The organism is Serratia sp. TSA_105.2 (genome assembly GCF_052692115.1).
Genome location: NZ_JBQZFT010000002.1, coordinates 790,603 through 957,075 on the forward strand (window position 1 = coordinate 790,603; position 166,473 = coordinate 957,075).

Annotated in this window: 166 protein-coding genes and 3 tRNA genes (1 of these 169 only partly in view); 62 read left to right on the forward strand and 107 right to left on the reverse strand. The window is 60.1% G+C overall.

The window, feature by feature from the left end:
- Positions 1 to 7: the 3' portion of a 7-cyano-7-deazaguanine synthase QueC gene (queC, locus tag ACUTSC_RS10215; RefSeq protein ID WP_025301770.1), read on the forward strand. 692 nt of this gene lie to the left of the window's left edge; the window shows 7 of its 699 coding nt (coding positions 693–699); its start codon lies beyond the left edge, outside the window; it ends in the stop codon at positions 5 to 7.
- Positions 8 to 42: 35 nt separating this feature from the next.
- Here queC and ACUTSC_RS10220 read toward each other — a convergent pair whose 3' ends face one another.
- The 9 genes from ACUTSC_RS10220 to bolA form a co-directional block, all read right to left on the reverse strand.
- Positions 43 to 456, reverse strand: a complete 414-nt coding sequence (locus ACUTSC_RS10220) for an acyl-CoA thioesterase (RefSeq protein ID WP_038876185.1) — start codon at positions 454 to 456, stop codon at positions 43 to 45.
- A gap of 154 nt (positions 457 to 610) precedes the next feature.
- On the reverse strand, positions 611 to 994 hold the full coding sequence (locus tag ACUTSC_RS10225; protein WP_197766829.1) for a helix-hairpin-helix domain-containing protein: 384 nt from the start codon (positions 992 to 994) through the stop codon (positions 611 to 613).
- A 138-nt stretch (positions 995 to 1,132) separates the two neighbouring features.
- The gene (gene ppiD, locus ACUTSC_RS10230) at positions 1,133 to 3,016 is read right to left on the reverse strand and encodes a peptidylprolyl isomerase (protein WP_445653313.1); all 1,884 of its coding nucleotides are present in this window, start codon (positions 3,014 to 3,016) and stop codon (positions 1,133 to 1,135) included.
- A 178-nt stretch (positions 3,017 to 3,194) separates the two neighbouring features.
- On the reverse strand, positions 3,195 to 3,467 hold the full coding sequence (gene hupB / locus ACUTSC_RS10235; protein WP_004940351.1) for a nucleoid-associated protein HU-beta: 273 nt from the start codon (positions 3,465 to 3,467) through the stop codon (positions 3,195 to 3,197).
- Positions 3,468 to 3,683: 216 nt separating this feature from the next.
- Positions 3,684 to 6,038, reverse strand: coding sequence for an endopeptidase La (gene lon / locus ACUTSC_RS10240; protein WP_004940352.1), 2,355 nt, complete (start codon positions 6,036 to 6,038; stop codon positions 3,684 to 3,686).
- A 194-nt stretch (positions 6,039 to 6,232) separates the two neighbouring features.
- A complete protein-coding gene (gene clpX / locus ACUTSC_RS10245) occupies positions 6,233 to 7,504 on the reverse strand; it encodes an ATP-dependent protease ATP-binding subunit ClpX (protein ID WP_004940354.1) in 1,272 nt (423 codons plus the stop codon).
- Between the two features lie 143 nt (positions 7,505 to 7,647).
- On the reverse strand, positions 7,648 to 8,271 hold the full coding sequence (clpP, locus tag ACUTSC_RS10250; protein ID WP_016928858.1) for an ATP-dependent Clp endopeptidase proteolytic subunit ClpP: 624 nt from the start codon (positions 8,269 to 8,271) through the stop codon (positions 7,648 to 7,650).
- Positions 8,272 to 8,709: 438 nt separating this feature from the next.
- Positions 8,710 to 10,014, reverse strand: coding sequence for a trigger factor (gene tig / locus ACUTSC_RS10255; RefSeq protein ID WP_004940358.1), 1,305 nt, complete (start codon positions 10,012 to 10,014; stop codon positions 8,710 to 8,712).
- A gap of 366 nt (positions 10,015 to 10,380) precedes the next feature.
- Positions 10,381 to 10,695 carry a transcriptional regulator BolA gene (gene bolA / locus ACUTSC_RS10260; protein WP_004940361.1) on the reverse strand — a complete coding sequence of 105 codons (315 nt, stop codon included), beginning with the start codon at positions 10,693 to 10,695 and terminating at the stop codon, positions 10,381 to 10,383.
- 314 nt (positions 10,696 to 11,009) lie between these two features.
- On the opposite strand from bolA, the gene ACUTSC_RS10265 reads away from it, so the two are divergent.
- The 8 genes from ACUTSC_RS10265 (at position 11,010) to ACUTSC_RS10300 (ending at position 19,916) form a co-directional block, all read left to right on the forward strand.
- Entirely contained in the window at positions 11,010 to 11,588 is a 579-nt protein-coding gene (locus tag ACUTSC_RS10265; RefSeq protein ID WP_004940363.1) for a lipoprotein, read from the forward strand.
- A 51-nt stretch (positions 11,589 to 11,639) separates the two neighbouring features.
- The gene (ampG, locus tag ACUTSC_RS10270; protein WP_445653314.1) at positions 11,640 to 13,118 is read left to right on the forward strand and encodes a muropeptide MFS transporter AmpG; all 1,479 of its coding nucleotides are present in this window, start codon (positions 11,640 to 11,642) and stop codon (positions 13,116 to 13,118) included.
- Between the two features lie 439 nt (positions 13,119 to 13,557).
- Positions 13,558 to 14,508, forward strand: coding sequence for a cytochrome o ubiquinol oxidase subunit II (gene cyoA / locus ACUTSC_RS10275; protein ID WP_004940365.1), 951 nt, complete (start codon positions 13,558 to 13,560; stop codon positions 14,506 to 14,508).
- Between the two features lie 3 nt (positions 14,509 to 14,511).
- Entirely contained in the window at positions 14,512 to 16,503 is a 1,992-nt protein-coding gene (gene cyoB, locus ACUTSC_RS10280) for a cytochrome o ubiquinol oxidase subunit I (RefSeq protein ID WP_063990972.1), read from the forward strand.
- Entirely contained in the window at positions 16,493 to 17,107 is a 615-nt protein-coding gene (locus ACUTSC_RS10285) for a cytochrome o ubiquinol oxidase subunit III (protein ID WP_004940367.1), read from the forward strand. The genes cyoB and ACUTSC_RS10285 overlap by 11 nt, the downstream gene beginning before the upstream one ends.
- Positions 17,107 to 17,445, forward strand: a complete 339-nt coding sequence (locus ACUTSC_RS10290) for a cytochrome o ubiquinol oxidase subunit IV (protein ID WP_063990971.1) — start codon at positions 17,107 to 17,109, stop codon at positions 17,443 to 17,445. The genes ACUTSC_RS10285 and ACUTSC_RS10290 overlap by 1 nt, the downstream gene beginning before the upstream one ends.
- Before the next feature lie 17 nt (positions 17,446 to 17,462).
- A complete protein-coding gene (cyoE, locus tag ACUTSC_RS10295) occupies positions 17,463 to 18,353 on the forward strand; it encodes a heme o synthase (RefSeq protein ID WP_025301761.1) in 891 nt (296 codons plus the stop codon).
- Between the two features lie 198 nt (positions 18,354 to 18,551).
- A complete protein-coding gene (locus ACUTSC_RS10300; RefSeq protein ID WP_060423360.1) occupies positions 18,552 to 19,916 on the forward strand; it encodes an MFS transporter in 1,365 nt (454 codons plus the stop codon).
- A gap of 34 nt (positions 19,917 to 19,950) precedes the next feature.
- On the opposite strand, the gene ACUTSC_RS10305 is transcribed toward ACUTSC_RS10300, so the two are convergent.
- Positions 19,951 to 20,442 carry a YajQ family cyclic di-GMP-binding protein gene (locus tag ACUTSC_RS10305; RefSeq protein ID WP_033637310.1) on the reverse strand — a complete coding sequence of 164 codons (492 nt, stop codon included), beginning with the start codon at positions 20,440 to 20,442 and terminating at the stop codon, positions 19,951 to 19,953.
- Between the two features lie 182 nt (positions 20,443 to 20,624).
- Between ACUTSC_RS10305 and panE the strand changes: the two genes are divergently transcribed.
- Positions 20,625 to 21,536, forward strand: a complete 912-nt coding sequence (gene panE / locus ACUTSC_RS10310) for a 2-dehydropantoate 2-reductase (RefSeq protein WP_197766832.1) — start codon at positions 20,625 to 20,627, stop codon at positions 21,534 to 21,536.
- The gene (gene yajL / locus ACUTSC_RS10315) at positions 21,499 to 22,089 is read left to right on the forward strand and encodes a protein deglycase YajL (protein WP_063918839.1); all 591 of its coding nucleotides are present in this window, start codon (positions 21,499 to 21,501) and stop codon (positions 22,087 to 22,089) included. Before panE ends, yajL begins: the two co-directional genes overlap by 38 nt.
- Positions 22,090 to 22,155: 66 nt before the next feature.
- Here yajL and thiI read toward each other — a convergent pair whose 3' ends face one another.
- On the reverse strand, positions 22,156 to 23,604 hold the full coding sequence (thiI, locus tag ACUTSC_RS10320; protein WP_197766833.1) for a tRNA uracil 4-sulfurtransferase ThiI: 1,449 nt from the start codon (positions 23,602 to 23,604) through the stop codon (positions 22,156 to 22,158).
- 160 nt (positions 23,605 to 23,764) lie between these two features.
- Between thiI and xseB the strand changes: the two genes are divergently transcribed.
- From xseB to ACUTSC_RS10340, 4 genes are all read left to right on the forward strand, one after another.
- The gene (xseB, locus tag ACUTSC_RS10325; protein WP_033642062.1) at positions 23,765 to 24,028 is read left to right on the forward strand and encodes an exodeoxyribonuclease VII small subunit; all 264 of its coding nucleotides are present in this window, start codon (positions 23,765 to 23,767) and stop codon (positions 24,026 to 24,028) included.
- Positions 24,029 to 24,033: 5 nt separating this feature from the next.
- Entirely contained in the window at positions 24,034 to 24,954 is a 921-nt protein-coding gene (ispA, locus tag ACUTSC_RS10330; protein WP_197766834.1) for a (2E,6E)-farnesyl diphosphate synthase, read from the forward strand.
- A 34-nt stretch (positions 24,955 to 24,988) separates the two neighbouring features.
- A complete protein-coding gene (gene dxs / locus ACUTSC_RS10335; protein ID WP_197766835.1) occupies positions 24,989 to 26,854 on the forward strand; it encodes a 1-deoxy-D-xylulose-5-phosphate synthase in 1,866 nt (621 codons plus the stop codon).
- Positions 26,855 to 26,961: 107 nt separating this feature from the next.
- Positions 26,962 to 27,936: an aldo/keto reductase gene (locus ACUTSC_RS10340; protein WP_197773046.1), complete on the forward strand. Its 975-nt coding sequence runs from the start codon at positions 26,962 to 26,964 to the stop codon at positions 27,934 to 27,936.
- 32 nt (positions 27,937 to 27,968) lie between these two features.
- Here the strand turns inward: ACUTSC_RS10340 and pgpA are convergent, their stop codons facing one another.
- The 6 genes from pgpA to nrdR all read right to left on the reverse strand — a co-directional run bounded on the left by pgpA (position 27,969) and on the right by nrdR (position 32,084).
- Positions 27,969 to 28,463, reverse strand: coding sequence for a phosphatidylglycerophosphatase A (gene pgpA, locus ACUTSC_RS10345; RefSeq protein WP_004940382.1), 495 nt, complete (start codon positions 28,461 to 28,463; stop codon positions 27,969 to 27,971).
- Positions 28,456 to 29,448 carry a thiamine-phosphate kinase gene (gene thiL, locus ACUTSC_RS10350; RefSeq protein ID WP_197766837.1) on the reverse strand — a complete coding sequence of 331 codons (993 nt, stop codon included), beginning with the start codon at positions 29,446 to 29,448 and terminating at the stop codon, positions 28,456 to 28,458. The genes pgpA and thiL overlap by 8 nt, the downstream gene beginning before the upstream one ends.
- A gap of 51 nt (positions 29,449 to 29,499) precedes the next feature.
- Complete coding sequence (gene nusB / locus ACUTSC_RS10355; protein ID WP_004940384.1) at positions 29,500 to 29,916, reverse strand: transcription antitermination factor NusB; 417 nt, start codon at positions 29,914 to 29,916, stop codon at positions 29,500 to 29,502.
- Positions 29,917 to 29,936: 20 nt separating this feature from the next.
- A complete protein-coding gene (ribH, locus tag ACUTSC_RS10360) occupies positions 29,937 to 30,407 on the reverse strand; it encodes a 6,7-dimethyl-8-ribityllumazine synthase (RefSeq protein ID WP_004940385.1) in 471 nt (156 codons plus the stop codon).
- Between the two features lie 107 nt (positions 30,408 to 30,514).
- Positions 30,515 to 31,624 carry a bifunctional diaminohydroxyphosphoribosylaminopyrimidine deaminase/5-amino-6-(5-phosphoribosylamino)uracil reductase RibD gene (gene ribD, locus ACUTSC_RS10365; protein WP_197766838.1) on the reverse strand — a complete coding sequence of 370 codons (1,110 nt, stop codon included), beginning with the start codon at positions 31,622 to 31,624 and terminating at the stop codon, positions 30,515 to 30,517.
- 10 nt (positions 31,625 to 31,634) lie between these two features.
- Positions 31,635 to 32,084 (reverse strand): transcriptional regulator NrdR, encoded by a 450-nt coding sequence (gene nrdR / locus ACUTSC_RS10370; protein ID WP_004940387.1) that lies wholly within the window; start codon positions 32,082 to 32,084, stop codon positions 31,635 to 31,637.
- A gap of 176 nt (positions 32,085 to 32,260) precedes the next feature.
- On the opposite strand from nrdR, the gene ACUTSC_RS10375 reads away from it, so the two are divergent.
- Entirely contained in the window at positions 32,261 to 32,821 is a 561-nt protein-coding gene (locus tag ACUTSC_RS10375) for a SadB/YajI family lipoprotein (RefSeq protein WP_063990963.1), read from the forward strand.
- Between the two features lie 64 nt (positions 32,822 to 32,885).
- On the opposite strand, the gene secF is transcribed toward ACUTSC_RS10375, so the two are convergent.
- The 5 genes from secF to queA all read right to left on the reverse strand — a co-directional run bounded on the left by secF (position 32,886) and on the right by queA (position 38,370).
- Positions 32,886 to 33,854, reverse strand: a complete 969-nt coding sequence (secF, locus tag ACUTSC_RS10380; RefSeq protein ID WP_004940389.1) for a protein translocase subunit SecF — start codon at positions 33,852 to 33,854, stop codon at positions 32,886 to 32,888.
- A 10-nt stretch (positions 33,855 to 33,864) separates the two neighbouring features.
- Positions 33,865 to 35,712 carry a protein translocase subunit SecD gene (gene secD / locus ACUTSC_RS10385; protein ID WP_004940390.1) on the reverse strand — a complete coding sequence of 616 codons (1,848 nt, stop codon included), beginning with the start codon at positions 35,710 to 35,712 and terminating at the stop codon, positions 33,865 to 33,867.
- Positions 35,713 to 35,736: 24 nt separating this feature from the next.
- Positions 35,737 to 36,069, reverse strand: a complete 333-nt coding sequence (gene yajC / locus ACUTSC_RS10390) for a preprotein translocase subunit YajC (RefSeq protein ID WP_004940391.1) — start codon at positions 36,067 to 36,069, stop codon at positions 35,737 to 35,739.
- A gap of 33 nt (positions 36,070 to 36,102) precedes the next feature.
- Positions 36,103 to 37,227, reverse strand: a complete 1,125-nt coding sequence (tgt, locus tag ACUTSC_RS10395; protein WP_033647322.1) for a tRNA guanosine(34) transglycosylase Tgt — start codon at positions 37,225 to 37,227, stop codon at positions 36,103 to 36,105.
- A 72-nt stretch (positions 37,228 to 37,299) separates the two neighbouring features.
- Positions 37,300 to 38,370, reverse strand: coding sequence for a tRNA preQ1(34) S-adenosylmethionine ribosyltransferase-isomerase QueA (gene queA, locus ACUTSC_RS10400; RefSeq protein WP_016928878.1), 1,071 nt, complete (start codon positions 38,368 to 38,370; stop codon positions 37,300 to 37,302).
- Between the two features lie 120 nt (positions 38,371 to 38,490).
- Between queA and ACUTSC_RS10405 the strand changes: the two genes are divergently transcribed.
- The 3 genes from ACUTSC_RS10405 (at position 38,491) to ggt (ending at position 41,902) form a co-directional block, all read left to right on the forward strand.
- The gene (locus tag ACUTSC_RS10405; protein ID WP_063990909.1) at positions 38,491 to 39,072 is read left to right on the forward strand and encodes an ACP phosphodiesterase; all 582 of its coding nucleotides are present in this window, start codon (positions 38,491 to 38,493) and stop codon (positions 39,070 to 39,072) included.
- Between the two features lie 229 nt (positions 39,073 to 39,301).
- On the forward strand, positions 39,302 to 39,904 hold the full coding sequence (locus ACUTSC_RS10410) for a peroxiredoxin C (RefSeq protein WP_445653315.1): 603 nt from the start codon (positions 39,302 to 39,304) through the stop codon (positions 39,902 to 39,904).
- Positions 39,905 to 40,138: 234 nt separating this feature from the next.
- Positions 40,139 to 41,902, forward strand: a complete 1,764-nt coding sequence (gene ggt, locus ACUTSC_RS10415; RefSeq protein WP_445653316.1) for a gamma-glutamyltransferase — start codon at positions 40,139 to 40,141, stop codon at positions 41,900 to 41,902.
- 53 nt (positions 41,903 to 41,955) lie between these two features.
- Here ggt and malZ read toward each other — a convergent pair whose 3' ends face one another.
- Positions 41,956 to 43,779 carry a maltodextrin glucosidase gene (gene malZ / locus ACUTSC_RS10420; RefSeq protein ID WP_197773040.1) on the reverse strand — a complete coding sequence of 608 codons (1,824 nt, stop codon included), beginning with the start codon at positions 43,777 to 43,779 and terminating at the stop codon, positions 41,956 to 41,958.
- A 246-nt stretch (positions 43,780 to 44,025) separates the two neighbouring features.
- Here malZ and ACUTSC_RS10425 point away from each other — a divergent pair, with 246 nt between their 5' ends.
- On the forward strand, positions 44,026 to 45,282 hold the full coding sequence (locus ACUTSC_RS10425; protein ID WP_197766843.1) for a mechanosensitive ion channel domain-containing protein: 1,257 nt from the start codon (positions 44,026 to 44,028) through the stop codon (positions 45,280 to 45,282).
- Positions 45,283 to 45,414: 132 nt separating this feature from the next.
- Positions 45,415 to 45,678: a hypothetical protein gene (locus tag ACUTSC_RS10430; protein WP_038873243.1), complete on the forward strand. Its 264-nt coding sequence runs from the start codon at positions 45,415 to 45,417 to the stop codon at positions 45,676 to 45,678.
- Positions 45,679 to 45,710: 32 nt separating this feature from the next.
- On the opposite strand, the gene proY is transcribed toward ACUTSC_RS10430, so the two are convergent.
- The 5 genes from proY to phoB all read right to left on the reverse strand — a co-directional run bounded on the left by proY (position 45,711) and on the right by phoB (position 52,000).
- Positions 45,711 to 47,117: a proline-specific permease ProY gene (proY, locus tag ACUTSC_RS10435; RefSeq protein ID WP_197766844.1), complete on the reverse strand. Its 1,407-nt coding sequence runs from the start codon at positions 47,115 to 47,117 to the stop codon at positions 45,711 to 45,713.
- A gap of 73 nt (positions 47,118 to 47,190) precedes the next feature.
- The gene (gene brnQ, locus ACUTSC_RS10440; protein WP_445653317.1) at positions 47,191 to 48,507 is read right to left on the reverse strand and encodes a branched-chain amino acid transport system II carrier protein; all 1,317 of its coding nucleotides are present in this window, start codon (positions 48,505 to 48,507) and stop codon (positions 47,191 to 47,193) included.
- A gap of 485 nt (positions 48,508 to 48,992) precedes the next feature.
- The gene (locus ACUTSC_RS10445) at positions 48,993 to 49,955 is read right to left on the reverse strand and encodes a PstS family phosphate ABC transporter substrate-binding protein (RefSeq protein WP_445653318.1); all 963 of its coding nucleotides are present in this window, start codon (positions 49,953 to 49,955) and stop codon (positions 48,993 to 48,995) included.
- Positions 49,956 to 49,969: 14 nt separating this feature from the next.
- Positions 49,970 to 51,286: a phosphate regulon sensor histidine kinase PhoR gene (gene phoR, locus ACUTSC_RS10450; protein WP_038873234.1), complete on the reverse strand. Its 1,317-nt coding sequence runs from the start codon at positions 51,284 to 51,286 to the stop codon at positions 49,970 to 49,972.
- A gap of 24 nt (positions 51,287 to 51,310) precedes the next feature.
- Positions 51,311 to 52,000, reverse strand: a complete 690-nt coding sequence (gene phoB, locus ACUTSC_RS10455) for a phosphate response regulator transcription factor PhoB (protein WP_004940438.1) — start codon at positions 51,998 to 52,000, stop codon at positions 51,311 to 51,313.
- Between the two features lie 215 nt (positions 52,001 to 52,215).
- Between phoB and sbcD the strand changes: the two genes are divergently transcribed.
- The 3 genes from sbcD to licT all read left to right on the forward strand — a co-directional run bounded on the left by sbcD (position 52,216) and on the right by licT (position 57,776).
- Positions 52,216 to 53,448 (forward strand): exonuclease subunit SbcD, encoded by a 1,233-nt coding sequence (sbcD, locus tag ACUTSC_RS10460; protein WP_087763275.1) that lies wholly within the window; start codon positions 52,216 to 52,218, stop codon positions 53,446 to 53,448.
- Positions 53,445 to 56,696 (forward strand): exonuclease subunit SbcC, encoded by a 3,252-nt coding sequence (gene sbcC, locus ACUTSC_RS10465; RefSeq protein WP_445653319.1) that lies wholly within the window; start codon positions 53,445 to 53,447, stop codon positions 56,694 to 56,696. The genes sbcD and sbcC overlap by 4 nt, the downstream gene beginning before the upstream one ends.
- 231 nt (positions 56,697 to 56,927) lie before the next feature.
- Positions 56,928 to 57,776 carry a BglG family transcription antiterminator LicT gene (licT, locus tag ACUTSC_RS10470; RefSeq protein ID WP_049270780.1) on the forward strand — a complete coding sequence of 283 codons (849 nt, stop codon included), beginning with the start codon at positions 56,928 to 56,930 and terminating at the stop codon, positions 57,774 to 57,776.
- Here the strand turns inward: licT and ACUTSC_RS10475 are convergent.
- The 3 genes from ACUTSC_RS10475 to mak form a co-directional block, all read right to left on the reverse strand.
- Positions 57,773 to 58,159 (reverse strand): PIN domain-containing protein, encoded by a 387-nt coding sequence (locus tag ACUTSC_RS10475; RefSeq protein WP_197766847.1) that lies wholly within the window; start codon positions 58,157 to 58,159, stop codon positions 57,773 to 57,775. The two genes, licT and ACUTSC_RS10475, sit on opposite strands and share 4 nt — an antisense overlap.
- The gene (locus ACUTSC_RS10480) at positions 58,156 to 58,389 is read right to left on the reverse strand and encodes a type II toxin-antitoxin system Phd/YefM family antitoxin (RefSeq protein WP_107227174.1); all 234 of its coding nucleotides are present in this window, start codon (positions 58,387 to 58,389) and stop codon (positions 58,156 to 58,158) included. The genes ACUTSC_RS10475 and ACUTSC_RS10480 overlap by 4 nt, the downstream gene beginning before the upstream one ends.
- Positions 58,390 to 58,491: 102 nt before the next feature.
- Positions 58,492 to 59,406 carry a fructokinase gene (mak, locus tag ACUTSC_RS10485; protein WP_107227173.1) on the reverse strand — a complete coding sequence of 305 codons (915 nt, stop codon included), beginning with the start codon at positions 59,404 to 59,406 and terminating at the stop codon, positions 58,492 to 58,494.
- Positions 59,407 to 59,621: 215 nt separating this feature from the next.
- Here mak and rdgC point away from each other — a divergent pair, with 215 nt between their 5' ends.
- On the forward strand, positions 59,622 to 60,533 hold the full coding sequence (rdgC, locus tag ACUTSC_RS10490; RefSeq protein ID WP_004940461.1) for a recombination-associated protein RdgC: 912 nt from the start codon (positions 59,622 to 59,624) through the stop codon (positions 60,531 to 60,533).
- A gap of 65 nt (positions 60,534 to 60,598) precedes the next feature.
- Here rdgC and ppnP read toward each other — a convergent pair whose 3' ends face one another.
- The 14 genes from ppnP to ACUTSC_RS10560 form a co-directional block, all read right to left on the reverse strand.
- Entirely contained in the window at positions 60,599 to 60,889 is a 291-nt protein-coding gene (ppnP, locus tag ACUTSC_RS10495; protein WP_004940463.1) for a pyrimidine/purine nucleoside phosphorylase, read from the reverse strand.
- A 211-nt stretch (positions 60,890 to 61,100) separates the two neighbouring features.
- Entirely contained in the window at positions 61,101 to 61,778 is a 678-nt protein-coding gene (locus ACUTSC_RS10500; RefSeq protein ID WP_197766848.1) for an AroM family protein, read from the reverse strand.
- 4 nt (positions 61,779 to 61,782) lie between these two features.
- Positions 61,783 to 62,712, reverse strand: a complete 930-nt coding sequence (locus ACUTSC_RS10505; RefSeq protein WP_197766849.1) for a DUF1177 family protein — start codon at positions 62,710 to 62,712, stop codon at positions 61,783 to 61,785.
- Positions 62,713 to 62,746: 34 nt separating this feature from the next.
- Positions 62,747 to 64,303 carry an OPT/YSL family transporter gene (locus ACUTSC_RS10510; RefSeq protein ID WP_445653320.1) on the reverse strand — a complete coding sequence of 519 codons (1,557 nt, stop codon included), beginning with the start codon at positions 64,301 to 64,303 and terminating at the stop codon, positions 62,747 to 62,749.
- A 219-nt stretch (positions 64,304 to 64,522) separates the two neighbouring features.
- Positions 64,523 to 65,296: an IclR family transcriptional regulator domain-containing protein gene (locus ACUTSC_RS10515; RefSeq protein WP_197766850.1), complete on the reverse strand. Its 774-nt coding sequence runs from the start codon at positions 65,294 to 65,296 to the stop codon at positions 64,523 to 64,525.
- A gap of 253 nt (positions 65,297 to 65,549) precedes the next feature.
- A complete protein-coding gene (locus ACUTSC_RS10520; protein WP_197766851.1) occupies positions 65,550 to 66,341 on the reverse strand; it encodes a TonB family protein in 792 nt (263 codons plus the stop codon).
- A 2-nt stretch (positions 66,342 to 66,343) separates the two neighbouring features.
- A complete protein-coding gene (locus tag ACUTSC_RS10525) occupies positions 66,344 to 67,675 on the reverse strand; it encodes an HlyD family type I secretion periplasmic adaptor subunit (protein WP_197766852.1) in 1,332 nt (443 codons plus the stop codon).
- Positions 67,672 to 69,450, reverse strand: a complete 1,779-nt coding sequence (locus tag ACUTSC_RS10530) for a type I secretion system permease/ATPase (protein ID WP_197766853.1) — start codon at positions 69,448 to 69,450, stop codon at positions 67,672 to 67,674. Before ACUTSC_RS10530 ends, ACUTSC_RS10525 begins: the two co-directional genes overlap by 4 nt.
- Positions 69,451 to 69,522: 72 nt before the next feature.
- A complete protein-coding gene (locus ACUTSC_RS10535; protein ID WP_033647344.1) occupies positions 69,523 to 70,092 on the reverse strand; it encodes a heme acquisition protein HasA in 570 nt (189 codons plus the stop codon).
- 78 nt (positions 70,093 to 70,170) lie between these two features.
- Positions 70,171 to 72,870 carry a TonB-dependent hemoglobin/transferrin/lactoferrin family receptor gene (locus ACUTSC_RS10540; protein ID WP_445653321.1) on the reverse strand — a complete coding sequence of 900 codons (2,700 nt, stop codon included), beginning with the start codon at positions 72,868 to 72,870 and terminating at the stop codon, positions 70,171 to 70,173.
- A gap of 156 nt (positions 72,871 to 73,026) precedes the next feature.
- Complete coding sequence (locus ACUTSC_RS10545; RefSeq protein WP_197766855.1) at positions 73,027 to 73,980, reverse strand: FecR domain-containing protein; 954 nt, start codon at positions 73,978 to 73,980, stop codon at positions 73,027 to 73,029.
- 76 nt (positions 73,981 to 74,056) lie between these two features.
- On the reverse strand, positions 74,057 to 74,557 hold the full coding sequence (locus ACUTSC_RS10550) for an RNA polymerase sigma factor (protein WP_445653322.1): 501 nt from the start codon (positions 74,555 to 74,557) through the stop codon (positions 74,057 to 74,059).
- Between the two features lie 144 nt (positions 74,558 to 74,701).
- A complete protein-coding gene (locus ACUTSC_RS10555; RefSeq protein WP_004940491.1) occupies positions 74,702 to 74,902 on the reverse strand; it encodes a YaiA family protein in 201 nt (66 codons plus the stop codon).
- A gap of 47 nt (positions 74,903 to 74,949) precedes the next feature.
- Complete coding sequence (locus ACUTSC_RS10560; protein WP_197766856.1) at positions 74,950 to 75,354, reverse strand: nuclear transport factor 2 family protein; 405 nt, start codon at positions 75,352 to 75,354, stop codon at positions 74,950 to 74,952.
- A gap of 96 nt (positions 75,355 to 75,450) precedes the next feature.
- On the opposite strand from ACUTSC_RS10560, the gene ACUTSC_RS10565 reads away from it, so the two are divergent.
- Positions 75,451 to 76,194 (forward strand): helix-turn-helix domain-containing protein, encoded by a 744-nt coding sequence (locus ACUTSC_RS10565; protein WP_197766857.1) that lies wholly within the window; start codon positions 75,451 to 75,453, stop codon positions 76,192 to 76,194.
- A 36-nt stretch (positions 76,195 to 76,230) separates the two neighbouring features.
- Here the strand turns inward: ACUTSC_RS10565 and aroL are convergent, their stop codons facing one another.
- The 4 genes from aroL to ACUTSC_RS10585 form a co-directional block, all read right to left on the reverse strand.
- Entirely contained in the window at positions 76,231 to 76,755 is a 525-nt protein-coding gene (aroL, locus tag ACUTSC_RS10570) for a shikimate kinase AroL (RefSeq protein WP_033637260.1), read from the reverse strand.
- A 109-nt stretch (positions 76,756 to 76,864) separates the two neighbouring features.
- Complete coding sequence (locus ACUTSC_RS10575) at positions 76,865 to 77,383, reverse strand: GNAT family N-acetyltransferase (protein ID WP_197766859.1); 519 nt, start codon at positions 77,381 to 77,383, stop codon at positions 76,865 to 76,867.
- Positions 77,384 to 77,436: 53 nt separating this feature from the next.
- Entirely contained in the window at positions 77,437 to 79,560 is a 2,124-nt protein-coding gene (locus ACUTSC_RS10580) for a TonB-dependent siderophore receptor (RefSeq protein WP_197766860.1), read from the reverse strand.
- Positions 79,553 to 80,668, reverse strand: a complete 1,116-nt coding sequence (locus tag ACUTSC_RS10585; protein ID WP_197766861.1) for an ABC transporter substrate-binding protein — start codon at positions 80,666 to 80,668, stop codon at positions 79,553 to 79,555. The genes ACUTSC_RS10580 and ACUTSC_RS10585 overlap by 8 nt, the downstream gene beginning before the upstream one ends.
- Positions 80,669 to 80,887: 219 nt before the next feature.
- On the opposite strand from ACUTSC_RS10585, the gene ACUTSC_RS10590 reads away from it, so the two are divergent.
- The gene (locus tag ACUTSC_RS10590) at positions 80,888 to 81,349 is read left to right on the forward strand and encodes a GNAT family N-acetyltransferase (RefSeq protein ID WP_197766862.1); all 462 of its coding nucleotides are present in this window, start codon (positions 80,888 to 80,890) and stop codon (positions 81,347 to 81,349) included.
- Here the strand turns inward: ACUTSC_RS10590 and ACUTSC_RS10595 are convergent, their stop codons facing one another.
- Positions 81,350 to 81,907, reverse strand: coding sequence for a class I SAM-dependent methyltransferase (locus ACUTSC_RS10595; protein ID WP_004940516.1), 558 nt, complete (start codon positions 81,905 to 81,907; stop codon positions 81,350 to 81,352). It lies immediately after the preceding gene.
- 241 nt (positions 81,908 to 82,148) lie between these two features.
- Entirely contained in the window at positions 82,149 to 82,433 is a 285-nt protein-coding gene (locus ACUTSC_RS10600) for a YdgH/BhsA/McbA-like domain containing protein (RefSeq protein ID WP_046897568.1), read from the reverse strand.
- 309 nt (positions 82,434 to 82,742) lie between these two features.
- Here ACUTSC_RS10600 and ACUTSC_RS10605 point away from each other — a divergent pair, with 309 nt between their 5' ends.
- Positions 82,743 to 83,918: a low temperature requirement protein A gene (locus ACUTSC_RS10605; protein WP_197766863.1), complete on the forward strand. Its 1,176-nt coding sequence runs from the start codon at positions 82,743 to 82,745 to the stop codon at positions 83,916 to 83,918.
- A gap of 33 nt (positions 83,919 to 83,951) precedes the next feature.
- Here ACUTSC_RS10605 and ACUTSC_RS10610 read toward each other — a convergent pair whose 3' ends face one another.
- Positions 83,952 to 85,313, reverse strand: coding sequence for an esterase-like activity of phytase family protein (locus ACUTSC_RS10610; protein ID WP_197766864.1), 1,362 nt, complete (start codon positions 85,311 to 85,313; stop codon positions 83,952 to 83,954).
- Between the two features lie 426 nt (positions 85,314 to 85,739).
- Between ACUTSC_RS10610 and aqpZ the strand changes: the two genes are divergently transcribed.
- Complete coding sequence (aqpZ, locus tag ACUTSC_RS10615) at positions 85,740 to 86,435, forward strand: aquaporin Z (protein ID WP_025301712.1); 696 nt, start codon at positions 85,740 to 85,742, stop codon at positions 86,433 to 86,435.
- Positions 86,436 to 86,492: 57 nt separating this feature from the next.
- On the opposite strand, the gene ACUTSC_RS10620 is transcribed toward aqpZ, so the two are convergent.
- Positions 86,493 to 87,263, reverse strand: coding sequence for a methyltransferase domain-containing protein (locus ACUTSC_RS10620; RefSeq protein WP_197766865.1), 771 nt, complete (start codon positions 87,261 to 87,263; stop codon positions 86,493 to 86,495).
- A gap of 117 nt (positions 87,264 to 87,380) precedes the next feature.
- On the opposite strand from ACUTSC_RS10620, the gene ACUTSC_RS10625 reads away from it, so the two are divergent.
- The 3 genes from ACUTSC_RS10625 to ACUTSC_RS10635 all read left to right on the forward strand — a co-directional run bounded on the left by ACUTSC_RS10625 (position 87,381) and on the right by ACUTSC_RS10635 (position 89,679).
- Positions 87,381 to 88,166: a helix-turn-helix transcriptional regulator gene (locus ACUTSC_RS10625; protein WP_038873182.1), complete on the forward strand. Its 786-nt coding sequence runs from the start codon at positions 87,381 to 87,383 to the stop codon at positions 88,164 to 88,166.
- A 125-nt stretch (positions 88,167 to 88,291) separates the two neighbouring features.
- The gene (locus ACUTSC_RS10630; protein ID WP_197766866.1) at positions 88,292 to 89,035 is read left to right on the forward strand and encodes a DUF2076 family protein; all 744 of its coding nucleotides are present in this window, start codon (positions 88,292 to 88,294) and stop codon (positions 89,033 to 89,035) included.
- Between the two features lie 95 nt (positions 89,036 to 89,130).
- A complete protein-coding gene (locus ACUTSC_RS10635; protein WP_197766867.1) occupies positions 89,131 to 89,679 on the forward strand; it encodes a GNAT family N-acetyltransferase in 549 nt (182 codons plus the stop codon).
- Here the strand turns inward: ACUTSC_RS10635 and ACUTSC_RS10640 are convergent.
- The 6 genes from ACUTSC_RS10640 to ACUTSC_RS10665 all read right to left on the reverse strand — a co-directional run bounded on the left by ACUTSC_RS10640 (position 89,670) and on the right by ACUTSC_RS10665 (position 94,204).
- Complete coding sequence (locus ACUTSC_RS10640) at positions 89,670 to 89,921, reverse strand: hypothetical protein (RefSeq protein WP_025301707.1); 252 nt, start codon at positions 89,919 to 89,921, stop codon at positions 89,670 to 89,672. The two genes, ACUTSC_RS10635 and ACUTSC_RS10640, sit on opposite strands and share 10 nt — an antisense overlap.
- Before the next feature lie 86 nt (positions 89,922 to 90,007).
- Positions 90,008 to 90,460, reverse strand: a complete 453-nt coding sequence (locus ACUTSC_RS10645; protein ID WP_197766868.1) for a DCC1-like thiol-disulfide oxidoreductase family protein — start codon at positions 90,458 to 90,460, stop codon at positions 90,008 to 90,010.
- A 73-nt stretch (positions 90,461 to 90,533) separates the two neighbouring features.
- Positions 90,534 to 90,863 (reverse strand): hypothetical protein, encoded by a 330-nt coding sequence (locus ACUTSC_RS10650; protein WP_063990881.1) that lies wholly within the window; start codon positions 90,861 to 90,863, stop codon positions 90,534 to 90,536.
- Positions 90,864 to 91,100: 237 nt separating this feature from the next.
- On the reverse strand, positions 91,101 to 92,276 hold the full coding sequence (locus ACUTSC_RS10655; protein ID WP_197766869.1) for a type I restriction endonuclease: 1,176 nt from the start codon (positions 92,274 to 92,276) through the stop codon (positions 91,101 to 91,103).
- A gap of 306 nt (positions 92,277 to 92,582) precedes the next feature.
- The gene (gene ycaC, locus ACUTSC_RS10660; protein WP_033653308.1) at positions 92,583 to 93,209 is read right to left on the reverse strand and encodes an isochorismate family cysteine hydrolase YcaC; all 627 of its coding nucleotides are present in this window, start codon (positions 93,207 to 93,209) and stop codon (positions 92,583 to 92,585) included.
- A gap of 113 nt (positions 93,210 to 93,322) precedes the next feature.
- Positions 93,323 to 94,204, reverse strand: a complete 882-nt coding sequence (locus tag ACUTSC_RS10665; protein WP_038873171.1) for a pirin family protein — start codon at positions 94,202 to 94,204, stop codon at positions 93,323 to 93,325.
- A gap of 125 nt (positions 94,205 to 94,329) precedes the next feature.
- Here ACUTSC_RS10665 and ACUTSC_RS10670 point away from each other — a divergent pair, with 125 nt between their 5' ends.
- Positions 94,330 to 95,238 carry a LysR family transcriptional regulator gene (locus ACUTSC_RS10670; RefSeq protein WP_197766870.1) on the forward strand — a complete coding sequence of 303 codons (909 nt, stop codon included), beginning with the start codon at positions 94,330 to 94,332 and terminating at the stop codon, positions 95,236 to 95,238.
- On the opposite strand, the gene ACUTSC_RS10675 is transcribed toward ACUTSC_RS10670, so the two are convergent.
- Both ACUTSC_RS10675 and ACUTSC_RS10680 read right to left on the reverse strand, forming a co-directional pair.
- Complete coding sequence (locus ACUTSC_RS10675) at positions 95,239 to 95,622, reverse strand: VOC family protein (RefSeq protein ID WP_107227159.1); 384 nt, start codon at positions 95,620 to 95,622, stop codon at positions 95,239 to 95,241. It lies immediately after the preceding gene.
- Between the two features lie 2 nt (positions 95,623 to 95,624).
- Entirely contained in the window at positions 95,625 to 96,407 is a 783-nt protein-coding gene (locus ACUTSC_RS10680; protein ID WP_070915501.1) for a DeoR/GlpR family DNA-binding transcription regulator, read from the reverse strand.
- A gap of 33 nt (positions 96,408 to 96,440) precedes the next feature.
- Here ACUTSC_RS10680 and ACUTSC_RS10685 point away from each other — a divergent pair, with 33 nt between their 5' ends.
- The gene (locus ACUTSC_RS10685; protein ID WP_242512579.1) at positions 96,441 to 96,731 is read left to right on the forward strand and encodes a hypothetical protein; all 291 of its coding nucleotides are present in this window, start codon (positions 96,441 to 96,443) and stop codon (positions 96,729 to 96,731) included.
- Positions 96,673 to 97,197: a hypothetical protein gene (locus tag ACUTSC_RS10690; protein WP_242512580.1), complete on the forward strand. Its 525-nt coding sequence runs from the start codon at positions 96,673 to 96,675 to the stop codon at positions 97,195 to 97,197. Before ACUTSC_RS10685 ends, ACUTSC_RS10690 begins: the two co-directional genes overlap by 59 nt.
- A gap of 35 nt (positions 97,198 to 97,232) precedes the next feature.
- Here the strand turns inward: ACUTSC_RS10690 and ACUTSC_RS10695 are convergent, their stop codons facing one another.
- The 4 genes from ACUTSC_RS10695 to ACUTSC_RS10710 all read right to left on the reverse strand — a co-directional run bounded on the left by ACUTSC_RS10695 (position 97,233) and on the right by ACUTSC_RS10710 (position 99,387).
- Positions 97,233 to 97,496, reverse strand: a complete 264-nt coding sequence (locus ACUTSC_RS10695; RefSeq protein WP_004940597.1) for a putative hemolysin — start codon at positions 97,494 to 97,496, stop codon at positions 97,233 to 97,235.
- Positions 97,497 to 97,545: 49 nt separating this feature from the next.
- On the reverse strand, positions 97,546 to 98,034 hold the full coding sequence (locus ACUTSC_RS10700) for a DUF2501 domain-containing protein (RefSeq protein ID WP_015376789.1): 489 nt from the start codon (positions 98,032 to 98,034) through the stop codon (positions 97,546 to 97,548).
- Positions 98,035 to 98,160: 126 nt separating this feature from the next.
- Positions 98,161 to 98,751 (reverse strand): lipid IV(A) palmitoyltransferase PagP, encoded by a 591-nt coding sequence (pagP, locus tag ACUTSC_RS10705; protein ID WP_197766871.1) that lies wholly within the window; start codon positions 98,749 to 98,751, stop codon positions 98,161 to 98,163.
- A gap of 165 nt (positions 98,752 to 98,916) precedes the next feature.
- Positions 98,917 to 99,387 (reverse strand): universal stress protein, encoded by a 471-nt coding sequence (locus ACUTSC_RS10710; protein WP_063990876.1) that lies wholly within the window; start codon positions 99,385 to 99,387, stop codon positions 98,917 to 98,919.
- 674 nt (positions 99,388 to 100,061) lie between these two features.
- Between ACUTSC_RS10710 and ACUTSC_RS10715 the strand changes: the two genes are divergently transcribed.
- Positions 100,062 to 101,741: a thiamine pyrophosphate-binding protein gene (locus ACUTSC_RS10715; protein ID WP_197766873.1), complete on the forward strand. Its 1,680-nt coding sequence runs from the start codon at positions 100,062 to 100,064 to the stop codon at positions 101,739 to 101,741.
- 52 nt (positions 101,742 to 101,793) lie between these two features.
- Here ACUTSC_RS10715 and ACUTSC_RS10720 read toward each other — a convergent pair whose 3' ends face one another.
- Complete coding sequence (locus ACUTSC_RS10720) at positions 101,794 to 102,897, reverse strand: DUF1615 family protein (protein WP_197766874.1); 1,104 nt, start codon at positions 102,895 to 102,897, stop codon at positions 101,794 to 101,796.
- Between the two features lie 178 nt (positions 102,898 to 103,075).
- Between ACUTSC_RS10720 and tehB the strand changes: the two genes are divergently transcribed.
- Positions 103,076 to 103,939, forward strand: a complete 864-nt coding sequence (gene tehB, locus ACUTSC_RS10725) for an SAM-dependent methyltransferase TehB (protein ID WP_197766875.1) — start codon at positions 103,076 to 103,078, stop codon at positions 103,937 to 103,939.
- Here tehB and ACUTSC_RS10730 read toward each other — a convergent pair.
- The gene (locus ACUTSC_RS10730) at positions 103,934 to 104,647 is read right to left on the reverse strand and encodes a 2OG-Fe(II) oxygenase (RefSeq protein ID WP_197766876.1); all 714 of its coding nucleotides are present in this window, start codon (positions 104,645 to 104,647) and stop codon (positions 103,934 to 103,936) included. The genes tehB and ACUTSC_RS10730 overlap by 6 nt on opposite strands.
- Positions 104,644 to 105,699 (reverse strand): bifunctional DNA-binding transcriptional regulator/O6-methylguanine-DNA methyltransferase Ada, encoded by a 1,056-nt coding sequence (gene ada, locus ACUTSC_RS10735; RefSeq protein WP_197766935.1) that lies wholly within the window; start codon positions 105,697 to 105,699, stop codon positions 104,644 to 104,646. Before ada ends, ACUTSC_RS10730 begins: the two co-directional genes overlap by 4 nt.
- A gap of 237 nt (positions 105,700 to 105,936) precedes the next feature.
- Between ada and leuE the strand changes: the two genes are divergently transcribed.
- Both leuE and ACUTSC_RS10745 read left to right on the forward strand, forming a co-directional pair.
- Positions 105,937 to 106,575 carry a leucine efflux protein LeuE gene (leuE, locus tag ACUTSC_RS10740; protein ID WP_016928933.1) on the forward strand — a complete coding sequence of 213 codons (639 nt, stop codon included), beginning with the start codon at positions 105,937 to 105,939 and terminating at the stop codon, positions 106,573 to 106,575.
- Between the two features lie 159 nt (positions 106,576 to 106,734).
- Entirely contained in the window at positions 106,735 to 108,234 is a 1,500-nt protein-coding gene (locus tag ACUTSC_RS10745; protein WP_197766877.1) for an aldehyde dehydrogenase family protein, read from the forward strand.
- A gap of 33 nt (positions 108,235 to 108,267) precedes the next feature.
- Here the strand turns inward: ACUTSC_RS10745 and feaR are convergent, their stop codons facing one another.
- The 3 genes from feaR to ACUTSC_RS10760 all read right to left on the reverse strand — a co-directional run bounded on the left by feaR (position 108,268) and on the right by ACUTSC_RS10760 (position 110,459).
- Entirely contained in the window at positions 108,268 to 109,167 is a 900-nt protein-coding gene (gene feaR / locus ACUTSC_RS10750; RefSeq protein ID WP_197766878.1) for a transcriptional regulator FeaR, read from the reverse strand.
- Positions 109,168 to 109,305: 138 nt separating this feature from the next.
- Complete coding sequence (locus tag ACUTSC_RS10755) at positions 109,306 to 109,947, reverse strand: DsbA family protein (RefSeq protein WP_197766879.1); 642 nt, start codon at positions 109,945 to 109,947, stop codon at positions 109,306 to 109,308.
- 107 nt (positions 109,948 to 110,054) lie between these two features.
- Positions 110,055 to 110,459, reverse strand: coding sequence for an Exc2 family lipoprotein (locus tag ACUTSC_RS10760; RefSeq protein ID WP_089185538.1), 405 nt, complete (start codon positions 110,457 to 110,459; stop codon positions 110,055 to 110,057).
- A gap of 192 nt (positions 110,460 to 110,651) precedes the next feature.
- Here ACUTSC_RS10760 and ACUTSC_RS10765 point away from each other — a divergent pair, with 192 nt between their 5' ends.
- The gene (locus ACUTSC_RS10765; protein WP_016928938.1) at positions 110,652 to 110,900 is read left to right on the forward strand and encodes a hypothetical protein; all 249 of its coding nucleotides are present in this window, start codon (positions 110,652 to 110,654) and stop codon (positions 110,898 to 110,900) included.
- Here the strand turns inward: ACUTSC_RS10765 and ACUTSC_RS10770 are convergent.
- Positions 110,897 to 111,664 (reverse strand): NAD(P)H-dependent oxidoreductase, encoded by a 768-nt coding sequence (locus ACUTSC_RS10770; protein ID WP_197766880.1) that lies wholly within the window; start codon positions 111,662 to 111,664, stop codon positions 110,897 to 110,899. The genes ACUTSC_RS10765 and ACUTSC_RS10770 overlap by 4 nt on opposite strands.
- A gap of 84 nt (positions 111,665 to 111,748) precedes the next feature.
- Here ACUTSC_RS10770 and ACUTSC_RS10775 point away from each other — a divergent pair, with 84 nt between their 5' ends.
- Positions 111,749 to 112,129, forward strand: coding sequence for a winged helix-turn-helix transcriptional regulator (locus ACUTSC_RS10775; RefSeq protein ID WP_038873124.1), 381 nt, complete (start codon positions 111,749 to 111,751; stop codon positions 112,127 to 112,129).
- Here the strand turns inward: ACUTSC_RS10775 and ACUTSC_RS10780 are convergent.
- Positions 112,126 to 112,707: a flavin reductase gene (locus ACUTSC_RS10780; protein WP_197766881.1), complete on the reverse strand. Its 582-nt coding sequence runs from the start codon at positions 112,705 to 112,707 to the stop codon at positions 112,126 to 112,128. The two genes, ACUTSC_RS10775 and ACUTSC_RS10780, sit on opposite strands and share 4 nt — an antisense overlap.
- Positions 112,708 to 112,881: 174 nt before the next feature.
- Between ACUTSC_RS10780 and ACUTSC_RS10785 the strand changes: the two genes are divergently transcribed.
- The 5 genes from ACUTSC_RS10785 to ACUTSC_RS10805 all read left to right on the forward strand — a co-directional run bounded on the left by ACUTSC_RS10785 (position 112,882) and on the right by ACUTSC_RS10805 (position 118,518).
- Positions 112,882 to 114,483, forward strand: a complete 1,602-nt coding sequence (locus tag ACUTSC_RS10785; RefSeq protein ID WP_197766882.1) for an ABC transporter substrate-binding protein — start codon at positions 112,882 to 112,884, stop codon at positions 114,481 to 114,483.
- 278 nt (positions 114,484 to 114,761) lie between these two features.
- Complete coding sequence (gene cybB / locus ACUTSC_RS10790) at positions 114,762 to 115,286, forward strand: cytochrome b561 (RefSeq protein WP_197766936.1); 525 nt, start codon at positions 114,762 to 114,764, stop codon at positions 115,284 to 115,286.
- Between the two features lie 52 nt (positions 115,287 to 115,338).
- On the forward strand, positions 115,339 to 116,625 hold the full coding sequence (locus tag ACUTSC_RS10795; RefSeq protein ID WP_197766883.1) for a hypothetical protein: 1,287 nt from the start codon (positions 115,339 to 115,341) through the stop codon (positions 116,623 to 116,625).
- Complete coding sequence (locus ACUTSC_RS10800; RefSeq protein ID WP_197766884.1) at positions 116,622 to 117,797, forward strand: hypothetical protein; 1,176 nt, start codon at positions 116,622 to 116,624, stop codon at positions 117,795 to 117,797. Before ACUTSC_RS10795 ends, ACUTSC_RS10800 begins: the two co-directional genes overlap by 4 nt.
- 16 nt (positions 117,798 to 117,813) lie before the next feature.
- The gene (locus tag ACUTSC_RS10805) at positions 117,814 to 118,518 is read left to right on the forward strand and encodes a hypothetical protein (protein ID WP_197766885.1); all 705 of its coding nucleotides are present in this window, start codon (positions 117,814 to 117,816) and stop codon (positions 118,516 to 118,518) included.
- A gap of 3 nt (positions 118,519 to 118,521) precedes the next feature.
- Here ACUTSC_RS10805 and ACUTSC_RS10810 read toward each other — a convergent pair whose 3' ends face one another.
- On the reverse strand, positions 118,522 to 119,637 hold the full coding sequence (locus ACUTSC_RS10810; RefSeq protein WP_443003045.1) for a hypothetical protein: 1,116 nt from the start codon (positions 119,635 to 119,637) through the stop codon (positions 118,522 to 118,524).
- Between the two features lie 485 nt (positions 119,638 to 120,122).
- On the opposite strand from ACUTSC_RS10810, the gene ACUTSC_RS10815 reads away from it, so the two are divergent.
- Entirely contained in the window at positions 120,123 to 120,656 is a 534-nt protein-coding gene (locus tag ACUTSC_RS10815) for a hypothetical protein (protein WP_197766887.1), read from the forward strand.
- Between the two features lie 51 nt (positions 120,657 to 120,707).
- Here ACUTSC_RS10815 and ACUTSC_RS10820 read toward each other — a convergent pair whose 3' ends face one another.
- The 7 genes from ACUTSC_RS10820 to gpt all read right to left on the reverse strand — a co-directional run bounded on the left by ACUTSC_RS10820 (position 120,708) and on the right by gpt (position 126,299).
- The gene (locus tag ACUTSC_RS10820) at positions 120,708 to 120,926 is read right to left on the reverse strand and encodes a TM2 domain-containing protein (protein ID WP_015376761.1); all 219 of its coding nucleotides are present in this window, start codon (positions 120,924 to 120,926) and stop codon (positions 120,708 to 120,710) included.
- A 195-nt stretch (positions 120,927 to 121,121) separates the two neighbouring features.
- Positions 121,122 to 121,197 (reverse strand) — tRNA-Thr (locus ACUTSC_RS10825).
- Positions 121,198 to 121,384: 187 nt separating this feature from the next.
- Entirely contained in the window at positions 121,385 to 122,638 is a 1,254-nt protein-coding gene (gene proA, locus ACUTSC_RS10830) for a glutamate-5-semialdehyde dehydrogenase (RefSeq protein ID WP_060425303.1), read from the reverse strand.
- Between the two features lie 9 nt (positions 122,639 to 122,647).
- Positions 122,648 to 123,751, reverse strand: a complete 1,104-nt coding sequence (proB, locus tag ACUTSC_RS10835) for a glutamate 5-kinase (protein WP_015376738.1) — start codon at positions 123,749 to 123,751, stop codon at positions 122,648 to 122,650.
- Between the two features lie 238 nt (positions 123,752 to 123,989).
- Positions 123,990 to 124,391 (reverse strand): sigma factor-binding protein Crl, encoded by a 402-nt coding sequence (crl, locus tag ACUTSC_RS10840; protein WP_033641981.1) that lies wholly within the window; start codon positions 124,389 to 124,391, stop codon positions 123,990 to 123,992.
- A 60-nt stretch (positions 124,392 to 124,451) separates the two neighbouring features.
- Positions 124,452 to 125,699 (reverse strand): esterase FrsA, encoded by a 1,248-nt coding sequence (gene frsA / locus ACUTSC_RS10845; protein WP_049233726.1) that lies wholly within the window; start codon positions 125,697 to 125,699, stop codon positions 124,452 to 124,454.
- A gap of 141 nt (positions 125,700 to 125,840) precedes the next feature.
- Positions 125,841 to 126,299, reverse strand: a complete 459-nt coding sequence (gene gpt / locus ACUTSC_RS10850; protein WP_033637215.1) for a xanthine phosphoribosyltransferase — start codon at positions 126,297 to 126,299, stop codon at positions 125,841 to 125,843.
- 339 nt (positions 126,300 to 126,638) lie between these two features.
- Here gpt and pepD point away from each other — a divergent pair, with 339 nt between their 5' ends.
- Positions 126,639 to 128,099: a beta-Ala-His dipeptidase gene (gene pepD / locus ACUTSC_RS10855; protein ID WP_197766888.1), complete on the forward strand. Its 1,461-nt coding sequence runs from the start codon at positions 126,639 to 126,641 to the stop codon at positions 128,097 to 128,099.
- A gap of 42 nt (positions 128,100 to 128,141) precedes the next feature.
- Here pepD and dinB read toward each other — a convergent pair whose 3' ends face one another.
- The gene (dinB, locus tag ACUTSC_RS10860; RefSeq protein WP_197766889.1) at positions 128,142 to 129,203 is read right to left on the reverse strand and encodes a DNA polymerase IV; all 1,062 of its coding nucleotides are present in this window, start codon (positions 129,201 to 129,203) and stop codon (positions 128,142 to 128,144) included.
- 183 nt (positions 129,204 to 129,386) lie between these two features.
- Here dinB and ACUTSC_RS10865 point away from each other — a divergent pair, with 183 nt between their 5' ends.
- The 3 genes from ACUTSC_RS10865 to ACUTSC_RS10875 all read left to right on the forward strand — a co-directional run bounded on the left by ACUTSC_RS10865 (position 129,387) and on the right by ACUTSC_RS10875 (position 131,393).
- Positions 129,387 to 130,280, forward strand: coding sequence for a glycerophosphodiester phosphodiesterase family protein (locus ACUTSC_RS10865; RefSeq protein WP_197766890.1), 894 nt, complete (start codon positions 129,387 to 129,389; stop codon positions 130,278 to 130,280).
- A gap of 388 nt (positions 130,281 to 130,668) precedes the next feature.
- Positions 130,669 to 131,187, forward strand: a complete 519-nt coding sequence (locus ACUTSC_RS10870; protein ID WP_443003640.1) for a type VI secretion system amidase effector protein Tae4 — start codon at positions 130,669 to 130,671, stop codon at positions 131,185 to 131,187.
- A complete protein-coding gene (locus ACUTSC_RS10875) occupies positions 131,184 to 131,393 on the forward strand; it encodes a hypothetical protein (protein WP_443003639.1) in 210 nt (69 codons plus the stop codon). Before ACUTSC_RS10870 ends, ACUTSC_RS10875 begins: the two co-directional genes overlap by 4 nt.
- 148 nt (positions 131,394 to 131,541) lie before the next feature.
- Here ACUTSC_RS10875 and ACUTSC_RS10880 read toward each other — a convergent pair whose 3' ends face one another.
- The 9 genes from ACUTSC_RS10880 to ACUTSC_RS10920 all read right to left on the reverse strand — a co-directional run bounded on the left by ACUTSC_RS10880 (position 131,542) and on the right by ACUTSC_RS10920 (position 139,246).
- Positions 131,542 to 131,961 carry a putative T6SS immunity periplasmic lipoprotein gene (locus ACUTSC_RS10880; RefSeq protein ID WP_443003638.1) on the reverse strand — a complete coding sequence of 140 codons (420 nt, stop codon included), beginning with the start codon at positions 131,959 to 131,961 and terminating at the stop codon, positions 131,542 to 131,544.
- 175 nt (positions 131,962 to 132,136) lie between these two features.
- Positions 132,137 to 132,364 carry a (Na+)-NQR maturation NqrM gene (gene nqrM / locus ACUTSC_RS10885; RefSeq protein ID WP_004930244.1) on the reverse strand — a complete coding sequence of 76 codons (228 nt, stop codon included), beginning with the start codon at positions 132,362 to 132,364 and terminating at the stop codon, positions 132,137 to 132,139.
- 7 nt (positions 132,365 to 132,371) lie between these two features.
- Entirely contained in the window at positions 132,372 to 133,403 is a 1,032-nt protein-coding gene (locus ACUTSC_RS10890; RefSeq protein WP_038871326.1) for an FAD:protein FMN transferase, read from the reverse strand.
- Positions 133,404 to 134,627 (reverse strand): NADH:ubiquinone reductase (Na(+)-transporting) subunit F, encoded by a 1,224-nt coding sequence (nqrF, locus tag ACUTSC_RS10895; protein ID WP_033649928.1) that lies wholly within the window; start codon positions 134,625 to 134,627, stop codon positions 133,404 to 133,406.
- A 15-nt stretch (positions 134,628 to 134,642) separates the two neighbouring features.
- Positions 134,643 to 135,239 carry an NADH:ubiquinone reductase (Na(+)-transporting) subunit E gene (gene nqrE, locus ACUTSC_RS10900; RefSeq protein ID WP_004930235.1) on the reverse strand — a complete coding sequence of 199 codons (597 nt, stop codon included), beginning with the start codon at positions 135,237 to 135,239 and terminating at the stop codon, positions 134,643 to 134,645.
- A gap of 6 nt (positions 135,240 to 135,245) precedes the next feature.
- Positions 135,246 to 135,875 (reverse strand): NADH:ubiquinone reductase (Na(+)-transporting) subunit D, encoded by a 630-nt coding sequence (locus ACUTSC_RS10905; protein WP_004930232.1) that lies wholly within the window; start codon positions 135,873 to 135,875, stop codon positions 135,246 to 135,248.
- A complete protein-coding gene (locus ACUTSC_RS10910) occupies positions 135,868 to 136,662 on the reverse strand; it encodes a Na(+)-translocating NADH-quinone reductase subunit C (protein ID WP_063990832.1) in 795 nt (264 codons plus the stop codon). Before ACUTSC_RS10910 ends, ACUTSC_RS10905 begins: the two co-directional genes overlap by 8 nt.
- The gene (locus ACUTSC_RS10915; RefSeq protein ID WP_197766894.1) at positions 136,652 to 137,893 is read right to left on the reverse strand and encodes an NADH:ubiquinone reductase (Na(+)-transporting) subunit B; all 1,242 of its coding nucleotides are present in this window, start codon (positions 137,891 to 137,893) and stop codon (positions 136,652 to 136,654) included. The genes ACUTSC_RS10910 and ACUTSC_RS10915 overlap by 11 nt, the downstream gene beginning before the upstream one ends.
- Before the next feature lie 3 nt (positions 137,894 to 137,896).
- Positions 137,897 to 139,246: a Na(+)-translocating NADH-quinone reductase subunit A gene (locus tag ACUTSC_RS10920; RefSeq protein ID WP_197766895.1), complete on the reverse strand. Its 1,350-nt coding sequence runs from the start codon at positions 139,244 to 139,246 to the stop codon at positions 137,897 to 137,899.
- Positions 139,247 to 139,800: 554 nt separating this feature from the next.
- Between ACUTSC_RS10920 and dpaA the strand changes: the two genes are divergently transcribed.
- Positions 139,801 to 140,571: a peptidoglycan meso-diaminopimelic acid protein amidase gene (dpaA, locus tag ACUTSC_RS10925; RefSeq protein ID WP_197766896.1), complete on the forward strand. Its 771-nt coding sequence runs from the start codon at positions 139,801 to 139,803 to the stop codon at positions 140,569 to 140,571.
- Here the strand turns inward: dpaA and ACUTSC_RS10930 are convergent.
- Positions 140,506 to 141,309, reverse strand: coding sequence for a class II glutamine amidotransferase (locus ACUTSC_RS10930; RefSeq protein ID WP_197766897.1), 804 nt, complete (start codon positions 141,307 to 141,309; stop codon positions 140,506 to 140,508). The two genes, dpaA and ACUTSC_RS10930, sit on opposite strands and share 66 nt — an antisense overlap.
- Positions 141,310 to 141,408: 99 nt before the next feature.
- Complete coding sequence (lpcA, locus tag ACUTSC_RS10935) at positions 141,409 to 141,990, reverse strand: D-sedoheptulose 7-phosphate isomerase (protein ID WP_004930220.1); 582 nt, start codon at positions 141,988 to 141,990, stop codon at positions 141,409 to 141,411.
- A gap of 246 nt (positions 141,991 to 142,236) precedes the next feature.
- On the opposite strand from lpcA, the gene fadE reads away from it, so the two are divergent.
- Complete coding sequence (gene fadE / locus ACUTSC_RS10940; protein ID WP_197766898.1) at positions 142,237 to 144,693, forward strand: acyl-CoA dehydrogenase FadE; 2,457 nt, start codon at positions 142,237 to 142,239, stop codon at positions 144,691 to 144,693.
- Positions 144,694 to 144,982: 289 nt separating this feature from the next.
- A complete protein-coding gene (locus ACUTSC_RS10945; RefSeq protein ID WP_004930217.1) occupies positions 144,983 to 145,135 on the forward strand; it encodes a Hok/Gef family protein in 153 nt (50 codons plus the stop codon).
- A 73-nt stretch (positions 145,136 to 145,208) separates the two neighbouring features.
- Here ACUTSC_RS10945 and mtnK read toward each other — a convergent pair whose 3' ends face one another.
- Complete coding sequence (mtnK, locus tag ACUTSC_RS10950) at positions 145,209 to 146,408, reverse strand: S-methyl-5-thioribose kinase (protein ID WP_063990826.1); 1,200 nt, start codon at positions 146,406 to 146,408, stop codon at positions 145,209 to 145,211.
- Positions 146,409 to 146,553: 145 nt separating this feature from the next.
- Between mtnK and mtnA the strand changes: the two genes are divergently transcribed.
- On the forward strand, positions 146,554 to 147,582 hold the full coding sequence (gene mtnA / locus ACUTSC_RS10955) for an S-methyl-5-thioribose-1-phosphate isomerase (protein WP_197766899.1): 1,029 nt from the start codon (positions 146,554 to 146,556) through the stop codon (positions 147,580 to 147,582).
- A gap of 17 nt (positions 147,583 to 147,599) precedes the next feature.
- Here mtnA and ACUTSC_RS10960 read toward each other — a convergent pair whose 3' ends face one another.
- From ACUTSC_RS10960 to ACUTSC_RS10970, 3 genes are read right to left on the reverse strand one after another with little or no spacing between them, the layout of a single operon-like run.
- Positions 147,600 to 148,142, reverse strand: a complete 543-nt coding sequence (locus ACUTSC_RS10960) for a 1,2-dihydroxy-3-keto-5-methylthiopentene dioxygenase (protein ID WP_015376726.1) — start codon at positions 148,140 to 148,142, stop codon at positions 147,600 to 147,602.
- On the reverse strand, positions 148,139 to 148,828 hold the full coding sequence (mtnC, locus tag ACUTSC_RS10965) for an acireductone synthase (RefSeq protein WP_197766900.1): 690 nt from the start codon (positions 148,826 to 148,828) through the stop codon (positions 148,139 to 148,141). The genes ACUTSC_RS10960 and mtnC overlap by 4 nt, the downstream gene beginning before the upstream one ends.
- Positions 148,825 to 149,439: a methylthioribulose 1-phosphate dehydratase gene (locus ACUTSC_RS10970; RefSeq protein ID WP_164040372.1), complete on the reverse strand. Its 615-nt coding sequence runs from the start codon at positions 149,437 to 149,439 to the stop codon at positions 148,825 to 148,827. Before ACUTSC_RS10970 ends, mtnC begins: the two co-directional genes overlap by 4 nt.
- A 164-nt stretch (positions 149,440 to 149,603) precedes the next feature.
- Between ACUTSC_RS10970 and ACUTSC_RS10975 the strand changes: the two genes are divergently transcribed.
- On the forward strand, positions 149,604 to 150,764 hold the full coding sequence (locus ACUTSC_RS10975) for a methionine aminotransferase (RefSeq protein ID WP_197766901.1): 1,161 nt from the start codon (positions 149,604 to 149,606) through the stop codon (positions 150,762 to 150,764).
- Positions 150,752 to 151,525 (forward strand): amidohydrolase, encoded by a 774-nt coding sequence (locus ACUTSC_RS10980; RefSeq protein WP_197773009.1) that lies wholly within the window; start codon positions 150,752 to 150,754, stop codon positions 151,523 to 151,525. Before ACUTSC_RS10975 ends, ACUTSC_RS10980 begins: the two co-directional genes overlap by 13 nt.
- Here ACUTSC_RS10980 and hpxK read toward each other — a convergent pair.
- From hpxK to ACUTSC_RS11000, 4 genes are all read right to left on the reverse strand, one after another.
- Complete coding sequence (gene hpxK, locus ACUTSC_RS10985; protein WP_197773008.1) at positions 151,517 to 152,770, reverse strand: allantoate amidohydrolase; 1,254 nt, start codon at positions 152,768 to 152,770, stop codon at positions 151,517 to 151,519. The two genes, ACUTSC_RS10980 and hpxK, sit on opposite strands and share 9 nt — an antisense overlap.
- The gene (locus tag ACUTSC_RS10990; protein WP_197766904.1) at positions 152,767 to 154,011 is read right to left on the reverse strand and encodes an aminotransferase class V-fold PLP-dependent enzyme; all 1,245 of its coding nucleotides are present in this window, start codon (positions 154,009 to 154,011) and stop codon (positions 152,767 to 152,769) included. The genes hpxK and ACUTSC_RS10990 overlap by 4 nt, the downstream gene beginning before the upstream one ends.
- 208 nt (positions 154,012 to 154,219) lie before the next feature.
- Positions 154,220 to 155,059 (reverse strand): SIS domain-containing protein, encoded by an 840-nt coding sequence (locus ACUTSC_RS10995; protein ID WP_197766905.1) that lies wholly within the window; start codon positions 155,057 to 155,059, stop codon positions 154,220 to 154,222.
- A gap of 136 nt (positions 155,060 to 155,195) precedes the next feature.
- The gene (locus tag ACUTSC_RS11000) at positions 155,196 to 156,074 is read right to left on the reverse strand and encodes a siderophore-interacting protein (protein ID WP_130018575.1); all 879 of its coding nucleotides are present in this window, start codon (positions 156,072 to 156,074) and stop codon (positions 155,196 to 155,198) included.
- 229 nt (positions 156,075 to 156,303) lie between these two features.
- Between ACUTSC_RS11000 and ACUTSC_RS11005 the strand changes: the two genes are divergently transcribed.
- The gene (locus tag ACUTSC_RS11005) at positions 156,304 to 158,544 is read left to right on the forward strand and encodes a TonB-dependent siderophore receptor (RefSeq protein WP_443003634.1); all 2,241 of its coding nucleotides are present in this window, start codon (positions 156,304 to 156,306) and stop codon (positions 158,542 to 158,544) included.
- A 106-nt stretch (positions 158,545 to 158,650) separates the two neighbouring features.
- Here ACUTSC_RS11005 and ACUTSC_RS11010 read toward each other — a convergent pair.
- A tRNA-Asp gene (locus ACUTSC_RS11010) sits at positions 158,651 to 158,727 on the reverse strand.
- A 144-nt stretch (positions 158,728 to 158,871) separates the two neighbouring features.
- Positions 158,872 to 159,615, reverse strand: a complete 744-nt coding sequence (gene dnaQ, locus ACUTSC_RS11015; RefSeq protein WP_004930195.1) for a DNA polymerase III subunit epsilon — start codon at positions 159,613 to 159,615, stop codon at positions 158,872 to 158,874.
- Between the two features lie 71 nt (positions 159,616 to 159,686).
- Here dnaQ and rnhA point away from each other — a divergent pair, with 71 nt between their 5' ends.
- Complete coding sequence (gene rnhA / locus ACUTSC_RS11020) at positions 159,687 to 160,154, forward strand: ribonuclease HI (protein WP_197766907.1); 468 nt, start codon at positions 159,687 to 159,689, stop codon at positions 160,152 to 160,154.
- Here the strand turns inward: rnhA and ACUTSC_RS11025 are convergent.
- Positions 160,151 to 160,870 (reverse strand): methyltransferase domain-containing protein, encoded by a 720-nt coding sequence (locus tag ACUTSC_RS11025; protein WP_197766908.1) that lies wholly within the window; start codon positions 160,868 to 160,870, stop codon positions 160,151 to 160,153. The genes rnhA and ACUTSC_RS11025 overlap by 4 nt on opposite strands.
- Before the next feature lie 44 nt (positions 160,871 to 160,914).
- On the opposite strand from ACUTSC_RS11025, the gene gloB reads away from it, so the two are divergent.
- Together gloB and mltD are read left to right on the forward strand one after the other, a co-directional pair.
- Positions 160,915 to 161,670 carry a hydroxyacylglutathione hydrolase gene (gene gloB, locus ACUTSC_RS11030; RefSeq protein WP_197773006.1) on the forward strand — a complete coding sequence of 252 codons (756 nt, stop codon included), beginning with the start codon at positions 160,915 to 160,917 and terminating at the stop codon, positions 161,668 to 161,670.
- Positions 161,671 to 161,741: 71 nt separating this feature from the next.
- Positions 161,742 to 163,124 carry a murein transglycosylase D gene (gene mltD / locus ACUTSC_RS11035; protein WP_197766910.1) on the forward strand — a complete coding sequence of 461 codons (1,383 nt, stop codon included), beginning with the start codon at positions 161,742 to 161,744 and terminating at the stop codon, positions 163,122 to 163,124.
- 52 nt (positions 163,125 to 163,176) lie between these two features.
- Here mltD and ACUTSC_RS11040 read toward each other — a convergent pair whose 3' ends face one another.
- Positions 163,177 to 163,971 carry an endonuclease/exonuclease/phosphatase family protein gene (locus ACUTSC_RS11040; protein ID WP_025160092.1) on the reverse strand — a complete coding sequence of 265 codons (795 nt, stop codon included), beginning with the start codon at positions 163,969 to 163,971 and terminating at the stop codon, positions 163,177 to 163,179.
- 331 nt (positions 163,972 to 164,302) lie between these two features.
- Here ACUTSC_RS11040 and yafC point away from each other — a divergent pair, with 331 nt between their 5' ends.
- Positions 164,303 to 165,190, forward strand: coding sequence for a DNA-binding transcriptional regulator YafC (gene yafC, locus ACUTSC_RS11045; protein ID WP_130018577.1), 888 nt, complete (start codon positions 164,303 to 164,305; stop codon positions 165,188 to 165,190).
- A 43-nt stretch (positions 165,191 to 165,233) separates the two neighbouring features.
- On the opposite strand, the gene dkgB is transcribed toward yafC, so the two are convergent.
- A complete protein-coding gene (dkgB, locus tag ACUTSC_RS11050; RefSeq protein ID WP_197766912.1) occupies positions 165,234 to 166,037 on the reverse strand; it encodes a 2,5-didehydrogluconate reductase DkgB in 804 nt (267 codons plus the stop codon).
- A 213-nt stretch (positions 166,038 to 166,250) separates the two neighbouring features.
- Positions 166,251 to 166,327 (reverse strand) — tRNA-Asp (locus ACUTSC_RS11055).
- Positions 166,328 to 166,473: the final 146 nt, after the last annotated feature.

Sequence of the window (166,473 nt, forward strand, 5' to 3'; positions counted from 1 at the left end):
GGCCTGAGGCAGTGACGGCGGCAGCCTCTGCCGCCCGTGAGCTTACTGCAGATTATCCTTCGGCGTGAGCGCCTCCAGGTGCTCGCGCAATTCCCCTTCGATCGGCAGCGCACGCTGCGTTTTCAGATCGACGCACACGAAAGTCAGCAGCGCGTCGGCCACCGGCGTCCCCGCCGGATCCTGCGTCACCTTTTGGCTCAGCACCCCGCTCTTGCCGTTGAGCTGCACCATCTGGCTGTCGATACGCAGCTTATCCCCCAATACCGCCGGGCTGCGGTAATTGATATTGATGTTCACCACGATGAAAGCGATGTTGTTTTCCGTCATCCAGCGGAACCCGGCCTCGTTCTCCAGCCACTCCCAGCGCGCCTCTTCCAGAAACTCCAGATAGCGGGCGTTGTTAACGTGCTGGTAAACATCAAGGTGATAACCGCGAACTTTGATAAAGGTTTGCATAGGGAACGATCGCTCCTGCCTGGTGATTACAGAAAGAGGGAGCCGCGGCGGCTCCCTCGCCCGTTTGGTCAACGCGCCAAACTGGTAAGACCTGTAAAATGTAGCAGAGGAGTGACGGCCTCAGCGGCATTTTGCCACGCGGCCGCGACCGGGATCACATTTTCAGCCGGGTGCGGTTCTTCTCAAACAGCGCCGGTCCGATGCCCGGCACCTCCTGCAACTGCTCAATCTGGGTGAACGGCCCGTTCTGCTCGCGGTAGCGCACGATGCCTTCCGCCTTCTTCAAACCAACGCCGCTCAGGGCGGCGGCCAGCTGTTCGGCGGTGGCCTGATTGATGCTGACCGCCACCTCCTCGCTTGCCTTGGTCATCATCGGTTGCCCGCCATTGCTCGCCGGTGCTGAGAGCATGGGTGCCGGGGCCTCGGCTTTATCCACCGCGGCGGCCGGCCCCGCCAGGCACAACAGCAGCGCGGTCAGCGCAGCTTTAATGTGATGCTGATAACCTGATAACGCTGATTTTTTCTCTGTATGTTGCATGCTGTATCCTCCTTGTGTGTGACAGCATGGCTACCTTGCCGCGGCGGCGGATATTCAGCAATCGGCCGATATCAGATATGGAAAAGGCCGCGAAAGCGGCCTTTGTTTGTTGCACTGCGTTGCAGAAAAATGCGGCGATTACTGAGGCTGTTGCTCAGCAGCGCCCATTTTGATCTTGGCTTCTTTGCGCAGGCTCGCCAGCAGCGAATCGAAGGAAACGCCGGTCGCGCCCTCTTCCATCTTGCCGACGAAGGTTTTCATTTCGTCTTCCGGCAGCGTGCCTGGCTTCACCGCATCGAGCGCGATCAGCACCACGTTATCCTGGCGATCCTGCGACATGCCGTATACCGGTTTGCCGTCCTGCGGGTGCGGCAGCGCGAACACGCTCTCCACCAGCTGGCTGTCTTCCGGCGCGCGCGCCATCTTCTGCACGGCGCCAAAGCTCAGGCCGGCGGCTTTCATCGCCTCGTCGCCCTTGCCCTGCTTCAGCTCAACCAGCAGCTTCTCGCCCTGCAGCTTCGCTGCCTGCAGCGCCTTGTTGCGCTTCACCAGCTCAGCCACGCGATCTTTCACCTGGTCGAACGGTTCGATGCCTTCCGGTTTGTGGCCACTCACGCGCACGACGAAAGCGCGGTCGCCGTCTACGGTGATCACGTCGGAGTTGCTGTCCGGCGCGCCGTTCTCGCCGATCAGCGAGCCGTCGAAGATCGCCTGCACGACCGGCTTGAAGTTCAGCGCGGCAGGAATATTGTCACGGGTGAACCAGTCGCTTTGCGCCGCTTTCACGCCGGCCGCTTCTTCAGCCGAGGCCAGAGATTCGTTGTCGCTGGTCGCCGCTTCGCTCACCTTTTGCTGCAGCGCGTAATACGCGTCTACCGCTTTCTCCTGCTGCACCTGCTTGGCGATGGCGTCATGCACTTCGCTCAGCGGCTTCACTTTCTCAGGTGCGATATCGTTCAAACGCACGATCAGGTAGCCGACGGAAGATTTCACCACGCCGGAGAGCTGCCCTTTCTCGGTCAGGTTAGCCTGCTTCAGCTCGTCGGCGGTGGTTTCCGGTTCCAGCCAGCCCAGCTCACCGCCGGTACGGCGTGAGATGATGTCGGTGGATTTCTCTTTCGCCAGGGTGGCGAAATCAGCACCTTTCTTCAGCTCGTCCAGCACCGCGTTGGCTTCCGCCTCGGTTTTCAGCTGGATCACGCTGTAGTTTTTACGCTCCGGCTGGCCGTAGCTGCTCTTGTGCTGGTCATAGTAAGCGTTGATGTCCTCTTCGCTCACTTTCACCTTGTCCTGCATGGACGCGGCGTCCAGCGGGATATAGCTCACCTTCACCTGCTCCGGGGCGATGAAGCTGTTCTTGTTCTGATCGTAATACGCCTTCAGTTCGTCGTCGCCGGCGCTCTGTTTCGCCTGCAGCGCTTTCAAATCTATGGTCGCCAGGCGCACATCGCGCTCCTGCAGCACCAGCGCCGCCATGGCTTGCGATTCGGACGGCAGCACGAAGCCGGAGTCGCCGAAGGCCTGGATCACCTGCTGATTGACCAGTTGCTGGCGCATCGATTGCGCGAAGTTGTCGGCGGTGTAGCCCATGCGACCGATCAGGTCGAGGTATTTGGCGTTATCGAACTGGCCGTTGGTCTGGAAGTAAGGCGCCTTGCGGATGGCGTCCTTGATCTGATCGTCGCTGACCGCCAGGCCCAGCTTCTTGGCGTACTGGTCGAGCAGCATGTTGTCGATCAACTGGGACAACACCTGACGGCGCATCTGCTGCATGTAGCCTTCGTTGCCGGCCAGCGCGGAGAACTGGTCACCCAGCTGCTGCTGCATGCGGCTACGCTCGCTTTGGAAAGCCTGTTCCAGCTGAGCGCGTTCGATCGTCTGACCATTTACTTTCGCAGCATAATCGCCGGAGCCGCCGATCAGGTAGTTACCCACCCCGGTCAGAACGAATGACAGGATGATCAGGGCCAGGATGATTTTGAGCACGACGTGATTAGCAGCCGCGCGTAAATTGTCCATCATAGTGTGACAACACTCCGCTGTGATGTGGATTAACAACCCTTGTGCAGGCGCGTTCCCTGCGACAAAAATAAAAAAAGCGCATCAATCCGATGCGCCTTGTATCTTACCTTACCAGCACCGCTGCGTCAGGTGATTGTTTATTACAAAACCCTGTTACGCTAAACGGTTAGACGCTAAATCAGTTTACAGCGTCTTTCAGCGCTTTCCCTGCACGGAAGGCCGGTACTTTGGCTGCCGCGATTTTGATCTCTTTACCGGTCTGCGGGTTACGGCCGGTACGAGCCGAACGTTCACGCACGGTGAAGGAACCGAAACCTACCAGAGCCACGTCATCCCCTGCTTTCAGAGAGTCGGTAACGGAAGCGATTACTGCGTCTAAAGCACGTCCCGCTGCCGCTTTGGAAATATCAGCACCTGCGGCAATCTTGTCGATCAGTTGTGACTTATTCACTCTATCATCCCCTCTAGAATTCTATCGTCGCACCGAAAAATCCCTACGGTTGCGACAGCGCAGCTGTTATATCAATCCCATCGAACCTTGGCAAGCCACCGACTGGGTGGCAAAACGCGGGCCGACAGAGATCTAACTTAGCGGTACAAAAAAATACTGGCAAGTCCGAAATGGCTTGCCAGTATAAGTTTTATCAATGGTTTTTGCGATTCGTCACTATTTTGCCGCTACCGGCAGTGCGCCGAAGGCCGGGTTTTGCAACGCAATGTTCAAAACTTCATCGATTCGCTGCACCGGATGAATCTCCAGATCGGCGATAACATTGTCCGGAATCTCTTCCAGATCGCGCTTGTTCTCGTAAGGGATCAGCACGGTTTTGATGCCGCCGCGATGCGCCGCCAACAGCTTCTCTTTCAGGCCGCCGATTGGCAACACCTGACCGCGCAGCGTGATCTCGCCGGTCATCGCCACATCGGCGCGTACCGGGTTGCCGGTCAGGCAGGAGACCAGCGCGGTGCACATCGCGATACCGGCGCTCGGGCCGTCTTTCGGCGTTGCCCCTTCCGGCACGTGCACGTGGATGTCGCGTTTCTCGTAGAAATCGGCATTGATGCCCAATTTCTCCGCGCGCGCGCGCACCACGGTCAGCGCCGCCTGAATCGATTCCTGCATCACTTCACCCAGGGAACCGGTGTAGGTCAGCTTGCCTTTGCCCGGCACGCAGGCGGTTTCGATGGTCAGCAGATCGCCGCCCACTTCCGTCCACGCCAGCCCGGTGACTTCACCCACGCGGTTTTCGGTATCCGCACGGCCGTAATCGACGCGCTGCACGCCCAGGTAATCCTTCAGGTTGTCGCCGTTGATCTCGATATGCTTGCGCTTCTTGTCCATCAGCAGCGTTTTCACCGCTTTACGGCACAGCTTGGAGATTTCACGCTCCAGGCTACGCACCCCGGCTTCGCGGGTGTAGAAGCGAATGATGCCGATGATGGCGCTGTCGTCCACCGTCAGCTCGCCTTTTTTCAGCGCGTTGCGCTCAAGCTGCTTCGGCAGCAGGTGCTGCTTGGCAATGTTGAGCTTCTCGTCCTCGGTGTAACCCGACAGGCGGATCACTTCCATACGGTCCAACAGCGGCGCAGGAATGTTCATCGAGTTCGAGGTGGCGACGAACATCACGTCGGACAGATCGTAATCCACTTCCAGGTAGTGGTCGTTGAACGCCACGTTCTGTTCCGGATCCAGCACCTCCAGCAGAGCGGAGGCCGGATCGCCGCGCATGTCCGAAGACATCTTGTCGATCTCATCCAGCAGGAACAGCGGGTTCTTCACCCCAACCTTGGCCATCTTCTGGATCAGTTTACCCGGCATCGAACCGATGTAGGTACGACGGTGACCGCGGATTTCCGCTTCGTCACGCACGCCGCCCAGCGCCATGCGCACGTACTGGCGACCGGTCGCTTTGGCGATCGACTGCCCCAGCGAGGTTTTACCCACGCCCGGCGGCCCCACCAGACACAGGATCGGCCCCTTGATCTTGCTGACGCGGCTCTGCACCGCGAGGTACTCGAGGATGCGATCCTTGACGCGCTCCAGGCCGTAGTGATCGGTATCGAGCACTTCCTGCGCCTTGTTCAGGTCTTTTTTCACCTTGCTGCGCGCATTCCACGGCACCTGCAGCATCCAGTCGATGTAACCGCGCACCACGGTCGCTTCCGCCGACATCGGCGACATCATCTTCAGCTTTTGCAGTTCCGCTTCGGTTTTCTCGCGCGCCTCTTTCGGCATTTTCGCCGCATCAATCTTGCGCTTCAGCGCTTCGTGCTCGTCCGGCGCATCGTCCATCTCGCCCAGTTCTTTCTGAATTGCCTTCATCTGCTCATTCAGATAGTACTCGCGCTGGCTCTTCTCCATCTGCTTCTTGACGCGGTTGCGGATACGTTTCTCGACCTGCAGCAGGTCGATCTCCGATTCCATCATCGCCATCAGGTATTCCAGACGTTCGGTGATGTCGGACATCTCGAGCACCGACTGCTTGTCGCTGAGTTTCAGCGGCATGTGGGCGGCAATGGTGTCCGCCAGGCGCGCGGCGTCGTCGATGCTGTTCAGTGAAGTCAGCACCTCCGGCGGGATTTTTTTGTTCAGCTTGATATAGCCTTCAAACTGATTAATCGCGGTGCGCACCAGCACTTCCTGCTCGCGCTCGTCGATCGCCGGCGACTCAAGGTATTCCGCCTGCGCGGCGAAATGCTCACCGCTGTCGGACAGCGTAGTGATGCGCGCGCGCTGCAGCCCCTCGACCAGCACTTTTACCGTGCCGTCCGGCAGCTTCAGCATCTGCAGGATCGACGCTACGGTGCCAACCGAGAACAAGTCGTTAATGCCAGGTTCATCCGTTGAGGCCTCTTTCTGTGCCACCAGCATGATCTTCTTATCGTGATCCATTGCGGCTTCGAGGCACCGAATCGATTTTTCCCGGCCAACAAATAACGGGATCACCATGTGCGGATAAACCACCACGTCGCGCAATGGCAGGACGGGGATTTCAATGCGTTCGGAACGCTCAGGGTTCATAGAGCTCTCTCTTAGTTTAATTTCCGCCAGGTTGAGGGGGAATCTCATGAGACGCAAGCATCTAACGTTTCATAAAATCTGGTTAATGAGTATATGGGGATGAATCGCTTACATTCAACGGCAAGAATGCAGGAAAAAGAAATGGGGGATGAAATCCCCCATTTTGCTGATAACGCTCTGGTTTGACTGGTTAATTATTCACCAGACGCCTGGGCTTCCGGCTTGCCGTAAATCAGCAGCGGCTTGGATTGGCCGGCGATGACCGACTCGTCGATCACCACTTTGTCTACGCTGTCCATCGACGGCAGATCGTACATGGTGTCGAGCAGCGCGCCTTCCACGATGGAACGCAGGCCGCGGGCGCCGGTTTTGCGCGCCATGGCTTTCTTGGCGATGGCGTTCAGCGCTTCGTCGCGGAACTCCAGCTCCACGCCTTCCAGGTTGAACAGCGCCTGATACTGCTTGGTCAGGGCGTTCTTCGGCTCTTTCAGAATCTGAATCAGCGCGTCTTCGCTCAGCTCGCTCAGGGTCGCCACCACCGGCAGACGGCCGATGAACTCAGGGATCAGACCGAACTTGATCAAGTCTTCCGGTTCGGCCTGCAGCAGCAGTTCGCCTTCGGTCGCCTTCTCGGACTCGCCCTTGACGGTCGCGCCGAAGCCGATGCCAGAGCCGGTGTTGACGCGCTGGCCGATCACCTTATCCAGGCCGGCGAATGCGCCGCCGCAGATAAACAGGATCTTGGAGGTGTCAACCTGCAGGAACTCTTGTTGCGGATGCTTGCGCCCACCCTGCGGCGGAACCGCGGCGATGGTGCCTTCAATCAGCTTCAGCAGCGCCTGCTGCACGCCTTCACCCGAGACGTCACGCGTGATCGACGGGTTATCGGACTTGCGGGAAATCTTATCGATTTCATCGATATAAACGATGCCGCGCTGCGCTTTCTGCACGTCATAGTCACATTTTTGCAACAGCTTCTGGATAATATTTTCCACGTCCTCGCCCACGTAACCGGCTTCGGTCAGCGTGGTGGCGTCGGCCATGGTGAACGGCACGTCCAGGAAGCGCGCCAGCGTTTCCGCCAGCAGGGTTTTACCGCTGCCGGTCGGGCCGATCAGCAAGATGTTGCTCTTGCCCAACTCGATACCATTGCTGGTATCGCCGTTGCGCAGGCGTTTGTAGTGGTTGTACACCGCAACCGCCAGCACTTTCTTCGCCTGCTCCTGGCCGATGACGTAGTCATCCAGGTGGTGGCGAATTTCGTGCGGCGTCGGCAGCGCACTGCGCTCACGATGCGGGGCAACTTCTTTAATCTCTTCGCGAATAATGTCGTTACACAGATCGACACATTCATCGCAGATATACACTGACGGCCCGGCAATCAGCTTACGCACTTCATGCTGGCTTTTGCCGCAAAAAGAGCAGTACAGCAGCTTTCCTGAACCGTCTTTGCGCTTATCTGTCATCAGTCAAACCTCTTCTTTAGTCTTGTCCCGCAGGAAAATCACGGCGGCAGTGCGCCCAAACTCATATCGGGAACGCCGAGGGGCCACAACAGAGCGAGCCCCTGCCCACTCTGATTACTATAGTCCATCGGCGCCGCGTGGTTCTAGCTGCGGTGTGTCAGAATGCCGTCAACCAGGCCGTATTCCACGGCTTCTTCCGCGGTCATAAAGCGATCGCGCTCGGTGTCGCGCTCGATCTGCTCCAGCGGCTGGCCGGTATGTTCGGCCATCAGTTCGTTCATGCGCGCTTTCACCTTGAGGATTTCACGCGCGTGGATTTCGATGTCCGTCGCCTGGCCCTGGTAGCCGCCCAGCGGCTGGTGAATCATCACGCGCGAGTTCGGCAGGCAGAAACGTTTGCCTTTGGCACCCGCGGTCAGCAGGAAGGAGCCCATCGAGCACGCCTGGCCCATACAGATGGTGCTGACGTCCGGCTTGATGAACTTCATGGTGTCGTAAATCGACATGCCCGCGGTGATCACCCCGCCCGGCGAGTTGATGTAGAGGAAAATGTCTTTTTCCGGGCTTTCCGCTTCGAGGAACAGCATTTGCGCCACGATCAGGTTGGCCATGTGATCTTCCACCTGGCCGGTCAGGAAAATGATGCGCTCTTTCAGCAGGCGGGAATAGATGTCGTAAGAACGCTCCCCACGTGAAGTCTGCTCTACCACCATCGGCACCAGCGCCATGTTCGGTGCAAATTGATCTCGTTCGCCACTGTATGACATTACCGTCTCCTAATAGAAATTGCCTTGGCGGCCAGGGTGTCACCCTAATACGCCGATTCTACTTGAGAACGGCCATGATGACTATGCTCAAGCATTCGACCCGCGCCACACGTACCCGACGGTTATTTCATCCCGCGCACTTTGGCAAACAGCCCCAGAATCATTCTTTACAGATTGGGGGATCCCGACGCGATTTCAAGCCCAGGGGCCGATTTTCTCCGCGCGCCGAAAACGATGCCGTTAATCTGACCGTTATCATGCCAGCCAGTTCCCCAGGCAACAGGGTAAATATAGTGCATATTGCCCCGCTTAACCTGAGATTAATCAGCAACGTGGCAAAAAGAAAAGCCCGCAACCTCAGGTTGCGGGCTTTTTCATCGTGCGCCGGTTCGCCAGGCGAAACCGGGGGCGCCGTTCATCGCGCCCGGCACGCCGGCATTACGCCTGTTGAGTCTGGTTCATCAGCTCGCTGAAGGTAGTGGCTTTTTCAGTCACTTTCGCTTTTGCCAGCAGGGCTTCAACCGCTTGCTCTTCCAGAGCCACGTTGCGCATGTTGTTCATCAGCTCTTTGTTTTTGCTGTAGAACTCGATGACTTCGCTCGGATCTTCGTAGGCAGAAGCCATTTCTTCGATCAGCGTCTTCACGCGGTCTTCGTCAGCTTTCAGATCGTTGGTGCTGATCACTTCACCCAGCAGCAGGCCAACCACTACGCGGCGCTTCGCTTGCTCTTCGAACAGCTCGCGTGGCAGTTCCAGCGCTTGCTTCTCGTTGCCGCCGAAACGCTGTGCAGCCTGACGACGCAGTACGTCGATTTCGCCGTCGATCAGGGCAGCTGGCACGTCGATTTCGTTCGCGCTCACCAGGCCGTCGATCGCCTGAGACTTGATGCGGTTACGCACGGCGCCTTTCAGCTCGCGTTCCATGTTCTTGCGAACTTCGGTGCGCAGGCCGGCAACGGAACCGTCCGCCACGCCGAAACGCTTGATGAACTCTTCGGTCAGTTCCGGCAGCTCGCGCTCTTCAACTTTCTTCAGCACGATAGCGAATTTGGCCGCTTTGCCCTTCAGGTTTTCCGCGTGGTAATCTTCCGGGAAGTTCACGTCGATGGAGAACTCTTCGCCCGCTTTGTGGCCGACCAGACCTTCTTCGAAGCCTGGGATCATGCGGCCCTGGCCCATTGCCAGTACGAAGTCGGACGCTTTGCCGCCTTCGAACTCTTCACCGTCGATAGATCCGGTGAAGTCAACGGTCACGCGATCTTCAGCTTCCGCTGCGCGATCGGTTTCTTTCCAGGTCGCCTGCTGCTTGCGCAGGGTATCCAGCATCGCGTCGACGTCTTCGTCGTTCACTTCAACCACAGGTTTTTCAACTTCGATGTTTTCCAGGCCTTTCAGCTCAACTTCTGGATACACTTCGAACTCAACGGCGAAAGTGAAGTCTTCACCTTCTTTGTACTCGCCCGGCACGTAGTTTGGTGCGCCGGCCGGATTAATCTTTTCTTTGATGATCGCGTCAACGAAGCTGCGCTGCATCGCTTCGCCCAGCACGTCCTGACGAACAGAAGCGCCGTAACGCTGTTCCACGATGTTCATCGGCACTTTGCCTTTGCGGAAGCCGTCGATACGCACGCTTTTCGCTGCGTTGATCAGCTCTTTCTTCACCGCCTGCTTGATAGTATCAGCCGGTACAGTAATAGAGAGACGGCGCCCAAGGCCTTGAGTGGTTTCTACTGAAACTTGCATCTTGTTACCTCAAAAAAATCACAGTGCTCGGTCAACTCCGTTCCAAGAACCAGGACGGCTACAATAAGAACCGAGTTCCCTGATGACAGAAGCGTCCCGAAACCATTCCGGAAAAATAAGACGCGACATTATAGCGGCGCATGCATGGCGAGTCGAGGAAAGCTAGGCGGCGCAGGCGCGCTAAAACTCACACTTTTGCCGATTCGATCGCCAAAAGGCCGCCAAAACAGACCGAACGTTGGCCATATTGCGCATCGGCCGTGTCGTCGTCAAAAACAGAAACGGCCCGCAGGCCGTTTCAAAATTCGTCAGTAGTAATACCCTAATTCAAGGGCAAAGTTCCACTGATACCTGAAAATTTCCCCCTCAGGCCAGCGTCCCGGCGCCGCGGCACGGCGGCGAGGCCGGCACGGTATCCTGCAACCCTTCCCACTCCTTGAGCGTATAGGTGTGCAGCGCCAGCGCGTGTACGCCGTCCGCCAGCTCCTCCGACAACACGCCGTAGATGGAGCGGTGGCGCGTCAAAAAACGTTCGCCGACGAAGCGATCGCTGACCAATACCACTTTGAAATGGCTTTCTGAACCCGCCGGAACGTTATGACGATAGCTTTCATCAACGACTTCCAGATACGCGGGCTCAAACGCCGCCCTTAACTTTGCTTCTATTTGCTCGCGAATCATAGGATCTCCTTACAACACCGGCAGAGGACCGTGCCCATCTAGTTCAATATTAGCCGGTTTTCCCCCGTTTAGACCATCGCCGGGACAAATTTCTCTTTTCTGCGGTCAAATGATGAGCGCCATCCCCGTCGCTTGGGGGATTATCCGATTGAGCGGGCCAAAAAAGCGTGTTTTTATCAACGGCAGGTAAAAATTTGTCACTCAGGCGCCTTCCGCGCTTCCACCGCACGGCGGCGATGCTATGATGTCGGCAATTTGTTGTCGGCTATCCCGCTCTGATTATTGCTAAATCCATCGAGAATGAGACAGAAAACATGTTAAAGAAACTTTGTCTTCCTTTGCTGGCCGCCCTGCTGCTGGCTGGCTGCGCGACCAGCAGCAACACCCTGAACGTCACGCCGAAAATCGTTCTGCCGCAGCAGGATCCTACCCTGCAGGGCATCACCGTCAGCATCAACGGCGCGGATCAGCGCACCGATCAGGCGCTGGCCAAGGTGAATCGCGACGGCCAACTGGTCACGCTGACGCCATCGCGCGATCTGCGTTTCCTGTTGCAGGAAGTGCTGGAGAAACAGATGGGTGCTCGCGGCTACATGATCGGCGCCGACGGCCCGGTGGCGCTGCAGATCGTCGTAAATAATCTGTACGCGGACGTCGCCGAAGGTAACCTGCGCTACAACATCACCACCAAAGCCGACATCTCGATCATCGCCCAGGCGAAGAACGGCAACAAGCAGGTGAAGAATTACCGCTCGACCTATAACGTGCAGGGCGCCTTCACGGCGACCAACGAGAAGATCACCGACGCCGTCAACTCCGTGCTGGGCGACGTGATCGCCGACATGGCCCAGGACACCAGCGTCAACGATTTCATCAAGCAAAACGCGCGCTAATCACCGCGCCTTGTGCCGCCCGGCGGATCGGGCGGCACAGACAGGGAACTCATGTCGAAACACTATCTGAACATCTTCACCCAGCGTAACTCCGCCATTCTGCTGCTGCTGGGCTTCGCGTCGGGTCTGCCGCTGGCATTGACCTCCGGCACGCTGCAAGCCTGGATGACCGTCGAAAATATCGATCTGAAAACCATCGGCATCTTCTCGCTGGTGGGCCAGGCCTACGTCTTCAAATTCCTCTGGTCGCCGTTCATGGACCGCTATACCCCACCGTTCCTTGGGCGGCGGCGCGGTTGGCTGCTGATCAGCCAGCTGCTGCTGGTGGTAGCGATCGTGGCGATGGGCTTTATGCAGCCCGCGCAGCACCTGTGGTGGCTGGCGGCGTTGGCGGTGCTGGTGGCGTTCTGCTCCGCCTCGCAAGATATCGTGTTCGACGCCTACAAGACCGACCTGCTGAAAGCCGAAGAGCGCGGGGCGGGTGCAGCGATCTCGGTGCTGGGCTACCGGCTGGCAATGCTGGTTTCCGGTGGCCTGGCGCTGTGGCTGGCGGATCGCTATTTCGGCTGGCAAGCCACCTACTGGCTGATGGCCGGATTGATGCTGATCGGCGTGGCCGCCACGCTGCTGGCACCGGAGCCGGACGAAAGCATCCCGGCACCGCGCACCATGGAACAGGCGGTCGTCGCGCCGCTGCGCGATTTCTTCGGCCGCAACAACGCCTGGCTGATCCTGCTGCTGATCGTGATGTATAAAATGGGCGACGCCTTCGCCGGCAGCCTGAGCACCACGTTTCTGATCCGCGGCGTGGGGTTCGACGCCGGTGAAGTCGGGCTGGTGAACAAAACCCTCGGCCTGTTTGCCACCATCGTCGGTGCCCTGTTCGGCGGCGTGCTGATGCAGCGTCTCAGCCTGTTCCGCGCACTGATGCTGTTCGGTGTCCTGCAGGCGGTCTCCAACCTCGGGTATTGGATCCTGGCGGTGACCGACAAGAGCCTACTCACCATGGGCAGCGCCATCTTCCTCGAAAACCTGTGCGGCGGCATGGGCACCGCAGCCTTCGTCGCGCTGCTGATGACGCTGTGCAACCGTTCGTTCTCCGCCACCCAGTTCGCGCTGCTGTCGGCGCTGTCCGCCGTGGGGCGCGTCTATGTCGGCCCGATCGCCGGCTGGTTCGTCGAAGCCCACGGTTGGCCGTTGTTCTACCTGTTCTCTATCGCCGCCGCCCTGCCCGGCTTGCTGTTGCTCGGCATCTGCCGCCAGACGCTGGAGCACACCCAGCAGCATGGCGACTTTATGCCGCGCACCGAGTTTTCAGAATCTTACCGTTGGGCGCTGCGCTTGCTGACGCTAGGCTGTTCGCTGTTGGGCCTGTGGTTGCTGTTGCTGATCGCCAATGCGCTGGACTGGACGCAGGCACCGCTGATGGCCGATCGGCTGCTGCAGGTCGGCGCCGCGCTGAGCCTGCTCGGCGTCGCGATGGGCAGCGCGCTGGATTACCTGGCCCTGCGCCGCACCCGTTTGGCATAATCTGACCGGCCGGTGATTTCGCCGGCCGAAAAAAAAGCGATCCGGGGGTATATTTATTTCGCTAAAAAAGATAATCGGCGCGGAAATTATTTTTTTATCCGACTGCCGCGCTCGGAAATAAAATTAAATTCACCTTTAAGACACAATTATTTTACATTAAATAAACCTTTTCTGCGTATTTCCCCGCCGCGCATTTCTTCGCCAAATTCATCATACCTTTAGTTTTCCTTAACATACGGACTGCTCGTCACGATTCAGCGTGCCAACGCGTTGTTGTCATTGGTAAATTGTCACGCAGGGTTACATCTGTGACCCCCTTAACAGAAAGTGTCAACAAGCCGCTGACACTCCCTTAAGCATGTTTACAGTACTGCAACCTTCCCGTAAAATGCCCGCACACATGAAACGACAATTGAGCCTTTGTTATTGAGGTCGTTAGATGAGACTTAAGAAATACAATAAAAGTATTGGGATGCTGTCATTAATCGCAGGCACTGTATTGCTCAGTGGCTGCGATATGGTTTTGATGAATCCCAAAGGAGCAATTGGTGTTGAGCAACGGACACTGATTATCACTGCAATCGCGTTGATGTTGATCGTGGTGGTGCCAGTTATCTTCATGGCGTTCGCCTTTGCCTGGAAGTATCGCGCTTCCAACAAAGACGCCAAGTACAGTCCGAACTGGGCCCACTCCAACAAGATCGAAGCGGTCGTCTGGACCATTCCTATCATTATCATCGCCATCCTTGGCACCATTACCTGGAAGACCACCCACGAACTCGACCCGTTCAAGCCGATTGTCACCGACAAGAAGCCGATGACGATCGAAGTGGTGTCGCTCGACTGGAAATGGCTGTTCATCTACCCGGAACAAGGCATTGCGACCGTTAATGAGCTGGCTTTCCCGAAAGATGTTCCAGTCGAATTCAAGATCACCTCTAACTCGGTAATGAACTCGTTCTTTATCCCGCAGTTGGGTGGACAGATTTATGCGATGGCCGGCATGCAGACCAAACTGCACCTGATCGGCAACGAAGCCGGTGCCTACAAGGGCATCTCCAGCAGCTACAGCGGCGCAGGCTTCTCCGGTATGAAATTCACCGCGATCGTTACCCCGACCGAAGGCGACTTCGATCAGTGGGTGGCCAAGGTGAAGGCATCGTCTAAAAATCTGAACACCACCGACGACTTTAACAAACTGGCAGAGCCGAGTGAAAACAACCCGGTTGAGTACTTTGCCGCTGTCAAACCGAATTTGTTCAAAGAAACAATTGCCAAATTCATGGGCGACATGGATATGCACAAGGGCGCTGGCGCGCACGAAGGCATGGACATGAGCCAAGGTATGGACATGGGTGAACATGCTGCTCACGCCGGAGCCGAGGAATAACTGATGTTGGGAAAATTAACACTTGATGCGGTTCCGTACCACGAACCGATCATCATGGTCACCGTAGCCGCAATTATTGTCGGGGGCCTGGCAGTGCTGGCGCTGCTGACATATTTCGGCAAATGGAAGTGGCTGTGGAGCGAATGGCTGACTTCGGTCGACCATAAAAAAATTGGTATCATGTACATCATCGTGGCGATGGTCATGCTGCTGCGCGGCTTCGCCGACGCCATCATGATGCGTAGCCAGCAGGCGTTGGCGTCCGCCGGCGAAGCCGGGTTCCTGCCGCCGCACCACTACGATCAGATCTTCACCGCGCACGGCGTTATCATGATCTTCTTCATGGCGATGCCTTTCGTGGTCGGCCTGATGAACGTCGTGGTGCCGTTGCAAATCGGTGCACGCGACGTCGCCTTCCCGTTCCTGAACTCCCTGAGCTTCTGGTTCTTCGTGGTGGGCGTTGTGCTGATCAACATCTCCCTGGGGGTCGGTGAGTTCGCTCAGACCGGTTGGCTGGCGTATCCGCCGCTGTCGGGTAAAGAGTACAGTCCTGGCGTCGGGGTCGATTACTGGATCTGGAGCCTGCAAATTTCCGGTCTGGGTACCCTGCTGACCGGCGTGAACTTCTTCGCCACCATTCTGAAGATGCGTGCCCCTGGCATGCCTCTGATGAAGATGCCGGTGTTCACCTGGGCGGCTCTGTGTACCAACGTCCTGATCATCGTTTCTTTCCCAATTCTGACCGTCACCATCGCGCTGCTGACCCTGGATCGCTATCTGGGCACCCATTTCTTCACCAATGATATGGGCGGCAACATGATGATGTACATCAACCTGATTTGGGCCTGGGGTCACCCAGAGGTGTATATCCTGGTTCTGCCGGTGTTCGGCGTGTTCTCCGAAGTCACCGCGACCTTCTCCAGAAAACGCCTGTTCGGCTATACCTCACTGGTATGGGCAACCATCGCGATCACCGTTCTGTCGTTCATCGTCTGGCTGCACCACTTCTTCACCATGGGGTCCGGCGCGAACGTTAACGCCTTCTTCGGTATCGCCACCATGATCATTTCCATCCCGACCGGGGTGAAAATCTTCAACTGGCTGTTCACCATGTATCAGGGCCGTATCAAGCTCAACTCCGCGATGCTGTGGACCGTTGGCTTCATCATCACCTTCTCCGTGGGTGGTATGACCGGCGTTCTGCTGGCGGTGCCGGGTGCGAACTTCGTGCTGCACAACAGCCTGTTCCTGATCGCTCACTTCCACAACGTCATCATCGGCGGCGTGGTGTTCGGTTGCTTCGCGGGCCTGACCTACTGGTTCCCGAAATCCTTCGGCTTCACGCTGAACGAAAAATGGGGCATCCGCGCGTTCTGGTTCTGGATCATCGGCTTCTTCACCGCCTTCATGCCGCTGTACGCATTGGGCTTTATGGGCATGACCCGTCGTATCAGCCAGAACATCAACCCTGAGTTCCACCCTCTGCTGCTGGTTGCAGCCGGCGGTGCGGCGCTGATCGCCTGCGGCATCCTGTGCCAGCTGATTCAGATCTTCGTCAGTATCCGTGACCGCGAACAGAACCGCGATCTGACCGGTGACCCATGGGGTGCTCGTACTCTGGAGTGGTCAACGTCTTCTCCACCGCCGTTCTATAACTTTGCCGTAGTGCCACAGATTCATGACCGTGATGAATTCTGGGACATGAAAGAAAAAGGCGAAGCGTATAAGAAACCGGCTAAATACGAACCGATTCATATGCCTAAGAACACCGGCGCCGGCGTTATCATCGCCTTCTTCAGCCTGGTCTTCGGTTTCGCAATGATTTGGGAAATCTGGTGGATGGCTCTGGCCGGCTTCATCGGTATGATCGTTGTCTGGATCGGCAAGAGCTTCGATCACGATGTTGACTACTATGTGCAGGTTGATGAAATCGAGCGCATTGAGAACCAACACTACGAACAAATCCGTAAAGCAGGCGTGAACCATGTCAACTGAAACTCTGACCAATCATAACGCAGCCCATGCAGAGCATGGGCACCACGACGCGGGAGAGACCAAAGTCTTCGGATTCTGGATCTACCTGATGAGCGACTGTATTTTGTTTGCGAGCTTGTTCGCGACTTATGCAGTCCTGGTGAACGGGACCGCTGGCGGTCCCTCAGGCAAAGACATCTTCGACCTGAAGTTTGTCCTGGTCGAAACTTTCCTGCTGTTGTTCAGCTCCATCACCTACGGCATGGCGATGATCGCCATGAACAAGGGTAAAGTTGGCGGTGTAAACACCTGGCTGTTCCTGACCTTCCTGTTTGGTCTGGGCTTCGTGGCGATGGAAATCTATGAATTCCATCACCTGATCGCCGAAGGCTTCGGTCCGGATCGCAGCGCGTTCCTGTCCAGCTTCTTCGCGCTGGTCGGCACCCACGGTCTGCACGTGACTTCCGGCCTGATTTGGATCATCGTGCTGATGATTCAGGTGAGCAAGTTCGGCCTGACCGCGACCAACAAAACCCGCCTGATGTGCCTGAGCCTGTTCTGGCACTTCCTGGACGTGGTCTGGATCTGCGTATTTACCGTTGTCTACCTGCTGGGGGTTATGTAATGAGCCATTCATCCCATGAAACCTCTCACGGCGGCGCAAGCCACGGCAGCGTGAAGTCATACCTGGTCGGCTTTATCCTGTCGATTATCCTGACGGTAATTCCATTTGCGATGGTAATGAACGGCTCCGCCTCTCATTCCACCATCCTGGCGGTTGTTGTCGGTATGGCGGTTATCCAGGTGATTGTTCACCTGGTTTACTTCCTGCACATGAACACCTCATCGGAAGAGCGCTGGAACCTGGTGGCATTGCTGTTCACCGCTATGATCATCGGTATCGTTGTTGTAGGTTCACTCTGGATTATGTACAACCTCAACATCAATATGATGGTCGATTAAGAGCTGAGCTGCACGTGATGATTAAGCAATACCTGCAAGTCACTAAACCAGGAATTATTTTCGGCAATTTAATTTCTGTCGTTGGGGGATTCCTGCTCGCTTCCAAAGGGAGCATCGACTATCCCCTGTTTCTCGCCACCCTGGTGGGTGTCTCGTTGGTGGTCGCGTCGGGCTGTGTGTTTAACAACTACATCGACCGCGACATCGACAAGAAAATGGAGAGAACGAAGAATCGGGTGCTGGTAAAAGGCCTGATCGCGCCGAGTGTCACCCTGGTTTATGCGACCGCTTTGGGTATTGTGGGCTTTGCGTTGCTGTATATCGCGGCCAACCCGCTGGCCATGTGGCTGGCGGTGATGGGCTTCGTGGTTTATGTCGGCGTTTACAGCCTGTACATGAAACGCCATTCGGTCTACGGCACGCTGATCGGCAGCCTGTCCGGCGCCGCGCCGCCGGTTATCGGCTACTGCGCGGTGACCAACGAGTTCGACGCCGGCGCGTTGATCCTGCTGGCTATCTTTAGCCTGTGGCAGATGCCGCATTCTTATGCGATCGCTATCTTCCGCTTTAAAGATTACCAGGCGGCCAACATTCCGGTGCTGCCGGTGGTGAAAGGTATTTCCGTCGCCAAGAACCACATCACGGTCTACATCCTAGCATTTATGATCGCCACGCTGATGCTGACCCTGGTAGGTTATGCTGGCTACAAGTACCTGATCGTCGCTGCGGCGGTGAGCGTATGGTGGCTCGGCATGGCGCTGCGCGGTTACAAGACCGAAAACGACAGCGTCTGGGCGCGTAAACTGTTCGTGTTCTCCATCGTCGCCATCACCTCGCTGAGCGTGATGATGTCGATCGACTTCAGCGCCACGGCGGCGCCTGAAGCGCTGGTGACCTACGTTTGGTAAGCCAAATCATCTGTGAATGGGCCGCTTTTGCGGCCCATTTTATTTGTCACGCCGAAAAGCGGCCGAACTGTAATATCTGTTAAACAACATTCGATTTACCCCCCCTGCCCTGCACACTAAAATGACGCAGCTTTACAGAAATCATGCCATCAGGCGCTGTCGCAACGTCTGATGGCATGGTTTTTACCGAGGTTTGATGTGAACGATAATTCAATGACCCCGCAGGAGCGCCGCGCCACCTGGGGATTGGGCACCGTATTCTCCCTGCGCATGCTCGGCATGTTTATGGTACTGCCGGTGCTGACCACCTACGGCATGGCGCTCAACGGCGCCAGCGAAGCGCTGATCGGCATCGCCATCGGCATCTACGGCCTGGCGCAGGCGGTGTTTCAAATCCCGTTCGGCCTGGTGTCCGATCGCATCGGCCGCAAGCCGCTGATCGTCGGCGGCCTGCTGATCTTTGCCCTCGGCAGCGTGATCGCCGCCGCTACCGACTCAATCTGGGGCGTGATCCTCGGCCGCGCGCTGCAAGGCTCCGGCGCCATCGCCGCCGCGGTCATGGCGCTACTCTCCGATCTGACCCGCGAGCAGAACCGCACCAAAGCGATGGCGTTCATCGGCGTCAGCTTCGGCATCACCTTCGCCATCGCCATGGTTCTGGGCCCCATCATCACTCACGCCTTCGGCCTGCATGCGCTGTTCTGGATGATCGCCGTACTGGCGCTGGCCGGCATCGTCATCACCCTGGCGGTGGTGCCTTCCGCCGACACTCACCTGCTGAACCGCGAGTCCAGCATCGTGCGCGGCAGCTTCCGCAAGGTGCTGAGCAACTCGCGCCTGCTGAAGCTCAACTTCGGCATCATGTGCCTGCATATCCTGCTGATGTCGAGCTTCGTGGCGCTGCCGCTGGCGATGGAAAAAGCCGGGCTGGCGGCCAGCGAGCACTGGATCGTCTACCTGGTCACCATGCTGGTGTCATTCGCCGCCGTGGTGCCTTTCATCATCTATGCCGAAAAATATCGCCGCATGAAGCAGGTCTTTATGGGCTGCGTGGCGGTGCTGTTCTGCGCCGAAGTGCTGCTGTGGCTCTCCGGCGCGCACCTGTGGGGCATCATCGCCGGCGTGCAGCTGTTCTTCATGGCCTTCAACGTGATGGAAGCCATTCTGCCTTCGCTGATCAGCAAAGAGTCACCGGCCGGCTACAAGGGCACCGCGATGGGGGTCTACTCCACCAGCCAGTTTATCGGCGTGGCGATCGGCGGCAGCCTCGGCGGCTGGCTGTACGGTTTGCAGGGGGCGGGCTTGGTGTTTATCGCCGGCGCCGTGCTGGCCGCGCTCTGGTTCCTGGTCAGCAGCACCATGAAAGAGCCGCCGTATGTCAGCAGCCTGCGGATTACGCTGTCGGAACTGGCTGTGAAGGATTCGGCGCTGGAAAGCCGCCTGAAGGCGCAGCCCGGCGTGGCCGAGGCGATCGTGGTGCCGGAAGAGCGCAGCGCCTACGTCAAGGTGGATACCAAGCAGACCAATCGCGGTCAGCTGGAAGCGCTGGTCAATTCGCTGTAAAAAATCAGGGCCGGCAATGCCGGCCCCGTAGAGATTAATCGCGGAAGTTCTTGAACTGGAACGGCTGCCCCAGATCGCCGCCGCGCACCAGCGCCATCACGCTCTGCAAATCGTCGCGTGACTTGCCGGTCACCCGCACTTCTTCGCCCTGGATCTGCGCCTGCACCTTCAGCTTGCTGTCTTTGATCAGCTTGACGATTTTCTTCGCCACAGAGGTTTCAATCCCCTGCTTCAGCTTGGCTTCCACGCTGTAGGTTTTACCGCTGTGGGTAAACTCTTCCGGGATCTCCAGCGCGGCGCCGTCGATGCTGCGCTTGCTCAACTTTTCGCGCAGAATGTCGAGCAGCTGCTGCACCTGGAAATCAGACTCGCTGGCAACCTTGATGCTTTGGTCTTTCTCGTTTAGCTCAAAGCTGGCCGGCACGTTGCGAAAATCCCAGCGGGTGCCGAGATCGCGGGTGGCGTTCTCAACGGCGTTACGCACTTCCTGCATATCAATTTCGGAAACGATGTCGAAAGATGGCATACTTCTTCCTCCTGAATGAGTGCCTAATAGCTTAGGCGATTTTGATGCCGAGCATGATAACCGCTTTGCCGCCTCAGACAAAATCTGCTGAACGCACGCAGGGATAGCGCTTCAGGCTGCCATAAAGCCTATAGTTAATTCACGGTAATTGAGCGGTATTCCCGTGTTTCCAAGGAGATTGAATGAAAATAACCATTCTTGGTTGCGGCGCGCTCGGACAACTGTGGCTCTCCCGGCTGTATCAGCAGGGCCACGATGTACAGGGATGGCTAAGAGTGCCGCAGCCTTTTTGCGCCGTGAACGTGATAGAGCCGGAAGGCGTCTCGTTCAATCGCAACTTGCCCACCAACGATCCGCAGCATCTTGCGCAAAGCGAGCTGCTGCTGGTGACGCTGAAAGCCTGGCAGGTGTCCAGCGCGGTCAGCGCGCTGCTGCCGAAGCTGGCCCCCCAGTGCGCCATTTTGCTGCTGCACAACGGCATGGGCACCCAAGAGGAGCTGCCGCCGAACGGCCAGCCGATCCTGCAGGGCACCACCACCCACGCCGCGCGCCACGAAGGCAGCACCATTATCCACGTCGCCACCGGCATCACCCACATCGGCCCGACCTCGCCGGCCGCCCAGCACCTCAGCCACCTGGCGGAAGTGCTGCATCAGGCGCTGCCCGACGTTGCCTGGCACAACAACATCGCCTCGGCCAACTGGCGCAAGCTGGCGGTCAACTGCGTGATCAACCCGTTGACGGCGCTGTATGGCTGCCGCAACGGCGATCTGCAGCGCTACCCGGAACAGATCGAAACGCTGTGCCGTGAAGTCGCCGGCGTGATGGCAATGGAGGGCTACCACACCTCCTGCGAAGGTCTGATGCAATACGTGATGGACGTGATCCACAGCACCGCCGACAACGTTTCGTCGATGCTGCAGGACATCCGCAGCCAGCGGCACACCGAGATCGACTACATCACCGGCTATCTGCTGCGCCGCGCGCGCAGCCACGGCCTCGCGCTGCCGGAAAATGCGCGGCTGTTTGAACTGATTAAACGAAAGGAAAATGAATATGAGCGTATCGGCGCTGGTCTGCCTGGCACCTGGTAGCGAAGAAACCGAAGCCGTCACTGCCATCGATCTGCTGGTGCGGGCGGGCGTAAAAGTCACTACCGCCAGCGTTGCCGGCGACGGCGAGCTGACTATCGTCTGTTCGCGCGGCGTCAAGCTGCTGGCCGACGCGCCGCTGGTGGCGATCGTCGATGAGCCGTTCGACGCCATCGTGCTGCCCGGCGGCCTGAAAGGCGCGGAATGCTTCCGCGACAGCCCGCTGCTGGTGGAAAAGGTGCGGCAGATGCATCTGCAGGGCAACATCGTCGCCGCCATCTGCGCGGCACCGGCGCTGGTGCTGCAGCACCACGATCTGTTCCCGGTCGGCAACATGACCGGTTTCCCGGGCCTGAAAGACCAGATCCCGGCGGATAAATGGATGGAGCGCCGCGTGGTGTACGACGCCCGCGTCAACCTGCTCACCAGCCAGGGGCCGGGCACCGCGATGGAGTTCGCGCTGAAGCTGATAGACTTGCTGCTCGGCAAGGCCAAAGCGGCGGAGATCGCCGCGCAGCTGGTGCTGATCCCGGGGATGTACGATTTTCGCGACTGAGCGGCTTGCCGATAAAAAAAGGGCTGAAAACCGGTTCAGCCCTTCACGTTTATGCCGCTCCGTGCGTTACGGGCGATAAACCTTCACGTTGCTGAAGCCTTGCTCCAGCAGGTACAGCGCCTGCAGGCGGCTCATCACGCCGCGCTCGCAGTACAGCAGATAGGTTTTGCTCTGATCCAGATCGCCAAACTGGGTGCTCAGCTTGTAGAACGGCAGCGCTTTCACTTCAACCTGTTCCAGCTGCAGCGGCTTCTCTTCCTGCTCGTCGTTGGAGCGGATATCCAGGATCACCTCGTCGGCGCCGAAGGCCGCGACGGTTTCCACCTCGGTTACCTGCTCCTGCGCCTGCTCGGCGATAGAGCGGATATCGACGTTCCTCGCTTCGCTCACCACCCGGTCGAGAATGCTGAAATCGAAGTGGCTCTCTTCCTCTTCGATCTTGGCCTTGATCGCTTTCACCGTTGGGCTCTTCGAAATCACGCCGCAGTATTCCGGCATGGTTTTGGCGAAGTCTTCGGTGCCGATTTCGCGCGCCAGTTTGATGATGTGCTCTTTATCGTGCGAGATCAGCGGACGCAGGATCAGGGTATCGGACGCATTGTCGATCAAACGCAGATTGGTCAGCGTCTGGCTGGAGACCTGCCCCAGCGCCTCGCCGGTCACCAGCGCCTGCACGCCGTAGCGTTCGGCCACTTGCGAAGCGGCGCGCACCATCATGCGCTTGAGCACCACGCCCATCTGGCCGTCGTCGACCTTCTCCAGGATCTCGCCCACCACCGGTTCGAAGTCGATAGCGACGAAGCGCACCTTGTGCGAGCTGGCAAAACGGTTCCACAGGTAGTGCGCCACCTGCTTCACGCCAATCTCGTGCGCAGCACCGCCCAGATTAAAGAAGCAGAAGTGCACGCGGCAGCCGCGGCGCATCAGCATGTAGCTGGACACGCCCGAGTCGAAACCGCCGGAAATCAGCGACAACACATCTTCCTGAGTGCCGACCGGATAACCGCCGATGCCTTCGAGGCGGCGTTTGACCAGCATCAGCTTGTCGTCTTCAATCTCCAGGTTTACCGTGACCTGCGGGCGGGTCAGGTTAACGCGCGCACTCTCGATATGCTGGTTCAGGCCGCCGCCGACGTAGCGCTCCACGTCCTGCGAGTTGAACGCCTGCTTGCCGCGGCGCTTGACGCGCACGCAGAAGGTTTTGCCTTCCAGCTGGGCGCGGTAGGCTTCCAGCGTCTGCTCGAAGATGTGGTGGATGTCGGTATAAGCGCGATCTTCCACTTCCAGAATATGGTGGATGCCGGGAATGCGCGTCAGGGCGTCGGCGATGGCCGGCCGCTGGTTTTCATCTTTGGCGCGAACTTCGATATGATCCCAGTGACGGACGACCGCCAGCGTTTCATCATACTGCTTCAGGACGTTGCGAATATTGGTCGAGAGAATCTTGATAAAGCGCAAGCGCACAGATTGGCTCTTGATGGTGATTTCCGGGAACAATTTAATGATAAACTTCATGGCGGTCTTTGTTGTCAGATAAGAATTACGGCGCGGAGTATATCACCATATCGCCGTGCTCTGCGCACAAAACCACACATGAGCGCCATGATTTGCTAATCAAGATCCGCTAGGATAGGCTCTGGCGCCACGGTTCACATGATGACGTAAAAAGAAAATTATGCCGAAAAAACCAGCACAATCAGCCAGTACAGAGCAAACAGCCAGCTTTGAAAGCGCCCTCGGCGAGCTGGAAAGCATCGTGACGCGTCTGGAATCAGGCGAACTGCCGCTGGAAGACGCGCTGAACGAATTCGAACGCGGCGTGCAGCTGGCGCGTCAGGGCCAGCAGAAACTGCAACAGGCGGAACAGCGTGTGCAGATACTCCTTAACGACAGCGCCGACGATGCCGCGCTGGCGCCTTTCACACCGGATACCGAGTAACCGACATGTCTGAGATCGCCCCATCGGCCGCTTTTGCCGATCAAATGCAGATTTTCCGCCAGCGCGCCGATCGCGCGCTGCTGGACTTCATCGCCCCGCTGCCGTTCAACGACGGCAACATGGTGGCGGCGATGCGTCATGGCGCCTTGCTGGGCGGCAAGCGCCTGCGCCCGTTCCTGGTCTATACCACCGGCCAGATGTTCGGCGTGTCGCTGAGCAACCTGGACGCGCCGGCGGCGGCGGTAGAATGCATTCATGCCTACTCGCTGATCCACGACGATCTGCCGGCGATGGACGACGACGATCTGCGTCGCGGCCAGCCGACCTGCCACATTAAATTCGGCGAAGCCAACGCGATCCTGGCCGGCGATGCGCTGCAAACGCTGGCGTTTTCGATCCTGGCCGATGCCGAAATGCCTGACGTGGCGTTGCGCGATCGGCTGGCGATGGTCTCCGAACTGGCGACCGCCAGCGGCGTAGCCGGCATGTGCGGCGGTCAATCGCTGGATCTGGAAGCTGAGGGCAAGCACGTCAATCTACAGGCGCTGGAGCAGATCCACCGCCACAAAACCGGTGCGCTGATCCGCGCGGCGGTGCGCCTGGGTGCGCTGAGCGCCGGCGAAGCCGGGCGTGCGGCGCTGCCGCAGCTGGATCGTTACGCCGCCGCGGTTGGCCTGGCGTTCCAGGTGCAGGATGACATTTTGGACGTTGTCGGCGAGACTGAAAAAATCGGCAAGCGCCAGGGCGCGGACCAACAACACGGAAAGAGTACCTACCCGGCGTTGCTCGGGCTTGACAGCGCGAAAGCAAAAGCGTGGGATCTCTATCAGGAAGCATTAGCTGCATTAGACACTTTGGCAGCGCAATCTTATAACACAGCGCCATTGCGAGCGTTAGCCAGCTTCATTATTGAACGCGACAATTAACGTGTGACGTTAACTCCTCTGATATGAGTATCGAATGAGTCTTGATATAGCCAAATACCCAACCCTGGCGCTAGCGGAAAACCCCGAGGAACTCCGCTCACTGCCCAAAGAGAGCTTGCCGAAGCTGTGCGATGAGCTGCGGCAATACCTGCTGAACAGCGTCAGTCGCTCCAGCGGCCACTTTGCCTCCGGGCTGGGTACCGTCGAACTGACGGTGGCGTTGCATTTCGTCTACAACACGCCGTTCGATCACCTGGTGTGGGACGTCGGCCACCAGGCCTACCCGCACAAAATTCTGACCGGCCGCCGCGACCGCATCGCCACCATTCGGCAAAAAAACGGTCTGCATCCGTTCCCGTGGCGTGCCGAAAGCGAATACGACGTGCTGTCGGTCGGCCACTCGTCGACCTCCATCAGCGCCGGCCTCGGCATGGCGGTGGCGGCGGAGCGTGAAGGCAAAGGCCGCCGCACGGTGTGCGTGATCGGCGACGGCGCCATCACCGCCGGCATGGCGTTCGAAGCGATGAACCACGCCGGCGACATCAACCCGGACATGCTGGTGGTGCTGAACGACAATGAGATGTCGATCTCGGAAAACGTCGGCGCGCTGAACAACCATCTGGCGCAGCTGCTGTCCGGCAAGCTTTACTCCACCCTGCGCGAAGGCGGCAAGAAAGTGCTGGCCGGCGTGCCGCCGATCAAAGAGCTGGTGAAACGCACCGAAGAGCACCTGAAAGGCATGGTGGTGCCGGGTACGCTGTTCGAAGAGCTGGGCTTTAACTACATCGGTCCGGTAGACGGGCACGACGTGCAGGGGCTGGTCGCCACGTTGAAAAACATGCGCGATCTGAAAGGCCCGCAGCTGTTGCACATCATGACCAAGAAAGGCCGCGGTTACGCGCCGGCGGAGAAAGATCCGATCAGCTTCCACGCGGTGCCGAAGTTTGATCCTGCCAGCGGCACGCTGCCGAAAAGCGCCGGCGGTCTGCCGACCTATTCGAAAATCTTCGGCGACTGGCTGTGTGAAACCGCCGCCAAAGACAGCTCGCTGATGGCGATCACACCGGCGATGCGCGAAGGTTCCGGCATGGTGCAGTTCTCCCGCGACTACCCGCAGCAATATTTCGACGTGGCGATTGCCGAGCAGCACGCGGTCACCTTCGCCGCCGGGCTGGCGATCGGCGGCTACAAGCCGGTGGTGGCGATCTATTCTACCTTCTTGCAACGCGCCTACGACCAGCTGATCCACGATGTGGCGATCCAGAACCTGCCGGTGATGTTCGCCATCGATCGCGGCGGCATCGTCGGCGCCGACGGCCAGACTCACCAGGGAGCGTTCGATCTGTCGTTCATGCGCTGCATTCCGACCATGGTGATCATGACGCCGAGCGACGAGAACGAATGCCGCCAGATGCTGTATACCGGCTATCACTACCACGACGGCCCGAGCGCGGTGCGCTATCCGCGCGGCACTGGCACCGGCGCGACGCTGGAGCCGCTCAACCAGCTGCCGATCGGCAAAGGCGTGGTGCGCCGCCAGGGAGAAAAGATCGCCATTCTCAACTTCGGCACCCTGCTGCCGGAGGCCGCGCAAGCGGCGGAGGCGCTCAACGCCACGCTGGTCGACATGCGCTTCGTCAAACCGCTGGACGAGCAGCTGGTGCTCGAACTGGCCGCCAGCCATGAAACGCTGGTCACGCTGGAAGAGAACGCCATCATGGGCGGCGCCGGCAGCGGCGTCAACGAACTGCTGATGGCCAAACGCCGTCCGGTGCCGGTGCTGAACCTCGGCCTGCCGGACAGCTTCGTCTCGCAGGGCAGCCAGGAAGAACTGCGCGCCGATCTGGGGCTGGACGCCGCCGGCATTCAGCGCCAAATCGAAACCTGGCTGGTGCAGTAATCGCCACTCGCGCCTGACAAAACGCCTCCGCCTTCGGGGGCGTTTTCATTTCCGCCCTCCGGGATCCGCGCTACAGTTATTGTCTGAGCTGTGAATGGGAGGCAAGCATGAAGTACCTGAAACTGGGCAACACCGATCTGAACGTCTCGCGCATCTGCCTGGGTTGCATGACCTACGGCGAACCGAACCGCGGCAATCACGCCTGGACGCTGCCGGAAGAGAGCAGCCGTCCGCTGCTGAAACAGGCGCTGGAAGCCGGTATCAACTTTTTCGACACCGCCAACAGCTATTCCGACGGCAGCAGCGAGGAGATCCTCGGCCGGGCGCTGCACGACTATGCGCGCCGCGAAGACGTGGTGGTCGCCACCAAGGTGTATTTCCCGCTGAGTAACCTGAAGCGCGGTCTATCGCGCGCCAACATCATGCAGTCCATCGACGACAGCCTGCGGCGCCTGGGCACCGACTATGTCGATTTGCTGCAGATCCACCGCTGGGATTACGAAACGCCGCTGGAAGAGACGCTGGAAGCGCTGCACGACGTGGTGAAAGCCGGTAAGGCGCGTTACATCGGCGCCTCCTCGATGTACGCCTGGCAGTTCGCCAAGGCGCTGTATACCGCCGATCTGCACGGCTGGACGCGCTTCGTCAGCATGCAGGATCAATACAACCTGATTCAGCGCGAAGAAGAGCGCGAAATGCACCCGCTGTGCGCCGCCGAAGGCATCGCCGTGCTGCCGTGGAGCCCGCTGGCGCGCGGCCGCCTGACCCGCCCCTGGGGCGAAACCACCGCACGGCTGGTTTCCGACCAGTTCGGCAAGAGCCTGTACGAGGAAACTGAAGGCATCGACGCCATTATCGCCGAACGCGTCGCCAGCCTCGCCGAGGAACGCGGCGTTTCACGCGCGCAGATCGCGCTGGCCTGGCTGCTGAACAAACCGGCGGTCAGTGCGCCGATCGTCGGCGCTTCGCGCAGCGAACAGCTGGACGACGCCATCGCCGCGATCGATTTGAGTTTGTCGCCGCAAGAGATCGCGGAGCTGGAGACGGCTTACGTGCCGCATCGGGTGACGGGATTTGAATAAGAGAAGCGGGCGCGAAACAGCGCGCCCGTCTGTCAGAACAGACCGATCGGCCAGTGATGCCCAATCAGGTAGATGATGCCGGCGGACAGCACGCCGGCGATGATATCGTCGACCATGATGCCCATGCCGCCATGCACGTTGCGGTCGAACCAGCGGATCGGCCACGGTTTCCACATATCCAGAATGCGGAAGATGACGAAACCGGCGGCAACCCAGCGCCAGTCGTTGACCGGCAGCGCCATCAGCGTGATCCACATGCCGACGAACTCGTCCCAGACGATACTGCCGTGATCGTGCACCTTCATGTCTTTTGCCGTACGGTGGCAAATATAGACGCCGATGCAGATGCTGAACATCACCGCCAGCGAGTAGAGCTGCCACGGCAGCTGGATCAGCAGCAGCCAGAACGGGATCGCCGCCAGCGATCCCATGGTGCCCGGCATCACCGGTGACAAACCGCTGCCAAACCCGGTGGCCAGCAGGTGCCACGGATTGCTCATCCGCAGCCGACGCTTGGCTTCATCCATGGGTGCCCCGCTCCGCGTTGAAATGATCGAACCCAATCCAATCCAGCTCTACCGGCTCATCGTCGCGATAATAGCGGATGCCTTCAGACAGCGGGCCAATTTGGCCGATACAGGTGTAGTCGGCCCCGAGGTGGCTCAACGCCACTTCCAGCGCGCCGCGGTTGATCTCCGGCACGGTGAAGCACAGCTCGTAATCTTCGCCGCCCGCCAGCGCCCAGCGCAGCGCCTGCTCGGCATCGGCGTGGCTGCTCAGCGCCTGCGACATCGGCAGCTCGTCCAGTACGATGCGTGCGCCACAGTCGCTGGCCTTCAGGATATGCTTCAGATCGGAAATCAGGCCGTCGGAGATGTCGATCGCCGAGCTGGCCAGATCCCGCAGCGCCTGCCCCTGCAGCACCCGCGGCTGCGGCCGCAGATGACGAGCGATCAGATAATCGCGCGCCGCCACATCCGTCACCGCCAGGCGATCCTGCAGGATCGCCAAACCGGCGGCGCTGTCGCCCAGCGTGCCGGTCACATAGATCCAGTCGCCGATGCGCGCACCGCCGCGGGTCAGCGCCCGGCCGGCCGGGATCAGCCCCTGAATGGTCAACGTCATGCTCAGCGGCCCGCGCGTGGTATCGCCGCCGATCAGCTGCATGCCATAATAGTTGAGCTGATCGAACAGGCTGTCGCTGAAGGCCTTCAGCCAGGGCTCGTCCACCTTCGGCAGGGTCAGCGCCAGCGAGAGCCAGGCCGGATCGGCACCCATCGCCGCCAGATCGCTCAGATTGACCGCCAGCGCCTTATAGCCGAGATCGGCCGGATCGATGTCCGGCAGGAAGTGAATGCCCGCGACCAGCGTATCGGTACTGACGGCCACCAGCTGTTTTTCCGGCACTGCCAGCAGTGCGCAGTCATCTCCAATGCCCAACTGTACATCCCGGCGCACGCGCTTAAACCGGTCAAAATAGCGGGCAATGAGGTCAAATTCGCCGCATGCCATATCGATATTCCACTAGAAGAAATTAAGGCCGGGAATGCCGGCCTTAATGTTTTACTTTTTCTTGCGAAGGGTTGGCGCCACTTTATCCAGCACCCCGTTCACAAACTTGTGGCTGTCTTCCGCGCCGAAGGTTTTCGCCAGTTCGATCGCTTCGTTGATCGCCACCTTGTAAGGGACATCCTCGCGCATTTTCAGTTCAAACAGCGCGACGCGCAGCACCGCGCGTTCCACCTGGCCCAGCTCTTCGAGCTGACGCGACAGGTAAGGCGCCATCAGTTCGTCCAGCATACCTGCATTCACTGCCGCGCCGGACAGCAACTCGCGAAAATAGGCGACGTCAACATCTTTGACATCCTGCTCCGTCAGGAACTGGTGTTCAACATCGGCAAGGTCGTTTTTAGACAACTGCCAAGAGTAAAGCGCTTGAACAGCGCACTCACGAGCGCGGCGACGAGCAGCAGGTTTCACGGAATTCCCCTTAACTAAATTCAGGCTTTAATAGCTTTGATAACATTAATCATTTCAAGTGCGGTCAGCGCGGCTTCAGCGCCCTTGTTGCCCGCTTTGGTGCCGGCGCGTTCGATCGCCTGCTCGATGCTTTCGGTGGTCAGCACGCCAAAGGCAACCGGGATTTCGGCATTCATCGCAACGTTGCCGATGCCGGAGCTGGCTTCGCCCGCCACATATTCGAAGTGCGCGGTGCCCCCACGGATAACGGTGCCCAGCGCGATAACTGCGTCGTATTTGCCGGTTTTGGCCAATACGCTCGCCGTCAACGGCAGCTCGTAAGCGCCCGGGACCCAGACAACGGTGATGTTGTCGTCAGCAACCTGACCAATGCGTTTCAGCGCGTCGATGGCACCTTCCAGCAGGCTGTCGTTGATGAAATTGTTAAAACGTGCAATTGCGATCGCCACACGGGCATTTGGAGTAGCAACAACACCTTCGATAACTTTCATGGGCTTTCCTTAAAAATGGGTTCAATACCCCGCAGGGGGGCGGATTCTATCATATTCTTTCATCGCCTGCGCGGCGCTTTTGTAAAACCGGCGCGCGGGCACGAGATTCAGTGTTTCGCCCGCAGGCGCAAACGCAGATCGGGGCCAACCTGACGCACGTCGCTAAAGACGAATTCCGGCGCGTCGGCCAACCGCTCCAGGCCCGGCAGGTGGCACAGGCCACGGCCATTATCGCCCAACAGTTTCGGCGCGATGTACAAAATGAGCTCATCCACCAGGCCGGCCTGCAGCAGCGCGCCGGCCAGCGATGCGCCCGCCTCCACCCAGATTGAATTCACCTGGCGCTTGGCCAACAGCATCATCATCACCACCAGATCGACGCCGCCGCCGTGCGCCGGGCAGATAAACTGCTCAACGTCTTGCGGCCAGGTCCGTTCATCCGCCTGCAGGCGCGCCAGCCAGGTGGCGCCCGGCTGCTGCACCACGCGGTGCTGCGGGGTAATGCGGTTTTGGCTGTCGAGCAGGATGCGCAGCGGCTGGCGCAGATTGTCGCGCGGATAGAGGCGCTGCGTCTCGGCGTCCAATTCATCCCAACGCACCGTCAGCGACGGATCGTCCGCCAGCACGGTAGCGCTGGTGCTGAGAATGGCAGCGCTCTGCGCGCGCAGGCACTGCACGTCCTGGCGCGCTTCGGGTGAGGTGATCCACTGGCTTTCGCCTGAGGCCATCGCCGTGCGGCCGTCCAGCGACGTGCCCAGCTTCAGCTGCACGTAAGGGAAGCCGGTGCGCATGCGTTTGAGGAAGCCCAGGTTGACCGCTTCGGCCTCGGCCAGCATCAGGCCATGACGCACTTCGACGCCGGCCTGCTGCAGCTTGTACAGCCCACGCCCCGCCACCTGCGGGTTAGGATCTTGCATCGCCGCGACCACCCGCGTCACGCCGGCGGCCACCAGCGCATCAGCGCAGGGCGGCGTGCGGCCGTGATGGCTGCACGGCTCGAGCGTGACATAGGCGGTGGCGCCACGCGCCTTGTCGCCCGCCATGCGCAGCGCGTGCACTTCCGCATGCGGCTCGCCGGCGCGCAGATGATAGCCTTCACCGACAATTTCGCCGTCGCGCACGATAACGCAGCCGACGTTCGGATTGGGCGCGGTGGTGAAACGCCCCAGCCGCGCCAGTTCGAAGGCGCGCGCCATGTAAAATTCGTCGTGATGCATGAAAGATCCTTTAGTCTTGCAGGCGGGCAATCTCTTCGCCGAACTCGCGCACGTCTTCGAAGCTGCGGTATACCGACGCGAAGCGGATATAGGCGACCTTATCCAGCTTTTTCAGCGCGTCCATCACCAGATTGCCCACCAGTTTGGTCGGCACTTCGCGTTCGCCGGTGGCGCGCAGTTGGGATTTGATATGGTTAAGGGCGTTTTCCACGTCGTCCGAGCTGACCGGGCGCTTTTCCAGCGCTTTCAGCATGCCGCGGCGCAGTTTGTCTTCGTTGAACGGCTCGCGCACCTCATCGCTTTTAATCACTCGCGGCATCACCAGCTCGGCCACCTCGAAGGTGGTGAAACGTTCATTGCACACCAGACACTGGCGGCGGCGGCGCACTTGCGAACCGTCCCCCACCAGGCGGGAATCAATGACTTTGGTATCAACGGCGGCGCAGAAAGGGCAATGCATAACACGTCCTGATAAACGTTTTTTATAGATAAAAGCAGTTTACCCCGAAGTGCAGCCACAACAAAGGGCGGCGGCCATTTGTTGCGACAGGCGGCGGGAAGGCGGCAACGATATGACTTTCACCGCCATGCGGACTAAGCTTGATAGCAGGAGACTCAGCATAGGAAATCGCCGTCATGACAACCTGTTACCCTAAAATCGCCCTGCTCGCCGCCGCTATTTTGCTGGCGGGCTGCGCGCACAACGCCGCCGTGCCCCAGCTGCGCCATCAGGTCGCCGCGCTGAACCAGAAAGTGAGCGTGCTGACCGATCAGACCACTGCGCTGGAGCGGCAAAACCTGCTCAATCAGCATTCCGACAACGGCGTCTACCTGCTGCCGGCAGCCCGAAGCGCCGCCCGTTTGCAGAGCGGCATCGGCGAGCTGAGCGTTTCGCTAAGCCACATCAAGAACGAAGCCAATGGCACACAGGCGCAGCTGCATGTGCGCATCCTCTCACAGGCCACGCTGCCGCCGTTCAAAGCCGTGGTGGAATGGGGCCAGCTGGACGAGGCCACCGGCCGGCCGCTGACCGCCGAGGCGCTGTCGCAACCGATCGCCAGCGCCGACTCGCTGCTGCCGAAGCCCGGCCAGGACTTCGAGCTGCGTTTCAGCGGCCTGACGCCGGAACAATTGGGCTATATCCGTCTGCACAGTCTGGTTTCGATCGCCCAACCGGCAGTGGTGCAACAACACTGAAACCCGAGGCAAAAAAAAGGAGCGCCATCGGCGCTCCTTCTCATTTCGCTGAATACTGCGGCGGTTAAGGCAGAATAGAAGGCTGATCTGCGCCCTCTTTTTCCACTTTTTGCTGCAGCATGTGTTCGCGTTTCATCCCCAGCTTCAACGCCAGCGCGGACGCGACGTAGATCGAGGAAACGGTACCGATCGACACGCCGATCAGCATCGCCAGCGAGAAGCCTTGCAGCATCGCGCCACCGAAGATGTACAGCATCAGCACCACCATCAGGGTGGTCCCGGAGGTCATCAGCGTACGGCTCAGCGTCTGGGTCAACGACACGTTCATGATCTCGTAAGGCGTGCCGCGGCGGATCTTGCGGAAGTTCTCACGAATACGGTCGGAGACCACGATGCTGTCGTTCAGCGAGTAGCCGATAACCGACATCAGGGACGCGACGATGGTCAGGTCAATCTCGATGTGGAACAGCGACAACACGCCCAGCGTGATGATCACGTCGTGCGCCAGCGCGATAACCGCCCCCAGCGCCAGGCGCCATTCGAAGCGGAAACCGACGTAGATCAGGATACAGATCAACGCCACCAGCAGCGCCATGCCGCCGGTTTGCGCCAGTTCGCTGCCCACGCTCGGGCCGACGAACTCGATGCGCTTCACGGTGGCGTTTTTATCCACCGAGTCGTTGATCACGCCGATCACCTTGTTGCCCAGTTCCTGACCTGCGGTGCCGGTCGCCGGTGGCATGCGCACCATCACGTCGCGGCTGCTGCCGAAGTTCTGGATGATCGGATCCTGGAACCCGGCCTTCTCCAGCGTATCGCGCATCAGGTCGAGGTTAGCCGGTTTCTCCAGGTTGATTTCAATCACCGTACCGCCGGTGAAATCCAGACCCCAGTTAAACCCGCGCACCGACATGGTGACGATCGACGCGACCAACAGCAGCAACGAGATGCCGAAGGCCAAATAGTCCCAGCGCATAAAGTCGTAGACTTTACGGCCGTAGTTGAGTTGCTCAACAGTATAATCCTGTGCCACAACGCACTCCTCAGATAGACAGCTTGTTAATGCGTTTGCCGCCGTAAAGCAGGTTGACGATGGCACGGGTACCGACAATCGCGGTGAACATGGACGTCGCCACACCGATAGCGGTGGTGATCGCAAAGCCTTTGATCGAACCGGTGCCCACTGCGTACAGGATGACCGCGGTGATCAGCGTGGTGATGTTGGCGTCGACGATACTGGAGAACGCGCCTTTATAGCCTTCATGGATCGCCTGCTGAACGGACCTGCCGTTCTTCAGCTCTTCCTTGATACGTTCGTTAATCAGTACGTTGGCGTCGACCGCCACCGCCAGCGTCAACACGATCCCGGCAATGCCCGGCATGGTCAGCGTCGCCCCCGGCAACAGGGACATCACGCCGACGATCAGCACCAGGTTGGCGACCAGCGCCGTGGTGGCGATCACGCCGAACTTACGGTACCAGACCACCATGAAGACGATGGATGCCACCAGGCCCCACAGACAGGCTTCCAGACCTTGGGTGATGTTCTGCTGACCCAGGGTTGGACCGATGGTGCGCTCTTCGACGATCTGAATCGGCGCGATCAGCGCGCCCGCACGCAGCAGCAGCGAAAGCTGACGCGCTTCGTTCGGGTTGCCGATACCGGTGATGCGGAAGCTGTTGCCCAGACGCGACTGAATGTTCGCCACGTTGATCACTTCTTCCTGTTTCACCAGCACCGCGCGGCCGTTGGCGTCTTTCTTGCCGCTGTCCTTATACTCCACGAACAGGGTCGCCATCGGTTTGCCGATGTTGTCCTTGGTGAAGTTGGACATGGACGTGCCGCCGGCGCTGTCCAGCGAGATGTTAACCTGCGGCTGGTTGTATTCGTCGGTGCTCGAGGTGGAGTCGGTGATGTGGTCACCGGTCAGGATCACGCGCTTGTACAGCACGATCGGCTGGCCGTCACGGGTGTATTTCACCTCGGAGTCGCCCGGCACGCGGCCGTTGGCCGCCGCAGTGGCGTCCGCATTGGTGTTCACCAGACGGAATTCCAGGGTCGCGGTGGCGCCCAGAATTTCTTTGGCGCGCGCGGTGTCCTGAATGCCCGGCAGCTCGACCACGATGCGGTCGGCCCCCTGGCGCTGCACCAGCGGTTCGGCGACGCCGAGCTGGTTGACACGGTTACGCAGGATAGTGATGTTCTGCTGGACGGCATATTCGCGCGCTTCGCTCAGACGGGCGTCCGTCAGGTTGGCTTTCATGGTGTTGGCGCCGTTGGCGGACAGCACCAGATCGCGCTGACGCGGGCCGATGTAGCTGATGGCTTGGTCGCGGGCCGCATCGTCACGGAAGCGAACTTCCACACCGTTGTTGTCCAGCTTGCGGATAGACGCGTAAGGAATGCCCTTCTCACGCAGCTCGCTGCGCAGGGTATCCATGGTCTGTTCCTGCAGCTTGCTCAGCGCGGTGTCCATGTCCACTTCCATCAGGAAGTGCACGCCGCCGCGCAGGTCCAGGCCGAGTTTCATCGGCTCTGCGCCCAGCATGGCCAGCCAGGTCGGCGTGGCCGGCGCCAGGTTCAGCGCCACGACGAATTTGTCACCCAGCTCGGTCACCAGCGCTTCGCGGGCGCGCAGCTGAACGTCAGGATCTTTAAAGCGAGCCAGGATGGCGCCATTTTCCAGCGCAATCGACTTGCTCGCGATGTTGTCTTTTTCTAATACGGTACGGACCTGGTCCAGCGTAGTTTCACTGGCGGCGACGCCGCGCGCGCCAGTGATTTGTACGGCCGGATCCTCACCGTAGATGTTGGGAAGCGCATAAAGCAGACCGACGAGGATCACGACGATCAACATCAGATACTTCCACAAAGGATAACGGTTTAGCACGGCAATTCCCTTCGGGAAAAAAGATTACAGGGCCTTCATGGTACCTTTCGGCAGAACGGCCGCCACGAAGTCACGCTTGATCATCACTTCCGTGGTGTCGTTCAGCGCGATGGCGATGATGCCGGTGTCGGCCACTTTGGTCACGCGACCGATCAGGCCGCCGGTGGTCAGCACTTCGTCGCCTTTACCGATGGAGTCCATCAGCTTCTTGTGATCTTTAGCGCGCTTCTGCTGTGGGCGCAGGATCATGAAGTAGAAGATCAGGCCGAACACCACCAGCATAATGATCAGAGAGTACGGGCTTCCCTGAGCCGGAGCCCCTGCGGATGCGACGGCGTCAGAAATGAAAAAGCTCATTGAAATTCCCTCATTAAGTTATCAATTATTAGATCAAGCGTTTAAAGGCGGAATCGGCTTGCCGATCCGACCATAGAAATCCGCAACAAACTGCTCTAATTTACCCTCTTCGATAGCCTGGCGTAAACCCGCCATGAGGCGCTGGTAGTGACGCAGGTTATGAATTGTGTTCAGTCGAGCACCCAATATTTCGTTGCAACGGTCGAGATGGTGCAAGTAGGCGCGGCTGTAATGGCGACACGTGTAGCAATCACAGTCCTTATCCAGCGGAGAAGTATCATCCTTGTGCTTGGCATTACGGATTTTTACCACACCGTCAGTCACGAACAGATGGCCGTTGCGGGCGTTACGGGTCGGCATGACGCAGTCGAACATGTCGATACCGCGACGCACGCCTTCCACCAAATCCTCCGGCTTGCCGACGCCCATCAAATAGCGTGGCTTATCTTCCGGAATTTGCGGGCAAACGTGTTCAAGAATGCGATGCATATCCTCTTTCGGCTCGCCTACAGCCAAGCCGCCCACAGCGTACCCGTCAAAGCCGATATCCACCAGCCCTTTGACTGAAACATCACGTAAATCTTCGTAAACACCGCCCTGAATGATGCCGAACAGCGCATTTTTATTTTCCAGCTCGTCGAAACGCTTGCGGCTGCGCTCCGCCCAGCGCAGCGACATTTCCATCGAACGCTTGGCGTAGTCCCAGTCGGCCGGGTACGGCGTACATTCGTCGAAGATCATCACGATGTCGGAACCCAGGTCATACTGGATTTCCATCGATTTTTCCGGGCTCAGGAACACCTTGTCGCCGTTGATCGGGTTGCGGAAGTACACGCCTTCCTCTTTGATCTTGCGCATCGCCCCCAGGCTGAATACCTGAAAACCGCCGGAGTCGGTGAGGATCGGCCCATGCCACTGCATGAAGTCGTGCAGATCGCCGTGCAGTTTCATGATCTCCTGGCCCGGGCGCAGCCACAGGTGGAAGGTGTTGCCCAGCAGGATCTGTGCGCCGGTCTCTTTCACTTCTTCCGGCGTCATGCCCTTGACCGTACCGTAGGTACCGACCGGCATAAAGGCCGGGGTTTCCACCACGCCGCGGTCGAAGATCAGGCGGCCGCGACGCGCGCGGCCATCGGTAGTTTGTAGTTCGTACTTCACAAAGCCTCCAGCATCAGAGAAACAGTCTGATGTCGTTGAAACGGGGCCGCGCCGTGGGCACAGCCCGGGAAATTAACCGCCGACGGACTCGTTTTCCGCCTGCGGGTTACGGCTGATGAACATCGCATCGCCGTAGCTGAAAAAGCGATACTGCTCGGCCACCGCCTGCTGATAGGCGTTCATGGTATTTTTATAGCCGGCGAAGGCCGACACCAGCATGATCAGGGTCGATTCCGGCAGGTGGAAATTGGTCACCAGCGCGTCGATCACCTGGTAGTGATAACCCGGATAGATAAAGATGCTGGTATCGCCGAAGAACGGCGCAATCAGCGCCTCTTTGCTGGCCGCCGCGGCGCTTTCCAGCGAGCGCACCGAGGTGGTGCCCACCGCCACGACGCGTTTGCCGCGCGCCTTGCAGGCCAGCACCGCATCGACCACGTCCTGCGGCACTTCGGCGTATTCGGCGTGCATCACGTGATCTTCGATGGTCTCCACCCGCACCGGCTGGAAGGTGCCGGCGCCGACGTGCAGCGTCACGAACGCCATTTCCACGCCCTTGGCGCGTAGCGCCGCCAATAGCGGCTCGTCGAAGTGCAGGCCGGCGGTCGGCGCGGCGACCGCGCCGGGCTTCTCGCTGTAGACCGTCTGATACAGCTCGCGGTCTGCGTCTTCATCCGGGCGGGCGATATAAGGCGGCAGCGGCATGTGGCCGGCGGCGTTGAGGATAGTGAACACGTCGCGTTCGTCGTTGAAGCGCAGCTCGAACAGCGTCTCGTGGCGCGCCACCATGGTGGCGGCGATGCTCTCGTCATCCCCCAACAGCAGCTCGGCGCCCGGCTTCGGCGCTTTCGACGCACGCACGTGCGCCAGCACGCGATGGTCGTCCAGCACGCGCTCCACCAGCACTTCTATCTTGCCGCCGCTGACCTTGCGGCCGAACATGCGCGCCGGGATCACGCGGGTATTGTTGAACACCAGCAGGTCGCCGGCTTCCAGCTTATCCAGCAGATCGGTAAATACGCCGTGCGTCAGCGCCCCGCTCGGCCCGTCCAGCTGCAGCAGGCGGCATGCGCTGCGTTCGGCCTGGGGATAGTGGGCAATCAGGGATTCGGGAAGTTCAAACGAAAAATCAGCGACGCGCATGGGTATTCACTTCTTCAATTTAGGGCTGGTTGGTAAAAAACAGGCGGCCTAGTCTAAAGCCGGGGGCGGTCAGCGGCAAGAAATAAGGAGGATTTGCCTGACTTCGGGTATAGTTGAGGGATGAATTTTCTCGCTCATCTTCACTTGGCCATGCTGGCGGACAGCTCGCTGCTGGGCAACCTGCTGGCCGATTTCGTGCGCGGCAACCCCGCCGCCGACTACCAGCCCGACGTGGTGGCCGGCATCATGATGCACCGCCGCGTCGACGTGCTGACCGACAGCCTGCCGCAGGTGAAAGCCTGCCGCGACTATTTCAGCGCCCCCTACCGCCGCGTGGCGCCGATCACCCTCGACGTGGTGTGGGACCATTTTCTGGCGCGCCACTGGCAGCAGCTCGAACCTTCGCGCGACCTGCACCAGTTTACCCAGGAAGCCCGCAGCCAGATCGAGCCTTATCTGCCGCTCACGCCGCCGCGCTTTCAGAACCTGAACGGCTACCTGTGGCCGGAGCGCTGGCTGGAGCGCTACGCCGAATTGCCGTTCATCGCCCGGGTGCTGCAGGGCATGGCCAGCCGCCGCCCGCGCCTCGAAGCGCTGGCCGGTTCGTTCGCCGACGTCGAGCAACATTATCATCAGCTTGAAACACAGTTCTGGCAGTTTTACCCGCAAATGATGCGGCAGGCGAAGGACAAAGCACTCTAAGGTCAACCCCAAGCCATTGAAATTGCAACGCCTTGCAAGAATTTACGTTTTGCCGCTTGCCCTTTTGTGGGAAAAGGTTATTTTTAAAGCTCGCTAAATTATATCAACGACTTTGATAGGTGAAAGCTATCTCATCGATTGGTCTTTTACCCTTTATTCACCAAGTCGCGGCCCCTATACTGGCCCTTGTTTTTACATCCACCCTTTAACACCTATTACAGGAGTAATTATGGTCCTGGTAACTCGTCAAGCCCCTGACTTCACTGCAGCTGCCGTACTGGGTAGCGGCGAAATCGTTGAAAACTTCAACCTGAAGAAGCACCTGAACGGCAAACCGGCCGTGCTGTTCTTCTGGCCAATGGACTTCACCTTCGTATGCCCTTCCGAGCTGATCGCTTTCGATCACCGCTATGAAGAGTTCCAGAAGCGTGGCGTTGAAGTGGTTGGCGTTTCCTTCGACTCAGAGTTCGTTCACAACGCATGGCGTAAAACCCCTGTCGACAAAGGCGGCATCGGTGAAGTGAAATACGCAATGGTTGCTGACATCAAGCGTGAAATCCAGAAAGCTTACGGCATCGAGCACCCGGAAGCCGGCGTTGCGCTGCGCGGCTCCTTCCTGATCGACAAAGACGGCATCGTGCGCGCTCAGGTTGTTAACGACCTGCCAATCGGCCGTAACATCGACGAAATGATCCGTACCGTTGACGCACTGCAATTCCACGAAGAGCACGGTGAAGTGTGCCCGGCTCAGTGGGAAAAAGGTAAAGCAGGTATGGGCGCTTCTCCAGACGGCGTTGCAAAATACCTGGCTGAAAACGCTGCCAAGCTGTAATTTCAGCCTGATAGTGAATCAACCGGCCCACGCGGCCGGTTTTTTTATGCCCCTTTATGGGGCAGACCGCCCACCTTCAGTGCTTTATTTCCCTGTTTCCGCTCACATTTCCCACCCAGTTCGCCGCGCGCACGCCCATCTGCGGCTACTATCAATAACGCTGGCTCGCGCTTTGCAAGTGAACAGCGGCAAGCAAACACAACACAATAAAAAACTGACAGGGTAGGAATAACTATGTTTTTACAGAAATGGAGCAAACCCCTGACCATGGCGGCGCTGCTGGTCAGCGGCAGCCTGTATGCGGCATCCAACCCGGCGGTGGAAGCCAAAAACGGCATGGTGGTCACCTCGCAACACCTGGCCTCGCAGGTCGGCGTGGATATCCTGAAGATGGGCGGCAACGCCATCGACGCCGCCGTGGCGGTGGGCTATGCGCAGGCGGTGGTTAACCCCTGCTGCGGCAACATCGGCGGCGGCGGCTTTATGACCGTCCACCTGGCGGACGGCACCGACACCTTCATCAACTTCCGTGAAACCGCGCCGGCGGCGGCCAGCGCCAACATGTATCTGGACGCCGACGGCAAGGTAAAGAAAGACGCCAGCCTGTACGGCTATCTGGCGGCGGGCGTGCCGGGCACCGTGCTGGGGATGGAAACCGCGCGTGAGAAGTACGGCAAGCTGAGCCGCGAACAGGTGCTGGCGCCGGCTATCAGGCTGGCGCGCGAAGGCTTTGTGCTGACCCGCGCCGATACCGATATTCTCGACACCACCGTCGCACGCTTCAAACAGGATCCCGAGTCGGCCAAAATATTCCTGCGCCCGGACGGCAGCCCGCTGCAGCCGGGGGACAAGCTGGTGCAAACCGATCTGGCCAATACGCTGGAAGCCATTGCCAAAGGGGGAACCGATGCCTTCTATAAAGGCAAGATCCCGCAGGCGGTGGAGGCAGCGGCCAAACAGGGCGGCGGCATTTTGACCGCCGCCGACTTCGCCAACTATAAAGTCACCGAAACCCCGCCGATTACCTGCAGCTATCGCGGCTACAAGTTCGTGTCGGCGCCGCCTCCCAGCTCCGGCGGCGTGACGCTGTGCGAAATCCTCAACGTGGTGGAAGGCTATGACCTGAAAAGCATGGGCTTCAACTCGGCAGCGGCCATTCACACCATGACCGAAGCGATGCGCCATGCCTACATGGACCGCAACACCTACCTTGGCGACCCGGAATTCATCAAGAATCCGATCGACCGGCTGGTGAGCAAGAGCTACGCCGAGCAAATCCGCAAGAAAATCGTCGCGGACAAGGCCACGCCGTCGGAAAACGTGCAGCCCGGCATGGAACCGCATGAGAAGCCGGAAACCACCCACTATTCGATCGTCGACCATGACGGCAACGCGGTCTCCACCACTTATACCGTCAACGGCCGCTTCGGCGCCGTGGTGATCGCACCGGGCACCGGCTTCTTCCTCAACGACGAGATGGACGACTTTACGGTCAAAGTGGGCGAAAAAAACCTGTACGGACTGGTGCAGGGCACCGCCAACAGCATTGCCCCCGGTAAGCGCCCACTATCGTCGATGAGCCCAACGCTGGTGACCAAGGACAACAAGATCTTTATGGTACTGGGCTCGCCGGGCGGTTCGCGCATCATCACCATCACCCTGCAGACCGCGTTGAACGTGATCGACCACGGCATGGCGCCGCAGGAAGCGGTGGACGCACCGCGCATCCATCACCAATGGTTGCCGGATGAGGTGTACTACGAACAGCGCGGCGTTTCCGCCGATACGCTGAAGCTGCTGAGCGGTATGGGCTATAAGATGGTCGAGCAAACGCCGTGGGGCGCCGCCGAACTGATTCTGGTCGGTTTGCCGGGCGCGGCGGGCGTCAGCCCGGCCAACTCCGGCAACGACTCGGCGGTTTCCGGCAAGGTGCGCGAAGGCTATCTGTATGGCGCCAACGACGTGCGTCGCCCGGCAGGTTCTGCGGCCGGTTACTGATGTAAACGCCTACTCACTTTTATCGCGGGGGCCCTTTGGCCCCCGCAGTTGCTTTAGCCTTCGCAGCGCCACACGGTGGCCGACTCTTCCGCCAGCTGCAGGCGCAGCCCGCCTGCCGTTTCGCTCAACTCTCCCCGCCCTTCCATACGCCGCCACGGACCGCGCGCCAACAGCGGGTTGTACGGCAGCTGCGCCTGGCCGCTGCCGTCGCGCTGCAGCGCCACCAGCACCTGCTCCTGCTGATACAGGCGCACGAAAACCAGCGTTTCCCCGTTGGCGTACAGCACCTGACAGCCGCCGCGGCGCAATGCCACGCTCTGTTTACGCAGCGCCGCCATGCGCTGGAACAGCGCCAACAGCGGCCGGTCCCAGTCGCCGACGTCCCACGGGAACGGCTTGCGGCAGAACGGATCGTTGCCGCCGTCCAGACCAATCTCATCGCCGTAATAGAGGCAAGGCACGCCAATCCAGCTCAGCAACCACACCGCCGCCATCTGCATGCGCGCCGCGTTCCCCTGCAACAGCGTGAGAAAACGCGCGGTATCGTGGCTGTCCAACTGGTTGAACTGGATCAGTTGGCGGCCGTGCGGCAGCCCGGCGCGGTAACCGTCCATCCACTGCGCGCACCCGGCGGCGTCCAGCCGCACCGGGTGATAGGCCACGTCCAGCCCCGCCAAAAACGCCCGCACCGGCAGCGCGAACCCCATGTAGTTCATCGCCGCGTCCTCCACGCCGGCGTGCAGCCAGCGGCGCGCATCGCCGAAGTGCTCGCCCAAGACGTAGGCCTGCGGATTCTCCTGCTTCACCGCCTGATAGATGCCAGCCAGGTGGTGCAGGTTGCCGGTGGCGCCGCCGTTCTCCCCCAGCATGTGCACCACGTCCAGCCGCCAACCGTCGATGCTGTACGGCGGGCGCAGCCAGTGGCGCACCACGCTGCCTTCCCCGCGATAGATCGCTTCCGCCACCTGCGGCTCGGCGAAGTTGAGCTTCGGCAGGCTGGCATTACCCTTCCAGTCGAGCGCACGGCCGTCCGGGTAAAAGTTGAACCAGCCGCGATACGGTGAATCGGGGTGGTGACAGGCGCCGTTTTCGCCCTGGCGATGGCGGTCGAACCACGGATGCGAGTCACCGGTGTGGTTGAATACCCCGTCCAACACCAGTTTCATGCCCACCTTGTGAGTGCTCACTCGCAAACGCTGCAGCGCCGCGTTGCCGCCGAAGTGCGGATCGACCTGGTAATAGTCCTCGGTATCGTACTTATGCACGCTCGGCGCGGTAAAAATCGGGTTCAGATACAGCGCCGTCACGCCCAGCTGCTGCAAATACGGGAGTTTGGCGCTGATGCCGTCCAGATCGCCGCCGTAAAAGGTCGAGGCGGCGTGGCGATCCTCCAGCGGATGCTGCCAGTCGCGCCGAATCACCTCGGCGCCGGCCGCGTGATGGCGGTAGCTGCCGCTCTGGATGCCGTGCTCGCCGCCGCTGCTGGCGAAGCGATCGGGGAAAATCTGATAGAACAACTGATCCGCCACCCACTCGGGGCCATTGTCGGGCTCGTCGACGGCGAACTGCGTCAGCTGGCCCGGCGGCGTTGGCGACCAGCCCTGCGGGCCGAACCACTGCTGGCGATCGGCCCACAGCAGCTTGAAGCAGTAACGCCGCGTCGGCTCGCCCTCATTCAGCGTCAGGCTGGCCTGGTAGCGCCGCATCCCCTCGTGGCGCTGCGCTTTCATCACCAGCAGCCACTCTTCGTTGTCCGGTTCGGCGCGCAAAAACACCCGTTCCGGCAGTTCATCCCCTTGTAACCACAGCGTGATATCCAAACGTTGCCCTTGCTTCACCACAAAAGGCGGGACCGGTTGATGCCAGGCGTTAAGCATACTGTTCTCCTGCTGTACCAAACGAAATCGACGGCGTTCTTCAAGAAGCGAACAATGCCACGTTAAGTGCAACTCCCCCTCCTCTCTGACCGCAAAACCCGGGGATGAGCCGGGGGGCGGAGACCGAAAAATAACGCTAACCCGATGTAAAAAAAGGTAAACAGGCACAAATCCTGCACGTTACCCCTTAGGCTAACGCGTTTTAAGTTTACAGGATATTTTTTGCGCATTTTTTAAGGAGCGGTAATGCAACAACAGATAACGCGCTGGCTGGAACAATTTGGTTTGGAATTCGGCGGAGTGATGTCGCTGTTGATGGTATTGGGGTTGATTGTCCTGATCTCGGTGGTGATCCACCTGGTGCTGCACCGGGTGGTGTTGGCCGCCCTTCAGCGCCGTGGCCAGCAATCGCAGCGCGTCTGGCAACAGGCCATCACCCAATACAAACTGTTCCAGCGTGTGGCGCTGCTGCTGCAAGGGGTGATCATCAGCATCCAGGCGACGCTGTGGTTACAGAGCGGCAGCCAGACCCAGGCGGTGATCGTCACCGCCGCACAGGTGTGGATCCTCGCCTTCACCCTGCTGTCGCTGTTCTCGCTGCTGGATACGCTGCTGGCGCTACTGCGCCAAAGCCCGATCTCCAATCAGCTGCCGCTGCGCGGCATTTTCCAGGGCCTGAAACTGGTGGCGGCGATCCTGATCGGCATCATGATCGTCTCGCTGCTGATGGGCAAATCGCCGCTGCTGCTGCTCAGCGGCCTGGGTGCCATGACCGCGGTCTTGATGTTGGTGTTCAAGGATCCGATCCTCGGGCTGGTGGCCGGCATTCAGCTCTCCGCCAACGATATGCTGAAGATCGGCGACTGGCTGGAAATGCCGAAATACGGCGCTGATGGCGCGGTCACCGACATCGGCCTGACCACGGTCAAAGTGCGTAACTGGGACAACACCGTCACCACCATTCCCACCTACGCGCTGATCTCCGACTCGTTCAAAAACTGGCGGTCGATGTCGGAATCCGGCGGGCGTCGCATCAAGCGCAGCCTGAATATCGACACCGGCAGCGTGCACTTCCTGTCGCAAGAGGAACAGCGTCGCCTGCAGCGCAACCCGCTGCTGCACAGCTACCTGAACGTCAAGACCCAGGAGCTGAGCCAGCATAACCAGGAGATCGCCGTCGATCTGGCCTCGCCGCTCAACGGCCGCCGCCTGACCAACCTCGGCACGCTGCGCGCCTATCTGGAAGCCTATCTGCGCGCTCACCCGCGCATTCACCAGAACATGACGCTGATGGTGCGCCAGCTGGCGCCGACGCCGGAAGGCCTGCCGCTGGAAATCTACGCCTTCACCAACACCACGGTCTGGGCGGAGTATGAAAGTATTCAGGCGGATATTTTCGACCATATTCTGGCGGTGATCGACGAGTTCGGCCTGCGCGTACACCAGACGCCAACCGGCAATGACCTGCGCGGCATGCTGCTACAAAGCGCGAACGCTTCCTGACGTCGGCTGACGTAACTGTGTCTGCTGGTAATGATGTTCTTTCAATTGCCAGCAGATATCTCCATCCCCTTCTTTTCCCCGGCGAAAACGGCGTTAATGCGCCATCACCTTCACCACCGAGAGGGAAAGCCCTTGCTGAAACGGTTACGTCATCGGCTGTTTACCCTGATGGCCACCCTGCTGTTTATCGGCTGCCTGCACAGCGCTTCGCTGGACGAAAGCCGCATGCCCCGCAATCTGCAACCTTCGCTGAGCGCCCTCAGCAGCAATATGCAGGACATTCGCGAAGTGCTGGCGCGCTGCGCCGGCGAGGAAGAGGAGGAACGCCTTAACGGCGGCGACATGCGTATCGAAGCGCGCGCCGCCGGGGAGGATGAAGTGGAAGACAAACGCTAAAAAAACACCGGCCCTAGCCGGTGTTTTTCCATTTAGTCTTGCTGCGTCGCCAGCGGCGCGCGTTTTTTCTGATGGTTGACCTTGAACCAGTATCCCGCCAGCAGCAATACCACCCAGACCAGGCCGGCGTACAGCGAGACGCGCGTGGTCGGGAAGTAGCCGATCAGGCCGATGATGAACACCAGGAACACGATCGCCACCACCGAGGTGAATACTCCGCCGCGCAGCGGGAACGCCAGCTGCTTCACCTGCTCTTTGCTCAGGCTGCGGCGGAAGGCGATTTGGGAGAACAGGATCATGATCCACACCCACACGGTGGCGAAGGTCGCCAGGGACGCGATCACCAGGAACACGCTCTCCGGCATGATGTAGTTGAGGTATACCGCCAGCAGCAGCGCCAGCATCATCACCACCACCGTCACCCAGGGAATGCCGCGTTTCGACACCTTGCTGAACATCTTCGGCGCGTGGCCCTGCTCGGCCATGCCGTGCAGCATGCGGCCAACGCCGAACACGTCGCTGTTGATCGCCGACAGCGAAGCGGTGATCACCACGAAGTTGAGAATGCCCGCCGCCACGGTGATGCCCATATGCTGGAAGGTCAGCACGAACGGGCTGCCGTTGGTGCCCACCTGGTTCCACGGGTAGATAGACATAATGACGAACAGCGTACCGACGTAGAACACCAGAATGCGCCACGGCACCGAGTTGATGGCCTTCGGAATCGATTTTTTCGGATCTTTGGCTTCGCCGGCAGTGATGCCGATGATTTCAATGCCGCCGTAAGCGAACATCACCAGCTGCAGCGACAGGATCATACCGATAAAGCCGTTGCTGAAGAAGCCGCCGTTCGTCCACAGGTTATGAATGCCGGTCGGTTGCCCGCCGTTGCCGATGCCCCAGATGATGATGCCGATGCCGGCCGCGATCATGATGATGATGGTGGCGACCTTGAAGAACGAGAACCAAAACTCCAGCTCGCCGAATACCTTGACGCTCATCAGGTTGATGGCGCCGATGATCAGCACCACGCTCAGCACCCAGATCCAGTGCGGTACTTCCGGGAACCAGACCCCCATATAGATGCCGAAGGCGGTCACGTCGGCGATGGCGACAATCAGGATTTCAAAGCAGTAAGTCCAACCGGTGATGTAACCCGCCATCGGGCCGAGGTAGTCCTGCGCGTAGCGGGAAAACGAGCTGGCCTGCGGGTTGTTGACCGACATCTCTCCCAGGGCGCGCATGATGATAAAGGCCACGATGCCGCCGATCAGGTAAGCCAGCAGCACGCTCGGGCCGGCCATTTTGATGGCGTCCGCCGAGCCGTAGAACAACCCGGTGCCGATGGCCGATCCCAGCGCCATAAAGCGGATATGACGCGTACTGAGGCCGCGTTTCAGCTTATTGTCGGAGGCAGTGGTGGGTGACTGTTGTTGCATGAAGATGACCCATAGTTTTAAACGTAAAAAAGCCACGGACATGTCCGTGGCCCTGGATTAAGCCGGGGGATTATCAGTGCGCGGTCACTTGGGAACGCGTGCACACCCGATCATAAATCGCGACCAGCACCAGCATCAGCAGCGAAGGCGGCAACCATGCCAACCCCTGCTCCGCCAGCGGCAGGTGAGTGGTCCAGACCGGCAGCAGCTGCTGGAAACTGGAGGCTTTCACCGCGTCAAGGATACCAAACAACAGGCTGACAAGCATCACCGGCGCGATGATACGCGGCGCGCTGTGCCACCAACGCAGGGTGAAGCTCAGCACCACCAGCACGATGCACGGCGGGTAAATCGCGGTCAGCACCGGAATGGAGATCTGGATCAGGTGGCTCAGGCCGAGGTTGGACACCACCATCGAGAACAGGCCCAGAATAAATACCAGCGTCTTGTACGAGAACGGCAGGTATTGCGCGAAGAACTCGGCGCAGGCGCAGGTCAGGCCGACCGCGGTCACCATACAGGCGATGAAGATCAGCGCCGCCAGGAAGAAGCTGCCGAGGCCGCCAAAGGTGTTCTGAACGTAAGCGTGCAGGATCACCGCGCCGTTGGTGGCGTCAGGCACCAGCGCGCCGCTGCCGGAGCCCAGCTTGAACAGGCTCAGGTAAACCAGCGTCAGGCCCACGCCGGCGATCAAACCGGCCAAGATGGTGTAACGGGTCAACAGACCGGCGTCTTTCACGCCGCGCGAGCGCGCCGCATTGACGATAACGATGCCGAATACCAGCGCACCCAGCGTATCCATGGTCAGATAGCCGTTAACGAAACCGGAGGAGAAAGGCACGCTCTGGTAAGCCGCCGTCGCCGGGATCGGCGCGCCGGCAGGCCACAGCAGCGCGGCGATGCCCAATACGGCCAGCGCCACAATCTTCAGCGGTGCCAGCACGTGGCCGACGGTGTCGAGCAGGCGGCCCGGATACAGGGAGATGCCGATCACCAGCGCGAAGTACACCAAGCTGTAGATGAACAGCGGCATGGCGCCGTCGCCGGTCAGCGGGGCGATGCCCACTTCAAAGGACACGGTGGCGGTACGCGGCGTGGCGAACAGCGGGCCGACGGCCAGGTAGCAGACGGTCGCCAGCAGCAGGCCGGCGCCGCGGCCGATCGGCGAACTGAGGGCGTCGATGCCGCCGCCGACGCGCGCCAGCGCGATGACGGTAATGACCGGCAGACCGACGGCGGTGATCAGAAAGCCCAGCGCCGCGATCCAGACGTGTTCACCGGACTGCAAGCCGACCATCGGCGGGAAGATGATGTTCCCGGCCCCAACGAATAAGGCAAAGGTCATGAAGCCCAGTGCCAGGATATCTTTTGACGTTAAACGATGACTCATACGATGTCGTGTTGCCTGTTCAAATGAAAAATAGTGTCCGATAGCGTGATGGCGTGACGCCCCACCCGGTTGCCGGCATGCCCGATCGTTGCAGCGCCAAATAAGCACCCTAAACGCAGTCGATCCGGCGTTTATGTCCCTATTCGAAAGTGGCCACTCATGAAGATGGGCAAAATTTTAGGAGTTATAAAAATGGAGGTTTAATCCGACAACGAGGGTTAAGGTAAACGTTTATAGCGCTTCAAGGCAAGACGCACGGCGAAAAGCAGAGCTATCAACCATATAAACTTTAGCCACCAGTCGATCATATTGGCTATCAATAAATATACACTACATGATTTGTATCATTTTTGAACAACAGATTCACGAAACGTGAAGCATATACCGCTTTACCGCGCGAAAACGCCAATAAATGCCCGGTTTTCGCGTGGCATAAGCTCCGTTTGGCCGTGAAAAAAGGCGAAAATTACGCCGTTTTTTGCCGCTTATTGCACCGTGACCGACGCGAGCGGCTGCAAGCCGAGCGCCTGGCGGGTCTTCTGCAGGGCGGCCGGCGGTAGCGGCAGATAGCCGTCGTGATTGACCAGGCTCTGCCCTGCGGTCGACAGCACGCGGTCGAGGAACGCGGCGGTCAGCGGCTCGAGCGGTTGATTGGGGGCTTTGTTGATATAGATATAGAGATAGCGCGACAGCGGGTAGCGATCGTTGCGCACGTTGGCGGCGGTAGGCGCGACATAGTCTTCTCCCGACTCCGCCAACGGCAGCAGCCGCACGCCGCTGGCGCGAAAGCCGATGCTGGCATAGCCGATGCCGTTGAGCGAACCGGCCACCGCCTGCACCACCGAAGCCGAACCGGGCAGCTCATTGACGCGCGGCATAAAATCGCCGCCGCACAGCGCGCGCAGTTTGAAATAGCCGTAGGTGCCGGACGCCGAATTGCGGCCGAAGCGCTGCAGCGAGCGCGTTGCCCAGTCGCCGCTGAGCCCCAGCTCGCCCCAACGCGTCAGCGGTTTGCTTTCACCGCAGCGCCGAGTGGCGGAGAAAATACGATCGAGCTGCTGCAGATTGAGACCGCGCAGCGGGTTGTCCTGATGCACCAACACCACCAGCGCATCCACCGCCACCGGCACCGCCAGCGGCGCGTAGCCGTAACGGTGTTCGAACGCCGAAACCTCGGCCGCCTTCATCGGCCGGCTCATCGGGCCCAGCTGCGCGGCGCCCGCCGCCAACGCGGTCGGCGCGGTCGACGAGCCGGCGGCCTGGATCTGCAGGTTAACGTTGGGGTAATGCTGACTGAAGTCCTGCGCCCACAGCGCCATCAGATTCGCCAGGGTGTCGGAGCCGACGCTGGACAGGTTGCCCGCCAGCATGCCGTCGGGCTGCGCCAGCGCGCCGCGTCCGGCCAGCAGCGCCAGGCAAAGCAACAGCCCTCGGGTTATTCGGGTCATACCGGTGTCTCGCGTTAATTTTTCACCGCATTCTCTGATAAAGCGGCGGGAACAATCAACCGGTTGGGTAAGGTAAAGATAAAGCGGGTGCCGATCCCCGGCTCGCTGAGGATCTCCAGCCGCGCGTCGTGATGGCTGAGCGCGTGTTTGACGATCGCCAGCCCCAGCCCGCTGCCGCCGGTTTGGCGCGAACGGGCCTTGTCGACGCGGTAAAAACGCTCGGTCAGGCGCGGAAGGTGTTCGGCGGCGATGCCCGGCCCGTTATCGCTGACCTGGAACTGCGCGCCGTGCGCCGTTTGCTGCCAGCTCACTTCGATATGGGTGCCCTTCGGCGTATGATTAACCGCGTTGTACACCAGGTTAGACACCGCGCTGCGCAACTGGTCTTCATTACCGAACACGTTGAGTTGTTCGTTAACCCGGAAGCTGATCTCGTGATTGCCGCCGCTCAGCGACTGCGCCTCGCGCTGCAACACCCGCAGCATCAGCGGGATATCCACCCGCTCGTTCATGTCGACATTGGGCGCCGCCTCGATGCGCGACAACGTCAGCAGCTGCTTGACCAGCCCGTCCATCCGGCGGGTCTGCTCTTGCATGGTGCCGAGCGCCTTGCTGCGCAGCGAGCCGTCTTGCTCTTCGTCGCCCATCATCTCCAGGTAGCCCTGCAGCACCGTCAGCGGCGTGCGCAGTTCATGGCTGACGTTGGCGAAGAAGTTGCGCCGCGCGCCCTCCAGCTGGCGCATCTGGGTGACGTCGCGCGCCACCATCAGCAGTTGCCCTTCGGAATAAGGCATCACGCGGAATTCGACGTAGTGTTCGTTGTTCAGCTGCAGCGTCAGCGGGCGCGAGAACTCTTGCTGTTGCAGGTAGTGGCTGAATTCCGGATAACGCAACAGGTTGAGGATGTGCTGGCCGTTGTCTTCCGGCCAGCGAAAGCCGAGCAGATGCTGCGCCAGCCCATTACACCAGAAGATATTGCCTTCGACGGTGGTCATCACCACCGCATCAGGCAGCGATTCGGCCCCGCTGCGAAAGCGCTTGATCAGCAGCGCCAGCTCGCGCCGGCGGCGGCGATTGCGCTGCTGCATCTGATACAGGCCATAGAACAGCGGCTCCCAGCTCCAGCGGCCGGGCGGCGGTGTCATACTGCGGTCGATCCACAGCCAATGGGAGAGTTTGAGCTGGTTGTAGAAATTCCACACCAGCGCCGCCAGCGCGGAGGCCAGCAGGAACCAGGGCAGATAACCGAAAATCAGCCCCAGCAATAAGGCGGGCAGACAAAAAAGAGCCAGCTCCAGAGCCAGCCTCTTCCACGACAGACGTTCTAACACGGCATATTCTCCAGCGCGGCGCGATCAGTAGCGCGTTGAGAACCGGTAGCCGGTGCCCCGAACGGTTTGAACCATTTTATCATGCCCACTGGTTTCTAACGCCTTGCGGAGCCGACGGATATGCACGTCAACGGTACGGTCTTCCACATAAACGTTAGTGCCCCAGACGTGATTAAGCAACTGCTCACGGCTATAAACCCGCTCCGGGTGGGTCATAAAGAAGTGCAGCAGCTTGAACTCGGTCGGCCCCATGTCCAGCGCCTGATCGTTAGCCATCACGCGGTGGGAGGACGGATCCAGGCTCAGCCCTTGCATTTCAATCACTTCTTCCACCGCCATCGGTGAAATGCGGCGCATGACCGCCTTGATGCGCGCCACCAGCTCCTTGGGCGAGAACGGCTTGGTAATGTAATCATCCGCCCCCACTTCCAGGCCGCGCACGCGGTCTTCCTCTTCGCCACGCGCGGTCAGCATCATGACCGGAATATCGCGGGTCAGCGCTTCGCGCTTCATATGTTTGATAAACTGAATGCCGGAACCGCCGGGCAACATCCAGTCGAGCAACACCAAATCAGGGAACGGCTCAGACAGGCGCGTCACGGCGCTGTCATAATCCTCGGCTTCCAACGGTTGGTAACCATTCTGTTCCAACACAAAGCACACCATCTCACGGATCGGCGCTTCGTCTTCCACCACCAGTATGCGTCTTGCCATCGTCAATCCTGCCAATGTGTTAGCGACTTTGCGGGCGCCATTATGCGTCAGTTTTGTGACACTTTTATGAAAAAAAGCGGCTGTTATAGGCAGTAAGCATAGCGATTATTTCCCGGCGCAAAGAAAAATCATTCCGTAGTCGTCGCCATTGCGTCGGGACAGCCGCCGCCGCGGCCTTTATAATCATCGCCATTACTTTTGCATCCGGGAGTGTCATGCGCCTGATCCACACCTCTGACTGGCATCTTGGCCAGTACTTTTTCACCAAAAGCCGCGCCGCCGAGCACCAGGCTTTTCTGAACTGGCTGATCGAACAGATCGAGCAGCAGCAGGTGGATGCGCTGATCGTCGCCGGGGATCTGTTCGATACCGGCTCGCCGCCCAGCTACGCCCGCGAGCTGTACAACCGCTTCGTGGTGGAACTGCAGCGCACCGGCTGCCAACTGGTGGTGTTGGGCGGCAACCACGACTCGGTAGCGACGCTGAACGAATCGCGGGAACTGCTCTCTTGCCTGAACACCACGGTGATCGCGAGTGCGCAGGGCTCCCTTGAGCAGCAGATCGTGGTGCTGAATCGGCGCGACGGCCAGCCGGGCGCCGTGCTGTGCGCCATCCCGTTCCTGCGGCCGCGCGATCTGCTCACCAGCCGCGCCGGCGAATCCGGCGCGCAAAAACAGCAGGCGCTGCAGGAAGCCATCGCCGAACATTACCAAACGCTGTATCAGGCGGCCTGCGACCGCCGCGAGCGGCTGGGCCTGCCGCTGCCGATCGTCGCCACCGGCCACCTGACCACCGTCGGCGTCACCACCTCCGACTCGGTGCGCGACATCTATATCGGCACCCTCGACGCCTTCCCGGCGCAGGCCTTCCCCCCTGCCGATTACATCGCGCTGGGCCACATTCACCGCGCGCAGAACGTCGCCAAGTCGGAACATATTCGCTATAGCGGTTCACCGATTCCGCTCAGCTTCGATGAACTGGGCAAAGCCAAAAGCGTCTTCCTGGTCGATTTCGCCGACGGCGCCCTGCAGCAGGTAGAGGCGTTAACGATCCCGCAGTTCCAGCCCATGCAGCTGATCAAAGGCGATCTGGCCGAGATCGAACGGCAGCTGCAGCAATTTGCCGACTATGCCGGCGAGCTGCCGGTGTGGCTGGATATCGAAGTGGCGACGCAGGACTACCTCAGCGATATCCAACGCCGCATCCAGCTGATGGCGGATGAGCTGCCGGTGGAAGTGGTGCTACTGCGGCGCAGCAAAGAGCAACGCCGCCAGGCGATCGCGCAGCAGGATAAAGAAACGCTGAACGAGCTGAGCGTCAATGAGGTGTTCGAACGGCGCCTGGCGCAGGAGGCCGACATGCCCGAAGCGCGCCAACGGCGGATGCATCAACTGTTCCGCCAGGTGGTCGAGGCGGTGCAGCACAATCCTGAGGAGACCCAACCATGAAGATCCTCAGCCTGCGGTTAAAAAACCTCAACTCGCTGCAGGGCGAGTGGAAAATTGACTTCACCGCCGAGCCGTTCGCCAGCAACGGCCTGTTCGCCATTACCGGCCCGACCGGCGCGGGCAAAACTACCCTGCTGGACGCCATCTGCCTGGCGCTGTACCACCAGACGCCGCGTCTCAACGTCACGCCGAGCCAGAATGAACTGATGACCCGCCACACCGCAGAATCGCTGGCGGAGGTCGAATTCGAGGTCAAGGGCGTCGGCTATCGCGCCTTCTGGAGCCAGCGCCGCGCCAAAAACGCGCCGGACGGCAATCTGCAGGCACCGAAGGTCGAACTGGCGCGCCGCGAGGACGGCAAGATCCTGACGGATAAAGTGCGCGATAAGCTGGAGATCACCGCTGCCATCACCGGGCTGGACTTCGGCCGCTTCACCAAATCGATGATGCTGTCTCAGGGGCAGTTCGCCGCGTTCCTCAACGCCGACGCCAACGATCGCGCCGAGCTGTTGGAAGAGCTGACCGGCACCGAAATCTACGGGCGGCTGTCCGAACAGGTGTTCGAATCCCACAAGCAGGCCAAAACCGACCTGGATGCGTTGCACCAGCGCGCCAGCGGCATCGAGCTGCTGAACGATGAACAGCGCCACTCCCTGACTGAACGGCTGGCGGCGCTGAGCGCGCAGGAAAGCGCTCTCGGCAAGCAAGCCCAGCAACAGCAACAGGCGCTGAGCTGGCTGCAGCAATGGCAGCGCCTCCAGCAACAGCAGAATGAGGGTCAACTACGGCTGGAAACCGCCCAGCGCGAGCAGGCCGAGGCCGCCCCGCAGCTGCAGCGGCTGGCGCTCAGCGAACCGGCCGAGAAATTGCGGCCGCTGCGCGGCGAACGCGATCGCTGCCGCGCCGAGCTGCAGACGCTACAACAGCAGGCAGCCCAGCTGACGCAGCAACAGGAGCAGCACTCGGCGCAGCTGGCGCCGCTGCAGCTGGTGGTGGAAAAGGCCCGTCAGGCGCAGCAAGCCCATGCCGAGCATATGCGGCAGCAGCAACAGCTGATCGATGACCAGGTCGCCCCGCTCGACCATCAGATCGCCCAACTGCAGTCGACGCAGGCCGAGCGGCGACAGGCCGGCGATGCCGCCGCGCAGCAGTGCGCCCAGCAGCAGACCGCACTGGAGCAGCTCACCACCCAGCGCAGCCAACTGACAGCGCAGGCCGCACAGCATCAGCAGCGGTTGAACGCGCTGACCGAAGCGCTGGCCGCTCAACAGCAACAACGGCAGGCGCTGGAGGCGCAAACCCCGCTGGCCCCGCTGCGCCAGCGCCTGAGCGCTCTGGCGGATCTGCGCCCGACGCGCCAGCAGTTATTCACGCTCTCTTCCCTTTACCGTCAGACCCGCGAGCGTCTGGCTCGGCAACAGGCGGAACACGCCGAGCGGCAAATGCAGCTCGCCGGGCTGCAACACCAACTGGAGAACGCGCGTCAGCAATTCAAACAGCACAAGGCACAGCTGCAGGAAGTGGAGCGGATCCACGAGCTGGAAAAACGCATCGTCAGCCTGGAAGCGGAGCGCGCCCTGTTGCAGAGCGGCGCCCCCTGCCCGCTGTGCGGCTCCACCAGCCACCCGGCGGTGGAGCAATATCAGGCGGTGCAGCCTTCGGCGACGGAACAACGCTTGGTTGAGATGCGCACCCTTGCCGAGAAACTGCAAACCCAGGGCACCGAGCTGCGCACCCGCTGTGAAGGCCTGCAAGAGCAGCAGCAACGCCAGCAACAGGCTATCGCGCAGGATGAGCAGCAACTGGCTGCCCAACAGCAACAGTGGCAGCAGCTCAGCGCGCCGCTGGCATTCGACTTTACGCTGGCGGAGGGCGAGCAACTCAGCGCCTGGCTGAGCGGCTGCGACGACGAAGAGCGGCGTGGGCAGCACGCGCTGCAGCAGCATGAACAGGCGGCGCAGGCGGTACAGCAGGCAAAAGACGCGCTCGCCGCTCTGCAAACGCAGCAGCAGCAGGCGCAGCAACAGCTGGCGCTGCTCGAAGAGCGCTTTACGCTGCTGCAGAAAACCCACGCCGACAGCCTGCAACAGCAGCAAGACCTGCATCAACGCTGGCAGGAAGGCGAGAAAACCCTTGCCGAACGGCGCGCGCAGCGGCTGGCGCTGTTCGGCGAACAGCGGATCGCCGAGGTGCGCGAACAGCTGCGCGCCAAACAAACCGCCTGTGAACAGGCCAGCTTGCAGGCCGCCGAGCAATGGCAAAAGGCGCAGGAACTGCGTGAGCGCCTGGCCGGCCAGCAGGCCGGGTTGCAACAGCAGCACAACCAAATGCAGGAACGGCTGCAGCAGACGGAGCAGCAATGGCAGCAGGCGCTGGCCGACAGCGAATTTGCCGATGAAACCGCCTTCGCCGCCGCGCTGCTGGACGATGCCCTGCGCCGCGAATTGCAGCAGCGCAAAGAGCAGCTGCAACAACGGCAGGTAGAGGCTGCGGCTCTGCTGGCTCAGGCGACGCAAACGCTGGAGCAGCATCGGCAGAACCGCCCGGAAGGGGTGGATGAAGCTAACGCGGATCTCGACGCGCTCACCCAATCGCTGGCCGAGCTGGCACAGCAGTTGAAGGCGCTGCAGCTGAGCCAGGGCGAACTGCGCAACCAGCTGGAAAGCGACGCCGCCCGCCGTCTCAATCAACAGGCGTTGTTCGAGCAAATCGCCCGCAGCCAGCAAGACTACGACGACTGGAGCTACCTCAACCAGCTGATCGGCTCGAAAGAAGGCGACAAGTTCCGCCGCTTCGCGCAGGGGCTGACGCTCGATCATCTGGTTTATCTGGCCAACCTTCAGCTCGGCCGGCTGCACGGGCGCTACCTGCTGCAGCGCAAGACCAGCGACGCGCTGGAGCTGCAGGTGGTGGACACCTGGCAGGCCGACGCGCTGCGCGATACCCGTACCCTGTCCGGCGGCGAGAGCTTCCTGGTCAGCCTGGCGCTGGCGCTGGCGTTGTCCGATCTGGTCAGCCACAAAACCAGCATCGACTCGCTGTTCCTCGACGAAGGCTTCGGCACGCTGGACGCCGAAACCCTCGATACCGCGCTGGACGCGCTGGACAGCCTGAATGCTTCCGGTAAAACCATTGGCGTGATCAGCCACGTCGAGGCGATGAAAGAGCGCATTCCGGTGCAGATCAAAGTGAAAAAGGTCAACGGGCTCGGCGTCAGCCGGCTGGAGGCGCACTTCAGGCTGGAATGATCCCACCGCGCGCGGCGCAGAAGTGTGACCGCGGCGGCACTCCGCGGTGAAAAGCGTTGAGCCGCGGCGAGCACGGGTTATTATGCAGGCATAACAGGATTGTTACTGTATCCCCTCCGCCGCTCAGGCCGCAGGACAGAAACATAAAATACAGGCAAAACCTGACGCCCGGGATCGCTTCCGGGCGTCAGGTTTTTTCGTTTTCAGGATGCTGAAACACCGGGAAAGACCATGAAAATCGCTAAAATACTCAATAATAACGTGGTGATTACGCTGGACGACCGTCAGGAAGAGACGGTGGTAATGGGAAAAGGAATTGGCTTTAAAAAGAAGCCCGGCGACACGCTGGACGAAAGCCTGATCGAAAAGGTGTTCACCCATAACGGTGGCGAAATCGCCGAGCGTTATAAAGAGCTGCTCTCCGAGATCCCGCTGGCCTGCGTCACCACCGCCGACAGGATTATTACCCTCGCCCGCGAACGGCTGCCGGGCAAGTTGCATAACATCGTCTACATCACGCTGACCGACCACATCCATTTCGCTCTGCAGCGCCACGCGGAAGGGTTGGATATCAAAAATGCGTTGCTGTGGGAGATTAAAAAGCTCTATCCGGCCGAGTTCGCCGTCGGCCTGGAGGCGCTGGCCCTGATCGCCCAACGGCTGGATACCGCGTTGCCGGAAGATGAAGCCGGATTTATTGCCCTGCACCTGGTCAACGCCCAGCTTAACGACGAGATGCACAATACGCTGCACATCACCCGCGTGATGCAAGAGATCCTCAACCTGGTCAAATACCACTTCCGCTTTGATTACAACGAGGAAGCCCTGAGCTACCACCGTTTCGTCACCCATTTGAAATTCTTCGCCCAGCGCCTGCTGGGGAAAAACTACGTCGACAGCGACGACGACTCGCTGTATCAGGTAGTGAAAGAGAAATACCGTGAGTCATTCGCCTGCGCCGGCAAGATCAACCGCCACATCGAAAAGCACTATCAGCATCAGCTCACCACGGAAGAGATGATGTTCCTGACCATTCATATCGAACGGGTGCGCAGCGAAAGCGAGGAAAAACCGGCTTAACGGCGGGCGTCCGCCACCCGCACGCCGTACTGCGGAAACACCGCGTCGGCGGAGATCAGCGTCAGCCCTTCGGCCTGAGCCTGTGCGATCAGCATGCGATCGAAAGGATCCTGATGATAGGGCGGCAGCTGCCCGGCCTGTTGGCAGTGAAAGGCGTCCATCGGCAGCGACAGAAAATCTTCGGCCTCGATGATCGCAAAGATGTCCTCCGGCAGCGCCAGCTTGCCCAGCCCCTGCTTGATCGAGATTTCCCAAATGCTGGCCGCGCTGACGTACACCGCATTGCCCGGATCGGCGATCTGCCTTTTGGCGTTCGCGCCCAGGCAAGCGTCATCAATCAGCCACCACAGCAACGCGTGGGTATCCAGCAGCAGGCGCTTCATTCATCGCCCTCAAACAGCGCCGCAATGGCCGCATCCCCCGCGTTGAAATCCGCCGGCACGGTGAACTTGCCCTTGGCGGCGCCAGGGCGGCGCGCTTCCCCCTGGATGGCAACCAGCTGTACATACGGCTTCCCTGCTTTTGCAATAATCACGGTTTCTCCCTCCGCGGCTCTGTCCGCCAACTGGCTCAGATTGGATTTGGCTTCATGCATATTGGCCTGAATCGGCATACGCGTCCTCCTTAGCTAAGTTAGCTAAAGCATAAAGCGCCGTCCAGTTTTTGTACAGGGAAGGATTTAAAGCGCGAGCAACCTCGCGCTTTGCTGCAACGCTTAGCGCTGCTGTTGCGGCCACAGCCAGGCCGCGCCGCGTACGCCGCTGGAGTCGCCGTGGATCGCCTTGCGGATCGGCGTTTCACACTCGCCGCCGAACACCCAATCTTTCACCCGCTGCGGCACGGTGCGATACAGGCGATCCACGTTGCTCATGCCACCGCCGAGCACCACCACGTCCGGATCCAGAATGTTGATCACGTGCGCCAACGATTTTGCCAGCCGCATTTCGTAGCGAACGATCGCCTGCTCCGCCAGCGCATCGCCCCGCTCGCTCAGCGCCATGATCTCGTGCCCTTGCAGCGCGTTGCCGCTCAGGCGCGCATAGTCGGTGGCGAAACCGGTACCGGAAATAAAGGTTTCGATGCAGCCCGGTTTGCCGCAGTAGCACGGCACTTCGCGGGCGTAGCGCAGCTCATCCTCATCTTGCCACGGCAGCGGATTGTGGCCCCACTCGCCGGCGATGCCGTTGCCGCCGGAATGCGCCTGGCCGTTCAGCGCCACGCCGGCACCGCAGCCGGTGCCGATAATGACCGCAAACACGGTTTGCGCGCCGGCGCCTGCGCCGTCGGTAGCTTCCGACACCGCCAGGCAGTTGGCGTCGTTGGCGATACGCACCTCGCGCGCCAGCAGCGCCGACAAATCTTTGTCCAGCGGTTGGCCGTTGAGCCATACCGAGTTGGCGTTTTTCACCCGCCCGGTAAACGGCGACAGCGTGCCGGGAATGCCGACCCCGACCGATCCCCGCTCGCCGGTATGATCTTCCGCCAGTTTCACCAGCCCAGCGATCGCCGCCAGGGTTTGCCCGTAGTCATGGCGCGGCGTGGCGATACGATGGCGAAACAGCTCTCGCCCGTCGTCCGCCAACGCAATCACTTCAATTTTCGTCCCACCCAAGTCGATGCCAATGCGCACGTTTTTTCTCCTCGATGCAGCGCAGCGTTGCCACAGCCTAATGTAAGCGCGCGGATGAATCACCTGTTTCCCTCTCCCCTGCCAGGGCTTTTCCGCTGCGTACGGCGACGCAATTCGGAGAGAATGGGGCGATTTTTCAGCGTCAATTCGTTATCATGCCGCCCTGCTTTTGACGAATCAGCGTGCCGAACGCACGCCCAGCCAGGGATAACATTATGCTGTGGTTTAAGAATTTGATGGTTTACCGTTTGAGCCGCGAAGTGGCGTTAAACGCGGATGAAATGGAAAAACAACTCAGCGCGTTCGCCTTCACGCCGTGCGGCAGCCAGGACATGGCGAAGACCGGCTGGGTCTCCCCGATGGGCTCGCACAGCGATGCGCTGACGCACGCGGTCAACGGCCAAATCGTCATCTGCGCGCGCAAGGAAGAGAAAATCCTGCCGTCGCCGGTCATCAAGCAAGAGCTGCAGGCCAAGATTGAGCGCCTGGAAGCGGAACAACACCGCAAACTGAAGAAAACCGAGAAAGACGCGCTGAAGGACGAAGTGCTGCACAGCCTGCTGCCGCGCGCGTTCAGCCGCTTCAATCAGACCTTCATGTGGATCGACACCGTCAACGATCTGATCATGGTCGATGCCGCCAGCGCCAAACGCGCCGAAGATACGCTGGCGCTGCTGCGCAAAAGCCTCGGCTCGCTGCCGGTGGTGCCGCTGACGATGGAAAGCCCGATCGAACTGACGCTGACCGAATGGGTGCGTTCCGGCGAGATGCCGGCCGGCTTCGCCATTCAGGATGAAGCGGAATTGAAAGCGATTCTGGAAGAAGGCGGCGTGATCCGCTGCAAGAAACAGAATCTGATCAGCGACGAAATCGCGGTGCATATCGAAGCCGGCAAGCTGGTGACCAAACTGGCGGTGGACTGGCAGGAGCGCATTCAGCTGATGCTGTCGGACGACGGCTCGCTCAAGCGCCTGAAGTTCGCCGACACGCTGCGCGAGCAGAACGACGATATCGATCGCGACGACTTCGCCCAGCGCTTTGACGCCGATTTTATCCTGATGACCAGCGAGCTGGCGGCGTTGATCAAAAACACCATCGAAGCGCTCGGCGGCGAAGCCCAGCGTTAATCCCGCCTCAAAAACGACCAGGGCCCAGCATCCGCTGAGCCCTGCGTTCCCCTAACGAACAAAATTTATTTGCTCAGGTAGCGGCACAGATAGGCGGTCGCGTCGGCCACCTGCAGGTTGAACTCGCTGTGCCCCGGCACGAAGAACTTCTCGCCCGGCGTAAACACCTGCCAGTCCGGCGCCCCCGGCAGCAGCACTTTCAGCGCCCCGGTGATCACCGTCATTTCTTCCGGCTGCGCGGTGGAGAAGGTGTATTCGCCCTCTTCCATCACGCCCACGCTGGTAAGACCGATGCTGCTACTGTCAAAACCGATAGACTTCACTTTTCCGGCAAAATACTCATTCACTTTCAGCATAGACTGGCACCCGCGTAATCATCTTGATGGAAAATCCATATTGGGGGATTGCGGTTGATCTGTCACTGGTTTTTCGCGCGAAATGCGATCGCGGCGCAGAGGAAAACGCTGCCGGGCCTCTCACTGGCAGTCAGGGCTGCTGAAGCCCAGGGAGATCCCTGGGTGCAAAGCGCCTGAGGCTGCGTCGAGCGGTGACTTTTCGCTATTTGAATCAGTCGATTAACTCTGCGGCCAGCTTGGCGACCAGTACGTTCGACAACAACACCGGTACCGACAGACGCGCCTGCAAAAAGGCGCGATGACGCTGGTGATAACCGATGCAGTCGAGCACCACCACCTCCGCCCCCTGCCGCAGCAGTGCGCAAGCCGCCTGCTCCAGCGCGGCATCATCTGCCAGATAGGGGCTGGCGACGGCATAGCTTGGCGGCGTCGCCAGTTGCCGCCATTTACGCGCCTGCTGCCCAACCTGTTCCGCCATCGGCACCACGATGCCGACGCGGTGTGCGCCGACGATCGCGGAGATCAACGGCGGAATAATGCGATCCGGCTCCAGCAACAGCGCCTGTTCCGCCTGCAAGCGGCCGAATTCGCCGGTGCACAGCAGCAGGATCACCTGGCACCCCGCCGCCTCCAGCTCGCGTATCTTCTGCTGCAACCCGCTTTCGACGCGAGCGGCATCGAGCGTCACCTGCGTGCCGTCCAACAGGCGCGACACCAGCAGCTTATCGCCCTGTTGCGGCGCATAACGCTCGGCGATCTGCCCGGCATCCAGGCCGTCCAGCAAACCGACGTGCCTCACCCGCTCCGCCGGCAGATAAGCAGACAGCAGCGGCATGATATCGCTGCGCGGCGCCTGACCGAGGGTCAGCGTGGCGAATGAAGCCGTCATGGATCTATCTCCTTTTTTGCAGGTGGCTCAGACTGCCGTACAGCGCCAGCAGCTGGCCGTATTCGGTGGCATCGTAGAACCGGCAGGTGCCGCGGCCGAATTCTTTGGCGACTTCCACCGCGAATTTGGCCGCCAGCGCGATGTCCGTTTCGTGGCTGGCGCCGGTGCCGCAGCCCGGCACCACCGATTCGCTGCAAATCGCCACGCCGACCACCGGCGCCGCGGTAGCGGTCGAGGGCTGCAGGATGCTGTTGAGGTGATGCACGCCGTTGCCGTAAGGGGTGATGTCCTGCGTGGTGATCGGGAAGGTCACCGCCGGGCGGCCGCTGGTCATCTCCATGATGCGCAGCAGATCTTCCGCCACCCGCAGGATGTAGCCCTCTTTCACCGTCGGCGACAGCGCATAGCCTTTGTGGTTGATGATGCGGTTGCCTTTGGTAGTATCGATCGACAGGATGGCGTCAGCCTCCGGCACCACTTCATTATCGTTCATCGTCACGTCATCGATCGGCGAATCCATAAAATCGACCGGATCGTGCGGCCGGGTCGGCGCGTTCGGGCAAATATGGGTGGTGACGATCACATCGCCCGGCAGCGTATCGCCCTTACGCTGCATCTCCGCCAGCTTCAGCGCGCTGGCAATGGCGGCGATCGCGCCGTCGCCGTCGGACACCAGCCCGATACGCGTCGGCCGCGCGCCGATGCCGCCCAGGCGGCCGATAATGCCCAGCGTCGGCGCCGCACCGCCAGCGAATTTGCCTGCGCTACCGGGGATCTCGATGCGCACGAAATCGGTGCCGCCCTTCGGCCCGTCGGCGCGCAAAGTGCTGGCTCGGATCGCCGGGTAAGGCGCAAACAGATCGACGACGTCCTGGCCGCTGACGAATGCGCTATCAATTAATTCAAAAACCTGCAGCGTTTGTTGCAAACTCATGGTCGTTTTACCTCACCAATGTCATCGGCAGGGGCTATTTGCCCTTGCTGGAAAAAATCGAGCTGAAGAAGTTGTAGAGCGCGTCGCCGGCGATAAACCCGGCCGCCATGATCTCCATCGGCGTGCGGCCGCGATCGCCCCAACGGCGCAGGATCGCCACGCGCAGCGCGATGCCCACCAGCACCGCCCACCCGGCCAAGGCATTGTTGATCAGCAGGCCGGTTGCCAGCAGCACGCCGAGCTGGCGCTTAGGGCCGCCGATCAGCTGTACCACGGCGCCGGGGATCGCCCAGATCAAAAGGCTCCAGGCGATACCCGGCTGCGCACCGGCCTCAATGGTCTTCGCGTAAACGCGCGCGACCGGCGGGATCAGGTCCTGCAGGAAATAGCTGTGATAAGAGAAGTAAACCACCGGAATGGCGATGAGGAAGGCGATCAGCGCCGCAAACAGCTGAATGCGGCGCCCCAGCAGCTCCTGCCGCAGATCCTCGCCATAGCCGCGCAGGATGAAGCCGGCTTTCAAGTCAAAGCCCATGTCGGCGAAGGCCGGCCCGGTGGCGGCGGTAAAACCGGTCAGGATGCACAGCGCCAGCGGTGGGAAACCGATCAAGATGCCGACGATCAGGGTGATCAACGCCACCGCGAACGCCGGAAACCAGCCGGAGTGCATGGCGGCGATACCGACGATCAACTCATGAACGAAAGCGGCGAACGCCGCGTAAATCACGAACAGCGCCAACATCGGCAGCGACATCTCGCTAAACAGCCCGCCGACCAGAGCCAAAAACGCGGCAATGGCGATGTAGCCGACCGCACCCAGGCCGAGCGCTTTGCTTACCGCACTGTCCGGCTGGGTATAACCGGCGCTATCGGCGCGGCGGCTGCGGATCACCTGCGCAACCTGGATCAGCGCCACCAGGCCGGCGCCGACCATCACGCCGTGCGGAATAAAATGGGCATTGATATCGAAACCGGCCACCGGCTCGGCGTAGGCCCGCAGCAATAGCCCGACGCCGAACATGCTCAGCGCCCAGATATTGCCGATAAAGGCGGTACCGAAGGCCGCCATGGGGATCTTGAGCATTGATCCGGCGATGCCCACCCCTACGCCTACCACCAGAAGCCAGGCCTGCTTGCCGCCGCGATCGCCGGCTTTAATCGCCTCCGCGGCGGCGACGCCCGGTGGCCAGGCATTGGCGGCGGGGAACACTTTGGTATCGAACAGGCGATAAAGCAGATAGGCGTCGAGCAGCATCGCCGCCGCCACGCCGCAGAACATCGGTAAAATAAGCTGCGGTTGCCCCATCACGTAAGGCACCGCAATCGGCATCAGCAGACAATTGGCCGCGCCGAAGGTGGCGGAGGAGATCACCGTCTGCGCCAGGTTCTGGGTGTGCACCGAGCGGTAGCGTTGGAACATTTTCAGCGGAATGCGTGCCAACAGCATGGCGATCAGCGCACCGATGATCGAGGTGTTGGGCGTGACGCCCAGCGTGGTGATCAGCTGAACGCCGATGATCGCCCCCACCACCGAAAGCAGCGCCATGACCAACAGCGTGCCGGCCTCTTTTAGCGGATTATTTGATTTCATGCTTGGTTTCCCTGAATATTCCCTGCCGCGTGGCGGAAATAACGCCAGACGATAGCTCGCCGCGGCAGTTCCATTATTTGGAACTGCCGGCGTCATAACGTGATTATCTTCTTATTCAGCCTGTCTATTTCTTGCCAATAAAATACGGTGAAATATAATTAATGAGTTCCCTGGTGTCGGCGCTCGTTAATTATGATGCAACACGATTGCTCAGGCGCGTTATTTGATCTGCTGCCAATAATCATCGCCATATTTTTCCGCCAGTTGGCGGCTGACTGCGGTTAATTCGGCCAGGACTTCCGGTACAAACGGCTGCTCCTCGCCCTGCGAGGGAAAGGACAGGCACAGCCCCACCGTCTCGCTGCCGTGCTTGTTCACCAGCGCGGTCGCCAGCGAACTGATGCTGTTCAGGGTTTCATTGCGCGCCAGCGACCATCCCTGGCGCCTCACCTGCTGCAATTTCTGCAACAGCGCATCCAACGTTTGCGGCGCATTGGGCGAAGTCACCCGGTAACCGCCGGCGTAACGCGCCCGAACCTGCTCGTCGCTTTCACGCGCCAGTATCGCCCGGCCAACCGAGGTTTCCGCCGCCGGTGAACGGTAACCCGCTGGGGTAACCACCTGTAAAAAGTGGCGGCCGGGGAACATGCGCATCACCATGATTTCCTGCCCTTCCAATATCGAAAGGTAGCCGGTACAGGCCGTCTGGCGGCACAGCTGCGTCATGCTGGCCGCCAGGTTGTCCACCAGCGGCATCGACAGATAGTGGCTGGATGCCGCCAGCAACAGCGCGCCGATGCGGTAACGCCGGCTATCGGGATCGCGCTCCAGCATGCCCTGATTTTCCATGGTCTGAAGCAGGCGCGATACCGTGCTTTTCGGCAGCGCCAATTGGTCCACCACATCGCTGAATGCAATGCCCGGTTGGCCATGCATCACGCGTTGTTGAGAAAAGAGTTTTAATACCGCAGCGGCATTTTCCAGCGTTGTCATGATCCGCCTTGTTCCACTATATGGAACTCAGTTCCTGTTTTATAATTAAAAACTAAAACCCGAACTCCGCAGCGTCAAGCTGTTTATTTTTTGTCAGCCGCAAAATAAAAGGCATTCGTGCTTTTTAAATGAAAATATTGCGTAGAACGCCGACTTAGCCGCGCCGAATAAAATAACGATACGCTTTTAAAATAATGAATAACAGGACAAGCTGCTGAAAAATGAGTTTATCAGGAGGAGATATTGTCGCGGCTCAAAAACCCGCGCCGCGCAAACTGAAATCGATCGGCAACGTCAATTCCACCGTGCCGTTGACATAAACGTCCGCCGGCGGCGTGGGCAGCGGCGAAGCGCGCTTGACCAGCGCCTGGATTTCGCGATCCAGCGACGGCAGCCCGGCGCTGCTGACCAGCGTCACCGCCAGCACATGGCCCTGCCTGTCCAACGTGAAACGCACCTGCCCGACGCCCTGGCGCTTCAGCCGCAATGCGTCTTTGGGGTAACGTTTAAAGCGATTCAGGCGGCCGCTGATGCGGCTGCGCCAGTTGTCCACCCCCGCTTGAGCATAGGGCGTCAGGCGAGTTTGCGGCGCGGCCGTTTTATCCGCCCGGCCCGGCGGTGGCGCACCGACGCTTTGCTCCTGAACCTTCGGCGGCGCGATCGTTTTCTCCTGCGGCGGTGTGCGCGGCAGGGGGGGATTCTTCACCGGCTTGGGCGGTTTTTTCTGCTTCGGCGCTACGGCGATGTTCGGCCGTACGGCTTCAGGCACCTTCACCGTCGGCAAGGGTTCCGGCGGCGCCGGCGGTTCAACCTGAGGCGGCGGCGTCATTTGTCCCGGCGGTTGTTTTACCTCGGCCGGGGCCTGCGGTGCGGCGGCCATCACCACCATGACCGCCGGCGGCGGCACCCACGCCGGCGCGGCCTTGTCTCGCCAAGGCCAGAGCAGCGCCGCGGCCAGCAGGTGCAGCACCAGCACCAGCACCAGGCAACGGCGCCAGGGCATGGCGGCGCCGGGCGCGGCGAAAGGGAGCGGTGAAACCGACATGCTCACTCTTCCGTCAGCGCCAGGTGAAGGCGATCGGTCAGCGGTTTGAACAGGTAGTTCATCATCGAACGCTCGCCGGTGCGGATGAACCCTTCGACCGGCATCCCCGGGCGGATTTCCAACCCGTTCAAACGTTGCAATCCTTCTTCGCTGACCTTGGCGCGCACGCTGTAATAGGGCGCACCGCTTTTCTCGTCGGTCAAGCGATCGGCCCCGACCAGCGTCACTTCGCCCTCAACGCGCGGCGTGGTGCTTTGGTTAAACGCCGAGAACAACAGCTCGACCGGCAAGCCCACCTGCACCTTGTCGATCAACTCGACCGGGATACGCGCCTCCACCTGCAGCCCCCGATCGCTGGGCACGATCTCCATCAGCTGCTGACCGGCGCCGATCACACCGCCTTCGGTGAACACGCTCAGCCCTACCACGGTGCCCGCCACCGGCGCTTTCACCTGCGTATGGCCCAGATCGGCCTCCGCTTTGGCCAGGCGGTTATCCAGCTCGTCCAGCTTCATCCGCACTTCGGCCAGTTGGCTGCTGACCTCTTTCTGATATTCTTCCCGCCGCTGGATCGCCCGCAGCTTCAGCTCCAGGATCTGACGCCCCAGGCGGCCGATATTGCCGGTATCCTCGGACGCCTGGCCGTCGATCTGCGCATACTGCCCTTCCAGATCCAGCAGCCGGTTGCGCGCCACATATCCCTGCGCCGCCAGCTTGCGCATGCCGCCCAGTTGCTCCTGCAACATGGCCTTTTGCCGCTGCTTGCTGGCGTAAGACTGCCGGATCCCCTCCAGCATCGCCTGCGATCCGGCGATGCTCTCCGCGATCGCCGCCAGCTCGCTCTGCAACGCTGCGCGGCGGCTGGTGAACAGCTGCTGTTGCAACAGCATCAACGACATCACCTCCGGCTCCTCCCGCCGCGCCTGCAGCAATGTAGGGAAAGCGATCGCTTGCAGGCCGTCGCGCTCGGCCTGCAGCCGCGCCCGCTGCGCGGCGTTGCTCAACTGCTGGCTGCGCAGCGCATCGCGCTGGGTGCGGCTGTCGACGGTATCCATCAACAACAGTACCTGCCCGGCGCGGACCCGGTCGCCCTCATGCACCTGAATTTGCGACACCACGCCGCCGCTCGGGTGCTGCACCGCCTTGCGGTTACCGGCCACCACCACGCTGCCGGAAACCGGCACGCCCTTATCCAACGGCGCCAACAGCCCCCACAGCAGAAAGCCGCCAAATCCCAGCAGCACCAGCCAGCCGCCGAGCCGCAGATGGCGCCCTTCGTCGAACTGTCGGGAAAGGGCGTCGATATCGCCGGGGATCACACTCTGATTGCTCATACTTTTCGTTCACCGCTGGCCGTTTTGGCAAAGTTGGCGTAGTTGACGTTGAAGCCGCCGCTGCTGCGACCGACGTTGGCCGGTACGGCAGCGGGCGCAAAACCAGGCAGTTTCTTCAGGATGGCGTCGCTGGGGCCGAAGTGCTGCACCTGGCCGGCGGCCAGCACCAGCAATTTGTCGGTCGTCGCCAGGATCGCCGGTTTGTGGGTCACCAACACGATGGTGGTGCCGCGCGCCTTCAGCGCTTCGATCGCCCGTTGCAGCGCCTCTTCCCCTTCACGATCGAGGTTGGCATTCGGTTCATCCAGCACCACCAACGCCGGAGAGCCATACAGCGCGCGCGCCAGCGCCACCCGCTGACGCTGGCCGCCGGACAGGCCGCTGCCGCCCTCGCCCAGCTCGGTTTCATACCCTTTGGGCAAATGCAGGATCAATTGGTGCACGCCGGCCAGCGCGGCGGCGGCCACCACCTTCTCGGCGTCAACCTGGCCAAAGCGGGCGATGTTTTCCGTCAGCGTACCGGCGAACAGCTGGATATCCTGCGGCAGATAGCCGATATGCGGCCCCAGCTGCTGTTTGTCCCACTGCCGGAGATCCGCACCGTCCAGGCGCACGTCGCCGCTGAGCGGCGTCAGCGCGCCGACCAGTTGGCGCATCAGCAGCGTTTTGCCGGAGCCGGACGCGCCGATGACGCCCAGCACCTCGCCGGCCTCCAGACGAAAACTGACGCCGTGCAACACCGGTACGCTCCCGCCGGGCGCGCCAGCGGTCAGCTGATTCACGGCCAATGCGCCGCTGGGCGCCGGCAGCGGCAGGCTCGCCGCCTGCGGCGGGTTGGCGGCCAGCATCACCTCCAGCCGCTGCAGGGACTGGCGCGCCGACGACCACTGCTTCCAGGCGCCTATCAACTGATCGATCGGCCCCAGCACCCTGCCGATCAGGATCGATCCGGCGATCATCATCCCCGGCGTAATGTCGCCGTTGACCGCCAGCAGCGCGCCACAGCCCAACATCAGCGACTGCAGCGCCAGCCGCACGGTTTTCGACCAGGCGGTGACGGCGGCGATTTTCTCGCTGGCGCGGTTCTGCAACAGCAGGAACTGCTGATGCTGCCGCAGCCAGCGCAGGCGCAAATCGGTCAGCATCCCCATGGCGGCGATGGCTTCAGCATTGCGCAGGTTGCCGTTGGCCTGCTGCGTGGCGCTCAGCGCGACCCGGCCGGCCTCCGCGAGCGGCGCCTGCGACACCCGCTGGTTGAGCCAGGCCAGCAGCACCAGCACGATCACCCCGGCGCTGGCCAACGCGCCAAGCCAGGGGTGGAGCAGAAAAACCACCAGCAGATAAACCGGGAACCAGGGGGCATCGAAAAAGGCGAACAGCGCATTGCCGGTGGCGAACTGGCGCAGGTTGGTCAGATCGTTCAGCGCCTGCCCCGCCAGCGGGTTGCCGGTTTTCAGATTGGTTTCGAAGGCGGCGTCGTAGACTCGCTGATTCAGGCGCATATCCATCTGGGCGCCGAGGCGGATCACCACCTGGCTGCGCACCCACTCCAGCAGCCCCATAAACAGGTAAAGGCCGACCACCATCAGGGTCAGCATCGCCAGCGTCATGCGGTTGCCCGACGGCAACACGCGATCGTAGACCTGCAGCATGTACAGCGCCGGTGCCAGCATCAACAGGTTGATCACCGCGGTAAACAGTGCGATGCCCCAAAATCCGCGCCGGTATGCGGCCAGCACGCTCATCACTTCTCCGCGCCTGACGGCGTTTTTCATGGCGTTTTCCATCGGCTAAAAACGAGAAAATGCCCGCCGGGGCGCGCGGCGCCGGCGGGCAAACGGCCACGATCAGGCCGCCAGCAGTTCCGGGCTGTCGGCATGCTGCACGCCCACCGCCGTCGCCGCCGCCACCTGATCGAAGGTGGAGTTGACGCTCAGGCCGTAGTCGTCGAGGATGCCGTTCAGCGCGGTCTCCAGCGCGCCGGTATCGCCGGACATCAGGCCGTACACCACCTGGTGCACCACGCCATCGTGGCCCTGCGCCTGCAGGCTGCTGAGGTTCAGGCCGCCGAAGCTGACGTCAGGCACCTGAATGCTGTACGGTGATGTATCGCCACCGCTCAAACCGTCGCCGAACGACAGGGAATCCAGCTGGCCGTACAGGGTATGCGCAGGTTCATTGAACAGCGTGTAGGTCAGGTTGCCACCCGCCACGACCGACGTGACATGGTTATCCGTACTGGTCACGGCGTATTGGCTACCGGACAACCGGCCGCCGTAGAAGCCACCGCTGTTTGAGCCTTCGACGACATTGCCGTTGGTATGGTTGATATCACCGAATGTCGAAGCCCATTGGCCCAGATAGTCATGAATGCTGTAACCGCCAAAGCTGCTGTCATAGTTAACTGAAAATGCCATTTCTCTATCTCCATTGATGAACGGCGCCCCTCGCGAGGCTGCCCTTGTGCTCAAGGATGAGCAACGCCCTTTTACTGCTTAAAAACGGTATTCCACCCCACCCTGCACGGTGCGGCCGCGCCCGAGGGTATTGGCCAGCGTCTCGCCATAGCTGACGACATAGGCGCGGTTGGTCAGGTTCTCCACCGAGCCGCGCAGCGTCAGGCTGTCGGTCAGCTTGTAGCTGGCGTACAGATCGAACAGGGTGTACTTCGGCCAGTCGGCCAGGTACGGATAGTTGGATGGCACCGAGCTGTCCTGATAGCCCGGCGCAAAGCGCACGGTCACCCCGGCGTCCAGCTTGCGATCGAAGGCGCGGCCGCCCAGCGTCACCGAGCCGCGATCGCCTGGCAGGTAGGCGGCGGAGCCGAACTGCGTCCCCCCGTCACACGTGACGAAGTCATTGGACGCGGCATCCGGTTCAACATAGAAGTTGCCGCGGCGCGAACCGTCGCCGTAGCGCAGACGCCCTCCCAGCCAGGCTTTGTTCGAGCAGAACTCGTTTTTGCCGATCATGTGGGTGTAGGTCAGGTCGGCGTAGAACACCCCGGCGTCATAGTTGAGCTGGTATTCCAGCCCGCGGAAGCGGGTTTTCGACAGGTTGTTGACGTAAGCGGCATTGCCGATGCTCGGCTGCACCAGCCCCGGTTTATTGCGGTCTATCGCCAGGTTGATGTAGTTATCCACTTTGGTGTCGAAGTAGGCCACCTTGGCCACCAGCCGATCGCCCTCAAACCACAGATCCGGCTGCTGCACGTTGAACCCGACTTCCCAGGCGCGCGAGCGCTCGGGCTGCAGGAAGGGGTTGGGGTATTGCGTGGAAGAACTGTGCGCGCTGCCGTTGGTCAGCGTTTCGGTGATCGCCGGCGGCCGCCAGGATTTGCCGTAAGTGGTATACAGCTCCAGCCACTCCACGCCGGGGCGCACCGCCACCGCCAGCGTCGGCGACAGCTTGCCCTGATCGCGATCCACGTCCCAATCTTCGCGGGTCGTGGTTGAACAGCCGGTCAGACGCAGCGCTTTGCAAGGATTGTCAATCGTGTAGCGTTGCCCATCCTTGGCCAAGTCCGGATAGCTCAGGCCGGTCTGGCCGCGCAGGCGATAGCGGTCGTAACGCAGCCCCCCCTCCAACGTCAGCCAGCCGTCGTAGTCGTAGGTCAGGTTGGCGAACAGGCTGGCTACCGAACGGTTGCCGGCCGGCGTCACCCCTTCCATGCCTTGGCGGGAAGAGTCGCTGGTTGCCTTGTCGTAATAGAACTCCAGCCCGTAGTTGGCGCGGAAGTCATGCCCCGGCGCCAGGCTGAAGCGCGAAGTGTTTTGCGCCTGCGCGCCGTAGGTACGCAGCCGGGTACGCGTCGCGTAGCCGTTGTCCAGCAGCGAGCTGGTGCTGTAGGTGTCGCTGTCGTCCTGAGTATCGACGTAATACAGCTTGGCCTGAAAATCGAGCCAGTCGACGTCTTCCGGCGCCAGGCTGTAGTCGAACGCCGCGTTGCGCGCCATCACGTCGCTGTAACCGGTGCGCTTCCAGCCCAGTTCATAGGGCGGGCGGGTGCCCAGGTTGGTCAACGTGCCGGCGATCGGCGACGCGGTCTGGGTCTGCAGATAGCTCAGCTGCAGGCGCTGGTTGGCGGGCAGATTCCAACCCACCTTGGCCAGCCGCGAGTGCATGCGGTAATGGGTGTCGGGGATTTTGTTGTTCTTGATGCTCTCGGCGTAGCGATCGTAATTGCCGGTGTCGTTATTGATGCGAATGTTGCCGATGTCGCCCTTGTTGCCGGGCCAATAGTCGCCGAGGTGGCGTTCGCTGGCGGCCAGCAGGATATCGCCGGTTTCGTTGCCCAATGCCAATATGCCGCTGCCGATGAAGTGGGTACCGTTATCGCCGGTACTGGCGTGCAGCTTGCCCCCCAGCTCTTTGCCCGGCGCCAGGAAATCGCTCGCGTTGACGGTATTGAAGGTGGCGATGCCGCCGAGCGTGCCGGCGCTGCCCATACCGCCGGTGGTGCCCTTGTCGATGGTCACGCCGGACAGCAGTTCGGAATCGATGTACATGGTGCCGTTACGCTGGCCATGGCCGCTCTTTTGAAAATTCTGCCGCATGCCGTCGATGTTCATGTTCACCCGGCCATAGTCTTGTATGCCGCGGATGTTGACCGACAGCGCCGGATCTTGCTGGCTGACGCTGGAATAGGCTCCCGTCGTCTGTTCCAGAATATCGGCCGCGTGTCGCGCCGGGCGGTTGTCCATCTGTTCGCGGCTGATGACGCTGACCGAGCGCGGTTCGTCGTAAACCCAATCGTTGGCGTTGATGCCGCCGGCACCCAGCACCGTCAGGCTATCCAGCGCCAGCGCGCCGCCGTCGCCGTTCGTCGTCGGCAGCCGGCTTAATACGATTTGCCCCTGCGGCTGCAGGTGGAAAGCCACCGGATTGCCGCCGATCAAGCGCCGCAGACCCTGTTCAACGCTCATGCTGCCGTCCAGCGCCGCCGCCTGCATGCCGTCGAGCTTCACCTCGTCGAAAAACACCTGCATGCCGGCCTGCTCGGCGAAGCGCAACATGGCGCTCTGCAGCGGCTGCGCCGCAATGTTGAAATGCTTTTGCTGTGCGGCCTGCGCGCCGTTCGCCTCAGCCTGGACGGCGAGCGCCACCGCCGGCTGAGTCAACATCATCGCCGCCAGCGCGGCGCGTACCGCCGTGGCCAATCGGCCGGCCGGCGTGGTTCCCTTGTGAATAAGCATGCGTGTGTGTTCCACCCGAAAGAATGTCAAACCAAGTGATAATGGAAATCAATCTCGTTTAAACATAAGGACGTTCCGGGAGGCAAAAACCCGTAAAGATTTTTTACAGAAAGTGAAAATAGCGGCGAAACGGGCATCCCGGCCCGCCTGCGCCGCTCAATAAAGCAGCGTGATGCCGGGGAGATTCAGCTGGCGGGCGGAGAGTTCCTGACGAATGGCGCCGACGCCGTCGTCGAGTTTATTGAGCGCGAACACGCCGCTCACCGTGCGCGCTCCTAGCGCGGGATTGACCGCCACGATGCGGGTCTCGCGATAGCGGTTGAGCTGCGCGAGCGCCTGCGTCAGCGGTTGACGGTCGATCACCAGCCAGCCGCGTCGCCAGGCGTCATCACCGGCCGTTTGCCGCGTCAGCTGCAGCTGCCCGTTGCGGTAATGCGCCGCCTGGCGTTGCGTGACCACCAACGAGCGCTCACCGCGTTCAAGCGTTACCCGCACGCTGTGCTGATGTACGCTGACGTCGACGCCCCGTTCGGTGCGCGCCACGCTGAACTCGGTGCCCAACGCCTGGGTGACACCGTTTTCCGCCTCCACCCTGAACGGGCGGCTTTCCGTCCCGCCCAACGGCGCGACGATAAAATAGGCGCCGCCGCTCAGCAGCCGTACCTTGCGTTCGCCTGCGGAATACGCCAGCGCGATCGCGCTGCCGCTGTCCAGCGCCACCCGGCTGCCGTCCGGCAACGCAACTTCGCGCACCTCGCCGCGAACGGTTTGATAATCCGCCTGCAGGCCAATCCATAGATCCGGCCCGCGATAAACGCCGAAGGAAACGGCGATCGCCACCGCCGCCGCCACCGCCCAGCGGGGCCACCTGCGATGGGATGACGTTTTCAGCGTCACCACCTGTGGTTGTAACGCCCGCCGCTGCTCTGGCGGCAATTGCCCCAGCGTCGTCCACAGCAGGCGAGCCTGACGCAGCGCCGCCGGATGCTGCGGATCGGCGGCCAGCCAGGCGTCCAACGCTCGCCGCCGATCGGCCGGCAGCGCCCCTTCGGCCAGGCTCACGGCCCAGGCGGCCGCCTGCTGTCGCGCCTGTGCGGTTAGCGGTTTCATAATGGCATAGACCTCTGTTTTTTCTGGTTATAGGTTAAGACGTCTGAGCGCGGATAAACCCGTAAAAAAATTGCCATTATTGTTCTTCCATCCGCGCCATCAGCCGCTCGAGCGCGCTGGCCAGGTGTTTTTCCACCGTGCTGAGCGACACGCCCAGCTGCGCCGCCACCTGCGCCTGGGTCAGGCCATCGAGCCGGTTAAGGCGGAAAATCTGCTGCGTGCGCGGCGGCATGTCCGCCAGCGCCTGCTGCAACAGCTGCAGCAATTGGCTATCGATCGCCAGTTGTTCAAGCGCCGGTTCACCGGAGGGATACTGCGCCAGAATGTCGTCTTCGACCGCTTCGGTCTGCCGCCGCTGCTGCTGGCGCACATGGTCGAGCATCAGGTTTTTGGCGGTTTTGTACAGGTAGGCTTCGATATCGAGAATGTTACCCTGCGAATACTGCTCGGTAAGGCGGGTAAAACTTTCCTGCGCCAAATCCGCGGCCAGCTGAGGGTCGCGCAGTTTGGCGTTCAAATAGGCTTGCAGCGGCCGCATATGGCGCAGAAACAGCGCCTGCAACTCGGAATTGGACATCTCTTTTCCCAGAAGTGAAACACCCAATAGGGGCGATAAAAATCACATAAATGATTATCATTATCAATATTGTTCTGGGAAATATGTGCTAAGCGGGGGATAAACAGGAAACCGGCCTGGCGCCGGTTTCCACTGGGCTGCAGGTCAGAGCTCTAGCGCCTCGTCTTCATAGCGGTGCTTGGCGTCGAGCGCTTCCTGCTCGGTTTCATGTTCACTGAGCAGCGTATTCGGCTCAATGTCGTCGGTGCGCACTTCAAAACGGCGCAGATGCAGGTTCGGGTCGCCCCGAAACACCTCTACGACGCGGGCGCTCCGTGGATAAGCAGGTTGATCATTTTCGCGCATGCCGTTCTCCCGTGTGTTTCACACAGTAGCAAGTATAGCAGCCGCCCTCATTCCGACACGCGCGAGCCAAGATCGCGATCGCCGGGGGCGCCCGCCAACAGCTCGGTCAGTTCGTCGCAGGCGCAAATGCGGCCTTCACGCACGGTGAAGTGCGCCAGCACCCGCACGCGGCTGCAGGCGCCGTCGCGCTTTTCCAGCTCGACCAGATGGTGGGTCAGCACCGCCTCGCCCTGCTCCGCCGCCGCGATCACGCTCAGCGTCATGCGGCGAGTTTGCCGCTTCAGCAGCGCCATATGTTGCTCAAACTGCTCGAAGTTCAGCACTTTGCCATCCACCTGCTGGCGGTAGCCTGCACTGAAACGGGCGGCGAGCAGCGTCGGCCGATGTTCCGGGCTGGCGACGACCTGCTGCAGCGTATCGAGTACCAGGTCCAGTGGGGTAAGTTGAGTCATCACGTTTCTCCGAAATAGGGTGAACGGCGATCCTATCCCGGCCAGGCGATGGCATAATAACCACATCAAGACTTTTAATAACGTTAAACGGCCAACATGATGCAGATCCGCAGCCAACGCCTTCAGCATGAAAAAAAGCACCTGACGCCCTGGCACCGGCACGAAGGCGGCCAGATCTATCTCTTGACGCGCGGCATGCTGGCAATGGAACTCCCGGGCCGGCAATGGGCGATCACCGGCGGTACGCTGGGCTGGCTGCCGCCGGGATGCGCCCATCAGGCGCTGGCCTGCGGCGACGTGGCGGGCTGGAGTCTGTATTTGCCGGTGGAAAGCGTGCCGGAGATGCCGCCGCTGCCGCAGCTGTTCACGGCCTCTGCGCTGTTGCAGGCCCTGGTGGAGCGCATCGCACAGTTCCCCGCCGGCCCGCTGAGTGCGCCGCAACGGCGGCTGCTGCAGGTGCTGCTGGACGAAATGCACGCGGCAAGCCGCGCCCCTTTGCAATTGCCGCTGCCGCAGGACGCCCGGTTGCTGAACATCGCCCGGGCGCTGCTGAACGATCCCGCCAGCCTGCGCAGCCAGCGCGACTGGGCCGCCTGGGCCGGGCTCAGCCCGCGCACCCTGAGCCGCCGTTTTCTGCAGGAAACCGGCATCAGCTTCGCGCTGTGGCGCCAGCAGGCGCGGGTATTGCGTTCACTGGAGGGATTATCACGCGGCGAAGCGGTCAGCGAGGTGGCCGACGCCTGTGGCTATGACAACGTCAGCGCCTATATCGCCGCCTTTCGCCGCCGCTTCGGCGTCACGCCCGGGGCGTACTTTGCGCCGGCTCGGCAAACGGAATAAGAAAACGGGCGCCCAGCGCCCGAAGAGAAGAAAGGGTTACTTCACCGTCTCACGCGGCAGCACCGCAAGGATTTGTTCCACCACCCGCTGCGGATCGGCGGCGCCGTCTATCACGTAATGCGCGGCATCCTGATACAGCGCTTCGCGCGCCGCCAGCACCTCGAGCATCTCCTCGGCGATCGGCCTGCCGGTGAGCGTCGGGCGCTGCGCATCTTCCGGGTACTCTTCCAACCGCTGCGCCAACACGCTGGCCGGCGCGCGCAGGTAGATAACGGTGCCATGCTGACGCATAAACTGACGGTTCTCCTCCGCCAGGATTGCCCCGCCGCCCGTGGCAACTATAGTTGACGGCTTGGTCACGGTTTGCAACGCGATGGTCTCGCGGCGGCGGAACCCCAGCCAGCCCTCGCGCTCGACCATTTCCGCCACGCTCATCTGCGCCGCCTGCTGCATAAACAGATCGGTATCGACGAACTGATAGCCCAACGCCAGCGCCAATGCGCTGCCTACCGTGGTTTTTCCGGCTCCGCGAGCGCCTATCATGAACAGGGTTTGTGTCATTACGGGTTGTCCCTTATGCGGTGACTTGAGTGCATTGCATACCAAAATACCGAGCGGGTGCGATGGCGTGGTGGCTGCATCATACCCTGCCCGCTCTGTATTTCAATATTTACGATAGTGTAAATTCCATGGCACAGCGACTGCCGACGGCAAAGCCGTGCGCCAGATCCTCATCCAGGTGCCGCCGCAGGGCAGCCGTGAGCCGCGCGTCGTCGAGCGGCCGGAATCCCAGCCGCCGGTAGTAAGGCGCATTCCACGGCACCTCAATGAAGGTGGTGAGCGTCAGGCGGCCCGCGCCCTGCCGTTTGGCCTCTTCCGCCACCGCGCCGATCAGGCGACGGCCGACGCCCTGCCGCTGCCAGGTGCCGGCGACCGACAATTCGGCGATGTGCCAATCTTCCCCCTGAGCCTGCACGGCGATAAAACCGGCGCACTCGCCGCTGTCGCTTTCCGACAGCCATTCACGGCGCTCGGCGATAAACGCGGCGTGCTGCTGCGGGGTCATCACCTCGCCTTCGGCGATAAAGCGCCACTCCGGCTGCTGGCGAAACAGCTGCGCCGCCGAACGTTCAACCGCCATTAGATGCACGATATCCCGCTGCTGCGCCAAACGAATCTGCGGGCTCATGGGTTCTCCTTAACGTTGGGGCGGTTATTTAAGCAAATTTCACCGCCCGTGGCTTAGAAATCGATACTGCCGCGCAGTACCACCTCACGCGGTTCCCCCACCGCCACGCGCAAATTGCCGCCGCTGGACGGGTAGTAGGTTTTATCGAACAGGTTCTTCACGTTCAGCTGCCATTTCACCCGATAGCCGTTGATCGGCATGGTGTAAGCGGCGAACGCATCGGCAACGGTGTAATTATCCAGGGAGAAGCTGTTGGCAGCGTCACCCGGGCGGCGTCCTACGTAGCGCGCACCGGCGCCAATGCGTACCTCATCGCCGCTGTACAGGCCCAGGCTGCCCAGGTTCTGGGTCAGGAACAGCGAGGCGGTGTGGCGCGCCACGTTGGTCATCTCTTTCCCCTTGTTGTCCGGATCGTCCACCACCCGCGCGTCGGTATACGCATAGGAGCCGATCAGGCTCAGCGAATCGGTGAGGTTACCGGCTACGTCCAGCTCCACACCCTGCGAACGCACGCGCCCGGCGGTACGCGTCACGGTTTCGCCCTCCACCAACTCATTGACCATCACGTTGCGCTTGGTGATGTCGAACAGCGCCAGCGTGCCGGTGACGCCGTTCGGCAACGCCAGCTTGCCGCCGACTTCCCACGACTTGCCCTGCTCCGGCGGCAGCGAACCAATTTGGGTGGCGATGGAAGAGTTCGGTTTGAACGACTCGGTATAGCTGCTGTACAGCGACACATAAGGCGTCAGTTTGTAGACCACCCCGGCGCGCGGCACCAGCTTGCTGTCCGAGCTGTCGGTATTGGCCTGGAACGGCCGCCCCTTGCCGGCATAGACGTCGAAAGCATCGTAACGCAGGCCGCCCATCACCAGCCATTTATCGGTCAGCTGGATGGAATCCTGCATAAACCAACCGTAGCTGGTGAGGTTTTCCCGCTGGTCGCTGTCTTTGGCGCTGACCGCCGTCGACGGCGGCATCAGGCCGTATACCGGATGATAGATATTGAAATCGCTGTTCTTTTTGCCGCGGATCATGTCGCCGCGGAAGGTACGGTTATCTTCAAAATCGAAGCCGAACAGCATCTGGTGGTTGATGCTGCCCCAGTCCACGTCGCCATTGAGCGTCAGTTGCACCGCGTTGGCATGGCTGACGGCGTTGGCGGTCGAGTCGGCCTGGCGGCTCAACACGCCGGTCTCCGGGTTCAACGCCGTGGCGCGCGCCTGGTTGTCGCTGTAGCTGTTGCGGCTGTAGGCGTAGGTCAGCGAGCTTTTCCAGCGCTCATTGAGCGTTTGATCGATCTGCAGGGTAATGCTGTCCTGATCGCCTCGGGTGGCGTTATAGGCTTCGTCGAAACGGCGATCGCGCGGCGTATTCACCGGTTTGCCGGTGCGCGAATCGATAATGGTGCCGCGATCGAACGGCACCAGATATTCCATATGTTCGTAGGCCAACCGCACGGTGGTGTTCTCGCCGTACCACATCAACGAGGGCGCGATCACCGTCTGGCGGTTGCGGCCAAAGTTGCGCCAGTAATCGGTTTCATCGTGATCGACGATCATCCGATAGGCAAACCCCGACGTGCCGAGCGGCCCGGTAACGTCGAGCTGGCCGCCGCCGCCGTTGAAGCTGCTGCCCCAGCCTTCCACGTGGGTATGCTGCTGCAGCTGGGGCTTTTTGGTGATCATGTTGATCATCCCGCCCGGCTCGCCCATACCGTACAGCATCGAGGCCGGCCCCTTGAGCACCTCCACCCGCTCGGTGGTCGGCGTAAAGTTGCGCGCCTGCACCGAGCGCACGCCGTCGCGCAGAATGGAGCCGTCGCGGTTGTCGCCGAAGCCGCGTTTCATGACCGCGTCCTGGGTGCCGCCCAGCGTGTTGGCCTGGGTAATGCCGCTGACGTTGTACAGCGCTTCGTCCAGGCTGCTGACCGCCTGATCGGTAATCACCTGCTGCGGCACCACGTCGATCGCCTGCGGTACGTTCAGCAGGTTGGTTTCGCTGCGAGTGCCGGTGACGCTGGTCAACGGCTGATAGCTCTGCACGCCGTCGGCGTCTTTGCGGCCAATCACCATCAGGCTTTCTTCTTTCGATGCGGCTTTTTCCGCCGCCCACGTCGGCGATGTCGCGCAGGCCGCCAAAGGCAATGCGCACCACCAGCCTCGCTTGTTGTTATTCATTATCTAACTGACTCCAATAGGTCCCTGAAAAAGGTAACGGCAAAAACTGCTGATAAAGCTGTTGGAAGGTCTGCTGCGGGTTAATGTCGGCGAACAGATCCGGGTAAAACGCTTTGGCAAACATCTCGACCAGCACCACGTGGTACGGGCTGAGGTAAAAATTGTGCCAGACGCTCCAGGCGCGATGGTTTTTCACCGCCTGCAGGCTGGCCAGCATCGGCTGTGTGGCGATCAGTCGCCGGAAGCTGTCGGCAGCGTCCTGCTGGCTGACCTGCGGCCCGAGGCGCAGATCGGACAGCCGTTTGCCCTGTGGGCCGGCCATGCCGGTGGCGAGGTACACGTCGGGATTGGCGCTCAGAATGGTTTCCGGGTTCAGTTCGCCATACACCCCTTTCACGCTGGCGTTGGCGATGTTGTCACCGCCGGCGAAGGTCAGCAGATCGCCAAGGTTGCCGTGTGCGGCGGTGGTGCAACAGGTATCGCGTCGGCCCAGATGCAGGTGCAGCATCACTTTGGGCTTCGCCCCCTGATAACCCGCCAGCCGTTGCTGAACCACCGCCATATGCTGCTGATAAAACGCGATGAACTGCTCGGCGCGCGGCTGGCGATTGAGCACTTCGCCCAGCAGCCGCACGCTCGGCACGGTGTTGTTCAGCAGATCGATGCGCAGATCGACGTAGATCACCGCCACGCCGGCCTTGTTCAGCGCGGAAACCAGCAGATCGTTGTCGCCGTCTTCACGCGCGTAGCGCGCCAGGATCACCAGATCCGGCTTCAGCTGCAGCAGGCTTTCGATGTTGACCTGGCGGAAATTATTGCCGCTGATAATGGGGATCGCGGCGATCTGCGGGAACTTCTGCGTATAGAGTTGCCAGCTTTGCGCATCGAACCGCGCCAGATCCGCCGGCCAGCCGACGATGCGCTGCGCCGGATTACCCGGCTCCAGCAGCGCCAGCGTATACAACATGCGGCTCTCCCCCACCACGATGCGTTGCGGGTTATCCGGCACCACGACCTGGCGGCCGGTGATATCGGTCACCGTCTTCGCCTGGGCGGAGAACACGCCGAACCACAGGGAAAGCAGCAGTAAAATGAGGGAATTGCGCATGATTGAGCCGAAACGGGGGAAATAGTGTGCGCATGATAATCACTCTCATTAACACTTGCAATCCCACGCCACGATTGCCAAAAGAAATCCGGGAAACGGCGCCGGGCACGCGGTGAAACACCGTGAAACCGCTAAAATAGCGGCTTTAAAAAGTTAAAAAAATGGCGGAAAAATCGGTTAAATAGGAGGGGAAAACAGCAAAAAAACCGGAAGACCTCCATGACTCAACGCATCATTCCGCTGTCGGAGTGCCCGCAGTTTGCCGATGTGTGCGCCGCCTGGGCCTTCGGCCAGTGGGGTTCACAACGCGGCGGCACGCTGGAGCGCACCCAGCTGCGCTTCGCCCAATGCAGCCGGCCGAGCGACGATCACCTGACGCTGATGATGATCGACGGCGATCGTCCGGTGGGCATGGCCAGCCTGTGGCCCAGCGACGACCATCAACGCCAGGATCTCACTCCGTGGCTGGCCGGCGTTTTCGTGCATCCCGATCACCGCCGCAAGGGCATCGCCCACCGCCTGGAGATGGCGATCGTCGAAGCGGCGCGACAGCGCCATCACTCGGTTTTGCATCTCATCACCGACAAGTCGGAAGCGTTGTACGCCGGCTGGGGTTGGCATCCCGTGGAACGCCGGCGACAGCATGACGAAGACGTGGTGGTGATGGCGAAAACGCTGTAGCTAACGCGGCGTACAGACATACACCAGCGCCGGCGGGAAGTTGCGCACCACCCGCAGGCGTTTCCAGTGAAAATAGCGGGACAGCAATTTTTCCGACAGGTGGCTGTATTGAAACAACACCAGCGTGCCGTTGCGCGCCAGCAGCCGCTGCCGGGCCTGCTGAAGAATGCGCACGCTGATCCTGACCGGGATCGACAGCAGCGGCAGGCAGGAAAACACCACGTCGTAATCCGTGGCCATCCGGGTCGCCGAATGGCCCATCACCTGCAGCCGCCGATCGTCTATCCCGCGCAGCCGATGCACGAAATGGGGTTGGATCTCGAAAGCCTCAAGCGCCGCATCGGCGCGCATCCGCCCCAAAATGCGTTTGGTCAGTACACCGTCCGCCGCCCCCAGTTCCGCGATCGACAGCGCCCGGGTCCATTCAATCTGGTTCAGCATCGCCTGACACAGCCACGGGGAAGAAGGCGCCAGCGTACCGACGGTGCGCGGTGAAGCCATAAATTGCTGCAGGTAAGCGAAGTGATTCATCAGTTGCAGCCGGGTCGCATTTAACATTGAGGCCTCCTTGGGTTAAGCCCTCAATGTGAGCCGAATTTCTTAAGTAATCATTAACATGATTCCGAAAGCGGCAGACACAGTTGTAATAAAATGCAACCTCATCGGCGGCAGGCAAAGAAAAACGGCCGTAATAATGACCTGAGAATAAGCCGTTTATGCTCCGACTGTTCAGATAATTATTGCGACCGTTTATTTTATTGGCCGCGTTGCCGCGGCCAGAGCGTAAAAAAGCCAACGCTTAGCGATAAATTTCCGCATTGCCGCGCCAGTTGCTGGAATCCCCGGGGGTGTCCAGACCGATAATGCGGTAATGGCTGGCGCCGTCCGCCGCGGCTTTTTCTTTCAGGGCGGTGATGGCGTCATGCGGTGAGCCGCTAATGCCGGAAACCGACACTACGCCGAGGCTTTGCAGATTGGCGGCCTGTTCGCTGTTGACCTGTTTCACCGACGACAGCGGCGCGGCGAAAGTGGAGAAGGAAGCGGCGGCGATCAATACGGCTGCGATGCTTGGGATAAGTTTCATGATTGACTCCAGGTGTTCTTGTTTATTAGCTCGTTGTCAGTGATGTTAATTATCCGCTAGCCAATGAAAACGGACGTCATGCAACGTAAAGAACATCAATCATTGTGAGGAGAATAAGGAGGATGTGAGAGCGAGTGTGTATTTTCAGGCAGGAATGACTTTATAGAGCTCACCTTACCGCTATTTGATGAACAATTAAAGACGGGGCGAAAGAAAGAACGCGCGCCGCCGCTATTTAAGATTTTTTACCCGCCGGGGCGCGCTGAGCTACGCTGATTTTGTGGCTTACCCTTTTAAGGAAGAACGCTTATGTCGCAAAACCTGCTGCGCGTGCGTGACGGTCAGGGCGCTTCGGTCTCATTTTCCGAGCTGCTGTTCGATCTGATCTACGTTTTCGCCGTAACCCAACTTTCCCACTATCTGTTACATCACCTGACGCTGACCGGCGCGCTGGAAACCCTGCTGCTGTGGTTCGCCGTCTGGCTGGCCTGGCAATACACCGCCTGGGTCACCAACTGGTTCAATCCGGATACCCGTCAGATCCGCCTACTGCTGTTCGCTATCATGCTGCTGGGGCTGTTCGCCGCCGCCGCGCTGCCGCAGGCGTTTGGCGAGCGCGGCCTGATCTTCGCGCTGTTCTATGTCGCCATTCAGGTCGGGCGCTCCGTCACGGTGCTGCGCCTGCTGGCGCCCGGTCATCCGTTAAAACGGAACTTTCACCGCATTCTCGGTTGGCTGTGCATCTCCGCCGTCTTCTGGATCGCCGGTGGGCTGGCGGAAGGCAACGCCCGTCTGACGCTGTGGGCGGTCGCCGTCTTGTGCGAATACGTCTCGCCGATGTTCGGCTTCCGTCTGCCGGTGCTGGGGCGCTCGGACAGCAGCAGCGAATGGACCATCGAGGGTCACCATCTGGCGGAGCGCTGCCAGCTGTTCGTGATCGTGGCGCTGGGGGAAACCATTCTGCTCACCGGCGCCACCCTGAGCGAAATGGAAAGCTGGAGCCTGCCGGTGCTCATCGCCTCGCTGGTGGCCTTTCTCGGCAGCCTGGCGATGTGGTGGGTCTACTTCGACACCAGCAGCAAAGCCGGTAGCCACGCCATCAGCCAGGCGGAAAACCCCGGCCAACTGGGCGCTTATTTCCATTACGTCCACGTCGCGCTGGTGGGGGCGATCATCGTCTGCGCCGTGGCCAACGAGCTGGTGATCGCCCATCCCGACGGCCGCATCCAACACGCCACGGCGGCGGTGCTGCTGCTCGGCCCGGCGCTCTACCTGTTCGCCAACGCGTTGTATAAACGGCTGGTGTATCATCGCTTCCCGCTGTCGCACCTGGCCGGGCTGCTGGCGCTGGCGGCATTGGCCCCCGTCGCCTATTTAACCGATCTGCTGATGGTCAATGGCCTGACGACGCTGATCATGGTGGTGGTAGCGGTGTGGGAGAGCATCTCGCGCGGCAGAGCGCCGCAGCGGCACGCGGAAGCCTGAAGCAAACGGGGGCGTCACCGCCCCCGCTGTCGGTCACTTCAAGGGTTGCGGCAAGGTGAGCACCCAGAGCTCGCTCAGTGATTCCGGCTGCTCCAGCGGGCGCAATTCGATGCGGGCGTCGGTCTTGTCCCCGTCGAGGCTCAACCGCCCTTCTTTCTCCAGCTGATAGTCGCCGATTTTCTTGCTCTTTGGCGACGCATCTACCAGCTTCGCCTGCAAGCCGAAATCGTTGTCGTTGATCACCGCCAACGTGCGATCGTCGATCAGCGCCAATCCTTCCGCTTTCTCCTGGCGCCAGCCTAACTGGCGCAGGTCCGCCACTTCCCGTTTCTGCGCCAGCTTCACGCCGCGTTTGGCGAGATCTTTCGCGTCGTCGAACTCCAGCGCTTTCCCCTGGCCGTCAAACGCGCTCAGATCGCTGGCCTGAGCGAGATCCACCAGATAGATCTTGTTGATCATCGTCTTGTCTTTACCGGTTCCTTGTTCAATCAAAAGGATGCGCTGATTGTCCAACGCCACGACATCGCCAATCTTGGCGTCTTTGGCTTTTTTATAGCTATCGATATCGATGGGATAGCCGTACATGGCGGTTTTGCCACTGCGCGGATCGAAGCTCACCAACCGGGTAAACTGCGCCTTGTTTTTGCTTTTGCCATCGACATCCAGCGTGCTCTGTACCGCCGCCAGAATGCGCCCATCCGGCATTCGGGTCAGCCCCTCAAAACCGCGGTTGGGCTGACGCCACTTCAGGATGTTCGGTAAACCGCTCGCCACCGCCTGCTCGCCGGCCTGCGGCGTTGGGCCGTATTTGGCGAGAATTTTACCTTTACCGTCGACATGGATCAGAAACGGGCCGTACTCGTCACACAGCCAATAGCCGCCGTTGCCGTCACCGATGATGCCTTCGGTATCCAACCCGCGGCGATCGCCGGACAGCGGTTGCAGCGCATCATTCAACGCCACTTCATTCGTGGAACCAATCAGCTCGCCTGGCAGCGGCAGCCCGCTGATCGGCCCTTTTTCGTCATGCAAGGGCCGCGCATTCTCGGCCACGGCCTTGCCGCCGCCAATACGAATGTCCATCAACAGGGGCACGAATTGCGGATTGGCGAAAATCTTGGCTTCTTGCTTGCCCACCGCAGGGGCATCGGCATTCGGGCCGCGATCGGTCAGCGTCGTCAGCACCAGATCGTCGCCCTGCTTGCGATTGAACGTCAGCCCTGAGCCGATCCCCACCGGCAGCCCCTGCGGGAAATTCTTGGCGAACGCCCCCTGATAGGCGACGCGTTCCCCACCGGGGAAGCCGACCACATAACGCGCCACCTCAATGTCGGCAGCGTGAGCCAATACAGGAAACAGTGAAGCCAACAGCAGGGAGAACGGTTTTATTTTCATGGTTTTTACCCGAGGTTAAATGAAGCGTTATCAGGCAGAAGAAGATATTAATTTAGCATGACACTGAGATGACAACAGGCCATTCGTCAAATGTACAATCGGTAATAAGGTTGGCTGGCAAATAGAAATTAGCAATTAACCTGAGCGTATTGAATGGAGAAAACCGCTGGAAAAAATCGCCCGAAAATAGCCCACCATTACGCTTAGGGTAAATTCTTATAGCAAAGATAAAAAAAACGGCAAACGCGCGCCGGCACGGCAAAAAACGGTGTTTTTCTCATAGACAAAATAAAATACCGGGGATTTAATACCGCCGTTATTCAAGGTGCATTAAGAAAATTCTATAGAATATCTGCATGAACTGAAAAAGCTGTTCTATAGTTTTTAGTGCTAACGCCCGTTAGTCAATTCCGCAGGATGGAATCTATGTCAAAGCGACTTTTTGCCGAATTTTTTGGCACATTTTGGTTGGTGTTTGGTGGTTGTGGTAGCGCAGTATTAGCAGCGGCATTCCCACAACTGGGTATTGGTTTCCTCGGCGTCGCGCTCGCTTTCGGTTTGACCGTGGTGACGATGGCCTATGCCGTCGGCCATATTTCCGGCGGGCACTTTAACCCGGCGATCACCGTCGGCTTATTCGCCGGTGGCCGTTTCGCGGCGAAAGACGTGATCCCTTACGTTATCGCACAGGTGATCGGCGGTATCGCCGCAGCGGCGGTGCTGTATTTGATCGCCAGCGGCAAAGCCGGTTTTGACGCCACCGCAGGCGGTTTCGCCTCCAACGGTTACGGCGAACACTCTCCAGGCGGTTATTCTCTGCAATCAGCAATCGTGATTGAGCTGGTGCTGACGGCCTTCTTCCTGATCGTTATTCATGGCGTGACCGACAAGCGCGCGCCGGCAGGCTTTGCCCCGTTGGCGATCGGCCTGACGCTGACGCTGATCCACCTGATCAGCATCCCGGTGACCAACACCTCCGTCAACCCGGCGCGTAGCACCGGCGTAGCGATCTTCCAGGGCACCTGGGCGCTGCAGCAGCTGTGGGTATTCTGGCTGGTGCCGCTGGTCGGCGGCATTATCGGCGGCCTGATCTACCGCTGCCTGCTGGAAGACAAAAAATAAGCGCATCGCAGCCGATAGCGTTTCACGGGGCAGCCTTCATCGGCTGCCCCGTTGCTTTCAGCCCTTCGTCACGTCAAACATCATGATATCGCTGGTAAAGGAGCCGTCCGGCTGAATGGCGAAGTGCGCCGCCACCTCCTGCGACACGCTTTGCTGCAGCGCACGGATCGCGGTCACGAAATGCGCCGGCGTGCGCATACGCGCCACCCAACTGCCAAACTCCAGCATCAACCGATCCGACGTCACCTCGCGCACCATCAGCCCGGCCTCGGTCAATAATGCCAGCCACTCGCCCGGCGCATAGTTGCGCACGTGTGAGGTGTCGCGCAGCACCTCCACGGTTTGCAGGTAGATATCCAGCAGCGGATGCCCCGGCGAGACCACGTCCATAAAGATCGCTCTGCCGCCCGGCTTGAGTACCCGCCTGACCTCACGCAGCGCCTGGCCGACGTCGTGCCAGTGGTGCGCCGAATAGCGGCTGATGACCAGATCGAAGCTGGCGTCCTCAAACGGTAAAGACTCCGCCACGCCCTGCTGCGGCTGAATGTTACTCAATCCTTTTTCCGCCGCCGCCTGCTCCACCACCGCCAGCATCTGCGCCGACAGATCGTAGGCCACCACCTGCGCCACCCTGGCCGCCGCCGTGAAGCTGGCATGCCCGGCGCCGCAGCCCAGATCGAGCAGGCGCGCGCCGGCGTGCGGTTCCAGTAACTGTGCAAGGCGTTGCAAATCCTTGCCCTGCGCGTGTACCGCGCTGGTTAAGTAGGCGTTGGCCTGCTCGCCGAACTGCCGGTCTACTGCGTTTTTATGGCTGTTGCTGATGCTCATGTTTGCTCCCGTTATTATCCGGCTTGCGCCTGTGCCTGAAGGCTTTCGGCTACTATAATCAGGCTACTATACGGGTACAATATGAGCAGTTATCCTGGTATAAATAGGTACCACGCTATGTCATCAGAAGCCTTATCCGGGCCAAAGGCCCTCGGCGCTTTCCTGCGCGCGCACCGCGAACGCATCACGCCGGAAATGCTCGGCCTGCCCAGTTCCTCGCGCCGTCGCACCAGCGGCCTGCGGCGCGAAGAGCTGGCGCAAATCAGCGGCATCAGCGCCACCTGGTATACCTGGATCGAACAGGGCCGCGAGGTGTCCATTTCACCCTATACGTTAGCACGCATCGCCAAGGCGCTGCGGCTCGGCCCCGCCGAACGCCACTACCTGTTTACCCTGGCGCGCGTCGCCGACCCCGAGCAGGAAACGCACCGTGAAACCGCCAACGACGCGGTGCTGCAAAGCGTGCACCAGATGACGGTGCCCTGCTACCTGCTGGACGTGACCTGGAACGTCGTCGCCTGGAACCCGCAGGCGGCGGCGCTGTTCAGCGGCTGGCTGGATGTGGCCAACAGCCCCAACCTGCTGCACTTCATGTTCTTCCACCCGCTGGCGAAAACGCTGGTCAGCGATTGGGAAGAGCGCGCTCGCCGCGTGGTGGCCGAGTTTCGCGCCGAGACCAGCCATCATCAAAACACCGAAGAGATGCGCGCCTTCGTGCGCAACATGACGCACAACAGCGCGGACTTTAATCACTGGTGGAAACAGCATGACGTGATGGCGCGCGAAGGCGGCGAGCGCGCGTTCGAGCACCCTCAGCAAGGTGCGCTGCGCTATCGCCAGCTCACCTTCCATCCGGCGGAGCACGGCGGTCTGAAGCTGGTGATGCTGATCCCGCTGCCGTAATTGGTAACAAATTCATAGACAGGTTTACCCGCCATTTATTTATTGGTTCATGTAAACGCGCTAGGGTGATTGTTACCGATGACAACGATCATCCAGCACCGTTTTTTATCTCCCGAGGTACGCCTATGCAATCCGAAGAACAACGCCTTATCGATGGTCTGTTTGGCCGCCTGAAAGAAGCCGAGACCAAGACGGGCCCACGGGATCTCCAGGCAGAACAGCAAATTAATCAGCATATTCGCGAGCAGCCTTCCGCCCCTTATTACATGGCGCAGGCGATGATCATTCAGGAAGCGGCGCTCAAACAGATGGACCAGCGAGTCAAAGAGCTGGAAGCCCAGGTCGCGCAGCTGCAGCAAACCGCCAACGGCCAACAGAGCAGCGGCGGCTTCCTGGCCGGCCTGTTCGGCGGCGGCAGCCGCAGTACGCCAAGCCCGCGTGAACAGTATCAGGCGCAGCAGCAAAATACGGCGGCCTGGAACAACGCGCAGCAAGGGGGCTATTCGCAGCCGCAGCAGCCAGCCTATGCCCAACCGCCGCAGGCGGCGCCTTCGCGCGCCGGCGGCTTCCTGGGTGGGGCTTTGCAAACCGCCGCGGGCGTCGCCGGCGGCGTGGTATTGGCCGACATGCTGACCGGCATGTTCCGCCATTCGCAGCCGCAGGAAATCGTGAATATTATCGAAGAAAAACCGGCGCCGCTGGACGACAGCGCGATGCGCAATTTCGACGCCTCCAACAACCTTGATACCTTCAACAACGGCGACGGCGGCAGCTTCCTGAATCAGGACAACGGCTTCCAGAACGCCAACTATCAGGATGACACGGACTACGCCGACGACGATTACAACGACGACGATTCCTTCCTGTAATGCCCCTATCCCCCTCTCACTCGCAGAGGGGGATTTCCCGTTTCGCCGATCTGGACTACAGTCAACGCTGTCCATTTATCCGGCCAGGAGAAACGATGCAGAGCTTTAATCCTACCGCCCCTTTTTTTAGCGAACGCCTGCAGATGCGGCCGCCGGTGATGGCGGACCTCGAACGTTTCTACGCCATTTTTGGCGATCCGCAAACCCAACGCTTCAACCCCGCCGGCCCGCTCACCAGCGAAGCGCAGGCCGCTTCGGCGCTACAGGACCGGCTCGCCGGCTGGCGGCAACACGGCTACGGCTCCTGGGCGCTCGCCCTGCGCGAACGGCCGGATTGGGTTATCGGGTTTGGCGGGTTGTCCTGGAAACCGCTCGGCGCGCAGCGCACCGTCAACCTCGGCTATCGCTTCGACACCCGCGAGTGGGGCATGGGGCTGGCCACCGAGATGGCGCGGGCTTCATTGCAATACGGTTTTATCGGGCTGGAGGTGGGCGAGATTTCCGCCATTGTGCGCGCAGAGAATCAGGCTTCGTGGCGAGTGCTGGAAAAAATTGGCATGCAGCGTGTGGATACGCTGGATGACGTGCCCGGCGCGGCGCCGAGCCTGGTGTATACGCTAAAGCGCGGCGACTATCAGGGCTGATCGTCGCTGATTTTGGCCAACGCCATGCGGTAAGATTTGACCTTCTGACGCTTTTTCAGCCAGGTGGTGGTAGAAACGATGAACACCGCGCCCGACATCGCCAACACCCCGGTCGGATGGCCGTAAAACACCATCAAGGCAAAATACACGGCGGAAACGATCGCCACCCATTTTGCCGTATTGCCCATGTCGTTCTTCTCCTGGGTCAAACGGCGGATGTGCTCTTCTTCACTGATTCCCATACGTGCTCCTTGTTGGCTGAACGTTCCATTATATGGAGCTGGGGTGTTGATATTTCAAGCGGTTGGACGGTAAAGAAGCGTAAAGCTCAGGCCGGGGGTTCCCGCCGCCGGGGCAGATAGCGCCCGGGCTGGTCGGTGCCCGGCAAATCGCTGCCGTCGTTACGGCCAAACAGCCGGTAGCGATTGCCGGCGACCGCATCGTAGACCTTGTCCGCCAGCCGCGGCGGCAGGTAACGCGCCAACGCCAGTACGCGGTACGGCCACCCCAATTGGCGCAGCGCCTGGAACAGCGCCGCCGAACGCAGCCAATAATGCCCCTGCTCAACATAGACCACGGAATCGATACGATCGGTCGGCAACCCCAACGCCTGCAAGATCGCCTGCCCTTCGACGGATTGCACCGTCGCCAACAGAATGCGCCGCTGCCGATCGGCGCGAATAAGATACCTCACCAGCCCGTGACATAGATTGCATGCGCCGTCGAACAACAGCGCGCGATCGCCGGGCTGGAGATAGGGCAATGGTGATAAAGGGGTCATCCCGCCTCCCGTTAAACGCACGCCTTAGCCTAACGCGCCTTGAGCGTGCGAACCAGAGCGGGATGACGGTCCGTTAACGCGCAGGCGGGGCGTCTGGCACGGCCACCACCGCGACGCGCACCTCGTAATGTTTGGCGCTGCCCGCCGGGATTACCGCCGTCAGTTTGTTGATGGTTTCCACCGGATTGTCGCTGGCCGAGGTGGCGCAGAACAATTCACCGCCGTGGCAGAACCCCGGCTTGGGCGGGTGCCCGCCCGGGAAAGGCGGCATGCGCATCGGTTCATCCGCCGCAGGCGGCAACGCTTTGGCCGCAGGCGCCTCGGGAGCCGACATCGCGCTCGCGCTGAACAACAGCGCCATGCCCATGCAGGGCAGCGCCAGGATCTTGATTGCTTGTTTCATTGAATTAGCCTCATTTGCCGGGTTCGGGATTACGCTACCCCGCCCCCGGCCCATGAGAAAGCCGCTTTTCGCTACCTTTTCGCCCCGCTACGTTTTGCTTACATCCCGCGTCTAACGTGATGAAAACAGAAGATTTGGTAAGCATTCCGACTTTTCCATCCTTCCACACAGCGCATACCACCCTGCGTGGAAACTCTTCATGTTATTTTTCTAATCAACCCCTTAACGGGGTATGAGCTAGCTTTCCTGCTTATCTTTTCTCTTCTGCCTAAAGTTCTCGTCATTAATACAATATTGGTAAGAATCAACGATCAATCCCGTTAGCCGTAAAATATTTTCCGGGCGGTCGATAATGATATGCCCCCCTGCTGCCAACTCCAGGCCGGCGCGAGTGATCTCAGCCTGTCTGACATCGTCTATCTCAAGCGGAAGCAAAATGGTTGGGCGTTGCTTATTGTCGAAATAACGCAAAATCCAACGCGTCGTCTTCCCTTGAAAGAGGATGCTGTAATAGCTTTCCGTGTCTTTCGCAATCAGCTCTGCCTCAGTACCCAAGATCATCGCCACATTGTCAAACAGGCACCTTTCTGCAAAGGTCGTCACTATTTTACTATTCTCGGGGTCAACGATCGGCGCGAGCGGATCGGGTCTGTTTTGCGTTTCACCTTCATCTGAGGATTCAGACGCTACGACATTTTCCGTCGTCACTGACAGACCAGAAACGACCATCGCACTCACCGCTTTTTCAACAGCTAAACGAACCAATGGCGTTATTGTGTCCAAAAAACGTTGGTTTAGCTGACGCTGAACGTTAGAGCGACTTGCCACATAACGAACAAAATCTGAATCAACGTCTCGAAGGCTGGCGCTGATAGTTTTTGTAAATGAAGTCAGATAGATACTTTCTTCAGCTAACGTCCGCAGCGCCTCCGGCTGAAATTGGTCGTGTCTAAATCTATAGAGCTGATCAATGTCAGAATCATTTAGATTATTAAAATCTATTTTCAGGAATGGCGTATCATCCATGATGTTCTTATCTTTCAGATCGGTGAAAAATCGCCATTCCTTTCCATTGGTTATTGCAGAAACCGTGACCTCTGGTGTCGCATTAAAATAACGAGATAGCTGAGGGCTATGATTTGACAGATTTTGATTGAAAGACTTAGCCTCGATGAACATGACGGGAACCGCATGGCAAAAAAGGGCGTAATCAACGCGCTCACCCACCTTAACACCTGGAAAATCAGCACCATACTCAGCCTTTACCTTAGTCGGATCATACGGATGAAAGCCTAAGGTTTCTAATAACGGCAAAATTAATGCCTGCTTAGTCGTTTCCTCAGTATTGCAATGCTGGCCAACAGAGGCCACATGGAGAACATGGGCCTTAAGCTTATCTCTGAATGCATTCATCAACCATCCCTCTGCTGTGTTAAATCGCTGTAGTCTTAAATCACACGTTCAAAAGTGCTTTTCTTGCAACAAAGCGGAGTTCTTAAATAGAGCTCCATAAACATTTTATAGAATTAGCATTAATTATTAGTTATATAGCAGAACAAATAGCCTTAATCAAAATAGGAACACAAAGACCTACAGCCGATCACAATAAAAAAGAGAGAAGTATTAACAGATGGGAATTTATAGCGAGTGAACCATTATTGGTGCTTATACAGAATCTAAATGCAGATGATGGGCAGCAAATACTGCCCATCTATCGCGTTACTTACCGTTCGTCAGCGTGTTGTAGCTGGTCATCAGATTGCGGTAGTCCGGGATGTGGTTGGAGAACAGCGTGCCCAGGCCTTCGATGTCGTTGCGCCAGTCGCGGTGCAGCTCGCAGGCGACGCCGAACCAGGTCATCAGCTGCGCGCCGGCAGCTTCCATGCGGCTCCAGGCCGACTGACGCGTCAGCTCATTGAAGGTGCCGGAGGCGTCGGTCACCACAAAGACCTCAAAGCCTTCATTGAGTGCTGACAGCGCCGGGAATGCCACGCATACCTCGGTCACCACGCCGGCGATGATCAGCTGCTTGCGGCCGGTGGCTTTCACTGCGTTGACGAAATCGTCGTTGTCCCAGGCGTTGATTTGGCCGGGGCGGGGAATGAACGGGGCATCGGGGAATTGGGCCTTCAATTCCGGCACCAGCGGGCCATTGGGGCCGTTTTCGAAACTGGTGGTCAGAATGGTCGGTAGATTGAAGTACTTCGCTAAATCACCCAGCGCCAGCACGTTGTTTTTAAACCGATCGGGATCGATATCGCGCACCAGCGAAAGCAGCCCTGCCTGATGATCCACCAGCAATACGGCGGCCTGGTCCTTGTCGAGGCGCTTGTAATTTGCAGTCATGGTTTTACTCCTGTGGGGTTGATGTTGCGGATGAAACGCCCCGCCAGGGCGGGGCGTCGAGGTTTAAGTGTAGCGCCTGAGCCGGGGAACACGTCCCGCCCCAGGCGCCAAGGTCAGCCGGCGCTCGCTTCGGCGTTCATGCTGCCGAACTTGCCGCTGTTGAAGTCGCGGAACGCCTGCTGGATTTCCGCGTCGCTGTTCATGACGAACGGGCCGTAGCCGACGATAGGCTCATCGATCGGTTCGCCGCTCAGCACCAGCAGCGCGACGTCGTTGTTGGCTTCGATAGTGATCGAATCCCCCGCCCGGTCGAAACGCACCATTTGGGTTTCGCGCACCACCTCTTCGCCGTTGACCAGGATCGCGCCGTGCAACATCACCAGCGCCAGCGTATGGCCTTCTTTCACCGTCAGCGTGGTGGTATGGCCGGCATTCAGCTTCATATCCCACACGTTGAGCGGGCTGAAAGTGCGTGCCGGGCCGGCGTGGCCGCCAAAGTCACCGGCGATCACCCGCACCTGCCCTGCGCCGTCCGCCAGCGGAACCACCGGAATATCGGCGTTCAGCAGCGTCTGGTAACCGGGCTCGGCCATTTTGTCCTTGGCCGGCAGGTTGACCCACAGCTGCACCATTTCCATAGTGCCGCCCTTGCGCGAGAAGTCCCGCGAATGGAACTCTTCGTGCAGAATGCCGGAGGCGGCGGTCATCCATTGGACATCGCCGGGGCCAATCACCCCGCCGCTGCCGGTCGAGTCGCGGTGTTCCACTTCGCCCTGATAGACGATGGTCACCGTTTCAAACCCGCGATGCGGATGCTGACCCACGCCGCGGGTGCCGGAGGCAGAGCGGAATTTGGTGGGCGCCGCATGATCCAACAGCAGGAACGGGCTCATTTCCGCCCCCAAATCGTTATAAGAGAACAGCGAATTCACCAGGAAACCGTTACCGACCCAATGCGCTTCCGGGCTGTTGTGAATACCGAGGATTTTTTTCATCTTGAACTCCCGTTTCAGACCTCACGGCCTTAAGTTGATGGCAGAAGTTTAATCTGTCGGGGTTTGCTGCAGTAGTAGGCAAGATGTACACTCAGCGTTCTACTGGTAGAACGATAAGGGATACGATGCTGACCGATCTGAACGATCTGTTTTTCTTCGCCAGCGTGGTCGATCACCAGGGATTTGCTCCCGCCGGCCGGGCGCTGGGCATTCCCAAATCCAAGCTCAGCCGCCGCGTGGCGCTGCTGGAAGAGCGGCTGGGCGTGCGCCTGATCCAGCGCTCGACGCGGCGTTTCTCGGTGACCGAGGTCGGCCAAACCTATTACGCGCACTGCAAGGCGATGTTGGTGGAAGCGGAAGCGGCGCAGCAGGCGATCGAACAGACGCGCGCCGAGCCCTGCGGCACGGTGCGCATGTCCTGCCCGGTGGCGATCCTGCACACCCGCGTCGGCAGCATGGTGGCGGCCTTTATGGCCGACTATCCGAAGGTGACGGTGCATCTGGAAGCGACCAACCGCCGGGTGGACGTGGTGGGGGAAGGGTTGGATCTGGCGATCCGCGTGCGGCCGCCGCCGCTGGAAGACAGCGATCTGGTGCTGAAGATCCTGGCGCAGCGCACCTGGTGCGTCGCCGCCAGCCCGGCGCTGGTGCGCACCTTCGGGCCGGCGCGCATGCCGGAAGAGCTGCGTAAATACCCGACGCTCGATCTCGGCCCGGCGCGCGCTCAGCACCAATGGCGGCTGACCGGCCCGCAGGGGGAACGGGTCGAGTGGGAACACACGCCGCGGCTGGTCACCGACGACATGCTGATGCTGCGCACCGCCGCCATCGCCGGCGCCGGCATCGTTCAGCTGCCAGCGATGATGATGCGCGACGACATGCTGCGCGGCGAACTGGTCCAGCTGCTGCCCGGCTGGCAGCCGCAGGGCGGCGTAGTACATGCGGTCTACCCGTCGCGCCGCGGTTTGTTGCCGGCGGTGCGGCTGCTGCTCGACTACCTGGGCGAGCAGTTCGCCAGCATTGAAGAAGAGTGATCAGGCGGTGATTTCGATCGCGTTGCCGTCCGGATCGCGGATGACGGCCTCATAGAAGCCGTCGCCGGTCCAGCGCGGCGCGGACTGCAGGATACCCTCCTGCTGTGCGCGCTGCGCCAATCTATCGACCTGCCGTTCATCCCCCAGCGACAGCGCGATGTGCGCCCAGCCCACCCGTTCTTCCTGGGCCTGCGCCGGCAACAGCGTCGGCACGCGCATGATCTCCAGCGTCGGCCCGGCCGCCAGGCTGACGAAACGGGAAACAAACCCCGGCCGGTTGCGGCTGACGTACTCCTCACCCGCCTCACCGTTGAAATAGCGCTGCCAAAACGCCAGCTGCGCGTCGATATCACGGGTCCACAGGGCAACATGGGCTATTTTCATCATCATTCTCCGGTCGGTAAATCGCTGTGCCAAACCTGGCCGCCGCCCTGCGCCACCTGCAGCTCAAGCTGCGGGTGCGCGCCGCGCGCCGTCACCAGATGATCCACCCGCCCGGCGGGCAGGAAGGGGTAAGGGGCGTAGGTATTGAGCTTGTCGCGGGTACACAGCACCGCCACGCTGCCAGCGCGCGTCAGCAGCCGCTTTTTGAAGGTGGCGTCCTGGTAGCTCAGCGCGGAGAAGCCGCCATCCGGGTCGTAGGCGCAGATGCCGGTGAACACCAGATCGAAATGGAAACCGTCTATCTCTTCCGCCGCCTTGGCGTCCACGCAGCCGCCAACCTGCGCATCCAGCTCACCGCCGATCAGGATGGTGCGGATCCCCGGCCGTTCCAGCATTTTGCCGGCGATGCTCAATGCATTGGTCACCACCGTCAAACGCCGATCGCGCGGCAACAGATCCGCCAGATACAGGTGGGTGCTGCCGGCATCGAGGAAGATCAGCTGCTCTTCACCGATCAACCCCAGCGCGGTCTGCGCCAGCGTCAGCTTCTCATCGCCGCTGAGCGCCATGCGCGCCGCAACGGGGCCTTCAGCCGGCGTCGGCGCCAGCGCGCCGCCATAGATACGTTTACACAGGTTCTGCGCCGCCAGCTGGCGCAGATCGCGGCGGATGGTGGCTTCGGTGGTATTCAACCGCTGCGCCATCTCCAGGGCCAGCACCCGCCCCTGTTGGCGAAGCGCATCGAGAATGGCCTGATGGCGCTCATTCGGTAACAGTTTGGACATCATGTCAATCCGGTGACGCTAAAGTGATCACAAATGTACACAAACAAACAAAAACGTACAATACAGAGCGAAAGAAAAATCGCCGGGCAGGATTTTCGCCTGCGGGATGTTGGCTATACTGAGGCAAGCGAAGTTACCGCAGACGTAACGGCTTGGACGCTAAGGGAAAACGATGTTATTGACGATCGCAAGGTGGCTGTTTCAACTCCCCGGGAAGCTGTTCGGGCTGATTTTCAAAAATCGCCTGAGGATATTTTTGTTCTTCATGCTGATCGCCGTTGGGGTGCTCGGCGCCAAGCGCTATTTGCGCGCCCACCAATATGACGACGAGTTCAGCCTCGCCGCCCCCACCGATTATAACCGCGCAATAAAGCGCGAAATGCCGCTGCGCGAGGCGCGTGAACAGTGCGGCGGTCCGCTGCATGACAATGCCGGGCAGCCGTGGCCCGCCTCAGCCGGTTATCTGCATCAGCCGACGCGGCTACCCGCGACCGGTCTGCATCGGCTGACGCTGGATAATCAGGGCAACGATTTCGCGGTGCTGGTCAAACTGGAAACGCCGACGGCGCCGCAACAGCTGGCGGAAGTCTTTATTCCACCCGCAGGCAGCTTCGAGATAAAAATCAATGCGGACGCGGAACACGTCATGAAAATCAAGAACATCAAGACCGGCTGCATGTTCCGCTCCCGGCCGTTCAACCTGGATAAACAGAGCGATTGGCGCATGCCGCTGACGCTACAGAAGGACGGCAGCCTGCAGCTGCAGCCGATAGGGGATCGCCAATTCTGATCGGGCGCCGGGCGGAAAAGCCGGCGCCGCGAGGGTTACTTTTTCACCGGGTGATCGCGGCGGAACAGTTCCCAGCTTTCAATTTCCTGCCCACTCGGCAAGGTGCAGGTGGAATACTGGCCTGCCGCATTCTCTTTGGCATTCAGCTTGCCGCCGATTTGGGTGCAGTACACGTCGGCCGGGTTCGCCATGCCGATCGGTTTCACCTGCGGCGGTGGCGGCGCATCGTTGGATTTCACGGAACACCCCTGCAACATCGTCATCCCTGCCAACAGGGAAAGCATCAACGTTTTTTTCATTTTTCCAGCTTATGCAAAAAGAACGGCGGAGCGCTCCGCCGTTCGCTCATCATGAAATAAAGGATTTGCCCTGTTTCAGCACCAGATCGCAGGCTTTTTGCTTCACCTTCTCGGTGATCTGCGAGGTGCCCAGGCTGTTCAGATCCAGGCTCTTGCCTTCGCCGGTCTGCAGCAAGCCGCCCAGGCCCTGCTGATAATCCTGGCTCTTGGCGTTTTCGGTGCTGGTGATGCCCAGCTTGCTGAGCAGCTGATCTTTCACCCCTTCGGCGCCGTTAGCCGACAGCACGTTGTTTTTCACGCAGTACTGCAGGATACCGGCGGCATTGGTCATGCTGCTGGAGCTCAATGCCTTGTCGCCACCGTTCAACAGGCCGGTCAACGAGGAAAGCGACATGCCGCCGCTGCTGTCGCCGCCCGACTTGCTCAGTTCGCCCGCCGCACTGCTGAGGGAATCCATCAGCCCGGCGGCCTGGGTGGCGCCGCTGGCCAGGGTAGCGGACAGCGCCAAAGCCAGCAGTAAACGATGTTTGGTGATCATAGTGGTGAAACTCCTGTAATAACGGCATGCGATCGGCGCAGCGCGCCGGGATACCCTTCCGACGCCAGCGGCGGCGACAAGTTCCTTTTATCTCTCCACCGCGCCGTTTTTCGGAATTCAGGAAGTTTAGAACTGCCAGCGCAGCCAGGCGAAGAACACGTTGCCGTTGTTATAGGTGCCGGGAATGTAGGTCGCCTGGAACGTCAGCCGCTGATAGCCGATAGAGGCCAGCGGCAGCGGCGCCGGGATGGGAATGTATTTCCAGTTGTCACGCGCGGTGACGCTGGCGGTGAAGCCCAGCCCCAGGCGGAAATCCTTGTCATCCAGCGGGCGCCAGATCTTCTCGTAGGCGTAGCCGCCGATCGGCTCCCACTTGTTGAAGGAGTCCTTGAACGCCATGATGTAGATGCCGTGCCAGTCACCGTCGCTGTCGTAGCGGGAGATGCCGTAACCGGCGCCCCACGGGCGTTCGTTGTACTTATCGATATGTTCATCATCGTAAGTCCAACGGTTGTGCCAGGTGATGGCCGGGATATAGAGATCGTGGTTAGGCGAGTTGTTCCAGGTCTCCGCCACGTTATGGGTAAAACGCTGCCATAGACCCGGTTTTTCAGCCTGCACGGTATTGCCACTTTCTGTACCAACCTCAGCGTAAGAAGGCAGTGCAGGAAATATCAACGCCAGAGAACATGCCAAAAGAGTCCGTTTGAGAAACATCGTAAAGCTCCTGTAAAAATACGGCCGCAGATTTTTACCGATAGCCCAGACAAGATCAAGCTGTATCTAATTTATCCAACGCCCGTTGTGCTTTGGTTAAGTTTAGCACCGGAAAATTCCCAATAATTCATAACAAACTGTACCGATATCCGCATGCTATCGCCTTTAGGACGGCAAAACCGTGGGAAAAGTCCGCTTTGTCGCACGCGACTCGCGGGCAAGATGCTTGACCAACACATCGACATCGAGACGGTTCACAAATTCCAGAGAATATGAGGAATAGAGGCCGAACAGGCGGTTTTGGTGCCCGACCACCACCAGATCGATGCCGGCCTGATGAATGAAATCGCTGACGTCCTTAAAGCGCCGGATGGTGACGATTTCCTTGACAGCAACCGGCGCATCAACGGCGCTCACCAACCGGCTCAGCATCGCCTTGGCGGCGATCACCTCCTGCGCCTGGCGATCTTTGACCAGCGCATCGCTGCCGTACTCCAGCTCCGCATAGTCGGGGTTAAGGTGGCCGACGGTGATGGCGATCGGCAGCCCGCGCACCATCGCCACCGTTTGACGCAGCAACGGCAACCCATCGCGCTCATCGTGAATCAGTACCAGAATATGTCGATAGCTTTTCATCGCTCTTTCCCCCGTTGGCCAGTGCCACTGGGGCACCATCCTCTCTGGTAGGTATACGCCATCTGCGCGCACGTAGAGAAAAGTTTACGTATCACTTCCCACGGAATGTGATGGCCACCACGTTATATTAACGCCCGCAACGGCGTATTTTAACGCCGGCCCGACGTGGCGCGCACTGCGGCCCCCGTAAAGCAAAGCTGACGAAAACGGGCGAACAAAAAACGCCAGTTGTTAATTTTTTGTTTTTTATTGGTTACTGGATGGTTTCATGAAATAAGCGTGCGGCGGATCACCAAAATCCCCCTTTACGTCAGCTTCGGTTTTTCTTTTCCAGACCCACAGCCGGGTGCTACCAGGCAGGATTTAACGCGGCGTCAAAAGTACCGGATGATTCGCCCTGAATCATGATAAATGCCAATGCGCCGCCGCTTTTCTGTCGATATACCGCCAATGAAAAATACCGTCTCTTCCCAATACTCAATAACCCTACTTTTTATGCATTACTCAATCGCGTAAAGCGCCGAGTACAAACCGCCTATTTACCGCCTGCCAGCCGTCTCTTGAACAAGCCGACGCTTTAAATAACTGTTAATGCTAACGACACAACATCGCCAGCAATTTATTTTTGCTGATTTTCGCCTGACAAAATAAAGATAAATAATCCGGAGCAATCAATGAAAATAACTATCGGGTCATTCATTCTGCAACAGCTTCACGCCCTGAAGGTCGATCGTATTTACGGCGTGCCCGGCGACTATAACCTCAGTCTGCTGGAGCTGCTGGAAAGCGACGAACGGCTGGCGTTTGTCGGCAACTGCAATGAATTGAACGCCGCCTACGCCGCCGATGGCTATGCCCGGATGCAGGGCGCCGGCGCGCTGATCGTCACCTACGGCGTCGGCGATCTGGCCGCGCTGTCCGGCATCGCCGGTGCCTATGCCGAATCTTCGCCGGTGATCTGCATTGCCGGCACGCCGCCGCTGCACGCGATGAAGAATCATCAGCTATTGCACCATACCTTGGGCGACGGCAATTTCGACAACGTCATGAACTGTTTTAAACAATTCACCGTTGCTCAAGCCTTGATTACGCCTGAAAATGCCGCCCAGGAAATTCCGCGCGTTATTTCCCGCGCCTGGATAGAGAAGAAACCGGTCTATTTACAGCTGCCTTCCGATATTTGCGACGTCGAAATTGAAATCACCGCAGCCGCAGCGGCGCCGCAGTTGCCGGCCAGCGATAAATATAATGTGCAATTAGCGGCAATGGCGCTGTTAACCAAAATAAAACGCGCGCAGCGCCCGATCATGTTGGTCGACCAAATGGTGGATCGCTATCAGCTGCAGCAGCAGGTTATCGAAGTCGCTCATCGCTTTGCCATTCCGTTGACCAATATGCCGACCGCCAAATGCATTATCCCGGAAGATACCGCCGGTTGGATGGGCGGCTACAGCGGCAACCTGTCGCGCCCCGAACTGTATGAACGCATGGCCCACTCGGACTGCGTGCTGAGCTTCGGCGTACGTCTGGTGGACTCCACCACCGGCTATTTCTCGCAGCAAATTTCCGCCGCTGCTCAGGTGGATATCCAGCCGTTCTCGCTGAAGCTGGACAACACCTCCTACCCGGCGGTGGCAACGGCGGATCTGCTGCAGGCGCTGCTGGATCTGAGCGAAGACGCGCCGGTACAGCGCCTGGCGCCGCTGCCCGATCCCCGTGAAAAGCTGGCGACGCCGAGCGACGTCCCCATCGACCAGGCCTATCTGTGGCAACGGATCCAACGATTTATCCGGGCGGATGACGTGGTGGTGGTGGAAAACGGCACCTCGGGCGCCGCCATCGGCGGCATGCGCATGCCGGGCGGCGTCAAGGTAGTCAACCAACCGATCTGGGGCTCGATCGGCTATACCCTGCCGGCGCTGCTCGGCACCCTGATGGCAGCCCCTGAGCGCCGTCACCTGCTGTTCATCGGCGATGGCTCCTTCCAGCTCACCGCGCAGGAAGTATCTACCCTGCTGCGCTGCGAGCAAAAGCCGATCATCTTCCTGATCAACAACGACGGTTACACCATCGAGCGTTATATCCTCGGCGAAAACTCGTCCTACAACGACATCGGCCCGTGGGACTACGCCAAACTGCCGGCGGTGCTGAATACCCAGGCGCAGTCGTTCAGCGTGGCGGTGGAGACCACGCAGCAGCTGGAAATGGCCCTGGAACACGCCTCGCGGCAAGATCGGCTGGCGTTTATCGAGGTGAAAGTGCCGATGATGGACACGCCGCCGGTGATGAAAGAGTTCTGCAACCGCTGCAACAGTTTTAACTTCGGCCTGACCAACCCACGCCGCAGCGCCTGAGGCGCGATCGCGCCGCCGGTGGTTCAGGCCACCGGCGGCGTTTTCTTTTGGGTTACCCGCCGGCGCGCGCCATGCAGCGCTGGCGGCGTTCGTCCACCCGCTTGGCGAACCAGGCGGTGGTCAGCTTGCGGGTGATTTTCGGGCTTTCCAGCTGGATGCCCGGCAGCATTTCGCGCGGCAGCTTGCCGCCCGCCAGCGCATAGACCTTCTTATACAGATCGGTATCGGCAAAGCCGGCCGTATCGCCTTTCTCGAGCGCCCGGCGAATGGCGCTGTCGCTCATGTTCAGGCGCTTGCCGAGCGTGCGCACCGCCAGCTCGGTCGAGCCGGGCTTGTCGCTGCCGAAGTCGATAAGATCGCCGTCCAGCGCCAGCGGAATGGCGCTAGCCCGGCTGACCGCGTTTTGGAACGCCGCGTTGCGGCTGGCGTACCAGCCGGCGTTGAAGTCGGCAAAGCGGTAAATCGGCCGGCTATAATCGGCTGGGTACCCCAGCAAATGCATAATGCCGAAGTACATACCGCCGCGCCGGCTGAAAACTTCGCGGCGAATCGAGCCGTCGACCGGATAAGGATACCCTTTGGCGTGCGCCTCGGCGAAGGCAATGCTCACCTGCATCGGGCCACCGGTATGTACCGGATTTAAATGACCGAACAGCTTCTGCCCCATCGGCACACGGTCGATCATGTCATCGAAGATATCACTCAGATCCTTCTCGGTGCGCACCTTATCCAGCCGCTCGCTGTAGCTCTGCCCGTTCGACGACGAAATCTTCAACGCGGTGTGCACCAAAAAGTTCGGGATGTGCATCTGATCGGCGCGGCGGTCGATCTCCTTCCAGGCGATCTTCGGCAACCCCGGCACCTGCGGGTTAGCCTGGAACGTTGACTCCTGTTCGGTCACCGCCAGCACCGAACACAGGTTCTCATCGCTCGGCTCAATGCCTTGCGCGGCGAAGGCGGCGGTAATATCGGTGGCCCAGCCCTGACGATCGCCGGCGTTGGCCGGGATCAGCGTCATCAATCGCGCTTTGACGTCGGCGGGACGCGCCGTTGGCGCCGTGGTGGTGGTTTTGCTGGTACAGCCCGCCAGCGCCAGCAGCGCGGCCAGGCTCAGCCAACGGAAGGGCAGCGGGTGGAATAAACGAGGTATCGGCATCTTTTCCCTGAACGTGATGACATGAACAGCACTGAAATTAGCCCAGCCGCCGCGCACAATCCAGTATAAAGATATCGCCGCGCCTTTCCGTCAGGCCGCTATGTTCAAACGCCTCATAAAGATGTATTTTATATACATCATATAAATCACTTTGCTTGCCCAGCCAGAGGAGCCCCTTATGGAGCAGCAGCTGCTTTGCTACAAAACCCTGCCGGAATGGAACAACGACACGCTGCCGGCGGCCTTCCGCCAGCGCCACAACACCCAGAGCGGCACCTGGGCGAAGCTCACCGTACTGAGCGGCAGCCTGACGTTCGCCATGATGACCGAGGACGGCGCCACCACCGAGACCTGGCAGTTCAGCCCCGAAAGCCAGCCGCCGTTTATCGCACCGCAGCAGTGGCATCGCATCGTTTCCTTCTCGGACGACATGACCTGCCGGCTGGCGTTTTACTGCACGGCGGAAGATTACTACCACAAGAAATACGAACTGACGCGCACCCACTCCGAAGTGATCGAGGCGGCGGCGCGCATCGCGCCGGGCAAGGCGCTGGATCTGGGCTGCGGCGGCGGCCGCAATTCGCTCTATCTCAATCTGAAAGGTTTCGACGTCACCGCCTGGGACAAGCACGCGCCGTCGATAGACCGCCTCAATCAGATCATCGACGCCGAGCAGTTGACCCGCCTGAGCGCCAGCGTGCAGGATCTCAATACCCACCGCTTCAGCGGCGAATACGACTTCATCCTGTCCACCGTGGTGATGATGTTTCTCGAACGCCAGCAAATTCCGCATATCGTGCAAAACATGCAGGACAGCACCGTACGCGGCGGCCATAACCTGATCGTGGCGGCGATGGATAGCGAGGATTATCCCTGCCCGCTGCCGTTTCCGTTTACCTTCAGCCCGGGTGAGCTGAAGCATTATTATCGCGACTGGGAGATCCTCAAATACAACGAGGACGTCGGCCAGTTGCATAAGACCGACGCCGCCGGCAACCGTATCTCGCTGCGCTTCGCCACCCTGCTGGCGCGCAAGCTATAGCGCGTCGTGAAAGATAACCCCCAGCGTGTGGCGTTGGCCGGCGCGTATCCGGCTGACGCCGTGGCGCAGATTGACCCGATAGTAGCCTTTCACTCCCGCCACCGGCCGATGATGCACGGCGAACACCACCGCGTCGCCCTGCTGCAGCGGCACCACTTCCGGCCGGCTCTGCATCCGCGGCCGCTGTTCGGTCAGCACGAACTCGCCGCCGGTGAAATCCCGTTCGGGGGCGGAAAGTAAAAACGCCACCTGCAGCGGAAACACCCGCTCGCCGTACAGATCCTGATGCAGGCAGTTGTAATCTCCGGCTTCGTAACGCAACAGCAGCGGCGTCGGCCGCCGTTGGCCGGCCCGGTGGCATTCGGCCAGGTAGGCCTCGTGTTCGGCGGGATAGCGCGCCGCCAGACCCAACAAGGCGTTCCAGCGGTTGGCCACCGGCGCCAGCCGTGCATACATCAGGCCGCGCGCCTCGGCCACCGGCGGCGGCAGCGGATAGGCGAAATACCGGTACTCGCCGCGGCCAAAACCATGCTGCGCCATCACGACACGGCTGCGGAAGTGCGCATCGTGCGGGTAGAGCGCCGCCAGCTCGCGGCACAGGTCTTGGCTGAGCACGCCAGGCAACCGCGCGCAGCCCTGCGCATCGAGTTCGCGTTCGATTGTCGCCCAGTCCAATTCGGCCAGCCGCGCCGCCAGCGGGCCGCTCATCGCTGCGCCTCTTTTTCCAGCAAGGCTTGCTTGCGCTCGACGCCCCAGCGATAGCCGGACAAGGCGCCGTCGTTGCGCACCACCCGGTGACAGGGGATCGCCACCGCCAGCACGTTGGCGGCGCAGGCGCCAGCCACCGCGCGCACCGCTTTGGGCGCGCCGATGCGCCGGGCGATATCGGCATAGCTGACGGTTTCGCCGACCGGTATCGCCTGCAACGCCCGCCAGACCCGTTGTTGAAACGCGGTGCCGCGAATATCCAGTGGCAGCGCCAACCCGTTCTCCGGCGCTTCAATCAGCCCCACCACCTGCGCCATCAGCGCTTCATACTGCGCGTCGCCGCCGATCAGCTCGGCATTGGGAAATTTGTCCTGCAGATCCTGCACCAACCGCTGCGCATCGTCCCCCAGCAGAATGGCACAGATGCCCACCTCGCTCTGCGCCGCCAGGATCTCACCCAGCGAACAGCGCCCAACGGCGAAATGGATGCGCATGCCTTTGCCGCCCGCCCGGTAAGCCTTCGGCGTCATGCCCAGCGCGACGTTGGCTTGCTGATAGAAGCGGCCATTGGCGCCATAGCCGGCGTCGAAGATCGCATCGGTCACCGTCTCCTGCTGCATAAGACCGGTGCGCAGCCGTTGGCTGCGCTGCGCGTCGGCATAGCCTTTCGGCGTCAGGCCGGTGATCGCTTTGAACAGCCGGTGGAAATGGTATTGGCTCAACCCGACGTGACGCGCCAGCGTCTGCAGCGACGGCGCTTTCTCCGCCCGTTCGATATAGCGGCAGGCCTCGGCTATATGCCGCGCATGCTGCTCCGTCAACGGCGTCAGCCCCTGGCGGCAGCGTTTGCAGGGCCGATAACCGGCCGCCTCCGCCTGCTCGGCGTCCTCGAACAGCTCCACGTTTTGCCGGTTCGGCTGGCGTGACGGGCAAGAAGGCGAGCAATACACACCGGTGGTTTTCACCGCGTAGATAAAGCGGCCGTCGGCGTGTTTGTCGCGGCTGACGATCGCCAGCCAGCGCGGATCGGCGCTGTCGATTACGTTTTTCATCATCCGTTCCTCACTGCGGTTTCGATGTTAACCAGCATAGTGACGGGCCGTTGGCGAAACACGTCGGCTCTTGCTTTTTAATTCGGCGCCGACGTTTTCAACAATGTTTCAACAATTTTTAACCAACAACATGAAGTTTATTACGTTGCCAACCCGGTTGCACAGCGTTAGGATCGCGGCCGGTCACGGGCGTGGCCAGTGTTTTTGCCTGTTAGTTGCGCGCATGGAGAGGTTATTGTGTTAGAGAGTTTTGGCGTCCTGAATTTATGGACCTATTTGGCCGGGGTGGTCTTCATTATCATTCTGCCGGGGCCGAATACGCTGTACGTACTGAAAACCGGCGTATCGCGCGGCGTGCGCGCCGGCTACACCGCGGCGCTCGGCGTGTTCATCGGCGATGCAATCCTGATCTTCTGCGCTTACATCGGCGTGGCTTCGCTGATCCGCACCACGCCGTTCCTGTTTACCCTGGTGCGTTTTCTCGGCGCGATTTACCTGCTGTTCCTCGGCGCAAAAATCCTCTACGCCACCTTCGTGCAGAAGGCGCAGGCGCAACAGCAGCAGATTGAGGGCGGCCACAGCATTCTGCGCAAGTCGCTGACGCTGAGCCTGACCAACCCGAAAGCTATTCTGTTTTACGTGTCGTTCTTCGTGCAGTTCATCGATTTCAACTACGCGCACACCGGGCTGTCGTTCACCATTTTGGCGCTGATCCTCGAAGCCGTCAGCTTTATCTACATGAGCACGCTGATCTTCTCCGGCGCGATGCTGGCGCATTTCTTCAATCACAAGAAAGGCCTGGCGAAGCTCGGCAACGGCCTCATCGGCCTGCTGTTCCTCGGCTTCGCTACCCGTCTGGCGACCCTGAGTTCGTGATCCCTCCCGGCCGGCGCCCGCCGGCCGCGGTTTACCCTTCCGTCACGGCAAAATGACACGCAGGGCAAACCGAATGTCAGGCAGACCAAAGCCGCCGCTTTCCCGCTGATCTAGACTTGCAGGGTTAACGATAACCTGATGAGCCTGATCGGAGGATGTATGTCTGACAATACCGTAGCCGTGCTGGATAGCGTGTCGCGTTTTCTCGATCGTCAGCATGGGCTGTATATCGACGGCCAGTGGCGCGCGTCCGCCGCGGAAGGCCGCCTGGCGGTGTATAACCCCGCCAATGGGCAGCAGATCGCCACCACCGCCGACGCCAACGAACACGACGTCGCGCTGGCGGTGCAGTCCGCCCACAAAGCCTTCAGCGAAGGCGTCTGGGCGCAGCGTCTGCCGGTAGAGCGCGAACGCATCCTGCTGCGCTTCGCCGATCTGGTGGAACAACACGCCGAGGAGCTGGCGCAGCTGGAAACCCTGGAGCAGGGCAAGTCCATCAACATCGCCCGCGCTTTCGAAGTCGGCAGCACCCTGAACTGGATGCGCTACACCGCCGGTCTGGCGACCAAAATCACCGGCCAGACGCTGGACGTCTCTATTCCGATGCCGCCGGGCGCCAAATATCAGGTTTATACCCGTAAAGAGCCGATTGGCGTGGTCGCCGGCATCGTGCCCTGGAACTTCCCGCTGATGATCGGCATGTGGAAAGTGATGCCGGCGCTGGCCGCGGGCTGCTCCATCGTCATCAAGCCGTCGGAAACCACCCCGCTCACCCTGTTGCGCATCGCCGAACTGGCGAGTGAAGCCGGCGTGCCGCCGGGCGTGTTCAACGTGGTCACCGGCCGCGGCACCGTGTGCGGCAAGGCGCTGACCGAACATCCTCTGATCGCCAAAGTCAGCTTTACCGGCTCCACGCCGGTGGGCAAAAGCATCGCGCGCGCGGCGGCGGATCGCCTGACCCGCGTGACGCTGGAGCTGGGCGGCAAAAACCCGGCCATCGTGCTGAAAGATGCCGATCCGCAGCAGGTGATCGAAGGCCTGATGCTCGGCAGCTTCCTCAATCAGGGGCAGGTGTGCGCCGCCAGCTCGCGGATTTATATCGAAGCGCCGATTTATGACCAACTGGTGGCCGGTTTCGAACAGGCAGTGAAATCGCTGTCGGTCGGGCCGGGCATGGACACCGGCGCGCAAATCAACCCGCTGGTGTCGCTCGCGCACCGCGACAAGGTGGCGGCCTACCTGGACGACGCCCGGGCGAAAAACGCCGAGCTTATCGGCGGCGCGGCCGGGCCGGACGCCAACGGCTTCTACATCCCGCCAACGCTGGTGATCAACCCGGACGACAGGCTGAACCTGACGCGCGAGGAAGTGTTCGGCCCGGTGGTCAACCTGATTCGGGTGGCGAGCGCCGAGGAGGCACTGAGCAAGGCCAACGACACCGACTTCGGGCTGACCGCCAGCCTGTGGACCACCAGCCTGCAGCAGGCGATGGCGCTGACGCCGCGCATTCAGGCCGGCACCGTGTGGGTCAACACCCATACGCTGATCGACCCGAACATGCCGTTCGGCGGGTTCAAACAGTCGGGTAGTGGCCGTGATTTCGGCCCGGATTGGCTGGATGCCTACACCGAAACCAAATCGGTCTGCATCCGCTATTGAGTGAAGCGGCGCGGGCCTGGCCCGCGCCCTGATTTATTGATATTGCCGGCGGTACTCGCTCGGCGACATGCCGAAACGCTGCTTGAAAGCGGTCGAGAAATGGCTGTGATCGGCGAACCCCCAGTCGAGGCCGACTCCAGCCAGCTTTTCCTGCCCGGCGGCACTGCGCAGCGCCTGCGCGCACAGATCCAGCCGGCGATTTCTGATGTACTGCGCCACCACCAGCCCCTGGCGGGCGAACAGCCGATACAGGCTGCGCAGCGACACCCCCAACTCGGCCGCCACCCATTCCGGGCGCAGCTGCGCCGACTGAATATGCCTGTCGATCAACGCCAGCGCCTTGTCGAAAACCGGCTGTTGCCCCTCCGGGCGCGCCTGTTCGAGCGCCAGCGCCGGGCGCAGCAGCGCCGCCAGCGCATTCAGCACCGCTTCGCTTTCCGCCGCGGCGAGCTGAGGATCCTGCATGCTGCTCAGCACCAGCTGGCGGCTGAGGCGCACCGCGCTGAGCTCTGCTCCGAGACGCTGGGCACAAGGCGGCGGCACCGGCAGGCAGCCGCGCGGCAACAGCAGTGAGATTTGGCGTGAATCGCGCTGGAAGGTGAAGCTGCTGGGCCGTGAGGCGTCGATCAGCGTGATGTCGCCGGGAGAGAGCACCGCCTGGCTCTCGCCCTGTTCCATCAACGCGCTGCCGCGCAGCTGGAAGACGGTAAAAAAGTGCGCGCCGTCGCTGCGGGCGATCTCGCGCGGCGTGCGGTACAGCCGGGCCTGAGACACGTCGACCACGCTCAGGCGCAGCGCATGGGCGCGGAATTCCTGCATCGCCCCGCTGAAGCCCGGCCCCAGCGTTTTCGCGCAGAATCGGCCGCAGGCGGTGTTGATTTTCCCCAGCCACTCTTCGAAGCCGACGTCCCGGAGCGTTGCCAATGCCGTCATGATCTCTCCCTTCAAACAGCAGCGGTGCTGCGCCGTTGAACAGAAAACCACCATAACAATCCGTTAACACACAATCAATGGCGAGCCGGGGATTTGGCGCCGCGATCACAGATCATCGGGCGCCGGGGAGACATCGCCTTAAGGCTGCGTATCCAACAGATGGCGCACCACCGCCGCGTACTCTTTGGCGTAGCCTTCAACGCTGGTGCTGGCCATGCCGGCATTGTCTATCTTGTATTTGCCAGCCACGTAGAACGACGGGGTGCCGCGCACGTCGAACGCTTTCACCGCTTCGTTCTGCTTGGCGATCAACCCTTTGACCAGCAGGCTGTGGCGCGCGTTTTCATAGGTGGCGGCATCGATGCCGGCCGCCGTGAACACCCGCTGAATATCTTCGGCGCTATTGACGGCGCGCTGTTTCTGCACCGCGTCGAACATCGCCCCTTCAATCTTGTCTTCTACGCCCAGTACCGTCGCCACCGCCCAGGCTTCGGTCAGCTCATTGCCCAGTTTGCCCATCAGGCTGACGTGATACTTGGTGACCTTTTCGCCGGCGGGCAGCGCCTGCGCCACGGTGCTGCCTACGCGGTAGGTTTCGGCGAACTGATAGCAAGGGCCGCAGTAGAAGGAGAAAAATTCCACCACCGCCGGCGCGGCGGCCACCGGCTTATCCAGCCGGGTGTATTGCTCGCCCACACGGTAATCCGCGGCCTGGGCCGCGGGCAACGCCAACATCAATACGACGGCGGCGGCGAACGAACGCTTAACGTTTGCCAACATAAACACTCCTGGTTTCGATTATGAACATCGTCCTTAGCGGCGGTTTTTATAATCAAATAACCGGCAGAAGGCCAGTTTTTATTACCTTCTGTTTATGTGGGATTCAGTCAGCGCCCTTCGTAACCATCCCAATAGGCGCCCACCGCTTCCTGCGACAGCACCTGGCGACGCTTAGGATTGTCGGAGCCGCTGTAGGCGCGATTGATGAAAATGGTTTTGTGTTCCATGTTCTGCTGGAATTCCGGGCTGGCCAGATAGTCGGCCTTTTTCTGCGCCTCGCTGCGCGCCACGCCCGCCGCGCGATCCTTTTTCCCCTGCTGGTAGAACTGTTCGAACATCGGCACGGCGTTTTTAATGCTGCCGTTCACATCGGTGCGGAATTGCGGATCGAAGTCGTCGCGGGTTTGATAAACGTAGTGTTTGGCATGCTGCTCGGCGCTGCTGAGGTGATGAGTGCAGGCGCTGAGCGCCAACAGCGGCAACAACAGCGCCGCGCTTTTCAGTCTTTTCATGTCGTCTGTCCCTGTCAGTGAGGAAGGTTCCTTTAGCGCCACGAGCATAGCGCCGGCCCCCGGTGAACGTCAAACGACAAATCGTGCATCACTTTGTTTTATATTAATATTATATACATTGATTGGTATTCATTGCCTGAAACACTATGCTTTAACAGACAGGGTAAATACTCACCGACAGCGAGGCGGCCAATGAAACCGATCGACAAAAACGTGGGGGAGTACGACCTCACAGCGGAAAAAAAAGCGGGCATGATCACCGGCACTATCCGCGGTGAACTACCGGACAGCGACGCCAACCTGCCGCTGGTGCCCTTCTCCGGCACCTTCGCCGGCCCGAGCGTGGCCGAAGCCATCGCCGATATCCAGCAACAGTTCCCCGACATCGAACCGGCGATTATCGACGACTTGCGCGAGGAACTGCTGAAGGCCGGATTCTAAACCGGATCGCGGTGCCGCACGAACGGGCTGTAGACCGGCGCGCCGGGCTTCAGCGCCAGATCGGCGTCAAAATCGTCATTGCGGTTGAACGGCACCGCCGGCCAGGCGGCAAGATCGCTTAAGCCAGCCCGATACGCCTGCGTCACCTGCGCCAAAGCGGCGTTCTGCGCCTGCAGCGCCTCTCCCGTCAGCCCGCCGCGTACGCCATAGACCAGGAACGGCTCCAGCACGCTAAAACCGATATAGTGCAACGCATGCATGATCGGCCACAGCATCAGCCGCATATCGCCGTCGCGCCCGTCCGGCGCACAGGCCTGAGCGGAGGCGCCGGCGGTCACGGTCAGCAGCGCCCGCTTACCGCGCATCACGCCATTCTCATGGCGGTGGCGGCTGTCGTAGAGCCCGCCGTAAACGAACACCCGATCCATCCAGCCCTTGATGATGGCCGGCGCGCCGAACCACCAGAAAGGGAACTGCAGCACCAGCGTATCCGTCCAGCGCAGCAGCTCGATATGCCGCCGGATCTCCGCCGGCAGCGCCTGATTCGTCCAGTGATGGCGCTGCTCCTGCATCGCATCGAACCTGTCCGCCTGCTTTCTGCTGGGGTAATGGCCGGCGCCCTCGCGCGGATCAAACCCTTCCTGATATAGATCGACCGTCTTCACCTGATGCCCCTGCGCCAGCCAGGCCTGCCGCGCCTGTTCGGCCAAATGGGCATTGAAAGAATGCGGCTCGGGGTGAGCCAGCACAATCAGCACGTTCATCCTGTGTCTCCCGTTGTAAGGTGGTGCTGCTATGCTGTGGCTTTATCGCATCCTTGGCAATTACGCACCTGAAGGTAACCCCCCATGGCCTATCCCGGCGACGTCTATTCGAGTAAATGCTCCGCGCGCGATGCGCTGGCGCTGATTTCCGGCAAGTGGGTGATGCTGATCCTGCCCGCGCTGGCGCAGCGGCCGATGCGCAACGGCGAGCTGCTGCGCCGCATCGACGGCATTTCACAGAAGGTGCTGACGCAAACGCTGCGCCAGCTGGAACGCAACGGGCTGCTCGAACGGCTGGATTTAAGTGAAAAGAATCAGGCGCATGTGGAATACCGGCTCAGCGCCGTCGCCTGCTCGCTGGTCGAGACGCTGACGGCGCTGGACCGATGGGCGGAATACCATTTCCCCGAGCTGGACGCCGCCCGCGAACGCTATGATGCCGACCGCAAGCGCGCGGCCGATTAAAGCGGTTTGGCCCGCAGCGTCTCGCCGCTGCGCACGAAGTTGCCCGCCCCCAAATGATGAATAGTGTGCAGATCCGCATTGGCGGCGGTGAAGTTCCAGCGCCCCTGCTGGAACACCCGCTCGTCCGCCGCCGCACTCAGCACCTCGCCGAAGCAGGTGTCGTATTTTTCCTGCGCGCCGCTTTCCGGCAATAAGCGGCACTCCAGCCACGCCACGCAGCCCTGTTCGATCAATGGCACCTGTAGGGTGGCGCTCGGCACCGCGGCGATGTGGAAGCGAGCGAACTTGTCGTCATTCAACCCGGACACGCTGCCGACCGCGTAGGTGGCGTCGATGAACATGGCCGCCGGCACGCAAATGCCGAATGCACCGCTTTCCTCGATCATTTGCCGGCTGTGCGCCCCTTTGTCCACCACGATGGCAATGCGCGGCGGGCTGAACTCCACCGGCATCGACCAGGCGGCGGCCATCACGTTGCGTTTGGCGCCGTCGCGGCTGCGGCTGGTGATCAATACCGTCGGGCCGTGGTTCAGCAGGCGGCTGGCGTGTTCGAGGGCGACAGGGCGAAAGTGGCTCATCGGGAAATCCTTGCGAGTGGGTGATTGGCCAGCAGTGTAGATCTGCGCTGCGGCGGCAGGCAACGCGGGGCGCACAGAATGCACCGATGAGGCGCTTGTTCCCCGTCTCGCCATCCGTTATCTATAGTTAAATCAATTCGCCGCTAACGGCCCATTCCACCTGAGGATCTTGCCTTGACGTTTTTAAAACACCCTATCGCCGCGCTGGCGCTGGCAAGCGCCGGCCTGCTGTCGGCGGGCAGCGCGCTGGCCGCTTCCGATGCGCTGGTGTACTGCACCGTCGCCTCGCCGGAATCGTTCAACCCGCAGCTCTCCAGCTCCGGGCCAACTTTTATCGCCACCTCGCAGGTGCTATACAACCGCTTGGTGACGCTGCGCGAAAGCGATAAAACCCCCGCCCCTTCGCTGGCCACCGAGTGGAGCGTCAGCCCGGACGGCAAGACCTACACCTTTACCCTGCGCCAGGGCGTGAAATTCAACAGCAACAAATACTTCACCCCAACGCGCGACTTCAACGCCGAAGACGTGGTGTTCACCGTGATGCGGCAGAAGGATCCCGCTAACCCGTATCACAAGGTCTCCGGCGGCAACTATGAATACTTCACCGACATGGGCCTGGATAAGCTGATCGTCAAGGTGGAAGCGGTGGACGAGCATCACGTGCGCTTCACGCTGAGCCAGCCCAACGCCGCCTTCGTCGCCGACTGGGCGATGGATTTCGCCTCGATCCTGTCCGCCGAATACGCCGACGCCATGCTGAAAAAGGGCACGCCGGAATACGTCGACAACTGGCCGATCGGCACCGGGCCGTTCGCACTGCAGCAGTACAAGCAGGATTCGCTGATCCGCTACATCGCCAACCCGCACTACTGGCAGGGCGAAGTGGCCAGCAAACACCTGATCTTCTCGATTACGCCGGATCCGCAAACCCGGCTGGCCAAGCTGAAGACCAATGAATGCCAGATCATCCCCGCGCCGCTGCCGGAACAGTTTGCCGCCATCAAGGCCGACGGCAACCTGCAGCTGCACGACATTACCGGGCTGAACGTCGGCTATCTGGCGTTCAACACCCAGAAAAAACCGTTCGACAACCTGCTGGTGCGCCAGGCGCTGAGCTATGCGGTGGACAAGAAAGCGATCGTCGCCGCAGTGTTCAAAGACAGCGGCACGCCAGCCAACTCGCTGCTGCCGCCGGGCATGCTGGGCTACAACGATACACTGCCGGAGTACGCCTACGATCCGCAGAAGGCGCGCGACCTGCTGAAGCAGGCCGGGCTGGAACAGGGCTTTGAGACCGACATCTGGTCGATGCCGGTGCAGCGTCCTTACAACCCGAACTCGAAGCGCATCGCCGAGATGATCCAGAGCGACTGGGCGAAGGTGGGCGTGAAGGCCAAGATCGTGACCTGGGAGTGGGGCCAGTACCTGGCTGGGCTGCGCAAAGGCGAACAGCAGAGCGCGCTGTACGGTTGGGTGTCGGACAACGGCGATCCGGACAACTTCGCTACCCTGCTCGGCTGCGCCGGGGTGCAGAGCGGCGCCAACGTGGCGCGCTGGTGCGATAAGGATTATGACCGGCTGATCCAGCAGGCGATTCAGGAGAATCAGCCGCAGGCGCGCGCCAAGCTGTATCAGCAGGCGCAGGTGATCTTCGCCAAACAGGCGCCGTGGCTGCCGCTGGCCACCGGCAAAGTGTTCTACGCCACCCGCAGCAACCTGAGCGGCTACGTGGTGGACGTGAACGGCAGCGACTTCGCCAAGGCCAAATTGAACTGATCCCAGGCGCCGCGGCGAGAGCTGCGGCGCTACCCGCCTCATCGCTTAATAAGCTGCCAGCCTCTGAACCTACCGCGCATTAACTTCACAACTTACGATGCCAGCTCTCTCCCCTGCCGTCAGGCATTTAACCCACTAAATTCATAGCTTAATAAGCGGCATAATCCCTGGCATTTTGCTTAAACTGCACACAGGCGCTTTCCTCGCCTGTAACATTTCGTTACCATCGGCACATAGACCCTTTAACATCAAAAGGTAACCCGGTGCAGAACACCTACATGCCGTGGCAAATTCGCCTGCACTGGCTGGTGGCGATCCTGCTGGTCATCACCTGCATCACTATCGAGCTACGCGGCTTTGCCGAACCGGGCAGCGCCCCCTGGTACGTGCTGGTTGTCACCCACTTCAGCTGCGGCGTAACGGTGTTTGCGCTGATGATCGCCCGCCTGTTCCTGCGCTGGCGCCACCCCTCGCCCGCCATCGCGCCCAAACCGCCGAAGTGGCAAACCGGCCTGGCGCACCTGACGCACACCCTGATTTACCTGCTGCTGCTAGCGCTGCCGGTACTGGGGGTTTACTCGCGCTATCTGGGCGGCAAGGAGTGGTATCTGTTCGGCCTGCCGATGCCGTTCGCCGACGTGGCGGATCGGCCGCAGGCGCGGATGATTATCGGCTGGCACAAAACGCTGGCGTCGTTCGGCTACTGGCTGATCGGCCTGCATGCCGCCGCCGCGCTGTTCCACCACTATATCGTCAAGGACAATGCGCTGGTGCGCATGCTGCCACTGATGAAAAAGCGCTGACTACCCGGCGCCAGGGATGAGTTTCGGGCCACGCCCGCTGACAGGGAATGACATGCAAACCCAATTTTTTCATGTGACCGTCGAGCAATGCGCCAGCCAACAGACGGCGCCCGACAACCTGGTGAGGATCATCGCCTCCGGCCAGACGTTCTTTTTTTATCGTGACGACTTCAGCGACAGCGAAAATCTGCTGGCCAGGCTCGCCGCCGGCGATCGGGTGAAGATCGGCGCCCACCGCCTGCGGGACGGCAGCTACTGGCTGCACTGGCTGCTGCACGGCACTAAAGGCCGGCTGGAGCCTGACAGAACGCTGAAATACAAGCTGAAATACTTTGCTCTGCTGCTGCTGGGCGTCGTGCTGGCCGGCGGTTTCCCGGCGGGCTTTTTCATCATGGACCGGGAAGATTCCTGGCTGACTATTGCCCTGTTCTTTATCGCCATTATCGCCGGCCTTATCGGCATCGGCATGGTGCTGTTCGTCGGTTCGGAGCTCCTGTTGATTGCGCACCGCGGCCGCAAGCGCCTGCTCAGGGCGCTGGATCGCGTGCTGCAGGGGCAAGACGTCACGCCGCCCGGCTCGCTCAGCCTGAAAATCCCCGGCATCAGATACCGGGCCGTCCGTGCAGAGGCCGCGTCAGAGCCCACAACGCAACAAACCGAGTTCCCCCTCCCTGACGGCGTCGAGGCCTCCGCCATCGAGACGGTCAACGCCCTGAGCTACGAACTCCTCCACTATGAGATCCCGCGGCAGGTGCAGTATTTGGACACTTATGCGTGGCGCCAGAAGGAGACGCACTTCGCGTTAACGACCCGCGCGCTCAACGTCCCCAATACCAAACTGCATCCGGTATTTCGTCGGCAACATCCGCTTTTCATCGCCAAAGGCGATCCGCTGCAGGTGTTGTATTGCGAGAACGACACCGTCCCCGAGCTCCCTAAGGTGCGTGGGATCATCAACCATCGCGATCGCCAGACCTATCTCATCGGCGGCAGCCGCTACTTCACCGAAGCCGGCCTTAACCTGAGCGCGCGCGTTGTCTTCATTTTGGGCGCGATCGTGACGTGTTTGGTGCTCGGCCTGATCGTGTGGAATAACGCCGATACCCCGGCGGGCTTTTACCTGGATGCCTGGACCCTGAAGCGCCTCGGCAGTGAATTGCCGCCGATTCTGCTGCTGATGATGCTGATGATCAGCGGCCTGGCGCTGCTGATCGAGGGCTTCGCCCAGATCTGTCGCCTCTACGCTTTTGAGCAGCACCGCACGTTTAAGACGTTCAAATACCTGCGCCATCTGCGCCGCAGGCTATGGCGGCAGGAGCAGGTGACGGAGCTGAAATGATGACGTTAGCGCTTTATAAAAGACCCCTTATTATCCTGACGCTGTTTTTGGCCAGCGCGCTGGGCGTCTATTTCCTCGCCCCTGAGCAACGCTATGCACAGTGGCAATGGACCCAGAGCGACCAGGCCTTGCCGACGATAGCCCGTTACGATCTCATCCACAGCTACCCGGCGCAGGACGGCGCTCTGTTGCTCATCAGCAAAAGGAGTGAACGCGGGGCCTACAATAGCTTTTACGGCTGGGCGGCCAACTACCTCAGCCAGGTGTTATTCACCGGCCCGAAGGGGCTGCAGATGCTGGGGCAACTCGACGAGTTGATCTACGATGCGGTTTGCGTCGAGCAGGAGTGCGTGCTTTTTCTGTCCAAGGGGCGCAGGCTGGTCGATGTGCAACGGGGCACCCTCGGGGCACTGATCCCCTGGCCGGAGGGCGACGACAATCTGCCTTCCTTTATCGGCGGCAAACTGGTGGCGCTGCCGGGGAAACGCGCGCTGTATTTCATCAGCACCGAAGGCGTATTCTACAGCCCGGACTTTGGCGCCCATTGGCGGCAAACGCTGGACCTGCCGGCACAGCTGGACGCGCGGCAGCTGCTGGGCTTTGAGCGCGGCGAGGAGGACTCACCGACGGCTAACGCCTCCGGTAAGCGCAAATCCATGCCCGAGATCTTTACCGCCGTTGATGGCGAACGCGTGCTGTTCTGGATGAACCCGGTGCTCGGCTCCGGCGCCTTGCATATTGCCGTTAACGGCAAAACCGGCGAGGTGGCCGAACTGCATTGGCTCGCGGTGCGCGTGAAGGAAAGCGCGCAGGCTCCGGATGGCGGCATCTACCTGATCGCGCAAACGCTGGACAGAGGGCTGTATCAGCTCCTGCGTTATCAATCTGACGGGCAGCTGACGGTGCTGTTGGAAAACGGCGATAAATCGCTGTATCAGCTGTGGGCGGGCAACGACAAGCTGGTCGCCCAAACGGATAACGGCGATGCGCGCCTTTCGCTGATTTTCGATCTGCGCTCATCCGACGTGCGCTACCGGCAGCCGTTGGAGTATCGCTACAACGGGCGCGACGATGCACGCCAGACCGTGATCGAACCGGAGAGCCACTATGGCGATGACGGGGAGACCCCGCCACTGCCCTACTTCGTTCGCTATCGCTCCACCACGCCGTGAACATAAGGAACCTGCCATGCTGCTAGGTTATGGCGCCGGCGCCGCAGGACTGCTGGCGCTGTTGTTGGCCCTGCTGCTCACCGGCATCCTGATCGCCTGGTGGGGCTGGCGCTACGCTTCTGCCCGCGGCGGCCGACCGCGACCACCGCTCTCCTGGGGCGGCTATCTGCTGGCCTCGGCGCTGGCGGTCTACCCGGTGGCGTGCGCGCTGATGCTTATCGGCATCGCCATCCAGGACATCAAGAGCCAGCGGGCGGAAGATCGTTGGAATCAACGCAGCTACCTGACGCTCGACGAGGCAAAGCCGTTCGGTGAAACGACGCTGCCGAAAGGCAGTTGGGTAAACCGCCAGGAGCCACGCCTGCCCGGCACCGAAGACAGCCCCATCACGATGAACGGCGTGACCGCCGTGCGTTTTCCTCAGCCGCAAAGCGTGGCCGGCGTGCCGATCATCGCCTTCGAGGTTTTACCGCCGGTGATGGAGCTGGCGAGCGCGCACACCTTTGCCCGCCCGAGCGGCCAAAGGGTGCACTGCGAAGCCGGTTGGCTGGTCACCTTCTTGTTGCCGCCGGATCGGCCGGTTCCGCTGTGGGAGGAGTGGCAGGCCGGGCTGCCTGCGGCAGCGTTTCGGCCCAGCAGTTGGGCCTTTAGGGAGTGCTTCTCCGGCAGCCCGATCGCCGTACTGACCTTGCACAACGGCGAAGTCAGTGTGCTGCCTTAAGCCTTACGCCGTGGCGTTGGGCAAGCGCACGGTCACGCGGTTATTGGCCGTGGGCAGCTGCAGCGGCGCTTCCTGCCAGCTCACCGCGATAACCAAGACCGGCGGCGCCGCTACGCGCGGCGCACGCCCGTCGGGCCCCACGCCGTAGGCATCCCATTCAATCACGAACACGCCGCCGTCTTGCGGCTCGACCCGCTCGACGAAAAAAGTGGTGTCCGAACCGCGCCCGCCCGCCGGTTTGTGCGCGTGAGAGAGCAAGCTGAACCACTCGCCGGCGAAGTGCAGATGGTACAGACCATCGACAATATGCTCACCGTGGAACTGGCAGCCGCCGACGCTCAAGCCGTCGCCCGCCGGGGATTCCGCCACGCGATCGAGATCGCGCACGAAGAGATTGGTCGGCCGGTTATCCAGCAACAGCTCATAAGGCGGCGTGTGCAGCAGCGCGGCAGGATCGTCCGCATGGCGCAGATCCGCCGGCAACATCGAGCGCGCCGCCAGCGCCCGCCCGCTGGGTAAGGCGATCGCCAGACGATCCGCCGGATCCTCAGTCCACTGAGGCACCCACAGACCGCGCACCTGACGCAGCGGCGTAGCCTCCGCCTGCCGACACCTCGCCCGCAGCCGCGCCAGCGCCTCAGCGGAACCGGCGGCCAACGCGTTCTGCTCGCGATCGGTCAATGCAGGCAGCGCGTACATCACCCGGGCGGCAGGCTCGTACACCGTCAGCCCCTCACCCTCGCGGCTGCGGGTCGGGATCAGGCGCAACTTGCCGCCGTCCACGTCCTGCGGCGCGGCACAGGCGCTATGCACAATCGCCCCGTCACGCAGCAGCAGCGTCCAAAAATTGGGGCCGCCCATGCCCAGCTCCCCCACGCCGCCAATCTGCCGATCGCTGTCGCCGGCGTGCGCCATCTCAATCGGCTGCGAGCGCCAGTCGGTCTTACGCCACTCTGCGGCCTCTTCGGGCTCTTGCGCGCCTTTAGCGGCGTACTTCGCCCATTGCAGCACGGCGAACAGCGCGATGCACAGCACGCCGAAAATCGGGTGATCCTGCCAAATCAACAACCAACCGACGATCAAAAGGGCCCAGGCGGCCATGGCGATATCCTTTTCCACGAGAAAACCGCCTGATTCTAGCTCAGGCGGTTAGCGGGGTTGAAGCCTATGACATGAATAATTAGCCGTTACATAGAAAGATAATAATTTCAGCGTTATTTCTGTGACCATGAAGATCACATAAATAACGCTTCACTGAGTGATTTCAACGTAAAAAGATAACCCTCTGTATCTCAATAAAATATTTAAACTCGCATTAAAAGGCGAAGAATTAAAGCGGAAAAAAATCGCAATAATTTGTGCATATTCTAAACATTGACTATGTTTAGACATACTCTTTATATGCAGGTAAACATACTGAAATACAGAAGAGCAAGGCCCTCAAGATAATTAAACCAACCTCGCGCACCGCGTGGGTGAAACACTATTTACTATAAAAATTCCGAGGATATTTGATCTTCACGGAACGAGTAACCTTGCGTTTTATCAAGCCAATAGGCTACACACCGCAATTAATAACATTAATAGTATTCCGGAGAGCGACAATGAAAATCGTTACAGGCATCATCCTTACCTCTGTAGCCGCCTTCAGCGGCGCGGCTTACGCGGCCGATGCGCAGCCTGCCACCGGCAGCGCGGCGGTGACGCTGGAACACGTGCACGCCGTGATGGAAAACGGCAGCCCGGCGCCGCAGCACGACGCCGCCTGCAAAAAAGAACTTTCCATGCCGGAATCGAAATATATGGGCATGAAGGTTAAAACCGATTACACCATCAACAGCAGCACCATGATGATGTCGGCCAAATCGATGTTCCCATCGCCAAACGACAAACAGCCGATGGAACTGACGGTCGATCTCTCCGCGCTGGGCCTGGCGGATGTGTATGCCTTCGGCGCCTTTAAACCGGCCGCATTGCCGCAGGCCTATATTTATTTCACCATCGACAAAGATTTTAAAAATCCGATCAGCACTTTTATGATCATTAACCAAGGCAAGCAATATAACTGCGTGATCTCCAGCTCGAATAAAATGATGAGCGAAGAGATGCGCGGCAAGATGATGATGAAAAAACAGTAGCGGAATGAAAAGCGGCGCTTCCCTTAACAGGAAGCGCCGCCAGAAAATGCATTAAATCAGACCAGGGTTGTATTTCTGGTTGAATTTCTCTTCCGACTGGAACAGATAAATAATGCCTTCGATAAAGCCGACAATCGCCGGGATCCCCGTCCAGCAGAACAGCAGGTAGAACAGCCCCCACCACTTCATCCCTAAGTAAAACTTGTGAATGCCCAGCCCACCCAGGAAGATGGCCAGCAGGGCCGCCGCGAGCTTGTCTTTTCTGCTCATAGTGCACTTCTCCTTACTTCTCACCGAACCACCGGCATGTCCAAAAAAGGATGCCGCTCCACAGAGCGCCGCATCGCAATGCTTGAGGAGAAAACATTCATCCATCAAGGCTCAACAGGGGTAATTATAACAGCAGATGATTAAACGGTTGTTTAACCGGCAAAAAGATAAGCAGAGGGAATCTAGAAGAGGTGATGGTGCCGATAATAGGAGTCGAACCTACGACCTTCGCATTACGAATGCGCTGCTCTACCAACTGAGCTATATCGGCATCGAGCCGGGCCTGCGGAGCAAGCCGGAAGTGCGTTGAACAAGGTAGACCTGTGCACGAAATGAGTCAATAGCCGCCGGGGCGTTTGGTTGTTTTGCAAGCAGCCATGCTGCCGCGCGTTGGCCCTTCCAAAAAAATCAGGGCGCAGCCCGCTGCGCCCTGACGTCTTTACTGTCGCAATGCGGCCTTAGCTGCGCACCAGATCGTCGCCGTAGCCGATCCACTTGTAGGTGGTCAGCGCGTCCAGGCCCATCGGGCCGCGGGCGTGCAGTTTCTGGGTGCTTACCGCCACTTCCGCGCCCAGGCCGAACTGGCCGCCGTCGGTGAAGCGGGTGCTGGCGTTGACGTACACCGCCGAGGAGTCCACCGCACGCACGAAGTGCTCGGCGCTGCTCAGCGACCGGGTGAGGATCGCGTCGGAGTGGTTGGTGCCGTGGGTGCGAATGTGGTCGATGGCCTGATCGATATCGTCCACCAGCAGCACGTTCAGATCCAGCGACAGCCATTCGTCGTCGTAATCTTCCGCGTTCACCGGCACCACCGTCGCCGGGCCACCCTGCAGCAGCGGCAGCGCGTTTTCCGCCGCGTGCAGCGTCACGCCCGCCGCCGCCATTTTGGCGCTCAGCGCCGGCAGGAACTCGGTGGCAATGCTGCGGTTCACCAGCAGCGTCTCCAGCGAGTTACAGGCGCTCGGGCGCTGGATCTTGGCATTTTCAATCACCGTCAGCGCCTTGTCGAAATCGACGTCGGCATCCACGTAGGTGTGGCACACGCCGATGCCGCCGGTGATCACCGGGATGGTCGATTGCTCGCGGCACAGCTTGTGCAGGCCGGCGCCGCCGCGCGGGATCAGCATGTCGACATAGCGATCCAGGCGCAGCAGTTCGTTCACCAGCGCACGATCCGGGCTGTCGATCGCCTGTACCGCCGCCGCCGGCAGGCCGCACTGTTCCAGCGCCTGCTGGATCACTTTCACCGTCGCCTGGTTGGTGTTATGCGTCTCTTTACCGCCGCGCAGGATCACCGCGTTGCCGGTTTTCAGGCACAGGCTGGCGACGTCGATGGTGACGTTCGGCCGCGCCTCGTAAATCACGCCGATCACGCCGAGCGGCACCCGGCGGCGCTCCAGCTTCAGCCCGCTGTCCAGCAGGTTGCCGTCCAGCACGTGGCCGACCGGATCGTTCAGGCGGCACACCTGGCGCACGTCGTTGGCGATCGCCGCCAGCCGCGCCGGGGTCAACAGCAGGCGATCGAGCAGCGCTTCGCTCATGCCGGTGGCGCGCGCTTGCGCCATGTCTTGTTCGTTCGCCAGCAGGATCGCTTCGCTGTTGGCTTCCAGCCTGTCGGCCATCACCGACAGCACCTGATTCTTCTTCGCCGTGCTCAGCACCGCCAGCTGCCAGGAGGCCTGCTTGGCGGCCTTCCCCATCTGCTCCAGCATGCTCACTCCTTAACTGACAATCATATCGTCGCGGTGCACTGCCACCGGACCGTATTCATAACCGAGGATTTCGCTGATTTCCTGCGAGTGGTGCCCGGCGATCATGCGCATCGCGTCGCTGTTGTAGCGGCTGACGCCGTGCGCCAGATCGCGCCCCGCCAGATTGCGGATGCGGATCACTTCGCCGCGCGAGAAGTCGCCCTTCACTTCGCGGATGCCCTTCGGCAGCAGCGAGCTGCCGCGCGCCATCATCGCTTCCACGGCGCCGTCGTCGACGGTGATCTCACCGGCCGGCGGCGCGCCAAAGATCCAGCGCTTGCGGTTTTCCAGCGGGGTTTCCAGTGCGTGGAAACGGGTACCCACCGGTTTGCCTTCGATCACGTCCGCCACCACGCCCGGCTTGCTGCCGGCGGCGATCACCACGTCGATGCCGGCGCGGCAGGCCACATCGGCCGCCTGCAGCTTGGTGCCCATGCCGCCGGTGCCCAGGCCGGAGACGCTGTCGCCGGCGATGGCGCGCAGCGCGTCGTCGATGCCGTGCACTTCACGGATCAGTTCGGCCTGCGGGTTGTTGCGCGGATCGGCGGTGTAGAGGCCCTGCTGATCGGTCAGCAGCAACAGTTTGTCGGCCCCGGCCAGAATGGCCGCCAGCGCCGACAGGTTATCGTTGTCGCCCACCTTGATTTCGGCGGTGGCGACGGCGTCGTTCTCATTGATTACCGGCACGATGCGGTTGTCCAGCAGCGCCGTCATGGTGTCGCGCGCGTTGAGGAAGCGCTCACGGTCTTCCAGATCGGCGCGCGTCAGCAGCATCTGCCCGACGTGGATGCCGTAAATGGAGAACAGCTGTTCCCACAGCTGGATCAGCCGGCTCTGCCCTACCGCCGCCAGCAGCTGCTTGGAAGCGATGGTGGCGGGCAACTCGGGGTAGCCCAGGTGTTCGCGCCCGGCGGCGATGGCGCCGGAGGTGACGATGACGATGCGGTGGCCCGCGGCGTGTTGCTGCGCGCACTGGCGCACCAATTCGACGATGTGGGCGCGGTTCAGACGCAGCGATCCGCCGGTCAACACGCTGGTGCCCAATTTCACAACCAATGTCTGGCTGCCGTTCATAGTATTTCTGCCGTGTAATATACCCGTCATCTTTCAAGCTGCAGCGTTGTTGGCTGCACGTACTCACCCCAGTCACTTACCTCAGTAAGCTCCTGGGGATTCCTCCGCTTGCCGCCTAGCCGCAACTCGAAAGCTATAGGGTATGATGAGAATAGGGTGCAAAGGTCTTTGTAACAGGAGAGACGCGTTATGCCAACAGGCACAACGCGAAATCAGCACAATACGTGGTCAAACGGGGTCAGGCGGAGAGTTTGATCAGTTTTTCTTTGAAATCGTCGGCGGGTTCCAGCCCCAGTTCCATGGTCGCCAGCAGCTCGCCCAGGCGGCGATGGAAGTCGCGCAGGGTGTCTTCCAGCTTGGCGCTCACTTCATCATCCTTAATGTTTTGCGCCGTCCAGTCGCCTTCTTTGTCGAACAGGCCGAATTGGTACGAATAGGTGAAGCGCGCTTCTTCCGCCTGCAGCTCCATCCACCAGCCCCAGAACTCGCGCTTCTCCGGAGCGGGCTTTACATTGACGCAGACGGCCAAACAATCAAAGAAAAAACGGTCGTTTTCACATTGCCCTTCACGCAGGTACGGCCCCAAGCTGGCAAAACGTTTCATTAGTCGGCTTTTAGGGTGGCCACTCGGTAACGTCATTCTCTAACCTCCTCAATGTAGACCACTCTTTTTAACAAACTGTTAAAATTTAGCAACTAATTAACGCATTTTGTCCTTCAGCCAGCCGGACATCTGCAGCAACGCCCGATGGAAGCTGTCGTAAACCGGGGTGCGCGGGATGGCGACCAGCTTGCCGCTCACCGAAGAGGTGACGATCAGCTGCGACTCCTCTTTCGGGCTGAGCGTATCGCGCTCCCAGTAGCCGGAGATCATCGGCGTCGGGCAGCGGCGCCCCAGCAGCCCCTGCATTTTCAGCGAGTAGCTGTTCAGCTCCACCTTCAGCACGTTGTCGGAAGCGTTGGCCATGCCCATGCGGCTGGCCAGCACGTCCATATACATGTCCGGCACGTTCAGCTGGGTGCTGCTGTCGCACAGCAGGCGATGCACCACCGGCCCCAGGCAGGCTACGCCGCGCAGCCGCTGTGGCTCCAGATAGGCCAGCCGCACCGCCACGTTGGCGCCGAAGCGGAAGCCGAAGGCGCTCACCCGCTGATGATCCACCCACGGCACCGAGGCCAGCTGGATCAGCACCTGTTGGTGCAGGTAGCTGGAGTCCTGCGTCAGCTTCCATTTGCAGGAAGAACCGATCGACGGCATATCGAGCGTCAGCATGGCGATGCCGTGCGGGGCCAGGTAGTCGCGGAACAGGCGGTGGTAGTCGGTCTGCAGCGTGTCGAGGCTGCCGCACATCAGCACCGTCGGGAACGGCGCTTCGCCCTTCTCCGGCATGTGCAGGAAACCGGTGACGCTGGCGCCGCCCTCGATGCGAAACTCCAGCTCTTTCAGCTGATACGGCAGCAGCAGCGCCGCCTCTTCGTAAGCGCGGTTGGCGAGCATCTCCGCCTGTTCGGCCAGCTCGTCGCCCTTCAGGTGCGGGTAACCGGCGATGCTGTACAGGCTCGCGGCCTTCAGCCAGTATTCGCCGCCGAGCAGCGGATCCTGCTGCTCCGTCGCCCGCTGCTGCCACTGCATGCCCTGATGGATCCACTCGTAGATCCAGTTGCCGTTGCGGTACCCCACCACGGTATCCAGCCGCTGCGGATTGCTGCGCTCGGCGTCGGAGGCGGCGATGCGCGCCAGCACTTCGTGGATTTCAATCGGGCTGACGCCGCGCCAGGCCCACAGCAGCGGATTCAGCATGCGGTACCAGCTGCCGGTGGTGTCGCCTTCCAATGCGGAATGCATGGCGGCGCTCACTTTGTTGCGCGCGCGCAGCACCAGCGTCGAGGTTTCAGGGTGTTTGAATTTGGGCTTGAAAAGAATTTCAGAAAGGTTGGCCTGTGCCATGGTAACAACAGCCTCCGTAAATCTGGCGATAGGCCGCAAAAGGCCTACTTAACTGGAGGTAGTGTACCTAACTCTGGCGGGATAAACCAAGATAACGCAAACGCCCGGCATAACCGGGCGTTGACTTGGAACTGGCTGGGCTTAGCGGCCGCCGATAGGGGGAACGAAGCTGACGCCCATGTCCCACGGCTGTTCGATCCAGGTATCCTGCGGGATGTCGACCACGTAGTCGTCCACCAGCGGGCGGCCCGCCGGTTTGGCGAAGATGGTGACGAAATGCGCTTTCGGGTACATGTCGCGGATCGCTTTCGCGGTGCCGCCGGTATCCACTAAATCATCCACCACGATGAAGCCTTCACCGTCGCCTTCGGCGCGCTTGAGCACTTTCATTTCGCGCTGGTTGTCATGGTCGTAGCTGGAAATGCAGACGGTATCCACATGGCGGATGCCCAGTTCGCGCGCCAGCAGAGCCGCCGGCACCAGGCCACCGCGGCTTACGGCAATGATGCCCGTCCATTTGTCGGCAGGCAGCAGGCGGTGCGCCAGCTTGCGTGCGTGCATTTGCAGCATATCCCAGGTAACAACGTATTTTTCGCTCATAGAATCGTGTCCCAGCCGGCTGGTGAAGCGGCTTACTTTATAGTTCAGGGGAAAAAAGGTTGCGCGAGATTATAGGGACTGACCGCGTTGAATTCCAGTTGTACCGAGGAAAACCTCGCGATTTCCGCCGTGCGGCTTTTCGGTGATTGATGCTGAAAAAGCGAACGTTCCCGCAGCGAAGCCGTGTGATCAAGCGCTTAAACCGCACAATACGGTGCGCGCACCGCCGGAAATAAAGTGATATTCTCTGGTGATCGTGCCACGACGCACAGATACCCGCTCACCTCAACCGCGCGGCACGCCCGTCCTGTCGGAGCCTGCCGTCACAGGAGACTTATAGTGTCTGAATTGTCTCAGCTTTCGCCACAGCCGCTGTGGGATATTTTCGCCAAGATCTGTTCTATCCCGCACCCTTCTTATCATGAAGAAGCGCTGGCGCAGCACATCCTCACCTGGGCCAAAGAAAAGAACCTGCACGCCGAGCGCGATCGGGTCGGCAATATCCTGCTGCGCAAGCCGGCCACCAAAGGCATGGAAAACCGCAAGCCGGTCGCGCTGCAGGCGCATTTGGACATGGTGCCGCAAAAGAATAACGATACCGTGCACGACTTTGCCAAGGATCCGATCCAGCCTTATATCGCCGGCGAGTGGGTGAAAGCGCGCGGCACCACGCTGGGCGCCGACAACGGCATCGGCATGGCCTCCGCCCTGGCGGTGCTGGCCGACGACAGCGTTGAGCACGGCCCGCTGGAAGTGCTGCTGACCATGACCGAAGAGGCCGGCATGGACGGCGCCTTCGGGCTGCAGCCGAACTGGCTGCAGGCGGACATCCTGATCAATACCGATTCCGAAGAAGAAGGCGAAATCTACATGGGTTGCGCCGGCGGTATCGATTTCATCACCACCCTGCCGCTGCAGCGCGAAGCGGTACCGGCCGGTTACCAAACCCTGAAGCTGACGCTCAAGGGCCTGAAAGGCGGCCACTCCGGCGCCGAGATCCACGTCGGGCTGGGCAACGCCAACAAGCTGCTGGCGCGCTTCCTGTTCGCCCATGCGGCGGCGCTGAACCTGCGCGTGCTGGATCTGAACGGCGGCACCCTGCGCAACGCCATCCCGCGTGAAGCCTCCGCGGTGGTTGCGGTGCCGACGGACAAGGCCGACGCGCTGAAAGCCCTGAGCCAGGAGTTCCTGGCGGTGCTGCAGAACGAACTCTCCGCCAAAGAGAAGAACATCACCGTGCTGCTGGAGCCGACCACCAGCGCTTCGCAGGCGCTGAGCGCCGACAGCCAGCAGCGTTTCCTGGCGCTGCTGAACGGCACGCCGAACGGCGTGATCCGCATGAGCGACGCGGTAAAAGGCGTGGTGGAAACCTCGCTGAACGTCGGGGTGGTCACCACCAGCGAAAACGAAGCGGAAATCATCTGCCTGATCCGCTCCCTGATCGACAGCGGCAAAGATTACGTGGTCGAGATGCTAACCGCGCTGGGCCAGCTGGCCGGCGCCAAGGTGGCGCCGAAGGGCGGCTACCCAGGCTGGCAGCCGGACGCCGACTCGCCGGTGATGCACCTGGTGCGCGAGCTGTATCAGGAGCTGTTCGACAAGACGCCGAACATCATGGTGATCCACGCCGGTCTGGAATGCGGTCTGTTCAAAAAGCCGTATCCAGACATGGACATGGTCTCGATCGGGCCAACCATCACCGGCCCGCACTCGCCGGATGAGCAGGTGCATATCGAAAGCGTCGGTCTGTACTGGAAGTTGCTGACTTCGCTGTTGAAAGCGATCCCTGAGCGCGCGTAAGCTGCGCGCTTAACGCAAAAAGCCGGCGATTTGCCGGCTTTTTTATTCCCAGGGCAGCGCCAGCTGCCGCTCCAGCTGCGGATCGAGCAGCGTCACATGCAGCCCCACCAGCCGCACGCCGCGCCCTTCGCGCCGCTCGCGCCACGCCTGCCGCGCCACCTCCAGCAAATCCTGCCGGTTCAGCACCGGGAACACGTGCTCCTGGGTGGTTTGCTGAAAATCCTGAAACTTCAGCTTCACGCCCTGCCGGGCGATCTGCAGATCCGGCTTCACCTTGCGCAGCCGCATCTCCAGCTCGGGATAGAGTTTGTCGATAATCAGCGTTTCGCAGTCTTCCCAGTCGTGAATATCCTCCGCCAGCGTGCGCTCCACCCCCACCGATTTGCGCAGCCGCTCAGGAGAGATTTCGCGCCGATCGATGCCTTGACAGCGCTCCCACAGCACCCGGCCGAACTTGCCGAAGCGCTTGAGCAGCTGCGCCAAATCGTATTGCTGCACGTCGGCGCAGGTGATAAGCCCCACTTCCTCCAGCCGCTTGGCGGTCACCTTGCCGACGCCGGGGATCTTGCTGAGCGGCAGCTGTTGCAAAAACGCCGGCACCTGCGCCGGCGTGATCACGTATTGCCCGTTCGGCTTGTTTATCTCGGAGGCGATTTTGGCGAGAAACTTGATCGGCGCAACGCCGGCCGAGGCGGTGAGGTTCAGTTCGTCGGCGATCGCCTGGCGGATCTCCTGGGCGATCAGCGTTGCCGAGCCATTGCATTGCGGGCTGTCGGTCACGTCGAGGTAGGCTTCATCGAGCGACAGCGGCTCGATCAGCGGAGTATAGCGGGCGAAGATTTCGCGGATATGCAGCGAGGCCTCTTTGTAGGCCGCCATGCGCCCCGGCAACAGGGTGAGGTGCGGGCACAGCTTGAGCGCCATTGCCGTGGACATGGCGCTGTGTACGCCGTAGCGCCGCGCCGGGTAGTTGGCGGTGCTGATCACCCCGCGGCGATCGGCGCTGCCGCCAATCGCCAGCGGGATATCGCGCAGGCTGGGATCGTCGCGCATTTCCACCGCCGCGAAGAAGCAGTCCATATCGACATGAATGATTTTACGCATCGCACCCTCCAGTAATACTGTATAAGTATACAGTCAGATACCGAAAGCTCAAGGCCGCAGGATTCGACGAAAGCACCGTTTCCGCCAGATATTTCCGCGTTGTTAAAAAAGCTTAATTTTTCAATAGTATGATTTCCGCCATCCCGTGCGGCTCACCACAACGATAACGACAAGGTACCCTACATGATCAGATTTTCTTATTTGCTGCTGGCTTCCGCGCTGTCGCTGAGCGCGCTGGCGGCCAGCGCTGCCGGTCACGCGCCGGCGATCGTCGCCCACCGCGGCGGCACCGCCGATGCGCCGGAGAACACCCGCATCGCCATCGAAACCGCGCTGAAAAACGGCGCCGACGCCATCTGGATCACCCTGCAAGCATCCAAAGACGGCGTCATCGTGCTGTATCGCCCCTCGGATCTGAAAGCGTTGACCAACCGGCAGGGCCCGGTCTCTGCCTACACCGCCGCGCAACTGGCCGAGACCGACGCCGGCTGGGCCTTCGCCAGAGGGGATACGCACCCGTTCCGCGGCCAGGGCATCGGCATTCCGCGGCTGGACGACGTGCTTAAAGCGTTTCCGCACGTCACCTTCTATCTGGACATCAAATCCCCGGACGCCGATCCGGCGCAGTTTGGCCAGACGCTGCTGGCGACGCTGGAGAGCACCGACAGCCTGAACCGCATCCGCGTCTACTCCACCGACGCCAAATACCTGCAGGCGCTGCCGCCGGCCATCCCGCGCTTCGAAAACCGCGACGAAACCCGCACGCTGCTGGCCAATATCACCATGGCGCACCAGTGCGACGTCAAACCGGACAACCGCCAGCCGCGCTGGTACGGGCTGGAGCTGAAACGCGAGGTGGAAGTGGTGGAGAAATATACCCTCGGCGAAGGGCGTTCGAAGGCGTTTCTGACCTGGGATAAAGAGTCGATGGACTGCTTCCGCTCTCAGGGCCCGGCGCATATCATCCTGTTCGGCGTCAACTCGCCGCAGGAGTATCAGCAGGCGCTGGCGCTGGGCGCCGACGGCGTGATGGTCAACTCACCGGCCGAGGCGAAAAGCTTCCGCAAGGCGAAATAACAATAGAACACCGGAGAAAATCTGAGGAAATGGGGATACTCACGCTCCCCAATGAAGGGAATTTCTCCGGGATTTCACGATCAATCAATATTAATATTTTATTTATTATCAATTAAATATATTAAAAATAAAACGTATAGCCACATAATATTCGGTGCATAAATATCCTCTTCTCATAATGCGATCAACGTCTATTTTTCAAACAAAACATCACCATTAGTGACGACAATACTCTAGGCTCTGGCCATCTTTGGAAACACGCCAACGATCTGTCTTTCTTAAACTTTTCTAAATAGCACCTCCACTCATCTAAATAGCTCTACGGGTATCAACATATGCTATGGCATCGGAGGGCTAGAGAATAATGGAATGATTTAAAAGGAATTATATGTCGATAACTTTTAACAAACTTTGGGAACAACATCCTCAAATCAATGGGGATGAGTATCCATGCCGCACTGTCCATGGCGATAAAGCCTTTGATGATCAGTGTGCTATACGCATCGGTGCAGCTTTGGTTCATTGTGGGTATGATGTCAGTAAATTGTCAGGCGTGAACTTTTGTTGGTTACACAAGAAAAGTGAGGGCCATATTTTGCGTGCTGAAGAACTGGCAAATGCTTTAGCACGAACACCGATACCGGGGCTAGGATGCATGGTAAAAGTCACATCCAACCAGTTTGAGCGGGTGCTGAAAGGCAAAACCGGCATTATCTTTTTTAAAGATTACTGGCAGCGAGGGAATGAAAACTTTCGCAATCGCTCGGGAGATCATATAGATCTGTGGAATGGTTCTCGTTTAACCACACTATCGAGCTATTTTCGTATTCAATGGGGGCTTTCTTGGGATGGACGTTTTAGCGATTTCTTTAAATCAAAAGAAGTCTGGTTCTGGCAGGTGATATGAAACGGATAGCAGCAATTATTGCCGGTGCGATCATAGGTATCGGCCTCATGCTCCTGGCTTTTCCCTTTCTCTCAGACTGGATTATTGGCCACATTGAGGGCGAGGATCAGATGTCGGCTAACTTCGAGTTGCTGACGATTGGCCTGGTGTTGTGCTGTTTCGTGGGAGGTTCACTCGGCAATCTGGCCTATTCCAAAAGCAAATAACCCCTCATAAATGAATGCGGTAACATATTTTTGAACGCAGGTGCCTTACATCGATACGAAAAGCTTCCGCAAGGCGAAATAAATCATCGGCCAAAGGCATAAGGCGGTTCGACAAACCCACCTTATGCCCCCCGGCTTTCAACATCCGTTAGTGAGCAGGAACCACCTGGATGGTGCCATTTTCATTGCGTATGCTAAACCCTGCCCCAAATAACCGGGCGGCAGGCTCAATATCTTTACTTCGTTTATCCCGCGACAGCAGCGTTATCGAAACCCCGTAAGACCTCCCGCCCTCGAATTTATAGTTATCGTCGGGAATGCACGTAGCCGCGATGACCGCAGGCATCTCGTTATCCGCGAAGTTCTTGCCGAAGATAGCGTTGGCGTTGCCGATTTCTTCGATAATGACGCCGGCCAACCGCTCGTCCCCTTCCGGTTGAACCCGCACGCAAACGTGGTTATCAACCACAGTGACGCTGGCCGCGTAGTTCTTTGGCCTCGGATCGTTCATGTGCATACAGCCGGCGAGCAGCAAAGTCAGCATTCCAGCCAAAATAATGCAGTTCATCCTGTTACCTCTGCTTAAAAAACTGAGAAAGCGCATATTCGTATTTTCTGGCGATCGTTTTATCCGTTACACCCTGAAAATTCACGCCATTGTTAATCGCACCCAGCCAGACTTTCATACGCCTTTCGGCAAGGCCCAAATAAAAAACCCGGCCTAGGCCGGGTTTTCGCTACAGCTACAGAATGCGGTGTTTGTCCAACTGCTCGCGCCGCTGCGCCGCTTTGGCTTCGCGCTTTTTACGCGCATCGCAAGGTTCCGGGCAGTCGCAGACTTTCTCCATCCCCAATGCGGTGATGCCGCCGCAGCTGCCCTGCAGGCTTTTGCGTTTGAACACATAACCCAGCGACATCCCGCCGACGATCAGCAGGAACAACACGAAGGTGGCGGCGAATACCGTCAGCATAGCAACCTCACGAACTCTTTTTCAGGTAGGGTTTGAACGCGTCCGAATAACGCTCCTCAAACCCGTCGGCGGTTTTCACGATCATGAACACCGGGATACCGAGCAGATTGGCCAGCGCCAGGCCGCGCTCCGGCCCCATCACGTTCAGGCCGGTGGACAGGCCGTCAGCGGTCATACAGGTCGGGCTCAGTACGGTGATCGACACCAGGCGGTGGTTGATCGGCCGGCCGGTGATAGGATCGATGGTGTGCGAATAGCGCACCCCGTCCTGCTCGAAGTAGTTGCGATAGTCACCCGAGGTGGCGATCGACATCTCCCCTGGCTGGATCACCAACTGCGCCTGCTGCTGCGCACCGGCGGTCGGGCGCTCGATGGCGATGCGCCACGGCTTTTGCTCGCCGTTGCGCCCGCGGGTGCGGACTTCACCGCCAATATCCACCATGTAGTTTTGCACGTGTTGCGATTGCAGGTACTCCGCCACCACATCCACGCCGTATCCTTTGGCGATCGACGACAGGTCGACATACAGCTCGGGGATGCTTTTCACCAGCGCGCTGCCCTGTACCGCCAGTTTATCGGCACCGGTCCAGGCGCGGCGGTGCGCCAGCTCCGCCTCGCTCGGCACTTTATCCGGCCGCCCTTCCGGGCCGAAGCCCCACAGGTTGACCAGCGGCCCGACGGTCACGTCCAGCGCGCCATCGGTCACGCGGTTGATGCGCAGCGCTTCGCGCACCACCTCGGCGGTCGCCGGCGAAACCGGGAACGGCCGGTCAATGTCGCGGCTGGCGTTGAAGCGGCTCAGCTCGGAGTCCGGCCGGTAGGTGGACATCTGGTCGTTCACCTGCTCCAGCCGTTTATCGATCTCCGCCTGCATCTCGCGCGCCGACGGCGTATCGTCGCCGGTCACGTAACGGATCGAATACGAGGTGCCCATGGTTTTACCCGTCAGGTCCACCTGTTCCGGCCCGCAGCCGGTCAGCAACAGGGTGGCGCTCAGCGCCACGCCCGTCAGCCAGTTCTTCATCGCCAATGCGCGCATTTAGCCACCAAAGTCATCCAGCATGATGTTTTCGTCTTCGACGCCCAGATCTTTCAGCATCTTGATCACCGCAGCGTTCATCATCGGCGGCCCGCACATGTAAAACTCGCAGTCCTCCGGCGCCGGGTGATTCCTCAGGTAGTTCTCCAGCAGAACATTATGGATAAAGCCGGTGTAGCCGGTCCAGTTATCTTCCGGCTGCGGATCCGACAGCGCCACGTGCCAGGTGAAGTTGTCGTTCTCCGCCTGCAGCTGGTTGAAGTCGTCTTCATAGAACATCTCGCGCAGCGAACGCGCGCCGTACCAGAAGGTGATCTTGCGCTTCGAGTTCAGGCGCTTGAGCTGATCGAAGATGTGCGAACGCATCGGCGCCATGCCCGCGCCGCCGCCGATGAAGATCATTTCGGCGTCGGTGTCCTTGGCGAAGAACTCGCCGAATGGCCCGGAGATCGTCACCTTGTCACCCGCCTTCAGCGACCAGATATAGGAAGACATGATGCCCGGCGGCACGTCCGGGTTGTTTGGCGGCGGCGTGGCGATACGCACGTTGAGCATGATGATGCCCTTCTCTTCCGGGTAGTTGGCCATCGAGTAGGCGCGCACCGTGGTGTCGTTCACCGTCGAGCGGTAGCGGAACAGGTTGAACTTGTCCCAGTCGCCGCGATACTCCTGCGGCACGTCGAAGTCGGCGTAGCTGATGTCGTGCGCCGGGGCTTCGATCTGGATGAAACCGCCCGCGCGGAACGGTACGTCTTCGCCATCGGGGATCTTCAGCTTCAGCTCTTTGATAAAGGTGGCTTTGTTATCGTTGGAGATAACCTCGCACTCCCATTTCTTCACGCCGAAGATCTCTTCCGGCAGCTCGATCTTCAGGTTCTGCTTCACGTTCACCTGGCACGCCAGGCGGCAACCCTCTTTCGCTTCGCGCTTGTTGATGTGCGAGAGCTCGGTCGGCAGGATATCGCCGCCGCCCTCTTTGATCACCACCCGGCACTGGCCGCAGGAACCGCCGCCGCCGCAGGCCGAGGAGACGAAAATCCCCTGGCTGGAGAGCACGTTGAGCAGCTTGTCGCCCGCCGGCGCATGGAAGCTCTTATCCAGATCGCCGTTGATCTCCACCGCGATGTCGCCGGTGTTCACCAGCTTCGATTTGGCGAACAGGATCAGCAATACCAGCACCATCACGATGGTGGTGAACATGGCTACGCCTAAAATAATTTCCATAAATTCTTCCCGCCTTTACAACTGAACACCGGAGAAGGACATGAAGCCCAGCGCCATCAGTCCGGTGGTGATAAAGGTAATGCCCAGGCCGCGCAGCCCTGCTGGCACGTTGGCATACTTGAGTTTCTCGCGGATCCCCGCCATGGCGACGATCGCCAGCATCCAGCCGGTGCCGGAACCAAAGCCGTACACCACCGATTCGGCGAAGTTGTAGTCGCGCTGCACCATGAAGGACACGCCGCCGAAGATGGCGCAGTTCACGGTGATGAGCGGCAGGAAGATGCCGAGCGCGTTATACAGCGACGGGAAGAAACGATCGAGGATCATCTCCAAAATCTGCACCAGCGCCGCGATCACGCCGATGAAGGTGATGAAGTTGAGGAAGCTCAGATCGACGCCTTCCACCAGCGCGCCGTCGCGCAGGATCAGGTTGTAGACCAGGTTGTTCACCGGCACCGAAATGCCGAGCACGATGGTCACCGCGATGCCCAGGCCAAAGGCGGTCGAGACCTTCTTCGACACCGCCAGGAAGGTACACATCCCGAGGAAGAACGCCAGCGCCATGTTCTCGACGAACACCGCACGCACAAACAAGCTGATATAGTGTTCCATCGGCCTTTACTCCTTTTCGATCTGCGCCGGCTTCAGGGTGCGCAGCACCCAGATCAGCAGGCCGATGATGAAGAACGCGCTCGGCGCCAGCAGGAACAGGCCGTTCGGCTGGTACCAGCCGCCGTTCTGCACCGTTTCCAGCACCGGGACGCCGAACAGCTTGCCGGAGCCAATCAGCTCGCGCAGGAAACCGACCAGCACCAGGATCACCCCGTAGCCCAGCCCGTTGCCGATGCCGTCCATAAAGCTCTCGATCGGCGGCGACTTCATGGCGTAAGCCTCGGCGCGCCCCATCACGATACAGTTGGTGATGATCAGGCCGACGAACACCGACAGCTGCTTGGAGATCTCGAACGCGTAGGCGCGCAACAGCTGATCGACCACGATCACCAGCGAGGCGATGATCGCCATCTGCACGATGATGCGCACGCTGTTGGGAATATGGTGACGGATCAGCGAGATGAAGAAGCTGGAGAACGCCGTGACCAGCGTCACCGCAATGGTCATCACCACCGCCGTCTCCAGCTTGGTGGTCACCGCCAACGCAGAACAGACCCCCAGCACCTGCAGGGCGATCGGGTTATTGTCGAACAGCGGCCCCAGCAGGACCCGCTTTATCTCTTTGGAATCAGCCATTTTTCAGCGCTCCTTCACGAACTTTTTTCAGGAACGGGCCGAAGCCGTGCTCGCCCAACCAGAAATCAAACGTATGCTGCACGCCGTTGGAGGTCAGCGTGGCGCCGGACAGGCCGTCCACCCCGTGCACATCCCCCTGACGCGCGCCGCCTTTCACCACGCGGATCGCCGGCTGGCCGTTGTCGTCGAACAGCTGTTTGCCGACCCACTGCTGGCGCCAGGATGGGTTCTCGACCTCACCGCCCAGCCCCGGGGTTTCCCCCTGGTCGTAGTAGGTGATGCCCTTGACCGTGTTGCCGTCGTTATCCAGCGCCACGAAGGCGTACATCATCGACCACAGGCCGGTGCCGTATACCGGCAGCACAATCTTGTTCACCTGGCCGCTTTCATCGCGCACCAGGTAGATTTCCGCCTGATTGCTGCGGCGCTTGATGCCGGCCGGATCGTCGCCCGCCGCCAGCGCCACGCTTTTGGCGTCGTCGCGCAGCGCGGCGCCCAGATCGAACGCCGCCGCCTTGCCGGCGACAAACTCGCCGCTGTTGAGATCCACCAGGCGCGGTTCGATACGCTCGCTGTACAGATGCTTGACCTGCTCACTCTCCATTTTCGGCTGCAACAGGCCGGCTACGTCGAGAATATTGCGCTGCTTGTCGAGCAGCTTTTGCTCCTGCTGTTTGGACTTCAGGCCGACGGCGGAGCCCGCCACCACCACTGAACACACCAGACACAGCAGCAGCACTACCAGCAGCGTTTTACCGATACCGTCGTTTTTTGCTTCATTCGCCACGGGCTTTTCTCCGCTTGATGTTGGCCTGCACCACCAGATAATCGAACAGCGGTGCGAACAGGTTGGCGAACAGGATCGCCAGCATCATGCCTTCCGGATAGGCGGGGTTGACCACCCGGATCAGCACGCACATCACGCCGATCAGAATGCCGTACCACCATTTCCCCTTGTTGGTGAAGGAGGCGGAAACCGGGTCGGTCGCCATAAAGATCATGCCGAAGGCGAAACCGCCCAGCACCAGATGCCAGTACCACGGCATGGCGAACATCGGGTTGGTATCGGAACCAATGGCGTTGAACAACAGGGCGGAAGCCACCATGCCGAGCATTACGCCGGCGACGATGCGCCAGGAGGCCACGCGGCCGAACAGGATAATCGCCCCGCCGATCAGGATCATCAGCGTGGAGACTTCACCGATGGAACCGGGAATGTTGCCGAGGAAGGCGTCCATCCAGCTGATGGACTGGCCGGTGGCCACGTTGCTCAGGCTGTGCGCCCCGCCTGCGCTCCACTGCGCCAGCGGCGTCGCGCCGGAGAAACCGTCCGCAGAGGTCCACACCAGATCGCCGGAGATCTGCGCCGGATAGGCGAAGAACAGGAAGGCGCGGCCGGCCAGCGCCGGGTTGAGGAAGTTGCGCCCGGTGCCGCCGAAGATCTCTTTGGCCACCACCACGCCGAAGGTGATGCCCAGCGCGGCCTGCCACAGCGGCAGGGTCGGCGGCACGATCAGCGCGAACAGGATAGAGGTGACGAAGAAGCCTTCGTTGACCTCATGCTTGCGGATAATGGCGAACAGTACTTCCCAGAAGCCGCCGACGACGAACACCACGGCGTAGATCGGCAGGAAGTAACAGGCGCCCAGCACCATCTTGCTGACCCAGCCGGCGTCGGCCGCCAGCGAGGCGCCGAGCCACTGCGCCAGGCGATAATGCCAGTCGCCCGCCAGCACCTGTTGCAGCTCGTCGCCGCTGTAAAGATGGTGCAGCGCCGGGATCGCCTGCTGGCCGACGTTGTACATACCCCAGAACATCGTCGGGAACACCGCCAGCCACACCAGGATCATCATGCGTTTCAAATCGATGGCGTCGCGCACGTGCGAAGCGCCGCGCGTCACCGTGCCGGGGGTATAAAACACCGTGGTGGTCGCTTCATACAGCGGGTACCACTTTTCCAGTTTGCCGCCCGGCGTGAAGTGATGCTCTATCTTCTCAAAATAATTCTTCAGGCCCATCGGTCATCCTTCCTGCTCAATCTTGGTCAGCACCTCGCGCAGCACCGGCGCGTACTCATACTTGCCGGGGCAAACGAAGGTGCACAGCGCCAGATCTTCCTCATCCAGCTCCAGACAACCCAGCGCCTGCGCGCTGTCGCTGTCGCCCGCCAGCAAATCGCGCAGCAGCAGCGTCGGCAAAATATCCAGCGGCATCACCCGCTCGTAGTTGCCGATCGGTACCATGGCGCGCTCGCCGCCGTGAGTGGTGGTCGAGAAGGCGAACAGTTTGTTCTTCAGGAAGTGGCCCAGCGTGGTGCGGGTAATGGAGAACTTGTTTGGCGAAGGCACGATCCAACCGAACAGCTCTTTGTCGCGCCCTTCTTCCAGCACCGACACCTGCGAGTGGAAACGGCCGAGCCAGGCGTTCGGGCCGGCGGCGTGCATGCCGTTCAGCACCGAACCGGAGATCACCCGGTTCTCGCCGTCTTTCAGGCGGCCGGCGGTCAGCTCCTCGAGGCTGGCCCCCAGGCGGGTGCGCAGCAGCGCCGGCTGCGCCACCTGCGGCCCGGCCAGCGCCACGACCCGGCGGGTATCGAGCTTACCGGTGGTGAACAGCGTGCCGATGGCGATGACGTCCTGGTAGCCGATGTGCCAAACGGTTTTCTTCAGGCTGACCGGTTCCAGGAAGTGAATGTGCGTACCCACCAGCCCGGCGGGGTGCGGGCCGGCAAATTCGCTGTAGGCGATCTGCGGGCTGCTCTGCTGGCCAACGGAAGCACCGGCGGCGTGGCATACGTGCACCTTGCCCGCAGTCAGGCGCGCCAACACCAGCAGCCCGGCGTTGAACGCCGCCTGCTGTTCGGCGATGATCACCTGCGGATCGGCGGCCAACGGCTGGGTATCCATCGCGGTGACGAAAATGGCGCGCGCTTCGCTGCCGGGGCTCGGCGTTTTGCTGAACGGACGGGTGCGCAGCGCGGTCCACAGGCCGCTGGCGATCAGTTCACTCTCGACCTGTTCGCGCGGCAGCTGGGCCAACTCACCCAGCGGGTAATGCGCAAACTCGAGCTGGTCGTCGCCGCCGTTTTCCAGCGCAATCACCACCGATTGCAATACGCGCCGTTCGCCGCGGTTAATCGCGGCGATGCGGCCGCTGGCGGGAGCCGTGAAGAAAACCCCGGGGTTTTTCTTATCTTCGAACAACGCCTGGCCTTTCTTAACGGTATCGCCTTCCTGCACCAGCATGGAGGGACGCATTCCGACATACTCTTCCCCAAGCAGGGCAACATGCTGAATGTTCGGGCCGTCTTGGATCGCCTGAACCGGAGCCCCGGCTATCGGCAGATCTAACCCTTTTCTGATCTTAATCATAGGATTTATACGATGTAGTTTGGTTTACACGTCTGCCCGGCCCCAGAGGCGGGTGCTGACGATGCCAGGATTGCCGGGCAGTGTGCATGGCGGCACGCCCAATATGAACTTTCTCGCAGTGAAAAATCGGGGTAACGCGCATTCCCTTGATTCCCCTTTTCCGTTGTTTGCTCGACAGTCGATGTGTTAACGGCCTGTAGCCAAATAACCATCAAAACGGCCGGGTTATATGCCATAACCCCTGCCGCTTCAATCGCCACAGCGCGTTAAATTGAAGAGTGAATATTAACATTGTTCGCAACATTGTTCTGCGTTCCGTCGTGACTTGGGTCAAGCAAACGCAATTAAATTTCGCGTGTTTTTCACTACTTATCGTTAAAATCTGCCGGTCATTTCACTTTTATCGAGCTTTGTCGTTTTTTTATACATATCACGTATTGCTAAAAATAAACGCGCTGGTAATCTGGCGGTGTTTTGCAGCAGTAAAAACAATAATCAGTGGCAAGCTGGCCAACCTCAATTGCGCCGGCAGATAAATATAAGCAGGAATAATAATGAGCAAAATCGCGCTGTTGTTTGCGATGCTTGTTTCTATGCCGATGATCACGGCCTGCAGCGCCAGCGAGCAGGTACCCGAAGCGCCGGTAGTTAAACAGCAATTATTGGGTTCGCCGGTCTATATTCAGATCTTCAAAGAGGAACGCAAGCTGGAATTGTATGCCAAAATGGGCAATGAATTCCGCCTGGTCAACACGTTCCCGATCTGTAATTTCTCCGGTGGACTGGGCCCTAAACGTCGTGAAGGCGATTTTAAAAGTCCGGAAGGCTTTTATAGCGTTGACGCACGCCATCTGAAACCCGACAGCAAGTATTATCGGGCGATCAATATCGGTTTCCCTAATGATTACGACAAGTCGCAGGGCTATTCCGGCGCTTATCTGATGATCCACGGCGAATGTAAATCGATCGGCTGCTACGCGATGACCAACACCTATATGGATGAGATCTATCGCTACGTCGAAGCCGCCTTCTCCTATGGCCAAAGCCGCGTCGACATCAGCATCTACCCGTTCCGCATGACCGAGCAAAACCTCAAGCGCCATGCGTCGTCCAGCTATATCGCCTTCTGGCGCCAGCTGAAGCCGGGCTACGATTACTTCGCGAAGAACCACCAGCCGCCGACAATGGGCGTGGTTAATGGCCAGTACGTCTTGGGTCAACCGTTGATGAGCAGCGGCGGCATGATGACGCAGTATGCGTCAGCCAGCCCGACGCCCAACACCAATCCCTTCGCTCAGAACAAGCCGCTCACCGAAGTAAAATAACGCGAACTCGCCTGGCTCAATCTTGTGCCAGGTTTCGTTGGCGGTCAGCGGTTGGGTGGCGATCACCGTGACCACATCGTTCGGTGTGGTCTGCTGCTGAAAATCGATTTCCACATCCTGATCGAGCAGCGTCGCCTTGCCGAACGGCGCGCGGCGCGTGATCCAATACAGGTTGGTGGAGCAATAGGCCATCACGAAGCGCCCGTCCGACAACAGCATGTTGAACACCCCTTTCTTGCGCAGCTGGCTCGCCAACAGGCCGATGTAGCGGAAGACCGCCGGCCACTGGCTCGGGGTGCGCGGGTATTTCAGCGCCAGCTGATGCAGCAGCCAGCAGAACGCGTATTCGCTGTCGGTCTGGCCGACCGGGCGGAACGTGCCGGTATCCAGCTGACGATAGCCTTTCAATTGGCCGTTGTGCGCGTAGGTCCAGTTGCGGCCCCACAGTTCGCGGGTGAACGGGTGGGTGTTTTCCAGCGCCACTTCGCCGCGGTTGGCCTGGCGAATATGGGACACCACCGCACAGGACTTGATCGGGTAATCCTGCACCAGGCGGGCGATCGGCGAGTTGAAGCTCGGCTGCGGATCCTTGAATGTGCGGCAGCCGTTCCCTTCATAGAAGGTAATGCCCCAGCCATCCTTATGCGGCCCGGTGCGGCCGCCGCGCTGTACCAGGCCGGTAAAGCTGAAGCAGATATCGGTCGGTACGTTTGCGCTCATCCCGAGCAGTTCACACATCGCCAGCACTCCTTAACCACACTGACACAGGCTGTGCGGGCGCAGTATGCGGCACCCGCGGTCTTATTCTTGGGGGGAGCCGCAGCTCCCCGCAGGCTATCAAGCCTTAACCATCTCTTTTTCGATCAGCTGAATCAAGATGTGAATCGCTTTGATGTGGATTTCCTGAATGCGGTCAGCGTAACCGAAGTGCGGCACGCGAATTTCCACATCGGCGGAACCCGCCATCTTGCCGCCGTCCTTGCCGGTCAGGGTGATCACTTTCATCCCCTTGGCGCGCGCCGCGTCGATGGCCTTGATGATGTTGCCGGAGTTGCCGGAGGTGGAAATGCCCAGCAGCACGTCGCCTTCGCGGCCTACCGCTTCCACATAGCGAGAGAATACGTACTCATAGCCGAAGTCGTTGCTGACGCAGGACAGGTGGCTCACGTCCGAAATGGCAATCGCCGGGTAGCCCGGGCGGTTTTCACGGTAGCGGCCGGTCAGCTCTTCGGCGAAGTGCATCGCGTCGCAATGGGAACCGCCGTTGCCGCAGGAAATCACTTTACCGCCGGCTTTGAAGGAATCCGCCAGCAGCACCGCCGCACGTTGGATGGCGTCGATGTTGGCGTCGTCATTGATAAATTTCGCCAGGGTATCAGCCGCTTCGTTCAGTTCACTGCGAATAAGGTCGTGGTACATGAGGAACCTCTTGTTATCGTCAAATCTTCCGCTTCGCAGTGTACCGGATCGCGGAAACAGCGAGAAGCATTCTCAGCCAAACAGCGCGCCGGTTAAGGAAGCGGAGAGGTTTTTGATGATTGGTGCTGTCAGTTTGTGACCTGAGTTGTAATTAAACTGTAAACGCATTGATAAAAATTCTGCCTTGTACTAAAACCTATTACATACACACAACAGGTCAGACCTCTTACTACTTCGGAGCTTCTTATGATGGTTCTTAGTATCGTCGTTTTCCTGGCTCTCCTCGGCGTGGTGTTCTACCACCGAGTGAACCTTACCCTCAGCAGCCTGATCCTGGTGGCGTACACCGCCGCCATGGGCGCTATCGGCCTGTGGAGCTTCTGGCTGTTGCTGCCGCTGGCTATCGTGCTGCTGCCGCTGAACCTTTCCTCTGTGCGCCGTTCCCTGCTCTCCGCGCCGGCGCTGCGCGCCTTCCGCAAGGTGATGCCGCCGATGTCCACCACCGAGAAGGAAGCGATCGACGCCGGCACCACCTGGTGGGAAGGTGATCTGTTCCGCGGCGCGCCGGACTGGAACAAGCTGCACAGCTACCCGAAACCGCGCCTGACGGAAGAAGAGCAGGCGTTTATCGACGGCCCGGTGGAAGAAGCCTGCCGCATGGCCAACGACTTCCAGATCACCCACGAACTGGCCGATCTGCCGCCTGAACTCTGGGCGTACCTGAAAGAACACCGTTTCTTCGCGATGATCATCAAGAAAGAGTACGGCGGTCTGGAATTCTCCCCTTACGCTCAGGCGATGGTGCTGCAAAAACTGGCCGGCGTTTCCGGTATCCTGGCGATCACCGTCGGCGTGCCGAACTCCCTCGGCCCGGGCGAACTGCTGCAGCACTACGGCACCGAAGAACAGAAAAACCACTATCTGCCGGGCCTGGCGCGCGGCGACGAGATCCCTTGCTTCGCGCTGACCAGCCCGGAAGCGGGCTCCGATGCCGGTGCCATTCCGGACGTCGGCACCGTGTGCATGGGCGACTGGCAAGGCAAGCAGGTGCTGGGCATGCGCCTGACCTGGAACAAGCGCTACATCACGCTGGCGCCGGTCGCCACCGTACTGGGCCTGGCGTTCAAACTGCATGACCCGAACCGCCTGCTGAGCGACAACGAATCCCCGGGCATCACCTGTGCGCTGATCCCGACCAGCACGCCGGGCGTGGAAATCGGCAACCGCCACTTCCCGCTGAACGTGCCGTTCCAGAACGGCCCGACCCGCGGCACAGACGTGTTCGTCCCGATCGATTACATTATCGGCGGCCCGAAAATGGCCGGCCAGGGCTGGCGCATGCTGGTTGAGTGTCTGTCGGTCGGTCGCGGCATCACCCTGCCGTCCAACTCTACCGGCAGCCTGAAATCCATCGCCCTGGCGACCGGTGCCTACGCGCACATTCGCCGTCAGTTCAAAATCTCCATCGGCAAGATGGAAGGGATCGAAGAGCCGTTGGCCCGCATCGCCGGCAACACCTATGTGATGGACGCCGCCGCTTCGCTGATCACCTATGCACTGGTGCAGGGCGAGAAGCCGGCCGTGCTGTCGGCCATCGTCAAATACCACTGTACGCACCGCGGCCAGCAGTCGATCGTTGACGCCATGGACATCGCCGGCGGTAAAGGGATCATGCTCGGCGAATCCAACTTCCTGGCTCGTGCCTATCAGGGCGCACCGATCGCCATCACAGTGGAAGGCGCGAACATCCTGACCCGCACCATGATGATCTTCGGTCAAGGCGCGATCCGCTGCCATCCTTATGTGCTGGATGAAATGGCGGCGGCGCAAAGCAACGATCTGAACGCCTTCGATAAATCGCTGTTCGGCCATCTGGGCCACGTCGGCAGCAACAAGGTACGCAGCTTCTGGCTGGGCCTGACTAACGGCCGCACCAGCGCCACGCCGACCAAGGACGCGACCCGTCGTTACTATCAGCAGTTGAACCGCCTGAGCGCCAACCTGGCGTTGCTGTCGGACGTTTCCATGGGCGTGCTGGGCGGCAGCCTGAAGCGCCGCGAGCGCATCTCCGCTCGCCTGGGGGACATCCTCAGCCAGATGTATTTGGCTTCCGCCGTGCTGAAACGCTTTGACGACGAAGGCCGTCAGAAAGAAGATCTGCCGCTGGTGCATTGGGGCGTGCAAGACAGCCTGCATAAAGCCGAACAGGCGCTGGATGACCTGCTGCGCAACTTCCCGAACCGCTTTATCGCCGGCGCGATGCGCTTCGTGGTCTTCCCGCTCGGCCGTGTGCATACCGCACCGTCCGATCGTCTGGATCACCAGTTGGCCAAGATCCTGCAGGTGCCTTCCGCCACCCGCAGCCGTCTGGGACGCGGCCAGTACCTGACGCCGAGCGAACATAACCCAATCGGCCTGCTGGAAGCGGCGCTGGCCGACGTGATGGCCGCCGAGCCGATTCACGAACGTCTGTGCAAGGCGGTCGGCAAAAACCTGCCGTTCACCCGTCTGGATCGTTTGGCGGAACGCGCGCTGGAAGAAGGCAAGATCAGCGCCGACGAAGCGAAAATTCTGGTGAAAGCCGAAGAGAGCCGTCTGCGCTCCATCAACGTGGACGACTTCGCGCCGGATGCGCTGGCGGCCGCCAAGCCGGAAAAGCCGGCGGCGCAGTCTAAGCGCCAACAGCAGACCGAAGCGGCTTAACGCCAATTCCCACTCCACGCATCCAAGGGGCGATCATCATCGCCCCTTTTTCTTTTCTTGCATCACCAACTGCGCACCGCGCCGCAGGTTGGCGCAACGGCGGATTTCACGGGAAGGAAGTTCGAGTAGACTGCGCGGCGGGTGCTCTGGATCTTTCTGTCCGGAGCCTTGGCAAAGGAGAGAAAGAGAAAGGCCCCGAGTCGATATTATCAACCCGAGGCCACTCTGATGCCAAGCAACATCAGGTTAGCCTCTTACCCGCCGCAAGGCAAGGATAGGGAGGTCAAAAATGCAGCAAAAACGGGTCGTACTTAAACTGGTGATCGTCTGTATGACGCTGATCGCGTTCATCTGGCTAACCCGCGGTTCGCTGTGCGAACTGCGCATCAGGCTGGGAGACTCGGAGGTTGCGGCCACTTTGGCTTACGAATCCGAACGGTAAGGCAACCCAACGGCGGGGTTCGCCCCGCCCGTTGGCTGATGGTGTCAGGCAGGATCCACGAGCACCCGCCTTTTCAACCTTGCTGGCGAATACGCGCCAACAGCGCGTCAATATGCTCGATCTGCGGCGCATTGACGATCAGCGTGCGCCCCAGTCCCAGCGCATGGCGCTGGCAGTCGAGGCGCATATCGGCGTCGGCGATGCTGTCCAGATCGGCGACGTGCGCCAGGCCGATGGTGCGCCGAATCAGTTCGGTGCCGCAATACCCTACTGCGTCAGTCCAGACCTGCTGCAGGAACTGCTCAGCGTAACCCGGCGTCGCCAGCGCCGCATCGCGGCTCTGCTGATGGCATAGCGCCAGGAAGCGATCGGCGAAAATCAGCCACAGCTCGCGCACATCCTGCAGGCGCTGCTCGCGCCCGGCGGCGGCGTCGCGCGGCCCGAACAACCCCGGCAAGCCGCAATAGTTGAGCAGCAAGTTGCCTAACGCAGTGCCGATATCGAAACCGATCGGGCCGTAGAAACCGAATTCAGCGTCGATCGCCTTCAACCGCCCTTCCGCCACGAAGATCGAACCGCTGTGAATATCGCCGTGCAACAGCGCTTCCGCCTTACTGAGGAAGCGATGTTTCAGGCCGGCGACCGCCAGCTTCAGCGGCGCATCCTCACGCAGCGCCTGCACCTGCGGCAACAGCGCCGCCTCGAACTGATTGCGCTCATGATCGACATAGGGATCGGTAAAGAACAGATCTTCGGTGATCTGGCACAGCTCGGGGTTGGTGAAACGGCTGACTTCCGCCTTCTTCTGCTGCGCCGACTGATAAAAATCGGAGGTGTGGAACAGCGTCTGCGCCAGGTATTCCGCCAGCTGCCCGGCCGCCAGCGGGTGATAGTTGCCCTGCACCAGCTCGCTGCGCCAGATGCGATGATCGGAGAGGTCTTCCTGCACCATCACCGCCAATTCGGGATCGTGATGCAAGACTTTTACCGTATGCCGCGGGCAGAAACCGCCGTGGACCAGCAACGTTTCCGCTTCGATGCGCGCCCGATCCAGCGTCAGCGGCCAGGATTCGCCCACGCAGCGCACGTAGGGCAGCGCCTGTTTGACGATCACCCGGCTCACGCCTTCACGATCGCGGATCTTGAACACCAGGTTCAGGTTGCCGTCACCGATCTCGTCGGCGCTCACCAGCGCCTGCGGTTCGGCCACCTGCCCGTACTGGCGGGCGTATTCAACGGCGTCGGCAGCCGTAAACGTACGATAAAGCGACATTCCCCAACCCCTCTGTTCTCTCTCACTGACCCAGCGATTCTGTTTATTTAGACGTAAAAGCATTTGGACGTCTATACATCTGGAAGTCATGTTGGCAGAATAGCGTTTCAGATGCAATAACCACGCAACAAGGAATTAACCGCCGATGCAAGCGCTTAACACCACCAGTTTGACCCTGCAGGACAACCGCCTTTGGATCCTCGATCAGCAAGCCCTGCCGCAGGAAAAGCGGTGGCGCGCCTGCGACAGCGTGGAGGAATTGGTCGGGCACATTCACAGCCTGCGGGTGCGCGGCGCGCCGCTGATCGGGCTGTCTGCCAGCCTGCTGTTGGCGCTGCTCGCGGAACGCGGTCTGCCGCGCGCCGAGCTGGAGCAGGCGCTGCACACGCTGCGCGCCGCGCGCCCGACGGCGGTCAACCTGATGAATAATCTGGATCGCATGAAGCTGGCGCTGGCGGAGCCTGATTGGGGGCCGGCGATGGTGAGCGAAGCGCTGCGGTTGGTGGAAGAAGATCGCCGATTGTGCGATCGCATTGCCGATCACGGCGCTGGGCTGGTCAAGCCCGGCAGCCGCCTGCTGACCCACTGCAATACCGGCGGGTTGGCCACCGCCGGCGTCGGCACCGCCATCGGCGTGCTGCTGCACGCTCACCGGCAGGGCAAGGTGCAACAGGTGTGGGTCGATGAAACCCGGCCGCTGCTGCAGGGCGGCCGCCTGACCGCCTGGGAGCTGGGCGAGTTGGGCATTCCCTATCGCCTGATCTGCGATTCGATGGCCGCCAGCCTGATGGCACAGGGCCTGGTCGATGCGGTATGGGTCGGCGCGGATCGCATCGCCGCCAACGGCGACGTCGCCAACAAGATCGGCACCTACAGCCTGGCGGTGCTGGCGCACTACCACGGCATCCCGTTCTACGTGGCCGCCCCGCATACCACCCACGATCCGCACTGCCCGGACGGCGCCGCCATTCCAATCGAGCAGCGCGCGGCGGCCGAAGTCACCGGCGTTTCAGGCAGCTTTGGCACCTGCCAGTGGGCGCCGAACGAGGCACCGGTCTACAATCCGGCGTTCGACGTTACGCCGGCCAAGCTCATCAGCGGATGGGTATTCGACAGCGGCGTGATTACGCCGCAGCAGGTTGAAGCGGGGATCTTCCGACGGGCGTTGGGTTAACGCCCGCGGGTTGACGATCAGTCCAGACGCGGATAGGCATCGGCGATCTTGTCGCCGGTGAAATGCGCCACCCAGCCTTCCGGGTTGTCGAACACCCGGATCGCGGTGAAATGCGGGGCCGATCCCATATCGAACCAGTGCCGGGTGTTGGCCGGCACCGAGATCAGATCGTTCTTTTCGCACAGGATCTGGAAGATCTTGCCGTCCAGATGCAGGCAAAACAGCCCTGCGCCTTCGACGAAAAAGCGCACTTCATCTTCGCCGTGCGTATGTTCGGACAGGAATTTTTCACGCAGCGCCTGGCGCTGTTCATGGTCCGGCCGCATGCTGATCACGTCCCAGCTCTGGTAACCCTTTTCCGCCACCAGCCGGTCTATCTCATGCTGGTAGGCGGCGATCACCGCCTCCGGCTGCGGGTTGTCGCCCAGCTCGCGATCCGCCTGCCAGCGCTCAAAGCGCACGCCGATTTGCGCCAACTGCCGCTGGATCTCCTGTGCATCGCGGCTCTGCCACAGCGGCTGCTGCGGCGCTGTATCGCTGAAAATGGTCAATCCACTCATGAGACGAACTCCCCTAAATCGATACGATCAAAACGGTTAACCTGCGGATGCCGGCTCTGGTCGTCCGCGTCATCGCGGATCAGCTGGCAGGTATGCCAGCCGGCGGTCTGCGCCGCATCCAGCTCCTGGTAGATGTCGGACAAAAACAGCAGCTCGTCGGGCGCGATGCCGATAGCCTGCGCGATGTTGCGGTACGACGCGGTTTCACGCTTGGCGCCGACGTGCGTATCAAAATAGCCGCTGAACAGCGGCTGCAGATCGCCCGCGTCGCTGTGGCCGAACAGCAGCTTCTGCGCCTCCACCGAACCGGAGGAATAGACATAAAGCTTCACCCCCTGCCGCTGCCAGGCGGCCAACTGCCCCGCGACTTCCGGATACAGATGCCCGCGGAAGTCCCCTTCGCGGTAACCGCTGCGCCAGATGATGCCCTGCAACGCCTTGAGCGCGGTGGATTTGCGATCTTCATCCATAAAGCGGTACAGGGCGGCGATCAGCGTGTCGAGATCAGCCTGCGGCTGGTCAATTTCAGCGCGCAGCGCCGCCAGCGGCGCGGCGACTTCGCTCTCAGCGGCATGGCGGCGCACAAAATCCGCCAGCCGTTCGCGGGCGTAAGGAAACAGTACCTGATGCACGAAGCGAATATCGCTGGTGGTGCCTTCAATATCGGTCACGATAGCGCGGATCATTTCGCCTCCAGTAAGCGGCGTTGCAGTTCACACTGGAACAAGAATTCCAGCCCTTCGAGATGACGGCGAGCTTCCGCCACCTGACTCCCCCAGCAATACAGACCGTGACCGCGCACCAGAAAGCCGTATTGCAACGGCGTGGCCTCGGCATAGGCCGCCACGCGCGCCGCCAGCCGGGGAATGTCCTGATCGTTGTCGAAAATGGGGATCGCCACGCTGTCCAGGTGGCTGCGCTGGCCGGCCAGCGACTTCTGCATTTCGTACCCCTGCAGCACCAGCGCATCGCCGCGCTCCACCCGCGACAGGACGGTAGCGTTGACGGAATGGGTATGCAGCACCGCGCCGATGTGCGCAGACAGGCGGTAGAGCAACGTGTGCAATCCGGTCTCCGCCGACGGCGTGCGGCCGCTCGGCACATGATTGTCGGCGATATCCACCTGCAGAAAATCGGCGGCGCTCAGGCTGCCCTTGTCTTTGCCGGACTCGGTGACCAGGCACTGACGTTCGTCCAGGCGCAGCGACATGTTGCCGCCGGTCGCCGGGCACCAGCCTTTGTCGCCAATCCAGTGGCAGGCCGCCAGCAATGCGGTAAGTTGCGGATTATCCGTCATTATTATCGTTTCCCGTTCGGTAAGGCGGCCGGCAGATGAAGCTTTGCCTGCCGCGTGGCGGGCTAAGCACTTTTTCGCATTTAGCCATCTAAGCGTCTTGATTGCCAAATACTAGCATCGTGTTATATTGACGGCAATATAAGCGCCTGGAGTATTCACCTGCTATGAGCACTTCCGCATTGATTCCCGAAAGCAAACTGCCCTCACTGGGCACCACCATCTTTACCCAGATGAGCGCGCTGGCGCAGCAGCACCAGGCGATCAACCTGTCGCAGGGCTTCCCCGATTTCGACGGCCCGGACTACCTGAAAGAACGTCTGGCCTGGCACGTCGCCCAGGGCGCCAACCAATATGCGCCGATGACCGGCGTGGCGCCGCTGCGCGAAGCCATCGCCGACAAAACCGCCGAGCTGTATGGCTGGCAACCGGACGCCACCGCAGAAGTGACCGTCACCGCCGGCGCTACCGAGGCGCTGTTCGCCGCCATCAGCGCGCTGGTGCGCCCCGGCGACGAGGTGGTCTGCTTCGATCCCAGCTACGACAGCTATGCACCGGCGGTGACGCTGGCCGGCGGCATACTCAAACGCATCGCCCTGCAGCCGCCCGCGTTTGCCGTGGATTGGCCAACGTTCGCCGCCGCGCTGTCGCCGCGCACCCGCCTGGTGATCGTCAACACGCCGCACAACCCGTCCGCTACCGCCTGGCAGGCGGAAGACATGCAGCAGTTGTGGCACGCTGTCGCCGAACGCGAAATCTACGTGCTCAGCGACGAGGTTTACGAACACATCTGCTTCGCCAAAGGCGGCCACGCCAGCGTGCTGGCCCACCCGCAGCTGCGCCAGCGCGCGATCGCGGTGTCCTCTTTCGGCAAAACCTTCCACATGACCGGCTGGAAAGTGGGTTACTGCGTAGCGCCCGCCGCGCTGAGCGCCGAGGTGCGCAAAGTGCATCAATACCTGACCTTTTCGGTCAATACCCCGGCCCAGCTGGCACTGGCGGATAGCCTGCGCGCAGAGCCGGAGCACTGGCGACAGCTGCCGGCGTTCTATCGCGCCAAACGCGACCGCTTTGTGCAAGCGCTGGCGAGCAGCCGACTGGAAATTTTACCCTGCGCGGGTACATACTTCTTGCTGGCGGACTACAGCGCCATCTCCGATCTGGACGATGTGGCGTTCTGCCATTGGTTAACCGAGCACGTGGGCGTGGCGGCCATTCCGCTGTCGGTCTTCTGTGCCGATCCTTTCCCCCATAAATTGATCCGGCTGTGCTTCGCTAAACAGGACGCCACGCTGGATGCAGCTGCGGAGCGGTTATGTCGACTTTAAAAATTACCCTGTTGCAGCAGCCGCTGGTCTGGCGCGACGGCCCCGCCAACCTGGCGGCTTTCGATGCGTTGCTGGCGCCGATCGTCGGGCGCGATCTTATCGTCTTGCCGGAGATGTTCACCACCGGTTTTGCCATGGATGCCGGCGAGAGCGCCCTGCCCGAACAGCAGGTGATCGACTGGCTGCACGGTTGGGCGGTGAAAAGCCACGCGTTAATCGGCGGTAGCGTGGCGCTGAAAACCGACGAGGGTGCGGTCAACCGTTTCCTGTTGGTCGAGCCGGGCGGCCAGGTGCACGCCTATGACAAACGCCACCTGTTCCGCATGGCCGGCGAACATCTGCACTACCAGGCCGGCAACCGGCGTGAAATCTTCGAGTGGCGCGGCTGGCGCATCCTGCCGCAGATCTGCTACGACCTGCGTTTCCCGGTCTGGGCGCGCTATCAGCAGGATTACGATCTGGCGCTGTACGTCGCCAACTGGCCGGCGCCGCGCAGCAGCCATTGGCAAACGCTGCTGGCGGCGCGGGCGATTGAAAATCAGGTGTATGTGGCGGGCTGCAACCGGGTGGGCGAAGATCCCAACGGCCTGAATTACAGCGGAGACAGCTTGATCATCAGCCCTCAGGGCGAGATCCTGGCAGATGCGGAGCCCGGCGCGCCCACGCGGCTGGACGCCGAGCTGTCGCTGGAAACCCTGCAAAGTTACCGCAGCGCCTTCCCGGCCTGGCGCGATGCCGACAGCTTTCTGCGTTTAGACTGATTCCCCCTTCTCCCAGCCGGCGATCATCAGGCAATAGGCCTGGATCGCCAGCGCCACGTCCGCCTGCCGCACCGCTTCGTCCGGATGATGGCTGACGCCGCCGGCGCAACGCACGAACAGCATGCCGACCGGCCATTGCGCCGCCACGGCGATGGCGTCGTGCCCGGCGCCGCTCGGCAGCGCCAGGCTACGGCCCTGCACTTGTGCGACAGCCACCTGCCAGCGGCGCTGCAGGTCCACGTCGCAGGCGGTGGCATCAATGCGATAAAACGCCTCGCTGGCGAAGCGCATTCCACGCCGCGCGCAGATCGCCTGCGCCTGCGCCAGCAACGTCGTCAATAGCGCCGCCAGCGGCGCATCCTGCGGGCCGCGCACATCGAGCGTCAATCGCACCTCACCGGGGATCACATTGACCGCGCCCGGCAGACTCTCGATGCAGCCGACGGTGGCCACCAGTGGCGAATCGGCGCCGCAGGTCAGCGTTTCTACCGCCGTGATCCATTCTGCCGCGGCCACCAGCGCATCTTTGCGCTGCCCCATCGGCACCGTGCCGGCGTGGCCCGCCTCGCCGCTGAAAGTGCAGTTAAGCCGGCGCGCGCCATTGATCGCCGTCACCACGCCCAGCGCCAAATCGGCCGCCTCCAGACATGGGCCCTGTTCGATATGTAATTCGAGATAGGCGCGAATTTCGTTTGGTGCGCGACGCGCCTGCGCGATCGCCGCCGGATCCAGCCCAAAGTCGCGCATCGCCTGCGCGATGCTCACGCCGTCGGCGTCGGTGCGCGCCAGCCACTCTGCGGGCCACTGGCCGGTCAGGCCGCGGCTGCCGAGCAGCGTGACGCCAAAGCGCGCGCCCTCCTCGTCGGCAAAGCCGATCACCTCCAGCGCCAGCGGTAATCGATGCCCCTGGCGGTGATAGTGCGCCACCGTTTCCAGCGCCGTGAGCACGCCGAGCATGCCGTCATAGCGCCCGGCGTTACGCACCGTGTCCAAATGCGAACCGAGCAGCAGCGCGGGGGCCCCGGGCGTGTGCCCTTCATAGCGGCCGCAGATATTGCCGACGCTGTCCTGCCAAACCTGCATGCCGCTCTCACGCATCCACTCCCCGACTCGGTGATTGGCGCGCCGATGTTCGGCGGAGAGATAAAGACGCGTCAGCCGATCGGGCTCTGCGCTGATCGCCGCCAGCTCGTCACAGCGCGCCATCACCCGTGCGGCGGCCTGCTGTGCCTCCCGCGGCGTCATCCACGCTTGCCTGCGTCATAAACGTTCCAAGCAGCCTGCAACGCCTCGCCCTGCTTGCTGGCGAAACCGAGGCGGTTCAGCACCGCCTCCAGCGCCGCCAGGGTTTGCAGCACGCAATCTTTGCGCGCGTTGTAGCCCATGGTGCCAATGCGCCAGATCTTGCCCTGCAGCGGGCCGAACGAGGTGCCGATTTCAATGCCAAAGTCGTTCAGCATCATCTGCCGCACCTGTTCACCCTGTAACTGCGGCGGGATCATCACGCCAAGCACGTTGTTCATGCGGTGCTCGAGATCGCCGAACACCGCCAGCCCCATGCCCCGGATGCCCGCCAGCATCGCCGCGCCGTGCAGCCGGTGGCGGGCGATGGCATGATCCAGCCCTTCTTCGAGGATCACCCGCGCGCATTCTCGCGCCGCGAACAGCATGCTGGTGGCTTCGGTATGGTGATTGAGGCGCTCCGGCCCCCAATAATCCATGATCATGCCGATGTCGAAATAGTTGGAGTAGATCATCTCGTCGTCGCCGTCGGCGTGCTCGGCGGTGCGGATCCCCTCCTCCACGCATTTACGGCGGCGCACAATCTCTTCAAACTGCGGGCTGAGAGTGACCGGCGAGCTGCCGGAGGGGCCGCCCAGGCACTTCTGCAGCCCGGCGGAGACCGCATCCAGCCCCCAGGCATCGGTCTCCAGCGGGTTACCGCCGAAGGAAGCCGTCGCATCGGTATAGAACAGCACGCCGTGGCGGCGACAGATATCGCCCAGCTCATGCAGCGGCTGCAGCATGGTGGTGGACGTGTCGCCCTGCACCGTCAGCAGCAGGCGCGGGCGCACTCGCTTAATCGCGTCTTCGATGCGATCGGCGCTGAACACCTCGCCCCACGGTACCTCGATCGTGTGCACCTCGGCACGGCAGCGGCGGGCAATCTCGCACAGCAGATGCCCGAAACGGCCGAAGACCGGCACCAGCACCTTATCGCCCGGCCGAATGGCGGAAATCAGCAGCGCCTCGATACCGGCGCGCGAGGTGCCATCCACCAGCATCGTCCAGCGGTTTTCGGTGCGGAACAGCGCGCGATACAGCGCCATGACCTGATTCATGTAACCGGTCATCGCCGGATCGTACTGGCCGATCAGCTGGCTCGACATGGCGCGCAGCACGCGCGGATCGGCGTTGATCGGCCCCGGCCCCATCAGCAGGCGCGCCGGCGGGTTAATCTGATCGAATTGCGAGATATCCAACATGTTCATTCCCTGTCAGCTTAGTAAGTTATTGAGTTATGCCTTCAGCGTCGACATGACGTTTGTTTGCTGCCCAACAGCCTACTCCCGATAGGAATTCAGTTGAAACAAAAGATTCTTATGATCAATTAATGAAACCAAAGTAACACAATGAGGTGACCGATCCGCCTTAAACGGCGGAAGGTGAAGGAAGGGAAATGACCTGCCGCGCTTAACGCAGCTCCAGTTCGTCCAGCGCCTGGAACAGTTCGGCGACGTGATGAATGCGCTGCCGCCCCTGCGCCAGCTGCTCATGCAGCAACGCATTGCTGAGCAGGCTGGCCAGGCTCATGGCGGCAGCATAGCTGTCAAAGGCCGACACGCTGTCGAGCGGTACGGTCAAGTGCCAGTTGGCCAATGGGAACAACGCCTGCGCCTGCGGTTCACAGATCAACAGTGTCGGCACCCCGCGGCTTTGCAACAGCGCCAGCACTGCCTTTATCTGGCGCGGCCGGCGACGGAACGCCACCACCACCGCCACGTCCTGCGGCGTCAGCCCCGCCAGATCTTCCGCCAGCGTCTGTCCCGGCTGCGGCGCCAGCAGCACCTGTTCACGCACCTGCATCAGCTGCTGGCGCAGGTGCATCGCCACCGGATAGCTGTTGCGCAACCCCAGCAGCAGTACGCCTCGCGCCTGCGCCAGTGCGGCGATCGCCGCGCTGAACTGCACCGCATCGATCTGCTTTACCCAGCGGGTGAGATTGGCCATTTCCTGCTTACAGTGCCGCGCCAACAGCGTATCGCCCTGCACCGCATCACGGCTGTCGGTCAGCGGCATGCCGCTCTGGCGCAGGGTGCGCAGCTCATCGCGCATGGTGCGGTAGTTGGGGTAGCCCAGCCGTTTGAACAAGCGGCTGACCGTGGCTTTGGAAACGCCGCTCAGGCGCGCCAGCTCGGCGCTGTTGTAACCGATCAAATCGTCATAGTGATCGAAGATGAAGTCGGCCACCCGCTGCTCCTGCGGCGTCAGCTGTGGGTAGTCGCGGCGCAGGCGTTCGTCGAACCGTTGCATTATCGTTCTCGCTGTAACCTTCGTTTCAGCGGAACATAACACGGTCGAACTACCCGCTGGCAAGCGATTATTCGTTGATGGGGAATGGCAGCGGCATGCCCTTTTTCAGCGCCAATGCAGGAAAAGGGCTGCGCGTTCAGCACCAATAGGCCATGAAGTTGACGGTAGCGCGATCCAGATCGCGTTCGCCGATCAGATAACGCCGCAGCGTTTTCACCGTGGAAGACTCAGCCGCCACCCAGGCATAAAAAGCGTTGCCGCCGGCCGCCCGCTCCCACAGCACCTCATCGCTCAGGCTGCTTTCCGCCAGGGACTGCGCCTGCGCACACGCCGACGCGGGGATATCGACCCGCTGGCGCACCGCCTCCACCAGCAACGTGCCGTGCGCCAGTTGGTGGCCTACGTCACGCGGCAGCCAGTAAACCTCGGCGAACGGGAAACGGGCCAAATCCAGGCAATCCCCCGCCACCGGCACCTCAAAAAATGCCTGCACTCGCGGCGGATTGGCCTGCTGCGCCAGCTGCTCCAGAATACCCATCGCCGCCGGCACCGCCGTCTCATCGGCGATCAACAGCGCCTGCTGCAACTGCGCCGGCGGCACCCATTCGTAGCCGCCGCTGTCACCGTCGAAGTCAGCGTTGGGGGCGACCGTCTGAAGGGCGTCACCCGGCTCGGCGTGGGTCGCCCAGGCGGAGGCTGGGCCGTTCACGCCATGCAGCACGAATTCGACGTCCATCTGATTCTGCTCACGGCGCAGCGCACGCAGCGTGTAGGTGCGCATCACCGGACGCTGTTCTTTGGGGATCGCCATGTAATCGCCGTACCAGTCCGGGCCGTTGACCAATTGCGGGATCTTGCCGTCCGCCGCCGGGAACAACAGTTTGATGCGCTGATCCGGCGCTTCCAGCTTCATCCGATGAATATCCGCACCTTCAAACACGCAGCGTACCAGCGAAGGTGAAATCAGCGTTTTGCTTTTCAAGGTGATATCAAAAATTCTGTAGCTGGCGGACATGTTCTCGATTCTCCGGCAACGCTGTCGCTTGTGCGTATGGCCGATCGGCTGCCGTGTTGACGGTGTGGGGTGCTCGATCGCGCAGCGGGTAAAATGTTAATAAAACTAATTGATTACGTTAATGTATCGCAAAAAATCATATCATGATTTTATTGATAACAAGAAACGTTATTGATAAAAGAATCATTCTCAAAAATAGAGTAATAACAATATCACCTGGGAAATAACGATGAAACGCAAACACCTTTGGGTATTGAACCCTTGTCTGTTGGCAATGCTTGCGCCGGCGGCTTGGGCAGAAGATCAGAAAGCCGGCAACGAAGAGCAGTTGGTGGTCTCCGCCAGCCGTTCGCACCGCAGCGTGGCGGAAATGGCGCAGACCACTTGGGTCATCGAAAGCCAAGAGATCGAACAGCAGGTTCAGGGCGGTAAAGAGATCAAGGACATGTTGGCGCAGCTGATCCCCGGTATGGACGTCAGCGGCCAGGGCCGCACCAACTATGGCATGAATATGCGCGGCCGTTCGATGATGGTGATGATCGACGGCGTACGCCTGAATTCATCGCGCAGCGACAGCCGCCAGTTGGATTCGATCGATCCGTTCAATATCGATCATATTGAGGTGATTTCCGGCGCGACTTCGCTGTACGGCGGTGGCAGCACCGGCGGCCTGATCAACATCGTCACCAAAAAGGGGCAACCGGAACAGCAGGTCGAGTTGCAGATCGGCGGTAAAACCGGCTTTGGCGGCCATAACGATCACGACGAGAACGTGGCAGCGGCGGTCAGCGGCGGCAACGACAACGCCTCGGGGCGCCTGTCCGTTTCTTACCAACGCTATGGCGGCTGGTACGACGGCAAAGGCAATGAGGTACTGATCGACAATACCCAAACCGGCCTGCAGTATTCCGATCGCCTTGACGTGATGGGCACCGGCACCCTCAACATCGACGATCATCAACAGCTGCAGCTGACCACCCAATACTACAAAAGCCAATCCGACGGCGACCACGGCCTGTTCCTGGGGGAAAACTTCGCGGCGGTGACGGGCAACGCCAAGGCATACAACAGCGGCAACTTAAATTCCGACCGCATCCCCGGCACCGAACGCCACCTGATCAACCTGCAGTATTCCAACACCGATTTCCTCGGCCAGGATTTGGTGGCGCAGGTCTATTACCGCGACGAAACCTTGACCTTCTACCCATTCCCGACGCTGGCGGGCAAAGCGCCGGACTATTACGTCAGCAGCATTGGCGCTTCGCAGCAAAAAACCGATTTCTACGGCGGCAAGCTGACGTTAAACAGCAAGCCTGTCGATGCGCTGACGCTGACTTACGGCATCGACGCCGAGCATGAGAGCTTCAACGCCAACCAACAGTTCTTCAACCTGGCGAAGGCGCAACAGTCCGGCGGCATGACGCTGGAGAACGCTTACAGCACCGGCCGCTACCCGAGCTATACCACCAGCAACCTAGCGTCGTTCCTGCAGGCCAGCTACGACATCAACCCGATATTCACCCTGAGCGGCGGCGTGCGTTACCAGTACACCGAAAACAAGATTGACGACTTCGTCGGTTATAACCAGCAGCAGGCAATCGCCACCGGCGCCGCGACGTCCGCCGACGCGATACCGGGAGGGAAAACCGACTACAACAACGCGCTGTTTAATGCCGGCCTGTTGGCGCACCTGACCGATCGCCAGCAAACCTGGTTCAACTTCTCTCAGGGCTTCGAGATCCCGGACCCGGGCAAATATTACGGCAACGGCACCTACGCGTTGAACGGCGGCCATTACCGGCTGCTGAAGAGCGTCAACGTCGGCGATTCCAAGCTGGAAGGCATCAAGGTCAATGCCTACGAGCTGGGTTGGCGCTATACCGGCGATAACCTGCGCACGCAAATCGCCGCCTACTACTCGCTGTCCGACAAGAGCATCGCCATCAACAAAACCGACATGACCATCAACGTCAATGCGGACAAGCGCCGCATCTACGGGGTGGAAGGCGCGGTGGATTATTTCTTTGAAGACAGCGACTGGAGCGCCGGCACCAACTTCAACGTTATCCGTTCCGAAACCAAGGTCAACGGCGAATGGAAGAAGCTGGTGGTGGATACCGCCAGCCCATCGAAAGTCACCGCCTATGTCGGCTGGGCGCCGGGCGACTGGAATCTGCGCTTACAGTCGCAGCAAACCTTCGACGTGTCGGACGACGGCGATTACACCAAGGCCAACTCCACTCAGGGCCGCAAGATCGATGGCTACAACACCCTCGACTTCCTCGGCAGCTATACCCTGCCGGTAGGGAAAATCAGCTTCAGCGTGGAAAACCTGCTGGACAAGGAGTACACCACCGTTTGGGGCCAACGCGCGCCGATCCTGTACAGCCCAACCTACGGCTCGCCTGAGCTGTACAGCTATAAAGGCCGAGGACGCACCTTCGGCTTGAACTATTCGGTGTTATTCTGAGGAATAAGGGGCCGGTCCGCCGGTCCCTTTTATTGGGCCGCACCGTTTTTCAGAGAGCTGAAACGACGAAGCCCTGAGTTATCGCTAACTCAGGGCTTCTGAATAGTGGCGGAACGGACGGGGCTCGAACCCGCGACCCCCTGCGTGACAGGCAGGTATTCTAACCAACTGAACTACCGCTCCGCGCCATTCCCTCTTGCGGGGGAACGAGGCGCATATTACGGACGCCTCACGGTTCCGTCAACGCCTTTTTCTCACCAAATGAACCGTTTGCACAGTTTTTCAACGAAGCTTCATCCGGTGCGTTTTTTTCGTGCAAAAATGCCGTTACTCGGCCGGCGCACCGCGCCACAGGCAGCTGCCGCCCTTTTTCGCCACCAGATCCAGACGCGCCTCGTGCGCCTTCACTTCTTCGTCGCTGGCGTAGACCACTTTCATCGCCGTCGCCGGGCGGACGATGCGCTGAATTTCTTGCGCGGCGTCGTTTTGCTGGGTATCACCCTCCATCTGGAACGCTATCGAGGTCTGACCGCCGGTCATCGCCAGATAAACTTCCGCCAGGATCTCGGCATCGAGCAATGCGCCGTGCAGCGTACGCTTGCTGTTGTCTATCTCATAACGGCTGCACAAGGCATCGAGGTTGTTGCGCTTGCCCGGGAACAGGCGGCGCGCCATCAGCAGGCTGTCGGTGATGGTGCAGAAGGTCTCGGTCTTCGGGATGCCCTGCTGCAACATGCGGAATTCGTGATCCATAAAGCCGATATCGAACGCCGCGTTATGGATCACCAGCTCGCCGCCGCGGATAAAGTCGAGGAATTCCTCGGCAACCTGATCGAAGGTCGGCTTGTCGGCCAGGAAATCGTCGCTGATGCCGTGTACGCCGTAGGCTTCCGGATCCACCAGCCGATCCGGCTTGATGTAAACGTGGAAATTGCGCCCGGTCAGGCGGCGGTTAATCACCTCCACCGCACCGATTTCAATGATGCGGTGCCCTTCGTAGTGCACCCCAAGCTTGTTCATACCGGTGGTTTCGGTATCGAGGACAATCTGTCTGGTGGTTGTAGAGATCATATTGCAGTGCTCGCAGCGCTCGTTTATGTCAGACTTGGCTTTTAAAAACTGATAGGAAGAGTCTACCAGAGATGCTCAAACAGGTAGAAATTTTCACCGACGGCTCCTGCCTTGGCAACCCCGGCCCCGGTGGCTACGGTGCGATATTACGCTATAAGCAGACGGAAAAAACCTTCAGCGAGGGTTTTCGTCTGACCACCAATAACCGCATGGAAATGATGGCGGCGATCGTGGCGCTGGAAGCACTGACCGCGCCCTGCGCCGTGACGCTCAGTACCGACAGCCAGTATGTGCGCCAGGGCATCACCAGTTGGATCCATAACTGGAAGAAGCGCGGCTGGAAAACCGCCGACAAAAAGCCGGTCAAGAATGTCGATCTGTGGCAGCGGTTGGATCAGGCCATTCAGCGGCACGAGGTGAGGTGGGAATGGGTCAAGGGCCACGCCGGCCACCCGGAAAACGAACGTTGTGATGTATTGGCGCGCGAAGCGGCCGGTAAGCCGACACAGGAAGACGTCGGTTACCAACCGGAAGCCTAAGGCAGTTTGCGATAGCTCTTGGTCGCGCCCACCGCGCGGCTGAGAGACGGTTTTCTCGCCCCCAGTTTCATCAGCGTGGGCGTCAGCGGCAAAGTGCGTTTCCGCGCCACAATCACGCTCATGCAGCCCAGCGCCGGCAAATGGGTGCATAAAAACTTGCCGCCCTGGCGATGCCACGGCAGCACGTGAAAACGCGCCTGGTGCAGCACCTCGTAATTCAGCAGGCTAAGCCAATCCAGCAGCCGCATCTGGGTAAACATGCGGCTGACATAGGGCTGACGGCGACGCAATCCGGGCACCAGCTTACCCAACCCCAGCAGGCTGAACGGATTGAAGCTGCTGATAACCACCCAGCCGTCGTCGATCAACACCCTGTCTACTTCACGCAGCATGCGGTGCGGATCGTCTGCATAGGACAGCGTATGCGCCAACAGGCAGGCATCCACCGACTTGGCGGCAAACGGCAGTTGATAAGCATCGGCGATCACCTGCAGCCCTTCTCCCTCCAGCCCTACGTTGACCTGATGGGAAATCGCGCATTTGTCCGTGGCCAGCTCGGCGCTGAGCATGCCCATCTTCAGCAGATGGAAACCGAACAGCTTTGGCCACCAGGGTTGCAACTGCCGCTCGAGCGCTTCACGATAATACTCCCCCCACGGCAGCTCGGCCCAGGACTGCGGGCCGGTGAGCTTTTGTAGAGTATGGGCTGGTTTCATGATTTATTATCTTCTTTCAAGCCGTTGCCAACGAGAGGTACACCATGAATCTTATCAGCATTCCCGCCTTCCAGGACAATTACATTTGGTTATTGGATGACCGACAGGGGCGCTGCATTATCGTCGATCCGGGTGAGGCGCGGCCGGTACTCGAAGCGCTGCAGCGCCTGCAGCTGGTGCCGGCGGCGATCCTGCTGACCCACCATCATCACGATCACGTCGGCGGCGTGGCGCAGATCGTCGCCCAGTACCCCGGCCTGGCTGTCTATGGGCCGCAAGAAACCGCAGACAAAGGCGCCAATCACATCGTCCGTGACGGCGACACCTTTAACATCGATGGGTGCCAGTTCAGGACTTTTGCCGTCCCCGGCCATACATTGGGCCATGTGGCATTCTATAGTGCCCCTTATCTGTTCTGCGGCGACACAATTTTCTCCGCCGGCTGCGGCAGACTGTTTGAAGGCACCGCCAAACAAATGTACGACTCATTTCAACAACTCGCGCAACTTCCCGATAACACCTTAATTTGCTGCGCGCATGAATATACTCTTTCAAATCTTAAGTTTGCGCGGGCTATTTTGCCAGAAGATCGAGAGATTGAAACATATCAACAACATGTTGAAGCGTTAAGGGCAAAAGGCCAAGCCAGTGTGCCGACCACATTGCAATTAGAGCGCAAAATTAACCTATTTTTACGTTGCCATGACACTGATTTACAAAAGAAATTAGGCTTTAATTCACCACCAGAAAGCCTTCATTCAGTTTTTTCCGAATTACGCCTGCGGAAAGATAACTTCTAAGCTTTTAGTTGTGTTATTTGGCGAAGCAAAGTATTATTGCTCGTCTTTTAAGCAACTACATTGACACACACATGAAGGCTAAAGCGATATTTCTCGCCTCAGTCTTGCTAGTGGGTTGCCAGTCGTCCAGGCAGGACGCACCGGCGCCAGAACAGCATGCACAGAGTTTGTCTTCGGCTGGTCAAGATGGTGAAGCAGGAGAGTACACAGCAAATGGCCGAGCGAGCTCGGCGCGGTGGTTGGATAACAACAGTCCCGCCGCGCAACAGGACCTGTGGAACTTCATTAGCGACGAGCTGAAGATGGAGGTTCCGGAAAATTCCCGGATCCGTGATCAGAAAAGAAAGTACTTAAAAAGTAAGAGCTATCTCCACGATGTAACATTACGGGCAGAGCCGTACATGTACTGGATAGTCGGGCAGATTAAGAAACGTAATATGCCGATGGAACTGGTACTGCTACCCATAGTGGAGAGCGCTTTTGACCCACACGCCACGTCAAGTGCCAACGCCGCAGGGCTATGGCAAATCGTGCCGCAAACGGGTCGCAATTATGGTTTGAAAAACAATCAGTGGTATGACGGTCGACGCGATGTCGTCGCCTCGACAACCGCTGCGCTTAACATGATGCAGCGCTTGAACCGCATGTTTAACGGCGACTGGTTATTGACCGTAGCCGCCTATAACAGTGGTGAAGGCCGCGTGATGCAAGCGGTGAAGGCAAACAAACGCCAGGGTAAGCCAACCAATTTCTGGGCATTGTCGCTTCCGCGTGAAACGTCAATCTATGTCCCGAAAATGCTGGCGCTGAGCGACATCATCAAAAACAGCAAGAAGTACGGCGTGAAACTCCCGAAAACGGATGAAACCCGTGCGCTGGCGCGTATCGATGTCGGGCAGCAGATCCAGCTGACTCAGGCGGCTGAGATGGCTGGGCTTTCGGTCACCAAGATGAAAGCGTATAACCCAGGCTACAAAAAAGGCGTTACGGCACCCAACGGGCCCCATTACATCATGGTTCCCAAAGGACATGCCGAGCAACTGAAAGACTCGCTGGCCGATGGCCAGATCGCCGTGACTCAGCCAACGACGCAGTTGGCGAAGAACAGCGGTTTGACCGGTGGCAGTTCGTATAAAGTGCGCTCCGGCGACACCTTATCGGGCATTGCCAAGCGGCTGAACGTTAAGACCAGCGATTTGCAGAGTTGGAACAACTTACGCGCCAAGAGCGCCATAAAAGTTGGGCAAACCCTGCAAGTGGCCAGCAATACTGGCAGTAATAGCAGTATCACCTATCAGGTTCGCAAAGGTGATTCGCTCGCCAGTATCGCACGTCGTCACGGCGTCGATATTAACGACGTGATGCGTTGGAATTCAACGCTCGGTAAAGGCAGTCTGCAACCCGGTCTGAAGTTGACCCTGTTTGTCGGCAACAAGCTAACGCCGGATACCTAAGTTTCCGGCACAAAAAAAGCACCCCTCGGGGTGCTTTTTTATTACCTGTGATTCACCAGACGGGGGAGTCTTTTTCCGGGTGGAACTCCACCAACAACGGATTGTGATCCGACGCGCTGGTCACCAGTACCGAGGCCTCCACCACACCCAGGTTACGGTAAAACACGAAGTCCAGCGGGCGACCAAAGGCCTTGCGGCGGTGATCGTCGGTGAAGCTAACCTCGCGCAGCGCCATTTCGCCGGCAAAGTCATACAGCGCGTTGATACGTTTACGGCTCCAGGCGTTGAAGTCCCCCGCCATGATCACCGGCCCCCGATGGCTGGCGATCTGCTCGCCAATCGGCCCCAGCTGCTTGCTGTAGACGTCGACTCCCAGGCTGAAGTTCACCGCATGGATATTCACCACCATCAACAGCTCGCCATTGTACAGCGGGTAAACGGTGATCAAGGCCGATTTGGACAGCCGCAGCAGCGGCTCACGCTCACGCAGCGGGCAGCAGTAAACCGGATGAGCGGCTGCCAGCGTCATCACGCCGGAAGGATGTTGCGGCAACACAAAGGCCGGCACCTGATCGGCCGCCAGATAGTTGGCGGTAGCGTAGCTCACCAGCTCCGGCGTGGTTTGCGCCTCCTGCAACAACACCAGCTGCGCATCTTTGCCATGATTTTTCAGCACCGAAAGCCAGTCGGCTCGCTGCTGTTTGAAAATATTCCACACCATAACGCGCAAGGCGCCGGTCGTCGGCAGTGCAGCCCCTGGCGGCAACGGCTGGTTAACGGCGCCAGGAAAGATTCGCTCAACTGGCTGGCCTGCAACATACCTCATTGCATAAGTTCGTTTCGGCACGCGATTCGCCTATTACCCATTAGCATGAAACTGGCGATGAAGACTTCGCCAACGGTGAATTGATTATACGCCTGCCCCGCACAGAGGGCATGGCTTTTACAGGCATAACCTTTTCAGTTATAGGGGCCGTCTGCGGCGATTTCAATCTTCTGAGGGTATAGCTGTGTAAAGGTGGTGCAGCAGAGGTGAAAAATGCGAAAGGGCCAACAAAATGCAGGCGGGGAAACAGGAATATGCGCAATCACGTTCATGTGGGTGACGACGATGCTCCGACGTGCTTAAATGACGAAATCGCTAAAAATTTAGAATAGAGCTTGCCTGTGGAGCAAAAATGAAAGCGAATTCGGACGAGCTTATCACCTTCGTTACCGTAGTGGAAAGCGGCAGCTTCAGCCGGGCGGCGGAGCGCCTGCAGCAGGCCAACTCCGTGGTTAGTCGTACAGTAAAAAAACTGGAGAGCAAGCTGGGCGTGACCCTGCTCAACCGCACGACACGCCAAATCAGTCTGACCCAGGAAGGCGAAAACTACTTTCGGCAGGTGCAGAAAGTGTTGAGCGATATGGCCGCAGCGGAAAATGCGTTGATGGAAAGCCGCCAACGTCCGCAGGGGCTGCTGCGCGTCGATGCCGCAACGCCGGTCGTCTTGCATCTGTTGACGCCGCTGGTCGCCGAGTTTCGTGAACGCTATCCGGAAATGTCGCTATCGCTGGTCTCTTCGGAAAACTTCATCAATTTGATCGAACGAAAAGTGGATATCGCCATACGCGTCGGCGAGCTGACGGACTCTACGCTGAAAGCGCGCAAGCTGATGGCCAGCTATCGGCGCATCCTGGCCTCCCCCGCCTACCTGACGCAGTATGGCGCACCAAAGACGGTAGCCGATCTGGAGCACCATTGCTGCATCGGCTTCAACGATCTGCCCAACCTGAACCGCTGGCCGCTGACCTGTGCCGATGGTCGACAACTGGAGATCGTTCCAGGTCTGACTACCAACAGCGGCGAAACCCAGCGCCACCTGTGCCTGCACGGCAACGGCATCGCCTGCCTGTCGGACTTTATGAGTGATGAAGACGTCAAACGCGGAGACCTGGTCCCCCTTCTACTGGAAGACACGTTGCCACTCGAAATGCCGATCAACGCGGTGTACTACAGCGATAGCGCCGTCAGTAACCGCCTGCGCAGTTTTATCGATTTTATCAGCGATCGGCTAAAGCGATAAAAAAGGCGCCCTCTTGGGCGCCTGACGTCGTGATGTCCAGAGATTAATCCCAGTTGGGTGCCAGACCTTCCGGGCTGACCAATCGGCCGTTGCTTTCAAGCGCCGCAATCTGCGCCATATCGTCGTCACTCAGCGCCAGCTGCTGTGCCAACAGGTTGCTTTCCAGGTTTTCACGCTTGGTCGAGGAAGGGATCACCGCATAGCCCAGCTTCAACGCCCAGGCCAAAACCACCTGTGCAGGCGTCGCATTGTGACGTGCGGCGATGCTTTTGATCGTCTCATCCTGCAACGCTTTGCCATACGCCAGCGTCATATAAGAGGTGATGGCAATACCATGCTGCCGTGCGAACGCCACCACTTTTTCATTCTGCAAGAACGGTGACAGCTCAATCTGATTAGTCGCTATCTGATCGGCGCCGACCGAGTCAATTGCCTGCTGCATCAGATCGACCGTGAAATTTGATACCCCTATCTGACGGGTCAGCCCCAAGCGCTTGGCTTCCAGCAGTTCAGTCATAAACTCCGCGACAGGCACCTCATCATTTGGCGATGGCCAGTGAATCAGCGTCAGATCGACATACGAGGTCTGCAGCTTGGCCAAGCTGTCTCGCAGACTGGGGATTAATGCACCCTTTGCCAGATTCGCGATCCAAATCTTGGTCGTGATGAACAACTCGTCACGCGGCACACCGCTAGCGGTGACTGCCTGGCCGACGGCCGCTTCGTTTTCATAGATCTGTGCGGTATCGATAGCCCGATAGCCCAATTCCAGCGCTGTGCTCACTGAGTCGATAACGACCTGATCCTGAAGGCGGAAAGTACCTAAACCAAATGCAGGGATGCTCACAATGTTTACTCTCTCATTAGTGGATAAATAACGATGCGAGAGAGTATGGCAATATTTTTAGTGAGCAAAAACGCCAGGTTCGGCATAATACTTTTGACCAACAGGCAACAATATTGAGAAAAAGCGGCAGGAAGGGCGACAAATTCGACGAGGCTTTATGAATTTTGCATATGAAAAAGCCCTGAGTCAGAGACTCAGGGCTTATCAATTAAGTGGCGGAACGGACGGGGCTCGAACCCGCGACCCCCTGCGTGACAGGCAGGTATTCTAACCAACTGAACTACCGCTCCACCGATTCTTTTACGTCGCATCTCTCGATGCCGACAAATTCGCGCTCTGCGATTTGCGCATTACCAGTCGTCACACTGATAACGTTTATTTGATGCCTGGCAGTGTCCTACTCTCGCATGGGGAGACCCCACACTACCATCGGCGC

Coding starts and splice junctions, on each gene's coding strand:
- aroL (WP_033637260.1), bottom strand. CDS start 76,755: ATGACACAAACCCTGTTCATGATAGGCGCTCGCGGAGCCGGAAAAACC.
- thiI (WP_197766833.1), bottom strand. CDS start 23,604: ATGAAGTTTATCATTAAATTGTTCCCGGAAATCACCATCAAGAGCCAA.
- ACUTSC_RS10875 (WP_443003639.1), top strand. CDS start 131,184: ATGAAACGGATAGCAGCAATTATTGCCGGTGCGATCATAGGTATCGGC.
- ACUTSC_RS10905 (WP_004930232.1), bottom strand. CDS start 135,875: ATGGCTGATTCCAAAGAGATAAAGCGGGTCCTGCTGGGGCCGCTGTTC.
- ACUTSC_RS10590 (WP_197766862.1), top strand. CDS start 80,888: ATGACTCAACGCATCATTCCGCTGTCGGAGTGCCCGCAGTTTGCCGAT.
- ACUTSC_RS10475 (WP_197766847.1), bottom strand. CDS start 58,159: ATGAAGCGCCTGCTGCTGGATACCCACGCGTTGCTGTGGTGGCTGATT.
- clpP (WP_016928858.1), bottom strand. CDS start 8,271: ATGTCATACAGTGGCGAACGAGATCAATTTGCACCGAACATGGCGCTG.
- ppiD (WP_445653313.1), bottom strand. CDS start 3,016: ATGATGGACAATTTACGCGCGGCTGCTAATCACGTCGTGCTCAAAATC.
- ACUTSC_RS10505 (WP_197766849.1), bottom strand. CDS start 62,712: ATGAGTTTGCAACAAACGCTGCAGGTTTTTGAATTAATTGATAGCGCA.
- lon (WP_004940352.1), bottom strand. CDS start 6,038: ATGAACCCTGAGCGTTCCGAACGCATTGAAATCCCCGTCCTGCCATTG.
- frsA (WP_049233726.1), bottom strand. CDS start 125,699: ATGGCACAGGCCAACCTTTCTGAAATTCTTTTCAAGCCCAAATTCAAA.
- ACUTSC_RS10405 (WP_063990909.1), top strand. CDS start 38,491: ATGAATTTTCTCGCTCATCTTCACTTGGCCATGCTGGCGGACAGCTCG.
- ACUTSC_RS10555 (WP_004940491.1), bottom strand. CDS start 74,902: ATGCGCGAAAATGATCAACCTGCTTATCCACGGAGCGCCCGCGTCGTA.
- ACUTSC_RS10960 (WP_015376726.1), bottom strand. CDS start 148,142: ATGAGTGGATTGACCATTTTCAGCGATACAGCGCCGCAGCAGCCGCTG.
- yafC (WP_130018577.1), top strand. CDS start 164,303: ATGAAAGCGAATTCGGACGAGCTTATCACCTTCGTTACCGTAGTGGAA.
- ACUTSC_RS10770 (WP_197766880.1), bottom strand. CDS start 111,664: ATGAACGTGCTGATTGTGCTGGCTCACCCCGAGCCGCATTCTTTCAAT.
- ACUTSC_RS10820 (WP_015376761.1), bottom strand. CDS start 120,926: ATGAGCAGAAAAGACAAGCTCGCGGCGGCCCTGCTGGCCATCTTCCTG.
- ACUTSC_RS10930 (WP_197766897.1), bottom strand. CDS start 141,309: ATGTGTGAACTGCTCGGGATGAGCGCAAACGTACCGACCGATATCTGC.
- ACUTSC_RS10915 (WP_197766894.1), bottom strand. CDS start 137,893: ATGGGCCTGAAGAATTATTTTGAGAAGATAGAGCATCACTTCACGCCG.
- ACUTSC_RS10710 (WP_063990876.1), bottom strand. CDS start 99,387: ATGAAAAGCTATCGACATATTCTGGTACTGATTCACGATGAGCGCGAT.
- ACUTSC_RS10375 (WP_063990963.1), top strand. CDS start 32,261: ATGACAACCTGTTACCCTAAAATCGCCCTGCTCGCCGCCGCTATTTTG.
- queA (WP_016928878.1), bottom strand. CDS start 38,370: ATGCGCGTCGCTGATTTTTCGTTTGAACTTCCCGAATCCCTGATTGCC.
- ACUTSC_RS10560 (WP_197766856.1), bottom strand. CDS start 75,354: ATGACTCAACTTACCCCACTGGACCTGGTACTCGATACGCTGCAGCAG.
- ACUTSC_RS10625 (WP_038873182.1), top strand. CDS start 87,381: ATGTCATCAGAAGCCTTATCCGGGCCAAAGGCCCTCGGCGCTTTCCTG.
- mltD (WP_197766910.1), top strand. CDS start 161,742: ATGAAGGCTAAAGCGATATTTCTCGCCTCAGTCTTGCTAGTGGGTTGC.
- ACUTSC_RS10265 (WP_004940363.1), top strand. CDS start 11,010: ATGTTAAAGAAACTTTGTCTTCCTTTGCTGGCCGCCCTGCTGCTGGCT.
- ACUTSC_RS10745 (WP_197766877.1), top strand. CDS start 106,735: ATGTCTGACAATACCGTAGCCGTGCTGGATAGCGTGTCGCGTTTTCTC.
- ACUTSC_RS10595 (WP_004940516.1), bottom strand. CDS start 81,907: ATGTTAAATGCGACCCGGCTGCAACTGATGAATCACTTCGCTTACCTG.
- ACUTSC_RS10815 (WP_197766887.1), top strand. CDS start 120,123: ATGAAAATCGTTACAGGCATCATCCTTACCTCTGTAGCCGCCTTCAGC.
- tehB (WP_197766875.1), top strand. CDS start 103,076: ATGGAGCAGCAGCTGCTTTGCTACAAAACCCTGCCGGAATGGAACAAC.
- dxs (WP_197766835.1), top strand. CDS start 24,989: ATGAGTCTTGATATAGCCAAATACCCAACCCTGGCGCTAGCGGAAAAC.
- mtnA (WP_197766899.1), top strand. CDS start 146,554: ATGCAAGCGCTTAACACCACCAGTTTGACCCTGCAGGACAACCGCCTT.
- yajL (WP_063918839.1), top strand. CDS start 21,499: ATGAGCGTATCGGCGCTGGTCTGCCTGGCACCTGGTAGCGAAGAAACC.
- ACUTSC_RS10500 (WP_197766848.1), bottom strand. CDS start 61,778: ATGACGGCTTCATTCGCCACGCTGACCCTCGGTCAGGCGCCGCGCAGC.
- ACUTSC_RS10920 (WP_197766895.1), bottom strand. CDS start 139,246: ATGATTAAGATCAGAAAAGGGTTAGATCTGCCGATAGCCGGGGCTCCG.
- yajC (WP_004940391.1), bottom strand. CDS start 36,069: ATGAGCTTTTTCATTTCTGACGCCGTCGCATCCGCAGGGGCTCCGGCT.
- ACUTSC_RS10220 (WP_038876185.1), bottom strand. CDS start 456: ATGCAAACCTTTATCAAAGTTCGCGGTTATCACCTTGATGTTTACCAG.
- ACUTSC_RS10520 (WP_197766851.1), bottom strand. CDS start 66,341: ATGTCGGTTTCACCGCTCCCTTTCGCCGCGCCCGGCGCCGCCATGCCC.
- ACUTSC_RS10530 (WP_197766853.1), bottom strand. CDS start 69,450: ATGAAAAACGCCGTCAGGCGCGGAGAAGTGATGAGCGTGCTGGCCGCA.
- ACUTSC_RS10585 (WP_197766861.1), bottom strand. CDS start 80,668: ATGCGCAATTCCCTCATTTTACTGCTGCTTTCCCTGTGGTTCGGCGTG.
- ACUTSC_RS10525 (WP_197766852.1), bottom strand. CDS start 67,675: ATGAGCAATCAGAGTGTGATCCCCGGCGATATCGACGCCCTTTCCCGA.
- ACUTSC_RS10755 (WP_197766879.1), bottom strand. CDS start 109,947: ATGTTGGCAAACGTTAAGCGTTCGTTCGCCGCCGCCGTCGTATTGATG.
- ACUTSC_RS10775 (WP_038873124.1), top strand. CDS start 111,749: ATGGCCTATCCCGGCGACGTCTATTCGAGTAAATGCTCCGCGCGCGAT.
- ACUTSC_RS10510 (WP_445653320.1), bottom strand. CDS start 64,303: ATGAAATCAAATAATCCGCTAAAAGAGGCCGGCACGCTGTTGGTCATG.
- ACUTSC_RS10715 (WP_197766873.1), top strand. CDS start 100,062: ATGAAAATAACTATCGGGTCATTCATTCTGCAACAGCTTCACGCCCTG.
- ACUTSC_RS10285 (WP_004940367.1), top strand. CDS start 16,493: ATGTCAACTGAAACTCTGACCAATCATAACGCAGCCCATGCAGAGCAT.
- ribD (WP_197766838.1), bottom strand. CDS start 31,624: ATGCATCACGACGAATTTTACATGGCGCGCGCCTTCGAACTGGCGCGG.
- ACUTSC_RS10565 (WP_197766857.1), top strand. CDS start 75,451: ATGATGCAGATCCGCAGCCAACGCCTTCAGCATGAAAAAAAGCACCTG.
- ACUTSC_RS10800 (WP_197766884.1), top strand. CDS start 116,622: ATGATGACGTTAGCGCTTTATAAAAGACCCCTTATTATCCTGACGCTG.
- gloB (WP_197773006.1), top strand. CDS start 160,915: ATGAATCTTATCAGCATTCCCGCCTTCCAGGACAATTACATTTGGTTA.
- ampG (WP_445653314.1), top strand. CDS start 11,640: ATGTCGAAACACTATCTGAACATCTTCACCCAGCGTAACTCCGCCATT.
- ppnP (WP_004940463.1), bottom strand. CDS start 60,889: ATGCTGAAAGTGAATGAGTATTTTGCCGGAAAAGTGAAGTCTATCGGT.
- ACUTSC_RS10425 (WP_197766843.1), top strand. CDS start 44,026: ATGCAACAACAGATAACGCGCTGGCTGGAACAATTTGGTTTGGAATTC.
- sbcC (WP_445653319.1), top strand. CDS start 53,445: ATGAAGATCCTCAGCCTGCGGTTAAAAAACCTCAACTCGCTGCAGGGC.
- ACUTSC_RS10305 (WP_033637310.1), bottom strand. CDS start 20,442: ATGCCATCTTTCGACATCGTTTCCGAAATTGATATGCAGGAAGTGCGT.
- ACUTSC_RS10695 (WP_004940597.1), bottom strand. CDS start 97,496: ATGAAAAAAACGTTGATGCTTTCCCTGTTGGCAGGGATGACGATGTTG.
- dinB (WP_197766889.1), bottom strand. CDS start 129,203: ATGCGTAAAATCATTCATGTCGATATGGACTGCTTCTTCGCGGCGGTG.
- ACUTSC_RS10945 (WP_004930217.1), top strand. CDS start 144,983: ATGCAGCAAAAACGGGTCGTACTTAAACTGGTGATCGTCTGTATGACG.
- ACUTSC_RS10700 (WP_015376789.1), bottom strand. CDS start 98,034: ATGATCACCAAACATCGTTTACTGCTGGCTTTGGCGCTGTCCGCTACC.
- ACUTSC_RS10780 (WP_197766881.1), bottom strand. CDS start 112,707: ATGAGCCACTTTCGCCCTGTCGCCCTCGAACACGCCAGCCGCCTGCTG.
- ACUTSC_RS10680 (WP_070915501.1), bottom strand. CDS start 96,407: ATGTCCAAACTGTTACCGAATGAGCGCCATCAGGCCATTCTCGATGCG.
- ACUTSC_RS10990 (WP_197766904.1), bottom strand. CDS start 154,011: ATGTTGGATATCTCGCAATTCGATCAGATTAACCCGCCGGCGCGCCTG.
- pgpA (WP_004940382.1), bottom strand. CDS start 28,463: ATGGATGAAGCCAAGCGTCGGCTGCGGATGAGCAATCCGTGGCACCTG.
- ACUTSC_RS10550 (WP_445653322.1), bottom strand. CDS start 74,557: ATGTCCAATTCCGAGTTGCAGGCGCTGTTTCTGCGCCATATGCGGCCG.
- hpxK (WP_197773008.1), bottom strand. CDS start 152,770: ATGACGCCGCGGGAGGCACAGCAGGCCGCCGCACGGGTGATGGCGCGC.
- thiL (WP_197766837.1), bottom strand. CDS start 29,448: ATGGCATGCGGCGAATTTGACCTCATTGCCCGCTATTTTGACCGGTTT.
- brnQ (WP_445653317.1), bottom strand. CDS start 48,507: ATGAGTCATCGTTTAACGTCAAAAGATATCCTGGCACTGGGCTTCATG.
- ACUTSC_RS10640 (WP_025301707.1), bottom strand. CDS start 89,921: ATGGGAATCAGTGAAGAAGAGCACATCCGCCGTTTGACCCAGGAGAAG.
- ACUTSC_RS10580 (WP_197766860.1), bottom strand. CDS start 79,560: ATGAATAACAACAAGCGAGGCTGGTGGTGCGCATTGCCTTTGGCGGCC.
- ACUTSC_RS10445 (WP_445653318.1), bottom strand. CDS start 49,955: ATGACCCGAATAACCCGAGGGCTGTTGCTTTGCCTGGCGCTGCTGGCC.
- fadE (WP_197766898.1), top strand. CDS start 142,237: ATGATGGTTCTTAGTATCGTCGTTTTCCTGGCTCTCCTCGGCGTGGTG.
- ACUTSC_RS10225 (WP_197766829.1), bottom strand. CDS start 994: ATGCAACATACAGAGAAAAAATCAGCGTTATCAGGTTATCAGCATCAC.
- ACUTSC_RS10655 (WP_197766869.1), bottom strand. CDS start 92,276: ATGAATGCATTCAGAGATAAGCTTAAGGCCCATGTTCTCCATGTGGCC.
- ACUTSC_RS10610 (WP_197766864.1), bottom strand. CDS start 85,313: ATGAAAATAAAACCGTTCTCCCTGCTGTTGGCTTCACTGTTTCCTGTA.
- proY (WP_197766844.1), bottom strand. CDS start 47,117: ATGCAACAACAGTCACCCACCACTGCCTCCGACAATAAGCTGAAACGC.
- ACUTSC_RS10645 (WP_197766868.1), bottom strand. CDS start 90,460: ATGACCCCTTTATCACCATTGCCCTATCTCCAGCCCGGCGATCGCGCG.
- cyoA (WP_004940365.1), top strand. CDS start 13,558: ATGAGACTTAAGAAATACAATAAAAGTATTGGGATGCTGTCATTAATC.
- nqrE (WP_004930235.1), bottom strand. CDS start 135,239: ATGGAACACTATATCAGCTTGTTTGTGCGTGCGGTGTTCGTCGAGAAC.
- mtnC (WP_197766900.1), bottom strand. CDS start 148,828: ATGATCCGCGCTATCGTGACCGATATTGAAGGCACCACCAGCGATATT.
- ACUTSC_RS10340 (WP_197773046.1), top strand. CDS start 26,962: ATGAAGTACCTGAAACTGGGCAACACCGATCTGAACGTCTCGCGCATC.
- xseB (WP_033642062.1), top strand. CDS start 23,765: ATGCCGAAAAAACCAGCACAATCAGCCAGTACAGAGCAAACAGCCAGC.
- licT (WP_049270780.1), top strand. CDS start 56,928: ATGAAAATCGCTAAAATACTCAATAATAACGTGGTGATTACGCTGGAC.
- ACUTSC_RS11000 (WP_130018575.1), bottom strand. CDS start 156,074: ATGTCCGCCAGCTACAGAATTTTTGATATCACCTTGAAAAGCAAAACG.
- cyoB (WP_063990972.1), top strand. CDS start 14,512: ATGTTGGGAAAATTAACACTTGATGCGGTTCCGTACCACGAACCGATC.
- ACUTSC_RS10995 (WP_197766905.1), bottom strand. CDS start 155,059: ATGCAACGGTTCGACGAACGCCTGCGCCGCGACTACCCACAGCTGACG.
- ACUTSC_RS10890 (WP_038871326.1), bottom strand. CDS start 133,403: ATGCGCGCATTGGCGATGAAGAACTGGCTGACGGGCGTGGCGCTGAGC.
- panE (WP_197766832.1), top strand. CDS start 20,625: ATGAAAATAACCATTCTTGGTTGCGGCGCGCTCGGACAACTGTGGCTC.
- ACUTSC_RS10685 (WP_242512579.1), top strand. CDS start 96,441: ATGTACACAAACAAACAAAAACGTACAATACAGAGCGAAAGAAAAATC.
- malZ (WP_197773040.1), bottom strand. CDS start 43,779: ATGCTTAACGCCTGGCATCAACCGGTCCCGCCTTTTGTGGTGAAGCAA.
- proB (WP_015376738.1), bottom strand. CDS start 123,751: ATGAACGGCAGCCAGACATTGGTTGTGAAATTGGGCACCAGCGTGTTG.
- ACUTSC_RS10605 (WP_197766863.1), top strand. CDS start 82,743: ATGTCGCAAAACCTGCTGCGCGTGCGTGACGGTCAGGGCGCTTCGGTC.
- ACUTSC_RS10600 (WP_046897568.1), bottom strand. CDS start 82,433: ATGAAACTTATCCCAAGCATCGCAGCCGTATTGATCGCCGCCGCTTCC.
- ACUTSC_RS10980 (WP_197773009.1), top strand. CDS start 150,752: ATGTCGACTTTAAAAATTACCCTGTTGCAGCAGCCGCTGGTCTGGCGC.
- ACUTSC_RS10865 (WP_197766890.1), top strand. CDS start 129,387: ATGATCAGATTTTCTTATTTGCTGCTGGCTTCCGCGCTGTCGCTGAGC.
- ACUTSC_RS10795 (WP_197766883.1), top strand. CDS start 115,339: ATGCAAACCCAATTTTTTCATGTGACCGTCGAGCAATGCGCCAGCCAA.
- ACUTSC_RS10535 (WP_033647344.1), bottom strand. CDS start 70,092: ATGGCATTTTCAGTTAACTATGACAGCAGCTTTGGCGGTTACAGCATT.
- ACUTSC_RS10515 (WP_197766850.1), bottom strand. CDS start 65,296: ATGACAACGCTGGAAAATGCCGCTGCGGTATTAAAACTCTTTTCTCAA.
- phoB (WP_004940438.1), bottom strand. CDS start 52,000: ATGGCAAGACGCATACTGGTGGTGGAAGACGAAGCGCCGATCCGTGAG.
- bolA (WP_004940361.1), bottom strand. CDS start 10,695: ATGATTCGCGAGCAAATAGAAGCAAAGTTAAGGGCGGCGTTTGAGCCC.
- dpaA (WP_197766896.1), top strand. CDS start 139,801: ATGAGCAAAATCGCGCTGTTGTTTGCGATGCTTGTTTCTATGCCGATG.
- ACUTSC_RS10760 (WP_089185538.1), bottom strand. CDS start 110,459: ATGAAAAGACTGAAAAGCGCGGCGCTGTTGTTGCCGCTGTTGGCGCTC.
- ispA (WP_197766834.1), top strand. CDS start 24,034: ATGTCTGAGATCGCCCCATCGGCCGCTTTTGCCGATCAAATGCAGATT.
- ACUTSC_RS10620 (WP_197766865.1), bottom strand. CDS start 87,263: ATGAGCATCAGCAACAGCCATAAAAACGCAGTAGACCGGCAGTTCGGC.
- mtnK (WP_063990826.1), bottom strand. CDS start 146,408: ATGTCGCTTTATCGTACGTTTACGGCTGCCGACGCCGTTGAATACGCC.
- ggt (WP_445653316.1), top strand. CDS start 40,139: ATGTTTTTACAGAAATGGAGCAAACCCCTGACCATGGCGGCGCTGCTG.
- ACUTSC_RS10730 (WP_197766876.1), bottom strand. CDS start 104,647: ATGAGCGGCCCGCTGGCGGCGCGGCTGGCCGAATTGGACTGGGCGACA.
- ACUTSC_RS10675 (WP_107227159.1), bottom strand. CDS start 95,622: ATGAAAATAGCCCATGTTGCCCTGTGGACCCGTGATATCGACGCGCAG.
- ACUTSC_RS10720 (WP_197766874.1), bottom strand. CDS start 102,897: ATGCCGATACCTCGTTTATTCCACCCGCTGCCCTTCCGTTGGCTGAGC.
- ACUTSC_RS10880 (WP_443003638.1), bottom strand. CDS start 131,961: ATGAACTGCATTATTTTGGCTGGAATGCTGACTTTGCTGCTCGCCGGC.
- ycaC (WP_033653308.1), bottom strand. CDS start 93,209: ATGACTGCAAATTACAAGCGCCTCGACAAGGACCAGGCCGCCGTATTG.
- ribH (WP_004940385.1), bottom strand. CDS start 30,407: ATGAAAGTTATCGAAGGTGTTGTTGCTACTCCAAATGCCCGTGTGGCG.
- feaR (WP_197766878.1), bottom strand. CDS start 109,167: ATGACGGCATTGGCAACGCTCCGGGACGTCGGCTTCGAAGAGTGGCTG.
- ada (WP_197766935.1), bottom strand. CDS start 105,699: ATGAAAAACGTAATCGACAGCGCCGATCCGCGCTGGCTGGCGATCGTC.
- ACUTSC_RS10765 (WP_016928938.1), top strand. CDS start 110,652: ATGAAACCGATCGACAAAAACGTGGGGGAGTACGACCTCACAGCGGAA.
- ACUTSC_RS10970 (WP_164040372.1), bottom strand. CDS start 149,439: ATGACGGATAATCCGCAACTTACCGCATTGCTGGCGGCCTGCCACTGG.
- ACUTSC_RS10635 (WP_197766867.1), top strand. CDS start 89,131: ATGCAGAGCTTTAATCCTACCGCCCCTTTTTTTAGCGAACGCCTGCAG.
- cybB (WP_197766936.1), top strand. CDS start 114,762: ATGCCGTGGCAAATTCGCCTGCACTGGCTGGTGGCGATCCTGCTGGTC.
- crl (WP_033641981.1), bottom strand. CDS start 124,391: ATGACGTTACCGAGTGGCCACCCTAAAAGCCGACTAATGAAACGTTTT.
- ACUTSC_RS10540 (WP_445653321.1), bottom strand. CDS start 72,870: ATGCTTATTCACAAGGGAACCACGCCGGCCGGCCGATTGGCCACGGCG.
- proA (WP_060425303.1), bottom strand. CDS start 122,638: ATGCTGGAGCAGATGGGGAAGGCCGCCAAGCAGGCCTCCTGGCAGCTG.
- gpt (WP_033637215.1), bottom strand. CDS start 126,299: ATGAGCGAAAAATACGTTGTTACCTGGGATATGCTGCAAATGCACGCA.
- ACUTSC_RS10410 (WP_445653315.1), top strand. CDS start 39,302: ATGGTCCTGGTAACTCGTCAAGCCCCTGACTTCACTGCAGCTGCCGTA.
- clpX (WP_004940354.1), bottom strand. CDS start 7,504: ATGACAGATAAGCGCAAAGACGGTTCAGGAAAGCTGCTGTACTGCTCT.
- lpcA (WP_004930220.1), bottom strand. CDS start 141,990: ATGTACCACGACCTTATTCGCAGTGAACTGAACGAAGCGGCTGATACC.
- ACUTSC_RS10290 (WP_063990971.1), top strand. CDS start 17,107: ATGAGCCATTCATCCCATGAAACCTCTCACGGCGGCGCAAGCCACGGC.
- ACUTSC_RS11025 (WP_197766908.1), bottom strand. CDS start 160,870: ATGAAACCAGCCCATACTCTACAAAAGCTCACCGGCCCGCAGTCCTGG.
- rdgC (WP_004940461.1), top strand. CDS start 59,622: ATGCTGTGGTTTAAGAATTTGATGGTTTACCGTTTGAGCCGCGAAGTG.
- ACUTSC_RS10575 (WP_197766859.1), bottom strand. CDS start 77,383: ATGAGCCCGCAGATTCGTTTGGCGCAGCAGCGGGATATCGTGCATCTA.
- ACUTSC_RS10650 (WP_063990881.1), bottom strand. CDS start 90,863: ATGAAACAAGCAATCAAGATCCTGGCGCTGCCCTGCATGGGCATGGCG.
- tig (WP_004940358.1), bottom strand. CDS start 10,014: ATGCAAGTTTCAGTAGAAACCACTCAAGGCCTTGGGCGCCGTCTCTCT.
- nqrF (WP_033649928.1), bottom strand. CDS start 134,627: ATGGAAATTATTTTAGGCGTAGCCATGTTCACCACCATCGTGATGGTG.
- pagP (WP_197766871.1), bottom strand. CDS start 98,751: ATGTTTCTCAAACGGACTCTTTTGGCATGTTCTCTGGCGTTGATATTT.
- ACUTSC_RS10975 (WP_197766901.1), top strand. CDS start 149,604: ATGAGCACTTCCGCATTGATTCCCGAAAGCAAACTGCCCTCACTGGGC.
- ACUTSC_RS10805 (WP_197766885.1), top strand. CDS start 117,814: ATGCTGCTAGGTTATGGCGCCGGCGCCGCAGGACTGCTGGCGCTGTTG.
- ACUTSC_RS10870 (WP_443003640.1), top strand. CDS start 130,669: ATGTCGATAACTTTTAACAAACTTTGGGAACAACATCCTCAAATCAAT.
- ACUTSC_RS10480 (WP_107227174.1), bottom strand. CDS start 58,389: ATGCCGATTCAGGCCAATATGCATGAAGCCAAATCCAATCTGAGCCAG.
- dnaQ (WP_004930195.1), bottom strand. CDS start 159,615: ATGATCTCTACAACCACCAGACAGATTGTCCTCGATACCGAAACCACC.
- cyoE (WP_025301761.1), top strand. CDS start 17,463: ATGATTAAGCAATACCTGCAAGTCACTAAACCAGGAATTATTTTCGGC.
- ACUTSC_RS10665 (WP_038873171.1), bottom strand. CDS start 94,204: ATGAAAAAAATCCTCGGTATTCACAACAGCCCGGAAGCGCATTGGGTC.
- sbcD (WP_087763275.1), top strand. CDS start 52,216: ATGCGCCTGATCCACACCTCTGACTGGCATCTTGGCCAGTACTTTTTC.
- aqpZ (WP_025301712.1), top strand. CDS start 85,740: ATGTCAAAGCGACTTTTTGCCGAATTTTTTGGCACATTTTGGTTGGTG.
- ACUTSC_RS10545 (WP_197766855.1), bottom strand. CDS start 73,980: ATGAAACCGCTAACCGCACAGGCGCGACAGCAGGCGGCCGCCTGGGCC.
- ACUTSC_RS11005 (WP_443003634.1), top strand. CDS start 156,304: ATGAAACGCAAACACCTTTGGGTATTGAACCCTTGTCTGTTGGCAATG.
- ACUTSC_RS10690 (WP_242512580.1), top strand. CDS start 96,673: ATGCTGATCGCCGTTGGGGTGCTCGGCGCCAAGCGCTATTTGCGCGCC.
- nrdR (WP_004940387.1), bottom strand. CDS start 32,084: ATGCATTGCCCTTTCTGCGCCGCCGTTGATACCAAAGTCATTGATTCC.
- ACUTSC_RS10670 (WP_197766870.1), top strand. CDS start 94,330: ATGCTGACCGATCTGAACGATCTGTTTTTCTTCGCCAGCGTGGTCGAT.
- rnhA (WP_197766907.1), top strand. CDS start 159,687: ATGCTCAAACAGGTAGAAATTTTCACCGACGGCTCCTGCCTTGGCAAC.
- nqrM (WP_004930244.1), bottom strand. CDS start 132,364: ATGCTGACGGTATTCGCCGCCACCTTCGTGTTGTTCCTGCTGATCGTC.
- ACUTSC_RS10630 (WP_197766866.1), top strand. CDS start 88,292: ATGCAATCCGAAGAACAACGCCTTATCGATGGTCTGTTTGGCCGCCTG.